Consider the following 230,686-nt stretch of genomic DNA (forward strand, 5'->3'; position numbering starts at 1 on the left):
TGCTGAGCGCCTGATAGAGGATGATGGCAGCAAGGGTTGCCGTGCCGATCCCGCCCATGGCGAAACCACCGAAATTGACCGTGAAGTCGCCCGCGCCAAAGATCAGCGTGATGCCAACCGTAAACAGGGTGCGTGGATCAGAGAAATCAACGCGGTTATCGACCCACAAACGGATCATGGCAGCAGCAATCAGGCCAAAGACCGCGACACCAAGCCCGCCCAGAACCGGGCCCGGAATGGTGTGCAGCAATGCGCCGAATTTCGGCGAGAAACCCAGCAGAATGGCAATCACCGCCGCAATGACAAAGATCAGCGTCGAAAACACCCGGGTTACGGCCATAACACCCATGTTTTCGACATAGGTGGTGACACCGGTACCGCCGCCCGATCCGGCCAGCATGGTTGCCAGACCATCACCGACAAAACCACGGCCGATATAACGATCCATGTTCTGTTTGGTCATGCCACCAATCGCCTTGATATGACCGAGGTTTTCGGCCACCAGAATGAAGGCCACTGGCGCGATCAGGAACATGGCCGAACTTTCAAAGCGCGGTGCGACAAAGGATGGCATGCCAAACCATGGGGCCTGTGAGAGTTCGGTAAAATCAATCGCCGGCATCAGGCCAAAGCCATTGCCCAGAACCAGCACCAGCACATAGCCCGCCAGGATGCCGACCAGAATGGAAATCCGGCGCAACGCAATCGGCGCATAGACCGAGACAAAGGCCACCGACAGCAGGGTCAGAAGGGCGACCAGCATATGCATGTTATCGCCCGTGATGCCATTGATCCCGACCGGGGCGAGGTTCAGGCCAATCGCCGCCCCAACCGCCCCCGTCACCGCAGGCGGCATGAGTTTTTCGACCCAGCCGGTGCCGGTCGCCATGACGATCAGACCGATCACGACATAAAGCGCACCAGCAGCAATGATCCCGCCAAGCGCCCCGCCAATATCGGGGTTTGGTCCCGATCCGGCATATCCGGTGGCGGCAATGACGACCGCGATAAAGGCAAAGGACGAGCCCAGATAGCTGGGCACGCGGCCCGCCGTGCAGATGAAGAAGATCAGGGTGCCGATACCGGAAAACAGGATCGCCAGATTGGGATCAAACCCCATCAGAAGCGGACCAAGGATGGTCGCCCCCGACATGGCAACAAGATGCTGCAAGCCCATCGGGAACATAGCACCCCAAGGCAGACGTTCATCAGGCATGACTGTGGAAGACCGGGTCACAGACCAGGAAGGAAAATATCGCATTTATGGCAAGCCGATTATTTATGGACGTTTCGCGCGAAAATGCCCCGCCGGGCGGCAGGGCGTACCGGGTATCGCGCCACGGGCAGCAAAAAGCAAGATGCCATCCGATGCTTTTTTAGTCGTTGCTGTGGAAATGGTCGTAAATCTTGCGCGCCAAGGCGGCACTGATGCCATCGACGGCCTCAAGATCGGAGAGCCCGGCATCGGCCACACCGCGCGCGGAGCCGAAATGGTGGAGCAGTGCCTTTTTGCGTGCACCGCCGACACCGGGGACTGAGTCGAGCACACTTTTGCCCATCTGTTTGCCGCGTTTGGCGCGATGGGTGCCAATCGCCCAGCGATGGGCCTCGTCGCGCAGGCGCTGAATGAAATAGAGCACCGGGTCCTTCATATCGAGACGCACCGGGGCCTTGCCGGGGATGTGCAGCACTTCCTTGCCGGCATTACGATCCACCCCCTTGGCGACACCGACCAGCATGACGTCCTCGATGCCGAGATCTTCGAGAACTTCACGTGCCACGCCAAGTTGGCCCAAGCCACCGTCAATCAGGCAAAGGTCCGGCCATGTGCCGTTTTCGCGGTCCGGGTCTTCTTTTTGGGCCCGGGCGAAACGGCGCGTTAGGACTTCGCGCATCATGGCAAAGTCATCACCCGGCGCGATATCGCCCTTGATGTTGAATTTGCGATAGGCGTTTTTCATGAAGCCTTCGGGTCCGGCGACAACCATGCCGCCGACCATATTGGTCCCCTGGGTGTGGGAGTTATCGTAAACCTCGATCCGTTCCGGCGTGCTTTCGAGATCAAGCTTGTCAGCAAGGTCTTCAAGCAATTTGCGCTGTGTCGCACTTTCGGCCAGACGACGGCCCAGGGCATCCTTGGCGTTGGTGAGCGCATGTTCGACCAGTTTGCGTTTGCCGCCGCGCTTGGGCACGAGCAATTCGATCTTGCGGTCGTTATTGATGCCAAGCGCGTTTTCGACCAGTTCCTGGCCTTCGATTTCGTGCGACAGGAAGATCTGTTTGGGGGCCGGTTTATCGGCATAGAACTGCCCGACAAAGGCCGACAGGATTTCGGGGATTTCGGCCGATTGTTCATGGCGCGGAAAATAGGACCGGTTGCCATAGTTCGAGCCCGAGCGGAAGAAGAACACCTGCACACAGCTTTGCCCGCCTTCCTGATGAAGGGCGATGACGTCGGCCTCTTCAACACCTTCAAGGTTGATGTCCTGATGGGATCGGATCTGGCTGAGCGCACGGATGCGGTCGCGATACATCGCGGCCTGTTCGAACTCCATCTTTTCAGACGCATCCATCATGTCGGCTTCGAGCTGCTTGAGGATTTTCTGGCTGCGCCCGGTCAAAAAGTCGCGGCAAATATCCACAAGCTGGTCATATTCCGGTTTGGAAATGCGATCGACACAGGGGGCGGCACAGCGTTTGATTTGATAAAGCAAACACGGGCGCGAGCGGTTGGAAAACACCCCGTCGGTGCAGGAGCGCAGCAAAAAGGCGCGTTGCAGATGATTGATGGTGTTGTTGACCGCCCAGGCCGAGGCGAACGGGCCAAAGCAACTGCCATCCTTGGCGCGTGCGCCACGATGTTTGACGATGCGCGGATAGTCGTGATCCTCGGTGATCAGGATATAGGGGAAACTTTTGTCATCGCGCAGCAGGATGTTGTAGCGCGGTTTGAGCTTTTTGATCAGGTTGGATTCAAGAAGGAGCGCCTCGGCCTCGGTATGGGTGGTGATGATTTCCATCCGCACCGTCTGGGCCACCATGCGAGCAATGCGGATCGGCAATTGCATGATGCGGGTATAGGCGACCACGCGTTTCTTGAGGTTCTTGGCCTTGCCAACGTAAAGCACGCGTTCCTTGTCATCGATCATGCGATAGACACCCGCCGAGCCCGGCATGGTTTTCAGCGCATTTTTGATCGCCTCCACCCCGCGTGCTGCCCCGCCGTCGATTTTATCACCATCAAGCGACAAACCGATTTCCCGTTTCGGGGCATCATCCCCGGTCGGGTTTTCGGGGGAAACAGGTGGCTTCATCAAGGCACTCCGAGATCAGGAGAATCTGTTGAGGTTAAAGTGCAGAGCAACAGAGTCTAAAATACATTCAAAGTTGTGACAGCCGTCACAGGCAAACGCGATTTGAAACATAGCTGAAAAGATTAACATCGCAACCGCGCCGAGGGGAATCGCCATGCCAAAAAAGATGTCCACCAAGACTGTGGATAACTATGTGGGTAATCGGGGGGTGACTTCCTGCACCCCTTGAGAGTCTTAACGTTCTATGAAGTGCACAATTATTGAGCAAAACAGTTAAGTTATTGATTTTAAACAATAAAAATACTGTCAACGTGAAATCATTCGGTAATAGAGTCGTAAAAAATGAATATTTTCCTTTGAATCATATTCGCCAGATGCTTGTGAATAAGCACGGATGCGATTCGCACCAGAGGAATCAAAGAGTCCCTTGGATTGGCCGTCTGGAAAAGTAAATTTTTTCGGGAAATTGCGTATCGATCAGCGCGCGATATTGTGGCGTTCGATTTCCACACCAACCGCAGCTGCGTCTTCAAAAACGTCGAGCTTTTCAACCCTGACGATCACCTTGCGGACTCGCGGGTCGGCAAGACACATGTCAGCGAGTTTTTCCCCAAGGGTTTCCACAAGGTTGGTATGACCATCCTGGCAGATGCGGCGCGTGCCGACGACCAGATCCTCGTAGCTTAGCACGGTGGTGATATCATCATTCTGAACACCGTCGCCTTCGAGTACGGCAAGGTCGAGATTGATGCGCACACGTTGCGGGGCTTCTTTTTCGTGTTCGTAAACACCGATGGAGGTGTGAATGATCATGTCACGCACGAAGACACGGCGCAGGTTGCCTGCACGATCTGCATGGGGCACATCGGCAAATGGCAATGTCGTAATTTTGGCATCCTGTTTCAGGCCTGCGGTCATATTCCGGTCTTCCTTGTGCTGCTTTGTTGCGGGTGCCTTAAAAATCACCACGCAATTCCGGCCCGATGTCTGGCAGCGATTTAACGATCACTGCCGGGCATCATTCGTTGGGCGCATCTTCTTCGCCACTGGGCGCCCAATCGAGGTGCTGCCCGCCGTCAAGCGCTAACATTTGCCCGGTGATGGCCGGCGCGGCAAGGAAAAATCGAACCGCGTCGCAAATCTCTTGCGGGTTTGTCCCTATTTTCAGGGGTGTTTTTTCGCACTGCGCGTCGAAATCTTCCTGTGTTTGTCGGCTACTAGGCAGTGCCGGCCCCGGCCCGATGGCATTGACGCGAATTTTTGGTGCAAGGGCCAATGCCAGCGTCTGGGTCAGGGTCCAAAGCCCGGCTTTGGACAGGGTATAGGTCATGAAATGCGGGGTCAGGTTCCAGACACGCTGATCAATCAGGTTGAGGATCATGCCCTGACAGTTATCTGGCAGATGCTTTGCGAATTGCTGCGAGAGGATAAACGGCGCGCGCAAATTGGTTTCCATATGCAAATCCCAGCTTTCGCGGGTTGCCGTTTGCACATCATCAAATTCAAAGGTCGAGGCGTTGTTGATCAGAACCCCGATCGGGCCAAGTTGCCTGGTCGCATCGGCAACCAATTGATGGGTTGCATCTTCGTTGGTCAGATCGGCCGAAACAACGCAGGCCTTTTGGCCAAGGTCGCGGACCTCGTTGGCGACAGCTTCGGCGTCTTGTTTCGAGCTGTTGCAATGAAGGGCGATGTCATAGCCGTTGCGCGCCAGATCCAGGGTCAATGCACGACCGATGCGTTTTGCTGCACCGGTGATCAGAACGGATTTCGGGAATTGACCTGTCATTGTTGCCTCGATCCTTCGCAAAGTGTGCGGACCGTCATGAGACGGCCCGCGAACTGATTGAACTGATTAAAGCATGTTGCATCTAATCTGCTCCATTTTGTTTGTCTTTGGCGTGTCGTTTGGCAAGGCACAGCGTGCAGAGCGATGCGGTGCATCGGTCAAACGGTGTAACGCCGCGAAACCTCGCCAAAAACAAACCCTTCGGGCCGGGACAACCTTCCGCCCCGCAGCGTCAAGCTCCTTGCACGTAGCCCCGCTACGTACTGCGGTCCTTTCCTCGCCGGACAGAAGGTTCTCCCCGGCAAAATGGGGCAGATTAGATGCAATATGCTTTATGCTACGACAAGTTGGAAGACATAGACCAGATAGGCAATCACGAATGCAACACCGGTGATGCGCGAAATCTTGCGCATGGCATAGGCAACACCGAGCAAGCCCACGGTCACCGCCAGCATGATCCAGATGTCGGAATTCATGATCTGCTCAGGTACCGGGATCGGTGCGATCAGCGACACACCGCCAATGATCACAAGCAGGTTCAAAAGGTTCGAGCCAAACACATTGCCCAGTGCCACATCGGAATGCCCGCGGAAGGCAGCAACCACCGATGCGGCGAGTTCCGGAAGCGACGTGCCAAAGGCAACAAGGGTCAGGCCAATCACGGCTTCGGACACGCCGAACTGTCGGGCGACCGAGACCCCGCCTTCAACCAGCCATTCCGCGCCAAACATCAGCGCCACAATCCCGATGACGGTCGCGATGATCGGCCTGGTCCAGCCTTTGGGCTTTTCGCCGACTTCGTCGACTTCTTCTTCGTGCAGGTGACTGGCCTCGCTGGGCGAATTTTTGTCGTGCTGATAGGTGAAGTACCAGATGGCCGCCAGCACACAAAGCATCACCGCCCCGGCCCAGCGTTCAATCACGCCAAACATGCAAAAGGCAATAAACAGGATCGTGCCCAGCAACATGGTGCCGCCATCACGCACCACGGTGACCCGCGAGGCAGCAACGGGTTTGAGCAAGGCAACGGCACCCAGAATAAGCAGGATATTGGCAATGTTGGAGCCAACAACGTTGCCCATGGCGATATCGGCCGTGCCCTTGAGCGATGCATTGAGCGAGACGACAAATTCCGGTGCTGACGTCCCGGCGGCGACAATCGTCAGACCGACGATCACCTTGGAAACGCCCAGCAAAAGTGCAAGACCAACCGCCCCCCTTACGATGAATTCGCCACCTGCTGTCAGCAATACAAGGCCCGCGATGATCTGAAGATAGGGGATTAGCTGTTCCAAAATATCTGCTCGTTTCAAAAGCGATTAAACCGGCCCTGTGTCGGGCCCGCGGAAGATGGCATTTGGCGGCGCGAATGGCAAGTCATCAGGCGGTGACAATCGCCACAGCCCTTAACAGCCCGATTAGGTCGTGAATTTCGCCAATGTCGCAAATTTACCCACGACTGGCAGGGTTATTTTCGTTATCGTTGTAATCTCGTTATTTTCAGGCATTTAGGTCCTGATACCCATTGATTATTTGACCGCCTTCCGGAACGAATTTCGCCATGCATCACAGCGTCCTGTTTGAGCTGTTTCTTATTCTGACTGCCGCGATCATTGCGGTGCCGATTGCGCACAAGCTGCGTGCGAATTCGATCATCGGCTTTCTGATTGGCGGGTTCTTTATCGGGCCGTTCGGCTTTGGCCTGATTTCCGAACGCGAAGACATTTCCACGGTTGCCGAACTGGGCGTGGTTTTCCTGCTGTTCATGATCGGGCTGGAGCTTTCGCGTGATCGTTTGCGGGTGATTGGCGGGCGGTTTGCCGGTCTGGGAGTTTTGCAAATTCTGGTGTCGATGGCAGCCCTTCTTGGGCTTCTGGTTGTCATGGAATTCCCGCTGCCGACGGCCCTTGTGATTGCAGGTGCCCTTGCGCTTTCATCGACCGCGATCATCCTCAAACAGCTTTCCGATGACAAGCAGCTCAATACCCGGTTTGGCCGTGCGGCCCTTGCCATTTTGTTATTGCAGGACGTGGCGGTTGGTCCGTTCCTGATCATGGTGCAGGCGGCTGGTGACGCCGGAACGGAAACCAGCCCGTGGATGAGCATCCTTTTGGGGTTTGGGTCGGTTGCGTTGTTGTTACTCGTCGGGCGCTATGTGTTGCCGCGGCTGTTTCGCTATATCGCGTCGCTCAAGAACCCGGAACTGTTTGCCATCGGCACGCTGTTTGTTGTGCTAGCCGCCAGCACATTGACTGAGGTTTCCGGGCTTTCGATGGCGCTGGGTGCGTTTATCGCCGGGGTGATGTTGGCCGAAACCGAGTTCCGCCATCAGATCGAAGCCGACATTTCACCGTTCCGCGGCGTGTTCCTGTCGCTGTTCTTTATGTCGGTCGGCATGTCGGTTGATGCCGACGTTGTTTATAACGAATTTGGCACCATCGTCATGTGGCTGGTGCTGTTGCTGGTGATCAAGACGGCGGTTTTGTTCGTTCTGGCGCGCGCGATCCGGTTTGAAACCGGCCTTGCCATCCGGGTGGCGATGAGCTTGGCCGCCGGGGGTGAATTTGCCTTTGTGATGTTTGCCCTGGCCGCGCAAAATGGTGCCGTGCCGCTGGATATGGCAGCGATGCTGATCCCGGTGGTGGCGATTTCGATGGCGCTGACCCCGACGCTGATCAGCCTTGGTCACAAGATCGAGGAAAAGCTTCATCCCAAGGAAGAAGACCAGCTTGGCAAGATTGCCGAAGAGTCAGAGGGCATTCACCAGCATGTTCTGGTGATCGGAAGCGGCCGCGTTGGCCGGGTTCTGGCCCGGTTGCTCAAGACGCGCAACATTCCGTTCCTGGTGCTTGATAGTGATGCACAGCAGGTTTCACGCGGTCGGGCGGAAGGCCTTCCGGTTTACTTTGCCGACGGGTCGCGACCGGAAACTTTCCGGGCTGCGCACACGGATGAAGCAAAAATTGCGGTTGTTGCCATGGGGAACCCGCATGCGACCGAGAAGACGGTCGCCCTTTTGCGCCAGCATTACCCGCATCTGAAGATCTTTGCCCGCGCACAGGACATCACCCATATCGGGCCGCTGTCGCGCCACGGGGCGGATGCCGCCATCCCGGAGGTTCTTGAAACCGGGTTGCGGTTATCCGATCACGTTTTGGCCGCGTGCGACGTGCCGCAGGAAGATATTGATGCCGAAATCGCCAAATTCCGCCGTGCGGACATGCTGTTGATGAACGAACTGGCGCCGCGCCCGCAGCGCAAACCGTCAGGGTCGGAAAGTTCGGACAAACCGGCGAAGAAAGAAACCTGAAGACGTTACGCCCTTAAAACAAAAACCCCCGCAGCAAATCGCTGCGGGGGTTTTTTAATCGGATCGGGCTCTAAACCGGCTTAAGCGGCGGTTTCAGAGTCCAGTGCATAGCCTGCAGCACGGACGGTGCGGATGATATCGCGGGTGCCCTTGACGTCATTGAGCGCCTTGCGCAGGCGACGGATATGAACGTCGACGGTGCGGGTTTCGACATAGATGTTCGGGCCCCAAACCGCGTTAAGCAACTGTTCGCGCGAGAAAACCCGCCCCGGATGTTCGAGGAAATAGCGCAGCAGACGAAACTCGGTCGGGCCAAGATGGATCGATTTTCCATTGCGGCTGACCCGGTGGGCGGCAAGATCCATTTCGATATCGGAATAGATCAACTGCCCTTGTGGTTGCGCCGGACCGGACCGGCGCAAAAGTGCGCGGATACGGGCCAGAAGCTCGCCAATGGCAAACGGCTTGGTGACATAGTCATCAGCACCGGTATCAAGACCGCGAATGCGGTCGCCCTCTTCGCCGCGCGCAGTCACCATGATCACCGGCAAATCGCGGCTTTCAGGCTTGCGGCGGATCTGACGGCAGACCTCGATCCCCGACATTACCGGCAGCATCCAGTCGAGCAAAACCAGATCGACATGGGTTTCAGCCAGAATTTTCAACGCTTCGTCACCGTCACCGGCTTCGACAACCTGCATCCCCTCGCGTTCGAGGTTGTAGCGCAACATGGTTACGATTGCTGCCTCGTCCTCGACGATAAGAACCGTTGGGTCCATCTTCCTATGCTCCCGTGTCAGTCATTCGGTTCGACAACAGCGAAGTTCGCTGCGTCGTTTTTTGGCCGGTCAATCCCCGGCAGGTCTTCGCCCTTGATCCGGTAATAGATCGTTTCGGCGATATTGGTTGCGTGATCACCGATACGTTCGATGTTCTTGGCAATGAACAACAGATGGGTCGATGCGGTAATGTTGCGCGGATCTTCCATCATGTAGGTCAGCAATTCGCGGAACAGCGAATTGTACATATCGTCGACTTCCTGATCGCGTTCCCAGACCCGGTGGGCCTTTTCGGCGTCGCTTTCGATATAGGCATCCAGGACATCCTTGATGATTTCCTGGGCCAGCTTGGCCATGTTCGGGATCGCCTGAACCGGGCGGATCGGCGGGATCTGGTTAAGCACCTGCGCGCGTTTGGCGATGTTTTTGGCAAGATCGCCAATGCGTTCCAGATCGTTTGACAGCTTAAGGGCGGTGACGACCTGACGCAGGTCATCTGCCATCGGCTGACGCAGGGCCAGAAGACGGACGGCAAAGTCCTGGACTTCCTGTTCGAGCACATCAATGCGCTGATCGGACAGGATGACTTTCTCGGCCAGTTCGGAATCGCGTTTGACGATGGATCTGATCGAGGAAATAAGCTGGCTTTCAGCAAGCCCGCCCATTTGCGAAATGATGTTGTTCAGACGGGTCAGTTCCTCGTCGAACGAACTTACGATATGGGTATGTTCATCAGCCATTTATGCGTACTCCTGGCGTCGCTTAACCGAAGCGGCCGGTAATGTAACCCTTGGTGCGTTCGTCCTTCGGGTTGGTAAAGATCTGATCGGTTTCACCGACTTCAACCAGCTTTCCGAGGTGGAAGAACGCGGTGCGCTGCGACACACGGGCGGCCTGCTGCATGGAGTGGGTCACGATCACGATCGTGTAGTTCGAACGCAACTCGTCTATCAGTTCCTCGACCTTGGCGGTCGCAATCGGATCAAGGGCCGAGCACGGCTCATCCATCAGGATGACTTCCGGGCTGACGGCAACCGCGCGTGCAATGCAAAGGCGCTGCTGCTGACCACCGGAAAGACCGGTTGCCGGCGATTGCAGGCGATCTTTGACTTCTTTCAGAAGACCGGCACGTTCGAGCGAGGTCATGACGATTTCATCAAGTTCGTCACGCGAATTGACCAGACCATGAATACGCGGGCCATAGGCCACGTTGTCATAGATCGATTTCGGGAACGGGTTCGGTTTCTGGAACACCATGCCGATGCGCGCGCGCAACTGAACCACGTCGATCCGCTTGTCATAGATGTCGCGACCATCCAGGGTAACGTCACCTTTGATCGTCACACCGTCAATGGTGTCATTCATCCGGTTCAGGCACCGCAGGAAGGTGGATTTACCACAGCCCGACGGACCAATCAGTGCGGTTACCTGCTGTTCGGGGATATCAAGGTTGACCTCATAGAGGGCCTGATTGTCGCTATAGAAAAGATCGAGCTTGCGCGCGGTCATTTTCGGGTTTTCGACCGACGGCTCCGCCGTCATTGCGCTCTGGGATACAGCAGCCATTTTACCACTTCCGTTCAAATTTTTTGCGCAGATACACAGCCAGTCCATTCATCAGGACAAGGAAGGCCAGCAACACCATAATCGCTGCCGAGGTTTTCTCGACAAAGGCACGTTCCGGGCTGTCTGCCCACAGATAGATCTGGACCGGCAGAACCGTTGCCGGGTCAAGCGCCCCGCCCGGGATATCAACAATAAAGGCAACCATCCCGATCATCAGAAGCGGTGCAGTTTCACCAAGCGCTTGTGCCATGCCAATGATCGTGCCGGTCAGAATGCCCGGCATGGCGAGCGGCAAGACATGGTGGGTCACGGTCTGAACCGGTGATGCGCCAAGGCCAAGGGCGGCCTGACGGATCGATGGCGGCACCGCCTTGATCGCCGCACGCGATGCGATGATGATCGTCGGCAAAGTCATCAGCGCCAGCGTCAAACCACCGACAACCGGGGCCGAGCGCGGCAAATGCATGACATTGAGATAGACCTCAAGCCCCAGCAGACCAAACACGATGGATGGAACCGCGGCCAGGTTGTTGATATTAACCTCGACAATCTGGGTGAAGCGGTTCTTGGGCGCGAATTCTTCAAGATAGACCGCGGCCAGAACGCCAATCGGGAAGGACAATGCCAGGGTCACAAGCAGGGTATAGAACGAGCCGACAGCCGCCCCCCAGATACCGGCAAGTTCCGGTTCGCGGGAATCGCCACTGGTAAAGAAGCGGGTGTGGAACTGTTTTTCCACCGCACCAGCCGCAACCAGTTCGTTATACCAAGCGACTTCCTTGTCATTGAGGCGACGGTCGCCTTCATCAACGGTGGGATCGATATAGCCCTTGTTGAGCATGTCGAAATCATCACCCGAGATCAGCCAGATGGTGCGCGTTTGGCCAATCAGGCTCGGATTTTCGAGAACCCGTTCGCGCAGATCATAAGATGCGCCGCCTGAAACGATGCCATAGAGATCACGCTTGTCACTGCGCGAGGTCACATCCGGGAACCGATCACGCAGCGCCTGTTTGATCAGAGCATCAAAGTTCGCGCGCCCGATCACGTCGGGATCGCCGGTCCGTTCCGGATCGATCACAGCCGGATCAAAGGTCACTTCGAGCTGGACATAGGTCTGGTAAAAGGCGCTGTAGCCTTTAGAGCCGATCGAGAGTGCCAGCGTGCAAAGCGCCAGCAGCGCCAAACAGATCGCAACCAGACCATAGCTTTTAAAGCGGCGTTCGGCCGCGTAACGTTTCTTGATGTTACGGGCGATTTTCGGGCTGTCCCAGTCAACCGGCTTGCGCAGATTGTCAGAGATCACTTTGGCCGCAGCTCTGTCTTCCATAAGAGATGCCATATCAGTCATATTTCTCGCGATACTTCTGAACAACCTTGAGGGCAAATACGTTCAGCCCCAAGGTGACAAGGAAAAGAACCAGCCCCAACGCGAAGGCCGAGAGGGTTTTTGCACTGTCGAACTCCTGGTCGCCGACCAGAAGCGTCACGATCTGCACGGTAACAGTGGTCACCGCCTGAAGCGGGTTCACCGTCATGTTCGCGGCAAGACCAGCGGCCATCACAACAATCATGGTTTCACCAATCGCCCGCGAAACGGCCAACAGAACCGCCCCGACAATACCGGGCAAGGCGGCCGGGAAAATCACCTGCCGGATGGTTTCCGATTTGGTCGCCCCCAATGCATAGGACCCGTCACGCAGCGATTTCGGCACCTGCGACATCACGTCATCAGACAGCGAGGACACAAACGGAATGATCATGATGCCCATGACAAGACCGGCCGCCAGCGCACTTTCCGAACTGACATCGAGGCCGAGCATCGCGCCATTGTCGCGCAAGAACGGTGCCACGGTGAGCGCGGCAAAGAAGCCATAGACAACCGTTGGCACGCCCGCCAGAATTTCAAGTGCGGGTTTGGCAACAGCACGAAATTTAGGCGCGGCATATTCGCCCATATAAATGGCCGAAAACAGGCCGACCGGCACCGCGACACACATGGCAATCAGCGTAATCAGCAAGGTACCGACAAACAGCGGAATCATGCCAAACGCCCCCTCGGACGCCACCTGATCGGCACGGATCGCGGTTTGCGGGCTCCATTCCAGACCAAACAGGAAGTCGAGCGGGTTGATCTTGCTAAAGAAATGCAGGGTTTCGAACATCAGTGAAAACACGATGCCGACCGTTGAAAGGATCGCAATCGCCGAACAGACAATCATGATCGCGCGCGAGATGCGTTCAACATTGTTGCGCGCGCGCATATCCGCTTCAATCCGTCGATAGGACAGGACAAGACCGGCAAGCGCAACCGACAGCATGACAACCACCAGCGCCGCATTGGCGATGGTTTGCAAATTGGCAAGTCTGCGCCCGGCATCAACAATTTCCGGCGACACGGTGAGATGTTCACCGCCACCGGCGGCGATCTGGGAAATGCTGTTGAGCGCCAGCGACAGACGACCGGAGTCACCAACTACTTCCTGCGGCAGGTCCGACACGATCAGGGCTTCAATCACCGAGCCCTGGAACATGTACCAGATCAAAAGCAAAAACAGCGCGGGAAGCCCGCACCATGCTGCTGTGTAGGCCCCGTAGTGAACCGGCAAGGAATGAAGATTGCTGTGCCGGCCACCAGAAAGGGCAACAGCCCGCTGGCGTCCGAAATAAAAGGACAGCGCGCAAAGTGCGGCAACCGCGAGCAACAGGAAAGACAGGGACATTATTTGAGATCCGTTCGCCAGATGAGCCTGCAAAGATCAGTTCGTGAGGCCAATAGGACAGAAACAATATAGAAATCAATACAAGAAACAAAGAAACCGGTGGCAGCATTTGCTGCCACCGGTTGAAAGATCGCGTTACATGCTCAGCGGCGAAAGGTTCATCGCAGCGTTACGAACAGCTTCACGCTCAGCAGCATCCATTGGGATCAGGCCACGGTCAGCAAGGTAACCTTCATCACCCCAAGCTTTGTCAGCGGTGAATTCAGCAAGATATTCCTTGATGCCCGGAATGGTGCCAACGTGCGCGTTCTTCACGTAGAAGAAGAGCGAACGGGAAACCGGATAGTCACCAGCAGAGATTGCTTCGAAGGTCGGAGCAACGCCACCGATCAGCGAGCCCTGGAGCTTATCGCCGTTCTGGTCAAGGAAGGAGAAGCCGAAGATGCCAAGTGCATCATGGTTGGCTTCGAGTTTCTGAACGATCAGGTTGTCGTTCTCGCCAGCTTCGACATAGGCACCGTCTTCACGAACGCCAGCGCAGACAGCTTTGTGCTGGTCTTTGTTGGTGTCTTTAAGAGCGGCGATTGCCGGGAACTCATCGCAAGCTTCTTCGAGTACCAGCTCGGTGAAGGCATCACGGGTACCGGAGGTCGGCGGCGGGCCGAGAACTTCGATTTTAACGTCCGGAAGGCTCGGATCGATTTCCGACCAGGTGGTGTAGAAGTTATCTACGAGCGACTGGCCGTCTTTGGACGGAACGGTTTTTGCCAGAGCAAGGAAGATCTGCTCTTTGGTCAGGTCAAGCTGCGGCGCTTCGTTCGAGTTCGACAGAACGATACCGTCGTAACCAACTTTAACTTCGGTAACTTCCGAAATGCCGTTCTTCGCGCAAGTTTCAACTTCGGACTTCTTGATGCGACGCGAGGCGTTGGTGATGTCCGGATGCTGTTCGCCAACACCGGCGCAGAACAGCTTCAGACCACCGCCAGAACCGGTAGATTCGATAACCGGTGTTTTGAAGGAGGTGGTTTTACCGAATTCTTCTGCAACTGCGGTTGCGAACGGGAAGACGGTGGACGAACCAACGATACGAATCTGGTCGCGTGCTTCGGCAGCGCCAGCAAAGGCAACGCTCATAAGCGCCGCAACAGCAAGAGTCTTCTTCATCATAAATTCCCCAATGGTAGTTCCACTTCGGAACGGTGCAACGATCTGCGAGGCGGACTCTACCGCTGGGTGCTTACGGTATTGTGTCGCTTTTGTTAACGTTATGTGACAACGTATCCGAGCAGTAAAAACAGCCCATTATTACTAATAAAATCAATAAGTTAGCATTTTTCGACAACCATCCGAAAACGGCGGTTTTTCACTTCAACATGGCAAAATCGCGATTGTTTACGAAAGGCTGTAACAAAAACTGTCACATTTCGTCCAAAGGTGGCCTTGGGCGCTGGGGAATGGTGTGAATTGACGATAATTGCCACCAAACCCTTTACATGACCCCATTTACACGCAACTGTTGTGCATGGGGTCCAAACTCATTCACATGACCGCCCCGGCAATTGATATGAGAGAAAAAGCAAGGAAAAGCCCGCAGAGCGGAGTATTCTCCGGTCAAGGGGTTTGACGCAGAGGCTTTCTCTCATATCAATTGTCCTTTGGATCACCCGGATTTGCACGGGCTATTTTGTCGCAAAACCTTGAAAGATATAGATCTTCCTGTGGTTTTGCTCCGCATATCCGCACAAATCCGGGGGACCGGGACGATTATGTGAATGAGTTTGGACCCCAAGGGACAAAAAATGCTGCGCGTAAGTACGCGGCCATAACAGGAGCACTTGATGAGCAACGCTGCACTCGACGAAATTCAGGAACTGATTCAGAAGCTGTCTGGCGAACTTGGAGATATGTCAGAGGCTGCGTCGCGCCATATTGATGATCTGCATGTTGCGGTCAATAACGTCGCATCGCACGTTCTGGCGATCGAGGCAGTTCTGTCACTGGTGGCCCAGAAGGTCGAGGTTGACGAAGCCGAAGCAATCAAGTGGATTCGTGACAAGACAGCGGCCTATGCCGAGGACAGCAGCGAAAGCTCTGCCGCAGAAGGCATTACAAAAAGCCTGCTTGGCAAGGAAGAGTAAGGCGCCCAGTCGCACGGACCTACGAAATCAAAAGGACGGCAGAGGTTATTCTCTGCCGTCCTTTTTGTTTCTCGGTTTTGAAGCAATCGTTGCCTAGCCTGCAAGTTCGGTCGGCTTTACCCAGTGGCGCAGTTTTTCCGGCACCGGTCCACCGGCGGCCCAATCAAGGAGCTGCACCGTGTGCAGAACTTTAAGATCGTCGGTTTCGATCTGGACCATGCAGCCGATATTCCCCGTTGCCACCAGATCAGGCTGGGTCGCGCGGATACTGCCGCGTTTGCGTTCCTGAAGCTGACCGGCGATTTCGGGCTGCAACAGGTTATAGACCCCGGCAGAACCACAGCACAGATGGCCTTCGGCGATTTCAGCGACTTCATATCCAGCCTGTTTAAGAAGATCGCGTGGTGGTCGGGTGATCTTTTGGCCGTGCTGCATCGAGCAGGCCGAATGATAGGCAACACGGGGATTCCCGTGATTGGCCCCGGCAAACACCGCATCATCGATATCAAGGTTTGCCAGATATTCTGTGATGTCCTTGGCAAGACCGGACACCGTCGCGGCCCTTTCGGCATAGGCCGGATCATGGCGCAGCATATGGCCGTAATCCTTGATCGTGGTGCCACAGCCCGATGCGGTGATTACGATGGCATCAAGGCCTTCGCCCGCGGCCTCGGTCGTCCAGGCATCAATATTGGCCTTGGCCTGCGCGTGGGATTGTTCTTCCTTGCCCATGTGATGGACAAGCGATCCGCAACATCCAGCGCCCTTGGCAACAACCACCTCGATCCCAAGACGGGTGAGTAGACGAACTGTCGATTCGTTGATTTCGGTTTCAAGCACCTGCTGGGCACAACCGATCAGGATGGCAACCCGGCCTTTGCGTTGGCCAACTGCGGGGATCACCTGGGGTTTGTCGACCCAGCTTGGCGGATGCATGGGGCGTGCCCCCATCTTGACCATGCCCTTGAGCCGACCGGGCATCAGACGCGCGAAGGGGGCGGCGAATTTTGCCCCGATCAATGACAGCCGGAACAGGGTCGGATTGGGCACAACAATTGACAGCAACTTGCGCAGCAACCGATCGCCCAGCGGGCGTTCATAGTTTTGTTCGATATGGGCACGCGCATTGTCGATCAGGTGCATGTAATCAACACCAGAGGGACATGTGGTTGTACAGGAAAGACATGACAGGCAGCGATCAAGGTGTTTGACCACCTTTTCGGTTGCCGGTTTGTCATTTTCCAGCATGTCCTTGATCAGGTAAATGCGGCCCCGCGGGCTGTCGAGTTCATCCCCAAGGGTGACGAATGTCGGGCAGGTCGCGGTACAGAAACCGCAATGCACGCATTTGCGCAGGATCTGTTCGCTTTCGGCAATCGCCGGGTTTTCAAGTTGGGCAGCGGTGAAGTTGGTTTGCATTACGCGCCCTCCCCGTTCAGTGACAATGGCGCAATCCGCCCCGGATTGAGAATCCCCATGGGATCGAGGTTTTCCTTGATCCGGGCATTGATCCGGGCAAGCGCCGGGTCTTCGGGATGGAAGACCCGGGTCGCTTGACGGATTTCATCGGAGGCGCGCACCAGATTGGCCTGCCCGCCGACATTGGCGACGATATCGCGGATCGTGCCCGCCATTGCATCAGGTGCATCGGGCACATTCGCCGCGTCAGATGCGGCGATCTGCACCCAGATCAGGCCACCGGCCCAATCCATCATCGCCCGACCACCGGTTTTTTCGATCAGTCGGGCGCAGATATCACCACCACTTGCCGGGGGCACCGATACCCGCCACAAAATGCTGCCGGTATTTTCCGATGCCACGAACGGCGCGACATTGGCGACAACCTTCCAGATGCTGCGGCTGTGGCTTTCGGGGACTTCGTGGCATTCGCCAAAACCGGCAAGCGCCCGGCACAGGGCATCGGCCCGCCATGCGACAGACGGCTTGGGACCTTCGATCCGCAGGGCCACAAGGCCACTACCATATTCACCGGCCAGTGGCACATCAAGGTGCGGCGCGTCTTCGGGGGCGATCCAGGCGGCGGCGGAGACTTCGTTTTCACTGCCCATGGCAATGGTCATCGCCTTGCCCGCCGCACGCGGGTCACTGCAGGCGACAATCACGGTGGCGGATGTTTCGTCATTTGGCATGACCTTGAGCGTTACGGTATGCATCACACCCAGCGTGCCAAAGGAACCCGCCATTAGTTTTGACAGATCAAAGCCGGTGACGTTTTTCATCACCCGGCCACCGGATTTAAAATCCTCTGCCCGGCCAGAAACGGCTTCGAACCCCAGAAGGTGATCACGTGCGGCCCCCACCTTGATCCGGCGCGGTCCGGCAAGGTTACAGGCGACCAGCCCGCCGATGGTGCCGGCATCCGGGCCGCTTGATCCATCCAGAAGGGCCGGGAAGTTTCCGGGCTCAAAATGGAATTGCTGATTTTTTTCGGCCAGTGCCGCCTTGATATCGGCAAGCGGCGTTCCGGCACGCGCAGAGATCACCAGTTCTTCGGGCTGATAAAACAAGATCCCCGAAAGTTTGGAGCAATCCAGCACTGCGTTGGTTCGAACAGAATGGCCAAAGGCGCGCTTGCTGCCTGATCCGATGATTTCAAGCGGGGTTTCTGATCCAAGCGCCCAACCAACCGCATCACGCAGCTGGTCTGGCGTGGTGGGGGAAAGTACGTCCACCATAACTCTCTCTTTTCCTCTCCTGAGCCGGGCCAATCGGATTTGCGGGAGCCGATTGGCCGGCCTTTGTTTTATCGTGTTTGTTTGTTGTTTCGTTTGATCACGCCTTAGGGGCAGGATCCTAAAAGCGCGGGATATCCGGGAACTTGTCAGCCACCGCCTTGGCATGCAGGGTTTTAAGTTCCCCACAGCCATGCAAGGTCGGGAATACCTTGCCGGGGTTGAGCAACTGGTCCTCGTCAAAGGCCATCTTGATGCGTTCCTGATGCTTCATGTCATCGATCGAGAACATCTCGCCCATCAGGTCGCGCTTTTCGACACCGATGCCGTGTTCACCCGACAGCACCCCGCCAACCGCGACACAAAGTCTAAGGATGTCGGCCCCGAAGGCCTCGGCCTTTTCAAGGTCACCGGCCTTGTTGGCATCAAACATGATCAGTGGATGCAAGTTGCCATCACCGGCATGGAAGACGTTGGCAACGCCCAGCCCGTGCTTTTTCGACAGGTCCTGCATACCGGTCAGCACCTCGGACAGGCGACCGCGCGGGATGGTGCCATCCATGCACATATAATCGGGTGAAATACGACCGATCGCCGGGAAGGCGTTTTTGCGGCCCGACCAAAACAGCAGGCGTTCTTCCTCGTTCTCGGAAATGCGGGAATAGACCGCCCCGCAATCCTTGGCGATTTTGCCAACACGGTCGATCAGGTAATCGACTTCGACCTGCGGGCCATCAAGTTCGACCAGAAGAAGGGCCTCGACATCGAGCGGATAGCCGGCCTGAACAAATTCCTCGGTCGCCTTGATTGCCGGGGCATCCATCATTTCAAGACCGCCCGGAATGATGCCGGCGGCAATGATGGCGGCAACGCAATTGCCACCTTCTTCGGATGAATTAAAGCCCAGCAACAGCGCACGGGCGGTTTCGGGTTTGCGCAGGATCCGCACCGTCACCTCGGTCACGATGCCAAGAAGGCCTTCGGACCCGGTGATGATGCCAAGCAAATCATAGCCCGCCTGATCAAGGCCCTTGCCACCGATGCGCAGGATGTCACCTTCGATGGTGACCATTTCAACACCCAACACATTGTTGGTGGTAAGCCCGTATTTCAGGCAATGCACACCGCCGGAATTTTCGGCGATGTTGCCGCCAATCGAACAGGCAATCTGGCTGGACGGATCGGGGGCGTAATAGAACCCCTTGTGTTCGACCGCGCGCGTGATGCCAAGGTTGGTGACACCGGGCTGCACGACGGCGGCCCGGTTGTCCCAATCGATGTCGAGCACGCGATTGAATTTCATCATACTAATGGTAATCGCATCGGCCATCGGAAGTGCGCCACCGGACAAACCGGTACCGGCACCGCGCGGAACGACACGGATTTTATTGGTATGACAATATTTCAGGATGGCTGCGACCTGGGCGGTATTTTCCGGCAGGACGACAATCATCGGCAATTGCCGATAGGCCATCAACCCATCGCATTCATAGGGCCTGAGCTGATCATCATCGACAATAACCCCGCCCGGTGACGGGATGATATCGCGCATGGCGGCGATAATGTCCTTGCGACGTGCAAGTGTGTGTTGATCAGGCTCAGGCATCCTAAGCATCGGTGGGTTACTCCGTTAATTCGACCAGCAGGTCCTTGGCTTCGACCTGTGTCCCGGCCGGGGCGTGGATTTTGGCCACGGTTCCATCCTTTTCGGCGTGAACCGCGGTTTCCATTTTCATGGCTTCGAGCGAGCACATCACATCACCCGACTTGATCTTCTGGCCCTCGGACACGTGGACTTCGACCACCAGACCCGGCATCGGGGCTGCGACATGCAGCTTGTTGCCATCTTCGGCCTTTGGTTTTGTCTTGCCCGTGCCGGCCAGTGTCTTGTCGGCGACCTTGACGGTGCGGGGCTGACCGTTGAGTTCAAAGAACACGGTACGGTTGCCCTCCTCGTCACCGGCCTCGGACGTGGTCAGATAGCGGATGACAAGGGTTTTGCCCTTTTCAAGATCAACCGAGATTTCATCGTTCTGGTTCATCCCGTAGAAGAAGACCGGGGTTGGCAGAACCGAAACATCGGCGTTGTGGCTGCGGTGTTCGGCGTAATCAAGGAACACCTTGGGATACATCACATAAGATGCAACCTCGGCGTCAGAGATATTGCTGCGATGGGTTTTCTTTTCGATCTCCTTGCGGGTCGCTTCGAAATCAATCGGCGGCAATGATTTGCCCGGACGATCCGTTAGTGCCTCGGCCCCCTTAAGCACCTTGCGCTGCAAGGCGGGCGGGAAGCCACCGACCGGCTGACCGATCTCACCACGGAAGAAGGAAATGACGCTGTCGGGGAAGGTAATGTCCTTTTTAGGGTCAAGAACGTCTTCCTCAGACAAACCGGAGGTCACCATCATGAGCGCCATATCGCCGACAACCTTGGAGCTTGGCGTCACCTTGACGACATCGCCAAACATCTTGTTGACCGCGGCATAGGCCTTGGAAACCTCGGGCCAGCGATCCTCGATCCCGAGTGCGCGGGCCTGCTGGCGCAGGTTGGTGTACTGGCCGCCCGGCATTTCGTGGACATAGACGTCAGAGGTGCCACTGCGGATATCGCTTTCAAAGCCTGCGTAATAGCGGCGGATCTGTTCCCAATAGGTCGAGATTTCCTTGAGCGCCTCGGTCTTAAGCCCCGGATCACGCGGCTGGCCGATATAGTTATTGGCAATCGAGCCCAGGTTCGGCTGGGACGTCAGGCCCGACATCGAATCCATTGCCGCATCGACGGCATCAACCCCGGCATCAATCGCGGCAATCACGGTGGCGGCCGAGATGCCGCTGGTGTCGTGGGTATGGAAGTGGATCGGGATATTGACCGTGTCCTTGAGTGCTGTGATCAGCTCGGTCGCAGCGGCCGGACGCAGCACACCTGCCATATCCTTGAGACCGAGAATATGGGCCCCGGCAGATTCAAGTTCGCGGGCCATATTCACATAGTAATCAAGGTTATATTTCGGGCGGTCCTTGTCATAGATGTCGCCGGTGTAACAGATGGTCGCTTCGCAGAGTTTGTCGGTTTTAAGCACCGATTCCATCGCGACCTTCATGTTTTCAACCCAGTTGAGGCTATCAAACACGCGGAAGACATCCATGCCGTGTTCGGCCGCCTGCTTGACGAAGTAGTCGACCGCATTATCGGGATAGTTGGTATAGCCAACCGCGTTCGAGGCCCGCAGCAGCATCTGGGTCAGGATATTGGGTACGCGTTCGCGCAGCTTGACCAGACGATCCCACGGGTCTTCTTTCAGGAAGCGCATGGCAACATCAAACGTCGCCCCGCCCCAGCATTCGATTGAAAACAGTTCCGGCAGACCATGCGCGTAATAAGGCGCGATTTCGAGCATGTCATAGGTGCGCATGCGGGTCGCCAGAAGGGATTGGTGGGCATCACGCATGGTGGTGTCAGTCATCAGGACGCGTTCCTGATCCTTCATCCAGCGCGAGAAACCTTCGGGCCCCAATTGATCAAGCTTTTGCTTGGTGCCCGGGCGTATTTCACCAAGATCGATTGATTTTGGCATCACCGGATCATGCAGATTGGTCGGCACCACGCGGCCTTCGACTTCGGGGTTGCCATTGACCGCAACCTCGCCGATGAAGCGCAGCAGGCGGGTGGCACGGTCGCGCCGGCGCACGAACTTGAACAGATCGGGCGTTTCGTCAATGAAACGGGTCGTATATTCGCCAGCGCGGAATTTCGGGTGATTGATCAGGTTTTCAAGGAAGGCCAGGTTGGTGGCAACACCGCGAATACGGAATTCGCGCAAGGCGCGGTCCATGCGATCCACTGCCTCACGCGGGGTGCTGCCCCATGCGGTGACCTTTTCAAGCATGCTGTCATAGAACGGCGTGATTACTGCGCCGGAATAGGCCGTGCCGCCATCCAGACGAATGCCAAAGCCGTTGGCCCCACGATACACCTTGATGATCCCGTAATCGGGGACAAAGTTGTTTTCCGGGTTTTCGGTGGTGATACGGCACTGAAGCGCGTGGTCGCGCAACTTGATTTTATCCTGCCAGGGGATACCGGTTTCGGACGGGAAACCGATGCGGCCACCCTGGGCGATCAGGATCTGTGCCTTGACCAGATCAAAGCCGGTCACGCATTCGGTAACGGTGTGTTCGACCTGAATGCGCGGGTTGACCTCGATGAAGTAGAACTTGGATGTATCAACATCCATCAGGAACTCGACCGTGCCGGCATTGACGTAATTAGCCGCCTTGCCAAGGCGGATCGCGGCGTCACAAATCTCGGCGCGCTGATCATCATCGAGATAGGGTGCGGGTGCGCGCTCGACCACCTTTTGGTTGCGGCGCTGAACCGAACAGTCACGTTCATAAAGATGCACAAGGGTGCCGTGATTATCGCCAAGCAGCTGCACCTCGACATGGCGCGCACGGCGGATCAGTTTTTCAAAATAAACCTCGCCATTGCCAAAGGCGGCCTCGGCCTCGCGCCGTGCTGCCAGCACCTGACCCGACAGGTCCTTGCCATTTTCGATGACGCGCATGCCACGGCCACCGCCGCCCCAGCTGGCTTTGAGCATAAGCGGATAGCCGATTTTCTCGGCGATGCGGGTGACTTCTGCCATGTCTTCGGGAAGCGCGCTTGAGGCGGGCATGACCGGCACACCGGCACTTTCGGCCAGATTACGCGCAGATACCTTGTTGCCAAGGGTGCGCATGACTTCTGAGTCTGGGCCGATGAACTGAATGCCGGCCTCGGCACAGGCATCGGCGAATTCGGGATTTTCCGACAGGAAGCCGTAACCCGGATGGATCGCATCGACATCGGCATCACGTGCGACACGCAGGATGTCTTCGATATCAAGATAGGCGCGAATGGGCTTGTTGCCCTTCCCCACCGTGTAGCTTTCGTCCGCCTTGAAACGGTGAAGGGCGAAGCGGTCCTCGTCAGAGAAGATCGCAACTGTGCGAATGCCAAGTTCGTTGGCGGCTCGCAGAACACGAATCGCAATCTCGCCACGGTTGGCGACCAGAAGTTTACGGATACGCTTTGGTGCTGAACGCGTCATGGACACCGGGCTCCTACCACAATTTCCTGGCAGGAACGTGCCTGTGCGCGCCTGCCAAAACCAAGTGAAACGCCACGATATGGTCCCGGAATGCGTTGCGGTGCGGGATGCCTGCAACGCCATATCCATTGTGGCGATACGGGATGCCAGCACGCTGAGATCTTGTGCAATGCATCCAGAGCTTTTGGCGCCCGGTGGGCAGGCGACGGTTCTGGTATATGCGCATTGCCCTCTCCCTGTCAAAGCATGATCTCGTAAATTGGTATTACCAATTATTGGAGATCCCGACCAGTTTCTTTTCACCATGCGGAACAGCTCAGCCCCGCTTTCTCAATCAGGGCGATGGGAAAACCGCGATCTTTCAGCGACTTTTGGCGCGGATATGCTATTGTCCGCGATCAGAAAAACGGAAATTCCCGAAACGGTTACGCCCATGCCGAAGCTCAATCTTCGACTAAAGTTTTTGCTGCTCTCGATCCTGCCGCTGGTTCTGGCGGCGTCTGCAATCTCGTGGCTGGTGTTTGCCCAGGCCGAACGCCTGGCCGAGGCCGAGATCAGGACCTTTGAACGCAACATCCTTCAGGCCAGAAAGGACGAGCTGAAAAGCTATCTTGAGCTGGCGATGAAATCGATCGACCACATCTATTCGGTGGCAAGCCCGCTGGATGCGGTTTCAAAAGAACGTGTGAAAGCGATCATCGAAGATCTGTCTTATGGCGAGGATGGATACTTCTTTATCTATGACCGCGATGGCACCGCCCTTGTCGATCCGCCGCAACCCTGGCGCCTTGGCCGGACCTATTGGAACCTGCGCGATATCAATGGCAACACAGTCATTCAGGGCCTGATTTTCAATGCCGAAAAGGGTGGCGATTTCATGCGCCACGTCTGGGAAAAACCATCGACCGGGGAGCCGACCGAAAAAATCACCTATTCCCTGATGCTGGATAAATGGGACTGGATGATCGGCACGGGCATTTATATCGACGATATCGCCGAACAGGTGACCGAGATCGAGGCCGAGGTTTCCACCCATATCCGCGAAACCACCATGTCGATCATCGGGGTGACGATCCTTGCAGTGTTGCTGGTGGGGATATCGGGCACGGTGGTCACATTGTCCGAACGCAAACTTGCCGACTCAAAGCTTAAGGAACTGACACATAGGGTGGTTGATGTGCAGGAACAGGAACGCCTGCGCGTGTCGCGCGAGCTGCATGACGGCATCAGTCAGATATTGGTTTCGGTCAAATATGCGGTTGAAACCGCAATTGCGCGCATCACCCAGAAACGCGACAACGCGATTGAACCCATGGAAAAGGCCGCCAACCGATTGCAGGACGCCATCCATGAAGTGCGGCGGATTTCGCGCGATTTGCGCCCAGCCGTGCTCGATGACCTTGGCCTGAAACCCGCGATTGAGAGCATGTGTGCAGAACTTCAGGACCGGTCCGGTATCCTGATTGAGGTGAAATGCGACAATGTCGACGGGCAGCTTGATATCGACAAGAAGACAACGCTGTATCGCGTGTTGCAGGAGACCCTGACCAATATCGAACGCCATGCCGATGCGACGGTGGTGAAAATTTCGATCAAACGCGAAGGCAGCAGCATTATCATGCGCATTGCCGATAACGGGGTCGGGTTTGAAACCAACCGATATATCCGCAACCGCGATCCGCGGGCGGGCATTGGTTTGCGCAACATGCGCGAACGCATGGAATTCCATGGCGGCGGGCTTTCGGTACGCTCCGAACCGGACGACGGGACAAAAATCACTGCATTTATTCCCGCCAACAGCCAGAATGCCCTACCCCATGACGCTATCAGCGGTTAATCTGATGACGCACAACCCGACAGTCACGCGACAGGAACTCGTTTGATCCATGACCAATGCCACCATTGCCAACGAAGTTTATTCCACCCATCGGCCATTGCGGATTTTGCTTTGCGACGATCACGCACTTGTCATGGATGGCATCCGATCGCGACTGGAATGCTTTGAACATATCAATATCGTTGGCGAGGCCGGCAACGGGGCCGAGGCATTGACCATGGCCGGTGACCTGCATCCTGATATCGTCCTGATGGACATTTCGATGCCGGTGATGAACGGGTTGGAAGCAGCCGAGAAATTCCGTGAAACCCTGCCCGATACCAAGGTTGTCATCCTGTCGATGCATGAAAACCCGGAATATCTGCGCACCGCCCAGCAGGCGGGTGCAAAGGGCTTTATCCTGAAAGATGTGTCATCCAATGACATGGTGCGTGCGATTGAAACCATTGCCAATGGCGGTGAGGCGTATAGTTCCACATTCGATCGCATCAGTGATGGCGAAGATAACAACAGCGATGGCGTGCCGCTGACATCGCGTGAACGCACGGTCTTGCGCCTGTTGGCCAAGGGGGCGAGCAACAAGCATGTTGCCCGTGAACTGGATATCAGTGTCCGCACCGTTGAAACCCACCGCCGCAACATCAAGCGCAAACTTGGTATCGACAGTTCGGCCGGTCTGGTGCGCTATGCCATTGAAAAGGGTCTGGTCACCCTTGATTCCAATAGCTGAAATCACGATCTGGATCACAGTTGTGCGCCGACCAGCATGACTTTGCTTTGATTTCACATTCTGGTACGGTACATTAGGTTCAGGATTGGATTGATTAAACTTTTCAATTCCGGCCGTATCCGGGTTTGATCGACCACCCAGATCAGCCCGACGTCATGGGTAGAGAGCGTGAACCATACAGCAAGCTACACATTCCGACCCGAACTTGCGCGGTGCCGCGAATGCGGTGTGCGGAAATTTGCCCTGTTCAACAACCTGACGGACGAGGATTTGAAACTTGTCCATATGCCGGTTGAAGACATCACGCTGCCCAAACGCAACACGCTTTATAATGCCGGTGATCAGGCGCAATCGATCTTTACCCTGCGCAGTGGACTGGTGAAACTTGTCCATTACCTGCCCGATGGCAATCAGCGGGTAGTGCGCCTTGTCAAACCGGGCGGGACCATTGGTCTTGAAGCATTGGTCAGTGATTGCTTTACCCACCATGCCGAAGCGCTTCAGGACAGCAGACTGTGCCGCATTCCGATTGCGGTGATCGAGAAGCTTGATAACGAAAGCCCGCGTTTGCACAAGCAGGTGCTTAATCGCTGGCATCAGGCGGTGATGGAATCCGATAACTGGCTGACCCAGATGTCGACCGGCACAGCGCGCGAACGGGTCGCCCGGCTTTGCCTGTTTTTACATGATGACGTGACCGAGAGCTGCACCGTTCCGGGGCGCGAGGATATTGGTGCGATGCTTGGCATTACCACCGAAACAGCCAGTCGGATCATCGCCGATTTCAGACGTCATGACCTGCTGGAATTCAAGTCACGCAACGTCTTCAAGCTTGATCTTGTGGGCTTACGCGAAGTTGCGGGAATGGACGCCGCGGATGAGGGCAATTACGCCGACTGATCCCCTACAAATCCTATCTTGCGGCATCCTGCAAGACGGTCTGAAAGGCCGAGTTTGGGCCACAGGCCAGTGACAGCTTTTCATATTCCTGCGGCGTATCGATCCGTTTGTGTTTTTCCGCACTCCGCCTGCGAATATCGTTCAGCCGTCTTTTGAAATCGCGGCCATATTCCGAATGAAGCCGACGCATGGCACCCGGCACGTTGTCAGCGGGCATCGGAAACATCGCCCCGACCTTGCCAACGATATCTTTGACCAGATCATCGAGGGCCACACGAATATCATCTTCCATACCCTGATTGATTTTGACGTGTTCGCCTTCGTGGGCATAGACGACGTCATATTCACAGGTACCACGTTCCAGTTCGGCCGGGATGTAGACCAGATGCTTGACCACATCGACCTTCGGGTTGACCAGAACGGGATCCAGACAATATCGCCCGGGACCGACTTGGCGTGGTTCAATGCGCATATCAAAGGATGCATTCACCTCGTATTCGGTCAGCCCCGTGACGAGATACCGCGAATCCCCACCGGCACGGCTGTTTAACCAGCGAATGGAGCGATAGCGATCAAGCATCGGGTCCATGCGATTAAATTCGAGGAAGGCCTTTGGCGCGCTGATCGGGGCACAGCTTCCTTGTGCACGGGCGGATCCGGGTAACATAACCAGAACAGCCAGAACGGTTAAAAGCGCAAACACGATGCTGCCCTTTCCGATCTGATTTTTCTGTCGCCCCAACGCTGGCAAACGCTTCTCCCGATTCTTAGGGTCCAGACTCATTCAAAACGCCGCGCACAGATCAGTCCGCACGCAGCATTCAATTGATTTATATCTACGATGAAATGTCAGACGTGGCTCACATGATCGGCGCAGTCGACACAGAGCGGTGTGGTCGGATCGGCTTCCAGACGCTTTTTCTGGATCGGCTCACCGCAATTGTGGCAATGGCCGTATTCATCATCATCCATGCGCTTGAGAGTTTTTTCGATCCGCTCCAACTCGACCGTGCGGCGACGTTCCTGTTCAAGGTGCATTTCCTGATTTTGCAGGGCATCCATCCGCGACAAACGGCCCACCGCCTGCTGATCAAGTTCGACCGGCTTGCGGTAGTCTTCCGAGTGGGTTGAATGTGCCAGAATCTCGGCGCGTCTTTCCTCCAGCCGGGTGCGCAATTTCGCAAGATCAATGTCTGTTCGATCCGTCATCCGAAACCTCATTATACGTTGTTGTTCTTAGCTATTAATATGGGTGCAGTGATCCCTCTTTCGCCAATGCATAGATCAAATTATTCAAAGATTTTGCCGATCACCTGCAATTGCCGCAGGCATCGACGAGTTTTTCGAGGGCTGCCTTGGCTTCGTCATCATCGAGGCCTTCGGCTTTGATCTTTTTCTGGATTTTGCAGCAAAGGGCTGGCCCGTTCGGGAACGGCTTGTCGGTCCAGAACGGCGCGGTTGTGCCGAAATATCCCGCCTGATCAAGGAACGAGACCCCGTAATAGTAAGCCGCCCCGACCGAGTTATAAAACGTCGGGTCATCAATGAACCCGCCATCGGGTGTCATGGATTTTGTCAGGCACCAGTGCAGCACCAATGCAATGTCTTTGGACGCGGCAGACTGGGTCGCAGTATCAACCTGCCCCCAACCAAGATCGAAAATCTTGGTGACGTCGTAATTGTTATGGTTGTTGAAATCACCATTGTGCTTCCAGCCAAACGGATATGCATCGTCACGGATCGCAAGGGTGGTGTTGAAAATCTGCGTCCACAGATCGACCTTGCCGTGCTGATAGGAAATATTGTGGAAGGTCAGGCTGAGATCGCTGCTTTTGAGCACGCCCTGATCGCTGGTGTCAAACCAACCACCCCAATAGCCACTTTCACCATCCTGCCAGTCATCAAGCCATGATTTATAGGCGCTGATATACGCATCGGTCAGATCAAAACCCTTTACGTTGGTTTTGAAATAATCGCGGATTTCGCTTTTAAAGCACATCTGTGAAAGTGCTGCCGTTACGGCCCCAAGGGCATCACGGCGATCCAGACCATCGGCAAAAATCCGCGATGTCTTTTGACCATCGAGCCAGGCCGTCATTTTGGCGGGTGTTGAGATCGGTTCCAGAAAACTGAGCGGGTATTCAGGCGCCTTGCCTTCATCGGCCAGCGTATTGACCGCATCAATCATCGCATCGACTTTGAGGAACCATTGATCGTAACAAGGCCCCCAGGAACCGTCGCTTGCGACCTGTTTTTCCGCCCAGGCCTGATCGGGATTGTTCAGCGAACTGGCAAAGCCACCCAGCTTTTGATCCAGCGTTTTCCAGTCGGCGGTATATTGCAGCAGCCATTTGCATTCGATCATCTGCTGATCGGAGGCCGCCATGCTGTTGCCGGTTTTCTGGGCGGCGATCAGTTTATCCTGAAGCGGGGCCAGCTTTGCGGCATATGTTTTTTGCTGCGCGACATAGTCGGGATCAAAAACGCAGAACTGCGCCGTGATCAGTTTACTAAAATCCGTCAAACCCATGCCCCCGATGTTTCAAAAGATATTTATCATGTAAAACCATGACAAATACCCGTGCAGATCCAAAGCATTATCGACAAACGGCGTCAAACAGCCGAAGGGATGGCATGGGATGGTAGGCCGGGTGGATGTGTGCTGGAGACTAGTTACCCAACAGCCAGTTGCGGATCACGCGCAATGCCTGTTCGGGGTCGGTGTCGACGATCCTGGCGGCGACATTGGCCTTTTTGCGATCAATCATGCCGTCAATACCGGCTAGATTGAACCGGTCCTGATCGTCGGATCCGGAAACAGGCGATACGCCCGCCGTTGTTGCGCGCAATCTTTCACGCAAACGCGAATCCGCACCCGATTCGTAGCGGGGGATCGGTGCAGCGGGCTTTGGACCGGGCAAAAATGACGGTCCATCCCCTGTTTTATCGCTGTTATCTGATTGCGTCATTGGCACAACTTTCGGTTCGCATTGTGACACAGTCATCATATTGGGCTGTCCCGACAGAGTGCAAATCCAATCACATCTTGCAAGGGGCTCTCAGCCGCTTCAGATCGTTATATTAGTTTAAAAGAAACTTTGATTTCCGGGCGTTTCGGATGCTAGGGTCGAATTAAAATAAGAAGAAAAAAGATGGGTGCGACGCTGAATTTTTCCCAATCGAGCGGACGGTTTGATCATTTGATCACCGATGAAAATGCGTTTGAAAACCGAAACGCATTTCACATATAGCAATTTCACCGCGCAATGAATCGATACAAAAAAACGCGCGATTGCAAATTTTGTACTTCCACAACTCGATCACTCTATCTAGTTTGGGAGAATCAACATACCACTACTTTAGGGTAGTTATCGCAATACTTTAGACCAGAGCACACAAATCCAAAAGGGGGGGGGCCAGGTTTTTGTGAGGCACCATACTCTTATCCTGATTGTTGCACTGACCACAATGCTGACTGGCGTTGCCAAAACGCATGCCGTTGAATTTGGTGAAGCACCCGAACTTACCAAACTGGTTGAGGACGGAAATCTGCCGCCGGTCAAGGATCGCTTGCCGACCGCACCGATGATCGTCACCCCAAATGAACGGGTCGGAACCTATGGCGGCACCTGGAAAATGGCGCAGCGGAATAGCCGCGACCATGCCTTGCTGATCAGGACAATTGGATATGAGCCACTTCTGCGCTGGACCCCGCAATGGTCATCGACCATCCCCAATGTCGCCCTCTCGTTCCAGCCCAGCAGCGATGCAACCGAGTTCTTTTTCCGTCTGCGACAAGGCATGCGTTGGTCGGATGGTACCCCGTTCACGGCTGATGACATCGTTTTCTGGTACGAAGATATCCTGAACAATCCGGCCTTTGCCGATGCGGTGCCGGAATGGCTGACATCAGGCGGCAATACCGTGCAAGTCGACGAGATCGATCCCTATACCGTTGCGTTTCGTTTCAGCAAGCCATATGGACTTTTCCCGACCGCCCTTGCCCGCCCCGAAGGTGTTGAGCCGGTAAGCTATCCAGCGCATTTTCTGAAGCCGCTTTTGCCGAAATATAATGCCAATGCCGATGCGGACGCCCAGAAGATGGGTTATTCGGGTTGGAAAGAACGTTTTATCGACGTATTTGGGCAGCCCGGCACGATTGACGACCCGACGCGCTGGAACAATCCCGATGTGCCGACCCTGAATGCCTGGGTGCTTACCGGGGTATATGGCAAGGACGATCCACTGATCGCCAAGCGCAATCCCTATTACTGGAAAATTGATCCGACCGGCCGTCAACTTCCCTATATCGACACGGTTTCCATGACACTGGTGCCGTCAAAAAGTGCGGCCGGGGATGCGGCAATTGCCGGCAAGGTCAATATGCAGGAACGCCATATCGGCACACGTGCCAACGAAGTTCTGGCCCAAAACAAGGACCTTCAGGCCTTCACGCTGATTGAGAGCGATATGAATATCATGACCTTGTCGCTTAATCTTAATGACAAGGACCCGGTGTTGCGCGACATCTTCCAGAACAAGGATTTTCGTGTCGCGCTGTCATATGCGATTGATCGTGAGACCATCATTGATCGCTTTGTCCCTGGTGCCTTGCCCCATCAGGCGGCACCAAGACCGGAAAGCCCGCAATATCACACGGTGCTGGCTCGACAGTTCATGGCATATAATGTCGAACTGGCGCGGAGCTATATTGCCAAAGCAGGACTGACCACCATCAATGATGACGGCATCCTGTTGCGTCCGGATGGCAAGCCGCTTTCATTCACGATTGATACCGAGGGTGCGGAACGCTTTCAGATGCTCGATGCGGTAATGGGGTATTGGCGCGAACTTGGCATTGATGTCAGGGCCCGTAACCTTGCGCGTGACGCGTTTGTCGCGTTGCGCGAACGCAATGAACACAATGCCAGTGCATGGGGTGGCGATGGCGGCCTTGATGCGATGCTCATCCCGATCAATTACCTGCCGATGTCTTCTGAATCGTCCTGGTTTGCAACCGGATGGGCCAACTGGTACCTGAACCCGGAAAGCCCCGATGCCATTACCCCGCCCAAAGATGTTCGCGATCAGCTTGCGCTTTATGACCAGCTCAAAGCGACAGCAAATGCGGAAAAACAAAATCAACTGATGCGCGATATTCTCGACATCAGTGCAAATCAGTTTTACCTTATGGGAATTGCATTACCGCCAAACAGAAAAGGCGTGGTAGCACGGGACTTCCACAACGTTCCCAAGGTCATGCCTGCCGCCTGGAGTTATGCGACACCTGCGCCGACCAATCCAAGTCAGTATTTTATTCAGCCCGAGTAAAATCCACGACAAACACGCATCATTCTGAATGGGGGCAGAATTAACTTGAGGACGCTGTTTGACCGACTGATCGGCAGTCTGGTTTTCAAGATCGCATTTGCGATCATTGTCGTGGAAACCATCCTTTTTGGTCTGTTTGGCGGTTATTATGTGAACTATTTCGGGGCCGAAATTGACCGCAGGATTGCGGAACAAATCAGCACACCCGGACGGCTTATCCAGCAGGAACAACTCAAGGTCTCTATTCTGAGCGATGCCGAGCAGATGGAACTTCTGCTTGGACGGCATTTGCAGCAAGCGCTCGCTGTCGGTTTTGACGGCACCATTTATCATTCAACCGACCCGTTGATGATCGGTGCATCGATCAGCTCGTTACCCGACTTCCCGACCGAACAGCTTCGCGCCGACATGAGAGAGCAGACCCTGTTCACGGTCGATGACGATACCGGGTCCAGCATGGTCAGCATCACGCCGATCTTTGCGCTGAATGCCAATCAGCCCTTCATGTATGTCTATCTCAAGGTATCCACCAAGGGCCTTGAAGAAAGCCAGCGCCAGATGCAATCGGTGCTTGTGATCGGCTCCATCCTTTGTGTGTTGCTGACCTCTGCACTGATTTTCCTGTTTACCCAGCACACGGTGCTTAAGCGCCTGATCACGGCGGCACAGTTTGTTAACAAGATCCAGGTCGGCAAGCTGAGTTCGCGGCTGACACCGATGGGACGTGACGAAATCGGCATTCTAGAACGCGGCCTGAACGCCATGGCCGAAAGTCTGGAACGCCGCACCCAGCAACATCAGGCTGCCCAGAATGCCTTGCGCGACAGCGAGGAGCGTTTCCGCGACTTTACCCTGTCTTCCGCCGACTGGTACTGGGAGATGGGCAGCGATTTCAAAATCGCCTTTGCGTCGTACAAGTTTTATCAGCTGATCGAGGAAATCAATGGCTCCCCGCAGGGGCAGTCGTTTGACAAACTTGGGCTTCACCCGGAACACCCAGAGGGGTGGCAATATCTGCAACGCCATCTTGATGAACATACCGCGTTCTATAACGTCGAATTTTCCTGGACATCGCGGGATGGTGAAAAGCAGTTCGGGCGGATAAATGGCGTGCCGGTCTTTGCGCTGGATGGCAGTTTCAACGGCTATCGCGGGACGGGCAGCAACATTACCGAACAGCATCGCGCCGCCGAGGAACAGCAAGCCTTGCAGCGCCAGCTTGCTACATCGCAAAAGCTTGAGGCGGTTGGCCAGATGGCCGGTGGTGTTGCCCATGAGTTCAACAATTGCCTTGCCGGCATCCTGAGTTTCGCCGAAGTGGCACGTGCCAAGATTGATGACCCCGAACGGGTGAAGGAATATATCGATCACGTCATCTCGCTTGGCGAGCGGGCGACCGGTGTTGCCGATCAGCTTTTGATGTTTTCGCGCCGCAGGATCGATCAGCCGAAAAATGTTCGGGTTGAAAGCATCTTTGCGGAGATGGAAAAACTGCTGGTGACCTTGCTTGAGCACCGGATTGATTTGCAAATCTGGGCCGACGAGGCCGACCTTCATACAAGGGTTGACCCGACGCAATTGTCGGCCTGTATTCTCAACCTTGCGATCAATGCGCGCGATGCGATGCCCGATGGCGGCACGCTTCAGATTTCATGCAGCAGTGCCGATATTCCGCCGCTGGCGCAGCGCGACGCCGATGAAGACGAGGATATTTATCCGCCAGAAGTCGAAGGCCAGTTTGTTGTCATCACCGTGCAGGATACCGGCACCGGGATTCCCGAGGACGTGATCGACCATATTTTCGAGCCCTTCTTCTCGACCAAGGAACCGGGCAAGGGGACCGGACTTGGGCTTTCGATTGTTCATAGCTGGGTCGAAGAGGCCCACGGCTTTATCAATATTGAAAGTGTCGAGGGCGAAGGCACGACGTTCTCGATCTATCTGCCGCGTTCGGAACCCGGCGCAGAGCCCGAGGACGAAGTTGACGAGATCGGCGTCTTCCCCGGCAATGGCGAGCGTGTTCTGATTGTCGATGATGAACAGGCCCTGCGCACCACCGCCCAAATCATCCTGGATGATGCCGGTTATCGCACCGAGATCGCAAAAAGCACCGAAGAAGCGTTGGTGATCCTGCAAACGAGCACGGGTGATGCGGCATTTGATGTGATTGTGACCGACGTCGTCTTGCCCGGTCGCAGTGGCCCGCAACTGATCATCGAGGCATTGCGCCAAAACCCGCGCTATGGCGTGGTGTTCATGTCGGGTTACCCGGCGCGATCGCGCAAGGAACTGGATAATCTTTTGGGCAATTACGTGTTTGTCAAAAAGCCATTCCGCCCCGGCAAGCTGCAAAAAGCGGTTCATGATGCGCTCAAACTCGCATCCGAACGGGCGCAGTCGAGCTGACATCGCTGCTCAACGGGTCGAGTCCCCAACCCTGACCATTGCGAAATCGCGAAATTTTCGCCGAATGGTTAAAAAAATCTTACCCGCCTATATTAGTTAAAATGCTTGCAAACCAAGCAATTGGCTGGGTCTGGGTTGCGACAGCACTGGATAGTGTGACAACCATCACTTATATCAACCTAACAAGCCCATACCGTGAACTTCAGACAGATTTGAAGAACCCGGTAAAGAGTGATGGGCATCGCCCAGCCGGACAGATAAAGAGGTCAGGATGATCGGCTCAGTTCAAGGTTCAGGACTTGGTTCAGCGGCACAGGCCGTGAATGATGCAATTACGCCCAAAGGTGGTGCAGACCCGTCTTTGCCTTTCGCAGCCGCAGAAGGCGCGATCAAAAAGGCAACCGGTCTTGCCAAGGTGATCGGCTCGATCGTCACCGAACACCAGCCGCTTGAAACCAGCGGCAATCGTGGCACCAAGGTTAATATCCTAACGTGATTTTTCCCTCTCGTTAGCTTCCTCCGGGGTGGTCTTTTATGGCCACCCTTCTTTCTGTCTGGACCACGGATTGCTGTTTGACGCGGCGCGTCACACGATCATGACAAACGTCTGACCACGTGCTAGGGTAAGCCCAACATCAATCGTGGACGATCAGATGACCACCAACAGAATTGGCACAGGCTCCTCCCAGACAGGCCTTCAGGATGCGCGCGCGCGTCCGCAGGGCGGTATGGTTTCGCGGGGTCGCGTTGGTGCCAATTCCGATCAGCCGTCATCGGACAGTTTCATCGCATCCCAGCTTGCCCGCCTGCGCAACCTGATCGCCACCGATCAGATTGACCATAATGCGCGGCGCGGGACCTACCTGAACATCGTGCTTTAACCAGCAATACCGCACATCATTGCGTCGTGACGTTCCCTTAAGGAACGCACGCATTTGACGTGCCTTTGCCGGTTCAACCAAGGCAACTCCCCCAAAAGAAAAAAGCCCCGTACCGAAGTACGGGGCGAGTTCGTTTGTCCAGGTGTGTTGGACAAGGGAGCTTGCGCAAAAGCGTGAGGGATCACGCAGTTGCCTGGTTTTCGCTCTCGGAGCGAATGGGGTGTTCCAGCTTGTCGACGATTTCCTTTGGCACGATCTGCCAGAAGTTGCCGCGTTCACGGTCCCAGTTATCGAGGATGGTGCGCGCGAAACCACTTTCGGTTTCGGCCACATGCTCTTCGATCAGAGAACGGCAATGTTCGTCCCAATGCTGGGTTTCAATGCGCTGATAAAGGATGGAGCCATCATTGACGACATCGGCAAAGGTGTTGTCGCGGTCATAGATGAACGCCATGCCACCGGTCATGCCGGCACCGAAGTTTTCACCAACGGAGCCAAGAATGACAGCCGTGCCACCGGTCATATATTCACAACCGTTCGAGCCACAACCTTCGACCACGACGGTCGCGCCGGAGTTGCGCACACAGAAACGTTCACCGGCCTGACCCGCGGCAAACAGCTTGCCTGCGGTCGCACCATACAAAATGGTGTTGCCGATGATGGTGTTTTCGTTGGTCTTAAGCGAGCTGCTTGGGCGCGGACGCAGAACAATCGTTCCGCCCGAAAGGCCCTTGCCGACATAGTCGTTGGCATCGCCCTGAACTTCGATCTTGAGCCCCTGCACGGCAAAGGCACCAAGCGACTGACCAGCCGAGCCCCGCAGACGGACATGGAGATGGCCCGGTTTCAGGCCGGTCATGCCATATTTCTGCGTGATCAGTGACGACATCCGGGTCCCAATCGCACGCTGGGTGTTCTGGATGTTGTACTGCAGCTGCATCTTTTCGCCGTCTTCCAGAAGCGGACGGGCATCCTTGATCATCTGGGCATCAAGGGTATCCGGTACTTCGTTACGGCCTTCGATGGTGCAGAAGCGAGCATGATCGCCAGCATCTGCCTGTGCCAGAAGCGGGTTAAGGTCAAGGTCAACAAGGTCCTTGGCGCCACGGTGAACCTGCTGAAGCAGGTCTGATCGGCCAATAACCTCTTCAAGACGGGTATAGCCAAGCTCGGCCAGAACGTCTTTGACTTCCTCGGCCATGAAGGTGAACAGGTTGACCAGCTTGTCTGCTGTACCGACGAACTTGGCACGCAGCGCCGGATCCTGGGTACAGACACCCACCGGGCAGGTGTTCGAATGGCACTGACGCACCATGATGCAACCAAGTGCGATCAGCGAAGCAGTCCCGATACCGAATTCCTCGGCACCGAGCATGGCACCGATCACCACGTCGCGGCCGGTTTTGAAACCACCGTCAACACGCAGCTTGACCTTGTCACGCAGGTTGTTAAGCGTGAGCACCTGGTTGACTTCCGACAGGCCCATTTCCCATGGAACGCCGGCATATTTGATCGAGGTCTGCGGGCTTGCACCCGTACCGCCGTCATAACCGGAAATCAGGATCACGTCGGCTTTTGCCTTGGCAACACCGGCGGCAATCGTACCGACACCCGAACGCGACACCAGCTTGACGCAGACGCGGCAGCGCGGGTTGATCTGTTTGAGGTCATAGATCAGCTGTGCCAGATCTTCGATCGAGTAGATGTCATGGTGCGGCGGCGGTGAAATCAGGGTCACACCCGGCGTTGCATGACGCAGCTGGGCGATTTCCACCGTGACCTTGAAGCCCGGCAGCTGGCCACCTTCACCCGGTTTAGCACCCTGGGCGACCTTGATCTGGATTTCTTCGCAGTTGTTGAGGTATTCGGCAGTGACACCGAAACGACCCGATGCGACCTGCTTGATCGAGGAACGCGCATTGTCACCGTTCGCACGCGGACGGAAACGTTCACGCGATTCACCACCTTCACCGGAGTTCGATTTCGCACCGATGCGGTTCATGGCAATCGCCAAGGCTTCGTGCGCCTCGGTCGAGAGCGCCCCGTGGGACATGCCCGGGGTTACGAAACGCTTGCGGATTTCGGTGATGCTTTCGACCTTGTCCTGATGAACAGGGCTATGGTCACTGCGGAAATCAAGAAGATCGCGCAGATGAAGCGGTTCACGCGACCGCAGACCTTCGGAGAACTTGCGGAAGGTGTTGTAGCTGCCAGACGTCACAGCGGACTGCAAGGTGTGGATCAGCGGACCGGTCCAGACGTGACGTTCGCCACTGCGACGGTATTTATAAAGACCACCCACCGGAAGCGTCACAACATTGCCGTTAAAGGCTTCTTTGTGCTGGGCGATGGTCCGGCGCTGAATACCCTGAAGGCCGATCCCTGAAATACGCGACGGCATGCCCGGGAAGAATTCAGCCACAAGCGACCGCGACAGACCGATGCTTTCGAAGTTATAGCCACCACGATAGGAGCTGATGATCGAGATGCCCATTTTCGACATGATCTTGAGCAAACCGGCATCAATTGCAGCCTTGAAGCGCTGCATGACTTCAGCGGTGCTGTTCACATTCGGGAACAGGCCACGCGCATAACGATCCAGCAGACCTTCCTGTGCGAGATAGGCGTTGACCGTCGTTGCACCCACACCGATCAGAACGGCGAAGTAATGCACATCCATGCATTCGGCCGAGCGAACGTTAAGCGAGATATAGGTGCGCAGCGATGTCTTGACGAGGTAGCTGTGAACGCCACCGGTCGCAAGGATCATCGGGATCGCGGCACGGGTTTCGGAAATGCCTTCGTCGGTCAGGATGATGTGCAGGGCACCGCCGCGCACGGCTTCCTCGGCTTCGCGCTGAATGCGGGTGATCGCATCACGCAGGGCCGTCTGCCCACCACTGATGTCAAAGGTGGTGTCGATTTCAACAGCACTGTCGCCCATATAGCCGCGCATGGCGTCATATTCGGCGTTGGTCAGAACCGGGCTTTCGAGCTGCAGCAAGTCACACTGGCTTTCATCCTCATCAAGGATGTTGCCAAGGTTGCCCAGACGGGTTTTCAGGCTCATGACGCGCGCTTCACGAAGACTATCGATCGGCGGGTTGGTGACCTGCGAGAAGTTCTGACGGAAGAAGTGATGCAAGCCGCGATAACGGTCCGACAGGATCGCAAGCGGGGTGTCATCACCCATCGAGCCGATGGCTTCCTTGCCGTCCTCACCCATCGGGTGGAGGATCAGTTCAAGGTCTTCGTGGGAAAGGCCCATCGCCTTTTGCATACGCAGCAGGCGTTCTTTTTCGAAATGTGCCGGTTCGGCATGTTCCGGTGAAATCAGATCATCAAGCACCTTGGTGCGGCCAACCCATTTCGACCAGTCGCGACGTGCTGCCAGCTGATCTTTCAGCTCGGCATCGTGCAGCAGTTTGCCTTCTGCAAGGTTGACGGCAATCATCTGGCCCGGGCCGAGGCGGCCTTTTTCAACGCAGGCTTCCTCGTCGATATGAACCATACCGGCCTCGGAACCAGCGATCAGAAGACCATTGCCCGTTACTGCATAACGCAGCGGACGCAGACCGTTACGGTCAGTACCCCCCATCAGCCATTTGCCGCCATAGGCCGCAAGGGCGGCCGGGCCGTCCCACGGTTCCATCACAGCGTTGCAATAGGCATAGAGGTTTTTATAGCTGTCTGGTGTGGAAGCCTTTTTCGACCAGGCTTCGGGCACCATCATGGTTTTGACCATCGGCAGGTCACGACCCGAACGCACCATCAGTTCGAACACGGCATCAAGGGCGGCCGAGTCAGACGAGCCTGGCTGGATCACCGGTTTGAGGTCATCGATGCTGTCGGCATAGGCATCATGTGCCATGCGTGCTTCGTGGCTTTTCATCCAGTTGACGTTGCCGCGCAGCGTGTTGATTTCGCCGTTATGGGCCAGAACACGGAACGGCTGTGCCAACGGCCAGCTCGGGAAGGTGTTGGTCGAGTAGCGCTGATGATAGACGCAGAAGTTCGAGATGAAGCGATCATCGCGCAGATCGGGATAGAAGGTATCGACGTCTTCGGCCAGGAACATGCCCTTGTAGATCACCGAACGGCACGACATCGAGCAGATGTAGAAATCCTTGATCGCCTCGGAAAGCACGGCCTTTTCGATACGGCGACGGATGGCATAAAGGTCGATCTCGAACTTTTCTTCGTCGACGTCATCACGGACACCGATCAGAACCTGTTCGATTTCCGGGCGGGTCTGGTTGGCTTTTTCACCGATGACCGATACATCAACCGGCACCTGACGCCAGCCGAGAATGCCGTAACCCTGTTTGAGGATTTCGGTTTCAACAATCGCACGGCAACGTTCCTGTGCGGCCATGTCGATACGCGGCAGGAAAACCTGACCGACAGCGATCAGGCTGTCCGGGGCTTCCTGGTTGATGACCTTAAGATATGCCTTGAAGAAATCCTGCGGGATCTGAAGGTGGATACCTGCGCCGTCGCCGGTCTTGCCGTCGGCATCAACAGCACCACGGTGCCAGATGGCTTTCAGCGCCTCGATACCGGCTTCGACAACTTCGCGACGCGGTTTGCCGTCAATCGCACCGACCAGACCCACACCACAGTTGGCGTGTTCTTCGGCCGGGTCATACATGCCACTGGCTTCAAGATGTGCTGCGTTCTTTTCAAAACGGGCAATGTCAGCAGCGCCACGGTTCTGATCCATTTTATCCTGAACGATCTTGTTCATATCGTCTCTCTCCTAATGCGGCAGCGGGCTTAAGCAGCAGCTTCTTTGCGCGCCAGCAAATACTCATCAATCCGGTCAGCCGCATCACGGCCATCGCGAATTGCCCAGACCACAAGCGAGGCACCACGGGCAATATCACCCGCAGCAAACACGCCATCGAGATTGGTCATCATGGTGCGGAAGTCGATCTTGACCGTGCCCCAGCGCGACACACCCAGTTCCGGTGCATCAAACAGGGTCGGCAGGTCTTCGGGTTCGAAACCAAGCGCCAGGATGACCATGTCGGCATCCATGGTGTAGCTTGAACCTTCGATGATTTCCGGGCTCTGACGGCCACCGGCATCCGGGGCACCAAGGCGCATCTTGACCGCACGCACACCGGTTACCTTGTCATCGCCGACAAAGGCTTCGGGGTTGGTCAGCCAGACAAACTCGACACCTTCTTCCTCGGCATTGGCCACTTCGCGCTGCGAGCCCGGCATGTTTGCACGGTCACGGCGATAAAGACACTTAACCGATTTGGCACCCTGACGGATCGCGGTACGGACACAGTCCATGGCGGTATCACCACCACCGATCACGACAACATTCTTGTCCTTGGCATTGAGTGTTCCGTCTTCGTAAGCCGGAACCGTGTCACCCAGGCCATGGCGGTTGGACGTGGTCAGATATTCAAGTGCCGGATAGACATTGCCAAGGCCGGCACCGGGCAGCTTCAGTTCGCGGGCCTTGTAAACGCCGGTCGCGATCAGAACGCTGTCGTGTTTCTTGCGCAGGTCATCAAGGGTCGCATCACGGCCAACCTCGAATTCGGTGTGCATGACAACACCACCTTCTTCGAGAAGCTTCACACGGCGTTCGACGACATCCTTTTCAAGCTTGAAGCCCGGAATACCATAAACCAGCAGCCCGCCCATGCGGTCATAACGGTCATAGATGTGGACTTCATATCCTTTGAGGCGCAGCTGTTCGGCCGCGGCCATACCACCCGGACCACCGCCGATGATGCCAACCGACATGCCATTTTCCTTGGCCGGTTTCGGCGGCTTCACCCAGCCATTCGCAAAGGCGGTGTCGGTGATGTATTTTTCAACAGAACCGATGGTAACAGCGCCGTGGGTCGACTGTTCGATCACACAATTGCCTTCACACAGGCGGTCCTGCGGGCAGATGCGACCGGTGACTTCGGGCATGTTGTTGGTTGCAGCCGAGATGGCATAAGCCTCTTCAAGGCGACCTTCGGTGGTCAGGCGCAGCCAATCGGGGATGTTATTATAGAGCGGGCAATGCGCCTGGCAGAATGGCACACCACACTGCGAGCAGCGCGATGACTGATCGGCGGCACTATTGTCATCAAACGGTGCATAAATTTCGTTGAAATCCGTGCGGCGCTCGGACGCTTCTCTTTTGTGCGGATATTTTTGTTCAAGATGAACAAATGTCAGCATCTTTTCTGTCATGACGGCCCTCTGGAAGGGTTTTATGTTGCGGGTTTTGCTCTGTATACGTGTCGAACAGGCAAGAATCCAGCACAAAATATCATTTAGGTCAATATTACTGACTTAAATATCCAGACAAATTTTCCGGTTTTTCAGAGGAGGCCTTGGAAAATGACCGCAACATTGTTTCAATAGTACCATAACGGTACTATTTATGCGTTTCGCCAAAATGGGCTAAACTGCTATAAGCGATCAGTTTTTGCAGCGAACAGCCACAGAGGCGGGCGTGACCCTACAGCACATTATTCTTCTGGCGATCGTTCAAGGGATCACCGAATTTCTCCCGATCAGTTCATCTGGCCACCTTGTCCTGGCCCCTGCCCTTACCGGAAGCGCGGATCAGGGTTTGTTGGTAGACGTTGCGGTGCATGTCGGTACTTTGGCTGCTGTTTTGATCTATTTCTGGCGTGATGTGTTTGCCATGCTTGGCGGATTCGTCCGGCTGTTTACCGGGCGAATCAACCCCGGTGCCCGCCTTGCCCTTCATATCGTACTTGCCACCATCCCGGTGATTGCCGTCGGATTCTATTTCAAGGTTTCCGGGATCGAGGAACAGCTGCGCTCTGTTGAAATCATTGCCTGGACCACGCTTGGCTTTGGGATCTTGCTTTGGCTTGCCGACAAGGTCGGCATGACGATCAACCGTCTTGAACATATGCGCTGGGGCGGTGCCCTGTTCATCGGGCTTGCACAGGTTCTGGCCCTTGTGCCGGGTACCAGCCGGTCAGGCATCACCATGACGGCTGCGCGCTTCATGGGCTATGAACGATCAGACGCAGCACAGTTTTCAATGCTGATGTCGATCCCGGTCATTCTCGGTGCCGGGTTGCTGGCAGGGATCGATTTGCATCAGACGGGTGACATCAACCTGACCGAAGACGTCCTTCTTGCAGCGGGTCTGTCATTTATCACCGCCCTGATCGCCATCGCCCTTCTGATGAGCTGGCTGAAACGATCCAGCTTCACGCCCTTTGCGATCTATCGCATTTTGCTGGGCGGCGGACTTCTGGTGTGGATTTACGTCTATGGCGGTGCGCCCCTTCCGTTCCTGAGCTGATCAACCACCACCGTCCAACGCAGACCCAAGAGCCCCACATGTTTTTACGTCCCCTTGACCCGGCGGCAGATGGCGCCGCATTGCACCGCATTTTTGGTGATCCGGATTGTTGTACCTGGCTTCCTGACCCGGCCTTTGCCGATCTTGATGCGACGATTGCCAAATTGCGCGAATGGACAACCGGGTTCGAGGCTACATCATGGGTAATCTGCGAGACACCGGATGGACCTGCCCTTGGGCGTATTGCGCTTTATAATGTCGGGCGTGACGAAGATGTCTGGGAAGCGGCCTGCATGGTGACCCCGGCCGCGCGCGGTCGGAATTATGCCGCACGTGGTCTTTATGCCGCGATCCGGTATCTGTTTGAAAACACCACCGCGCGCCGGGTGTTTGCCGATATCGACCCGGACAATCACGCGTCGATCAGAACATTTGAAAAGCTGGGCTTCACCCGCGAGGGTGTTCTGCGCGGCGAGTGGCAAACCCATATCGGCATTCGTGATTCGGTGATTTTCGGGCTGCTGCGTACTGACAGCCTGACCGATATTGCCAACCCGCCTGAATTAATCACCGCCTAGGCTGGTGTTTTTCCGGGCCGGGATCAGTCCTGCCAGATCGGACCGCCGGACAGGACGATCTGGGCGCGCGCCGGATCTTCGGGGGCGTAATCCGACTCCTCGACAAAGCGCATCAGAAACGGTTCGTGTGACAGCAGGAATTCAAGCGCACCACACTGCACCTCGTTCGAGGCGATCCCGGCTTTGAGATCATCAAGCCCCATGCCGGTTTGCGCGATCAACCCCTGAAGCAATTCGTCGTCGCCCGCGATATGAGCGATGGCGCGAATGGCGAGAGTTTCAGCTGCTTCCTTGTTCATATGTGCGAATGCCTGCGTGATAGAACTGTTATTTGAACCATTTTGCCTTGGACAAGGCGCGCCAGACAACAAGACCGGCAATCACGATGACGCCAGCGGCAATTGCGCCCAAGCCATTGCCCGCCACCAGCACAAGCCCCCAGAAGCCGACCGTCCCAAAGCCAATTGCCAGACTGAGGAAGGCGGACTTGGTCAGGGTGTCCTGATTTTTCTGGGCCATTTCGGCGCGCTTGATTTCATCGACGATCTCATACCAGGCCAATTGCTGCCAACGGGAATATTTCAGCCCCTTGCTCGGCCCCTTGCGGAGGAATTCATCAAGCTGTTTGACGATATTGGCTGCGCGCTCTTCGGGGGCAACATATTTGCCAATCCGCTCCTTCTTGCGCGGGCCTTCGTCTTCTTGGTCTGGTAACGGCATAGGGCAGCCTGACACGTGATTGCGGCGATGCGTTATGGATAGGCGGCATCTGCTTTACATCCGGTAAACATTACCCTGTCTTGCGTTTCTGCCAGTGTCGCAGGCAAGCCTTTTCAATCTCGACCAGCACAAAGACGCTGAACCCGACCCCGACGGCCATCGCCCAGCCAAGCGGCGGGATGGCGACACTTTCAAACAGATACTGCATCGGCGGGGCATAGGTGTAGATCAGCTGGAAAAGCACGACCAGTGCGACCGCAATCAACACCGCCCGACTGCCCAAAAGCCCTTGTCTGTTGAATGCCGATGCGGTCAGGAAACGCGCGTTGAACAGATAGAACAGTTCAAACATCACAAGCGTGTTGACCGCGACCGTGCGCGACACTTCAATATCCGCCCCACGGTTCTGGGACCAGACAAACACGCCGTACACACCGGCCACGAGAATGAGCGAGACAAAAATCGTCCGCCAGATCAGAAAGCCCGAGAGTAACGGCGCATCGCGCCTGCGCGGTTGACGTTTCATGACGTTATCTTCAGCCGGCTCAAAGGCAAGCGCGAGGGCGAGTGTGACCGCCGTGATCATATTAACCCACAGGATTTGCGGCGCGGTGATCGGTAACAGCTGGCCCAGGGCCAGCGCCATGACAATGGTCAGGGCCTCCCCACCGCTGCTGGGCAGGATGAACAGGATCGATTTGACCAGATTGTCGTAAACCGTTCGGCCTTCTTCGACCGCGGCGGCGATCGAGGCAAAATTGTCATCGACCAGCACCATTTCGGCGGCTTCCTTGGCGGCCTCGTTGCCCTTTTGGCCCATGGCAACGCCGACATCGGCGCGCTTAAGCGCCGGGGCGTCATTAACGCCATCGCCGGTCATGGCAACGACATGGCCCTCTGCCTGCAGGGCCTTGACCAGACGCAGCTTATGTTCGGGACTGGTGCGGGCAAAAACATGGGACTTTTGGGCGACGGCGCGCAATGCGTCATCATCAAGCCCGTCAAGCTCATGGCCGCTGACCACAGGTTCGCCATCGCCAAGGCCCAGTTGCCGGGCAATGGCACCGGCCGTGATCGCATGGTCGCCCGTGATCATTTTAACCGCAATCCCGGCGGCACGGCATTTGGCAACGGCGGCGATGGCTTCGTCGCGCGGCGGATCGACAAGGCCATAAAGGCCGATCAATACCAGATCCTGTTTGACGTCGTCAAAGACCAGCTGATGATGGCCGTTATGGGTCGGGCGGAAGGCAAGTGCCAGCACCCGCTGGCCATTTTCGGCCATTTCCTGCATGCGGGCTTCCCAATAGGGACGATCCAGGACTTCCTGATAATCCGGCCCGCCTTGCGAGCTGCACATGCCCAAAATACGTTCCGGCGCGCCTTTGACATAGATGAAGCCATGCCCCTCTGCATGGTGATGCAGGGTCGCCATGAAACGATGTTCGGATTCAAACGGGATGACGTCGTGGCGCGGCAGTTGACGGTTTTCGGTGCCGGGTTCCAGTTTCGCCTTCATGGCAAGGGCAACCAGTGCGCCTTCGGTCGGATCGCCATCAACCGACCATTGGCCATCCGTTTCATGCAGACCGGCATCACTACACAGCAACGCCCCACGCGCCATTTCGGTCAACCCTGGATGATCCCCGAGCGTGACCGGCTTGCCGTCCAGTTCAAACCCACCTTCGGGGCGGTATCCTGTGCCGGTGACAGCATAAAGATGCTTGCCGGTAGCAACGGATTGCACCGTCATTTCATTGCGCGTAAGCGTACCGGTCTTGTCCGAGCAGATGACACTGACCGATCCCAATGCCTCCACCACTGGCAGGCGGCGAATGATCGCACGCCGTGCGGCCATGCGTTGCACGCCGGTGGCAAGGGCGATGGTCATGATCGCCGGCAGGCCTTCGGGGATGGCGGCGACGGCGAGCGCGACCGCACCGACAAACATGTCAGCCGCCCCGCGCCCATGCACCCAGACACCAATGGCAAAGGTGACAAAGGCCACCGCCATGATGGCGGCACTGAGTTTACGCCCGAAGGTCGACATTTGCCGCAGTAGCGGCGTGGTAAGGGTGGTGACTTCAGACAAAAGCGCACTGATACGGCCGATTTCGGTTTTGGCACCGGTGGCAACAACCACGCCGCAGCCCTGCCCATGGGTAACCATGGTGCCGGAATAGGCCATGGAAAAACGATCACCAAGTGCCGCGTCCGCGGCCACGGGGGAGACGGCCTTATCGACGGGGACAGATTCGCCCGTCAGGATGGCTTCCTGAATTTGCAGGCCCTTGACCCGGATCAGACGCACATCAGCCGGGACCTTGTCCCCCGATTGCAAATGGATGATATCGCCCGGCACGACGTCTTCGGCGGGGATTTCGATTTTACGCCCGGCCCGCTCGACGATGGCGGCAAGCGAAAGCATATTACGGATTGCTTCAAGCGCGCTTTCGGCCCGGCCTTCCTGCACGAAACCGATGATGGCATTGATCACCACCACCGCCAGAATGACCGACGTGTCGACCCAATGTGCCAGTGCCGCCGTGACGACAGCCGCCAGCAGCAGGACATAAATCAGCACATTGTTAAACTGCGACAAAAACCGGATCAGCGGCCCACGCCGACGCGGCGGATCAAGCCGGTTGGGACCATATTGCGCCAGACGTTCGGATGCTTGTTCTGCATCAAGGCCTTGCGGGCTTGTTTGGAAATCTTCAAGGGCCTGATCGGCGGGTAGTGCGTGCCATGCGCCGTCCTGCTGGATCGGGACACCCGAAAGTTCTGTGGCTTTGGCAGCGACTTTGTTCATGGCGATGCTGGCCTGTTGATGGCGTGAATACGCACATCACAGATCATATCGCACTGCAGCATCTCATACAAGAAGTCACCGATTGATCATCAGGTTACGACCAGTGCGGCGGCGGCAATGACACCAATGGCAATCAAGTGAACCATCTTCATTCTCCTGCATTGGGGATAAAACAACACCCACAGCAAACCTGTGCCGGGATGCTTGCAGGATGAAATACAAAGCAGAGGATTTGATGACAGTAATTCGGCAATTTGGTGCCGGGACCGTAAACAGGGTCCGTTTGCCTGTGCGCTGGTGCGGGCGGCCGGACTTGAACCGGCAAAGCCTTAGGGCTGACGGATTTTAAGTCCGCTGCGTTTACCAATTTCGCCACGCCCGCGACGCGCGTTAGGACCGGCCAAAGCCGGTGCAAAGCGTTCTAGCGCGGCTTGGTTTTTGACGCAACATTCTATTGGCGCTAATCGGCACCTTTGCGCGGCTAAACAGCAATGGGGCAGAACTGCCCGTGTTTCTCCATATTCCGTGCATTTTCGTCTGCCATGCTGGACCACTGACCCAAACAGTCACGTTTAAAGTCAGATGCACAGGCGTTTTCAAGCTGCCGTGATTGCCACGGTCTGTCTGGCGGCCGTTACCTATATCCTTCGACGGGAGATAAGCCAGCCGCCCATAATACCGCAGGCCTTTGCCCGCGATGATGCCGCACGGCCTGATGCACCGGTATTGCGCAACAAGACAACCACCCGGACCGCAAATCAGCAGCGCCACATGAACCGCCTGTATGACAAGATGGACGAAGACCTATATGACAGCCGGGTCGCGCCCTTGCTGTTTGATGGCTTCCTTTCTCCGCCGCAACAGGCCACCGAACATCTGCAATTTGGCATGGGCACCCCAACGCCCAGCGAAATTCTGGCCGGTCGCAATGCGCTTTCATCGCTTGCGCGCAAGCTTGACCTTGATAGTGCGGCGGGGACGTTCCCGACCCAATCGCGCAGCGTGCATGCACCGATCAGTATCTGGCTTGCGGGCAATCATTCAGAACTTGAAAACCGCATCACCGGGTCGGGCTATGATCCGGGCCTCAGTGGCGACACCATCTCGATTGATAGCGGTGTGGATTATCTGATTGATGACGGGCTTGTGCTTGGCATCGGAGTTGGCTGGGGCAGCACGGTTGGCGAATCCGGTACCCGGCAATTGGGCTATCGCGAGAACAATCTTGCCCTGTCGCCCTATTTCGTCTCGCGGGTGACAGACTGGTTTAACCTGCGCGGCAGCATCAGCCTTGGCCAAAGCACCATTCGCCAATCCCCGATTGGCCCGGTGCCAGATAACCTGCGCTATGCCGAACGGCTTGATAGCACCAGCATTTCAAACAGCATCGGTTTTGGCACCGACTATGAGTTTGGCGCGGTGCCGCTGCGCATCCAGCTTGATGGTGACATCACCACCGCGCGTGAATATGTTGATGCGGCGCGCGCCACCAGTGGCGGACTTGTGCCGGGAAGCATTGCGACCACGCAGCTTTTTGACGCCTCGGTCGAGGCGCGTTATCGCCTTGGCTTTGGCAATCATGAAATCATTCCGTTTGCCGGGCAGGACGAAACCATATCGCTTCTGAACCAGAATTACGGGCGCAGCGGATCGACGCGATATTATGCTGGTGCCGACTATGCCTATGATCCACTGAGTTTTGATCTCAGCATTCAGGGGTTTCGCGATATCGCCACCGGGTCTGAGGACATTACCGGCATTCGATCGGAGTTTTCCCTGATCCATGATGTGGCACAGTCATCCATGACGCTTGAGCCGTTTGTCAGCATTGAAAGCACCAATCTTTATCTTGATACCGGGGGTGGTATTACCCAGCAATGGGGCAGTTTCCCCGCCAGTGTCAGTTTCGAGTTGCGGCGAAAACTGAGTTATGAAGTCTCGCACGGCAACTATACCGGTTTTCTGACCATAGATGTGCCGTTCTAGGATTGCTTAAGCGCATGGTGCGCAAAAATCGGCTGTGATGGATCGATGAGATCATCTTGCTATTGGCGATAGCGACGCTGACAGGTAGGGTGCAAAACAATTGAGATTTACCTCGCATTTCATCAGGCCCGCGCCATGACCAAACCAGATCAGATTGCCACAAACAGCGCCCCGGAAACGGACCTGACGCCGCCGGTTTTTGACCAGGCGTTTCAAAAGCAGTTCATCAATCTTTTGCTCTGGCGGCGCGATGTCCGGCGTTTTCGCACCGACCCGATCCCTAAGGGCGATATCGACGATCTGATCAAGGAAGCCTGCCTTGCACCGTCGGTCGGCAATTGCCAGCCATGGCGCTTTGTGAAGGTCAATGATCGCGAGCGTCGCAAATCAATCCGCGACAGTTTCGAGCGCGCCAATAACGAGGCGCTTAATGACTATCACGGCGAACGCGCCAAGCTTTATGCGTCGCTGAAGCTTCAGGGCATGGATCAGGCCCCGGTACAGTTGGCCGTGTTTGCCGATGAAGAAACCGAAGCCGGTATGGGCCTTGGGCGCAAGACCATGCCCGAGATGCTTGATTATTCTGCGGTCGCCGCCGTGCAGTTGCTTTGGCTGGCCGCGCGTGTGAAGGGCATCGGGGTTGGCTGGGTTTCGATCCTTGAGCCGGATGTGGTTGGCAAGACGCTTGATGTGCCAGACCATTGGCGGCTGATTGCCTATCTTTGTATCGGATATCCGGAAGAAGATCACGTCGTGCCCGAACTGGTGCGCGAAGGCTGGCAGGATCGCATTGATCCCGATGCGCTGACACTTGAACGCTGATTGCCAAAACATATTTCAGAACGCAAGGAATACCGAATGTCTGGCGAACCAAGCCAACCGAACAATCCCGAACAGCCGCCGCAAAAAAAGGGGCTGTCGAACGGGGTCTATTTCAAGATCATGGGCTATCTTCTGACCGCGGGTTGGGTCGGGATCATTTTGGCCGCGTCGGGTGGGGATTCGAGCCACCCATTGTTTGATTACATTTTCATCGTGCCGTTGGCGGGCTGGATCATCGGGATGCTTGTTGCGCGCGTGATCGCCAAGAAATCCGGTGCGGACCGGCCATAAGGCAGGTTTTCATCGTTCCAGAAAGGCGCCACCAAACGGCGCCTTTTTTTATTTTCTGTCATCTGAATTGCGGTTACGGGTGCGTTCATCGCGATAGCGGTCATCATCGGAAAAGCCGCCAAGCGTCATGATCCCGATGCCCAGACTGATGCTACCAAAGGTCACAAACAGGCCGAAAAACAGCAGGAAGATAAAGATCGGCGCATCACGCGATGACGTCGCAAGACTGTAAATCCCGCCAATATCAAAATACAGAACCAATGCCCCGAACACCAGCGCGCCAAACCCGCCGTAAGCTGTGTGTTCGATCATGAATTTCACAATCGACCGGGCTTCGCGAGCGGCCTGACTGTTGCGCGCGTCATTATGCGGGTCACGATGCAAGTCTTGGTTCTGATCGGTCATGTTGTCTTCCCGTAAAAGGTCAGAACAATTCTAGACACAGCCCGAAGACATTACCTTGATCAAACGCAATTCAAGGCCACTGGCCAAGGTGATCAGACAGCACCGGTATCTTCGATCACATCCTTGCCGCCTTCGATGATGGCAAGGCGAATGCGGTCTGAGGCCTGATTGACGTCATCGGCACTCTCGCCACGCACCACCAATGTGGTACCTAGCTTTCCTTCGCGTAGGAAGGGGTAGGATCCGATGTCGGTTTCCGGGAAATCAGCCTGAATTTCGCCCAACACCTTGGCAATCGCGCCTTCGGGGATATAGCCGCCAACCGAACGCGATACCATTGGCTTGCCGCCGATAAGCTGATGTTTGATGCCCTGGAACATGGCCTGCATGATCATCGGCACCCCGGCCATGACATAGACATTTTCCATCCGGAAGCCCGGCGCCTTGGAAATCGGGTTCTGAATCAGTTCTGCCCCGACCGGAATACGTGCCATCCGCAGGCGGGCTTCATTAAGGTCTTCGGGGTTTTCATAATGACTTTTAAGCAGTTCGTGCGCTTCGGCATTAAGCTCGATTTCAACGCCGAATGCCTTGGCAACGCATTCGGAGGTGATGTCATCATGGGTTGGGCCGATGCCGCCGGTGGTAAAGACATAATCAAACCCGGCCCGGCATTCATTGACCGTGGCAATGATGGTGTCTTCGATGTCGGGGATGACGCGGGTTTCAGCCAGTCGCACACCAAGCTTGTTCAGTTCCTCTGCCAGATAAGGCAGGTTCTTGTCATGGGTGCGGCCAGACAGGATTTCATTGCCGATAATAATCAGACAGGCACGGACCGGATCAGACATCATATCCCCACAACATCATTCAAACTTCAATGCGCGATCTCATACGCCACAAACGGGCGGATGGCTCACAGAAAATCGCGCAACATCGCCACAAGCGGCACATCGGCCGGTGGCATCGGATAATCGCCCAACCGCACCGGACGCACCCATTTCACTTTCTGACCTTCCATCGGGGTAATTTCCCCCTTCCAGACGCGACATAGATAAAGCGGCATCATCAGATGGAAATCGTCATAGGTGAAGGACGCAAAGGTAAAAGGTGCGAGGCAACTTTCGGTGATATCGATGCCAAGCTCTTCCTTGAGCTCGCGCACGAGCGCCATTTCAGGGGTCTCACCGGGCTCGACCTTGCCACCGGGGAACTCCCAAAGGCCCGCCATGGATTTGCCTTCCGGGCGTTGCGCGATCAGCACGCGATGATCAATATCGACCAGTGCGACCGCACTGACGAACACGGTTTTTTCCGGGATTTTGCCCTGGCGCAGGTCAACCGACATGCAGCCTTTATCTGGTTGTTGTATTGTCATGGCACTGTTTTATCGCGCCATCAAACCTTCGCCAAGTGCAGAAAACATCGACGGTCACTTTGCGTGGGTCAGATCAATGTCATCGGGCGCAAGGCCCTTCAGATAACGGTCATATGCGGCTTCGAATGCAGCTTCGATGTCTCGTGTATAGGTAACCGTATCAAACAGCGGACAGGTCTTGATCTGTTCCTGTAATTTCTGCTTCAAGGCTGCGGTCTTTTCGGGATGAAGCGCCAGATCCAGTGCAATGGCCTCATAATCCGCTTCATCCTTGGCAATCAGCTCAGGCAGATTGGCTGCCGTCAAAATGCTGGCCGCCACACGAGCGGCAAATTGCTCACCGGGCAAGGTCACGAGTGGCAAGCCGGCCCAAAGCGCATCACTCGCCGTGGTGTGCGCGTTAACATTAAAGGTATCAAGCAACAGGTCGGCATGTTTGTGCCGTGCGAGATGTTCCGGTTCCGGCATCTTGTCGGCAAAAACCAAACGGCCGGGATCAATGCCGCGCTTTTGCGCTTCCTTGCGCAGGTTTTCGGCGGCGTAATCGTTGCCCTTGAACAACCAAAGAACCGAGCCCTCCACCTTGCTTAGAAGCCGCATCCAGATATCAAATTCCCGCGGGGTTATCTTGTAGGTGTTGTTGAAACTGCAGAATACGAAGCCGGTTTCCGGAAGACCGAAATCAGCGCGCGTTGTGTTCGTCGCCGGAATTCGGCGCTGATCATCGTTGGGCTGATAGCAATTTGGCAGATAGATCAGCTTTTCAGAAAAGTACTGTTTGTGCGTTTCAGGCGCGGTGACCTTGTCGACAATCATGTAGTCAATGAAGTCGGCCCCGATTGATCCGGGATATCCCAGATAATTTATCTGCACGGGTGCCAAGCGTTGGGCAAAAATGCCGGTTCGACCCATCTGGGTATGCCCTTTAAGATCAATGGCGATATCGATGTTTTTCTCGCGGGCAAGTTTCGCGATATCCGCATCAGAAGCACGTTCTACATCTGAAAAGCTTTCGAAAAAGTCCCGGGCATCATTCAGGCTTTGGCTTTGTTTGATCGCGCCATAGGAGAAACCGTGGATTTCGAATTTGTCGCGATCATGGTTTCTGAGCATCCCCATCATCAGCGATAATGTTGCATGGTTATGGAAATCGGCAGAAAAATAGCCGATCCGTAATTTTGATGGGCGCTTTGATGGAGCCGTCCCTTGCCACTTTGCGCCTCGGCCATATTTGGCCAAAACGAACTTGCGGCACCGCGCCAATTGCCGTTCCGGTGCATCTTCACGCACCAACAGCGAAAAGGGTGAAACATCTTCACCCTCAGTTCCCAAGGTCTTGGCAACACGTGAAAAGCCTTCAATGCCTGACCAATCACACATCATTGCCAAACTATAAAACCGGTTTGCCAAGGCACTTGTCAGATACGGGTTCAGATCAGTGGCCTTGGCATAGCTTTGGGCAGCAGCAGGAAACCGTCCCGTTGTAAAAAATACGTGGGCAAGATTGTTATAGGCGTCGGCAAACTGTGGATCGAGCTGAAGCGCCTTGGCAAAATATTGTTGGGCTGCATCAAGTTGGCCAACTGTCATCAGAACAATGCCCGCACCATTATAGGCCGGGGCATAGTTCGCATCGCAACTGGCTGCTTTTTGATAGCATTGGAGGGCTTCGTTGAACTTCCCTATGCCCTGATAGAACACAGCAAGATTTTGATAGGACTTCGGGTTTTGTGGCGCAAGATCAACAACCTTTTTGAAGCAAGCATAAGCCTGCTCATAATCCTTTTGGGCAGAATGGGCATTTGCCAACAAAACCCAAATCACAGCTGCATCAGGTTCAGTCTTGAGATGCTTTTCACAAATGGAAATAGCCAATCCAAACTGATTGCTTTTCATCGCTTGTTTAGCGCGTGAAAGCGCCTTTTCAACTGCCGACGTCAAGACTTCTTCCTTTGCACTTCAATGTCATCGGGAGCCGATCCGCTAAGATATCGGTCATAAGCTGCTTCAAAGCCTGCTTCGAGATCACGGGTGTAGCCTTCTGAGTCAAACAGAGGGCAGGTCTTGATCTGATCGTTTAGCTTCTGCTTCAAGGCCGCAATTTTTTCAGGGTACAGTGCCAGATCAAGGGCGATGGCCTCATAATCTGCTTCGTCCTTTGCTATCAATTCCGGTAAGTTTGCAGCGCTCAGGATGCTTGCAGCCACACGGGCAGCAAACTGTTCTCCGGGCAGGGTAACAAGCGGCAACCCGGCCCAAAGCGCGTCACTTGCCGTTGTGTGTGCATTGACGTTAAAGGTATCAAGCAAGAGGTCGCCATGTTTTTGACGGGCAAGATGTTCCGATTGGGACAACTTTTCGGCACAGATCAAACGATCCGGATCGACATCGCGTTTTTGCGCCTCTTTGCGCAGGTTTTGCGCCGCGTAGTCATTGCCCTTGAACAACCAAAGTACCGAACCTTCGACCTGGTTCAGCAGCCGCATCCAGATATCAAATTCCCGCGGCGAAATTTTGTAGGTGTTGTTGAAACTACAGAAAACGAACCCGCTATCAGGCAGGCCGTAATCAGCGCGGCTTGTTTTTGTATCGGCGATGCTGCGCTGATCATCGTTAGGCTGATAACAGTACGGCAAATAGATCGGTTTTTCCGAAAGATACTGTTTGTGCGTTTCTGGAACCGTGACCTTATCAACGACCATATAGTCGATGAAGTCGGCCCCGATCGTCCCCGGGTTGCCAAGATAGTTAATCTGAACCGGGGCGACACGGCGTGCAAAAATTCCGAGGCGCCCCAATTTCGTATGGCCTTTGAGATCAATCGCGATATCTATCTGCTTTTGTCGTGCAAGCTCGGCAATTTCATCATCGGATGCCCGTTCGACATCGGTGAAACTATCCAGGTAATTCTTTGCCTCATCAAGGCTTCGGCTCTCCTTGATAAGCCCATATGAAAAGCCGTGGATTTCGAATTTATCGTGATCATGGTGACGCAGCAGCCCCATCATCAACGCAAGCGTCGCGTGATCCTGAAAATCGGCCGAGAAATATCCAATACGCAGCTTACCCGGACGTTTGGATGGGCGCGCCCCTTGCCATTTGGCACCGTGACCAAAATTGAACGTTACGAGCCTGCGGCTTCTGACCAATTGCCTTTCCGGTGCATCTTCGAGTTTGAGCATTGGAAATGGCGAAACAACTTCTCCCTCAATGCCTAATGTGCTGGCGACCTTGGAAAATTCTTTGTAACCGGACCAATCACACATCATCGCCGAGCTGTAATATTGGCTGGCCAAGGCACTTTTCATCTCAGGATCAAGAGAATACGCCTTTGCATAGCCCTGTGCTGCAGCCTGAAATTGCCCCTTGATAAAGAAAACGCGGGCAAAATTGCTGTAAGCGTCGGCGAATTGAGGATCAAGTTGAAGGGCCTTGGCAAAATATTGTTGTGCAGTATCAACCTGGCCCACGTTCACCAGAACATTCCCGGCACCGTTATACGCCCTGGCATAGTTTGTATCGCAGTTAACCGCGCGCTGAAAACACTGTAGCGCCTCGTTAAACTTGCCGATGCTCTGATAAAACATACCGAGGTTTTGATGGGATTTTGGGCTTTTTGGCGCAAGCTCGACGACCTTCTCGAAGCAGAGAGTGGCCTTCTCATAATCCTTTTTCAGAAAATGGACATTTGCCAGCATATCCCAACACACGACTGAATTTGGTTCGGCTTTGAGGTGTTCTTCGCAGATGGAGACGGCCAACCCAAACTGATTGCTTTTCATCGCTTCTTTGGCGCGTGAAAGCGCCTTTTCAACTGCCGACGTCAAGACTTCGTCCTCACTATGGGTGCAATATTTGCGTGCACTTCACTGGCTGCCAAGGTCAATATCTACCGGGTTCTGATTGCTGAGATAACGTTCATAAACCGCGTCATAGGCCCGCTCCAAATCACGGGTATATGATTTCGTATCAAACAGCGGACAGGCTTTGACGTTATCTTTGACCTTTGCCTTCATTGCAGCGGTTTTTTCCGGGTGCAAAGCCAGATCAAGGGCAATTGCTTCGTACTCTTCTTCGGATTTGGCAATCAGTTCGGGCAGGTTTGCCGCCTTTAGAACACTTGCGGCGACCCGGGCGGCAAATTGTTTTCCGGGAAGTGTTACAAGCGGCAACCCGGTCCAAAGCGCGTCACTTGCCGTGGTATGCGCATTCACATTGAAGGTATCCAGAAACAGGTCGGCATGTTTATGACGTGCGAGGTGTTGTTCCTCGGGCAGGAAGCCGGCAAAGACAAGGCGGGCAGGATCCACGCCGCGATTTCCGGCTTCCTTGCGAAGGTTGAGCATCGCGTCCTCGCTGCCTTCGAAGAGCCATAGGACAGAACCATCTACCTTCTTAAGCAGGCGCATCCAGATATCGAATTCGCGCGGCGAAATCTTGTAGTTGGCATTAAACGAACAGAAGACGAAGCCGTCTTCGGGCAAGCCCAGCTCAGCGCGTGTTTGCGTGTTTTCCGGGAATTCCCGGCCGCCGTCATTGGGTTGATAGCAATGCGGCATGTAGATGATTTTTTCGGAGTATGCGTTTTTGTATTCACCGGGGATGATGGTGTGATCTGCGATCAGATAGTCGATATAGTCGGCCCCCAAAGTCCCGGGATAACCAACATAGTTGATCTGAATTGGCGCCATCCGATAGGCAAATAACTGTGGCCGCCCGTACTGGGTATAGCCCTTCAGATCAATCGCAATATCGATCCCCTGGTTACGGGCGTGCTCGACAATCTCGCGGTCAGATGCACCGCGAACGTCCCAGTTTTTTTCAACCAGTTTCTGAAGTTCGCCACGACGCCAACCATCCGTGACACCACCGTAACTATATGCATGTATTTCAAATCGGCTTTTATCGTGGAGACCGAAAAGCCCCATCATCAAGGAAAGCGTCGCATGATTGTGAAAATCAGCGGAGAAATAGCCGATTTTGAGTTTCTGCGGGCGAGAAGACGGACGCGGGAAACTCGGAACGACTTCTCGCACGGCAAGTTCCTGGGCCCGGTTTTCAGAACGCTTTTTCTGCGCGTATGGATCATCGTCAAAATGCAGGAACGAAAAGGGTGAAACCGAGTTGCCCGGTTTTCCAATCGGCTTCACCTTCTTAAATTCGGGCGCAAGTTCAGACCAGTCGCAGATTTGCGCACGGACATAGAGATAGTCCGAAAGTGCCGTCATATTGTTCGGCCGCAGTTGGGCGACTTTTTCAAAGGCCTGTTTGGCAGCACCGCGCTTTTTCTTGCGGTACAGGATGATCCCGAGATTAAGATACGGCTCCGCCAGGTTGGGATCGTATTTGATCGCCATCACACAGAATTTCTCAGCCTCATCAAAGCGCCGCATCTCTACCAGGATGCCTGCGATCGAACTCAGAACGCCGGCATTTTGTGGCTCGATATAACTGGCATTCTGAAATGCCTGTAACGCAAGGTCCCACTTGTTTTGCGTTGAAAAAAGCTTACCAATATTCACCCAGGCCATTCCGAAATTCTTATCGATCTCAATGGCTTTGCGCAGACATTTTTCAGCCTCGACCGGGTTTTGACTTTTTGCATAGCCAAATCCAAGAAGGTTCCATATCTGGGCACTTTCGGGCGCGTATTCCACGAGTTGACGGGCAAGCTCAACGCCTTTTGCAAACTCGCCTTGATCAATCAGTTTGGAGGCTTTTGTGAACGCTTCCTGAGCAGAAATTCCATTTCCGGATGCAGCATCACGCAGCTTCTCAAGAGCTGCTTTCGCGCGTGTGTTTTTTGGGAAGTCCTGAAGAAACTGTTCGTACAGCTTGATCGCTTCGTCAATCTGGCCCTGATTTTCGAGCTTTTTTGCGCGTTTGGACAGTTGATCGAATGAGGACACTTTGACTGGATCTCCGAATTTGAACTTTGCCCGGAAAGTCTAGGGAGCAGGCAATTAAGGACTAATAAATACATCCCAACAATACACATGCGACGTGCTGCTTTACAGGTCCGGATTGTCAAAATCCGAGGACATAACGGGTGTGGTCGGCGCAAACATCCATTTGATTGTTTTAAACGGAATTCAGTGCGCTAACGTATTGACTATATAAACGATAATTTTTGCATAGATCGGCACCCCGAATGTTTCCCAAGAAGTTTCTGAGCATGACGACCAATTCCATTGTCGCAATGGTGCTTCTCGCCGGATGTGACAAGCTTGGTGCTTATAATCATTGGCAGGCGGGTGATTTAGAACCTGATATCGCGGCACTTTCCTATGGCCCGGATGAGCGGCAGGCTCTGGATCTTTATCTGCCCGATCCCTCCCTGCAGCCCGCCCCACTTGTGATCTGGTTTTATGGCGGGTCCTGGGATTCTGGTGATCGCGGCAAGTATGCCTTTATCGCCAAACGTTTTACCGAATTTGGTTATGCGGTTGCGATCCATGATTACCGATTAGTCCCCGATGTTGGTTTTCCGGACTTTATCGAAGACGGGGCATCTGCGATCGCCTTTATGAAAAACTACGCGGTGCAAAACCCGGGTCAGATCAAGGATGTCCCGGTTATGTTGGCCGGTCATTCCGCCGGGGCCTATAACGCCGTTCAGCTGGTTGCGGACCAACAATATCTGCAAGCTGTCGGGCTTGATGCCGATGACATTGCCGGCATCATCGGGCTATCGGGCCCGTATGATTTTTACCCCTATGATGTTGCGGCCACCCGAAATGCATTTGGCGAAACACCGGCCAATCAGAGCCAGCCGGTCGCGATGGATCTGGCGCATATGCCGCCGCTTTTGTTGATTACGGGCACCCGTGATCACACGGTTTTACCGCGTAATTCGAGGAAGCTTGCCGAACTGGCCCCGAGCGCGGAACTTGTCGAAGTCCCCGAAACGGGTCATGCCGGAACCCTGATTGCGCTGGGGTTCTATCTGACAACCGATGATGCGGTGTTGGATCCGGTCAAACAGTTCCTGCAAAACCATCTGCCAACCAAGGCCCTGACGGCAAGCAACTGACAAAGAAAAAGCGCGCATCCCGAAGGAGCGCGCTTTTTGTTTCAATTCATGGCCAATGTGATCAGTTCAACTGACCGTGGCAATGCTTGTATTTCTTGCCAGATCCGCACGGGCAGGCCTGGTTGCGGGCCACACGACCCCAGGTCGACGGATCGTTGGGATCGAAATTGCCCGGCTGACGCGACTGAACGGTTGCGGTATCGACCCCCTGCTCGGTTGCTTCAAGTTCGTCGCGGTTTTCGCGCATTTCCTGTTGCGGACGGCGGGGTGCTTCGAGGTCTTCGGGACGCGGAGTCGATTGCAGTTCGACATGCGACAGCATCTGGGTCACGCGTTCGCGCAAGGAAACCAGCATGGCTTCGAACATGTTGAACGCTTCGCGCTTGAACTCGTTGAGCGGATCACGTTGACCATAGGCGCGCAGGCCAATGCCCTGACGCAGGTGGTCAAGGGCAAGAAGATGCTCTTTCCAAGACTGGTCAAGGAGCTGCAGCACGAGGCTTTTTTCAACCTGGCGCATGATATCGGCACCATAGTTGGCAACCTTGGCCGCCATTTTCGCATCCGCGGCCTTTTCAATGCGTTCACGCATGACTTCCTGATCGATGCCTTCTTCCTTGACCCAATCAGAAATCGGCAGATCAAGACCCAATAGACGGGTAACTTCTTCGTGCAGGCTGGCGGCTTCCCATTGCTCCGGATAGACCTTGGCCGGGCAGTATTTGTCGACCATGTCTTCGATGACTTCGGCGCGCATGTCAGCAACGTCTTCGGCGACATTTTTGGCCTGCATCAGATCGCGGCGCTGTTCATAGACGACCTTACGCTGGTCGTTCATGACATCGTCAAATTTCAGCACGTTCTTACGAATGTCGAAGTTGCGTGCCTCGACCTTCTGCTGGGCTTTCTCAAGCGCCTTGTTAATCCACGGATGGTAAATTGCTTCACCTTCCTGCAGACCAAGTTTCTGCAGCATGCCGTCCATGCGCTCGGACCCGAAGATGCGCATCAGGTCATCTTCAAGCGACAGATAGAATTTCGATCCACCCGGGTCACCCTGACGGCCGGAACGACCACGCAGCTGGTTATCCACACGCCGTGATTCGTGACGTTCGGTACCGATCACAAACAGGCCACCAGCGGCGAGAACCTTTTCCTGATCAGCCTTGACCTCGGCTTTGATCTTTTCAATCGCGGCCGCACGTTTGGCTTCGTCGGTGACGTTGGCCAGTTCGTGTTCAACGCGCATTTCAACGTTGCCACCAAGTTTGATGTCGGTACCACGACCGGCCATGTTGGTTGCAATCGTGATGGCACCCGGCGCACCGGCCTGGGCCACGATCAAGGCTTCGCGTTCATGCTGCTTGGCGTTGAGAACTTCGTGCGGGATTTTCTTCTTTTTCAGAAGATCAGACAGAATTTCCGATTTCTCGATCGAGACCGTGCCGACAAGGGCCGGTTGGCCGCGCTTGTGGCAATCTTCGAGCTGTTCGGAGATCGCAATCCACTTTTCATTGGCGGTGCGATAGATCTCGTCATCGGCATCTTTACGGGCAATCGGGCGATGGGTCGGGATTTCGACAACCTGAAGGTTGTAGATTTCCTCGAATTCTTCGGCCTCAGTCATTGCCGTACCGGTCATCCCGGCAAGGGTCGGATAAAGACGGAAATAGTTCTGGAAGGTGATCGATGCCAGAGTCTGGTTTTCGTTCTGGATCTTGACCTTTTCCTTGGCTTCGAGTGCCTGATGCAGGCCATCGGAATAACGGCGGCCTTCCATCATACGACCGGTAAATTCATCAATGATGACGACCTTGTCATCCTTGACGATATAGTCGGTGTCTTTCTGGAACAACTTGTGCGCACGCAGTGCCTGGTTGACGTGATGGACCAGATGAACGTTGGCAACGTCATAAAGCGTGCCTTCGGTCAGGATGCCCATTTCCATCAGAAGCTGTTCGGCGTGTTCGGTGCCTTCTTCCGTCAGGGTAACCGCACGCGCCTTTTCGTCCTTTTCGAAGTCTTCTTCGATCAGTTTCGGGATCAGCGCATCAATCGAACGGTAAAGTTCGGAGCTGTCTTCGGCGGGGCCAGAGATGATCAGCGGGGTACGGGCTTCGTCAATCAGGATCGAGTCGACTTCATCGACGATCGCGAAGTTGAACGGACGCTGCACCATGTCTTCGAGACGGAACTTCATGTTATCGCGCAGATAATCAAAGCCGAGCTCGTTATTCGTCGCATAGGTGATGTCACAGGCATAAGCCGCACGACGCTGATCATCGGTCATACCATGCATGATCACGCCCACGGTCAGACCAAGGAAGCCATAGACCTCGCCCATCCATTCGGCGTCACGACTTGCCAGATAATCGTTGACCGTCACCACATGAACGCCCTTGCCTTCAAGCGCGTTCAGATAAACCGGAAGGGTCGATACCAGGGTTTTACCTTCACCGGTTTTCATCTCGGCGATTTTGCCAGATGTCAGAACCATGCCGCCCAGAAGCTGCACATCATAATGACGTTCGCCACGGACGCGTTTGGATGCCTCGCGGATGGTGGCAAAGGTATCAGGAAGGATGTCGGTCAGAGTCTCGCCATTCTTGAGACGTTCGCGCAGCCAATCGGTCCGGGCGCGCAGTTCGTCGTCAGTAAGCTTTTCGACTTCGGGTTCCAGGGCATTGATTTGCTCGACCGTGGCCCGCAGGGCTTTGACTTCACGATCGTTAGCTGAACCGAAAATTTTCCGGGCAATAGCGCCGAGCATTAATACGTTCCTGAACAAATAAATTAAGACACAATGAGGCCCGACAGAAAGCGGAGCCCGATCACAGATAGAACCCTGCCTGCCATCTGTCAACGGAACGAGCCAATATCGCTAATGTTGGGCTAAAAATTACCGGTTTTCGCCGCAGTCCCCGGACACATCCGGACGGTTTCACGTTTTCGTTTTTGGCTGTTGATCCCTTCTTGCTTGAGAAATGCGAGAAATCGGCGTACCATTCGCCTAATAGTTTTAAACCCTAACAGAGCATGTAGCTCGTTTTGGCACGCAGGGTTGACCCGAAAGCGCTGCCAAATCACATCCTCAGGAGGAGGATTATGGTCGATTTCTCAGCGCTTAATCCATTTCGTCAGGGTCAATCCGCCCTTCAGGATGCGCGTCAGCCCATTTCAAAAAGTAATCCCGATGCCGGTGACAGTGCAGCACAGGCGCGAACTGATGCGCGCAATCAGGTTGATCCGGTTGCGTTGTCAGACGATGCGCTTGCCGCACATAATGACAGCCAGAAGCTTGCCCCGGCGGCAGGAAAGTCGCTGTCGAACAAGTCCCTGACAACCGAAGAACTGTTTGAACGCGCACTTGATGCATCGCTTGAGATGATTCGCGGCAGTGTCGAGGAAATGTTCGCGCTCTCGGGCATGTCCGAACAAGAAGCGATTGTCGCGACCGAGGCCATGTTCACTGGCATTCGCGATACTGCCAGCGGGCAGGACCAGTTCGAGTTTTCCTTTGATCAGGCGATCGCCAGCCACAGCAAAACCGCCATTTCCTATGCCGGGGCCAATGGTGCCGCGGTTGGCGTATCGGAATCCGCCATGATGGCGGTCCAGTCGCTTGATATCAGCATCAACAATGAAACCGGTGAATTCTCGTTTAATTACGAGGCCGCCAAGATTGAAGTTGTCCGCACCGAAGCCATCGCAATTGGCAACAGTGCCGGTGCCGCCCTTGGCGCACTTGGCGCGGTCATGGATGGACTGGGTGGCGGGTCGCTTGTGGACATGCTGGGCAACCCGGCCAGTGCCGAGAATGGCGGACTTCTGTTTGATATCAACGATAACGGAGTCGCTGAATTCATTCGTGAATTGATGAATGCCACAGTCGGTTCTGATGATACGACCGAAGAGGGTGACTCAGCCGGTGCTGCGCAGACCAATGGTCAGGCGCTTGCGGCGGAACGGATGGCGGCCCTCAATGCCCAGATCACCGAACAGTTCATGGAACAGGCAACCCTGATCGTACGCAGCATCAATCGGCCGGTTGACGATACTAGCGAGGGTGCCGGTCCGCTTCAGCTGACCGTTGATATGATGATGCCGATGGGCCTTTTTGGTCAGGATGATGGCAAGGCCACCTTTACGTTCCCGAATGGTGAAACCGTGCCCGTCACTGACCCGACACAGGAACAGGATGTTCTGATTTAACTGCGACGGGATGTCGTGACCGGCATCCCGCAGCCCTTCAGGAAGGAGGTGCTGTATGTTTGATTCCTCAACACTCTCAAATCCGACCGCTGCCCAGAATGCAGCGGCGCTTGCCGCGTCACGTGCCGCGACAAATGGTGCCGTCAGTTCGGATACCGATGGAAATCACGATGGCGAACTGTCCCAGCAACGCGCCATCATCGACCAGATTGATCTCAGTATCGAAGCCAACCAGCGCATCGAACAAGCAATGGGGTCGTTCCAGCATCCGGTTCTGGAATTCGAGACCGATGTGCTTGAAATCTATAAGGGGCTGAAATCCGCATTAGATGATGCACAGACGCGCCTGAACCGCGAGGCCTTCATCGTTCTTGCCATGATGGGCATTCCGCCAGCCAAGGCCCGCGCTATGGCCAATGCCATGACGGGTGGTGATCCGGGTGATCTGAAACTTGCCAATACCGGTGGCAAGGGCGGCGCTGACTCCGTTCAGGATCTGGCGGTCATCATGTCGCACGGCAAGGCCAAGGTTAATCTTGGGCAGGTGTCGGTTAGCTCCCGCCAGGTCGAGATCGATTTCTCATCAATTGAAACCCGGTTTGCCAAGACAGCCGGGAAAATCGATATTTCCGTCTCCGAGTTCAAGGCCCATATCGAAATGATCCGGGTTGAAATCGCGCAAGCGTTTCAGAAGGATCCGTTGATCCTTGATCTGGATGGCAATGGCATCGACATCACCAGTCTTGAAGATGGCGCAACATTTGACATTGATGGTGATGGATCGCTTGATCAAACCGCCTGGGTCAGCGGCGGGGATGCGCTGTTGGCACTTGATCGCAATGGTGATGGTGAAATCAACGACGGCACCGAACTGTTTGGCGACCAGAACGGGGCCAAAGACGGCTTTGCCGAACTGGCCAAATATGATGACAACCAGGATGGCGTGATTGACGAAAGTGATGCTGTGTTCAGCTCGCTTGTTTTACTACGTGCAGATGGAAGCCAGACAGATCTGGCAAGCGAGGGGATTAGATCAATCTCGCTGACCATGATCACCCCTTTGGACGAACGGTTGATCGGCGGGGATCTGGTGGCCAAATCGGGTTTCACCCGCACAGACGGGTCACAAGGCATGGTCGGTGAAGTGCTGTTTGACGTTCAGGCCTGAACAGTCCCAACCGTGTCAAAATTTCACATAACTGTCGTCCGCGCATTGCCCGCCTTGCGTGTCATGAACGCGTGGACGCACAGATACACATCACAACATGCTGACACGCAAATTTAGCTTCTTCACATTTTAGACAGAAAGCTTTGCCAAAAGGTGCGACATCCACGGCGAAGCCTTGTGCAGGCACAACTTATGTGTTTTACCCGTGGGCAGAGGCATTGGGCATAAGCCCATCTGAAATCAAAGTCTGGAGAAACTATGCTGCGCAAATCCCTTCTTGCTGCGTCCCTGGCAACCGTCATTTTCGCATCCCCTGCCATGGCACAGGACGCTGCACCGGCAGAAGACCCGGTGCTGGCGACGGTCAATGGTGAGGACATTCTTGAATCAGAAGTCCGCGCAACCCAGCAGGGCCTGCCGCAACAGTATCGCCAGCTTCCGTTTGACATGCTTAAGGCCGACCTTCTGACCCGTGAAATCAATCAGCGCCTGCTGATGGATGCCGGCAGCGAAGCTGGTCTGGCTGATGACGAGGAAGTCAAAGCACAGATCGCAGCGCTTGAGCGCCGCCTGATCGCGGAAACCTATCTGGATCGTGCGCTCAGTGATGCGATCACCGATGATGCGATCGAAGCAAAATACGAAGAATTCATCAAAACCAACGAGCCGGAGCCGCAGGTCCACGCCCGCCATATCCTGCTTGAAAGCGAAGAAGACGCAAAAGCCATCATCGCAGAACTTGACGATGGTGCGGACTTCGTCGAACTCGCCAAAGAAAAATCGACCGGCCCGTCCGGCCCGAACGGTGGTGATCTTGGCTTCTTTAACCGTGCCGACATGGTTGCACCGTTTGCCGAGGCAGCCTTTGCTATGGAACCGGGCACCTATTCGAGCGAGCCGGTTCAGACCCAGTTCGGCTGGCACGTGATCAAGGTTGAAGAGAAAAAAGAAGGCACCCAGCCGTCACTTGACGAAGTCCGTCAGCAGCTGGTGGCCGAAATCAGCCGTGATGCGTTTAACGCACTTGTCGAAGACCTGCGTTCTGATGCCGAAATCGTCAACTATGTCGAAATCGAAGCCGCGAAGGCCGCAGAAGAAGCCGCCAAGGAAAAGCCGGCGGAATAATGCCGCAAACGTCGCGGTCAGCAACAATTGATCGCGACAGGCTTTAGAGAATTCGAAAACGGGGTGCAGCCATTGGCTTCGCCCCGTTTTTTACACATCATTTGATCGCGTAAATTCATTCTGCCGCTTGCTTTTCGTCGCCATTGCGGCAGGATGTACCGACTTATCCAATAAAGGAAACTGCACTGATGGTTGCGACTGCCATTTCACCGCTTGCCCCTGCGGCATTCCCAGACCTTCCGGCGATTGCTGGCGTTAAACTGCATACCGCAACCCTTGGCATTCGCTATAAGGGGCGACCGGATGTGCTGTTGGCCGAACTTGAGCCTGGCACGCAGGTTGCCGGTGTCTTCACCACGTCGACCACTGCATCGGCGGCGGTCCGCTGGGGACGTGAGGCGCTTAAGGGGGGTACGGCACGTGCCTTTTTTGTCAATGCGGGCAACTCGGTCGCCTTTACCGGCAAGGCTGGCGAAAAGTTCGTTGCAGACAAGGTCGAAGCCGCGTCCAAGGCGCTGGATTGTGCAAAAACCGAAATCTTTACTGCATCAACCGGCGTGATTGGCGAGCCGACCACGGCCAACCGTATCACTGATGCACTGGGTGATCTGCTGGCCAATGAGGCCGGCTGGCTTGATGCCGCCAAGGCCATCATGACCACCGACACCTTCCCCAAGGGCGCGTCAGCCACCGCGACCATCAATGGCAAGACCGTGACCATTGCCGGTATCGCCAAGGGATCGGGCATGATCGAGCCAAACATGGCAACCATGTTGAGCTTTGTGTTTACCGATGCCGCCCTGCCGCACAATGTGCTGCAGGCCATTCTGGCAGATTGCAACAACCGCAGCTTCAACGCGATCACGGTTGATAGCGATACGTCGACGTCTGATACGCTTCTGGTGGCTGCCACCGGCAAGGCGGGCAATGACGCGATCAGTGACGTCAACGACCCGGAACTTGCCGCGTTCAAGGCGGCATTTGAAGACGTGCTGCGTGATCTTGCCCATCAGATCGTCCGCGATGGCGAAGGTGCTTCGAAATTCATCACCGTCAAGGTCACCGGTGCCGTGAACGAAAAAGAAGCCAAGACTGCCGCCAAGGCCATTGCCAACTCCCCGCTCGTCAAAACCGCGATTGCCGGTGAAGACGCCAACTGGGGCCGTATCGTCATGGCAGTTGGTAAATGCGGTGTGACCGCGGATCCCAACAAGCTGAGCGTTGCAATCGGTGGCATTACGTTGGCCAAGAACGGTGAACGTGTTGCCGATTATGACGAGGGCCCGGTCGAGGCCCACATCAAGGGCCAGTATATCGACATTGATGCCGATCTTGGCTTTGGCGATGGTGCGGCCACGGTTTGGACCTGTGACCTGACACATGGCTATATCTCGATCAATGCGGATTACCGCAGCTAAGCGATCACACGTCCTGTGCACTAAAAAACGCCGCCTTCGATGAGGGCGGCGTTTTGCGTTTCCGGGCCATGACCGGCAGAGGTCACCTCTTGCCGGGAATATAGCCATTAAGGATCAGGCCGACATTGGCACCTTCAAGTTCGGTTTCGCTCAGATCCGTGGCGCCAAAGGCGACGCCGGCAACGTTTGCCTTGGTCAGATTGGCCCCCTTCATCTTGGCTTCGTCAAATACCGAGTTGCGCAAATCGGCCTGTTCGAAATTGACATCCGAAAGATCCGCGTTCCAGACGACGCCGGTCTTTTCACCCTTCTTGTCGCGCTGATCGACACCGCCAAAGTGAACGCCCTGGAACACACCCTCGCTACAGTCCGATCCCGCCATGCGCACGCCATCGAGCACAGCACCATTCATGCGGATTTTATGCATGTCGGCTTCGCGCATCGAACACATGGCAAGAATGGTATCGACAAAAAGCGTGCCGCGCAGGATGCATTTGTCAAAGACAGCCCCCGACAGGTCCATGCCCGAAAAGTCCATGCCCGACAAATCGCGACCGGCAGCAATCATTGGCATGCCGGTTTTGCCGCCGGTTGCCAGCCACGTGCTATGACCGTTTACAAGTTCGCGAATATCATCAACCAGCGGGGCCGTCGGCGTGCCGCCACCGATTGAGTAGGATGTGTTGGCCTGCGACAAATCGACATCCTGCAAGTCGACATTGCGCAGGTTCGCACCACTCAGATCCGCCCCGACAAGTTCCGTCCCTGCAAGCTTCGCCCCCTTGAGGTTGGCATTGCGAAGCTTTGCGCCATTCATCTTGCACCCGGTCAGATCAGCGCCTTCGAGGTTGACGGCAAACATGTTGGCGTCACTCATATCCGTGTGCGCAAGGCGCGATCCCGACATGTTGGCACCGGCCATATTGGCCCCCCACATCATCGCACCTTCGAGGTCGGTATTTGACATGTCGGTTTCGCGTTTGACCGTGCGTTCACGAGCCCCTTCAAGGACCACCATGATGCCTGCGCGCAGATCAATGCCGTTCAGGTTGGCATTGCGCAAACTGGACCGTGCCATATTGGCCCCACGCAGATCGGCGCGTTCAAAGGTCGAATTTTCGAGGTCAGCCTCAACAAAGTTTGCGCCAAACAGGTCACAGAAATCGAAACAAACGTCGCGCGCCGATGCCTGGATGAAGTTTGCACCGGGCAATACCGCCTCTTTCAGGCTGATCTTGCTCATTTTGATGCGGGAAAGATTGCAGTTGCGCTTTTGCATGCGCACCCCGCCGGGCTTTTGATTGAGATAAAGTTGATGCTTCTTGATTGAATCAATCAATTCCGAACGCGATGACATTCAGTAGAAAACCCCAGAGATTCTAAATTAGATTCTTATTATTCTGGATTATAGAATGACGCAGTTTCCCCGCAACGCAATTTGTTTAAGACATTGCGCGACATTGGGACGGTTTAAGTCTTTCAAAAGTGGGAAAAACTATCCGAACGCTTAGTGCACCCGCACCCTGGCAGGGTTGGATCCTAAACCTTACCGGGGATAATTCCGGTCAGAATCGAGCCGGTGTTGGTACCGTCAAGATCGACGTCGCTTAAGTCCGTTTCACCAAAGGCAACACCGGAAATATTGGCCTTGCAAAGCTTGGCCCCCTTCATGTGGGGTTCATCAAAAACCGAGTTTCGAAGGTCAGCGTGTGAAAAGTCCGTTGCATGAAGGTCTGCACGCCAGACCTCGCCCGTTTTTTGTCCCTTGGCATCGCGCTGTTCGACGCCACCGAACTTGACGCCCTGAAGCACGGCCTTGGTGCAGTTGGCATAGGACATCCGCACACCGTTCATGATCGACCCGCTCAGCCGGGCGCGGGACAAATCGGCATTGCGCATCGATGCCATGACCAGAATGGTATCGACCAGCAAAACACCGCGCAGGATGCAATCATCAAAACATGCCGCCGAAAGATCAAACCCGGTGAAATCAAGTTCAGTCAGATCACGACCGGTCACATCAAGGCGTGCGCCCGATATGCCGCCACTTGTCAGCCACTCGGTATGGGCATTGAGCAAGATGCGGATATCATCAGGGAGCGGCGTTGCCGCCTTGCTGCCAATCGAGTTTGACGTATTGGCCTGCGACAGATCAACGTTCGCCAGATCAACATTGCGCAGATTGGCACCCGACAAGTCCGTGCCAAGCAAAAGTGTATCCTTGAGCTTTGCACCCTTGAGGTTGGCGTTCTTGAGCTTTGCGCCCGACAGGTTGCAGCCCGAAAGATCCGCGCCGGCAAGGTTCACGGCAAACATGTTGGCGTCACTCAGATCCGCATCAGCAAGCCGGGCACCGGACATGTTGCTTTCGGCCAGATTGGCACCGGACAGCACCGATCCCTGAAGGTCTGCGTTGGTCAGATCTGTTTGTCGTTTGACCTTTTTTTCGCGTCCGGCATCGATAATCACCATCACACCGGATCGAAGATCAGCCCCCGTCAGGTTGGCATTGCGCAGTTTGGCACGCGCCATGTTGGCGCCGCGCAAGTCGGCGCGCATGAAGCTTGAACCTTCGAGATTGGCCTCGACAAAGTTGGTTCCGAACAGATCACAGAAATCAAATTTGACGTCCTGAATCTGGGCCTGGATGAAATTGGCACCGGGAAGCACCGCATCTTCAAGACTGATTTTGCTCATCTTGATGCGCGACAGGTTGCCATTGCGGAGCTGCAATCGCCGGCCGCCGGGCTGCTTCATGACAAAGAGCTGATGCTTTTTGATTGCATCAACCAGTTCGGTGCGTGTTGTCATCTGGTGGGTGGTACCCCCGATCAATCGGAAACAGCGCATGGACGCCGCGGTTCCAAGAATTCTTATAAAGTATACCCGTCAATGACAGTGAACATTCTGACAAAACATGACAATTCAGCCCCTGGTTCACTGGCATAAATATATGATTACACAATACTTATCGCGTTGCATGGTTTTCTTGCGGCCTGTTGCGGATCTGACAATCGTATGATCGATATTGCGGGGCAATGTGTTTGCAACGGCAGCGCCATATATGGGCCGGACCACGCAGGGAACCGGCCTGTGATATTGCGATCTTGTATGGGGTTCCGCCCGCCCCCATCTGCAAAATGTATTTAAGATGAAGCGGGTAAAATGCACCACATTCTGTTTGTTGATGATGATGCCAACATCCTGAACGGATTGCGCCGACGTCTGCGCAGCACCCGTCCCGAGTGGAACCTTTATTTCGCCAATAGCGGGTCTGAGGCCATCGAACTTGCCGAAAACAAGGATCTCGACGTCATCGTTTCAGACATCCAGATGCCTGGCATGGACGGTGTGACCTTGCTTGAAACCTTGCAGAAAACCCATCCCGATGCCGTACGTATCATTCTGACTGGTCATGCCGATAACGCATCCTATCTGCGTACCATCGGCCCGGCACACCAGTTTCTGAGCAAACCTTGCGATCATGAAACCCTGGTCGACAGTATCGAAAACGCACTGGGTCTGCGTCAGTTGTTGCGAAGCCCCGAACTTAGGACCCTTGTCGCCGGTTCCAAGAGCCTCGCCTCGCCGCCCGACACCTATATGCGTCTGGAAACGGCCTTTTCGAACCCGAATTACGCGCTTGATACCATCAGCAAAATTGTTGAGTCCGATATCGCACTGACCACTGAAGTTTTGAAATTGACCAACTCGTCTTATTTCGCAGTGACGCAGAATGTTTCGTCGGTCGCGCATGCGGTCAGGATGCTGGGGATGGAAACGCTTAAGGCACTTGCCCTTTTTGTCGGTCTGTATCGCGGCTTTGACGGCCCGGCCAGTCAGGCAGCCAATCTTAAACGCCTGTGCCACCGTTCCCAGCAGATTGGCGTTACTGCGGCCCTGATTGCCGAATATGAACGGCTTCCGCGTGAAATTTGTCACGCTGTGCCATCTATCGGCATGCTTAGTCACATCGGGACGTTGATCCTTTATACCAAGCGCCCTGATGAGATGCAGGCGGTCATTGACCGGGTTGAAAAAGAAGGCATTTCAATTGATCAGGCGGAGGCCGAACAATTCGGGGCCGGACATGCCGAAATCGGTGCCTATTTGCTGGGATTGTGGGGTTTCCCGGCGCCTGTCATTCAGGCGGTTGCCTATCATCATCGGCCAATGGATTTACCGCACCGGGAAATGACCGCCCTGACCGCGATCTATATTGCGCAACATCTGACACGCGAAATTGCCGATCGTGATGCCGGACGGCCGGTCGAAAGCACGATCGATCAGGAATATCTCGCCCAGATCGGCAAGCAGAGCCACATCGAAGAATGGACCAATATTGCGGCGGTTGTTTCCGACAAATACCGCGAACTGACCAACAACTAGATCACGTGTCCTGATGTGCTCCGTCATCAGAAAAAAGGAGCAAAAAGGACACAACCCTCCACATATGCGGACTATCAAAGATCCTTTGCAGGCCCCATGTATAAGCCATGGAGCACACGCATGAGGTGAAAATGAGCGTCATCCTTTTTGTCGATGATGACAAAAATATTCTGGATGGTTTGCGTCGCCGGTTACGCTCGGTCCGGTCCGGCTGGGAGCTGCATTTCGCGCATGACGCGGAAAGCGCCTTGGCGAAGGCTGCGGAAATGGAACCGGATGTCGTCGTTTCCGACATGCGCATGCCCGGAACCGATGGCGCAGAACTTTTGACCATGATGCAGGAAAAACACCCGCATAGCGCGCGTATCATTCTGTCAGGTTTTGCTGAGGAAGAAGCAATCCTGCGCACGGTTGGCCCGGCGCATCAGTATCTGGCCAAACCGTGTGATGATCAGATGCTGGTCGAAACCATCGAGAACGCGCTTGATCTCCGTAACCTTCTGACCAATCCGGATCTGCGTGCGCTTGTTGGCGGGATTGATGCACTTGCCTCTCCGCCGATAACCTATACCAACCTTGTCAAGGCACTGGAAAACCCACTGACCAGCAACGAGCAGCTTACGGCCATCGTTGCCTCGGACATTGCGTTAACCGCCGAGATCCTGAAGCTGACCAACTCGGCCTATTTTGCGGTCAGCCAGAAAATCACATCTGTCTCGCAAGCCATCCGCATGATCGGCGTCGATACGCTTAAGGCGCTTGCGCTGTTTATCGGTCTGTTTCGCAGTTTTGACGGCCCCAAGCCAGCGGTCACGCGAATGATGCAACTGTGCAAGCGCAGCCAGCAGCTTGGCGTTGTTGCCACCTTGATCGCCGAACAGGAAAAGCTTCCAAAGGAAGTGATCAGTGTCATGGCCGCTGTGGGCATGCTGAGCCATACGGGCAGCTTGATCCTTTATGCCTATCGCGCCAATGAAATGGCCGAGGTCATCAAGCGGGTCGAAACCGAAGACATTCCGATTAACGTTGCCGAACGTGACCAGTTTGGCGCAGCCCACCCGGAAATCGGTGCGTACCTTTTGGGTCTATGGGGTTTTCCAAGCGCCATGGTGCAGACGGTTGCCTATCACCATCGCCCGCAAGACACGCGGCATACCGAAATGAACGCGCTTAGCGCAATCTATATTGCCCAGCATCTGGCACGCGAAGTCGCCATCGAAAGCCGCACCGGGCAGGCGCCTGAAAGCCGCATTGATCTTGAGTATCTTGAACGTTTGGGAAAAGCCAACCGGTTGCCGGTCTGGCGCGAAATTGCCCGCGTGGTCGAAGAAAAATACCGCGAAATGGACATGTAAGGGAGAGAGATGATGACACAGAATCCCCCTGTACTCTTCGTTGATGACGATGAAAACCTGTTGATGGGACTTAAGCGCAAGCTGCGCGGCAAGTTCGATTTCGAAACAGCGGTCGGCCCGCTTCAGGCGCTTGAGAAAATCAAGTCGGGCAACAAATATTCGGTTTGTGTTGCCGACATGCGCATGCCCGACATGGACGGTGTGAAGTTACTGGCCGAGGTTGCCAAACTCAGCCCCGATACAGTCAACATGATGCTGACCGGCAATGCCGACCAGCATACCGCGGTCGAAGCAATCAACCGGGGGCATATTTTCCGCTTTTTCAACAAGCCGTGCGAGGATGAAGACCTGATTGCCGGTGTTAAGGCGGGCTTGCGACAATATCAGCTGATCACCGCGGAAAAGGCGCTGATCGAACAGACCCTGGCGGGCAGTGTAAAGGTCCTGACCGAGGTGCTGGCACAGCTTAATCCGGCGATTTTTGGCAAGGCGATGCGCGCCAAGCTTTGGTGCGACACCATTGCCAAACAGATCGGCTACCCGCATCCGTGGGAATTGGGGTTGGCCGCGTTACTCGCGCCAATTGGTTATGTCTCTCTGCCGCCGGAAATCCTTGCCCGCCTTGGCGAGGACAAGCCTCTTCAGCCGCTTGAACGTGACGTTGTCCGTCGCACACCCGAAGTGGCGCGCAAACTGATTTCCAATATCCCGCGTCTGGAACAAGTTGCCGGCATTGTCTATCTGCAGAACCGCAATTTTGACGGATCGGGCTTCCCGGCCGAAGGCCCGCTTGGCACGGAAATTCCGTTGGGCGCGCGGGTCCTTCGGATTTTCAACGACCTTGGCAAAATTGTCGAAAGTGATCTTGTCGTCAAACAGCACTTTGACGAGTTGCGCCACAAGCCCGAACGCTATGACCCGGAACTGCTGAACCAGATCGAGGCGATCCTTGCCCAGGAAGACCCGTCCTATGACAAAGTCGCCTATCCGACCGGGACGGAGCATGACATTTACCTCAAGAACCTGAGGATAGGGGATTTCCTGCTGACCGATATCGAAACGCGCGACGGGCATATCTTGCTGACCCATGGCAACTACGTTTCCGAAATTCAGATCCAGCGGCTGCGGGTTTTTCAGGAACTTCACCAGTTTCATGAGCCCATTCGTGTCCGGCGCGGCGGGCATGATCAGGTTGCCACGAGCGGAGGGGCCTGATGTCTGAGAAGATTGAAAACCTGCACGACACCAAGATCCTGAGTGGCACGTCCGACCTGACATCGGGGGCGGACCTGCTTGAGGCTGCCAAGGAAATTGATGCGCCAGAAGACGTTCGCGCCCACTTCCTGGCACTGATGGGGGAGCAAAAGCGCCGCAAGCTCGAAACCATGCAGCGGCTCAAGACCATTCTTGATAGCGTTGTCGAGGGGATACTGATCATTGATGCCACCGGCATGATCCAGGACTTCAACAAATCAGCCGCCGAAATCCTGCGCGCAACCGGCGATGAGTTGCTGGGCACTTCGGTCGATGTGATGTTCATTGATCGCAAGGCAACCGTGCGCCACAAGCTTTTGAACCGCTGCATCAATATCAGCAGTGGTGTGCTGAAATATGACTATACCGAAACCATGGCGCAGCGCCTTGATGGCGACAGCTTTCCGATGGAAATCATCGTAAGTCCGGCCAATTTCGCATCCGAGATGAGTTATCTTTACATTTTCCGCGACATCACCCGACGCAAGAACGCGGAAGTCGCGCAAAAGAAGCTTGAAGAAGACCTGCGCGAGGCCCTTAAGCTTGAGGCGATTGGACATCTTGCCGGCGGAATTGCGCATGAAATCAATACGCCCAGCCAGTATATCCGCGATAACCTGAAGTTCCTTAATGACAGTTACGGGGCGCTTTCGCGCATGCTTGGTCTGGCCTTGCAGACCTTGTGGAAAAACCGCGCAAATTTGCCGCCCAATACGTTTGAGGATTTCACCCGACAAATGCGTGATTCCGATCTTGAATTCCTGCTTGAGGAAATCCCGCATGCCACCCAGCAATCCCTTGATGGCATCAATCAGGTGGCACGCATTGTCCTGTCGATGAAGGAATTCTCCCACCCCGGCGGGACGGAAAAAACCACCACCGACATCAACCGGGTCCTGTCGAACGTGATTGTGATTTCACGCAATGAATGGAAACACAATGCCGACATCACCGAAGAATTCGATCCGGAAATCCCGCATATTCCGTGCCACATCAACGAGGTCAATCAGGCCTTCCTCAACCTGATCGTCAACGCGGCACAGGCCATTCAGGCGGCCGGGCGCAAACCCGATGAAGGTCACATCACGGTCAAGACCACGTCGCTTGATGACAGCATCCTGATTTCGATTTCCGACAACGGAACCGGCATTGCCAAGGAAAACCGGTCAAAGGTGTTCAACCCGTTCTTTACCACCAAGGAAGTTGGCAAGGGCACGGGACAGGGACTTTCGATCACCCATGACATCGTCACGGTGCGCCATGGCGGGCGCATCTGGTTTGAAACCGACATGGGAAAGGGAACGACATTCCGCGTTCTTCTGCCTGCCGAAGACCGCACCGGCAAAAAGTCCGACGAAAAATCCGGAAAGACCAAGAACTAGCGCGGGGCAAACAGGATGATCCCGGCACCCAAAAGGCAAACCAGCAATCCGGTTACATCCCAGCGGTCGGGAGTGGTGCGTTCAACCACCCACAGCCAGAAGATCGATGCCGTAATATAAACCCCGCCATAGGCCGCGTAGGCCCGCCCGGCAAAGTCGGCCTCAACCCGGGTCAGAAGCCAGGCAAATACAATCAGGGATGCCACACCCGGCACGACCCAAAGGATCGACTTCCCGGACCGAAGCCAGGCCCAGAAGGCAAAACACCCGGCAATTTCGGCAATCGCCGCAAAGATATAGGCCGCTATGCTTTGCATCTGTTCCCCGTTTTGATCAGAAGGCCGGGCGCAAGTCGCCTGCATATTTGCCCGCCCAGTTGGTCAGAACCGGGGTCAGGTATTTCTTCAGGACCTCGGCCTTGGCGTCATCAATCACGCCATGTTTGCGCAGGATCGCGCCCATCGCAACCTCTGCCCCGCGCTGGGTGCCATCATCGATCTTAAGCGCCACACCAAGCCCCTGTTTGGGGAAGGCTGCGCAATAAACACCCTCTGCGCCGACCTTGACCAGTGCATTTTCACCGCATTCTTCCATGATCCCGGTGCAAAAACGCCCAGTTCCGGCAACCATGAAGGGCGCATTTGCACAGCCCTTGCGGATGCGCTTGATCGCATCAATGCGTTTGGCATCAAGGCCCGCCGGGTCGGCCATGCGCGCCATCGCAAGGCCCAGATCACGCAACCGCATGCCAATCACCGGAATGCCACAGCCATCAATACCGCGCGGGGTCGAAGACAGATCGCAATCACCCATTTCTTCCAACACCTTGATCAGGCGTTGCTGAACTGGATGAGATTCTTCGATATAGCCGCTCGGATCCTCGCCCAACTGCTGTGCAGTCGACAGAAACCCTGAATGCTTGCCAGAGCAATTGTTGTGCGCCTTCGTCAGGCTCACATGATCGGACGCCTGTTTAATCGCGGCATTCAGGCTGAGTGAATAATGCGGGGCGCATTCCAGCGTATCGACCGAAAGGCCGATCTTCTCCAACCATGCCTTGACGGTTTGGGCGTGTTCTTCCTCGCCATTATGCGATGAGCAGGCAAGGGCGATGTGTTTGTCCTCAAGCCCGAAGGCCTCGACCGCGCCGCTTTCAACAAACGGAATGGCCAGAAGCGGCTTGATCGCAGATCGCGGATACATCAGCGCATCAATATCGCCCCCCTGATCAACCACCGTCCCGTCAGACGTCATCACGACGTAACGGCCGCGATGGAAACTTTCGACCATATCGCCGCGTGTGGCTTCGACAAGGATCGGGTTGGCAGCGATTGACTGAGGCATTTTAAAGCTCCGGCTTTGGTGGGTTGATCAGTCTATGCCTGAAACACCGGTGGAAAATCAAGTATGGCAAATCTTGCAACTGCGAAGGTGCCCACAATTTGAGGGCTGCCTTTAAACACCTTTCGGCAACGGTATGGCCGTCAGGTTCTTGTATTCCTTCAAAACCAGACTGGATTGCACATCGCGCACGTTGGGCATTGAAAGCAACTGATGGGTGACAAAATCGCCAAAGCTTTCGATATCGCGCGCCACGGACATCAGCAGAAAATCCTGCCTCCCCGTCATCGCCCAGCAGGACAGAATTTCGGGAAGATCATTCATCGCGCGAGCAAAATCCTCCGCCCCCTGTTCGGTATGGCTTTGCAAGCGGACCTGAATGGTCGCCAGCACCCCAAAGCCAAGTTTCTTGCGGTCCAGAAGGGCGACCTGACGTTTGATCACCCCGGATGCCTCAAGCTGTTTGACCCGACGCAAACACGGCGATGGAGACATGCCGACCATTTCAGCAAGTTGGACATTGCTGATGGCGGCGTCCTTTTGCAGGGCCTGCAAGATCCGGATATCAGTCGCGCTTAGCGTCACGTCGGTCATTTTAAACCCCAAATCAAACCCACAAGGTCACAATATGCACATCATAACCGATTTGAACGTCTTATTGGCCAGAAAATGACATTAGAGTTGATGTAAAATGATCCTTGTAAATCGGCAATAGAACCCGAAAGAGGACGGCCATGAATCAGGGAAACGATCTGCGTGGTGACTACAGCCACATCAATGACGACTACACCATCGATCAGGACTGGAGCACATATACCGAGGCTGAGCACGAACTATGGCGCAAGCTTTATGACCGCCAGTCGCGCATTTTGCCCGGATATGCTGCCGAGGATTACATTCGCAATCTGATGAAACTTGATGCGGCGGATCAGATTCCGCATTTCGGCCGGGTTAGCGAGAAGCTCCATGCGGCGACCGGCTGGCATCTTGTGGCTGTTCCGGGGCTGGTGCCTGATGATGTGTTTTTTGACCATCTTGCCAATCGGCGGTTCCCGGTCACGGTGTGGCTGCGCAAGCCCGAGGAAATGGATTATCTGGTCGAACCTGACATCTTCCATGACTTTTTTGGTCATGTGCCGATGCTGTATGACCCGACCTTTGCCGACTATCTGGCAGCCTATGGCGCCAAGGGCCCAGAGGCCATTGCGATGGGCGGCCTGAAACAGCTGGCCCGGATGTATTGGTACATGGTGGAGTTTGGCCTGATCATGACCCCGCATGGATTGCGCGCCTATGGGGCTGGCATGTTGTCATCGCAAACCGAAACCATCTATTCGGTGACCGATCCCACACCAAACCGGGTTGCGTTCGAGCTTGAACGCGTCATGGGCACGGATTATGCGATTGATGATTTCCAGAAAACCTATTTCGTTCTGGAAAGTTACGATCAGTTGTTTGACGCGATGAATGTGCCGCTGGCGCCGATCTATGATCGGCTCGCCAAGAAGCCTGCGATTGATCCGGCAACCACCTTGCCGACAGACCGGCTTTATCATGTGCATGGGGCCGCAGACAGCATCATTTCCCTGGGCGAGGAGCCCCACAGGACCCACAGACAACGACGCCCTGCATAAGGCAGGGCGTGGCGATCCGTTCAGGATTGATCAAGGCAGTGCTGGTCTGCCAGCACCGCTAGCAGGCACTGATGGAATGACCCAGCACCCGATTGAGTTGCTCAAGCACCACTTTCGGGCTGGCGTCCTTGCTGATGAAATCGGCCGCCCCAAGCGCATCGGCTTGTGCGCGGGTGTCGGCATCATAATGGGCCGAGAAGAAGAAAACCGGCACGTTTTGGCTGTTGGGATAGCGGCGGCGAATTTCGCAGAACGCTTCAAAGCCGCTCATGCCCGGCATTTCAATATCAAGGATGATGGCACGGGGATAAAGCCCGTCCAGCTGATCAATCAGATCATCGGCACAATCAAAACCGGCCACGTCATATCCTGCCCGACGCAACACTGTTTCAAGGGCTGCTTTGGCGCTGGGACTGTCGTCGGCGAACGCAACCAGTCCATCAGGACAAAATTGCGACGGCATGGCGCTGAGCGCGTTCATGGATGGCGATACTCCGAGTTTTGGGACAAGTCCAAACTGACAGACGAAAATGTCAAATTGGTTAAACCCGCCAAATTTTTGCCACGCAATGTTCCGCCTTCACCCCGATCTCGCACCCGTGCCGCGAAAGTATAAGGCCGCAATGATCGGAACCATGCGACGCGCAAACCACGAACAACGTGCAAAACCCCAATGTTTCCGCCGACATAACGTTACGGAAACCTGATTTGTCGGGGTCGACATCCGTCTAAATAGGTATTTCCATGCCTATTTACGGAATTAGGGACAGGTGCTATAAACCGCCATGTCGCGAATGTGACCGGAAAATAGGATCGGGAATCCGGTGCGGCCGTGCCTTAGCGCACTTTGGCCAAGCCCGGAACTGCCCCCGCAACTGTAAGCGTGACGGCCTTTTTGCAGGCTTTCTCGCGAGTCAGAATACCGATGGTGTTTTCTTGGCATGAAATGGGCCGGGCGGGGTGTACCGGGTACTGGGAATCCGTAGTAGAATAGAATTTGGCAACGTTCCGTGCCCGACGCCATATGAAGACCCCATATGGAGTCGCATCAAGGACGGGACACACCAAGCCGGGAGAAACCATGTCCGACCCGCTAAAGCTCGCATCCGAATTTCCATCTGCTGATTATGCAAGTTGGCGCAAGCTTGCCGAGGAGGCCCTTAAAGGGGCACCGTTCGAAAAGAAGCTTGTCACCAATACGCTTGATGGCTTTTCCGTTCAGCCGATCTATACAAATGACGATCAGGATGACGCGACCCGGCTGATCCACGAAGTTCTTAATGCCACGGTCGAGCCGCGCGAAACCGTGACCGGCTGGGACATCCGTCAGCTTCATACCCATCCCGATCCCAAAGCCACCAATGCCGCGATCCTTGAGGACCTTGAAAATGGGGCCACCTCGATCACGCTAAAACTTGATGCCGCCGCCCGCGCCGGGCGCGAAATCAGTTCTGCCGAGGTCGGTGTTGACGGGATTGCCATTCATTGTCTGGCTGATCTCGATACGGCCCTTGAGGACGTTTACACCAACCTTGCCACCGTCGGGCTTGATGCCGGGGCAGCAGGTGTTCCGGCCGCAGCACTTCTGGCCGCCCATATCGCAAATACCGACGGTGCCGACGAAGCCGCACCGGCCTTTAACATCGACCCGATCGGCACGCTGGCATCCACCGGCACCCTGCCCTGCGGCGCACAAGATGCGGTTGATCATGCGGCAAGCGTTGCGGTAGAGCTGATTGATCTGTTCCCGCTGGCGACTGCAATTTCAGTGAATGGCGCACCTTATTATAATGCTGGCGCCACCGATGGTCAGGAACTGGCCTGCCTGCTGGCAAGCGGGGTGACATACTTACGTGCCCTGACCGATGCGGGAATGGCGGTTGATCAGGCGGCGGGTGCGATGGTGTTTAATGTTGCCATCGGTACGGACTTCTTTGCCGGGATCGCAAAGCTGCGTGCCCTTCGCATGATGTGGAGCCGCGTTCTTTCGGCATCGGGTGCCGAGGATGCGACGATTACGATCAATGCGGTTTCAGCCGAAATGGCCCTGACCAAGGTTGATCCGTGGGTCAATATGCTGCGCACCACGGTGACAAGCTTTGCCGCTGGTCTGGGTGGTGCCGATAGTGTGACCTGCCTGCCATATGATCATTTAATTGGCCTGCCAGATGGCTTTGCGCGCCGCATTACACGCAACACCCAACTGATCTTGCAGGAAGAAAGCAACGTGCACCGGGTCATCGATCCGGCAGGTGGTTCGTGGTTTATTGAAAACCTGACCAAGGAACTGGCGAAGGCCGCCTGGTCGAAATTCCAGTCGCTTGAATCTTCGGGTGGCATTCTAAGTGCCCTTGCCAATGGCAGTCTTAAGACCGAGATCGAGACCGTCTGGAACGCGCGTAAAAAACGCCTGTCGACCCGTCGTGATCCGCTGACCGGTGTGTCGGAATTCCCCAATATCACAGAAGCCAAAGTAACCTGCGAAAAGCCTGACCTCGATGCGATCATTGCAGATGCCAAGGCCCGGCAGACCAAATTTGACGGCACGGTCGGCAACAGCCTTAATGCGATGATTGAGGCCGCCCGCGCCGGTGCCACCATCGGGCATATGTTTACCGATCTTTATGGCACCAGCGCCGCGACATGTATCGGTGCCCTGCCCGCCCATCGACTTGCCGAACGTTATGAGGCGCTTCGCAAACGTTCTGATGCGCATAAGGCAAAGACCGGATCCTTCCCGCAGGTATTCCTGGCCAATCTTGGCAAGGTCGCCCAGCACACGGCACGCGCGAGTTTTGCGCGTAACTTCTTTGAAGCCGGCGGGATCGAGGCAATCACCAATAACGGCTTTGCCATTGCCGATGACGTTGCAACCGCCTTTGGCGACAGCGGGGCGAAAATCGCCATTATTTGCGGATCAGACCCGCAATATGCCGACATGGCAGCGGATGTTGCCAAGGCGCTGAAATCCAAAGGGGCCAGCATGGTTTATCTTGCTGGCCAGCCGGGCGATGCGAGGTCGGCTTACGAAGCCGCCGGCATTGACGAGTTTGTTTTTGTCGGGGCCGATGTCCTTGCCATTTGTGGCGTTGCACTTGATCATCTTCTTGGCAAGCAGGGGGAGAAATAACCATGACCCGCATTCCTGATTTCTCCGACCTTCCGCTGTTTGATGGCGCATCCGCCGGTGCCAAGGACCCGTTTGAAAGCACGCCCTGGACCACGCCAGAAGGCATTGATGTCAAATCATCCTATGGCCCCAAGGATCTGGATGGCATTGATCACCTGAACACCATGCCGGGCATGCCGCCGTTTTTGCGTGGCCCCTACCCGACCATGTATGTGCAGCGCCCCTGGACGATCCGCCAGTATGCCGGTTTCTCCACCGCCGAGGAATCGAACGCGTTTTATCGCCGTAACCTTGCCGCCGGGCAAAAGGGGCTTTCGATTGCCTTCGATCTGGCGACCCATCGCGGCTATGACAGCGATCATCCGCGCGTCGCAGGTGATGTCGGAATGGCCGGTGTGGCGATTGACAGCATCTATGACATGCGCACCCTTTTTGATGGCATCCCGCTTGATGAGATGTCGGTTTCCATGACCATGAACGGTGCGGTTCTGCCGGTGATGGCGCTTTATATTGCGGCCGCCGAAGAGCAGGGTGTGAAGCACGAACAGCTTTCGGGCACCATTCAGAACGACATTCTGAAAGAGTTCATGGTGCGCAACACCTATATCTATCCGCCGAAACCATCGATGCGGATTATTTCGGATATCTTTGCCTTTACCTCGCAAAACATGCCGAAATTTAACTCGATCTCGATTTCCGGCTATCACATGCAGGAAGCCGGTGCGACGGCCGATCTTGAGCTCGCCTATACGCTGGCCGATGGCATCGAATATGCCCGTGCCGGTCAGGCAGCAGGCCTTCCGATTGACAAGTTTGCCCCCCGTCTGTCGTTCTTCTGGGCGATTGGCATGAACTTCTTCATGGAAATCGCCAAGATGCGCGCAGCCCGCATGATCTGGGCCAAGCTGATCAAACAGTTCGATCCGCAAAACCCCAAATCGCTGTCGCTTCGCACGCACAGCCAGACATCGGGCTGGTCATTGACCGCACAGGATGTGTTTAACAACGTCATCCGTACCTGTGTTGAGGCGATGGCATCCACCCAAGGGCACACCCAGTCGCTGCATACCAATGCACTGGACGAGGCGTTGGCCCTGCCGACTGATTTCTCGGCCCGGATCGCGCGTAACACCCAGCTGTTCCTGCAACAGGAAAGCGGCACCACCAATGTTATCGATCCGTGGGGTGGTTCATATTATGTCGAACGCCTGACCCGCGATCTGGCGGAAAAGGCATGGGCGCATATCGCCGAGGTCGAAGAACAGGGCGGCATGGCCAAGGCGATTGAAGCCGGCATTCCGAAAATGCGCATCGAAGAAGCCGCAGCCCGTACGCAGGCCCGCATCGATAGCGGCCGTCAGACTTTGGTCGGTGTGAACAAATACCGCGTGACTGATGATCGCCCGGTTGATGTGCTTCAGGTCGATAACGCCGAAGTCCGCCGCCAGCAAATCGCAAAACTCGAACGTCTGCGCGCCGAACGTGATAATGGCGCAGTTGAAAGTGCCCTGACCGCGCTGACCAATGCCGCGGATGCCGGCAATGGCAACCTGCTTGAACTGGCTGTCGAGGCGGCGCGTGCCAAGTGCACGGTTGGTGAGATTTCCGATGCACTTGAAAAGGTCTATGGCCGTCATCAGGCGGTGATCCGGTCGATTTCCGGCGTTTATAAAACCGAAGTCGGGGCCGATAACGAGGCACTAGCCAAGGTTGATCGCCTGATCACGCAGTTCGAGGCCAATGAAGGCCGCCGTCCGCGGATCCTGATCGCCAAAATGGGTCAGGATGGTCATGACCGGGGTCAGAAGGTGATTGCGACGGCCTTTGCCGATCTTGGCTTTGATGTCGATATCGGCCCGCTGTTCCAGACCCCGGAAGAAGCCGCCAAACAGGCGGTTGAAAACGATGTTCATATCGTCGGGGCAAGCTCGCTTGCCGCTGGCCACCTGACGCTTGTGCCGCAATTGCGCGCAGAGCTTGATAAGCTTGGCCGTGAAGACATCATGATTGTTGCTGGCGGCGTGATCCCGCCGCAGGACTTCGACAAACTGTTCGAAGCCGGGGCCGAGGCGATCTTCCCGCCCGGAACGGTCATTGCCGAAGCGGCTGGCGACCTGCTAGAAAAGCTTAATCAGTCTGGCGAGGAAGCGGCCTGATCGCCGCTTCTTTCCAACTCGACGTAACGCTTTGCTGGCGTGAGACGCGCCAAATTCAAGGAACGCCTGGTGAAAGAAACGCTGCGCACCATACCTGCAGGCTCGGGCGGCACGGTCAGCCCGCGCAAGGCCGTGCGCAGACGTGTGCTTTCGACCGATGAAATCGTTAAGGGTGTTCTGGCTGGTGATCGCACCATTCTGTCACGTGCGATTACGCTGGTTGAAAGCCGCAATCCCAAACATTTCGAACAGGCACAGGCCGTTCTGGCCGAACTCATGCCCAACACGGGCGGGTCGCAGCGCATCGGCATTACCGGGGTTCCCGGTGTCGGCAAGTCGACCTTTATCGAGGCCTTTGGCAAGAACCTGACCAAGGCTGGTAAAAAGGTCGCCGTGCTTGCGGTTGATCCGACCAGTGCGCGATCAGGTGGCTCCATTCTGGGCGACAAGACCCGGATGAACGAACTTTCGATTGATCCCAATGCCTATATCCGCCCTTCGCCCAGCAGTGGCTATCTGGGCGGGGTCAATCGCATGACGCGCGAGACCATATTGCTGTGCGAGGCGGCCGGTTTTGATGTGGTTCTGGTCGAAACTGTCGGGGCCGGACAAAGTGAAACCATGGTCGCACAGATGACCGACTTCTTCCTTGTCCTGATGCTGCCCGGTGCGGGTGATGAACTTCAGGGCATCAAGAAGGGCGTTCTTGAAATTGCCGATCTGATCGCGGTCAACAAGGCCGACGCCGATCCGGCCAAGGCGCGTGAAGCAAAACGTGAGTATTCCTCAGCTTTGCGAATTATGCAGCCCACCAGCAAACATTGGCGCCCGCAATCGGTCATGGTTTCAGCGCTGATCAATGACGGGCTTGATAACATCTGGGATCTGATCAACCAGCATCGCGCCGTGATGGAAAAGGAAGGCGAGTTCGCCGCCAAGCGTGCGCGCCAGCAACATGACTGGATGTGGACGATGCTGCGTGACCGGTTGCTTGAAACCTTTACCGCGCGTGATGACGTGGCAAGCCGAATTCAGGCGCTTGAGGCCGATGTTTTATCGGGCACCACCAACCCGACTGCTGCGGTCGAGGAATTATTGGGCCGGATCAAGACCTCTGCCAAATAGGCAAAACAAAAGGCCGCACACAACGCGCGGCCTCTTAAAGCATCAAGCTACAGCTGGCTTACTTGTTTTCAGCGGCTTTCAGCTTTTCCTTCAGGATTTTGAGCTTCTCGACCGCATCGTTGATTTCCTGATCAAGGTGCTTGAGGCCTTCGCGCTTTTCGGTCGGCACGGATTCGAGCTCATCCAGGGCTTTTTCTACGATATACAGCATCCTGCAATCCTCCTTGTTTTGCTATCGGCGACGTCACTGCGGCACCGTGGGCACCGGCAACATTCACGCTGGTTAACATAACACCCAGCATGGACCAACCGATGTGTCGTTTCAAAGACATGGATCAAGAATGATCCGAAACTATCAACCGGCTGTCTGTTCAAGACGTTCCTGAAGGACCCGGATGCTTTCGGAGGTTGATTGCAAAACCTGTTCAAGGCCGGAGAGTTTTTCACGGGCTTCGCGCGAGACCGCTTCGACTTCATCAAGTGCGCTTTCAAAGATATAGAGCATGTCTATGCCCTTTCATTGTTGTTTTTGATGATTCAAAGCTAGCCCCCAAATTCGCTGAAACCGTGTCAGCAATGCGCTATTTCTGCCGTATTTCGGCGCGAGAGCGCGCAGGACGGCAAGGCTGATCTGTGATTTTTCACCGACAGGTTTGGGCGGTTTGTGGTAAAACCCGCCAACCGAATTTTCTGAAACTGGATAAACTTGATGACGCACTTGGTGCTGGCACCAATGGAAGGACTTGTTGACTGGCGCGTTCGGCAATTGCTGAGTGCTGCCGGCGGGTTTGACCTGTGCGTGACCGAGTTTATCCGCGTGTCGCAGAACCTGTTTCCGGCACACGTGTTTCATCGTTATTGCCCGGAACTTTTGAACGGTGGCAAGACGCTGTCGGGTGTGCCGGTTCTGGTTCAACTGATGGGCCATGACCCGGAACTGATGGGCGAAAACGCGGTTGTCGCGGTTGAGCTTGGCGCGCCGGGCATTGATATCAATTTCGGCTGCCCGTCCAAGACCGTGAACAAGCGCGAAGCCGGTGCGTCGCTGTTGAAATGCCCGGAAAACCTCTATGAAATCGTCTCGGCTGTGCGCCGTGCGGTGCCGGATCATATCCCGGTCAGTGCCAAGGTCCGGCTTGGCTATTCCGACAAGGAAATGTTCCTTGATATCGCACGCGCGGTTGAGGCCGGTGGCGCGCAGCACCTGACCGTGCATGCGCGCACCAAGATGGAAGGCTACAAACCGCCAGCGCATTGGGAGTACCTCGCACGTATTCGCGAGGCGATCTCAATCGGCATGACCGGCAATGGCGAGATTTGGGATGTCGCGGATTATCAGAAATGCCGCGATATTTCGGGCTGCGACAGCTTTATGATCGGCAGGGGCGCCATTGCCGCCCCGGACCTTGCCAACCGCATCAAGGCATTTGAAGGCGGATCACACCTGCCCAAGGAAAGCTGGGCGGATGTTCTGTCCATGTTGCTAGCCTATTGCGATCTGATGTCGGCCGACGGCGCATCGGAAAATCATCAGGCCGGGCGCATCAAGCAATGGATGGCCCTGATCCGCAAAAGCCACGCCCAGGGTGAAGTCTGTTTTGACGAGATCAAACGCATCCGCGCGATTGATGAGCTGCGGGCGAAGTTGCGGCACGACATGGCCTTGCCGGAAAATCAACGGACAAGTGATCTTATTGCGGCAGAGTAGCAGGTCAATCTAGTCAAATATCCAAAAAGAAAATGGGCAGTCATGGTGACTGCCCGTTTTTATTCGATCAGACTTATGATCCTTGATCAGTTGCCAAAGCCGAAGTCATCGGCATCCAGATCGTCCGGATCATTGACCCCCATCAGCGTGACAGAGGCATCGTTGCCCAGTTCAATGACGACATTGCCATCGGTATCGAGATGCATGTCATTCAGGACCTGGTTGAAGTTGTTGTAGTTCCATTCCGACAGATCGATGATGTCTTCGCCCGGCGTGAAGTCGGTAATGATGTCATGCCCATCGGCTTTGCCGATCTGGAAGGTATCCCAACCAGTCCCGCCGGTCAGGGTGTCATCACCGGCACTGCCATAAAGATGGTCATCGCCCGAGCCACCCAGCAACAGGTCATCCCCGGCATTGCCCCAAAGTGTATCGTTGCCCGCACCACCATCAAGGGTGACATCGCCATAGCTTTCGGTGTCGCTGGTCAGATCAATGATGTCGTTGCCGCCACCGGCCTCGATCACTTCGATCCCACTGATGCGGACATTGGCATCGCCGTCGCTCATGTCATCATCGAGGAACAGGGCGTCATTACCGCTGGTCATTTTCAGGGTGTCGACACCCTCGCCACCGATGAAGACATCATTCGACTGGTTATAGCCACCCAGATTGACGGTGTCGCCAGTGCCAGTGTCGCCACCCTCGTTATGGCCCCAGCCATTGCCATGGAAATGGTGATGGCCCCAGCCACTGTCGTTCTGATGACCATCTTCTCCCGGCGATCCATTGTTGACGGCGTACCAGTTGTTATCCCAGACACCATCGGCGTTGTATTGCAGGACATCATCGCCGGCACCGCCATTCAGAACATCCTCACCGGCACCGCCCGTGATCGTATCAGCGCCCGAACCACCCCACAGGGTGTCGTTCCCGGCACCGCCATCAATCACGTCATCGCCAGCGTTGCTCCAGACGATGTCATCGCCGGTGCCGCCAAGGATGGTGACATCACCATAAGACAGCGTATCACTGGTCAGATCGATGATGTCATCGCCGTTTCCAGCATCAATGACTTCGATGTTGGAGATCCGCGGACTGGTGCCCGGATCGGTCAGGCGATCTTCAAGGAACAGGGCGTCGTTGCCGCTGGTCATTGCCAGGGTATCGGTGCCCGAACCGCCATCAATGATGTCTTCGGAACGGTTATAGCCCGAAAGATTGATCTGTTCGTTGGTGCCATCCATACCCGGATCACCAACGTTCTTCGCAGCATAACTGCCCGTCCAGCTCGCATCTTTCTGGTATTCGATGTAATCGTCACCCGCACCGGCATCGATCAGGTCGGAACCCTTGCCACCATTGATGCTGTCATTGCCATCGCCACCCCAGATGGTGTCATCCCCGTCGTCACCGCCAAGGATGTCATTGCCATCAAGGCCCGACAGCAGGTTCGCGCCATCGTCACCAAACAGGTAATCGTTAAAGTTCGACCCAATCAGGTCTTCGATCGAGCTTAGCTTGTCATTGCCAACGCTGCTGCTTGCGGTGCCGCTTTCAAGGTTTGCGGCGACTGCCGTGGTCGAGTTGGCATAGCTTGCGGTATCGCGACCGGCACCCCCGACAAGGCTGTCATGACCGGCACCGCCCATCAGGGTGTCATTGCCAGCATCGCCATAAAGCTTGTCGTCGCCATTGCCGCCTTCGATGGTGTCATCGCCATCGCCGCCATAGAGACGGTCGTTGTTTTCGCCGCCATCAATTACGTCGTTGCCAGCACCACCCAGGATGCTGTCATCGCCGGTGCCGCCATTGATGGTGTCATTGCCAGCTTCGCCATACAGCTTGTCCTGACCCTGACCACCGGTGATGGTATCAGCACCGTCACCACCCCAGACGCGGTCATCGCCCGAGCCACCATCAACGGTATCGTCACCGGTGCCGCCGGTGATGCTGTCCTGGCCACTGCCGCCTTCGATCAGGTCATTGCCGTCATCACCCGAAAGCGTGTCATCGCCATCGCCACCATACAGGCTGTCATTGCCTTCCATGCCACTAATGGTGTCCTGACCATTCAGGCCATAGACCGTGTCATCGCCGGCAAGGGCGGCAATCGTGTCGTTGTTGCTGGTGCCATAGAGCAGATCATCATACGGCGTCGGGCCGGACGCCTGTTCGACACCGACAAACATGTCCGCCTTGAGCTGGCTCATCGAGACACCGACAAGTGTGAGCGTCCCCTGACCATTGAGGTTGATGACGGTGTCGTTGCCGACCTGGGTCATCTGGTCTTGCAGATCACCCCAGTCATCAATGTCGAGCGACGCCAGATTGATCTTGTCTTCGTTAATGCTGAAGTCGGTAACGACCTTGTTGCCGGAATTGTTCGATACGATGATTTCATCCGCACCCGCACCACCGGTGTAGGTGTCATTACCCGCACCGCCATCAAGCGTATCATTGCCCGAACCACCAAGAAGGGTATCGGTGCCATCGGTTCCGGTCAGGGTGTCGTTGCCGGTACCACCATCGAGAAGGTCATTGCCATTGCCACCCGACAGAACGTCATCGCCGTCACCACCGAGCAGCGTATCGTCACCATCACCGCCCAGCAGGGTATCGTTGCCCGCACCACCATCAAGGGTGTCATTGCCGGCATCCCCCGACAGCAGGTCATTGCCCGCGCCACCGGCGATGCTGTCATTGTCATCACCGCCATATAGAACGTCGTCGCCGCCTTCGCCATCAAGCGAATCATTACCGGCAGAGCCATAAATGGTGTCGGTTTCGTCGCCACCGGTGATGGTGTCGTCACCTTCCATGCCGTCGATGTAATCATCGCCGCCGCCGCCATCCATGACGTCGTTCCCGGCATGACCGATCAGGGTATCGTCACCGGCATTGCCTTCAATGACGTCATCACCTTCATTGCCTTCGAGACTGTCATTACCCGACCCACCGGAAATCACATCATTTCCACTGCCGCCGGTGATGGTGTCATTCCCGTCACCACCCGAAAGCGTGTCGTTGCCTTCCATGCCATTGAGCGTGTCATTGCCAGCACCGCCATCAACAGTGTCATCACCGGCAAGGGCGTCGATATAATCATCCTCGCTGGTGCCCAGCAGGACATCATCAAACTGGGTCGGGCCACCATCATTTTCGATGCCGACAAACATATCGGATGAAACATCATTCAGGCGAACACCGCGCAGCGTGACAGATCCCTGATCGCCAAGATCAATGACCGTGTTGCCATTCACTTCGGACAGAAGCGGGGCCAGTTCCGACCAGGTGCTGATATCAAGCGCATCAAGCGAGATCTGATCAACGCTGGTGTTGAAGTCCATGACGACCTTGTCACCGATCAGGCTGGTGACCTGAACAACGTCGGCACCCGAACCGGTATGGATGACGTCATCGCCTGCACCGCCATCGATGGTATCGTTGCCCTGATCGCCATAAAGCGTGTCGTTGCCCGTACCACCGTCAAGGTAGTCGTCGCCACGTTCGCCATGCAGCGTATCATTACCTTCGCCACCGATCAGGGTATCGGCACCATCGCCGGTCCAGATGACGTCGTTGCCGGCACCACCATCGACGGTGTCTTCGCTGATATCGGCTTCGACATTGTCAAACGTGTCATTGCCCGCACCCAGATCAACTTCGTTGTTCTGGCTGTTGCCATAGACATAGTCGTCATGGGCGGATGCGATGACCTTTTCGAAGTTGGCAAGGATATCGCCAACCGCATCGCCGCCAAAGGCACGCCCGCCTTCACCCGGATTGTGGGTATGGGCATCGGTGTCACCGAGGAAGATTTCAACGCCTTCGTCTGAACCTTCGTAACTGATGGTGTCGCGGCCATCACCACCATCAAGATAGTCGCCACCTGCGCCACCTTGGATGGTGTCATCACCGGCACCACCCAGAAGCGTGTTGGCGCCACTTGATCCGGTCAGAACATCGTCGCCATCCGAACCGATGACATTTTCGATGTTGCTGATCGTATCCGTTCCAGTCTCGGCCGAGGTTGCGGTTCCAGCCGACAGATCCACCGTCGCACCGTTGGCAGCCGACATATCAAGCGTGTCTTCGCCGTCGCCACCATCAAGGGTGTCATCGCCTGCCCCTGCCATCAGGGTATCGTTACCGGCACCGGCATCGACCACGTCGTTGCCCGCGCCATCATCAATGACGTCTGCACCATCGCCAGCGGCAATCGTGTTGTTGGCTGCGTCACCGTTAATGGTGTCTGCCGCCGCACTGCCAATCACATTTTCAAAGCCGGAAATGACATCATTTCCGGTTTCAGAACTGCTTGCGGTACCGGCCGCAAGGTCAACCGTGGCGCCGCTGGTAGCTTCGGAAAGATCAAGGGTATCGTCGCCTTCACCACCAGCCAGAGTATCATCACCTGCACCTGCCATGACGGTATCGTTGCCAGCACCACCATCAACGATATCGGCACCGGCACAGGCGGTGATCACATCGCTGCCGTCACCGCCATTGATGGTGTCATTGCCTTCGCCGCCATCAAGGGTGTCGTTACCGGCACCACCTTCAAGCACGTCATCACCCGCACGACCCGAAAGGATATCGTTACCAAGGCCGCCGGTCAGGGTGTTGTTATCGTCCGAACCGGAAAGCCTGTCATTGCCGTTCGAGCCAATCAGGTTTTCGACGCTGGAAAGCTTGTCGGTTTCGGTTGTGCCGACCTTGGCCGTGCCGGTCGCAAGATCGGCATTTACCGGGTTGCTTGCGTTGCTGTAATCGGCGGTATCATTGCCGTCGCCACCAATCAGGGTGTCGTTGCCAGCACCGCCCGACAGCGTATCATCACCGGCACCACCATCGAGGATGTTGGATTTCGCATCGCCGGCGATTGTGTCGTCATGATCCGAGCCGATAACGTTTTCGACATGATAGATCGCGTCATTCCCGGCACCACCGGTTGCAGTGTAGTTCGCCAGATCAACATCAACTGCCGACGTTGCATCGTCATACATGACGACGTCTTCATCAGCACCGCCGACAATGATGTCATTGCCCGCACCACCGCGCAGGGTATCGTCGCCGATACCACCCTGCAGCGTATCATCGCCAACACCGCCATCGATGATGTCGTCACCATAACTCCCATCGACATAGTCGTTACCGGCACCACCATGCAGGTTGTCATGGCCAAGTTCGCCATTGATGGTGTCGTCACCCGCATTGCCCCAAAGGGTATCGTTACCCGCACCACCATTGATGGTGACATCGCCGTACGAAATGGTGTCGCTGGTCAGATCGACCACGTCATCGCCAGAACCGGCATTGATGACCTCGACCCCGTCAAGGCGTGCGCCGTCGGTCGTGGTTTCGTCAACGGCCGTCTCGAAACTGATCGAACGGACAAAGAAGTCGCTGCTGTCAGAACCTGTCGAGCCATTGGCGTAAGGTTCGCTTTCAAACGCGATATAGCGGAATTCGACCGCATTGCCGCTGCCATCAGTGGCGTTGATGGTTGCCGTGCCAACACCATTGCTGGTGTAGTTGACGGTGCTGTCATCAAGCGTACCGGATGCAACCAAGTTGCCGTCAGCATCAAAAGCCTTCCATGACCCGATCTCTCCGCCGCTCTCACCGGCCATCAGGTTGGAAACCTGAACCGTGGCCGTCGAGGCATCTGCACCAAGATCGACAACGATGGCTTCGCTTTCGCCGGACTGGGCATCGTGGTTGATCTGACCACCAGCGATGCCGCCACCGTCATTACCGATGCCATTGCCATCAAAGTTGACCGCGTCATCCGCCGCCGCAAGGTTCAGCTTTCCATCGCCATCAACATAGGACGTGCCGAAGTCAAAGGCATAGAGGTTGGCATCCGACCAGGCGGCCTGAACGTCAGCCGAGCTTGCCGATTCTGTCAGGCCAAGGGTGCGGGTTTCGGTGGTCGGCGTGGTGGTCTGACCATCACCAAGTTTCGAACCATCAAGCACCAGCGCATCGGCGCCATCGGTCATATCAAGGGTGTCATTACCCTCGCCACCGATAAAGGTATCGTCAGAGATGTTCTTACCGCTGATATCAGCAACATCCCCGGTGCCATCGACCCCCGGGCTGCCGGTGTTTTCGGTGGTATCACCGCTGGTGGCTGTGCCGTCGGCTTCGAAGTTCAGAACGTCGTCACCAGCCCCGCCGTCAAGGGTATCGTCACCGGCACCGCCGCTGAGTTCGTCGTTATCGGCACTACCAGTTAAGGCGTCGTCACCTTCGCCACCTGACAGCGTATCGTTGCCGGCACCACCATCAAGGCTGTCATTGCCCGTGCCGCCGCCAAGCGTGTCGGCACCATCATTGCCAAGCAGGGTGTCATCACCCGCACCACCGGCAACCGTATCATCACCGGCAAGGGCATCGATGGTGTCATCATCATCGGTCCCTTCCAGGGTGTCGTCATACGGGGTCGCGCCATCAGTGATGTTGTTGAAATCATCAGCACTCAGGTCGCTGAGAGCAACATTGACGAAGGTCACCGTACCGCCAGCAGGCAGGGTCAGGACCGCGTTACCGTCGCCGTTCTCACTGAGCAGCGGAACCAGATCACCCCAGCTTTCGAGGCCAAGATCATCAATCGAGATTTTGTCTTCGCCAGGAGTGAAGTCGCTTACGACATCATCATCGGTGCCATCGGCAAAGATGAAGGTGTCCGCACCGGCACCACCAGCAACCGTGTCATCACCTGCGCCACCGTCAATAGTGTCATCCCCGGCACCGCCGCCGATAACGTTATCGCCGTTCGATCCGGTAAGCTGGTCATCACCGGCACCGCCTGTGACATTTTCAAAGTTCGAAACCTGATCATTGCCGGTTTCGGCCGAACTTGCCGTCCCCGCACCAAGGTCGACAACCGCATCACTCGATGCGTTCGACATATTGAGGGTATCAGTGCCGTCGCCACCATCAAGGCTGTCATTGCCTGCACCGGCGATGACCGTATCGTCACCGGCACCGGCCAGGACAAGGTCGCTACCCGCGCCATCGGAAATGACGTCATTGCCCGCACCGCCATCGATCAGATCAATGCCGTCGCCACCATCAATGGTGTCGGCACCGGCACCAGTGGAAATGGTGTCATCAGCACTGCTGCCGGTAACGGTGTCATCACCGGCACCCGTGATCACATTTTCAAAGCCGGAAATAACATCAGCACCGGTTTCGCTGCCGTTGGCTGTGCCATCCTGCAGATTGACCGCGACATCCGCGTCGACATCGGACATATCGAGCGTGTCAAAGCCGTCACCCCCCGAAAGGGTATCGTTGCCAGCACTGCCGACCACTGTGTCATTGCCCGCACCGGCATCAACGATGTCATTTCCTGCACCGGCATTGATGTGGTCATTGCCATCACCACCGCTGATGCTGTCATTGCCTTCGTTGGTCCAGACGGTGTCGTCACCCGTTCCGGCATCAACCGATACATCGCCATAGGATTCCGTCTGACTGGTCAGATCGACAACGTCGTCGCCGGCTCCCGTGTCAATGACTTCGACACCGGAAATCGACGGTGCGTTCGACCCATCGGCATGATCGTTATCAAGAATGATCGCGTCGCTACCCGATGTCCCGACAAGGGTGTCGATGCCTTCGCCACCATCAAACTGATCATCGCTTAGACCAAGGCCCTCAAGGTCGGCAACATCGCCGGTGCCATCGACACCCGGGCTACCGGCATGGTCGGTTTCATCACCGGCCTGACCGATACGGTCGGCTTCGAACTGAAGAACGTCGTTACCGTCGCCACCATCAAGGGTGTCGGTTCCTTCGCCACCGCCAAGCGTATCGTTGCCGCCACCGCCAATGACGGTGTCATCGCCCGAACCACCACCGACAGTGTCATCACCATCGCCGCCGTCTACGGTGTCGTTTCCATCGCCACCATCGACTGTGTCGTTCCCGGCACCGCCGCCAACAGAATCATTGCCGCTGCCGCCACCGACGGAGTCATTACCTTCGCCACCGTCAACGGTATCATCGCCGTCGCCACCATCGACCGTGTCATTGCCGCTTCCGCCGCCGACAGAATCGTTACCACTGCCACCGCCAACGGAATCATCACCGTCACCACCGTCAACGGTATCGTTGCCATCGCCGCCATCGACGCTGTCATTGCCGCCGCCGCCATCAACCGAATCATCGCCGTCGCCACCGCCAAGCGTGTCTTCGCCCGGTGTGCCGACATTGTCGATACCCGTGAAGTGATCCGGGGTCAGATCGCCCACAGCCACACCCGACAGGGTCACCGTACCGCCAGCTGGCAGGGTAATAACCGCACCGTCAGGGCCATCAGACAGCAACGGTTGCAGATCGGTCCATGCCGAGATACCCAGATCCGGCAGTGAAATCGTATCCGACGTCAGATCGAAATCAGTGACAAGGTCGGTATCGGTGCCGTCTTCGAAGACAAACGTATCGGCGCCATCACCGCCCGAAAGCGTATCATTGCCTGCACCTGCTGCGACGGTGTCATCACCCGCGCCGCCAGACAGAATGTCGTCACCTGCACCGCCATCAAGCGTGTCGTTGCCCGCACCACCGTCAATCACGTTTGCATCGTCCGAACCGGTAATGACATCAGCGTCATCCGAGCCGGTTACATTTTCGAAGTTCGCAATGGTATCCGATCCGGTGTTGGCACCGCTTGCCGTACCGGCCGCCAGATCAACCGTCACACCACCCGTGGTGCCAGACAGATCAAGGGTATCAATACCGTCGCCGCCATCGATATCGTCTTTGCCACCATCAAGGGAAACAATGTCATTGCCCGCACCGGCATCAATCGTGTTGTTGCCAGACGATCCGGTAATGGTGTCATCACCATCGGTCGCGATGACATTTTCGAAGCCCGAAATGCTGTCGCTGCCGGTTTCACCGCTGCTTGCGGTGCCTGCGCCAAGATCAATGGTCGCGCCATCGGCGCTCGACAGCTCAAGCGTATCGTCACCGTCACCACCGATCAGAATATCGTCGCCAGCACCGGCTGCGATGGTGTCATTGCCCGCACCACCGTCGATGGTGTCAGCGCCGTCGCCGCCATCTAGGACGTCGTCACCGGCACCACCATCAAGGGTGTCGTTGCCAGCACCGCCATTGATGTTATCAGCACCCTCGCCGCCCAGCAGGACGTCATTACCATCATTTGCCCAGATGGTGTCATCGCCCGCACCGCCATCGACTGTGACATCGCCATAGGAATGGGTGTTGCTGGTCAGATCGACGACGTCGTTACCATCACCGGCATCGATGTTTTCGATATCAACGATGGACGGGTTGGCCGCACCGTTTTCATGATCGCGATCAAGAATGATCGCATCATCACCGGAACCGGCAACAAGCGTATCGTTGCCTTCGCCACCAACGAAGCTGTCATCAGACAGGTTCTTGCCAGAGATATCGGCAACCTCACCGGTCCCGTCGGTGGTCGGACTGCCGACATGGTCTGTGGTGTCGCCTTCTGCGGCAACATTGTCAACTTCAAACGACAGGACGTCATCACCGGCACCGCCATCAATCAGGTCGGCACCTTCGCCACCGGCAAGCGTATCATTGCCCGCACCGCCCGAGAGCGTGTCGTCGCCCGCACCACCGGCAAGGATGTTGTCGCCCGTCGAGCCGGTCAGGGTGTCATCACCCGCACCACCGGTCGCACCTTCGATCCCGTCAAGGGTATCGGTGCCATCGGTCGCTGTACCGGTGCCGTTTTCAAGATCGACAACCACACCATCGGTCTGGTCGGAATAATCGACGATATCATCGCCTTCGCCACCGATCAGGGTATCGTTACCCGCACCGCCCGAAAGCGTGTCATTGCCCGCACCGCCATCGATGACGTTGTCAAATTCGTTACCCGCCAGGGTGTCATCATGGTCGGACCCGATCAGGGTCTCGAAACCGTCAATGCTGTCATTGCCTGCACCACCGGTTGCTGTTCCGGCATCAAGGTCAACATTCACGCCACTTTCAGAGTCTTCGTAGGACAGGACATCTTCGCCTTCGCCGCCGATCAGCGTGTCATCGCCGTCATTGCCAAAGACCGTGTCATTGCCTGCGCCACCGTCCAGAATGTTGGCGTTTTCATCCCCGATCAGAACATCATCACCGTTACCGCCGGTGACGTTTTCGATGCTTTCAAGGGTATCGTTGCCAGCCTCACCCGTCGCGGTGCCTGCACCAAGGTCAACGGTGACACCTTCAGACGTGTCGGAATAATCGGCGGTGTCGGAACCTTCGCCACCACGCAGGGTATCGTCACCTGCGCCACCGATCAGCGTGTCATTGCCCTCGTCGCCGTAAATATCGTCATCGCCAGCCTGACCGTCGATGATGTCATCGCTTTCAAGCGCATGGATTTCATCGCTGATCTGGCTGCCGGTGATGTCATCTTCGAACTCGGTGCCAAAGATGGCGTCATAGCCAAAGAAGTTTTTCTGACCAAGATCATCGACCGAGACACCTTCCAGCGTGATGCTGTCGCCATCGCCAAGGGTGATGACGGCATTGCCGTTTTCATCATCGGCCATCTGGTCACGAAGGGTGGCATAATCCTCGATGCCATAAGCAGACAGATCGATAATGTCTTTTGCCACGTCAAAGTCGGTAACGGTGTCATTGCCGCTGCCCGGCTCAAGCACGATCAGGTCTTCGCCTTCGCCGGTGATCAGGACATCATCGCCCGAACCGCCAACGAGGGTATCGTCGCCCGATCCACCATCAAGGGTGTTGACCCCGTCGCTGCCGATCAGGGTATCGGTGTAATCGGTACCAATGACGCGTTCGAAGTTACGAACAATGTCGTCCCCGCCGCCACCGGTCGCATATTCCTTGACCAGATCAACCGTGACCCCGGCATCGACATTGGAATAGTCGACGGTGTCGATATCATTTTCGCCGTTGCCACCATCCAGGATGTCGTCCCCGGCATCGCCATAGACCCAGTCGCTGCCAGCACCCGCCTCGACGATATCATCGCCTTCGCCACCACTGATGGTGTCGTTGCCAGCTTCACCCAGAAGGATGTCGCCACCAGTGCCACCATCGATGATGTCATCGCCAGAACCGCCGCTGATTTCATCGATGCCTTCGCCGCCATCAATAACGTCGTTCCCGGCGCCAGCATTAATCGCGTCGCCACCGGCACCGCCGGAAATGGTGTTGTTGCTCTCGTCACCGGAAATCTTGTCGTTGAAGTCGGACCCAACGACGTTTTCGATATCAATCAGGGTGTCGTTGCCCTGACCGGTTGCTGAACCGGCCGCAAGATTGACAGTTACGCCCTGATCAGCACTGCTGTAATCGGCGGTATCGGTACCCTCGCCACCATCCAGAACGTCATCACCAGCACCCCCGACAAAGGTGTCATCACCGGCAAGGCCGGTCAGGGTGTTGTTTTCGTCATTGCCCGACAGGGTATCGTCAAACAGGGTACCGGTGACGTTTTCGATGCCTTCAAGGACATCATCGCCGTCACCACCGGTGACCGTGTCCGCCGCAAGATCGGCAGCGATACCGGAACCCTCGGTCGAGTAGTCGGCGGTATCGTTGCCATCACCGCCACGCAAAACATCCGATCCGGCATTGCCAACCAGCGTGTCATCGCCGGTTCCGCCATCAAGTGTATCGTTGCCTTCGCCACCGATCAGGCGGTCATTACCCGCACCCCCGTCGACCGTGTCATCGCCACCAAGCGCGTTGATGATGTCATCGCCACTGCCGCCGATCATTTCGTCGGCATTCTCAGACCCGAGCTGGACTTCAACACCGATGAAGTTATCGGCAGTCAGCTCTGACGGAGTGACGCCTTGCAGCGTGATGGTATCACCGCTGTCAAAAGTGATGGTCAGATCGCCATTGGCGTCCGTGCCAAACATTTTCTCAAGCGCACCATAACCGGCAATATTGAAGCTGGTCAGGTCAATAGTATCGGCGAGCGGATTGAAATCAGTAACCGTATCCTGGCCGTCGCCCGGATTGAATATCACCTGGTCGGCACCTTCGCCGAGCGTCAGGGTGTCATTGCCTGCGCCGGCATCAAAGGTGTCATCCCCTGCACCACCGATAAAGGTATCGCTCTGTGCACCACCGATAAAGGTGTCGCTGAACTCGGAACCACGGATTGCCTCAATACCCTCAAGGGTATCGGTGCCGGTTGCAGTGCCGGATACGGTATTGTTGCTGGTATCAACTGTGACGGCAGACTGAGAGTCGATGTAGCTTGCAGTATCAAAGCCTTCGCCACCAATCAGGCGGTCATCACCGGCACCCGACAGCAAGGTGTCATTGCCTGCGCCACCATCAAGCGTATCGGCACCGGCACCACCCGAAATGATGTCATTGCCCGCGCCACCTTCTACAAGGTCATCACCGCTGCCAGAAGAAATGACGTCTTCACCTTCACCGCCAAGAACGGTATCAGCGCCATCGCCGGTATTGATGGTATCATTGCCCGCACCACCATCGACAATATCTGCGCCCTCGCCAGTGGTGATGACGTCACTACCGTCGCCGGCAGAAACGGTGTCGGCACCTGCACCGGCATTGATGGTATCATCGCCAGTCCCGCCATCGACAATGTCAGCACCGTCACCGGTTGTGACGACGTCATTGCCTGCGCCAGCATCAACGCTGTTATCACCATTTCCGGCATTAATGACATTGTTATTGCCATCGCCAATGATCAGGTCATCGCCGTCACCCGTGATGACATTTTCGATATTGGTGAAGGTATCGATATCTGTGCCATCGGTGGCACTGCCGTTGGTAAAATCGACGGTCTGGTTGCCAGAAAGGTCGCCGAGATCAAGCGTGTCGTTCCCAGCACCACCATCAATGGTGTCACTACCAACACCACCGCGCAGCGTATCATTGCCCGCACCGCCCAGTAGGACGTCATCACCTGCGCGACCATCAAGGACGTCGTTGCCCGCGTCACCCGACAGCGTGTTGCGACCGCCATCACCGCGCAACGTATCTGCACCGGTCGAACCGGAAATGTTTTCAAAATTCGAGACTGTATCGCCGGTGCTGATCACACCGGTCTGCAGATCTGCCGAAACACCTGCCTCACCCGCAAAGGAAAGGGTATCTTCGCCCTCGCCACCATCAAGTGTATCAGTGCCAGCACCGCCAGAAATGGTGTCGTCGCCCGCACCGCCATCAATCACGTCGTTACCAGCACCGCCGGTCACCGTGTCATCATGGTCGGATGCAATAATCCGTTCGATGCCACTGAAGGTATCACGGCCGGTATCTTCACCGATTGCGATATTGCTTCCCACATTGATGTTTAGCCCTGATGCCGCATCAGAGTAGTCAAGGGTGTCGGTACCCGCGCCACCAATGTATGTGTCGTCGCCCAGTTCACTAACGAAGCTGTCATTACCTTCGCCGCCGTTCAGAACGTCATTACCTGCACCACCGGTCAACATGTCGTCGCCAGCACCGCCAAGGATTACGTTATTGGCGTCATTACCGGTGATGGTGTCGTCATAGTCGGTACCGGTGACATTCTCGAAACCGGAAATCGTGTCATTACCATCTGCACCGGTTGCCGTTCCTGCGGCAAGGTCGACATTCTGACCACCGGCAGCACCGGAATAATCAACAGTATCAATGCCCGCGCCACCCGAAAGGGTGTCATCGCCCACACCACCAGCAATCAGGTCATTTCCAGCGCGACCATCAATCGTATCGTCGCCTACACCACCCGAAAGGGTATTTGCAGCATCCGAACCACTAATGCTGTCATTGGCATCCGAGCCGATCACATCTTCGATGTTGCTCAACAGATCGGTTCCGTCGGCCTTGTCAGTCGAGCCTGCTTCAAGGTCGACATCAACGCCGGTTTCACTGTTGCTGTAATCAACAACGTCCTGCCCGGCACCACCGTCAATGACATCGTCGCCAGCACTACCGTTGATGGTATCGTCGCCGGCACCAGTCAGGATGGTGTTGTCTGCATCCGAACCGGTAATCGTATCATCCTGCCCCGAACCGATGGCATTTTCGACATTCAGAACCGTGTCACCGGTTACCGAGCCCGTTTTGCCAGTTCCAAGATCAAGGGTAACGCCGCTTTCGGCATCAGAATAATCAACGGTATCAATACCATCGCCACCATCAATCAGGTCACTGCCCGATCCGCCGCTCAGGGTGTCGTCACCAGCACCACCCAGCAGCGTGTCGTTGCCGCCGCCGCCAGAAAGAATGTCGTCGCCATCTTCACCGGACAGGACGTTGTTACCCTGATCACCCGTTATGGTGTCATCAAAAGCAGAACCGCTGAGGTTTTCGATACCCGAAAGTGTATCATTGCCCAGACCGGTGACAGTGCCTGCGCCAAGGTCGGCAGTGATGCCGCCAGTCGCATCGCCATAGTCAACAGTATCGATGCCCACGCCACCACGCAGCACATCATCGCCGCCGCTTGCGATCAGGGAGTCATTGCCTGCGCCGGCAATAATCGTGTTGGCACCAGCATCACCCGTGAGCATGTCGTTGTGCGTCGAACCGGTAACGTTTTCGATGCTTTCAAGTGTGTCTTCACCCGCCGCACCACTTGCGGTTTGCGCAGCAAGATCGACCGTAACACCGCCATCAGCATTGGCGTAACTTGCGGTATCGTTACCCGCGCCACCCGACAGGGTGTCATCGCCGCCAAGGCCTTCTAGGGCATCATCGCCCTCGCCACCGATCAGGATGTTGTCAGCATCCGAACCTGTAAGCGCGTCATTGCCGGCACCAGCCGCAACGTTTTCAACATTGCGGATCGTGTCGTTTCCACTTGAGGCAGTCGCCGTTCCTGACTTTAGGTTGACCGTGACGTTGCCGGTTTCGTCGGAATAATCGACCGTGTCGGCACCATTGCCACCATCAAGAATGTCGTTACCTTGGCCGCCAATCAGAGTGTCGTCGCCGGCACCACCAAAGATGCTGTCATCGTCTTCAAGGCCATCAATGATGTCGTTGCCATCAAGACCCGACATGGTGTCCTGACCATCGGTCCCCGACATGGTGTCATCACCTGACGTTCCGACAATGTCGCGAACACCAATGAAGTTGTTGGCGGTAATGTCGTCAAGACCAACACCTTCGAGCACCATCGACGTGCCTTGACCGAAATCGATGACAAGGTCACCGTTTTCGTTCTCGGTCATCATCTCGTAAAGTGCGCCATAAGTACCAACACCGAGGGCGGTGATATCAATCTGGTCTTCACCAACGGCAAAGTCGGTGATCGTGTCAGTTCCGTCGTCCGGACCAACAACATAGACATCAGCACCCGCGCCACCGGTCAGGGTATCATCGCCTGCGCCACCGGTGATGGTGTCGGCACCTTCACCCGCATTGATGATGTTATTGGCTGCATCGCCTGTAATGACATCGGCGTCATCAGAACCAATGACATTTTCAACGCCACTGATGCTGTCTGTTCCATCGGCGTCGGAGGCTGTTCCTTCTGCCAGGTCAATATTGACAGAACTTCCACCAGCATAGCTGATGGTGTCTATGCCTTCGCCACCTTCGATGGTGTCACTGCCTGCACCACCAATCAGCAAATCATCGCCAGCGCCGCCATCAAGGACGTCGTCGCCCGTACCACCCGAAAGAGTGTTGTTGGCCGCATCACCGATCAGTGTGTCGTCGTGATCAGAACCCTGAACACTCTCGAAACCTTCGAGCGTATCGTTACCTGCGGCACCGCTTGCAGTTCCTTGGGAAAGATCAACGGTAACCGATCCGTCTGCGTCGCTGTAATCAGCGATATCTGTCCCGGCGCCACCAACTAGGACGTCATTGCCGAGACCACCTAAGAGGATGTCATTGCCTGCACCGCCCAGTACCGTGTCATCACCTTCACCGCCGGTGAGCCTGTCATTGCCCAAACCACCAAGCAAGACGTCATCGCCCGCACCGCCTGAAAGGATGTCATTACCAGCACCACCAGACAATGTGTTGGCACCGTCATTCCCGATGATGGTGTCATTCTGGTTTGAGCCAAGAACGTTTTCGATATCAATCAGCGTGTCTTCGTTCCCGACACCACCAACGCCCGTTTCGAGATTTACTGAAACGCCACCGCCAGCCGAATAATCGACTGTATCTTCACCGTCACCGCCATCGATGACGTCCTGACCCGAACCGCCAGCAATCGTGTCATTACCGCTGTCGCCGTAAATCGTATCGTCGCCAGCGCCACCACTAATCGTGTCATTGCCCGACAGGCCGTCAATAATCTCGGCAGCGGAAGATCCCTGCAAAACATCATCACCCTGCGTCGCACCCAGCGAATCAATATCGATGAAGTTTTCTGCAGTGAGGTCTTCCGGCGAAACACCATTCAGGACGATGGTGCTGTCATTTATAGTGATGACTGCATTGCCCGCACTGTCCGTACCGAGCATTTTCTTGAGTGCTTCAAAGTTAGGAACCTCGAAGCCAGCAAGATCAATCTTGTCTTCTGCCGGATCGAAATCAGTGATGACGGTCCGGCCAGTCTCAGTGCCAAAGACAAAGGTATCAGCACCTTCGCCGCCGGAAACAATATCGTTGCCGCCACCAGCGGTGATGGTGTCATCGCCTGTACCGCCCTCGATAACGTTATTGGACTGGTCACCGGTAAGGACATCATCAAAGTCCGAACCAACGATGTTTTCAACGGAGTCCAGAGTATCGTTGCCATCTGCGCCGGATGCCGTACCTGCGGCAAGATCGACATTTACACCACCCGATGCATCCGCATAGGTAACGGTATCCGAGCCAAGGCCGCCGGTGATCGTGTCATTGCCTGCGCCACCGGACATGGTGTCGTTACCAGAGCCACCATTGAGCACATCATCACCGTCACGACCATCAAGAATGTCGTTACCTGCACCGCCATCAATCACGTTCGCAGTGTCATCGCCTGCCAGAGTGTCGTTAAAGGACGAGCCAGTGACATTTTCAAAATTGGCAATCGTATCGGTACCGTCGGGCGCAGTTGACTCGCCGGTCTCAAGGTCGACGACAACACCGCCATCAGCACCCTGATAGCTCAGGGTATCGTTGCCATCGCCACCATCAAGATCATCATTGCCAGCACCGCCACTGATCACATCATTGCCGGCACCACCGGTGATGGTATCCGTGCCGGTTCCACCGGAAATAACATCATTGCCATCGCCGCCGTCGATCGTGTCGTTGCCTGCGCCACCGGAAACGGTGTCATTGCCTTCTTTCGCAGTGATCACGTCGCTACGATCAGTACCAATCAGAACGTCCCTGTCCTCGGTACCTTCCAGCGACCGGATGCCCTTGAAGTTGGCATAGGTCAGACTATCGGGATCGACACCTTCAAGGGTAATGACGGCATCGCCGACCGTAATCGTCGCATTGCCCGACGCGTCTTCGCCGATAAAGTCGGTGACATCGGAGAACAGCTCAAGACCGTCGATACCCTGAATATCAATGACGTCGTTCACAGGATCGAAATCGGTGACGAGATCATTACCGCTGTCCGCGCGGATAACGAAGGTATCGGCACCTGAACCACCGGTCAGCATATCGTCACCGCCGCGACCATCAATGGTATCGCTGCCCGCACCACCGAAGAACATATCGTCACCGCCGCTGCCCAGCATGGTGTCGCTGGCCGATGACCCCTCGATCTTCTCAAAACCGGAGATAACGTCGGTAAAGTCGTTTCCGGAAACCGTTCCTGCGTCGAGGTCAACCGTCACGGCCGACCCAGGACCTGTCCCGCTGGCGTTATAGCTTAGGGTATCGTTGCCATCGCCACCAATCAGGGTGTCATCACCGGCACTGCCAAAAACAGTGTCATCACCTGCACCAGTATCAATGATGTTATCGACAGCGTTGCCATAAACGATGTCGTTACCAGAACCGGACACAACGTTTTCAAAGCCCGAAAGGGTGTCATTGCCGTCACCGGTTGCCGTGCCGGTCGAAAGGTTAACCGTCACACCGCCATCGACGTCGGTGTAGTCAACAGTATCGTTGCCAGCACCGCCAGACAGCACGTCATCACCGCCGCCACCGGAAATGGTGTCATCACCAGCCATACCCGAAAGCGTATTCGCACCATCGTCACCGGAAATGACATCGTTGTTTGCAGAACCGGTAACATTTTCAATGTTGGAAAGCTGTGCTGTCCCGGAACCCATCGTGGCGGTGCCGTTCGCAAGATCGACATTCAGCCCGGACTCATTGCCAAAGGAAACCGTATCATTGCCATCGCCACCATCAATGGTGTCGTTACCACCGACGCCACGAATGGTGTCATCCCCCGCACCGGTCGAAATGACATTGGCATCACTGGACGCAATGACTGTGTCATCGCCAGCACCAGTAATAACGTTCTCAACACCAATCAGCGTATCATTTTCGCCGGTTTCACTGTCGCGTGCGGATCCACTGCCCAGGTTGACTTCCTGACCGCTTTCACGCGCGCTCAGATCAAGGGTGTCACTGCCTTCGCCACCAATAATGAGATCGACGCCATCTTCGCCAATGAACAGATCGTCGCCATCGCCACCATCAAGGGTGTCATTGCCACCACGACCAACAAGCGTGTCATTACCCGCACCACCGCGCAAAACGTTGGTACCGTTGTCGCCGTAAAGTTCGTCATCATAGGCGGAACCGGTCGCATTCTCGATGCGATCAAGAACATCGTTGCCATCGGCACCCGTCGCAGTCCCTGCGCCAAGGTCAACCTGAACACCGCCATTCGCACCGGAATAGTCGACGGTATCAATACCTTCCTGACCACGCAGGGTATCGTTACCTGCCCCGCCCGAAACCGTATCATCGCCATAGCCGCCAGAAATGACGTCATCGCCACCCCCACCGCTGAGCGTATCGTCGCCGCCATACCCATAAAGCGCGTCGTTGCCGTCCGTACCAGCACCGACGTCATTGTCTTCGGTTTCAAAAATGCGACCGAAACCGCGGAAATCATCCGCGCTAAGGCTGTCGCTGCTGACACCTGCAAGGGTCAGCGTGCCCTGATCCCCGAAATCGATAACGGTGTTGCCGATGCCATCATCGGACATCATGGTTTGCAGGGTTGCAAAGTCCTGAATGCCGAGTTTGGAAAGATCTATAATGTCTTCCGAACCGGCAAAATCAGTGATCGTGTCATTGCCGAAATTCTCGGTCAGCTCAAAGTCGTCGGCGCCCGAACCACCAGTAAGGGTGTCGTCCCCCGCACCACCGGTCAGCGTATCGATGCCCGCACCGCCCTCAAGGACGTTATCGGCATCATCACCCGCAATGTGATCGTCAAAGTCGGAGCCGACGACGTTTTCCACCATCTGGACGACGTCATTGCCCGCACCACCCGTTGCGGTTTCATTGGCAAGGTCAACCGTGACGGCACTGTCCGCATCGCTATAGCTTACAGTATCGACACCACTGCCACCCTGGATGTGATCATCGCCCTGGCCCCCACGCAGGAAGTCATCACCCGATCCACCCGCCATGACATCATTGCCGGAACCACCAACCAGAAGGTCGTTGCCAGCCCCACCCTGCAGCACGTCGTCGTCATCGCCACCAAACAGGCTGTCGCTGCCATCACCACCCTGCAGGATGTCGTTGCCGCTTTCACCGCGCAGGACATCATTGCCGCCACCACCCTGCAAAAGGTCATTGCCTGCACCGCCTTCAAGCGTGTCATCGCCGTCATTGCCCTGAAGGGTGTCGTTGCCGCTAGCCCCCCCGAGAGTATCTGTCTCGTCGTCGCCCTGAACGACATCGGCCGCACCCGACGGATTATTGTCAAAGGCGTTGGCATCGCCGTCATCGGCATCGGTTACGTCGCCATCCGCTTCAGCGTCAGCACCGCCGGCTGTTTCACCACCCGTTGCGTCCTCGCCCGAGGCAGCATCGCCAGAGGTTTCTTGTCCGGCGTCACCTTCGGGTGCTGCGCCTGCTTCGACGCCTTCGGTGGTATCACCCGATGTGGTTTCTTCACCGGTGGTTTCTTGACCTGCGGTCTCACCAGAAGTTGAACCCGCATCAGACGCCTGATCGCCATCAGCGGCAACATCACCCGATACGGCCTCGCCGGAGCCTTCTGCCGGTGTTTCGTCGCTACCTTCGCCAGTGGTTTCTGAACCGGCTTGGGACTCAGCCGTCTCAGCGCCGGTTTCTGCACCAGCTTCGGCACCCGCCTGGGCACCGGTGCTTGTATTGTCTTCTGTATTCGGGCTGGTTTCGCCAGCCGGGCTGTCGGCACCGGCTTCGTCACCTGTGGTTTCTTCACTGGTCTCTGCTTCGCCAGAGGAAGCGCCCGCTCCAGCGGTCTCACCGCCGGATGTTTCACCGGTTGCTTCGTCTACCGGCTGCTCAGTACCTTCGCCCGCAGCATCACCGGAATCCGTACTGCCAGTATCGGTTGCACCACCTTCGGTATCGCCGGAAGCCAGCGTATCTTCACCGCTGCCAGCAGAAGCACTGTCAGAACCAGTCTCTCCGCTGGTTTCGCCGTCAGATGTGGCTTCACCAGAGGTCTCGGTGCCCGTACCAGCTTCTGAACCTGCGCCAGAACCCGTATCAGAACCGTCAACGACTTCAGCGCTGTCAGAGCCTGAAGCCTCTTCTCCGCCGGTTGCGTCATCAGAATCGGAACCACCCGTAACGGGCTCCGTCTCACCTGATGCGGTTTCGCCTGTCGTGCTTCCACCGTCCGTCGATCCGGAAGTTTCGCCCGAAGACGCACCGGTTTCGTTACCGGTCGCTTCGGAACCGGATGCATCCGCGGATCCACCATCGGTTGGTGTTTCCGACGCGGCATCGCCGGTGCTGCCCGTTTCGCCGGCGCTTTCTGAACCGCCAGATGTAGCATCGCCCGAGGTGGTATCTTCCTGTGTTTCAGAACTGCCCGTTGATCCGGTTTCCGTTACCGCATCGCCAGTCGTGGTTTCACCGGAACTGCTGGAATCACTAGTGGCCCCGCCATCACTCTGGGTGGTTTCTTCACTACCGGATGCACCGGTCGCGCCATCACCGGAAGCCTCACCAGAGGTTTCACCAGAACCTGTCGAACCCGTGTCCCCGGTGCTGCCGGAACCAGTTTCCGTGTCACCGGCTTCTGAACCGCCTGTACCACTATCGCCTGTCGCGTCACCGCTTGCGGTACTGTCAGTTGCGGTACCAGCATCGCTTTGCGACGGCGTATCTTGCGCGTCATTTGTGCGACCCGCACCGGAATCCAGATTGACTTCAACACCCTGATCAGACTGGCTGTAATCAAGGGTATTTTCGCCCGCGCCACCGTCAATAGCGTCCGCACCGTCGCTGACGGCAAAGGTGTCATCACCATCGCCACCCGACAGGCTGTTATTGCCGGAATCACCTGTCAGAACATCATTGCCCGATGTGCCACGGAGATTTTCAATATTTTCAAAGGACGTCCGATTGGCACCGGTGGCATCGGTTGAGGAACCCTGCGAAAGATCGGCGCGCACGCCGTCAGAAGCCCCGTCAAATGACAGGGTATCTTCGCCAGCACCGCCATCAATGCTGTCTGCACCACCACCCGGCAAAATAACATCATCACCATCCGAACCGATGATGATGTCGTCGACTGCCCCACCTTCAATGACATTGGCTTCGCCATCGGTGGAGGCAGCATCCCCGCCCTCGGTCGCGACGGAAACTTCGTTGATTTGCGGGACATCGACCAGCGTCACATTGGCAAGATCTGCCTTCGACACGCCCTCGAAAATCACCTTGTCGCCAGAGGCAAACACGATGAATGCATTGCCAGACGCATCTTCGCTGGCCAGCGCCATGAGTTCGCTGACACTGTCGACGCCAAGGTCGCCAAGCGCCAACTCATCTTCATCAATGTTGAAGTCGGTGATTGTGGTTTGCTCGAAACCACTTTGGAGCACGAAGGTATCGCGTCCCTCGCCGCCGGTAACAACATCCTCACCCTCGCCCGATTCGAGAATGTCGTCGCCTTCGCCGCCAATCAGGGTGTTGTCACCACCATCGCCCACCAGAACATCGTCATAGGCAGTGCCGATCACGTTCTGGATGTTGGTGAAAACCTGCGTTGCCGCGGATTGAGAGTTACCTTCGCCCGAAGAGCCTGCCCCAGAATCATTTTTGACCGCAGCAGAATCCCCTTCTGCGCGGTCATCAAGAACCTGATCAATATCGGTGTCGGTAATTCCAACACCGTCGTCTTGGTTGGCGGGCGAGACCAAAACACATACTCCCTACATGGGAATTATTTTTACCAGTACTGCGGCGAACAATCGGCCCCAGAATCGACTTATACCGTAGTATAAATTAGATTTATGCGAATCATCAATAGAAAATGACTCGCCCGGGTACGGTTGATGCGTTTTTTCTCATATTTTCCGGCGTTTTGGAAGGAAAAAGCCCGGCCTGTCAGAATCTGTCAGGTTGTATAGATTCACCTGACATGACCTATACGTTATTTACCAAATCATTGTTCGCGGAATGCGCGATCAAAGCTGGTGGTGATCGGTGAAAACAGGTAAGCGAGAATCGTTCTGGCACCCGTTACGATCTCCAACTGGGCGGGCATACCGGGCGACAAAATCATCCCTTCATGCTCGGCCAGGCTCTCTGCATCGATCTCGACCATGGCCTGGAAATAAGATCGGCCTTCGGAGTCTGTCAGCCGGTCCGGCGAGACATCGGTTACCGTGCCCTTGACCGGCGCAAACCAGCGCTGACTGAACGATGTCACCCGGATATTGACCGGGAGACCGGCCGAAACGACGTCAATATCGTTCGGGGAAACGCGGGCCTCGATCACAAGCCGATCATCCGCCGGCACGATTTCAAGCACCTGTGCACCGGGCGGGATGACCCCGCCGACCGTGGTGAACTGCATATTGGTCACCGTGCCGTTGCGCGGCGCCTTGATGTCGGAACGCACCAGGATATCCTCGGCCGAACGCAGGCGTTCGTTCAGATCGGAAATCTCGCTTTGGATATCGCGCAATTCTGTGTTGATCGATTGCAGGTGGTCACGCATCAGCTGTGACTGGCTGGCTTTGACCTGCTGGATTTGCTGTTCAATCCGGGCAATGTCGGCGGAAAACCGCCCGATATTGCCAAGGGTTTCGACCAACCGGCTTTCAAGTTGCAGCAACCGCGTCCGTCGGGCATAGCCAAGATCGACCATCGGCTTGACCATGGCGAGCTCTTCCTTGACGATCCCGACCTGCTGTTCGGCAGCGGTCTTTTGCTCGCGCGTGCCAATAATCTCGCGACGCAATTCCTTGATGCGTTCGTCATAGAGCGCAAGCTCACCGGCAAACGCACTGCGGCGACTGTCAAACAGGGTGCGTTGTGCATCGGTGATCGAAAAATACCGCGGATCTTCAAGCGGCGGCGGGAATGACAAGTAATCATCCTGCGCCCGTTCGGCAATCAGCCGCGTCTGGGTCGCCAGCGCATTGAGATAACGGTTATTGAGCAGATCAAAACTTGCCCGTGAACGTGTATCATCAAGCCTGATCAGGACATCGCCCGCCTGGACCCGCGTACCATTGCGCACAAGAATGTCGCGAATGATGCCGCCTTCAAGATGCTGAACGCTTTGTCGGCCCGAAAATGGCGCAACCACACCACTGGCCGTCGCGGCCGAATTGACCTCGGCCGTACCGGCCCACAGCAGAACAGAACCAAAGCCCAAAAACAGGATCAAAAATCCGATCCGCACCAGAGGCTTAACGTCGGTACTAAGCTCGCGCGCGGTTGGAAGTTGCACACCACCAGACATCAGGCACCACCCTGTCGACGTTCAGCCGATCCTTCAACCACACGCAATTGCGGACGTCCGCGACGGGTGTTTTGTGCGCCTGGTTGTGCACTTGCTTGTGCGCGATCCATCGGGCGGTCTTCTGCCTCGGCCGGTTTGCGGCGCGGTGCACGCGCAGCAGCGGCACGTTCGGCGTCCTCACGCACTTTGCGCATGCGCATCGCGGCTTCTTCGCGGGCCTTGGCGATGGCTTCGGCTTCGCTCATTTTGCGCTGTGGCGCAGGCTTGCGGGCCGGTTGTGCGGTGCGTTCCGGCTGGGCCTTTGGTTTGGTGGCGGCGCGCTTGGGCGCAAGATCGGCGGCACTTGCCGGACGGGCTTCACGCGATGCGCGGGCTGGCGGGTCCTTTCGGGCTGCGTCATTTGTCGCGGCTTGTTTCTTGCTGACCGGGCGCATGGTCATCATCGTGCCACCCGGGGTTGGCTGGGGTTTCATTTCTGTTTTGGCGATACCTGCCGCCTGCTTTGCGGCTTGTGCGCGACCAGAACCTGCTTCTCCGGTGGCGCCGAAATCCGCGATCTCTGGTTTTTCCTCAATCCCGATTTCAGGTTCCGGCGCGCTCATGGCTGCTGCCGAATGGGTGTTGGGGGCCGTGTTTTTCTCTACAATCGGGCGCGGTGCGTCAGGATTTGGCACGGCGATCTGTTTGGGGGTGATGCGCATTTGCCCATCGGATGGCAACGCATCGGCCATTGGCTCGGCCGGGCGGGAAATTGGTGGCAGGCCACGCGCAATTTGACCACTTTCCGGAACCGGTTTTGCTGCTGCTGATTTCGCACCACCCTTGACCGGGACAACCTGAATTTGGCCGTCGGCCAGTGCCAGAATGGCATCGGCCCGTGCCAGAATTTCGCGTTCGTGACTGACGATAAAGGTTGTGATGCCGTTGCGACGCAAAACGTCGATCAGTTCGCTGATATGGGTAACGCCATTGTCATCAAGGGCGGTTGTCGGTTCATCAAGCAACAGCAAACGTGGACGCGAAAACAGGGCGGCGGCGAGTGCGATCAATTGTCGCTGCCCGCCCGAAAGATTGCGACCACCACGATCAACCCGCGTGTCATAACCATCGGGCAAATCCAGAATGAACTGATGCGCACCGGCCAATTCAGCAGCCTGAATGATGTCGCGCATTTCCGCATTGCCAAGACGGGCAATGTTTTCGGCAATTGTGCCTGGGAACAGGAACGGGTTTTGCGCCAGATACCCGATCTGCGCACCCATTTCGGTGCGATCTGCGCGGGATGCTTCAACATCATCAAGCTTCACCGACCCGGACCCGGGCAACCAGATGCCCATGATCAGCTTCAAAAGCGCGGTCTTGCCGACCCCGTTAAACCCGGCAATTGCGATGATCTGACCCGGTCCGGCCTTGAACGAGAATCCCTTGAACAGCACATTGCGGCTGTTGGGCGGCGCAAAGACAAGACGATCGACACTGACCGACATACCGCGCCCGCGCGGCATGGGTGCCGGGACCGTCTGACGTTTTTCAAGCAGGATATTATTAAGACGTTCAAACGAACTGCGTGCCGCATTCCAGCTGCGCCATGCGGTCACTGCGCCATCAAACGGCGCCAGACCGCGCATGCCAAGGATCATGGACGCCACCATAATCCCGATCGTGATGCTTTCGGACAGAACCAGATAGGCGCCAACCCCGATAAAGCAGACCTGCATGGCAAGACGGACAAAATGCGATAACGTGGTCGATGTGCCAACCCGGCGGCTGGCCTGACCTTCCCAATAAAGCGAATCTGATTGGTCCGCCTGCCAGCGCTGACGGGCGGATTGGGTCATTCCCATGGCTTCCATCGCCTCGGCATTGCGGACATAGGTTTCTTCCTGCGCAATGCCGCGATTCTGGCTTTCTTCGGACCGGTCGACGGAAATCTTGGCAGCCGCCTCGTTGGCAATCGCAATCACGATCAACAACAACGCCCCGCCACATGCCACCATGCCAAGGCGGGTATCAAAGATGAACACAACCCCGATATAGACCGGGGCCCACATGAAATCGATCAGTGCAAACGGGCCACTACCGGTCAGAAACCCGCGCAAACCATATAGATCGCGCAAAGGTCGCTGGCGCATCTGGCTGCCGCGTGCCGATTGCTGGACGACGTGGGCAAACAGCTCCCCGCCCAGACGCAGATCAAGTGCCGTCCCAACCCGGATCAAAACCCGTGATCGCAGCTGTTCCATCGAGGCGATGAAAACCAGAACAAGACCAATGCCAAGAGTAAGAAGGGCCAGCGTATCCACCGACCGGCTGGAAAGAACCCGGTCAAATACCTGCATGGAATAGATCGGGATCACCATGTTCAGCAGGTTGATCACCATCGAGAATCCGCCGACAAGCGCAATCGACCGCCAGAACAACCGTTCCAGCGGGGTACGATCCCCTTCGCGTCCCGCATCCGATTTGCGGGTTGGTCGGATTCTATCCAACAGGCCCATCAAGTCCTTCCACTACCACCGCCCATGAAACAAGGGCAGATATCTTATATCTGTTGCCGTTGACCATTTGGCAATTGCGCATGACAAACCACCCGCGCGGCACAGCCACAACGGGTATCCTAGCCAATGACATACTCCCACTATTCTAGTCGAATATATAAGGATGTGTTAAGATTTCGCCGCAAAGCCCTTTATTTCATTGCCTTACCGCGCAATCACATCGCGCAATTCTTCCCAAATTCCGGCCTCGAAACCCAACCGCGTTTTGCTGGCAGAAACCTGTGCTGGATCAATGCAAACAACCCATTGTTTGACATAAATTTATCCGACCGTGCCAAAGGTTGCATTTGCGTATCTGCAGTGATCATCCCTATCTTTGGATACGTCCCCCAACCCGAACCCTGACAGGCAAAACGCGAATGGCTGACAATACGCCGCAGCTTCCCGACTTCATTCAACGGTTTCTCGCCATTCAGCCCGGCGGAGTCTCTCACGCGGGCGGGCTGATGGCGTGCATGATCGGCGTTCTTGCCGCCTGTGCATGGATGCTGGGCGGGATATCGATGATGATCTCGGCCGGTATTGCGGTTGCCCTGATGCTGGTACTTTCGCCGATGATCTCGCCAGAAATACTGATGAAAATGCTGCGCGCCAGTCCGCTTTCGGGGGAAGATTATCCAGCCATCCATGAAATGAGCCGCCTGCTTTCCGAACGCGCGGAACTTGGTCACAAACCAAAATTGTTCCTGCTGCCGGGCAAGGGGGTCAATGCCATCACGACCGGCACGGACGACAACACCACGATTGCGATTTCAAGCGATGCGGTTCATGGCCTTTCACCGCGCCAGATGCGCGCGATTTTGGCCCATGAAGTGGCGCATGCCTGGCATGGCGATACCCGTATCTTGCTGATTACCGATGTGCTTTATCGCGCGACATGGACGATTGCGCTGTTTGGTCTTGCGATTTTTATCTTTGGCGATTTCAATCCCCCGGCCTGGATGATGATCCTGTTTGGTGCGGTGCCAACCATCAGCTTCCTGTTTCAGCGCGCGGTCATTCGCGACCGTGAATTTGCCGCCGACCATGGGGCAAGTGATTTGCTTAATGGGCCGGAAGACATGATCGATGCGCTTTTGCATATCGATCAGATCAACCGCAAACGTCTGGGTCTTGTGCCCTATCGCAGCACCCAGCCGCCCAGCCTGCTGGATACCCATCCATCGGTTGGCGCGCGGATCAAGGCGCTCCGCGCACTCAAACCCGGCACATGGCAGAAATTCTTTGAAAACCGGCGGATGCCGCCACAATAATCGACCATGGTAATACCGGGAAATTCCGACAGCTCTGATCTTGGAAAATGTGCGATCTGTGGTCGGGCGATGATCGCAGGTCCCAGTGTGGACCGCCATCACTGGCACCCGAAATCACAGGGCGGGACTGAAACCGAATGGCTGCATCGCGTTTGCCATCGCATGATCCATCGCCTGTTTGATGAAGCCACCCTTGCACGCGACTATAACAGCCCCGACAAGCTGCTTGCCCATCCCGACATCATCAAGTTCGTCAAATGGGTGCGCAAGAAACCGGTTGATTATATCGACTGGCCGGAAAGTGCCGGGCGTTACGGGCGCAACCGTGGCAAACGGCGATAAGGCCCTGCATTGGTAACCCACCCAAAAGAACTGCCCATTTAACCATTTACCTGCGAAGATGGGCGCAATATACGCATCCATCGCGCAATCGCCGAAAGCAGGAATAACCGATGCCAAGCCTTGATATGCTCAATGATCTGATCCCGGTCTTTGTCACGCTGTTTGTGATCATCGACCCGTTGGGTCTGGTGCCGGTCTTCATCGTCCTGACGCAAGGCACAAGTGCTGCTCACCGTCGCCGCATGGCGATCCGTGCGTGTTTGACCAGCTTCTTTATCCTCGCGGCCTTTGCCCTGATCGGCGAGGGATTGCTGGGCGTGTTTGGTATTCACATGCCGGCCTTCCGGATTGCCGGGGGCACGTTGCTGTTTTTGATCGCGCTTGAAATGCTGTTTGAAAAGCGCAGCCAGAAACGCAATGAGCGCGCCGAACAGGTCCATCAGGAACTCGAAGAAGATCACGACACCGACAAGGCCGGAAAAACCGCCAAAGCCAAAACCAAGACCGCTGCTACCAAAACGGCGGACGGGCCGACCATCCCGGATGACGAGGCCGATGATGTTTCGATCTTCCCGATGTCGATCCCGTTCCTGTCCGGCCCCGGTGCCATCGCATCCGTGATGCTTCTGATGGGCAAGTTCGAAGACAATATCGCCATGCAGGCCAGCGTCATAGGCGTGGTCGCCGTCGTGATGGTGATCGCCTTTGTCTTCTTCCTGCTGGCAAACGTGGTTGCCAAACGCCTCAGCCCGACCGTTGCGACAGTGGTATCACGCCTGCTCGGCATGATCCTGGCGGCCCTTGCGGTTCAGTTCATTATCGATGGCATCAAACAGGCGTTTTTCTGATTAAAAATGATAGTATGGGTCCGAGCATCAAATCTCAGCTAATCGAAAACTTTTGCGCTGGAGGCACTATTGGACAGCACGACAATTTCCACTGTAGTTCAAACTATTAGCTCCATTTCGAGCTTATTGGGAACTGCTATCAGTGCACGCGACGAAACCAAACGATCAGAAGCGATCAACGCTATATATACAAAACTTACGGAAGCGAATGGGCACGCTCTTCAAGCTCAATCGGAACTAAGTAACGCTCTAAAACGCGTTGACGAGCTATCCCGCGAGATAGAAAAACACAACAGTTGGAAAGCAGATATCGCACGTTATCGAATGAAGGACTTTGGCGATGAGACATTCGCTTGGGTTCTGCGAGATGACACTTCAGATGGCGTCCCCCCTCATAAAATATGTCCGACCTGTGTTTCTTCTCATAAAATCTCAGTGTTACAATCTGAGGGACTAAACCGCTATGCGCAGAAACGCTATAAATGCTCTGTTTGCAAAAACGAGATTAATCTCGGCCCTAGAGGCAAAAACCACGGAAACCAGACGACAGCTACAATGAACTACAAACCCGACTACTAGAACTTCGAGCAGCCGGGGCGATGAAATCAATCCCAGCGTTTCGCCGCGTCCAGGATCGCATCGGTGCCCAATTGATAGTGATCATAAAGCGCGATGCTGTTGCCGCACTGGCCCCAGGCTTTCACGCCAAGCGGGGCGACCGCGTGCCCATGCACACCGCCAAGCCATGCAAGGGCCGCTGGATAATCATCAGAAAGCTTTTCCCACGCCGCAACAAGCAAAGGCTCACGCGGCTAGTAGCCGTCTGCGACGCATAGAAGTCTCTCTACTGGGCTGCCCAGACGTAACCCGCATACAGCACCAGCATGATGATGCCGGGTATCCGGCCAATCTGTGGACGGCGAAGCATCAGCGTCAGGCCAATCGAAACCGCAATCATCACCGGAAGATCGAACATCAGGAACCGGTCCGCCACCGGAATCGGCGATACAACCGCCGTCAGGCCGAGAATCCCCAGGATGTTGAAAATGTTCGACCCAATGATATTGCCAATCGCGATTTCGGATTGCTTCTTCAAAGCGGCAATCAGCGACGTTGCGAGCTCTGGCAAGGACGTACCAACCGCAACAATCGTAAGCCCGATAAAGGCTTCGGACACACCAAAGGTACGTGCGATGGTCACCGCACCTTCGACAAGGTAATGGGCGCCAACCATCAGCATGGCCAGCCCCGCGACAACCCAGACAATTGACAGCCAAACGTTTGAAACCGCTTCGGGCAGATCCGTCGATGACGCGGGTTCCGAACGCGACTGGCGATAGGCAAACACCAGATAACCAATCAATGCCGCAAACATAAACCCGCCAGCCACACGGCCAAGGTCACCAAGCGCAAAGAACGGCACCAGCACGACAGCAGCACCAAGCATCACAGCGGTATCGCGACCAAGCGTGCCACCAGATACGGCGATTGGCCACACCACGGCAGAAACACCAACAATCAGCAAGATGTTGGCAATGTTCGACCCGATGACGTTGCCAAGCGCGATATCCGGCACACCACGCAATGCCGCATCCATGGAGACAAGAAGTTCCGGCGTCGATGTCCCGAAACCGACCACGGTCAAACCGATCAGAAGCGATGACATGGAAAGTTTGCGGGCGATCCCGACGCTACCGCGCACCAGAGATTCCCCCCCAAAGAAAAGCCCGGCCAAACCGCCGAGCAACATCAGATATTCCATGACCAACGTCCTTTCAGACCAGGATACATAACAACGCACATCTTCAAGATGCTTTGCGCAGAGTTGTTCTGCCGACCGATCACTTGCAAGCGAACTCGTTCACCATTTCAAAATAAAAAAGGGACGACATCAACAACGTCGCCCCTTTTAAATTCACTGGATCAGCTTACTCAATCCCAGCGTTTTGCCGCGCGCAGGATGGCATCGGTGCCGATCTGATAATGATCATAAAGCGCGATGCTGTCGCCGCACTGGCCAAAGGCATTCACACCCAGCGGTGCCACCGCGTGGCCACGCACACCGCCAAGCCATGCAAGGGCGGCCGGATGACCGTCGATCACCGTCACAAGACGGGCATCGGATGCCAGCGGTTTGAGCAAGTTTTCGACATGGGCCATCTTGCCATCAACCTTGCCTTCAAGGCGGGCGCGCTCAAGATCCTGCCATTCGTTATACAGGCGATCGGTCGACGTCACGGCAAGCAGACCAAGGCCCGGATGATCTTCAGACAGCTTTTCCCACGCAGCAATTGCTTCGGGTGCCATGGCCCCGCAATAGGCAATCGCCATTTTGCAATCGTCGCCCGGCTGACGCAGCCAATAGCCACCCGAAATAATTTCGGTCTTTTCAGACTCTGACAGGTCACGTTCCGGCTGCGACAGCGGTTTGGTCGACAAACGCAGGTAGATCGATCCACCATCCGGGTCTTGCATGTGTTCGAATGACCAGCCCATGATGGCAGCCAGTTCATCGCCAAAGCTTGGCTCGAAACTGGTCAGGCCGGGCTGCCCCATACCGATCATTGGCGTTGATATCGACTGGTGCGCCCCGCCTTCGGGGGCCAGCGTGATGCCGCTGGGCGTTGCTACCACCATGAAACGTGCATCCTGATAGCAGGCGTAATTCAGCGCATCGAGGCCACGCGCAATGAACGGATCATAGAGCGTTCCAATCGGGAACAGACGTTCGCCAAACAGGCTGTGCGACAGACCGAGTGCGGCCAGGTTCAGGAACAGGTTGTTCTCGGCAATGCCAAGCTCGACATGTTGACCGCTCGGCGATCTGATCCATTTCTGGGCCGAGGGAACCTTGCGTTCCTTGAACTCGTCGGCCAGTTCTTCGCGGCCAAAAAGACCACGCTGGTTCACAAACCCGCCAAGGTTGGTCGAGACCGTCACATCGGGGGATGTGGTCACGATCCGGTCAGACAGATCGCTGTTTTTCATCTTGGCCAATTCATTCAGGATTTTGCCAAAGACTTCCTGCGTGCTGGACGTTTCGGCACGCGCATAGGGCATTTCAGGGATGGTGATGTGCTTGGCCGACTTGTTGCGCGGGGCATCATCGTTAAACGGTGCCCTGGCGATGTAGTCGCGAAGCTCATCGGCACTGATATCAAGGCCGGCCGCGACATCCCATTCCTGCCCGTCGGCGATCTTGTTTTGCAGCTTGAAGGCATCCATTTGCGGCACGTTCATCAGGCCGGCATGGTTGTCCTTATGCCCTTGAAGCGGCGTGCCATAGCCCTTGACGGTATAGGCAATGAACACGGTCGGCTTGTCATTGGGAACGGCGTCAAAGGCGCTAAGAACGGCTTCCATGCAGTGGCCGCCCAGATTGGTCATCAGGTCATGAAGCTGGTCATCGTCATAGTCACCCAGCAGACTTGCCAGCGCATTGTCGCCTTCCATGTCCGACGTGATCTGTTTGCGCCATGCCGCCCCGCCTTGGAAGGTCAGCGCGGAATAGATGTCGTTGGGCACGTCATTCAGCCACTTCTTAAGCGATTTACCGCCCGGCTTGGCAAAGGCATCATGCAGCTTACGGCCATATTTGATGGTAATGACGTTCCAGCCAACCGCGCGGAAGAACCGGCCAATCACGCGGAACAGGTGGGCATCGATCATGCCATCAAGGCTTTGGCGGTTATAATCGATCACCCACCAGACATTGCGAATGTCATGCTTCCAGGTATCAATCAGCGCCTCATAGATGTTGCCTTCATCAAGTTCGGCATCACCGACAAGGGCGACCATGCGACCTGGCGTTTCATCCTTGGGCAGCATGTCCTTGTAGCGCAGGTAATCTTGCGTCAGGGCTGCAAAGTTCGTCACCGCCGCACCAAGGCCGACGGAGCCGGTCGAGAAGTCAACCTGATCACCATCCTTGGTGCGTGACGGATAGGATTGCGCACCACCGAACGAGCGGAAGCTTTCAAGCTTTTCCCTGGTCTGGCGGCCAAACAGGTAATTGATCGCATGAAATACCGGGCTTGCATGTGGCTTGACGGCAACCCGGTCCTGCGGACGCAGAACATTGAAATAAAGGGCTGTCATCAGGGTCGTCATCGACGCACAGCTGGCCTGATGGCCGCCAACCTTGATGCCGTCGCGCTTGGGGCGCAGATGGTTGGCATTATGGATTGTCCAGCTTGACAGCCAGCGCACTTTCTTTTCAAGCAGACCAAGCATCTCAAGGTCCTTGGCATTGATATCGGCCGTGCTGCTTGCTTCGATGATTTCACCGATTTCCGGTGCGCTTTCCTGTACTGACATTTTCTGATTGCTTTCTTTTTTATCCGATATTGCGGGTTTCATGCGATGTCGTCTGGCGTCTCAATAATTCGGCACCACAATGCCGATTTTTAGGGGCACGTCGCGGAAATCAAGATGGTGGTCCGGCAATTCACACAAGATTCGGCAATTTCACTGAAATGTTGGAATCAGCTGCGACGATCACAGGGAAACTCTCGAATTTCCATTCCAGCAAAAAATCCGGAAAATCACTGCCGCGCCCCTATTCCCATGCGAGTCGATCAAACCCGGAAGACCGCCAAATTCGACCAGCGCCGGGTGGAAGACTGCGGCCTGGGCGCAACCCCGGCTCAAACTCTTTGCACTGAAATATCTTATACTGATATATAGATACCGCCTCTCCTAAAGTTCGCTTCCGGTGACGTCGAAATTGCCAAACTTTCTCTCGTTAAGATCTTTTTCCCTGACCGAAGTTATTCTATTCCGATGACAGTCCGGATCGGAGCAATTCGAGGCGTATTATCCTCTGTGATCAACCGGTTCACAGCCATCAAAGATGTTACCCGACGATTGCCTTGCCTGATGATCGTCACTGCGTGCCTGTTTGGTAGCATCCCCGCCCATGCGCAGTCGGCATCCACCAATGATCCACGCGTCGTGCGCATCCCCATGGATACAACATCGGAATTTTGCCGCGGCGAGATCACCTGGGAAGCACACCGGGAATATCACATCGATCTGCTGCGATTGGCCCTGAGACTGAGCGGGCACAACGCCACCCTTGTGCCGGTATGCATGGATTACCCGACCGAAGACCGGCGCATTCCCATGCTCGAAGCTGCCGACCAGTTCGACACGGTTTTCTTTGGCACCAATGCAGAGCGCGAAGAAAGGCTGCTTGCGGTCTATATCCCGATTTATCTTGGCACCACCGGTTTGCGGCTGTTCATGCTGCATAAAGACCTCAAAGAACCGTTCAGTCAGATTAAGACGATCGACGATCTCAGGAAACTTTCCATTGGTCAGGGACTTGGATGGCCAGACAACGAGATTTTGACCGATAACGGCTTTGACGTCGTAAGCGGACGTTACAGAACGCTTCATCGTATGCTCGACGCAAGGCGATTTGATCTTTATCCGCGTGCCTATTGGCAGATTGTCGGCGAATGGAACTGGATGAAGTGGGAAGCACCCGGCATCGAAATTGCCGAAAAAACAGCACTTTATTACCCGCAGCCGATCTATTTCTTTGTCAGCCAAAAAAATCCGGACCTACGCGACATCATCGAAACCGGTCTTAAGCGCGCCTTTTCAAACGGCATGATGCTGAATCTTTTGAAAACCCACCGCGATACGGCACCGTCATTCTCACAGATTGATCTGCACGATCTGAAAGTCATGCGGATCGAGAATAAACACCTGTCAGACCGATCGCGCAAAGCAATGGCTCAATACAGTCTGTTTGACTAGCGCCGGATGAAAACAGCAGACCGGAATGGCACTCGGCCATCCCGATCCGCAGTTGATTTGCCGTTACTCGGCGGCAATCGCCATCTGATCGCCATCTAGTGCGTTTGACAGATCGGCCAGAATATCATCGATGCTTTCAAGCCCGGCCGACAGACGGATCAGACCATCGGTGATCTGATATTCGGCGCGTTCTTCGGCGGTGTAGGTCGAATGGGTCATCGATGCCGGATGCTGGATCAGGGTTTCGGCATCGCCAAGGCTGACCGCACGGGTGATCATATTCAGGCCGTTCATCAGTTTACGGCCTTCCTCGATCCCGCCCTTAAGCTCGAACGCGATCATGCCGCCAAACCGGTCCATCTGTTTTTTCGCCAGTTTGTGATGCGGGTCGCTTTCAAGCCCCGGGTAAAAGACCTTCTCGACTTTCGGATGTTTATCCAGGAAATCCGCGATCTTTTCGGCATTGTCGCAATGGCGCTCCATGCGAAGCTCAAGCGTTTTAAGACCACGCATCACAAGGTTGGCATCCTGCGCGGAAAGCACCGCACCGGTCATATCCTTAAGCCCGACCAGACGCACCTGCGTCATGTCTTCAAGTGTTCCGATCACCGCACCGGCCATCAGATCGCCATGGCCACCCAGATATTTGGTCGCGGAATGCACAACGATATCGGCACCGAGTTCAATCGGACGCTGCAGATACGGCGTGCAATAGGTGTTGTCGACAACGACCTTGGCACCATGCTTGTGTGCGATGTCGGAAATGGCTTCGATATCGACCAGACGCATGTTCGGGTTGGCCGGTGTTTCGAAATAGACAATCTTGGTCTTGTCCGAGATCGCCTTTTCCAGCTCTGCCGGATCGGTCAGATCGACATGGGTGTGCTTAATGCCGAATTTTTCCAGACCGTGGCGGAAATAGGCAAATGTGCAGCCATACAGCGTGCGATCGACAATGATCTCGTCGCCAGGCGCAATAAAGGTCCAGAAGACGGATGTAATCGCGCCCATGCCCGATGCGGTCGCAACGGCGGCTTCACCGCCCTCAAGCACCGCAAGGCGCTTTTCCAAAAGATCCAGTGTCGGGTTGGCAATACGGGAATAGATAAAGCCCTGCTCGTCGCCAGCAAAGAACCGCCCGCCCTGCTCGGCTGTTTCGAACGCAAAGGTCGAAGACATGTAAACCGGCTGATTCAGCGCGCCATTGTGGCTTTGCGGATCGTAACCGTGATGGATCGCACGGGTGGCAAAGCCGGTTTTGGCGCTGTTGTGTTTGTCATGGGCAGACATCGGAAGGCTCCTTGAAATGCGTTTATTCTGCCCCGACAGTCGCAATCACCATGCCAGATTTATAAATCGCTTGTTTTCAAAGACTTACGGAAATCGTCGCTCTTTTGTGTGTAAATATTAGTTTACACAACGACGCTCATCATCATCTGAAAGCGCAAAGACGCTGGATTTCAGTCGCTTAAGACTGTACATTTATCGATACAATGTAAACTTATCGGTACGGATATGCGGTTCGAAATTCGCGGTGAAAACAGGCTCGGCATTACGCGCGACGTCATCAATGTCCTGACCGATCAGGGCCTGGACATCCGCACATTCGAAGTCACCACCCATCATATCTATGCCGATATCCCGGCCATCCGTCCGGAACGCTTCCCAGCACTTGCAAGCGCATTGAAGAAAATCCCCGGCATTTTCGACATCACCGAAATCGACCGTCTACCCACCGAACGCCGCCGCGCACAGCTACATGCAACGCTTGCCGCCCTGGGTGATCCGGTGATCGCGGTTGATGCCAATGGTTTGATTGCACAGGCTAACCCGGCGGCACAGGCAATTTCGGCCACCCCTGAAAAACCCCTGCGTGATCAGGATATATCGAGCATACTTGGCGAACCATCTATTGAAGATTTGCGCCAAGGTGGTTTTCGTTTGCCGGAACGCGAAGTGGTTTTGGGTGGCCAGACCTATCTTTTGCAGGTCGAACCGATCGGCCATGTTGATGATGGATCGGACGCCAGCGATGACGCGCCCTGGGGCGGGGTGATGGTCTTTCACCGTCCGGCACGGCTGGGTCGCGTGATCACAGCCCTTCAGGATCGCAGCCACACTGGCTTTGACGACATTATCGGCACCAGCCGGGCCATGCTGCGCGTTAAATCACAGGCTGAACGACTGGCCGCCATCGATGCCCCGATCCTGATCCTTGGCGAAACCTGCACCGGCAAAGAACTGTTTGCACGCGCCTGCCACCGCGCAAGTGCGCGCGCTGATCAGCCATTTCTGGCGCTAAACTGTGCCGCCATGCCCGAAGGCCTGGCCGAAAGTGAACTGTTTGGCTATGCCGCCGGTGCCTTTACCAGTGCACGGCGGGGCGGCAAGCCTGGGCTTCTGGAGCTGGCCGATGGCGGCACCTTGTTTCTCGATGAAATCGGCGAACTGACCCCCTATTTGCAGGCAAAGCTTTTGCGCGTGCTGCAGGATGGTCGCTTCCGGCGTGTCGGCGGGACGGATGAAATCACCGTCGATGTCCGGGTTATCAGCGCGACCAACCGCGACCTCGAGGCGATGTCCCATGACGGCACGTTCCGCGAAGATCTTTATTTCCGCCTTAACGTACTGGGCATCACCCTGCCGCCCTTGCGCGACCGGGTTGAAGACATTGCCGATCTTGCCACCGTTTTCATCGACCGTACCGCCCAGCAGACCGAACGAACACCACCGCGCCTTGCCCGCGATGGGCTTGAATGGCTTTGCCGCCACGACTGGCCGGGCAATGTGCGTGAACTTGAAAACACCCTGTTTCGCGCCGTCGCACTCCTTGATGGCGATGTCCTTGGCGCACGTGACCTTGCCGATGCCGCCACCGGCACGGCCATAACACCCGAACGAGACGCCCAACAGGCTCACGGCGCGCCGGACAGTGGCGAGGCTCCCCCCGCGGGCGAGAGTAAACAGGCCGATCTGATCGCCACCGCCTTGGCACAAAGTGATTTCAATAGCGGCATGGAATTGCTTGAACGGGAAATGCTGACCCGCCTCTATCCGGATTATCCCAGCTCGCGCAAACTTGCCAAACGGCTTGGTGTTTCGCACACCTCGATCGCCAACAAGCTGCGCAAATACGGCATTGGCACCTAAAAGCCACCCTCCCCACCACAGCATTTCTTGCCACTTACATTGCACTGCGGCATGATCTTCCTAAATCAAAGGGCAGAAAGCCCATTTCACAGGGAGAAGACAAAATGCTGACAGGTAAACGCGCACTCGTCACCGGCTCGACCAGCGGTATCGGCCTCGCCATGGCAAAGGCCCTTGCGGGGGCTGGTGCTGATGTGATGCTCAATGGCTTTGGCGACGCCGATGAAATAGAGGCGACCCGCAAAGCTCTTGAAACCGAACATGGCGTCACTGCGCACTATAACGGTGCCGACCTGTCCAAACCCGATCAGATCGAAGCGATGATGAAAGACGCCGAAGCCAAATTTGGCGGCGTCGACATCCTGATCAACAATGCCGGCATTCAATACACCGCCAATGTCGAAGACTTCCCGCCGGAAAAGTGGGACGCGGTGATTGCGATCAACCTGTCATCGGTCTTCCACACCACCCGCCTTGCCGTACCTTATATGCGCAAGAAAAACTGGGGCCGCATCATCAACACCGCCTCGGCCCACGGCCTTGTCGCCTCGGTCCAGAAGGCCGCCTATGTTGCCGCCAAACATGGCGTGATCGGATTGACCAAGGTGACAGCCCTTGAAACGGCTGAAACCGGCATCACGGCCAATGCCATTTGCCCGGGCTGGGTGCGCACCGAACTGGTCGAACGCCAGATCGAGGCACGTGCCAAGGAAAACAATATCTCGGTTGAAGAATCCGCAACCCGACTTGTCTCGGACAAACACCCGTCCAAACAGTTCGTCAGCCCCGAACAGATCGGCCAGACCGCCCTGTTCCTGTGCTCGGACGCGGCATCACAAATGACCGGCACGCACCTTTCCGTCGATGGCGGCTGGACCGCGCAGTAACGCAAACGCATCCCAGAACATCAAAGCCCCGCTGGCACAGGCTGCGGGGCTTTTTGTTTGCGCCGGATGACCGCGACCTAGCTCAGATCACAGTCACATGCCGGACGCTTGGCATTGGCGATGCAATCAGACTTCTTCGAATAGCCCTGCGTCGATGCACCAACAATCTCGCCATTCTTGGCCGTACGCCGCCAACGCCAGCCGTCCTTTGCTTCATAGACTTCCCAAAGATCGCCGTTCGACCCTGTGCACTGTGACATTTCTCACCTCATCAAATCCTGAAAACTTTTGCGGCCATATATGACGCACTTGATCAGCATTTGTGATTGAGAAAGACCAGATATTTAGGCCTCGGTAGAAGCCCTTCTACTCATAGGCTTCTATGATCATTTTAATCAGCTTTTCTATTTCATTGATGTCTTTATCAAAGGGAACACTGCCACATGTGGTCCCGTTGACACTTACCGGCGATAAGCTTTGTTGGCCGGTTGGCTTCTGCTCATAGACGGCAAACTGATTGATCAGGTTGGTCTTGGGTGTTTTAAGTGCGTAGTTTGGCGGTCCATATTTTCCGTAGTTGCGATTATCCACCCAGTTATGAAACGCAAGCCCAATATCGGGAATGTATTTCCGGTGATCTGCCACCAGCACATCATCGACAAAATACTGCACAGACTTACTTGTCCATTCGACACTGTACTGATGCCAATCGTAGATGCTGTATTTTTCGGGGCTAAGTGGTGTCAGGCAAAAATCCAAGCTCGAACCGCCGCGCACAGTCATCATCCAAACGTTATTGTCAAATCCGGAGCTGGGTGGTTTTTTCTCTGTGGTGACCTCCATGAACCATGCGAATTGCATTACCAATGGATTCATTGTGGTATTCCAATAGCCCCAACCTCTGCTGCCACCACCCGTGCCATCTGCACGAACATTTGCAACAATCCGGCTTGAGACCGCATCATTCGCCAGATAAATGTTGTTGAATCCGATGTCGCGATACCATTTCCAAAGGGCCTCTTTATCTGCGATCAATGCCAGATAGTTGTGCGCAATATTGGTTTTGGTTGTTGTGTTCCACGAGTCTTCGGCAAAAGGCCCCTGTTTCGCTACACCTTCAACCGGGCGGTAAGGATAGGGCAGATCACAATATTTCTTGATATTGGCATGCATTTCGGCCGGCTGAATAAACGTTATCGACTGCAAAAGCGGATTTACTGGATCAAGCAATCGATCATATGGCTGCTTATCTGGGTGCCCCGGCCCTTGTCGCGCACATGAATTGTTATACATCTCCGCATTGATATAAGGCGGTTTGGTATTACCGGATTGCGCGTACACGGGCGCGGTTAGCTTGACGCAAGGCGCATCAGCAAAACACCCTTTCTTGTCAGGACCTGCATTCCCGGGCGTGTCGATGTAATTGAAAACATGGGTTCCTGTCGCATCCTCACGCCAGAACCAAGTATTGAACTTCGCATTAAAAGGCTTTGCGGTCGGGTAATTGTAATCGTCTTCGTACGCCGTTTGCCATGTCTGGCACCCCGTCATGGCAAAAAGAGAAAACAATATTCCTGAAACGACAACACAACGACGATTTATCATGGAAATTCCCCCTGACACAGCTTCCACAGAACACGAAATTCAACCGGTCTTGCGTCAAGAATTACACCTTTTGAGATAAATACAACGCAAAATACTATCGTATTTGGTTTATTTTTATCAGTCGCAACCCGCCTTGCCTCGAACAAACACCCGTCCAAACAGTTCGTCAGCCCCGACAAAACCTTCCGCGCCCCTACCCTGTCGCGCGGCTGCGTTAGCAGGATAATGATGCCCGAGGTTTCGACCGGTTTGCGGCATCGGCCTGCATCAAGCCCCAGAAGCTTGCGATATGGCGTGTCGAGGAAATGTTGACATCAAGCATGTAGTCGCCACTTGACCCGCAGCCGTTCGGACCGCCGGCTTTAATCGGGGTACCGTGCCCCATCCCGGTTATGCGGAATTCCTCCAGAACTTCGTGTCCGTCGGCATCTTTCCAGACCCGACGGGGATATCCATCAACAATATGTGCGCGGGTAGGCACAGGTGACAACTTGTGAAGTTTTAGCCACTGCTTGAGGATTGCCGAGGCATTCGAAGGATGGACTGTACCATCGATGCCGCCATGCCAGATCGAGATTGTTGGCCAGGGCCCCTCATGGCCCGAGGCACGGCGCAAGCTGGGCGCAAGCTGCCCGGCGGTTCGCCCGCCACGCCGCCCCTTCATACTGCGAAACGCCGCCCGGGTCGTGTCGGCGCATCCGTATGGCAGGCCCGCAATAATCGCCCCACCGGCAAACAGTTCGGGATAGGTTGCAAGCATCACCGAGGTCATGGCACCGCCTGCGGACAAACCGGTGATGAAAATCCGCTGGCGGTCGATGCCGTGATCACGAACGACCTGTTCAACCATATGCATGATCGACAGTGGCTCGCCAGAGCCACGGGTATTGTCCCGCGGTCGAAACCAGTTAAAACCAAGCAACCAGTTATTCACACGCCGCTGTTCAGGAAACAGCAAGGCAAATCCGTGCCGGTCGGCGAGATCTGACCAGCCAGAGCCATCGTCATAGCGCTCTGCCGTCTGCTTGCATCCATGCAGAACGATCACAAGCGGTGCCGCTTTGGGCAGATCTTGCGGTATATATGTCAGTGCGCGCAACAATCCGGGGTTCGCCCCGAATGTGCCTAGCGTCGACAGACGCTCGGTTGGCAGTGCATCGTCACCGACATATGCAAACGGGTTCATCAGAGTCGCAAGAGCGTTTATCAGACTTCTCATTTTGGCCCCTTCAACAGCAAGCCGCCAGAACGGCTACGGAACTCGTAAGCCTGCTTGATCAGAACATGACGACTATGCCAGTCGGGAAATCGCCCCTGGCTCGTATGTCTTGACAATTGGCTGCGGCGCACCGCTTTGCGTCATTGCGAGTTATTGATTAGCGCAAACCAAAATATCCCAGGATAAACAGGACAATCACGACGAAGCCGACGATATATATGAGCTGGTTCATTGCATTCCTGAACTTTTCAACGATCAGTTAAAAGCCACCGATATCAGGAAGGGTAACGCACTTTAACGCCGGGCGAACCAATCTGGATCAGGATGGTTTTCAGTGAAATGCGAAGGTGAGGTCTTTATCCTAGATACCGCCCCAAATGCTCCACCAGCATGCGGATCTTAGGGCTCAGATGCCGGTTGGTCGGGTAAATTGCCCAGATGCCCTCATCAGACGGCTGGTATTTGGTGAGCACCGGGACGAGGTCGCCGCTGGCAATCCACGGATCGACGTAATAGTCGGGCAATTGCACGATGCCGATGCCTTTGCGGGCGGCATCCAGAAGCGCCTGGCCGCTATTGGCGTGGATGGAGCCATGAATGCGCACAGTGCGTTCGCGGCCATCTTCTTCAAACCGCCAGTAATCGAGCGTTCCGACCAGACAATTATGATGATGAAGCTCCGAAAGCGAATATGGCTCCCCGCGTTTTGCGATGTAGCTGGGTGCGGCACAGGCATATAGGCGCCTGGTTGAGAGCTGCTGGGTCATCAGGCTGCCGGTCGTACCTTCCAACCGACCCAGACGGATCGCCATGTCGTAGCCTTCCAGCACCAGATCAAGCTTCTGGTTGGTAAAGCGGCATTGCACTTCAAGATCGGGATAGCGAGTGACGAAATCATTGACCAGCGGCGCGATCACGGTTTCGCCGTAAGTCGTCGGCGCGGTGAGTTTCAGCTTGCCGCGCGGCACTTCCGTCAGGTTACCAATCGCGCGCTCCGCCTCGTCCAGCCCGTCGAGCAATTGCCGGCAATGCTGATAGTAAATCTGCCCGGCCTCTGTCACGCTGACCTTGCGCGTGGTGCGGTAAAACAGTTGCGTGCCGAGCTTTTCTTCAAGCGCTGTGACCTGTCGGCTGACCTGGGCGACCGAAATGCCAAGCTGCTTGGCGGCATGGGTAAAATTCTGCCGTTCGGCCACGGCGATAAATTCGCTGATCCCGTCCCAGGCATTCATGCCCCGACCCCGCCTTGATTATTACACATACGTAAAAGTGAATTACCAAAATACCGGATTATCACATCAAGGGAAATAAATAGACTGTTGGCATTACACATCCAAACATCGGAGTAGCGTCATGAGCGCCGAGACCATTACCTGCAAAGCCGCCATCGCCTGGGAAGCAGGCAAACCGCTGTCGATCGAAGAAGTCCAGGTCGCCCCGCCGAAAGCCGGCGAAGTGCGCGTCAAGATCGTTGCGACCGGCGTTTGCCACACCGATGCCTTCACCCTGTCAGGCGACGATCCGGAGGGCATTTTCCCGGCGATCCTTGGCCATGAGGGCGGCGGCATTGTTGAATCCATCGGCGAAGGTGTGACCAGCGTTTCGGTTGGCGATCACGTGATCCCGCTTTACACCCCGGAATGCGGCGAGTGCAAATTCTGCAAATCGGGCAAAACCAACCTGTGCCAGAAAATCCGCGAAACCCAGGGCAAGGGCCTGATGCCGGACGGCACCACGCGTTTCTCGCAGAATGGCAAGCCGATCTATCATTACATGGGGTGCTCGACCTTCTCGGAATACACTGTGCTTCCGGAAATCTCGCTGGCGAAGATCAACAAATCCGCCCCGCTTGAAGAAGTTTGCCTGCTTGGTTGCGGGGTCACCACGGGCATGGGGGCCACGGTTAACGCGGCCAAGGTGCAAAAGGGTGACTCTGTGGCCGTCTTTGGCCTTGGCGGCATCGGTCTTTCGGCCATCATCGGCGCGCAGATGGCCGGTGCCGGTCGCATCGTTGCCATCGACCTGAATGAGAAGAAATTCGATCTCGCCAAGAAGCTGGGCGCGACCGATTGCATCAACCCGAAAAGCTATGACAAGCCGATCCAGGAAGTCATTGTCGAGCTGACCGATGGTGGTGTTGACTGGTCGTTCGAGTGCATCGGCAATGTCAATGTCATGCGTTCAGCCCTTGAGTGCTGCCACAAGGGTTGGGGTGAGTCGGTCATCATCGGTGTTGCCGGTGCCGGTCAGGAAATCTCCACCCGTCCGTTCCAGCTGGTCACCGGTCGCGTCTGGCGCGGCACGGCGTTTGGTGGCGTTAAAGGCCGCTCCCAGCTGCCAGATTATGTTGAACGTTACCTTGCCGGTGAGTTCAAGCTTTCGGACTTCATCACTCATACCATGAAGCTTGAAGACATCAACGAAGCGTTCGACCTGATGCATAAAGGCGAAAGCATCCGTTCGGTTATCCATTACTGATCGAAATATAAACATTTGAATAATTGCGCCACCGCCGGAAACCATCCGGTGGTGGCCGATCAGAAGGAGGCCCCGAAATGGGTATCGAGAATTCTTCAAGCAACAAGGTCTTTGGCGGCTGGCAAAAGCAATATACCCACCCGTCAACCACCCTTGGCTGCGACATGCGTTTTGCGATCTTTCTGCCGCCGCAGGCCAGCAATGGCAGCAAGGTGCCGGTCATGTACTGGCTGTCGGGCCTGACCTGCACGGATGAAAACTTCATGCAGAAGGCCGGTGCATTTCGCATTGCCGCCGAACTGGGCATCGCCATTGTCGCCCCGGACACCAGCCCGCGCGGCGATCATGTCCCCGATGACGAGAACGAGGCTTATGATTTCGGCAAGGGCGCGGGCTTTTACGTCAATGCCACCCAGGAACCGTGGGCGCGCAATTATCGCATGTATGATTACGTGACCAAGGAACTGCCCGCACTCATCAAAGATCACTTCCCGATCAATGATGATGCTGTGATCTCCGGTCATTCCATGGGCGGTCATGGGGCGCTGATGATTGCGCTGCGCAATCCGGACACGTTCAAGTCTGTTACCGCCTTTGCACCGATTTCCAACCCGATCAATTGTCCGTGGGGCCAGAAGGCGCTTGGCAATTATCTCGGTGAAGACAAATCAGCCTGGAAAGACTGGGACAGTTCGGAACTGATGAAGGCTGCAAGTGCGCCTGATCTTCAGACCCCGGCCCTTGTCGATCAGGGCGGTGCGGATGGTTTTTTGGCAGAGCAGCTTAAACCCGAAGTGCTTGAAGCCGCGGCCAAGACATCAAACTACCCGGTTACCATCCGCATTCAGGATGGCTATGACCACAGCTACTATTTCATCTCGACCTTTATCGAAGATCATATCCGCTTCCACGCCAAGCATCTTGGACTGAGCTGATTGCACCAACGATCTTCGACTTCCCCGGCACGCCGCCCACTGACTTCCCCCCTCTGGCGTGTCGGGGCTTTTCTTTTCGGGGAAATCTGAAAACCCGGCGACGAAGCCTAATCAAAGCTGCGCGCATCAATCGCATCGGCGACATCATCAGCCATTTTGAGCGTGCGGATGATAAGCGGTACCACCATCGCAACAATGGACCGGTCAAGGCCGCGCGCGCGTTGAGCATCACGGATTTCCGATGCCACGGTGGAGATCACCGGAATAAAGCGCAGCACCATCGAAATCGCCAGACTGACTTTTTCCGGGTTTACGCCAATCGGGCGCAAAGGCTGCATGGCGCGTTCCAGCGATGCCAGCAGGTCCGATGTTTTGGTGGTCAGGGTCACAAGCGATGCGAACATCACGATTGCCGCAATCCGGGTGACGACCAGCATCCCGGCCTGCCAGTCATTCAGCCAAAGCTGAACGGCAAAAAAGATCATCAGCAGCCACAGGATCGGCTTGATCTGCGCCCACATAATGCGCGGGCCAAAGCCGGATGCGGGATACAGCAACAAAACAGTCGCCAGAACAAACGCCACCACTGGCCAATCGGGGATCAGGAACACGCCCGTACCAAGGGCGACCATGGCAAGGATTTTGGCCCCGGCCGCCGCCCGGTGCAGGGCAGACTGCCCGTCAATATAGAGCCCCGCGATCACGCCATCATCTCCCGATATTTCGGAAGAACCTCGGAGGGCGGGCCATCAAGCACCACGCGACCATCCTCAAACGCCAGCACCCGGTCATAATCGGCAATCAGATCAAGATCATGCGAAACCGTAATCACCGTCTGATCCAGCTCGGCAATGGCGCGCTGCACCCGGTTGCAATTGCGCAGGTCCAAAAGCGTGGTTGGCTCATCAAACACGATATAACGCGGCTCCATCACCAGCACGCCCGAGATGGCAAGCAACTGCTTTTGCCCGCCACTCAGCAAATGACTGGGATGGGTTTTGAAATCCTGAAGATCATAGCGCGCCAGCACGTCATCGATCCGGCGATTGACCTCTTCCTTGGAAAGTTTCAAAGGCTTAAGGCCAAAGGCAATGTCTTCCTCGACTACCGGATAGACGATCTGATTGTCCGGGTTCTGAAACACAAATCCGACATGACGACGCAGCTTGCGGCCATCCTTTGCTGCATCAAAATCGTCGACCAGAACCCGCCCCGTGCTTGCGGTTTGCAGGCCATTCAGCAACCGGACAAAGGTGCTCTTGCCCGACCCGTTCGCGCCGACAACCCCGATCCGCTTTTCGCCAAGCGTCAGGTCAATGTCAGCAAGCGCACGTCGCTGTTCAAACTGCACAGAGACATTTTCAATTCGGATCATGGAAAGACGTCCGGCGTTATCAGGGATAATTGGAACGGGCTCAAAAACAGGCTCAAAACGGGCGCAAGCACATCACTTGCGCCCATAAGACTTTAGCCCGCCTTGGAAATCAAGGGATAGGCGCGCCGGACTGCAAGGCACGCCGCGGTCGCAATCGCAACCTTGATGGCATCCCCGATCAGGAACGGTGCCGCCCCGACGGTTGCCTGCCAATAGCTGATCTCGGCCACGACCGCGACCCAGGCATTGCCAATGGCATAAAGGACAACAATCCCGCCAAAGGCGATGGACAGTGCAGCATTGAAAACATTCAGGCGGTTCCAGAACTTCTCGATCAGAAGCCCGATGACAAAGGCCGAAATAGCCCAGCCAAACATGAACCCGCCGGTCACCCCGATCATCACGCCAAAGCCACCGCGCCCGCCGGACAAAAGCGGCAAGCCAACAGCAACCAGAACAAGAAACAGAACAATCGAAAGCCCGCCACGACGGGCACCCAGAATGGCCCCGGCCAACATCGGACCAAGTGACTGTGCTGTGACCGGCACACCGGTGACTGGAAGGGTGATTGGCGGAAACAGCCCAAGAACGGCGGTCAGGGCTGCAAACAGGGCGACATAGACAATATCTTTGGTCTTCATGTAACGGTTTCCCATTCCCGTTATAAGGCCGTTCTGCAATCAACCCCTTGCGCAGAATGGCCTCCGTTAACCGGTCCGCCCGACCGGCTCAACGCGATATGGGATAACCGCAAATATCATCGACGCCAAGCAAAATGACACCGGATACTGCGTAGCTCATTTAAGAGGAACGCAATATCCGATATTTTTCAAAACCTTAGGCTTCATCATCTTCGACAAAGGACTTAAGCCGCATCAGGGCAGATTCCCAACGTCCCGCCACCTGATCAAGATAGGCGCGCGCCTCGGCCAGTTGTTCCGGGCAAAAGGCATATTGGCTTTCGCGCCCGACCCGATGGTTCTGCACAAGACCTGCCGCCTCAAGCACGCGCAGATGCTTGGTCACGGCCTGGCGGGTCATATCGGCATCATCAGATAACACCGAGATCGAGCGCGGCTTGCCATCGGCCAGACGATCAAAGATCGCCAACCGTGTGGGATCACCCAAAGCGGCAAACATGACGGATAAATCCTTGTCATATTTGCCATTGTCCGAATTATTTTCAGCTTTCGACATGTTTCTTGATGTTTTCAAGCTGGAAGCCCCAGCCGTTTGTATTGGCCCGCAACGCATCAGCAATGCGATGGGGTGGTAGATTATCAAATCCGGTTTCGCGCACCTTTACCGATGTCGTGCCGGACGTTTCTTCAAGCCAGAATTCGACAAGGGTTTCGGGTTCCCCACTGTAATCGACTTCGGGGTCAACCGCATAGGGATGCCATGTATAGGCGAAGTAGGCTGGTTCCTCCATCGCCTTGATCGTTGAATTCCACGGCACATGGGTGAAACCATCAATGGTGAACATGCCCTTGGACACCTCACCCACCGCAAACGGGCCCTCGATATTGATCCCGAACCAGACGCCGAATTCCTTGGAATCGGTCAGGGCCTTCCACACGCGGGAACGGGATGCTTTGATTTCAATCGACTTCTCTATGGTATTTGACATAACGCAACCTCCTGGTTGCATTTAATCTGCCAGAAGATTTCCTATTATGCAACTAAAAAGTTGCGCATTTGATTTGAGCCCAAGAAACACAAACGCCCGGCTGTTGCCAGCCGGGCGGTGCGTGCTCCCGTCATCCTTGGGTCAATGCCGCGTTAATGTAACCGGCAAAGCCCGTGCAGCTATCCTTATATCCCCATATCAGGATGCTGCGGATTGGCGGAGCCCCCCTGTCTCGATGATGAAGTTTTTGACGTCTTCAAGGCCATCCATCGCCTTGAGATTGGTGAACAAGAACGGACGATCGCCGCGCATTTTCTTGGCATCGCGATCCATCACGCCCAGATCAGCCCCAACCAGCGGTGCCAGATCGGTTTTGTTGATCACCAGAAGGTCAGAACGGGTAATGCCCGGGCCACCCTTGCGCGGGATTTTGTCGCCTGCCGAAACGTCAATGACGTAAATCGTAATGTCGGCCAGCTCCGGCGAGAAGGTGGCCGACAGGTTGTCGCCGCCCGATTCAATAAAGATTGCCTCAAGCCCGGCATGCTTGGCCGCCATGTCTTCGACCGCTGCCAGATTGATCGACGCATCTTCGCGAATGGCCGTATGCGGGCAGCCACCGGTTTCTACACCGGCAATGCGGTCTGCGGCCAGTGCACCCGAACGGGTCATGAATTCGGCGTCTTCGCGGGTATAGATATCGTTTGTGATGGCGGCGATGTTGAACTCATCGCGCATCGCCTTGCACAGGCGTTCCAAAAGGGCGGTCTTGCCCGAACCAACCGGGCCACCAATTCCGATACGAAGGGGAGAGCTCATGATCTAAATAGCCTCGTATATTGGGTTTCGTGTTTCATCGACGTCCAGTCGACCATCGGTGCCGCGGCACCAAGATCGGAAAGTTCAGCCTGCATGGCGTGATCAACAGCAACCGATACTGCACCATCAAGCGATGACAGCGATCTGACACCATCGGTCTGGCCCAGCGGCACCAGACGTACTGCACTGGACACAAGGTTTGCCGCCATCGCATGCAAATACGCCGTCAGCGCATCACGGAGCGGCACATCAAACTGAGCCGCCGCAATGCCCACCGCCACCGGATAGGATGGCAAACGGTCATCTTCGCGTATGGCATTGGCCCAGCGGGTTATCATCCCATCCCCCCAGACCTTTTGCATGGTCGAGACAAAGGCACGTCCCTGCGCGGTTGCCTCCAACGCCATCTCGGACGTGCCGCGCCAACAATCGGCCTCGACCCCGATTTCAAACAGGGCCGCTTCATCGCCGGCACGCGCCGCCCGCCATGCGGCACAAAACAGCACCGCATCAATCCGCCCGGCCCCGAATTCCAGAACCCCTTCGACCCAGTTGATCAGGCTATCAGCCGACGTCACCCGGCCATCTTCGACGGCATATTCGACGCCATGCGAATAGGTATAGGCACCCACCGGGAATGACGGGCTTAGCCACGTCATCAACCGCATCAGGCCTGCCGGGTTAAGGGTCAGGTCATCCGTGGTCATGGGAATGCCCGTGGTGATGGCTGTGCTTGTGATCATGTCCGTGATCATGTTCATGATCATCATGGTCGAAATGATCGTTGCCATGGCTGTGACCATGCGCGCCGCCAAGCCCGTGATAGGCGCCATTCAGCGGATCAAACGGTGCGATTTCGTTTTCCACCACACCGCCAAGGCCCGTGATCATGTCGCGCATCACATGGTCATCAATGATGCGCAAACGCCCGTCATTCAAAACCTGAACCGGGGTGTGCCGGTTGCCAATATGCCAGGCCAGTTTGGCGGTTGCAATCGGACCAGCCGCCGTGATGGTCAGGACCGGCTCATCCGCCGCACGCACGACAATCACCCCGCCATCGGCCAGGCGCAACCGATCCCCGTCCGCCAATCGCACCGCATGTGGCAGATCCAGCAGGAATGGCTCCCCCGCATCATCATGCAGACGAATACGGCGGCGATGCCGATCGGAAAAGGCCAGGGTTACCGTGCCGCGCACTTCGGATGTGTCGGCACGATCAACCGGGATATGTTCAATGGCATGACGCATGGTGTTCTCAGCCACCGATCAGAACAGGAAGTAACGCTGCGCCATCGGCACAACATCGACCGGCTGACAGGTCAGAAGCTCACCATCTGCCGTCACCTGATAGGTTTCCGGATCAACTTCCATCACCGGCAACGCATCATTCAGCTTCATGTCCTTCTTGCCGATATTGCGCGTATTCGACACCGCCAGAAGTTCCTTCGACAGACCGAATTCGGCGGCAATACCCGCATCAATGCCGGCTTGCGATACGAACGAGAAGCTCGATTTCGCAAGCGCATTGCCATAGGCGCCGAACATCGGGCGGTAATGGACCGGCTGCGGTGTCGGGATCGATGCGTTCGGATCGCCCATTGCGGCGGCGGCAATCATGCCCGCCTTGATCACCATGTCGGGCTTGGTGCCAAAGAACATCGGCTTCCAAACCACAAGGTCGGCAATCTTGCCAACTTCGATGGACCCGACATGCGCCCCAATCCCCTGCGCAATCGCCGGGTTGATGGTGTATTTTGCAACGTAGCGCTTGGCACGGAAGTTATCGTTGCCCTTGCCTGAATCCTCGGGCAACGCACCGCGCTGCTTTTTCATCTTGTCAGCGGTCTGCCATGTGCGGGTGATGACTTCACCAACGCGGCCCATCGCCTGACTGTCTGACGAGATGATCGAAAACGCGCCAAGATCATGCAGGATATCCTCGGCCGCGATGGTTTCACGACGGATACGGCTTTCGGCAAAGGCGACGTCTTCGGGGATTTTCGGATCAAGGTGATGGCAAACCATCAACATGTCCAGATGCTCGTCAATCGTATTGACCGTGAACGGTCGGGTCGGGTTGGTCGAACTCGGCAATACGTTGGCTTCGCCGCACAGCTTGATGATGTCTGGCGCATGGCCGCCACCGGCACCTTCGGTGTGGAAGGTGTGAATGGTCCGGCCCTTGAACGATGCACGGGTGTGCTCGACAAAGCCGCTTTCATTCAATGTATCGGTATGGATCATGACCTGGACGTCAAGGTCATCAGCCACGGACAGGCAGGTATCAATTGCCGCCGGGGTCGTGCCCCAGTCTTCATGAAGCTTCAGGCCGCATGCACCCGCCTTGACCTGTTCGATCAGCGATCCGGGCAGGGTCGCATTGCCCTTGCCAAAGAAACCGATATTCATAGGAATGCCGTCGGCCGCCTGCAACATCCGGGCAATGTGCCACGGACCCGGCGTACAGGTGGTGGCGTTCGTGCCCGCCGCCGGGCCGGTGCCACCGCCCAGCATGCTGGTCACGCCGGAATAAAGCGCGTCTTCAACCTGTTGCGGGCAGATCCAGTGAATATGGGCATCAATACCGCCAGCGGTGATGATGTTACCTTCACCAGCGATGATCTCGGTACCCGGACCGATGATGATATCGACACCGGGCTGCACATCCGGGTTCCCGGCCTTGCCGATCCCGGCGATGCGGCCATCGCGAATGCCGATATCGGCCTTGATGATGCCGGTGTAATCAAGGATCAGCGCATTGGTGATCACGGTATCAACCGCACCATCAGCACGCGTTGCCTGTGACTGGCCCATGCCATCACGGATCACCTTGCCGCCACCGAATTTGACTTCCTCGCCAAGGGTGGTGAAGTCTTTTTCGACCTCGATGATCAGGTCGGTGTCGGCCAGTCGCACCTTGTCACCGACGGTCGGGCCAAACATGGCCGCATAGGACGGACGATCAATTTCATAAGCCATTTATTCCATCCCCCCGCTTAAAGCTTGCCGTTGATTTTGGCGTTAAAGCCATAGACCGTGCCGGTTCCGGCATATTTCACCAGATTGACTTCGCGCGACTGGCCCGGCTCAAAACGAACAGCGGTCCCAGCCGGGATATCAAGGCGGAAGCCACGGGCGGCTTCGCGGTCAAAATCAAGGCCCGGATTGGTTTCATAGAAATGATAGTGCGACCCCACCTGCACCGGGCGGTCCCCGGTATTGGCAACGGTGATGGTTTTGGTTTCACGCCCCTCGTTCAGGATGAGGCTGCCTTCCTTGGTAATGATTTCACCTGGAATCATAACGCGCTCCTCTTTCCTTAACGGATCGGTTCATGAACGGTCACAAGCTTCGTCCCGTCCGGGAAGGTGGCTTCGACCTGAATTTCGTGGATCATTTCGGCAATGCCATCCATTACCTGATCGCGCGTGATCACGGTTGCACCGTCGCGCATCAGATCGGCAACAGATTTGCCATCGCGCGCCCCTTCAACGACATAGTCGGTGATGATCGCGATCGCTTCGGGGTAATTAAGCCTCACCCCCCGTGCAAGGCGATTGCGCGCCACCATGGCGGCGACCGAAACCAGCAGTTTGTCCTTTTCGCGTGGCGTCAGATTCATGCCTGCCTACTCCTTGGCTTCATTTATTAAATCTCCCACAAACGCGGCAAGCGTGCGGGAAGCCCCCTTGTTTGATGGCGGAATGATTTCCACCACGCGCCGTAAACCCGGCGCAATTTCATCGGATCGCGCGCCATGAAACGGGCAATCACAATCCCCTTCATCGCGGTCGCAGCACACAACACATCGCGCGCATCAAGCCCGTCAGTTGCCTGCGCCAGACAGTCGCGCGCGGCCTCCAGCTGATCTTCCGCGCCCTGCCCGACCAGAATGGCTGTCGCATTGGCGCGTGCACCGTCAAAGGCCGCCGCATGATCAAGCATGCGCAACACATCGCCTTCCAGATGCAGCGCATCGCGCCAAATCGGACGTCCCTCAATCGAGACATCCCATGCCTCGCGCGCGAGCCCCGTGGTAAACACTTCACCGCGGGCAAGGCGGCCAAACACCATCATCTCACCGGCCATGACCATGCCGCTGCCAGATACGCGCACGGTCGTTTTGCGTTTCAGGCGGGCCTGATCAAACAGGATGCTTTCATGCGGTAACCATTCAAGCCAGCCACCATCGGCGACATCCAGATCCACCGACATTTCGCAATCCGGTCCGACCGACCGGTAAATCTTTTCAGCGGCCTGCGCGGTAAAGAGGGCGGATGCGCCCGCCTCCACCTTGCCGGCAAAGGCCAGCTTATCGCCACCGACCATGCCGCCCGATGTGGTCACCAGAACGGCTGTCGCCAAATCCCCCGCCACTGGGCGCGGAAACAGGATTTTCATCGGGTCACGGTAATAAAGATGATCAAGGGCTGCATGCCCGCCCTGATGCGCTGCGCCTGTGCCCTGACGAAACGTCACCTCTGCCCGGCCATCGGTAATGATGCGGGCGGGTGTTACTGGCGTTTCCATCTCCGCATTCGGAATTGCGGATGTTGTCGGTTCAAGTTTGCGAAGCTGCACAAAGTCACCTGATTAATGCGGCCCACTTATGGAGCCTTAATACCAAGGGTCCTCACAGCAAGATGCGGGCCAACCGCCAATACCCCGCCGATAGAGGGAGTTTGTCGGTGTATGGCCCGATTGACAGCATCTAGTTTGCGCAAAATTTTGGCAAATGCCGATCAAACAGTCAGATAGGCGCGGACTTTTTCACGATCGAGCGTTTCCTTCGCACCTGAAAGAACAACCTCGCCGCGTTCAAGCACGACAATCTCGTCGGCCAGTTCATGGGCGAATTCAAAGTACTGCTCGACCAGCAAGATCGCCATATCACCGCGGTCGGCCAGCTGTTTGATGACGCGCTGAATGTCCTTGATGATCGATGGCTGAATGCCCTCGGTCGGTTCATCCAGCACCAGCAACCGTGGTCGGGTGACAAGTGCGCGCCCGATGGCCAACTGCTGTTGCTGCCCCCCCGAAAGATCCCCACCGCGACGCCCCAGCATGTCACGCAGCACCGGGAACAGTTCGAAAATCTCATCCGGGATATGGCGCAGGGCACGCGGCAAGGCGGCAAAGCCGGTCTCAAGGTTTTCCTTCACGGTCAGAAGCGGGAAAATCTCGCGCCCCTGCGGGACAATCGCGATGCCATTGGCTGAGCGCCGATAAGACGGATCGCGGGAGATATCCTTGCCTTCCCATTTGATGTTGCCTTCCGTTATCGGGTGCTGACCAACCACGGCCCGCATCAGGGATGTTTTACCAACCCCGTTACGGCCCAGAACCGCGGTAACCTTGCCGGTTTCAGCACTCAGCGACACCTTGCGCAACGCATGGGACGCGCCATAGAACAGATCAATATTGCTGACATCAAGCATGCTTAAATCCCCCTAGCGTCCCAGATAGACTTCAATGACCCGCGGGTCTTTCTGCACGTGATCAAGTCGCCCTTCGGCCAGAACCGATCCTTCGTGAAGCACGGTCACCTTGCAATCAAGGTCGCGGACGAATTCCATGTCATGCTCAACCACCACGACCGAGTATTCCTTGGAAATCGACCGTAAAAGTTTCGCCGTTTCCTCAGTCTCGGAATCGGTCATCCCGGCAACCGGCTCATCGACCAGAAGAAGTTCGGGCTCCTGCATCAACAGCATGCCGATTTCCAGCCACTGCTTCTGCCCGTGCGAAAGGTTGGCGGCCATCTCATCACGCTTGTCTTCAAGCATGATGGTGACCAGGGTCTTTTCGATCTTGATCTTTTCCGCATCAGAAAGGCGATGGAACAGGGCCTGAAACACGCCGCGCCCGCCCGAACACGCCAGAAGCAGGTTGTCGAACACCGTATGACTTTCAAACACCGTCGGCTTCTGGAACTTGCGGCCGATGCCCAGATTGGCAATCTCGGCCTCGTCCAGCTTGGTCAGATCAATCTCGCTTTTAAATAGGACATCACCGGTATCAGGCCGCGTTTTGCCGGTGATGATATCCATCATGGTTGTCTTGCCCGCCCCGTTCGGGCCGATGATGGCGCGAAGTTCACCCGGCTCGACATAAAATGACAGGTTGTTGAGTGCGCGGAACCCGTCAAAGGTCACCGACACACCGTCGACATAAAGGATGGTTTCCGACTGCGCGGATTTGACCTGTTCCTCGTCCGAGGCATTCTTTTGAATGGCGGCTGCTTCGCTCATGCCTTGCCTCCTTCATTTGCGCGTCGTTTACGCCAGGTCGTGAACAATGATTGCCGATCTGCCGAACCAAAGGCTGGCACCGCCCCGATCACTCCTTTTGGCAGGAACAGGGTCACCGCAATGAACAGCCCACCCAGGAAGAACAGCCAGAAGTCCGGCATCGCCCCGGTAAAGAAGGTCTTGGCATAGTTGACGATAAACGCACCAAGCACCGCCCCATAAAGCGTGCCACGCCCGCCAACTGCGACCCAGATAACGATTTCAATTGAAAGGGCCGGGGCAAACTCGCCCGGATTGATGATCCCGACTTGCGGCACATAAAGCGCACCGGCGATCCCGGCCATGACGGCCGAAACGGTAAAGACGAACAGCTTGTAATATTCAACTCGGTAGCCTGTGAAACGCACGCGGCTTTCGGCATCGCGAATGGCAATCAGCACCTTGCCCAGACGTGACTGGGTAATGCCACGCGCCACCGTGTAGCAAATGCCAAGAAACACACATGACGCGACAAACAAGCCAGCCCTTGTGCCATCCGATTGTAACGAATAGCCCAGCAAATCCTTGAAATCGGTCAGGCCGTTATTACCGCCAAAGCCCATATCGTTGCGGAAGAAAGCCAGCAGCAACGCATAGGTCATCGCCTGCGTAATGATCGAAAGATACACACCCGTCACACGTGAGCGGAAGGCAAGGAAACCAAACACGAAGGCCAGAAGCCCCGGCACAAACATCGCCATGACGATGGCAAACCAGAACATGTCAAAGCCATGCCAGTACCATGGCAATTCCTGCCAGTTCAGGAAGACCATGAAGTCGGGCAGGATCGGATCACCATAAACACCGCGATCGCCGATCTGACGCATCAGATACATGCCCATGGCATACCCGCCGAGCGCAAAGAACGCCCCGTGGCCAAGTGACAAAATCCCGCAGAACCCCCAGATCAGATCGACACTGAGTGCGAGCAGCGCATAGCAAAGATACTTGCCAAGCAGGCTGACCATCCAGGTTGGCACATGAAAAGCGGAGCTTTCGGGCAACAACAAATTGCTTGCCGGCACCAGAATGGCGGCCGCAATCAAAATACCCAAAAGGATCATCCCGCCGCGGTCTTTCAACAGCCAGCCAATAACCGGCGTCATTTGGTATTTTTGACGATAATCGGTCATGGATCAGGCCTCCACCGCGCGACCCTTAAGGGCAAACAGCCCCTTGGGTCGTTTCTGGATAAACAGGATCAGCGCAATCAGGACAAAGATCTTGGCGAGAACCGCACCTGCCATCGGCTCAAGGAACTTGTTCACAATGCCAAGGCTAAACGCGCCCAGTACCGTGCCCCAAAGGTTCCCGACCCCGCCAAACACGACGACCATGAAACTGTCGATAATGTAAGTCTGGCCAAGGTTCGGGCTGACGTTTGAAATCTGGCTGAGCGCGACACCAGCGATGCCTGCAATTCCCGACCCCAAACCAAAGGTCAGCGCATCAACATAACCGGTGCGAATACCCACCGATCCGGCCATACGCCGGTTCTGGGTAACGGCACGCATCTGCAAACCAAACGCGGTATAGCGCAGCACGGCGGCAATACCGGCGACCACGATGATACTAAACAAAATGATCCACAGCCGGTTATAGGTCAGAACCAGACCGGTCGAAAATTCAATCGCGCCACTCATGAAATCAGGTGCGGTAACCTGCTGGTTGGTCGCCCCGAAAATCGTTCGGATCGCCTGCTGCAAGACAAGGCTGACACCCCATGTCGCAAGCAGGGTTTCAAGCGGCCGACCATAGAGAAAACGGATCACGGATCGTTCGATCACAACCCCGACCGCCCCCGCGACAAGGAAGGCTGCTGGCACTGAAATCACCAATGACCATGCCGACCCGGATGGCAGGATGGACCCAAGCGCCTGCTGCACCATAAAGGTGGTATAGGCACCGATCATGATCATTTCGCCATGCGCCATATTAATCACGCCCATCACGCCAAAGGTGATGGCAAGACCAACCGCCGCCAGCAACAAAACCGACCCCAGACTGATACCGCGATAGACATCCCCGATCGTCTGCCAGGTCGACAGGCGCCCCTCGACGGATTCAAGCGCATCCTGGGCGGCGGCAACCACTTCGGGCTCGTAACCTTCTGCCTCGGCACTGGCGACAAATTGCGACAGCACCGCACGGATTTGCGGCGTGGTTTCACTGGCCAGAACATCAATCGCGCTTAGGCGTTCTTCGGTGGTTTCACCGGCGGCCAGTGCCATGGTGGCCTGCGCCAGTTCCATCCGTGCCAGAAGTGTTTCATCCTCTTCGCGGTCAATCGCGCGCAGAAGCAATGGCAACATCGCCGGATCACGGGCATCCATGATCTGTTCGACCGCAGCACTTCGGATATTGAGATCCGGGCTAAACAGGTTCAGCGTCGCCAACGCGTCGCGCAGCGCACCCCGCAGGCGGTTGTTGATCTTGATCTTGGAGAGTTCCTTGGATGAACTTTCACCGACTTCTTCGCCGCTGACGATGTCGATATGGGTAAAGACCTTGCCCTTTTTGGTGGCGATGACGACATGCTCGTCGCTGTCGCGAACATAAAGGTCACCATCAAGCATGGCCTTAAGGATCGGGGCAACACGCGGATCACCGTCCGCCGCCATTTCTTCGATCACCGCGACCTTCTTGGTCGCACTTTTATCATTTAACTGTTCGGCGATGTTTCGCAGTTCTTCGTCGCTAAATGCCTGTGCGCTATTGGGTGTTGCGATCACAAGCAGGGCCAGACACGCAATCACGGCACCCAGTCGAAGGGCGACGTCACGCGTTTTGGCCAATGAGAACGGAGAACGGCGCAGCACTGAAAACATGTCATTGCGCATGATCACCAAACCTTTGAATTCAATATGGAAAATTGGATAAAGAAAACGCGGGCAGCAAACGGATGCCGGTTGCGTTGAAAATGAACAGGCCGGTCGCGTTGCCACGACCGGCCCATCCGAAACCAACTTAGTACATCGGTTTTTCACAGTTGCCGCAGACCCACGGATAGGTCCAGTCGGCGGTCAGCTTTGCGCTTTCCGGCAGGAAGTCCGACCATGCATCGCCAACGACGGTGCCTTCGGTTTCCCAAACGATGTCAAACTGGCCATCATCCTGGACTTCGCCGATCAGAACCGGCTTGGACAGGTGATGGTTGGTGTTCATGACAGCGGTACCGCCGGTCAGGTTTGCAACTTCCTGGCCATACATTGCCTGACGAACTGCATCAACATCGGTGGTGCCAGCCTGCTCGACAGCCTGTTTCCACATGTTAAAGCCGATATAGGTTGCTTCCATCGGGTCATTGGTTACGCGCGACTCATCACCGATGAAGGCGTGCCATTTTTCGATGAAGGCCGTGTTGGCATCGGACTCAACCGACTGGAAGTAGTTCCAGGCAGCAAGGTGACCAACCAGCGGCGCTGTATCGATACCAGCCAGTTCTTCTTCACCAACCGAGAAGGCAACAACCGGAATGTCTTCGGCTTTGATGCCCTGGTTTGCCAGTTCCTTGTAGAACGGAACGTTCGCGTCACCGTTAATGGTCGAAACCACGGCAGTTTTCTTGCCAGCAGATGCGAATGCTTTCACGTCAGCAACGATCGACTGCCAGTCAGAATGACCGAACGGGGTGTAGTTCTCCATGATGTCTTCATCGGAGATACCCTTGCCGTTCAGGTAAGAACGCAGGATCTTGTTGGTGGTACGCGGATAAACATAGTCGGTACCCAGAAGAACGATACGCTCGGCAGAGCCGCCATCTTCGCTCATCAGGTAATCAACAGCCGGAATGGCCTGCTGGTTCGGAGCTGCACCGGTATAGAACACGTTGCGCGAGCTTTCCTCACCTTCGTACTGAACCGGATAGAACAGCATGCTGTTCAGTTCTTCAAAGACCGGCAGAACCGATTTACGCGAAACCGACGTCCAGCAACCAAAGACAACGGCAACCTGTTCCTGTTCGATCAGTTCGCGGGCTTTTTCAGCAAACAGCGGCCAGTCAGAAGCCGGGTCAACAACAACGGCTTCGACTTGTTTGCCAAGCAGACCACCATTCTTGTTCAGGTCATCAACCAGCATCAGAACAGTGTCCTTCAGCGTGGTTTCGGAAATCGCCATCGTCCCGGAAAGAGAGTGCAGCACACCAACTTTGATGGTTTCTGCTGCTTGTGCGGCTGACATTGCCATTGCAGACACTGCCATGGCCCCGGCGCCGATGAGCGCCTGAAGCTTCTTATTCATTTATAGCCTCCACTGAGTTTTTATTGCACCGCCGTTGCACTTGCTAAAACCGTGCCAGACTCAGAGGCCATATCGAATAAAATCGCGAATCGAGGGATTCTCACGCAATAAGAAACCATTTTACAGCTATTTCGGGGAAAATATTTGCGTAAGCCGTGTTTTGAATGACTATTTTTCAATCATTGATTACATTTTGATTAATTTTTGATCATGTTGACGCCAGGGTTTTCACAGCCTATCTGGAGCGCGGAAGTTTCGCCTGCGCTGAGCTTATTGCACCACAATCTGCCCTGTGTCGGCCAGCTTCCCGCCCCGTCGGGAGACCGGCGGGGCGTTTCGATTTCTGGCTGTATTTGCCCGGGATTACTCGGCCGCCTGCAGTTCACGGTCCGGCGCGATCGCGTTAATTGCTGCGCGGATTTGATCCCGCAACCAGATCAGACCAACATCCTTGTCCGTCCACACAGCCCAGTTCATCCTCACCGGCGGAAACGCCACATCAATCGGCATCGGGCAATAAGACAAGCCGAATAACGGCGCATATTGGTTGGCAATACGACACGGCACAGTGGCAATCACGGCACTGTTTCGGGCCGCAGCCAGAAGCGGCATGAAATCAGGTGCCGCCAGAACAACATCAAGTTCGATGCCCATCCCTTGAAGCGCGACACCAACACACCCCGCGACATTCTCTGTCTGGGACAGAACCGCATGCCGCGATGCCAGATATTGCGCACGCGACATCGGCAGCGGCAAATCCAGAATCTCGGGATTAAAACAACAGGCGACTTCCGAGTTGAACAGAACCTCGCCGAAATGACCTGTGTCGAGCTGGCTTTTGCAGCCAATCGCCAGATCGATCTCGCCGCCATTGATCATTCCATCAACGGTTTCAGATGTGATGGTACGGCTCAAAATCTTGATGCCCGGTGCCTGTCGCTGCAAATGCTGCATCAAAACCGGCAGCAAAATCATGTCCATTTCACCGGTCACGCCCAAGCGGAAAACACGTTGGGCGGTTTGCGGATCAAAAGAATCCGTCGCATGAAGGGCGTTCTGTGCCTGCGAAAGGGCGGTGCGCACCGGCCCGGCCAGCGCACGGGTTTTGCTGTCGGCTGCATTTTCTGACCGACACGCACAAACAGATCATCGGCCAGCAACATGCGCAAGGTATTGAGATTGTGGCTCATTGCCGACTGCCCGATGCGCAGTTTCTCGGCCGCCTTGGTCACGCTCATTTCCTGCATCATGGCGTCAAACGCAATCATCAGGTTGAGGTCGAACGACCGTAAATTGAAATGATCAATATTATCCATGACTGGTATCGAATTGATTACTGACTGATCGCACTATAGCCTTTCCCCATCAGCTTACAACCCGCCGGCTCACACCGGCATGATTTGAGGGAAAAGAAAAATGCTATCACGTCGTGATTTGCTCAAAAGCACGCTTGCCGCCGGTGCCGTTGGCGCGATTGGCAGCACCGTCTTTGTGCCACTGGCCGCAAAGGCAAAGGCACCGCTGGTTGGCACACAGGCACCGGGCTATTACCGGGTCATGGTCGGCGATGTCGAAGTCACCGCCCTTTCTGATGGTGCGGCCCAGTTCCCGATCGCCGATCTTTACGTGAACACCACGCCCGAACAGGCCCGCCTGGCCCTTGCCAATGCGTTTCAGGGAACCCCAACCTATCTTTCGGTCAATGCCTATTTGCTGAATTTCGGGGATCGTCTTGTGTTGCTCGATGCGGGCACCAGCGATCTGATGGGACCGGCACTTGGCAAACTTCCGGCCAACATGATTGCCTCGGGCTACCACCCTGATCAGGTTGATGATGTCGTGATTACCCACATTCATCCCGACCATACTGGCGGCCTGACACTGGCTGGCAACAAGGTCTTTGCCAATGCCACCGTGCATGTTCCAGAGGCAGATGCCGCGTTCTGGCTCAGTGCCGAAAACAAGGCGACCGCGCCTGAAGACGCCAAGGCGTTCTTTGATCAGGCGGTTGCGGCCCTGACCCCCTATATCGATAGCGGCAAGCTTGCCAAATACGCACCCGATGCCCCGGCCATCGAAGGCATGGTCAACACCACTTTCCGCCCCGGCCACACGCCGGGCCACAGCGCGCTTTGGATCGAAAGCAAGGGCGAGAAGTTTGTTTACTGGGGCGACATTACCCATGGCGACGTCGTTCAGTTTGACGATCCGAATATTGCCATCGCCTTTGACGGCGACACCAACATGGCAATCAAATCACGCGAAGCGGCCTTTGCCGAAGCAGTACAGGAAAAATACCTGGTTGCCGGCTGCCACGTCGCCTTCCCGGGATTTGGTCATGTGCGCGAAGATGCCACGATGTATGACTGGGTACCGATGAACTATCGCGCTGACATTTAGGTTGGAATTGATCCCCCATCCCCGCCGACCTTAAAACAATCCGTCAACGCAAAAGAGCGGTCGTGCATTACGACCGCTCTTTCCTTTGGATATCGTCCCTGTCTGCCTATTCCGGCATGCCTGCCCGGATCCACTGACCAAGCTGCGCACGCTCCTCGTCGGTCATTTCCGTCATATTGCCAAGCGGCATGGCCCGGCCAATAACCGCCTGTGCGAGAACACGCTGCGCATTGGCTTCGATCTGGGCCAGATCATCAAACATCACACCTGCCGGGGCTTCGTCAAAGCCCTCATCACTCGGGTTGGCCGAATGGCAGGTCGAACAGCGGGTCTGAACGATGGCCAAGGCATGATTGGCGGTAATCACGTCTTCATCGGCACGCTTGACCGCATTCGGATCATAAGATGCAAACATCGCAAGGATCGCCATCCCCACCGCAGCCGACGGAAGCTGCCAAGCAATCGCCTTGCCGGTGCCGCCAGCATTGCGCGTGTTAAAGAAATGGCGCACCAACCCACCGATGATCAGGATCAGACCGACAATCAGCCAGGACTGATCATGGGAAAACAGCATCGAATAGTGGTTGCTGATCATCATCAGCAACACCGGAAGCGTCAGGTAGTTGTTGTGCGTTGAACGCTGCTTGGCCTGCAGTCCCAGTTTCGGATCAGGCTTTTCCCCAGCCACCAGGCTGGCGACGACCTTTTTCTGGTTCGGGATGATAATGCGAAACACGTTGGCGGCCATGATCGTGCCAATCATCGCACCGACATGAATAAACGCCCCGCGCCCGCTGAACACATGGGTAAACAGATAGCTTGCGGCCATGATCAGGATGAACAGTGCAACCGCCAGCGTATCGGTGCGTTTGCCAATCGCACTTTTGCATATGATGTCATAGATCACCCAACCGGCAAACAGGCTGCCAAGCCCAATCAGGATCGCATCCATTTTGGTTAGCGCCAGAACGCTTGGATCGATCAGATAGCTTTCGGCACTCCAGTAATACATGGTGACCAAAAGCGCAAAGCCGGTAATCCAGGTGAAATAGGCCTCGTATTTGAACCAGTGCAGTTCGGGCGGCATGGAACTGGGGGCGACCATCCATTTGTTCACATGATAGAAGCCACCACCATGCACCATCCAGGCCTCGCCATAGACGCCCTCATCCATGCCCGGACGCTTGCGCAGGGACAAATCCAGCCACACGAAATAGAACGAAGACCCGATCCAGGCGATGCCCGTAATCAAATGCGCCCAGCGCAGGATCAGATTGATCCAGTCCTGAAACAGAATATCCACGATGCTTGAAACCTCCGTCTCGCCTGTGCGCGGTTTCCGGCGCGCTGGCAGCCCTGCCTTGATGATGCCCCGGGACGCATGAATGGCTCTGATGGCAGCATTTTGCCCGGGTTTAATTCAGTCGATCTGTAACACAGTCCCCCGACCGCCTCTATTATTTAGGGGTTGAGCATAATCGAAATGACTTTCAAAATAATCTTTAAAATGGCAGAGTGTGGCCGCTAATCTGCACATATAATGAGTTAAAGCGCCCACCAGAAATCAAGAAACCGCCCTCAGACATCAGGAGCTTCCCGCGCCATGTCCGACTTTGAGGACATCCAGATTTTTGTCCGTGTTGCCGAACTTGGCAACCTTTCTGCTGCCGGGCGTGAATTGCGCCATTCGGCGGCTGTGGTGTCAAACCGGATTGCCCGCCTTGAAGAACGGCTTGGGGTGCGTTTGCTGAACCGCACAACGCGCCGGGTCAACCTGACGACCGAGGGGGATGTCTATTACCGGCACTGCCTGCGCATTCTTTCGGAAATGCAGGAAGCCGAAAACGCCATCGCCAACCAGAAAAATACCACCCGCGGCCCGGTCACGCTGACCTGCCCGGTGGCATTCGGCAACAAGTTCGTCGCCCCGATCATTCCGAAATTCGTTGAACAGAACCCGGATGTGCAAATCCGCCTGCATCTGTCGGATCGGTTGCTGGATCTGTTACAAGACAAGGTCGATCTTGCCATCCGCATTGCCGAGCTTAAGGAAAGCTCGCTGATTGTCCGCAAGCTTGCCACCAACAAACGCATGCTGGTCGCAAGCCCGGATTATCTCAAAAAGAACGGCGCGCCCAAGGTGCCCGCCGACCTTTTGAACCACAATTGCCTGCTGCTGCGCTTCCCGGGATCGCAGCAATATCAATGGACCCTGCAAGGACCAAATGATGAACCGCCGGTCACGCTGGCTGTCGCCGGCTCGATGGATTCCGATAACAGCGAAGTCCTGACCCGCTGGTGCCTTGACGGGCATGGCATTTCGTTGAAATCGAACTGGGAAGTGGATGAATATCTGCGCGACGGACGCCTTCAACGCGTCCTGCCTGATTACCAGCCCCCATCACATGCGGTCTATACGCTCTATCCGGAAAACCGTTATCTGCCGACGCGCGTCCGCGCCTTTGTCGATTTTCTGGTGGCGGAATTTGGCGGCACGCCGCCTTGGGAACGTTAAACAAATAGAACGCTAACCAAAAAAACGCCCCGAACAAATGCCGGGGCGTTTTTGTATTCGACCTGGGCTGGCCTAGTTTTTGGCAAGCGCCAGATACCCGCTCAGAACCGCAGCAACGTTTTGCCCAATCACATCATGGGCATAGCCGCCTTCCATGGTGAACATGGTTTTAAGCCCCATCCGCCCGATCATTTGCCCGATCCGGTTGAAATCATCGGTCTGGAGTTTGAAGTCGCAAATCGGTTCGGCCTCGTGGGCATCAACACCAAGGGCCACCACCAGCGCATCGGCCTGCCAGGTCAGAAGTTTCTGCATCGCCTTGGCAAAGCCAGCCCCCCAGCCCGCGAAATCACTGCCACCCGGCAGCGGAATATTCAGGTTGGCTCCCTGCCCGTCATTGCGCCCGGTTTCATTGGCATAACCCATGAAGAACGGGAACTGATGGGTTGGATCGGCATGGATTGAAATCGTCAAAACGTCGCCACGTTCATAGAAAATATCCTGCGCACCGTTGCCATGATGGTAGTCGATATCAAGGATCGCGACCTTTTTCGCCCCCTTGGAAATCATGTGCTGGGCGGCGATGGCGGCATTGTTCAAGAAGCAATATCCACCATAACGGTTGGCATGGGCATGATGCCCCGGCGGACGGGTCAGGGCAAAGGAAGCTTCGCCTTCGCTCCATGTTGCTTCGGCTGCCGATATGACGGTCTGCGCGCCCCAATAGGCTGCCTTCCAGGTCCCTTGGGTGAGCGGTGTATCAGATGAAATGGCGTACTGACCAAGACGCGCGCTGATATGTTCGGGCTTGCCGCCAGAAAAACCGCCCGTCGGCCAGACATAAGGAAAGGCGTCACCGCTTTTCCCCGCCTTGGTCCATTCGCTCCAGGCGTTTTCCAGAAAATCAATATAATCCGGCTCATGTATCGCGCGGATCGGGCCGATCCCATGATCGGTCGGATCCACCAGCTGCGCCTTGATCGCGTGGGCGACGGCATCGCGAATGATCGGAATACGCCGGGCATTCTCGAAACATGGCACCATGCGTCCGTGATGCATTTCGCCTGCCCCGTCATGGGCATCGTGGCGCGAATTGAAGAAAACCCGCATGGCACCGCTCTCCTGATTGAAAATCCTGACCGGGTACCATCATGACGCCCGACACATCCTGTTGCACGCAGAAAGCGGCTATTTCTTGGCGGTATAAAGCAGCTTTTCGATGGTATCGAGGAACACCCCCAACTGATTGCGCAGGCTTTCCGACTGATCGGCAAGACGACTGGCCATGTCGCGTGTGGTATCGGCAGCTTCCCCGGTACGCCCGGCCATATCGGAAACCACGGTGATATTGTCGGTAACTTCCTGTGCGCCGCTTGATGCCTGTTCGACATTGCGCGTGATGTTGGTCGACAGGTTCGCCTGAGTTTCGACATTGCCCGAAATCGTATCCGAACGTGCCGCCAGATCATCGATCACGCCTGCGATCTCGCGGATCGAACCGACGGACTGTTCAATCGCGGTTTGAATGTCCTGAACCTTTTCCTCGATGCTTTCGGTTGCCTTGCTGGTCTGGTTGGCAAGTCCCTTGACCTCGTTGGCAACAACGGCAAAGCCCTTGCCGGCTTCACCGGCACGGGCGGCCTCGATGGTGGCATTCAATGCCAGAAGGTTGGTCTGGGCGGCAATGTCGCGGATAAAGCTGACCACTTCAACGATCTCGCCAGCCGCCGCTTCCAGCTGTCCGATACGACCATCGGTTTCCTGGGCAAGGCCGTTGGCGCGGTTTGCAATTTCAACCGATTCACGTGCCTGTTCGGACACATTGCGGATTGCCTCGTTCAGCTCCTCGGACGCGGCCGAAAGTTCGCTGACATTGGCCGCTGTCTGGCGGGCCGCAGCGGCAACGTTGGTCGAACGTGAACTGGTTTCGTGCGCGATGGAATTGGCATCGCCGGATGCCTCGGAAAGGGCGGACGCGGCATTGGCAATGTCATCAACCGCGGCAAAGGAACCGCTTTTGAATTCATCAAGAATGTCAGCAAACCCGGACAGTTTCTTTTCGATGGAGGCACTTGCGGCATTAATCCGCTTGGCCGAAGACAGGTAATCCCCGACCAGCCCGGTTTCGACGATGCGTCGGTAATAACGGTTTTCGGAAACCGCCCCCATGGATGCCGCACTTTCGCGCAGGAACGCATCATTGCGGTCAATCAGCCGGTTGATCGCAATAAACAGTTCGCGCATGTCAGGATGACTGTCGACATTGGTAATGCGGGCTTCGTAATCACCGTCCGCTGCGGCCAGAACCACATCCAGTGCCTTTTTGATACCCGATTTTGAACCACCGAACAGAGACATTAGAACCTCAAACCTTGCATTTTCGGGAACCGCTTTGCGATCCTCTAGAGACTTTGGATAAACTCGTCGTATGACATGCCCATATCAGAAAGCTTCTGTGACAAGGCCTCGGATGCGGCATTCATGCCGTCCTTGCGATTGGGCAGACTGTCCTCGATCTTGCGGAGTTCCGCATAGAGAGGAATGATCGTTTCGCTCAGAACCTTTGGATCTGGCACCCGGCGGTTGGAATGGTATCCAATCACCTTGTGACTGGCATCAAAGGTCGGCGTCACATGGGCATAGACCCAATAATGATCCCCGTTGCTGGCCATATTCACGACATAGGCAAAAATCTCGTGACCGGATGAAATCCGGTCCCACATAAGCTTGAAAACGCTGCGCGGCATATCCGGATGTCGGATCAGCGCATGCGGCTTCCCCAAAACCTCACCTTCCGAATAATCAGAAAGGCGCAAAAACACCTCATTGGCGTAGGTAATATGCCCTTTGAGATCCGTCTTGCTGACGATCAACTCGTCCGGTTTGAAATGACGTTCCCGCCCAGAAGGCTGAATGCCTGAAGGCTTTTCACTCACCTTTAAGACCCCGATACTTTATTTTTATTTCCAAACATGCCCGCAATTTCGGGCTGCGGGCAGGATGAATTACTCGATTATCATGTGAAAATGATCGTGCGAAGCTAAATATTATTTTTCCACACGTTTCATTCTCAATACCTAACACAGTAATCTGGAATTATTATTGGATAAAGTATTATCCGATTAGTAGATATTCAACCTGCGCTTGCCATTTTTCTTTCTGCGCCAATCACGGATTTCCACTATCGGCAATCCATGTGACATGCGCGAAACGCGACACAATCACATTCATGAATTAAGCAACTTTGTAACGATTTCATGTATCATCGTTGCAAACGGGAACCGTCAGGGACACACCGATGTCGAAAGATCTTCGGAATTTTCCATATCGTGTCGTTATTCACGAGAAACATTCCGCCCAAGCTGTGCTGGACTGGCTCGACATCAATGTCATGAGCAAGAACTGGACGATGGGCATTCGGAATATCGAACTCCCGCGCGGCGACCAGAATGCCCCGATTGTCGATATGGTGATCTATTTCAGTCGCCGTGAAGATATGGAACGCTTCCGCGACAAGTGGGCCGGTAAAACCCGCGAACACAAGGTCAAGCTGCATGGCTGGCGCGCAGCACTCTATGCCTTGCGGCATCCAAAAACCGAAATGATCGCCTATGAAAAGTCAGACGAACCAAGCCCGATCGGTCCCAAGAAGCCAACCTGACAAACCGTCATAAGAAAAGCCCCGCGCAAGCTAATGCACGGGGCTTCGTCATTGAACCGATCCGGATGGATCGGAAATCCGACTTATTTCGGCAGTTCGGCATCGATGCCTTTGATGTACCAGTCCATGCCAAGCAGCATGCCGTCATCAGCAATTTCGCCTTCTGCAACGCGCAGTTCCCCTGCCTGATCATAGATCGGGCCAGTGAACGGGTGGAATTCACCCGAAGCAATCTTGGCAGCGGTTTCTTCTGCCAGTGCTTTCACGTCGTCAGGCATGTTGGTGTACGGTGCCATTTCGACCATACCGGTATCAATGCCACCCCAGGTGTCTTTGGATTCCCAGGTGCCATCGGCAACGGCCTTGGCGCGGGCAACATAGTAGCTGTCCCAGTTATCAACGATCGCGGTCAGCTGTGCCTTCGGTGCGAACTTGATCATGTCAGACGCCTGACCGAAACCAAGAACGCCACGGTTTTCAGCAACCTGAAGCGGTGCCGGGCTGTCGGTGTGCTGAACCATGATGTCTGCACCCTGGTCGATCAGGGCCTTGGCAGCATCGCCTTCCTTGCCCGGATCATACCAGGTGTTGGCCCAAACGATTTTGACCTGCACGTCCGGGTTAACCGACCATGCGCCCATCATGAAGGAGTTGATACCACGGACAACTTCCGGGATCGGGAAGGAGCCGACATAACCAACGATGTTCGACTTGGTCATTTTACCGGCGATCACACCAGCAACATAACGGCCTTCATAGAAACGTGCGGCATAGGTCGACAAGTTGTCGGCACGCTTGTAACCGGTTGCATGTTCGAATTTCACATTCGGGAACCGCTTGGCAACTTTTTCGGTCGGGTTCATATAACCGAACGAGGTGGTGAAGATCAGGTTGTGGCCAGTCTGGGCCAGCTGAGTGATCACGCGTTCAGCATCGGCACCTTCCGGCACGCTTTCGACAAACGTGGTCGAAGCAGCATCGCCGAGTTCAGCTTCGATGGCCTGACGGCCAATGTCATGACGATAAGACCAGCCATGGTCACCAATCGGGCCGACATAGACAAAACCGGCCTTAACGTCTTCGGCCTGGGCTGCACCCATGCCGGTTGCGAGGGCACCAACAGCCGCAACGGCGGCAAGTGTGCGCTTCACGAGGCTTGCATTCATAGTTTCAGTCTCCCTGTTAGACACTCAATCAGGATTTATACGTAATTCCTGATCGCAATCAATGACGCGTTCCTGCACAAACCAAATCTCAGACAAACCGGCCAAGCCGTGACCGGCTTGTGTGAGGTTTGGCAAGTACAGTCTTCCTCCCGTCGTCGGGCCGAAACATCATTTAACGTGTTCCGGTCCCGCTGTTAAGGCCACCGAAACCCTATTGGGCGGCCCTGAACGCCTGACCGATACAGGCCGGCGCATTCAGTCTGATTTTCGCACGGTCGCTTGAAATAATCACCAGCACGATCACAGTCGCCAGATACGGCAACATCGACATGAACTGGCTTGGCACATGAATGCCAGCCCCCTGCGCATGCAACTGCATTACCGAAATCAGGCCAAACATATAGGCCCCGGCAACCAGCCGCCCCGGACGCCACGTGGCAAACACCACCAGCGCCAGCGCGATCCAGCCACGACCGGCCGTCATGTTTTCTGCCCACATCGGCGTGTATGAAAGCGACAGATACGCGCCACCAAGGCCTGCCATCGCCCCGCCAAACATGGTGGCAAGATAGCGGATCTTGATCACGGAATAGCCAATCGCATGCGCCGAATGATGGGAATCCCCAACGGCCTTAAGAATGAGACCCGCACGTGATTTGACAAGAAACCACCAAATCCCGATCACAGCCGCAATTGACAGATAAACCAGAAAGTCCTGCCCAAACAGGATCGGGCCAATGATCGGAATGGCACTGATGCCCGGGATCGAAAGGGCTGGCAGCGGATCAATCGCAAAGCCGACAAAGCCCGATCCGACAAGGGCTGAAAAGCCAACCCCGAAGATCGTGAGCGCAAGCCCCGTCGCCACCTGATTGGCCATCAGGGTGAGTGTCAGGAATGCAAAGATCAGCGACATCAATGTGCCCGCCACAACAGCGGCCAGAATGCCGAGCACAGCCGACCCACTGGAAGCGGTCACCGCAAAACCGGTAATCGCCCCAACCAGCATCATGCCCTCGACACCAAGGTTAAGCACACCGGATTTCTCGGTAATCAGCTCACCCGATGCCGCCAGCAAAAGCGGCGTGGAGGCGGTGATTACTGTCAGGGTAAAGGGAACAATCCATTCCATTATGCGGTTCTCCCTTTTGCCGCGATGGAGCCGAAACGAATGCGGTATTTGGTCAAAACGTCACTGGCCAGCAGGAAGAACAGCAAGATGCCCTGGAACAGCCCGGTCACAGCATTGGGCAGGCCGAGTGTAATCTGCGCCAGTTCGCCACCCAAATAGGTCAGCGCCATGATCAAGCCGCCAAACAGAATGCCGACTGGATGCAAACGCCCAAGGAAGGCCACGATGATCGCGGTAAAGCCATAGCCGGGCGAGATGGATGGCTGTAGCTGCCCGATGGGGCCGGAAACCTCAAACAAACCGGCCAGACCGGCCAGCGCACCACCCAGAAGAAGAGTAAACCAGACCATACGTTTTTGACGGAACCCGACATGGCGGGCGGCCTGTGGGGCCTTGCCGACAACACGTAGCTGGAACCCGATCACCGATTTTGACAGCAACAACCAACCGGCAATCACGACAAACACCGCAACGGCCGTACCAAGATGCACACGCGATCCTTCAAAGATGATCGGAAGCAAACCGGCATCCGGGAACGGGCGTGATTCCGGGAAGTTGAACCCTTCCGGGTTCCGCCACGGACCATGCACCAGGAAGCTTAGAAACAGCGTTGCGACATAGGTCAGCATCAGGCTGGTCAGAATTTCGTTGGCATTGAACTTTGTCCGCAGCAACGCCGGGATCGCCCCCCAAAACGCACCGCCCAGCGCGCCCAGCACAAACATGGCTGGCATCAAAAGGATGCTTTCGCTGTCATGGAAATAAAGCGCCAGACCACCGCCGAAAATCGCCCCCATGGTCAACTGGCCTTCGGCCCCGATGTTCCAGACATTGGCCCGGAAGCCCATGGCAAGACCGACCGCAATGATGACAAGCGGGGTCGCCTTCACAAACAGCTCGGAAATGCCATAGCTGTTATTGATCGGCAGAATGAAGAACGTATAAAGCGCGTCAAACGGGTTCTTGCCCATAAAGGCAAAGATGATCCCGCCGACGACAAGCGTCATAAGGATTGCCAGAACCGGCGACAGATAAACCATCGCCTGTGAATGCTGGCGACGGGGTTCAAGCCTGACCAACGCGACCTCCCTCTACTTGCGTGTTGTTCGCCGGGGTCGCGTTGCCTTCAAGATCATGAAGTCCCCCCATCAACAGACCGATTTCCTCGATGCTGACATCGGCCATCGGACGCGGTTTGGACATTTTGCCCTCCGCCATCACAACCACCGAGTCACAGATGGCATAAATCTCGTCCAGGTCCTGCGAAATCACCAGAACCGCCGTACCCTTTGCCGCCAGATCCAGCAATGCCTGATGAATGGCACTGGCCGCCCCGGCATCCACACCCCAGGTCGGCTGGGAAATCACCAGAACACCCGGGTCCTGCAAAATCTCGCGCCCGACGATAAATTTCTGAAGGTTGCCACCCGAAAGCGATCCGGCCTCTGCCCCGGAACCAGTGGTGCGCACATCAAAAGTCTTGATGATGTTATCGGCAAACGACTTGGTTGGAACTTCGCGGATCAGACCGCGTGCCGAAAGCGCCATGCGCCGGAATGCGGTCAAAAACCCGTTTTCCGACAGGCTCATGTCCGGCACAGCCCCATGACCGTTGCGTTCTTCGGGAACAAAAGTCGCGCCCAGTCGACGACGGCGGCGCGGGCCGAAATGTGCAACCGATTTGCCATCGATCTTGATGCTGTCCGGGGCCGCTTGTTGTTCGGTTTCCCCGGCAAGGGCGCGGAACAATTCGTTCTGACCGTTCCCGGCAACCCCGGCAACACCCATGATTTCGCCACCGCGCACCTCAAGATTAATCCCCTTAAGGTCGGTACCGAACTGCTCATCACTTTCAAGCGACAGATTGGAAACCGCAAGCCGCACATCACCAAATTCGCGGGATTTTCCCCGGTCCGGCGCGGTCAGTTTCTGGCCGATCATCATTTCGGCCATCGATTTTGCGGTTTCTTCGCGCGGGTCACAGCCGCCAACAACCTTGCCGCCGCGCAGCACAGTTGCCTTCTGGCACAGGGCCTTCACTTCATGCAGCTTGTGGCTGATATAAAGGATCGCACAGCCTTCATCGGCCAAACGACGCAACGTCTCAAACAGCTTTTCGACTTCTTGCGGCGTCAGGACCGAGGTCGGCTCGTCCAGGATCAGAAGTTTGGGATTCTGCAACAGACAACGCACGATCTCGATGCGCTGACGCTCCCCAACCGACAGCGTGTAAACATGACGGTCCGGATCAAGCGGCAGGCCATAGGTCTTTTCGACCTCAAGCACCTGCTTGCGCAGCGCATCCATATCGCGCACGTCATTCATCGCAAGTGCGATGTTTTCAAGCACCGTCATGGTTTCAAACAGCGAGAAATGCTGGAACACCAAGCCGATCCCCATTTCGCGCGCATCATGCGGGCTTGCGATCGTCACCGGCTTGCCTTCCCAGATCAGCTCGCCCTCGTCGGCCTGCAGCACGCCATAGATGATTTTGACAAGCGTACTTTTGCCCGCGCCGTTTTCACCCAAAAGCGCATGGATTTCACCAGGCTCGATACGGAAACTGATATCGTCATTGGCCAGACAGCCCGGAAAGGCTTTGGTCACGCCGCGCACTTCAAGCTGCGCTGGCCCTGCCCCCTTCACGGTATTTGCCCCGGCTTCACCGGTCGTTGACGTCACTGTTGCCACCCCCATTTAGCGATATGTCTTGCATCCAGCACGCGGTTTTACCGCATAACGCATTGCAGTCAAACGGTCTCAATATTCGATCTTGTCGGCTTTGGCATCCCAGGCGGCAAACACTTCGCGCGCTTCGGGCAAATCGACATGCACAATTGGCAATGAACGATCTTCGATCGGCTTTGCCACCTCATCATACAGAAACTGATCATCAAATCCGATGGCAGCAGCATCTTCGCGGCCATTGGCATAATAGATCTTGTCAAGACGGGCCCAATAGATCGCAGACAGGCACATCGGGCAAGGTTCGCAACTGGTATAGATTTCACAGCCCGACAGATTGAACGTGCCAAGCTTGGCACAGGCCGCGCGAATGGCGCTGACCTCGGCATGGGCCGTCGGGTCGTTCTGGGACGTCACATTGTTCCATCCTTCTGCAATCACTTCGCCATTGCGAACGATGATTGCCCCGAACGGACCACCGCATCCCTCATCCATCTTTTGCCGCGACAAATCCACGGCATGGCGCATATGGCCCTTGGCGTCACACACAGCCAAACTCTCCTCTACGAAACCTCTGGTCCGGTTGCCCGAACCGCCTGACAGGCCGTCATTGCGCGGCCCTTTATCATTAATATTGCCCTCAAAGAAGGCTTTAGGGTCCGGACCTACTAATTTGGTTCGAATGGTCGCTCAGATTTGTGCGGATACGCGAAGCAAAACCGCAGGAAGATATTTATCTTTCAAGGTTCTGCGACAAAGTAGTCCGTGCAAATCTGAGTGATCCGAAGGACAGAGCTTATATTTGCAAACTCCTGCGTCAAATCCCTTGAACGGGATGCCGACCCGTTCAGGGGTATCTTCCTTGTATTTCACAAATATAAGCTCTGCCATTCCAATCAAATTAGTAGGTCCTGACCCTAGCCGTCGCCCAACCCGTCTGATGCGGATTTTGGCATTTGCGTTTGCGTCATCTGTGCTTCACGCACCGATAACACCTGTGCGGCAACCGATGCCGCAATCACCACCGGCTGTTTGCCGGTAATGCCTTGAATTCCAATCGGAGTGGTCAGACGACCGATCTCAACCGGGCTCAACCCCCGGTCTTCAAGCCGTCGGATAAAGCGTGCACGCTTGGTTTGGCTGCCGATCATGCCAACAAAACCAAGATCATCGCGCACCAAAGCCGCCCGGCAGATCTCGAAATCAAGCGCATGGTTGTGCGTTAAGATCAAAACATGCGCCCCGGCCGGGATATCGACGACCTCTGCTTCGGGCTTATCACTTTGACAAACCTGAACATTTTCGCCTTCAACCCCCGCCAGAAACTCATCACGCGAATCGATCAGGTGAATATCAAACGGCAAAGGTGCCAAGGCCTGCACAACCGCCTTGCCAACATGGCCGGCACCAAAAATCCATATTGGCGTGCGCGCGTCATCAAGGCGCAAACAAAGCGTTTCCAGCCCATTTAACGTAACAATCCCACCGCGCGCCGCACCAAAGCTGTCTGAGAGCATCTTGGCATGCGGCCCACTTACGCGCCCGATGTCGCTGCAATCGGTCGGTACGGTCACCCAATGGCCAGCCGCACGGATCGGTGCGGTTTCGATTTCTTGCAAAACCGTGCGCAGCGTCTCTTTGGCGACCCCGCGCAACAGATGAAAACCAACCTCGACCGATCCACCACAACATTGCCCAAGACCGGGACCAAGCGGAAACCGGGCGATCTCGGCAACGGCCATCTTGTCGGCACCCGCGTCAAAACCTTCGCGCACCCGGCGTGTGACCTGATGTTCAAGGTTGCCACCACCAATCGTGCCCGAAATCGCATCCGGCGTAATCAGCATGAAGGCGCCGACTTCCCGCGGGGTTGATCCGCGAATGGCCGCAACACTGACCAGCATCACCGGACCGGGTTGGGACAACAGCCTGATATGATCGCGCCGCGACAGGGTCATGACCTATTCCCCCGCCATCGATTGTGCTGAATGAACCTTTTCGATCATCCGCTTGGCGCAATCGGCCACCGCATGCAAAACCGCCTCGGGCGTTGCCGGGGTATCAAGGGCCGGGACAATCTTGTGGCCCGCGACCGAGGCCACTGCATCGGCAATCGCCCGATGCACCGAAATCGCCAGCATCAAGGGCGGCTCACCAACCGCCTTGGACCGGTGAATGGTTTTTTCAACGTTTCGTCCTGACGACCAAAGCTCCATACGGAAATCTTCCGGTCGATCCGAACATGCCGGGATTTTATAGGTCGACGGCGCATGGGTGCGCAGGCTGCCTTTATCATCCCACCACAGTTCTTCGGATGTCAGCCATCCCATGCCCTGAATGAAGCCACCTTCGATCTGGCCAAGGTCAATCGCCGGGTTCAACGACCGGCCGACATCATGAATGATATCAACGCGCGTCACCTTGTATTCGCCGGTCAGGGTATCAATCAAAACTTCGGAGCACGCCATGCCATAGGCAAAGTAATAAAACGGCCGGCCCGATGAACTTTCGCGGTCATAATGAATTTTCGGTGTGGCGTAGTAGCCCGTGGCCGACAGCGACACACGCGCCAGATAGGCCTGCTTGATCAGATCGGCAAAGGCGAGCTCTTCCTTGTCGCCGACAATGATCTTGCCCGGCACAAAGCGCACAGCACTTTCCGCCACACCATATTTCTCGGCAGCAAAGGCAATCAGGCGATTCTTGATCGTCATCGCCGCATCGCGTGCCGCCATGCCGTTCATGTCCGCCCCGCTTGATGCTGCGGTTGCCGATGTGTTGGGGACCTTGCCGGTATTGGTCGGGGTGATCTTGATCTGATCCAGATCGATCTGGAATTCCTCGGCCACGACCTGGGCGACCTTGATAAACAGGCCCTGCCCCATCTCGGTCCCGCCATGGTTCAGATGCACAGACCCATCCTGATAGACATGGATCAGCGCACCCGCCTGGTTCAGGAAGGTCGTGGTAAAGGAAATTCCGAATTTCACGGGCGTCAGCGACAGGCCCTTTTTCAAAACCGGGCTTTCGGCATTGAACGCCGTAATCTCTTCTCGGCGTTTGCGATAGTCGCTGGCTTTCAGGATATCGTCGGTCAGCTCCGAAAGGACATTATCCTCGACCACCATATGGTACGGGGTCGTATCACGACCCTTGCCACCATAATAATTGGCAATGCGCACATCCAACGGATCACGCCCGACGGTCATCGCGATTTCATCAATGATGCGTTCAATCGCGACCATGCCCTGCGGCCCGCCAAAACCACGAAACGCCGTGTTTGACACAAGATTGGTTTTGCAGCGGTACGACCGGATTTCGACATCGCCAAGGTAATAGGCATTGTCGGTATGGAACATCGCCCGATCGGCAATCGCGGCTGACAAATCGGCGGAAAAACCGCAATTGGCCGCGTATTGAAGATCAAGGCCGCAAATCCGCCCGTCATCATCAAAGCCGACATCGTAATCGACAATGAAATCATGGCGCTTGCCGGTCATAACCATGTCGTCATCACGATCAAGGCGGAACTTGGCCGGACGTCCGGTTTTGGTCGCAACGATGGCGGCCAGTGCCGCCCATTGCATTGCCTGCGTTTCCTTGCCGCCAAACCCGCCTCCCATGCGGCGCACTTCGACCGTGACCGCATTGGCCGGACGGCCCAGCACATTGGCAATATTGTGCTGCACTTCCGATGGATGCTGGGTGGAGCAATGCAGCAACACATCACCATCCTCGCCCGGAATGGCAAAGCTGATATGGCCTTCAAGGTAGAAATGATCCTGCCCGCCAATCTCCATCCGCCCGGCATGGCGATGCTTGGCACGCGCCAATGCCGCCTTGGCATCGCCCTGCTTCATCACATGCGGCGGTGCGACGAAAAGCTGCTTTTCCAGTGCCTCGGCAACATCCAGAACCGCGGGCAGTTCTTCATATTCAATCTCGGCCAGTTGGGCGGCCGCACGGGCCTGCGCCCGGGTTTCGGCAGCGACGCAAAAGACCGGCTGGCCATAAAACTGCACGATGCCATCGGGCAAAACCGGCTCGTCATGGGTATGGGCTGGCGAAACGTCATTGACGCCGGGAATATCATCGGCGGTCAGAACGCAAACCACACCCGGGGCCGAGCGGACCTTGGAAAGGTCCATTTTGGTAATCTTGCCATGCGCAATGTTTGATGCACCCGGTGCCAGATGAAGCGTTCCAAACGGCTCATTGATGTCATCAATATAAACCGCCTCACCCGCCACATGTTTCTGGCCGCTATCATGTTTGGAGCTGGATCGAACACCACCGCTCAGTCCCGCGGTCGGTGCGACAACCTCGTCCATATCGGCTTTCAAAACCTGATCAGACATGGGCCGCCTCCTTGCCAACAAGGCGGGTGGCAACGTCCGGCGCATTGGTTTCGATAAACAGCTTGGTCAAAAGGTTTTGCGCCACCAGCATGCGGTATTCCTTCGATGCCCGCATGTCAGTCATCGGTTCAAACTCGCTGGCCAATGCCATTTGCGCCGCATTGAGGTTGGCTTCATTCCAATCCTTGCCGATCAGCGCCGCTTCGCACTTTTTCGCACGCATCGGGGTGCCCGCCATGCCACCAAAGGCCGCACGGAATTCGGCAACCTTGCCGTTATCATCAACCTTGATGGCAAAGGCCCCGAGAACGGCCGTGATATCCTGATCAAACCGTTTGGAAATTTTATAAGCCTTGAACACCAATCCGCTGTGCGGTTTGGGCACAATCACGCTTTCAACAAACTCGCCCGCAACCCGGTCTTGTTTGCCATAACTGATAAAGAATTCTTCAAGCGGCACTTCACGACGCACATCGCCCATGCGCAGCACGATCTTGGCCCCCAGCGCAATCAAGGCCGGCGGCGTATCGCCAATCGGTGATCCGTTGGCGATATTACCGCCCACGGTCCCGGCATTGCGGATTTGCCGTGAGCCAATCCGGCGCACCAGTTCACCAACATCGGCGGCCACCCGACCCAGCGCCTCATGTGCCCGGCTATAGGTCACACCAGCCCCGATAATCAGCGCATCTTCGGTTTCATAAACCGACTGGATATCGGCGACATCGCCAATGTAAATGATCGGATCCAGACGCTTGAGCATCTTGGTCACCCAAAGACCAACATCCGTCCCCCCGGCCAGAACCGTGGCATCCGGGTGCGCCACCAAAAGGGCCGCTAATTCATCAGATGTGCGCGGCGCGAAATAGCGCCCGGCCGGATGTTCAAGCGCAAGCGTGCCTTCGCCTTCGACCATCGCAGTCAATCTGGCGGCAATATCCGCACGGCGTTTTTGTTCGGCACTGTCATTTGCGGCGACACCGCCGGCCTTGCGCGCGGCCTCGATAATCGGGCCATAGCCGGTGCAACGGCAAAGGTTCCCGGCAAGTGCATCATTAATCTCACCGCGGTCATCCTCGCCGCCATCCAGCCACAGCTGATACAGGCTCATGACAAAGCCGGGCGTACAGAAACCGCATTGCGATCCGTGGGTATCGACCATCGCCTGCTGAACCGGATGCAGGGTACCGTCCGTCGATTTAAGATGCTCCACGGTCAAAAGCTGTTTGCCATCAAGGGTCGGCACGAACTGGATGCAGGCATTTACCGTGCGATACGCCATTCCGCCCTTGCCATCGGGTTCGCCCAGCACAACCGTGCAGGCCCCGCAATCGCCCTCGGCACAGCCTTCCTTGGTTCCGGACTTGCGTTCGGTCAGGCGCAGATATTCAAGAACCGTCATCTGCGGATCAATATCACGCAGGCTGCGCTCCTCGTCGCCGAGCAAAAAACGGATATCAGAACGGAAGGATCCGGTCGCACTTGCCATGTCTGTCCTCAGCTACCGCGATAGGTGGAATAGCCGAACGGCGACAGCAACAGCGGCACATGGTAATGCGCCTGCCCATCAGAAATGCCAAACCGGATCACGACCTGATCGAGGAATTTCGGATCCGGAAGCTCTGTCCCGCTGGCATCAAAGTAATCACCGGCATGGAAAACAAGCTGATACTGGCCGGGTTTGAAAGAGGCCCCCTCAAGCATCGGGCCTTCGGTGCGGCCATCGGCATTGGTCACGGCTTCGGCAACCATGTCATCATGGCCGTTGTCAAAGCGATGCAGCTCAATGCGGATTCCGGCCGCCGGGCAGCCTTTTGCCGTATCCAGTACATGGGTGGTCAGTCGTCCCATGCCGGGCCTCCTCTCTCGTTCTTTAATTTTATGAGCGGTCGCTTCTCCCCGGGAACGGCATTCTGTTTATGAAGTTTTGTGCCGAACCATTTTTAAGCGATCTAAAATCGTCGCATTACACCCCGTCCGGGGGAAAGAGGCGATAACGTGAAACTATATCAACAAATCTTTGAAAAACGAATAGAACCGTTTCAGGCATTATGAACGGAAACACAGGCAAAACGCTGTGAAAGACCGCGAAAAACGCGGCCCCGATCTGATCCCGTCCAGGAACATTATCAAAACAGCCTTGATAGTGCGGCACGTCTTTGGCTTCGCATCCGCAGGTTTCTTTCTTGCTGCGCTGCGGCCGATGGTTAATGCTACACCAAACAGGCCCGACAACAAAGCCGGGCGTACGGGATCAATCCCACAGAATTCAGGAGAAGGTTCGCATGAACGACCAGACATATGCGCGTGATTTGATTGGTTATGGTGAAAACCCGCCCAAGGCCAACTGGCCGAACAAGGCGCGCGTTGCTGTTCAGTTCGTGCTGAATTACGAAGAAGGCGGCGAAAACTGCATCCTGCATGGCGATCGCGCATCCGAAGCTTTCCTGTCTGAAATCATCGGTGCTGACATGCGCGAAGGCGTCCGCCACATGAGCATGGAGTCGATCTATGAATATGGCTCGCGCGTGGGTGTCTGGCGTATTCTGAACCTGTTTCGCGAACGCCAGATCCCGATCACCATCTTTGCCGTCGCCATGGCGCTGGCCCGTCACCCCAGGGTCGGCGAAGTCGCCATGAAGGATGGTCACGAGATCTGCTCGCACGGCTATCGCTGGATTGACTACCAATACATGCCCGAAGATCAGGAACGCGAACACCTTCACAAGGCGATCGAGATCATCAAGAACGTCACCGGCGAACGTCCGCTTGGTTGGTATACTGGCCGCACCAGCCCCAATACCCGTCGTCTGGTGGCTGAGGAAGGCGGTTTCCTCTATGACGCCGATGATTACAGCGACGAACTCCCGTTCTGGAGCACCCAGACCGACACCCCGCACCTGATCGTGCCCTATACCCTTGATGCCAACGACATGCGCTTTGCCGCCATGCAGGGCTTCAATTCCGGCGAACAGTATTTCCAGTATCTCAAGGACAGCTTCGACACCCTTTATGACGAAGGAACCGAAACCCCGCGCATGATGTCAATCGGTCTGCATTGCCGTCTGGTCGGGCGTCCGGGCCGGTTCGCGGCCCTCAAGCGCTTTGTTGATTATGTCCAGAGCCACGATAATGTCTGGTTTGCCCGCCGCATTGATATCGCCCGTCACTGGCGCGAACATCACCCGTTTGGCGGCGAATAAAGAAACACAAGGTCCCAATGACAGAAACCACCCAATCCCTGTTTGAAACCCGCCCACCCAGCACACTCGCCGAGAGCGCGTTCGTGTCGCTTTATGGCTGGGTTTACGAACATTCTCCGTGGGTTGCCCATCAGCTTTATGAACGCGGCATCGCCAAAAACCTCGACACCCCTGCGGCACTTGCCGATGCCATGGCGGCCATCGTCAATGGCGCGGTTGATGACGACAAACTCTCGCTTCTGCGCGCCCATCCCGATCTTGCGGGCAAGCTTGCGCTGGCTGATCTGACCGAGTCATCACAAAGCGAACAAAAGGGCGCCGGGCTTGATCAATGCACACCGGGTGAACTTGCCCGCTTTACCGAGCTTAATGATCTCTATAAACAGAAGTTCGGCTTTCCGTTCATCTTTGCCGTCAAGGGTTTCCATCGCACCGATATCCTCGAAGCGTTCGAGCGGCGCGTGAAAAACGACCCGGAAACCGAATTCAATGAGGCGATCGCACAGGTTCACCGCATTGCCAAATTGCGGCTCGAAGCGCTGTAGGGTTTCACCACAGCACCAGACGCAGCAATCACCTGTGACCGCCAGATAATAAACGACTATTTCAGGATAAAAAGACCATGAGCCATCAGGAAAACACCGACGTACCGGAATTTGCACGGCGCTTTGTCAATCTGGCCGACGAACGTCTGGGCGCAGAAGCAATCTTTGCGACCGACGATTTCTTCGCCGACAAGCAGCGCATGCTGCAAACCGCCGACGCGGTGTTTTACCCTGACCGCTATGACGATCACGGCAAATGGATGGATGGCTGGGAAAGCCGCCGCAAACGCGTCGAAGGCCATGATTACTGTGTCGTCCGTCTGGCGACATCGGGCCGAATTTACGGTGTCGATATCGATACCAGCCACTTCACCGGCAACTTCCCGCCGGCTGCTTCACTTGAAAGCTGCTATTGCCCAAGTGGCGATCCGACCGACGACACCAAATGGCATGAAATCGTTGCCCCACTGGGCCTTGGTGCCAGTGCGCATCACTATGCCGATGTCACGTCCGAGGCAATCTATACCCATGTGCGCCTGCACATCTACCCCGATGGAGGTGTCGCACGCCTGCGCGTCTATGGTCGCCCGAACCGCGACTGGACGGAAATGGCCGCCAAGGGCGAACAGGTCGATCTGGCCACAATGATCAATGGCGGTGTGGTTGTTGGCTGGTCCGATGCCCATTACGGCAACCCGAATGCCATTCTGGCACCGGGTCGCGGGGTGAATATGGGTGATGGTTGGGAAACCCGCCGCCGTCGTGAACCGGGTAATGAATGGCTGATTGTCGAGCTGGGTCATCCGGGCGAGATCGAAAAGATCATTGTCGATACCTGCCATTTCAAGGGCAACTATCCGGACCGCGTATCAATCCAGGGTGCCTATGTTGACGGTGAAAAGGACAAGTCACTTCGTGCACGTTCGATGTTCTGGTCGACCATCCTGCCTGAAAGCAAGATGCAGGCCGACCACATCCACGAATTCGATGCATCCGCACTTAGTGTCAATGGTCCGGTCACCCACCTTCGGGTCAACTCAATCCCCGATGGCGGCATCAGCCGTTTGCGAATTCTTGGCAAACCGACCAAGTAACGGGGCAGGATCATGCAGCTTCCCATCGAATATCTGACCCCGGATGCCTTCGCCCCGTTTGGCGAGGTGATCTCGACCGCCACCGCACGCGACACCTACAAGATCAATCAGGGCACCACGACCCGCTTCCATGATATCTCGCGCGTTGATGTCAGCGACGAAGGCGGCGCCCCGATCATCAGCATCTTTCGCGGCACCCCGCGGCCCAAGCCGATTGAAATCAAGATGATGGAACGCCACCCGCTGGGCTCGCAGGCCTTCATCCCGCTTGCAGGTCAGAAGTTCCTGATTGTCGTCGCGTCAGGCACTGAAACGCCAAAGCCCGAGGACCTGCGCGCGTTTCTTTCTGATGGCACCCAAGGTGTTACCTACGCCAAAAACGTCTGGCATCACCCGTTGCTCGTGCTTGAAGAAGACAGCGATTTTCTGATCGTGGATCGCGCAGGGCCTGGCAACAACCTCAATGAAGTCGACCTGCCACTGGTCGACGGCGAAGTCATCACGCTGGATTGGGCGTAAAGCAGCAAAGTGACGAAATAACAAAGGCCGGGAATTCCCGGCCTTTTTCTTTTCCTGTTGCAGATACTTCTTACTGCGCCGGTGCCGCCGCCCCGCCATTCAGATCCAAAGCCAGCAAGCGCTTCTGAATGGTCTGGGACAGAACCGGACCAGCCCCCGCTTCTAACGCGCGCTGATAGGCTGCCCGTGCCATTTCAGTCTTGCCCATCGCCAGCGCATTATCGGCGAAATGCGCGATATGCTCGGCCGTTGGCATTGCTTTGTTGGCACGGATAAACACTTCTTCAGCTTCCTGATATCGCCCCTGTCGATACAGGATCAATCCATAGGTATCGAGGGCACCGGGATCATCCGGGGCCACCTGCAAGGCCTGCTTTGACAGGCGTTCGGCCTCCTGCAGGTTTTCGCCGCGCACCGCATAATGATAGGCGAGCCAGTTGGCCGCCCCCATATTGCCCTGGCCTGCCGCCTGATAGGCCTCGGCCGTCATGGTATCGCGGTAAGATGTGATCACGCTTTCAATGGCACTTTGATCAAGCCCATCCACCCAGGTCAGCCCGACCCGCACCGCCTTGCAGCCTTGTGCATTGGCCTGCTGGCACATGGCAACCGCCTCCTCGACCGCGCCAATCACCGTGGCATTCGGCCCGGCGGCATATTCCTTGCCCGCCGCATCGCGCGCCATGGCCTTGAAATCAATCATCGCCCGATAGCGATCATCAACCTTTTGCTCGGTGGGCGCGGCAAACATATCCTGCGCCTCCCACTTCGGGGCAGTTTCCCCGCAGGCAGCAAGGCCCAAAAGAAAACCCAAACCAAGAAAAGGCGCAAAAGCACGAACAGATGAAATAACGCGATGGGACAAGGCGAACGTTCCCTGCTTGATGAAAACCAGACCAGAACCTTAGCGGTTTTGCGTAAGACAGATATTAACAAAGCGCGACAAATTCACAGCCGGAACTTGACATGAATACTACTGGGTAGCACCATCTATCTACCAAGGGAGCGCATCAATGACCGTGAAGTCGTCTATTTCTCTGACAGATAGTCAAAACGCCTTTGCCCGCGAGCTGGTCGCACAGGGCAAATATCCCAGTGTCAGCGCCGTGCTTCAGCAGGGCCTTGAGTTACTGCGCGATAAATCCGAAACCGAGTCTCTTGAGACCGAGGCGCTTAGACAGATCCTTACAGCCCGGCGCGAAGGTCAGTTTGTCTCCAACACAGAGATGAAAAACCGGATTTCGGCCATCGCGACCAAGAAACGTACATCGCATGACCTATGAGGTCATCTATTCGGCAGATGCCGAACGTGACTTTGAACTGATTTTCGACTTTCTGTTTCAAAGCTATGTCGGCTTTGGCGAGCACCCCGACAGTGCCATTTCCCACGCTCAGCAGCGCCTTCTCGATATTCATAGCGACATCGAAAAACTCGGTAATACCCCTTTTTGCGGCACCTTGCATGACGCCATATTACCCGGACTTCGTCACGTAACACTCGGCCGTGCCATTGTCTGGTTTGATATCCTTGAGGACGCACAGACAGTCCGCATCCTCGCCATCTTCTTTGGCGGTCAGGATCATGTCCGCCATATGCTTGCCCGGCTTTTGCAATAATCAGATTTCGAAAGAAAAAGCCGCCGGGATCATTGATCCTCGGCGGCTTTAACAAGCAGGCATCATACGCCAATATCAGGGCAACAAGCCTGCGGCTTTACGCGCGGCGTTCTGCGATCATCTTTTTGATTTCGGTGATCGCAAGCGCCGGGTTCAGGCCTTTCGGGCAGGTGTTGGTGCAGTTCATGATCGTGTGGCAACGATACAGACGGAACGGATCTTCGAGCGCGTCGAGACGTTCACCGGTATATTCGTCACGCGAATCTGCCAACCAGCGATACGCCTGCAACAGAACAGCCGGGCCGAGGTAACGGTCGGAGTTCCACCAATAAGACGGGCACGCGGTCGAGCAGGAGAAGCACAGAATGCATTCCCAAAGACCATCAAGCTTGGCACGCTCTTCACGCGACTGCAGACGTTCGCCATCCGGCGGGGTCGGGCTGTCGGCCTTGAGCCACGGCTCGATCGATGCGAGCTGCGCATAAGGCTGGGACAGATCCGGCACCAGATCCTTGACCACCGGCATGTGCGGCAGCGGATAGATCTTTACTTCGCCCTTGATGTCTTCGATCGGCTTGAGACACGCAAGCGTGTTACGGCCATCGATGTTCATCGCGCACGAACCGCAAATGCCTTCACGGCAAGAACGGCGGAAAGTCAGGGTCGCGTCGATCTCGTTCTTGATCTTGATCAGCGCGTCCAAAACCATCGGCCCGCATTTGTCGAGGTCGATGTCATAGGTGTCGGTACGCGGGTTGTCGCCACTGTCCGGATCAAAACGGTAAATCTTGAACGCACGGACATTCTTCGCGTCAGCCGGCGCAGAGAACGTTTTGCCCTCTTTGACGACCGAATTGGCGGGAAGATTGAATTCTACCATCTCTCAAATCCTCTCTTGCCGCGCCTTAATAGACGCGCTCTTTCGGCTCGATATACGACACTTCATCGGTAAGGGTGAAGTTGTTGACCGGACGATAGGTCAGATCAACGCCATAGCCCTTCTCGGTGTCGACCGTCGCAATCGTGTGCTTCATCCAGGTTTCGTCATCGCGCTTCGGGAAATCTTCGTGGGCATGTGCACCACGCGATTCATGACGCGCTTCTGCCGAATTCATGGTTGCAGCGGCACAGGTCATCAGGTTCTCAAGCTCGAGGGTCTCGACCAGGTCCGAGTTCCAGATGAGGGATCGATCCGAAACACCGACGTCGGGAAGCGTCTTGGCGGTTTCAGAAAGCTTGTCCTTGCCCTCTTTCAGGATTTCCGAGGTCCGGAACACGCCACAGTTACCCTGCATGACGCGCTGCATTTCCAGACGGATATCAGCCGTCGGACGCGAACCTTTTGCCCAACGCAGACGGTCAAAGCGTGCAATCGCCTCGTCGCCATCGGTGGTTTTAAGTTCTTTGAAGGATGATTTGGGATCGACCACTTCGGCTGCATGCAGGCCACATGCACGGCCAAACACAACAAGGTCAAGCAACGAGTTCGTACCCAGACGGTTCGCTCCATGGACCGAAACGCACGCCGCTTCACCAGCCGCCATCAGGCCCGGAACAATCGCGTTCGGGTCTTTGGCAGTCGGACGAAGAACCTCGCCCTTATAGTTGGTCGGGATACCGCCCATGTTGTAATGGACCGTCGGCAGGACCGGGATCGGTTCCTTGGTCGCATCAACACCGGCAAAGATTTTCGCGGTTTCGGTAATGCCCGGCAGACGTTCCCACAGCACTTCCGAACCAAGATGTTCAAGGTGCAGGTGGATGTATTCGCCGTGTTCGCCAACACCACGACCATCACGGATTTCCTGTGCCATACCGCGCGAAACAACGTCACGCGATGCAAGGTCCTTAACGGTCGGCGCATAACGTTCCATGAAACGCTCGCCTTCGGAGTTGGTCAGGTAACCACCTTCACCACGGGCACCTTCGGTAATCAGGCAGCCTGAACCGTAAATGCCGGTCGGGTGGAACTGAACGAATTCCATATCCTGAAGGCCAAGGCCCGCACGCGCCACCATGCCATGACCGTCACCAGTACAGGTATGGGCCGAGGTGCAGCTAAAGAACGCACGGCCATAACCGCCAGAGGCCAGAATGACCATCTTGGCGTTAAAGCGATGCAGCTCACCGGTATCGAGATCCCAGGCGACCAGACCTTTGCACGAACCGTCTTCGTCCATGATCAGATCAAGGGCGATATATTCGACAAAGAATTCTGCTTTGTGCTTCAGGCACTGCTGATACAGGGTATGCAACATGGCATGACCGGTACGGTCGGCTGCGGCACATGCACGTTCAACCGGCGCCTTGCCGTGGTCACGGGTGTGGCCACCGAACGGACGCTGATAGATTTTGCCATCTTCAGTCCGCGAGAACGGCATACCGTAATGTTCAAGTTCATGAACCGCCGGAACGGCGTTACGGCACATATATTCGATCGCGTCCTGGTCACCGAGCCAGTCCGAACCCTTGACGGTGTCATACATATGCCACTGCCAGTGATCCTCGGACATGTTACCAAGCGAGGCACCGATACCACCCTGGGCAGCAACGGTGTGCGAACGGGTCGGGAAGACCTTGGTGATACATGCGGTTTTAAGGCCGGCTTCAACCGTACCCAGTGTCGCGCGCAAACCCGCGCCACCCGCACCCATAACAACGACGTCGTAGTTATGGTCGATAATTTTATAAGATTCACTCATTGGCTCAGGCTCCGGCAAAAACGATACGCAGGACTGATACGATGGCCGCCACAGACAAGAACGCTGCGACCGCCTTGATCAGCATCAGCGAGATCACTTCTGCTTTACGGTTATGCACATAATCTTCGATCACAACCTGCAGGCCGTGCGTGAAATGCACGGCAACACTGACGATCATCAGGATCATCATGGTTGAATGGAAATACGAGCTCAACCAAGCGTGAACGGCATCGTAATTCGCCGTGTGCCCGGCAAGTATAGAAACAATGAACCAGATGCCGAGCGGAAGGTTTGCAGCAGCCGTAACGCGCTGGGTCCACCAGTGCGAAGAGCCACTTTTGGCAGAACCGAGACCGCGGACACGGCCCAGATCGGATTGCATCTTCATGACAAGTTGTCCCCTCTTGCCCGGCCTTAGGCCAGACCGATGATCCAGGTGAGAATGGTCAGCACGACTGCCGCGCCAAGGACGATCGGGTTGCCTTTGGCAGCACCCTCATTCGTCAGGCCGCGACCGGTATCCCAGACAAGGTGACGGATCCCGTTGCAGGCGTGGTAATAAAACGCCGCCGTCCAACCGAACAGCAGCAGCAGACCAAACCACGAGGTGAAAAATCCGTGATAGCCGTTAAAGGCTTCACGACCAGCGCCGGCACCAATCAGCCAGGACGCCAAAAATACGAAACCAATGGCAAGGCCGACACCCATCACGCGGAAGGAGATGGACATCTTTGCCGTCATCGGAAGCCGGTACACCTGCAAGTGCGGAGACAGCGGCCGATTGGCTTTGCTCATAGCGGAATTGCCTCTTCTCAAAGTAGCTGGCGGGAAAGCAGGGTTTATTTACCCATGCAGCGGGTTTGAGTCAATCTGAACCCCTTTGTAAACCAAAGAAATCAGTGACAAAACGCCTCAACTGCCTCCGTTAAACTACGTAGGTTGACCTCTCAGACACCGTAAACACCCTGCGGGAAGGGCGCTGCGAAGGACACGGGTCATTCACTTACGGCGTAACGTGCTTTTAGCAATCGCACAATTAGACCTTCTTACGCAAGGAAACTGCCAGCGGATCGGGTCTTATTTATTGCAAACACATATGAATGCGCCCTCACCCGATCAAGACCGGGCCCAGGCGCGCGGCGAAATTACCCTGGCGCAGCCAAACGAAAAGTTAAGCCGCCCCAGGATTTATGACGAGTCAGCGCGCGATCAGCACCGTGTAGTCGAAATCAAGCAACACATCAGACCGATATTTGCCATCCGCGTCCTTAAGCGGGAAGTCACTGGCTTGACGGTCGCGGACCGCGACAAGGCGCAGGCGAAGCCCGCCAAGATCACGACGACCGGGCACCTCGAACTTGCCCAGAACTTCCGACCAGGCAAAAATCGTATCCCCGGCAAAGGCCGGATTGGCGTGCGCACCGGCATTGATTGCGGCAATCCGGAACGCGTTGCCAAGGCCATTGAATGAAAGGGCACGGCACAGCGAAATGATATGCCCGCCATAGATCAACCGCTTGCCAAATCGCCCGCCATTGGCCGCGACCTGATCGAAATGAACCTTGGCGGTGTTTTGATAAAGCCTTGTTGCGATCTGATGTTCGGCCTCTTCCAGGGTCATGCCATCGACATGATCGATCTTTTCGCCGACATAATAGTCATCCCAGCGGTGCGGTGATCCGGAAAGCTCGGTCGAATAGCCCGATACATCAAGCCCGACCGGGATCTGAAACGCCTCGGGCGCGACCACGCCGGGCAATTCCGGCAGAACCGTTTCCGGGGCCGGGGCACTCTCATCGCGTTTGCGCACCATGACCCAGCGATTGTAATCAAGCACCATCTCGCCGCGCTGATTGCGCCCGACGGAATTGACATAAACCACACCGGTCTTGCCGTTGGAATTTTCCTTGATCCCGGTGACGGTAGAAACCGAACTCACCGTATCGCCGGGATAGACCGGAACACCAAACACACCCCCGGCATAGCCCAGATTGGCCACCGCATTCAGCGACACATCGGGCACCGTTTTGCCAAACACCATGTGAAAGGCCAACAGGTCATCCACGGGTGCTGCCTTAAAGCCGATGCTTTGGGCAAACTCGTCAGACGACTGCACGGCAAAGCGCGGGCCATAAAGCCCGGTATAAAGGGCAACATCCCCGCTTGTGATTGTGCGCGGCGTGGCATGGCGGATTTCCTGTCCGATCTGGAAATCCTCAAAATAATTGCCCGGATTGGTCTTTGACATTCAATTGCCTCCCTGAAGGCCGTATTTCTATCTGATAGCAGTGCGCGCCAAATTGGCTGTCTTGGATGCAGCCAATTGTTCGTCTGGCGCGAACCATATGTCTTGTACTGTTCGGGCGCTTAGGCGCCGTCCATTTCCGCGATCAAATCTGCCATCGCGACCAGTTTCTTGGCCGACACCACATGCAGATTTTCAATCAGCTTGCCATCAACCACGACCACACCCTTGCCTTCAGCACTGGCTTCCTCGTGGGCGGCAATGATTTTACGCGCCCAGTCGATCTCGGCCTCTGCCGGGGCAAAGGCTTCGTTGGCAGCCGCAATGGTTTTGGGATGAATAAGCGTCTTGCCGTCAAAGCCAAACGCGCGCCCCTGCTTGCAGGACGCCTCAAACCCGGCATCATCAGACAGATCAAGATGCACACCATCCAGAATGACAAGCCCATAGGCCCGTGCCGCCAGCAGACACAGACCAAGGCTGGTCACCATCGGCAGACGATCCGGCGTATGCGCACAGTTCAGATCCTTGGCAAGATCGGACGTCCCCATGACAAACCCGCCCAAACGCGGATGGGCACCGGCAATTTCCTTGGCATTAAGCATCGCAAGCGGCGTTTCCATCATGCACCAGATGGTCATGCCTGCGTGCGCGCCTTCCGCCTCCATGATATTGGCAACCTGTCGCACCGTATCGGCACTTTCCACCTTGGGCAGCAGGATGGCATCCGCCGATGTTTTGGCGGCTGCAACAATATCGGCATAGCCCCACGGCGTGTTCAGGCCGTTCGTTCTGATCTGAATTTCGCGTTTGCCATATCCGCCTTCGGCAAGGGCTGCGACAATCTGATCACGCGCGGTATCCTTGGCATCCGGGGCCACCGCATCCTCAAGATCCAGAATAAGCCCGTCGGCCGGAAGCGTGCGCCCCTTTTCAAGGGCACGGGCGTTCGATCCCGGCATATACAAAACAGAACGGCGCGGACGTGGGGCTGCAGCCATCAGGAATCTCCCGTTTGATAATATTCGTACAATATTTGATATTTATTTTTACGAAAATTACCCAAACTCGCTTTTCACTGCAAGCCACTTTTTGCGGTGCGGCATACCAACCAGATCATAAATTATTATTTAACAATCAGTACTTGCTGATCGTATGGCGATAAAGCTAATAGTATTAGAGGGGTCTAGTACACACAGTAATTGAATCCAGGGGTCTCAATGAAATTGCAGCCTGCTAAGGCGCTGGTCGCAACGCTTTGCGCTACCAGCCTTCTAAGTGGTTGCGTTACCAATGGCGGTAACGGCAACTTCCTGAGCACTACACCCGGTGCAAATGGTGAATGCGAGTACAACGAAGCAGCCTATGTGATCGGCGGCGCATTACTCGGTATCGGTATCGGCTTAGTCGCAGGTGGTGACAATCGAGGCCTTGCAACAATCGCCGGCGGCGCTGCTGGCGGCCTCGCGGGTAAAGGTTTGCAATCTTACCTTCAGAGTCGATGCAAGGAGCTCGCCGCCGTCCAGAAGAAGATGAAAGAGAGCGACCTCAATGTTCAGGCCGTAAATGCTCCTGCGCCAAGCAGCTGGGTTAATCCCGACGCAGCAAAAGACAAAGAAGGTGAGCAGGGAATCGTTGTCACTGTGTCAAATGCTGCAATGTTTGAGATTGGCTCCGCAAAACCAACCTCAACGGCCGCGTCAGACCTGGAACAACTGGCAAAAACCTATGCCGGCAAAAACCGCAAGGTTTTGATTGTCGGCCACACAGACTCCAGTGGGTCTGAAGACCTGAACCGGACACTATCGGAAAAGCGCGCACGAGAGGTTGCCAAAATCTTTGAAAGTAGTGGCGTACGTGTTGCCGATCTTTACTACAAAGGTGCCGGTGCTGATCGGCCGATCGCCAGCAACCTGACCTCAGAGGGACGAGCCGCCAACCGACGGGTTGAGGTTGTTGAGCTCAGCTCCGAGGAAGGAATCATCGCCTATGACAACTTTGTAGAGAGTGACCCAACTCTTCCGGCAAGGGTTGCCGCCTCGGAAGAGGCCCCGAGCGCGCCCCAACCGCCACAAAAGACAAACCCAACCAAAGAAGCGGAGCCGGCACGATCACCAGAGCTGGAGGCCCCATCAGTTAGACCGACAGTTGTCGCAGCTCTGAAGTCGGGTCGATCAATCGATTTGGGCGGCGAGCCCATCTCCAAAAGTGATCGAAATCTGGCTGCCGAAGTCAAGGAAGGCGATGAAGAGGAAACATTCCTTTCGTCGCTCTGGCCTATTTCAGATGCGAATGCAACCAATCAGGACATCATGCTTGGTACGACCTGTATCAATGACACTTATCGCCCGGTTGGTAGCATCATGTCGCTTGACGGCGACATGCCGGTTCGCCGCACCTCCGACTACATTCCCGGGCTTTATTCGACCTCGTGGCACGACACCGTAAATGGCCACCTCGTTGGTTTAACCAAAGTGGCTGTACTGGAAGACAGCGGATTGGTCGACAAGGACCCCGGGTTGCTAATCTTTGAAAATTACAAGAAGGGTGATCAGGACCCAAAGCTGACCGCCGAAGGAACCGCCAGATCTTATGTCGGGGAAAATGGTGTTATGTATCGTGTATTCTTCAACGAAAGTGCCTGGCCCGTTCGGTGCATTGATACAATTTTCCCCCGCGGCTCCGCCCGGAGTGGTCAAGCTGAAGCCCGCATATACTACGACAAAGACAGCGAAGTTTTCGCAACCGCGATGGATTTGAAAACCGCTAAAAGCACGGAAAATTAAAATGGACGAACTTTTTTCACTCTTGTACGCATATCGCACAATAGTCGGCGCCGCGCTAATAACAGTACTGCTTGTAATCGTCATCTTTCATTGGTGGGACGAAGTAAAACTTTTCTTCAAAAGCATGATGTATGGCCTTCCACTTATTGGGAAAACTCGCAGATTAAGTAAAGACCTTGCTGTTCGCAAAGACGGGTGGTTCGCTGCTGAACGAACTCTTTGCGATGACTTTTCGGGCGACATCAGAAGAATCGCTGCAGATCCTGACATGTATGATCGCGCAAAAAGCTACCTTGGCAAAGTGCAAGAACTTGGTCGAAATGAACTTGGCATACTCATGCGCCTCATGCTGCTTGCGATGGTGGTAGTTGAGGCTCTAGGGTTTGCATACGTGCTGGCTGGCAACACATCTCCTGGCGCCAGTGAGAAGCTCGAAGTTCAGTACGCTATAGGTATCGCTTTCCTGATCTCAATTGTTCTGGTTTTCCTCACACACCACACAGGGCAAGAACTTCATAAACGTAGTTTAATCAGCAAAGTTCGTACTTGGTCATGGCATGATCGCAACGAAAACCGCCGAAACCTCATCGGGGACATGAATAAGGTCAGCCTGGAGCACGACCAGGTTGATGACGCGGAGCCCGCTTATCTTCATATTTTGCATAGAATTGATCACAACGGCAAAGCAACGCCAGGCTTTCCGATCTGGACAGTAATTACACTAATTGCAATTATTGGAGTTGCAACTACAGCGACGTATATTCGCTACGAAACCTATATTAAGGAAAAAACAAGCGAAACTATAGGCGCTTCACCAACTCCAAACTCTATATTTTCCCTCGGGAATCTAGAATCGAACGATTTACCCGACGCCTTGACAGCTCCACAGGACGAAGCCCTCTCCAAGGCCAAAAGTGAGCAAGAAAGTGCGCAGGATGCAGCCAGCCTAACAACCTATGGCGTCCTTGCAGCAGTTTTCGTTCTCATTCAGATCATGGGTATTGGGATTGGTTATAAAACCGGCTTCGCTGGCAAAGAAAGTCTTGCAGCAAGGCGCATTATACGCAACTTCCCAAGCCGCACCTCCTATGAAGCTTGGTATGAACGCAAGCGGGATGCAATTGCGCGCGTCGCACAAAAGCACCTGTCCAACCTTCAGGTACGTTTGACTAAAAATGCCGCCGCCACTGGGGTGGATAAAGCTCACCGGGAAGTTCTTCAACATTCTGCTGATCGCACATTTATAGATCATCACGAACAAGCAGAGATCAGAGCAGAACGTTCTCGCCTAGAAAGCGAAAAAAGAAAAGCGGCACGGACGGTCGAGGCCAAGCAGGACATGCCGGAAAGCTTATCCAACACGACTGAACTGACCCAAACAGACACAACTGATACACCTGCGGCACAAGAAACCGAAGAAGAACGCTCTGCACGCATTCTTAGGGAAGTACTCGCCGAGAAAGCGGCGAAGGAACAAGAAAAGCAAGTCGAAACCGACGAAGAGATGCGCGCACGTCTCCGAAAGGAGAACGGACTCGATGCTTAATATCCTGTGTCCAAAACCGACAAGGGTGCTCAGGCACTTCTTAGCTATGGCTGTGCTTTCAGCTGGCCCGCTCCTTGGCTTCCTCCCGCAACCGGCAAAAGCCGCAACTGCAAAAATCGGAAGCTGCTATGAGTTAGTCCAACTGGGGGATGTTAATCCCCCAGCATTGGAGCGTGACTTGTATGTCCTAGTCGACCAGACGATGGAACTACCAGAAAAGCTGCAAGAAGAAGCATATCAAAAGATTATCAACTTTCTCAGCCCCGGCGACACCATTCAGGTTATTGGCTTTTCTGCTAATGCCGCAGGTTTCTATACCGAAGTAATTTTCAAAGGGGTTATTGACAAACGTCTTGTCGAGGAGGCCCGCTACTCTGTCCCCAAGAAGGTTTTGCGCCAGCTTGACCAGTGTTATCAGATGCAGGATACACAAGTCCGGCAATATTCGGGGCGGGCGCTGATTCATGGATTTTCCAAGGCAACAACCGAACTTCCCAAAACAGAAATCATCTCAAATCTCTCTGTTGTTGCAAAAGACGTGATCGCCAAGTCTGAAACACCGGAAAAGCATGTTCTGATCGTTTCTGACATGATGGAAAATTCTGATCTTCTCTCACTGTACGGTGGAAGACTAGAAAGCCTCAGTGTCGATCAGGAAATCAAAAAACTCGGCGACAAGCTGCCATTTGAAGATATGGACGATGCAAAAGTTTATGTCATTGGTGGTGGTTATCTCTCCAATGGCAAATACCGTTCATCTTTGGCTCTGAAAGCGCTGGAGAATTTCTGGGCAAGCTACTTTGAACAATCCAATGCGATGCTTAAACAATTTGGCACACCATCATTGCTGAGCGGAATTGGCGACTAACTAAGTTGCTCCCGTACACGTAAAAAACTGGTCACCAGCATGTTGGTGACCAGTGGCGCGTCGTTAACGAGACGCCTATCTATCCGAGACACGACCACTTTGTCTTGAAGTGGATTTTGACGACGAACGCCGCGCTATGAGCAACCGCCTCTAGAATAACAGCTTCGGGCTCAGTCCGGCAAAACCGCTGCCGGCATTTTCATCCTCTACCGTGACAATGGCACTCCGCCCGGCAACAAGGCGGACATCCTCGGGCACGGCTTCAAGCTCGACCCGGACCGGAACGCGCTGCGCCAGCCTTACCCAGCTAAAGGTCGGTTTGACCTGTGCCAGTCCGGCGGAGTTGCCGGATCGCTCGCTATCCTGAATGCCGCTTGCGATACTGACGACATGGCCATGCAATGGCTGGTCTTCGCCCATCAGCATCACGTTGACCCGATCGCCAATCGCAATGCGCGGCAATTTGTTTTCTTCAAAATAGCCCGCGACATAGAACGAGCTGCTATCGACAAGCGCTGCAATCGGACTGCCCGCACCGACATAAGCCCCCCGACGTAGCGAGAAGTTGGTAACAACCCCATCCACCGGCGCAACAACCCGGGTACGCGCAAGGTTCAGTTGCGCAAGCGACAAGTCCGCACGCGCCAGATCAACATCAGCCTGCGCAGTCGCAAGGTCGGTTTTTACCTGTTCCTTTTTCTGATCACTGACAACATCGCGATCAAGCTCGCTATAGCGTGAAACTTCGCGTTTGGCCTGATCGCGCGCGGCAATCGCATTTTCAAGTTTGGCCTGCGCCTGATCGACTGCCACCTGATAGCGCGCCGGATCAATGGCAAACAGAACGTCACCTGCCTTGACCGGCTGGTTATCCTTCACCAACACATCTGAAACCAGTCCGCCGATATCAGGCGCGATTGAAATCACATCGGCACTCACGCGGCCATCCCGGGTCCAGGGTTCGTTCATGTAATAATCATACAGATGCCATCCGCCAACACAGGCAATTAGCACCAGAAATGCCGTAAACCCGATGCGCAGGCTTTTCAAAAGAGTGTTTTTCATAACAGTACCTATTTCAGAAAGACGGCCGAAAGCCCTGTCAGGATCAGCACATAAAGCGCAAGGTCAGTCAGCGCCGGATGAACGGTGATTTTGTAAAAACCGATCTGCGCCAGACCAAATCGGGTGACCTTCAGGCACCCCCATGCAGCAATGGCCAGAACCAGAAAGCCCGGGACATACAGGCCGTAAAGATTAAATGTCGGATTGATCATGCTGTTTCCCCCATGATCGTCGGCTGGGCTGGCAACATGCCGCCGCCGGAATGTTTGCGCAGGCGTGGTACGCCTGTTTTTGAAAGCGTGCGACGCAAGGCAACCAACGGCAAAACAAGCCGTTCGCGCTCTGCCGCTGCCAAATCACTGACCGCCATGCGAAGAAGGTTGTCGACCTCTTCGACAATCCATGGATCGGGCAACCGGTCCGGATCGGTCAGGCGTGCCTCGAAATGTCGCGCAATCGACCGTAACAGCACCTTGATGCGATCTGAAACCCGCTTGTTGGTAAACAAAGTCGTCATGCGCAGGTCATAAAGTGCGGAGGCAATGGAGACTTCCGGCATCACCCGGACCAGGGTGTCACGACGCTGCGGTGCCATTGCCAACCTCGGCAGGATCAAGCCCTGCCGATCCAGCAACCGTCGCACAAGGATCAAACGCCCATGCGCGAACGATCCACGTGCAACCGCTGCGATGTCACGCCAGTTGGCGCGAACCAGACGCATGATCGACTGGTCTGCCGGCACGACCCGGATCAGGGCAGTCGCAACAGCCGCCGCGGCAAAGCCGATCAGGGATGCGACGCCACCACCCAGAATACTCTCGATATCGCTACTAAAGGTCGTATCAAGGTTCAGGATCATGACAAGGTTGACCACCATCGCCAGTCCGAACCCATAGGTCACCTGCGATGTCATGAACACACCAAGCACAATGCAGTAAGGCGCAAACGACAGAACCAACAACGGAAAGCCATCAATACCCGGCAGGATCATCAGATTGTAAAAAACAACCCCGCCAACAGCGATCGTGGTGTAGCGCATAAAGCCTTTAAGCGCCGGAACAGGATTATCAAGAAACGACATGATCGAACTGCCAACCGCCGCCATCATCGCTGCGGTCCCACCAGCATTCCAGCCAGTGGCGATCCAAAAGGCACAAACGGCAATGACCGCCACCATTGCGGCAATACCGCTGCGCACGGCCCCATTGGCATCGCGGTCCATGCCCTCGGCACCTGCAGCTCCGTACCAGCGGCCAAGCACGTCAGACGGGGCTTTGCCCGCACGAATACCGTCCCACAAAACGCGGCAGTCATGATGGAAATCCAACAACCGGTGCAACCGGTCACACAGATTGATCATCAAAAGCCCGCCCCAGTCATCTGCCTGGCGGATTTGATCACGGAACGCTGTCACGCGGTGATGCAAATCAGCGACCAAAGCTGGATCATGGCTCTCTTGATTGATGTGCTTGATAATGTCATCGCACAGACGACGCAGTTCTTCTGGCACCTTAACATCCGCCGCCTTTAGGGCCGTCAGGCGATCATGCACTGCAAAGCAAACCGGCAGCAGAGACGCCATGGCACTTTGCAAAGCCTGCAATTCCCGGGTTTGCCCGGCAAAGCGGGATTTCTCATAGCCCAGATGCAACGCCATGCCGCGCAACTCGCCAAGGTCACTGGCAATACGCGCCCGGTCGCGATCAAGCTGATCGGGGTCCATATCAGCATCAAAACTTTCGATCACCAGTTTGGCAACATCGCCCATCCAGCCATCAATCTGCGCGGCAATAACCGGACCGAGATGGCGCGGCAGGATGATGTGGCCTACCAATGTCGCGCACAGAATACCAAGGGTGATTTCCTGAAAACGGGCAATCGCGGTTGGAAACACACTGATTGGGTCGGTCACCGACGGAAAACCGATCAGGGCAACCGTATACCCGGCCAGCATCAGAACATAACTGCGCGGGGTGCGATCAAGGCGGGCAAAGAACAGGCACACGCCAACCCAAAGCGCCAAAACAGCGCTCAGCACCATCGGCGCATTAACCAGATTGGGGATCAGAATGACCGCGACCACCGCACCAAGCAGGGTACCCAAAACACGATAAACCGCCTTGGATGCCAGAACCCCGGAAAGCGGATGGGCAACAATATAAACCGTCGCCATCGACCAGACCGGGCGATCAAGATCGAACGCCATGGCGATATAAAGTGCCAGCACCGCTGCCGCGAACGTCTTGATCGAGAAAATCCAATCGACTGGTTTCGGCCGGAAAGACAGGATGTTTTGTAACATGCCGGGTCCTCCTGCCTATTGTGACCGGTCACGCGCATCCAGTTGGGTCAGCAACTCGCGCATGACATCAAGGGTGATGTTCAGATGCTCTTCGGAAACATTTGCGGTCAGCTCTCCGCGCAAATTGCCCAGCAAAGCTTCTATCTCGACGGCCTTTTCACGGCCCGCATCGGTCAGGGCAACCATCTTGGCCCGGCGATCACTGGGATCAGAGACACGCGTAACCAAACCGTCTCGTTCAAGCTGATCAATGACGCGGACCAGTGATGGGCCCTCGACACCAATTTCCTCAGCGATCAAGCCTTGGCGTACCGCACCGCCATGGCGATGCAAAACGATCAGAGGCATGACCATGGTCTGCGAAAGCCCATGCGCCTGAAGGGTGCGATTGACCTCGCGCTGCCAACAACGCGCCACGCGCATCAGGGCACTGCCAAGGGTCAGATAAGGGGTGTTTTGATCAATATTTTCCATGCCCGGACCATAACAGAAAAATTAGATAGGATTCTAACTATTATAATCCTATCAGTTATGACCTGCATGCATAGATGCACCATTGCCGCATGCATATCTGCATACGGGCCTTCGAAATACACATGTGAAACAGAAAGTTACGCTCTATTCCGGCTTTCCGAACAAACCGGTCATCAGCATGCTGGTCACGGATGGCACTTCATTCAGCGCCCGGCCATTGGCCAGAAACACCACCACCGTGTCCTGCTCCGGGAACCAGGAAAATTCGGCGGAATAGCCAAAATAGATCCCGTCATGGCCCCAGACGGGGCCCCAGTCGCTTGAACCGATCATAAGCCCATAGCCATAAGACCCGTCACCGGCAAAAACGGTATCGGTTGTTGCGCGTTCAATCGCGTTCGGGCCCAGCAGCACACCCTCAACAAAAAGCGCACGGGCGAACTTGACCAAGTCCTCGGTCGTTGAAATCACCCCGCCATCGGCCAGTTGATCGCCGACATCGTAATCCGTGACGTCTTCAAGCTGCCCGTCGCCATTGGCATCATCAAAGCCCCGCGCCAGCGATGCGGGCCTTGGAAATCGACCAAAGGATGTATTGATCATCTCGGCCGGTTCAAAAATCCGGCGATTGAACACCGCCTCGATATGGTCACCCTCGACCGCCTCGATCATCACGCCGAGCAGGATGAAATTGCTGTTGGACGGCGCATAGTTTGTTCCCGGCGCAAAGTATGCTTCCCGATCGGCAATCAGCGGCAACAGCTCGACATTGCGCCAGCCGTGCTGCGGGTCGCGCCCGACCAGCTCGAAAAAGAACTCACCATCAAGGTAATCGGGAATGCCCGAACTGTTGCGCAGCAAATCACGAATGGTCGCACGATCGGCGTTGGCAATGCGATCGCGGAAGGCTCCGGGCAGGTATTTACCAATCGGATCAGCCAGATCAATCCGCTTCTCGGATGCCAGTTGCAGGGTCACAACCGCCGTCATCATCTTGGTCAGCGATCCGATATAAAACTGTCGATCCCGCGTCATGCCGGTTTCGGGTCGGACACTGGCATAACCGGTCGCGGCATAACGCACACTGCCTTCGCCATAACCAATCGCCACCACGGCGCCGGGAAGTCCGGCATGTTCGACATATTGATGCAGGAATTTTTCCAGCGGGTCAGACGGCGCTTCCTTGGTGCTTGCGCTTTGCGCCAATGCGGGATGGTTCGCGGACATGACAAATGCCAACGCCAATATCGTTATCGCACATGCGGAAATACGCCGGAATGCCGGGTTCAAATCGCTTTACTCATCCTGTCCAACCACGCCCAGCTTCGGGCAAATTGCTTTCCGCCCGGTTAATCCGGACTTTCCGAGAGCTTTGATATCCAGGCCCTCAGCGCCGCCTCAAGGTCATTGGTGCGGACCGTCACCGGGCTTTCCCCCGCTTCGTCATAAACCGGCGTGATGTCGGTTGTGTCCGGCCCGACATTTATGATGTAGGCATTCATCGCCATTTCCCAAGAGGGTTCAAGACCTTGGCGCACCTTGCCAACCTGCAAAAGCACCTCAGCCGCCCATTGGTCCGCACGCCCGATATCCATCACAAGACAAGCCGCAATCCGGTCATGGCCCGGATCGTCAGTCACCTTACCCGGCCAATCGGGCGGCGGAAAATCACTGGCTGTCATTATAAAAAACTCTCATCACCTGCCGCTTGCCCCCCCCTGATCAATACAGCGGAAAGGCCGTGTTGATTTTGCCTGCATATTCCCCGTGGCTGAGTGTGGCAAAGGCGATATAAAAACGCGCATCTTCCGATGGGCCAACGCAGTATTCCGTCCCCGTTTCGGATCCGTCTTCGGGTCTGTTAAACCCGCAAGAAGCCCACTGCGGCGCGCCAGTTGGGCACGCCACTTGATTCTCATAGGCATGGAGAATGGATCGCACTACCTCAAGCAGATTGCACGTGTCCGGGAAAATGGTCGAAAACTTTGACAGATTGGGACCATCGGGGTTGACTAGCGTGACGATCCCGCCATAAACGCCACTGGCATTTGGCGGTTGGGTGATCTTTACATCGGCAACACTACCCGGGTTAATGCCACCCGGGCGGGAATGAAATCCCTTGGCCTTATTGCCCTCGATCTCACCGCAAAAGACATGCGGAATATTGATCGACGGGTTGGAGTAAGTCCATTGAATCTTAGTGGGGCAGGTGAACTGCGCCTGCGCACTGCCCGTCACACCAGCCCAGAGCATCACTGCCCCGGCAACAAACATAATGGAAAACCGTGAAAGCCTGATCATGGAGACCTCCTTTGCCCTGCGCCGATTATATTTTCCAGAGGTACGGCGCGATTGGGAGAGTTTACCACACCCGATTAAAGCTGCGAAAATTCAAGCCCGATACGAAGGGCCAACACACTTGCCGGCTCAAAGCGCATCGGCACCCCGCCAAGCTTGCCGCCATGCCACTGTGCCTTGGTCAGGACAAACGCGCCAAGCGGCAGAGCATGACTGCCTCGGAAATTGACCAGGGCGCGGATTTCCTTGGGCTTGCGGATCGCCTCATCGCGCCACAGGCAGTGATAAGCAAAAAGCGGCGTGCCGGATCGTCGATCAAGGAACACAAACGGCACCTCATATTGCCCCCAGCGCGCGTAATAAAGGCTTTCCATCCCGACACTTGATGTCAGGAACTGGGTCTGGATCGCGGTTTCCGCCAGTCGTGTGATGGTGGCACTATCGGATGCCCGAACGCCAATCAAACCGGTGCGCAGGCCCGGATGAATAAGGTGCACCTTGAACGCCACCGCGCGCTGAAACGGTTTGGCGTCCTGATCGACACGTTCAAGACGGCGCACCAGCCAGGCACTTTCAAGATATTCAAGATACCGCCGAAGCGTGTTCTTGGCGATATCAAGCTCGCGCGCCAGCCCCTCGATCGAAAATTCCGACCCGGTGTTATAGGCCAAAAGCGCAAACAACCGATGCAAATCCGACGGGCTTGAAATGCCATGCAGACCCGGCAAATCCGAATGAAGCGACCGGTGAATGGCCCCGGCTTCGCCATTGGCGGCATGAAAACCGCCTTCGTTGATGTAATCTTCGAACAGGTCATTTAGTTCAATCAACCCGTCCGGCACATCGGCGGTATAACGCCCGACATTTGGCGTTTCGGGCAAGACATCACTGGGTGCGATGCCCTTTTGCTCAAGATATTCGGCAAAGCTGAAAGGCGGTAAAAACAGGCTCTGGATATATTCCGCATTATCCCCGGCTGGTGCCAGCGCACTGACCGCGACCACGCGCAACATCGGATCGGCGGCGAGCAACTTGATCAGGCTTGCCTCCCAGTCGCGCTGATAGGACACCTCGTCGATAAACAGCCAAAGCGGATGATCGGCCGAAATACCGCGCATGGAGCGCAGCAGCTTCGGCAAACGCGGCAGATCAACTTCAAGAAACAGCGGATGTTCAAGCGAGATATAGCAAACATGGCGTCGCGGCGTGTCGGCATTCAAAAGCTCCGCCACGGCCTGGCGCATCATCACGGTCTTGCCCACCCCGCGCGGGCCCGTCAGGACAACCGCCTTCTGCCCGTCATTCTTTTCGATCGCCGCCCAAAATCGCTTGAAAAACGCCCGTTGCGGCAGGCCCTGCACCTGATCATCGGTAACACCATCCCACCACGGGTTATCAAGCATCAAACGATGCAGAAAATCCTGTTCGCCGGGATGCTCGATCATGGTCGTCATATTGTGCTCCCCAAAAGCTGCCTGCCCTATAGCGCACTATATGGGCAATTTTTCCGACTTTGCCGGAAAAACCTTTAAATTAGGTATAGTGATAAACGCTATTTGGGGGTTTTGCCGCAAGGAACTGCAAACAAAAGAAAAACCGGACCCCACCCACAGTGGCAAAGTCCGGTTCCATGAATGTCGGGCCGATATCCGCTCAGGCGTCGCGATGCCGGCTGAGGAAATCAAGGATCAGCGCGTTGATTTCATCGGGTTTGTCTTCAAGCGCAAAATGCGCCGCCCCTTCCACAAGGCTCAACTCCGATCCCGGAATATCGCCATGCAGACGTTTCGCCCAATCGGGCGTCTGCCAGGCATCCTGCGCGCCCCAGATCAGCTTGACCGGCTTGGTGCCAAGCTCGCCCAACCGGTCCGCCACCTTCATTGTATGGATCGGGTCATATTGGCGGATTTGATGTTGAAACAGGCTCGCCTGACCTATCGGACCGGAAATGTAATCGACATAGGTTTCAAGCGCTGTGCCCTCGAACCGCTTCTGATCAACCACGGCTGATTTTACCCAGTCGCGGAAATGCGCCCGGTGTTCTGCATCCGGCGCCTTGGCCAGAACATCAAGCCCGGCCTCCATCTGCTGGCGTGTGCGTTTGGACGGATAGCTGTCATAACTGACCGCATCAATCAGGGTGATGGTCCGTGCGACATCCGGGCGGAACACGCCGACCTGCTGGGCAATCGCTCCGCCAAAGTCATGACCGACGATATGGGCCGATGTCAGGCCCCAGTGATCCATCAACCCTTCCAGAATCGGCAACTGCCCACTGATAGATGTATCGATTTCCGGATCCCATGGCCGTTCCGACAGCCCGTATCCCAGCAAATCAAACAAATGCACCTTGTATCCCGCAGTCACCAGCGGCTCGATGCTATCGCGCCAGATCAGGGATGATGACGGCGTACCATGTAGTAAAATGACAGGCACCCCATCGCCATACACTCCGTGGGCAATGCGCGTGTTATTCATCAGAACATGATCATTTGCGACCGGCTTCATCGGGTTCTCCTTATCTCGGGAAATCTGTTGATACCCCGATGATGGGCTGCGCCTTGCCATGACACAAATGAATAGATATCATTTTATCATCTGAAATTGTCATGCAGTACGCCCGTCAGGAAAGACCCTCGCCATGCCCCGTCTTGACATCGCAAGCCTCGAAGCGCTTTGCGCCATTGCCGATCATGGCGGTATCACCCGCGCGGCCGATCACCTTGCACTGTCGCAATCAGCAATCTCGCATAAGATCAAACGGCTCGAGGACGGGCTGGGCTACGCCATTCTCGATCGCCGCGCCGGCGGGGCCAAATTCACCCGCGAAGGTCAACAATTACTCGCCTATGGCCGTCGTATTCTCGCCATTCACGAAGAAGCCCTGATCAGCCTTACGCGCAAACCGCTGAAAGGTCGCCTGCGCCTTGGCATGACCGAGGACATGGCCAATAACGGCCTGCCCGGCATTCTGGGTCATTTCAAAAAGCTCTATCCCGACGTCGCGGTCAGCACCACCACTGCCCAAAGCCTGCATATCGCGCAGCAGCTTGAAAATCGGGAGATTGATCTTGGCGTCTTTGATCTGTTTGATCATCTCAAACGCCCGACCGATATCGCCCTCCGCCAGACACCGTTGCACTGGGTCAAGGCTCCTGATTTCGAACTCGACTGGTCAAAACCGATCCCGTTTCTGGCGTTTGATCCGGATTGTTTTTATCAGAAATGGGCGATGGAAACCGGCCTGACCCACGCATCAGGATTTGAAACGATCCTGACCTGTGCCAGCAGCAACGCCATTGTGTCTGCCGTTGCATCCGGGCTTGGCGTTGCCCTGATCGGCGATCACTGCCTGACACCTGATATTCAGGTCATTTCCGATGCCTTCCCATCCCCGCCAATGGTCACGACCGTGATCCGGACATCTCGTCAGGCCCACGGCGAACCCACAACCGCGCTGAAAAACGTTATCCGCGACGCCTTTGCCCCGGCCATGAGCACGGCGCAAATAACCAGACAAAACAAAACCGGACCTTGGGAAAGGTCCGGTTTATGTGTTTGACGACGATCTCACATTGCTAACGCGAGGGGGGATTTGGGGTAGCTGATAAAACCGCCGTCAATCTCGTCAAAATGCTCTGCTCGTGCTTAGGCCTTCGGCCCATCCGTCTTGGTATCGTCCGGCTTGCTGTCATTATCGGATTTACCGGCTTCGTCATCCTCTTTCATCTTTTTGAATTCGGATGCCATGCGGTAATCACCAGATGCGACAAAGCCTTCCATCGAACCGGTGCGCCGTTCCAGATAGTCAAACTGCTCGCGCAGGTCTTCCATCCAGCTTTCTTCATAATCAACACCAACTGTCGGGCGCTCATTTGCGGCATCCGGCGTGCTGTTGTTCTGGCGGGCGGCACGTCCGGCCGATGTGCTTTGACCGGCACCGCGTACTTTACCGCGCAGAGCATCAAACCACTGCGGATGATGGACATAGGCCCACGCCAGACCAAACAGCATCAATCCGACCGGGAAGCTGAAGATCAGAACCAGAATGAAGGCAATCAGCACCCCTTTGCGCGGAATGCCAAAGGCTTCTGAAATGCCGCGCGTGGTACGGCCGATCACACCATGACGCCTGGAACCATCCGGGTTGTGCCGTGAGCCACATCCACAGCGCGAGCGTCTTTTGTGACTGTGCCCAAAACCGTCTCCGGCAGTAGCTTGCTGAGCAGTCATATCCTGTTCCTCCATTCGGCAACCTCGGCATCTAACAGGCGTTCAAGTGTTTCGACACGCGTTTCGAGTCGCTTTGCCCGTTGTTTCAGACCCGCCACCGCTTCCTTTTCACGGGCTGTCTGTTCCGGGCTTTGCGGGCGTTGCTCGGCCTTCATGCGTTTCCAAACCGTGATGTAATGAAACACCACCCAAACCGGGCCAACAACGGTGATCAAAACGATAAGAGGTACGGCAATCGCCCACATATTCGACATCTCGTTCTTTCAAGCAGGTTCACACGTCGAAACACGAAAACCCGTTACTTATTTGTCTTTTTTCGCGTCGCTTTTTACGCGTGCTTTCAGTTCCTTAAGATCATCCTCGATCCCGAGCTCGGCCTCAAGGTCTTCGAACTGTTCCTCAAGGCTCTGTCCGCGACCAAGGTCCCAGGAGTCCGCACTCGCTTCAAGTTCGTCAATCCGGCGTTCCATCTGCTCATAGCGCAGAAGTGCTTCGTCGATCTGACCGGAATGCAGCTTTTCTTTCATTTTGACACGCTTTTCAGCCGTCTGCATGCGGATTTCAACCGTACGCTGTTTCGCCTTGGCTTCATTCAGCTTGTTCTGAAGCTTATTGAGGTCCTCGTCATACTTGCCAAGGGTTTCCTCGATCACTTCCAGTTCACGCTCAAGCACAAGGCTCTGGTCGGCCAGACGACGGCGCGCCATCAGTGCGCCCTTGGCCAGATCATCACGGCCTTTGGAAACAGCAAACTCTGCCTTGGTGTCCCATTCGACCTGACCGTCATGAAGTTTCTTAAGCTTGCGCTCGACTTCCTTCTTGTCGGCAATTGCCTTGACGGCGGCGGAACGCACCTCAACCAGGGTGTCTTCCATTTCCTGGATCATCAACCGCACCATTTTCTCCGGATCTTCGGCACGATCCAGAAGCGAGTTGATGTTGGCATTTACGATATCGGACAAACGCGAAAACACGCCCATTGTCTGATCTCCTTAATTAATCGGGGGACGCACAAAATTCTGCACTCTCTACTTCAAATGCCGTGCCAGTTTTGAAATCCGCCAAAATCAATAACTTAATCAATCATCAGACTTTTTGCTTAACTTTTATCGCGACAATAATGACGTTTTTCGATAACGTTTTTCGCGAAATGGATAGCTTGCAACCGATATTGGGCGAAGACCCCGTTTTTTTGGCCGCCCTTGAACATGTTTCACGCTTGGCGCCGATTGAACGCCCCTGCCTGGTGATTGGCGAACGCGGCTCGGGCAAGGAACTGATTGCCGCCCGCCTGCACTATCTTTCACGCCGCTGGGGCGGGCCACTAATCAAGGTCAATTGCGCCGCCCTGTCTGAAACCCTGCTCGATACCGAACTTTTCGGCCACGAGGCCGGGGCGTTTACCGGCGCGACCAAACGCCATATCGGGCGGTTCGAACGCGCGCATGGTGGCACCATCATCCTGGACGAAATCGCCACCGCAAGCCCGGTGGTACAGGAAAAGCTTCTGCGTGTGGTGGAGTACGGCGAGATCGAACGCGTCGGCGGCTCGGAAGTCATCGAAGTCGACACCCGCGTCATTGGTGTGACAAATGAAAATCTGCGCGAACTGGCCAAAACCAACAGGTTCCGCGCCGATCTGCTGGACCGCCTCGCCTTTGACGTCATCGCCGTACCACCGCTCCGCCAACGGTATGATGATATTCTGTTACTCGCCGAACAGTTCGCGCTTGAGATGACAAAACGTCTGGGCCGCAGCGTTTTTCCGGGCTTCTCGCGCAATGCCGCCGAACAATTGCTTCACTATCCCTGGCCCGGCAACATCCGCGAACTGCGCAACGCGGTTGAACGCAGCATCTACCTGTCCGAGGACGACGAAACCCCGCTGGCCAATATCACCATTGATCCGTTCGAGGACATCTGGTCCGAGACCGACCGCGAAACGCCGACACCTGCGGCAGAAGTCGATACGCCCGAACCAGACGCAAATATCGACTTCAAAACACAGGTCGCCAATTTCGAAATCAAGTTGCTTGAACAGGCCCTGCGCCAAAACGCCAACAACCAAACCGAAGCCGCCAAGGCACTAAAATTGAACTACCATCAGTTTCGTAGGTTGCTTGAGAAGCACGAGATTTCGACGCAGCGTTGAATTCTGAAATCTGTCAGATTCTGTCAATATCTGACATCGGTTCATTTATTATTGCACCGCAATACACTTATAGGTTTAGTCGAGCAATAGAACTCAACATTTCCTGTAGGTTACACGCCATGCCATCGGTTCTTCTCGCCCCCAATTCCTGCAAATTTATCCGCAAATCAGTTCAGATTGCCGTCTTCGCCGCACTCGGACTTGCCGGGTTGCACGCAACAGCATCCGCCGAAGAATGGCTGCTTACGCCTTACCTGCGGGCTGATCTGGGCTATTCCAGCACGATTGATGACGACGCTGATTCACGTGATACCATCCGCGATACATGGGACACCGACCCACATACAGGCACGCGATATCAAGCTGGCGCCGGATTGAAGCTCAACAATTACCTTCGAACCGATCTGACGATTTCATATCGCGATAACATGGCAAATATGGATTCTTTCACCTTCAACAACAACACCGGTTCAACGCGCCAGGCTACCGCAGGTCGCCACAACACGTCTAATGTCACAACCATGTTGACTGGATATATCGATCCGCTTGCAGCTTATGGCATCAATACCGGGGCCTTTTCACCTTACATCCAAGCTGGCATTGGCTGGGCCCATAACCGCACGAAATCGACGGGTATTGGGGGCACCACTAATATAATTGATGGGGCGCAACATGATGATGTCGCCTGGCAGGCAGGCGCTGGCCTGAATTACGCACTAACCGATCACTGGAAGATCGATTTTTCCTATCGCTATATCAATATGGGCGAAGCGCGCGCCAGCAAACATTTTACATCAGGCTCCGTCCCAAACGGCAGACTGACGCAGGAACTACGCTATGATCTGCATGCGCACGAAGTCATGCTGGGCCTGCAATATCAGTTCTGATCACACCAAACGGCGACATCCTGAAGTCACCTGCTCTATGCAGACACCCCGGACCTCGACATTCTCGCGGTTCGGGGTGTTTTGTTTTGGCATGTCCACGGATTCAGGATTAAACGCGATGCACCAGCCAAGAACACCGAACTACCAAAAAAGTGACCCAGTGATGCGCTGGAACTTGCCGGATCGCGTGTTCTTTGCCTGCGGTGCCTGCCATATCCTTGCCCACGCGTTTCTCATGCGTTACGGCACCGATGACATGACGCCTTTATGGCTTCACCCGCACAAGGGCTTTACCGGCAATCATATTGTCATTGCGTGGGATGACTGGATTTTCGACTATCACGGCTACAGCCATCGCCAGAAATTCATCGATCACTGTTTTCGCCGCGCCCGCCAACGCTGGGCAAACTGGGATGCAGAAATTAAATCAATCCCGCGCGACGTATTGATTTCCGAGAAAAAATCACGGCAAATCGACGAGTTATGGCTACGCGAACCAAAACAGTTTCTGCACGATGCCTTGCCCCGTGCCGAACGCTTCCTTGATCGCTTTGCACCGCCACCAACAGGCATCGCTGGTCGCAACGCAAAGCCTTAGTCCGCCAACGCGCGGGCAATCACCATCCGCTGAATATCAGACGTGCCTTCATAGATCTGGCACACCCGCACATCGCGATAAATCCGCTCGACCGGGAAGTCCTTGAGGTATCCGTACCCGCCATGGATTTGAATGGCGGCGGAGCACACTTCCTCGGCAATTTCTGACGCGTACATTTTCGCCATGCAGGCCTCGGCCAGGCACCGTTTATGATCATCGCGGAGTTCGGCGGCGCGATGAACCAAAAGCCGGGCGGCATCGATCTTCGTGGCCATATCGGCCAGACGAAATGCCACTGCCTGATGTTCGATGATCTTTTTGCCAAAGGTTTCGCGTTCATTGGCGTAATCCTTGGCGGCCTCGAACGCCGCACGCGCCATGCCAACCGACTGAGCGGCAATGCCGATGCGTCCGCCTTCAAGATTGGCGAGTGCGATCTTGTAGCCCTTCCCTTCCTCGCCCAGCATATTCTTGGCTGGCACGCGGCATTCAACAAAGGTGATCTGACGGGTGTCCGAGGCATTCTTCTCCTCAACCCGGCCCGCCTAACCAAGCGCAAATCTTCGACCCAATGTTACCGAAAGATGAGTACAACTAATATGTTGACAACTATGGCGATCAACACATCATGAACAAAATAGGTACATCAACGGAGTGTCAAAATATTCTTTTTTGGAATATGAATTGACAAAGCAGAGGATTGACATGACATTTAAGTCATCTGAAACAGATAACCTGATCATGTCAGAGGCTCAACCTGCTTATGACAAGCTGGAGCGAGATAATCCACGTGCCCTTACAAGACTGCTGAATGTTTTGGCGCAAGTACTGTCAGATGACGATGAGATTAAAAATCCGGGCGATAACTTATTTTTCAGGGCTTCTGAAAATGAGAAAGTCATTAAAATCTCTCACCCTTTGGCCAATGAATCTTTACTCGTACTCATCCCGCAAGACGACACAAAATGGCAAATCGGAAGAGTTTTAAGCACAGGCGATGATAAAGAGATTGATGCCGCTGAACACTGGGCAGATAAAATACTCGGTATCTAGGAGCTAATCATGTCAAAAGAAGCTGCAAAGAAAGCACAGTTACTGCTTAAAGAACTAACAGCACAATCTGACGTGGCTGCCGAAGAGAACTTGCTTGAAGCAGAAGCAAAAAACTCACTTAAACATATCAGAGAACAGCTGATTAATCTTCGTTCTAGCAAAAACCTAAAGCAAAAAGAGCTTGCCGATTATTTAGGCGTCAGCCAATCAGCAATATCAAAAATTGAAAATGGATCTGGGGATATTGGTTGGCAAACGCTGTACAGAGTTTGCAGAGCCTTAGGTTATACTCCGTCAGTTACGTTGACGGACAACTCATCACCGCTTTCCACCCCAACAGATGCCTTCGCCGAAGGGCTACTTTCAGCTGCGAACTTCCTAAATGAAGAACAGAAATCGAAGCATACTGATATTTCGGAATACATTACGGCACTTACTGAGAAGCACCGTAAGTTAATTCAAGAAATAGAAACACCCTTCCCAATTTCCAACAACAACAACCCAGCTCTTCTATGGTCAATGTATGGCGAGTCACAACTTCGGCACCTACCGAATTCGCCTGTAGAGCGACGCAAATCAGATGGATTGCGCTCAGTACTTATTGACGCCTTAGATAAAGCTCTAGAGAAATACTTCGCAACGGAAGATAAAAAATTTCCCGACCAACACAGAAACTCAATCGAGTATTAGTAAAAATTTGGCGTATCCATTATGGATTGGGTAAATACTTTCGGAATCATAGGAACTCTCGGCTTACTTTGGTTTCCCGGACGAGATTTACTATATCGATTAGCCGGACACCTCTGTATAACTTTGCCAAAGCAATCAGAAGCGAGAGCCTCGGAGGAAGGAAAAATACGAGTGCAGGGCGTAATCGAACTCGCAAGGAAAACAGCTGATGCACTTGATCGGAAACGAAACGAATGGAACAAGTGGGATGCTATTTTTACGTTTTCTGGCGCATCATCACTGCTTCTTTCTTACGTGATTGCAATGTTTACCGGTTCGGGCTGTTGATAGGTTTAGGAACTTAACTAATCCGCCAACGCGCGGGCAATCACCATGCGCTGGATATCAGACGTGCCTTCATAGATCTGGCAAACCCGCACATCGCGATAGATGCGCTCGACCGGGAAGTCCTTGAGATAGCCGTAACCGCCGTGAATCTGGATGGCGCTTGAGCACACTTCTTCGGCAATTTCGGAGGCGTACATTTTCGCCATGCAGGCCTCGGTCAGACACGGCTTGTGATCATCGCGCAAGGCAGCGGCGCGATGGACCAGCAACCGGGCGGCATCGATCTTGGTGGCCATATCGGCCAGACGAAACGCAACCGCCTGATGTTCGATGATCTTTTTGCCGAAGGTTTCGCGTTCATTGGCGTAATCCTTGGCGGCCTCGAACGCCGCACGTGCCATGCCGACCGACTGGGCGGCAATGCCGATGCGACCGCCTTCAAGGTTGGCAAGCGCAATCTTGTAGCCCTGCCCTTCCTCGCCCAACATGTTTTCGGCTGGCACCCGGCATTCGACAAAGGTGATCTGGCAGGTATCCGAGGCATTCTGACCAAGCTTTTCCTCAACCCGGGATACGACATAACCCGGCGTATCAGTCGGCACAATAAAGGCGGAAATGCCGCGCTTACCCGCATCCGGGTCGGTGACCGCAAAGACGATGGCGACATCGCCCTCGGACCCCGATGTGATGAATTGCTTGGCGCCATTTAAAACCCAGTGATCGCCATCGCGCACAGCCCGGGTGCGTAACGCACTGGCATCCGATCCGGCTTGCGGTTCGGTCAGGCAAAAGGCCCCGATCTTTTCACCGCGCGCCATCGGGATCAGAAATTCCTGCTTTTGGGCCTCTGTCCCGAATTTCAGGATCGGCATGCAGCCAACAGAGTTATGCACCGACATGATGGTCGAGGTTGCGCCGTCACCAGCGGCAATTTCTTCGAGTGCCAGCGCATAGGCGACATGATCCATGCCCGCCCCGCCATACTCGTCAGGCACCAGCATGCCCAAAAAGCCCAACTCGCCCAGTCCTGCAATCGCCTCGGCCGGGAAGGTATGGTGGATGTCCCATTTTGCGGCATTGGGTTTGAGTTCGTTTTCGGCAAACTCGCGCGCGGTATCGCGCACCATGATCTGATGTTCTTCCAACCGCATGACGGCCACCCTCCCACTTTACGTTTCATGGGCGATGTCCGGTCCTGCGATCAGAAGATCGTTTCCATCAGACCGGGCTTACTCTTCGCCCTGAACAAATTTGTCCTGCGCGGCATCAAAGCGCCACAGGATCCCTTCTTTCATGCCGTACCACCAGCCATGCAGCTTGAGGTCACCGGCCTCGACCCGTTCCTTGATGAACGGGAACGACATCAGGTTTTGCAGCGAGTTACGGATCGAATGACGCGATACCTTGTCGACATCCGGGCCATGTTCGAGACAGCATTTCGAAATGCTGACCCACTCGCCGATAAAGTCGCGGTCCGGCACCTTGCCCGCTTCGCCGTGCTCGACCAGAGCCTCCATGCCACCGCACGCCGAATGGCCCAGAATGACGATGTCCCTGACCTTCAGATCACGCACCGCAAATTCGATCGCCGACGACGTCCCGTGATAGTTTTCATCGGGCTCATAGGGCGGGACAAGGTTTGCCACATTACGGATGACAAACATCTCGCCCGGTTCGGCATTGGTCAGGATGGCGGGATCAACGCGGGAATCAGAACAGGCAATCAGAAGAACTTCCGGTCGCTGGCCCATATTGACCAGGTCCTCGACGCGTTCCGGGCGCTGATCATAATACATCGCCTTAAAGCTCTTGAACCCGGCAAGCATCCGATCAACGGTTGGCTTTGACATCTCGCGAAGTCCCCTATTCTGTCATAACGCTGTCGACAAAATAGGACCAAATTGCCCAAGTTGATAGCCCCCATTCCAACCTTTTGAACCGTTCTAAACGTGCGATCTCCTTTGTTTCGCAGACAACCAAACCCTGACGTTCCTAGAAACGATCCGCGCGCAGCACCTGACAGTCACTGATGGTGACAACGCCGATATGACGATCCACCACCTCAAACGCGGCCTCAAGCATCCGGTCAAGCTTCTCAGGGCGGATGATGCAGATCACCTGAACCATGCCGCCGCCGCGCGACACGGTATCGTCGCGGCTCCAACTGCCTGACCGCCCCGATCCGCCAAGTACTGGCAGCACGGAAAAGCCGGTAACCCCCGCCCCTTCAAGCGCCTGACGCAGGCGGCTTTCCATAATGGCTTCGATAATGATCGCCACGCGTTTGGCATCATGCTTTTCCATGGGATTAACCTCCGTGAACGGCGCTGGCCATCGCAAGATAAAGCGGAATGCCAAGCGTCAGGTTGAAGGGGAACGTCACGCCAAGCGACAGCGTAAGATAGACCGACGGATTGGCCTCTGGCAGGGCGACACGCATGGCAGCCGGCACCGCGATATAACTTGCCGAGGCGGCCAGAACCATCAACAGCACCGCCCCACCAAGCGACAGGCCGATAATCAGCGCAAACGCCAGTCCAAGGCACGAACCAATCACCGGCATCAACATCCCGAAAACAAGCGGCCCCGGACGCAACACCGCACGCCCCTGTTTAAGGCCACGCCCCGCAACCAGCCCCATATCCAGCAGGAACAGGCAAAGAACCCCCTGGAAGGGCGAGACAATCAGGGCTTCGATCTTGGCCATGCCCTCGGCACCAGTGATCCAGCCGATAAAGAAACTGCCGACCAGCAGGACGATGGAACCATTGAGCAGGATTTCACGGATCAACGCGCCATCCATCCGGCCCTTGCCGCCCGATGACACCAGCAACAGGGCCGAGAAGATGGCAGGTGCCTCCATCGCGGCCGCCACCGCAACCATGTAACCCTCTGCCACGATGCCCGAACTTTGCAGGACCGAGGTTGCTGCGACAAACGTCACGATCGAGATCGAGCCATAATGCCCTGCGACCGCAGCGGCATCTGTTCTGCTCAGTTGCGAGATCCAGCGCAAAAGGCCAAAGGCAATGAAGGGCAAGACAAAGGACAGGATCACGCCCGCCATCAGCGTCATGCCAAGTGTCAGGTCGATCCCGTTATTTGAAACCGCCACCCCGCCCTTGAAGCCAATGGCAAACAGAAGATAAAGCGAAATGCCTTTGGCGACGGCTTCGGGGATCGTCAGATCCGATCGCGCAAGGGCAGCCCCCACCCCCAGAACAAAGAAAAGAACGATGGGCGACAGAAGATTTTGCGCCGCCAGGCTCAACACATCTTGCATGGCTGTCCCTTGACTATGATACCCCGGTGTTGGTGTCGCGCAAGCAGCCTCGCCCCTGCGCAAAAACCGCAATTCCGATAACAGGATCACGGTTTTCTGTCATCAGAAAGTAGAGCGTGTTGCATCAAGTTTGCCTCACTTTGCCGAGGAGATCCTTCTGTCCGGCAAGGAAAGGTCCGCTGCGCGTAGCGGGGCTACGGTCAAGGACCTTGACGCTGCGGGGCGGAAGAATGTCCCGGCCCACAGGGTTTGTTTTTGGCGGCTTTTCGCGGCGTTACACCGTTTGACCGATGCGCCGCATCGCTCTGCACGCTGTGCCTTGCCAAACGACACGCCAAAAACAAACAAAGCGAGGCAAACTTGATGCAACACGCTCTAACGCTCCGATCACAGGGGCGTAACTTCGTTCACATAATTTACCAAAAACTTAAAGCAGCTCGATGGCAACCGCCGTGGCCTCACCGCCACCAATACAAAGCGATGCCACACCCTTGGTCCCGCCATGGGTTTTAAGCGCATGGGTCAGGGTCACGAGTAACCGCGCACCGGTCGCACCAATCGGATGGCCGAGTGCACAAGCCCCGCCATGGACATTGACCTTGCCGTGATCAAGCTCAAGATCACGGATCGCAGCCATTGCCACCACGGCGAAGGCTTCGTTGATTTCCCAAAGATCGACATCGTCCTTGGACCAGCCGGTTTTGCCCAGCACCTTTTTAATCGCATCAATCGGGGCCGTCGTGAACCAGCAGGGTTCCTGGGCGTGAGTCGACTGACCAACGATCCTGGCAAGCGGCTTAAGCCCGCGCTTTTCGGCTTCCGACGCACGCATCATCACAAGCGCCGCAGCGCCATCGGAAATCGATGCCGAATGGGCAGCCGTGACCGTACCGTCCTTGGCAAAGGCCGGGCGCAGGGTGGGGATTTTTTCAGGTTTGGCCTTGGGCGGCTGTTCGTCGGCGTCAATCGTGACCTCGCCCTTGCGGGTGTTAAAGGTCACCGGGGTAATTTCATCGGCAAAATGGCCGGACATGGCGGCGTTTTGCGCCCGCGTCAGCGAGGTAATGGCGTAGTCATCCTGCTCTTTGCGGGTAAAGCCGTATTTTTCGGCAGTTGCCTCGGCAAAGGTGCCCATCGAACGGCCCTTGTCATAAGCATCTTCCAGACCATCCAGCGCCATATGGTCATAGACCATGTCATGGCCGTATTTGTGGCCCGACCGCATTTTCGGAAGCAGGAACGGCGCATTGGTCATGCTTTCCATGCCGCCCACCACCATGACATTGGCGCCACCGGCGACCAGCGTATCATGGGCAAACATCACGGCCTTCATGCCCGATCCGCACATCTTGTTGATCGTGGTCGCCCCGGCCGCACGCGGGATACCGGCATGCCAGGCCGCCTGACGGGCCGGTGCCTGCCCCTGACCGGCGGGCAGCACATTGCCCATGATGACTTCATCAATATCATCGGCGCTAATACCGCCGCGCTCAAGCGCTGCCTTGATGGCAACACCGCCCAGCTCGGCGGCGGTCACGCTGGCAAAATCCCCCTGCAATCCGCCCATTGCGGTGCGGGCACAGGAGACAATGACGATCGGATCAGAAGTGCTCATGGTAAAGGTCCGTTTGTTCGTGGGACGAAGTTTCGGGTTTCAGCTCAGAACTCAGGCGGTTTCGCCAAACAGTTCGCGGCCAATCAACATGCGGCGGATTTCACTGGTGCCTGCGCCAATTTCATACAGCTTGGCATCGCGCAGCAAACGGCCGGTCGGATATTCATTGATATAGCCATTGCCACCCAGCGTCTGAATGGCTTCAAGTGCCATCCAGGTTGCCTTTTCGGCAGCATACAGGATCACACCGGCCGCATCCTTGCGCGAGGTTTCCCCACGGTCGCACGCCTTGGCGACTTCATAAACATAGGCACGGCACGCATTCATCGTGGTGTACATATCGGCGATCTTGCCCTGCATCAGCTGGAACTCGCCAATCGCCTTACCGAACTGTTTGCGTTCATGAATATAGGGCACGACCACATCCATGCAGGCACGCATGATGCCGGTGGGGCCTGCGGCCAGAACCGCGCGTTCGTAATCAAGGCCGCTCATCAAAACGCGCACACCGCCATTCAGCTGCCCCAGAATGTTTTCCTCGGGCACTTCGCAATCCTGGAATACGAGTTCGCAGGTGTTCGACCCGCGCATCCCCAGTTTGTCGAGCTTTTGTGCCGTCGAGAACCCCTTGAACGTCTTTTCAATGATAAAGGCGGTAATGCCCTTGGGCCCGGCATCGGGATCGGTTTTGGCATAGACCACCAGCGTATGGGCATCCGGGCCGTTGGTGATCCACATCTTGTTGCCATTAAGGATGTAACGATCCCCCTTTTTCTCGGCCTTAAGCTTCATCGATACAACGTCGGATCCAGCACCCGGCTCACTCATAGCCAGGGCGCCGATATGCTCGCCGCTGATCAGTTTGGGCAGGTATTTGGCCTTTTGCTCGGGCGTGGCGTTGCGTTTGATCTGGTTGACGCACAGGTTGGAATGCGCGCCATAAGAAAGGGCCACCGAGGCCGAAGCACGGCTGATTTCTTCCATGGCGATCACGTGCTCAAGGTAACCAAGACCGGTGCCGCCATCTTCTTCGGACACGGTCATGCCGAGCAGGCCAAGATCGCCGAATTTACGCCACAGATCGTTTGGAAACTGGTTGCTGGCATCGATTTCAGACGCACGCGGGGCAATTTCGGCCTCGGCAAAAGACGAGACGGTTTCGCGGATGGCCTCCGCGGTTTCGCCAAGATCGAATTTCAGTCCGGGGAAGTCGAAAAATGCCATGTTCCTGTTCCTGCCCTGCGCAATTTGGTTATTTGATAAAAGTGAATAATCAGCCCGATTATGCGGCGCTGGTGAGTAATTCCGGCGGAAGCTTCATCACCTTGAGCGTCTGAAGCGAGGTCGCACAAAGGACGGTTTCGGTATTCCTCATACCAAAGACATCGATGCGGGTGACGATGATCGACCGACCGCGTGAAACCACCTCGCCAACCGCGCGCAACTGATCTCCCATACCCGGTGCGACGATGTTGAGTTTGTATTCAATCGTCAGCATGCCCTGATCGGCCTCGACCAAACTCCAGCCGGCAAAACCCCCGGCGATATCGGCAAGCCCCGCGATCAGACCGCCATGGAAATAGCCGTTATGCTGCAACAGATCGGGCCGCGTTGGCACAATCACCTCGACCCTGCCCGGTTTGACATCAGAAACCTCTGCCCCAATCGACAGATTGTAGGGCTGCTGGGCGAAACGCCGGCGCACTTCGGCGACGTAATCGGGATTTTGCGGTTCAAACGAGGCCATGTCGCGATCCTGTGGTGAAACCGGCGGGATGAGGATCAAGCACACCGGGATATGACGCGACTCTGTTGTAGTTGACGTTAACGTTAACGTCAAATTAAATCCGCATAGCTATACCGGTTTTTTTGATGCGGCGAGCAGCATCGAGACCAAATCGGCGTGAAGCCGCGGATATTCAATGGGTTCAGATTGCAGTTCGCGCGCTGGGCGCGGAAATATCCCATGATTTCAGTGGCATAAACAGAATGTGAGGAATCCTCATATTTGGATTGCCGCAATAATCGGGAGAGTTGGTCTACGGGTGCGACAGAGGCATCCCGCGTAGGCGCGGCAACAATCCGCAGTCAGTCTGACCCTGGTTAGCCTGACCGCAGTTAGTCTGGCCCCAGTTGGTTTGACCCTGGTTGGTCTGGCCCCAGTTGGCCTGACGCTAGCTAGTCTGGGCTCAGTTGGTCTGGTCGCCCCATTCCTGGATGCTGGCTTCGAGCATTTCGGTCATCACATTGCGGGAGACGAGATCGAAGACGGCACGCGACAGGCGGCCGCGCAGTTCGCCGGTGTTGCATTCCGATTTGTGCGACATGGTCAGATAGAGATTTTCGGTGCTGACCGGGGTGTCGTAGCTGCGGATATTGGTGATGTTTTCATGGGCGGCCACGGCCTTGCCGGGGAATTCTTCGTAAATCAGGTATTCCGCCCGACCAAGCGAGAGCATCTGCAAGCCCTGTTCGAGGCTTGGCACTTCGCTGATGGTCAGGTTGTGGCGGGCATAGGTGTCAAACGCCTGCCCGAAACTGTTATTGATCACGGTCAGGCCATCGATCCCGACCAGATCGGACCACTGGCTGTAGCGCAGGTCAAGATTGTCATGCGTCCAGATCACGGTGCGCGTGCCCTGAAAGGCCGGATAGAAGTAATCCATATATTCGAGGCGCGGCAGGGTCAGAAAGGCACCAGCGATCATATCAATCGTGCCGTCGCGCATATGTTGCTGCACACGGCCCCAGTTGCCCGAATAGACGACATCGACTTCAACACCGGCCAGTTCACCGGCCCGTTTGATAAAGTCGGCAGCAGCACCTTGCAGGGTATGGCCATCCTTGGCCACCCAGAGATAGGGCGGGTAATCCGGATTGCCCGACGCAACCAGACGCGAACAATCGCGCTGCCCGTCGGCATCGGAAACAGATCCGCTTTTGCCCGACTGTGCACGCACAGATCCCGAGCCAACAACGGTCGCCAAAAGCACGGCCAGAAATGCAATTCTGATGCTCATCATTACCACTCTTCCTCTGCCTGCATTTCCGAGCCCTGAGGCACGCAGAACAGATACCTTACGCTTAGGTGTAGTAAATTTAGACCAATTCCCCACTTCAGAATAGGTCTAAACAGATTAATGCTCCAAACCCATGCGCGAAACACAGGCCAAAATAGCGAGGGACCAGCTGTTTCCAGCCGGTCCCCCTTTAACAATATTCCTGTGAAGTGCTGCGCACCGGCATGACGTAAACGTCTATGCCGTTCCCCGGCGCAGCCCCCATACAGTACCCGCAATACAGCGGGGCAGAATTATGCCGAACGGCGTTTCATGCCCTGGTTGCCACCGCGACCCTCGCTGCGACCACCTTCGGCACGACGCGGACGGTCGTTGAAGTCACGACGTGCACCGTCGCGCGCACCGGCACCATCACGGCCACCATCGCGACCACGGAAGTTACCACCACGATCACCACGCGGCTTGTCGGCAAAGCGACGTTCGTCACGGTTGCCGCCTTCACCACGGGGGCGGAAGTTGCCACCGCGGCCGCCACTGCGCTCTTCACGATCGCCGCGCGGTGCACGGTCATCGTTGTCAAAGCGCGGCTTGCGGTCATTGCGGAAATCACCGCCATCACGACGCGGACGATCATTGAAGTCACGACGTGCGCCATCACGGCCACCATCGCGTGCCTCATCACGACCACCGAAACCGCGGGCTGCGCGATCACCTTCGGCGCGGGCACCATCACGGGCACCGTCACGCGGGCCGCCGAAACCACGACCGCGACCACCGTCACGATTGTCACCACGGGCACCATCGCGGCCGCCATCACGACCACCGCCGAAGCCACCACGGCCACGACCGCCATCACGGCCGCCGAAACCACCGCGACCGCCGCCGCCAAAGCCACGACCACCGCGACCACCACGACCGCCAGCACCAGCACCGGCACCGAACGAACGGGGCGGCGGGGCAGCATGGAATTCGTGATCTTCGTCGATATTAACGTCCTGTTTGATCAGGCGTTCGATGTTGCGAAGCAGGCGAATGTCGCGCGGCTCACAGAATGAAATCGCAATACCTTCGGCACTGCCACGACCGGTACGACCGATACGGTGGACATAGCTTTCGGCATCTTGCGGCAGATCATAGTTCACAACGTGGGTAATACCCGGAACGTCGATACCACGTGCAGCAACATCGGTCGCAATCAGAACCGGGAAACTGCCATTGCGGAAGTTACGCAGGATTTTCTGACGGATGCGCTGTTGTTTGTCGCCATGGATAGCATCGCTGTCGATGCCTTCATCGCGCAGCTGGAACGACAGTTCGTCGGCATCTGCCTTGGTTTTGGTAAACACCAGAACGCGTTCGGATTCGTCACGTTTAAGCAGCTGAACCAGAAGCTTGGTCTTGTCGTGACGTTTCACGAACATGCCAACCTGGGTCACGCGCTCGGTCACGCTGGACTGCGGTGCGGTTTCAACCTTGACCGGGTCTTTAAGCAGACGGTCGGTCAGGTGTTTGACTTCCGGCGGCATGGTTGCCGAGAACATCACGGTCTGATGCGCATTCGGAAGCAGTTCAGCAACGGTCAGAACGTCTTCGGAGAAGCCCATGTCAAGCATACGGTCGGCTTCATCAAGGATGAAGACTTCGACATCGTCGAACCGCACAGTATTGCGCGACATATGGTCCAGCAGACGACCCGGGGTCGCAACCAGGATATCAACGCCACGGCGCAGTTCCTGAATCTGCGGGCCCATCGGGGAGCCACCAAAGACAACAGAGGAAAACAGGCGGATGCCTTTTTTGAAATCACGCAGGCACTGGCCGATCTGGGTCGCCAGTTCGCGGGTCGGTGCCAGAATAACCGCGCGCGGCTGACCCGGTTTCGGGCGCTGCGGGTTTTCGGCAAGACGCTGCAGCAACGGCAGGCAGAATGCAGCGGTTTTACCGCCACCCGTATGGGAAATACCCATCAGGTCCTTGCCTTCGAGAAGTGCAGGAATCGTCGCGGCCTGAATTTCGGTCGGCGCGGAGAAACCGGCAGCTTCAACATTGCGCAGCAGGGGCTCGATCAGGTTGAGCCCATTAAAATTCGTCATAAAGGAAAGTCCTTCGTTTATCCGGTCGGCGCCATGTTAACGCCTGTGGGTGCCTGCCCAAACGAAGTCATGACCGGTGCGCGGCAAAGAGCAGCCACTGCGTCGGACCCTGCATGAGAGGCAAATGATGTGAGGCATCGACGTCATCACGCCGAACCCGCCCTCGCCTTTTCATACAGTTCCTGACAGCTCATTCTGTCTTTGCAAGCGAAGGAATGAGCGGGTGATACATGGCGGCGCACAATAAGTCAAACAATCCCGGCGACGATCAGCCATGCAAAAACGCCCACCCCAATGCACCAGACTAAAGTTTCTTTTTAAATTAATCATTTAGAGAAAAAATACATTGTACGCAGTGAGTAACTGCATTTCATAAGGAGACTTCCATGCGGTTTCGCGTTGTCACAGGGATATTTTCCATTCCCGCCATCTGCCTTTTGGTGCTGCTGGCAATTATCGCCACAGTCGCCCTGAACTATCAAACCAGTCTTCGGAATGCGAAATTTGAACAGATTTCGAATTTGACCGAGGGCGCGGTCACCATCGTCAATAATTATATCGCCAAAGCCAAAAGCGGCGAGATGACCGAAGACGAAGCCAAGGCTGCGGCCCTGGATGTGCTCAATGCATACCGGTTTGACGGGCAGAACTATATCTATGCCACCGATTATAATTACTGCATGCAGCTTGATCCGCTGAGCCCGGAAGATGTTGGCAAGTGCAATCCCGACAGCAAGGTGCGCAACATGATTGTTGCCGCAGCCAAGGCGGGCGGGGATGTGATCCTGTATGAAACCAAGAAGCCGGGTGAAGGTGACAAACTGATCGAGAAGGCGGCCTATGTGCGCCCGATCAAGGAATGGAACTGGGCGCTGGGCGCGGGCGTCTATATGGACGATGTTCAGGCAGAATTCATTTCTGTCATGCAGCGCATTGCGATCATTTCCGTCATCGCCATCATCATTGCCGGTGTTTTGTCCTGGCTGGTTGGCACGCGGATCACGCGCAGCATCGTCGGCCTGAACAGCAGCATTCGCACGATTGCCGATGGCGATTACAAGGCACCGGTCGAAACCGATTCTCGGTTCGTTGAAATTGGCGACATGGCCGCCGGTGTTCTGGCACTGCGCGATAAATCCGCACAGGCCCAGCAGCTTGAAGCCGATGCCGCGGTTCAGAAACAAAAAGCCGAAGAAGAACGCCGCAGCAATATCCGCGCCATCGCCGAAAAGCTTGAAAGCGAAGTCGGTGGTATCGCCAAGGCCGTTGATCGTTCGGTTCAACGCAGTGCCGATCTTGCGGTGAGCATGTCACAGAGTGCGGATGGCATTCTGGGCCAGAGCCAGCAGGTGGCATCCGCCGCCGGTGAAGTTTCCCAGAACGTCGATGCAGTTGCCGCCGCGACCGAGGAACTTTCATCCTCGATCACCGAGATCAACGTTCAAATTTCGCAGATGTCGAACACGGTGGAACGGGCAACCGATGAAAGCCAGAGCGCGTCAAATGACGTTGCCGGCCTGTCCGAGACCGTTGAGAAGATCAAGGAAATCATTGGCCTGATCAACGATATTGCCGGTCAGACCAACCTTCTGGCGCTAAACGCGACCATCGAGGCTGCGCGTGCCGGTGAAGCGGGCAAAGGCTTTGCGGTTGTGGCAAACGAGGTCAAAAACCTTGCCACCCAGACGGCCAAGGCGACGGATGAAATCGCCGCCCAGATCAATGACATTGTCGACGGCACGGAACGTGCGGTCACCGGCATTTCGCGGGTTTCGGAAACCATCGAACAGGTCCGAACCGCATCAACCGCAATTGCGGCGGCCATTGAAGAACAGGGTGCGGCAACGCAGGAAATCTCGGGCAATGCCAACCGCAGTGCGGATGGCGTGAAACAGATTTCCCAAAGCGTTGATGAAACCATGAAGAACGCCCAGGGCACGACCAACGATGCCGATGAACTGAAATCAGCATCTGCCGAGCTTTCTGATCGCTCGGCTGAACTGAGCCAGATCATTCATCGTTTCTCGACCGACTTGAAGAACCAAGCCGGGTCGTAAGAACCTGATTTCAAAAAAAGGGCCGGACATTGATTTGTCCGGCCCTTTTTGTGTTTATTGCGTGCTTTTCGGAAAAACCGAGGTCAAGATCATGCGTTACACTGAACGCGTAATCCCGCCATCGACCCGGATATTCTGACCGGTAATGTATCCGGCACCGTCAGAGGCAAGGAATGCAATGGTGGCGGCAATTTCATCGCTTTTGCCATAACGCCCCATCGGCACGCGATTGCGTCGCTCATCCGTTTCCGGCAGGCTGTCGATGAAGCCCGGAAGCACGTTGTTCATGCGGATATTTTCCGCGGCATATTTATCGGCGAACAGTTTGGTAAATGCCGCAAGGCCCGCCCGGAAAACACCGGATGTCGGGAAGACCGGATCCGGTTCAAAGGCGGCAAATGTTGAAATGTTGATGATCACACCACCACCCTGCTTTTGCATGATCGGTGTTACGAGACGGGTCGGGCGCACCGCGTTCAGGAAATAGACTTCCATCCCCGCATGCCAGTCTTCGTCTGTCAGATCCAGCACGGGTTTGCGCGGCCCATGACCGCCAGAATTGACCAGAACATCAATGCGGCCCCATTTCGCCATCGCCAGATCGACCAGTTTCTGAAGGTCATCTTCTGACTGGTTTGAGCCGGTGACACCGATGCCCCCCAGTTCCTTTGCCAGTGCTTCGCCCTTGCCCGACGAGGACAGGATCGCAACCTTATATCCTTCGGCGGCGAGCTTGCGGGCAGCATCCGCACCCATGCCACTGCCACCGGCGGTGATAAGTGCCACTTTTTCTACTGTCATGATTATTCCTTTCCTTGGCATTTTCCGGCCTGAGAAACTATGATATTTTCGAAAAATAAAGCCTTTCAGCGTGCCACACCAATCAGAATTTCATCGTCAAGACTGTAGAAAAACTATTCGATGGATATATCAGAGACACCAACACCGCCCCTGAATGGTCTTCGTGCATTTGATGCCGCAGGACGGTATCTGAATTTCAGGCTGGCGGCGGAAGAACTGGGTGTGACGCAAGGCGCGGTTGCCCAGCAGGTCCGCGGACTTGAGGCCTTTCTGGGGATTACCCTTTTGGATCGCTTGCCACGCGGGCTGAGACTGACGGAAAACGGGCTTCGATTTCATGCCGAGATCAGCCGGGCCTTTGACATCATCCGCACTGCGACGCAAACACTTCAACCGCAATCCACGCATCTGACGATCAGTGTCACCCCGACCTTTGCGGCAAAGTGGCTGATCCCGCGCCTGCCGGATTTCACGGCAGAAAATCCGCATATCGATTTGCGGATTGTTGCGACGGAAAAGACATCGAATTTCCATTCGGATGGTGTTGATTTTGCCGTTCGCCAAACAGGTTCGTCGTTTGCGGCAGGACTTTCTGCGGATTTTTTGTTCGCACATGACATCGTTTCGATTTGCAGTCCCGCACTGCAATCAAAATTGGCTCGAACCCCGGGCATCAACGATCTGGATCAGCTTGTGCTTATTCATGACTCGCACAATTTGTGGCCGGAATATCTGGAACTGGTTTTCGGGCGGAAAGTTTCAGACAAGGCAAAGGCCGTGCGCCTGAACCAGACCAGTCTGGCAATTGATGCGGCCCTGTCGGGCCAAGGCATTGCCCTTGCCAGCCGGTTTCTGGTGGAAAATGATTTAAAGGAAGGCCGGCTTGTCCAGCCCTTTGCCGAGGCCCTGCATGGCGGGTCTGATTTCTATCTTGTTATTCCGCGCCAGAGCAAAAAGTCTGATGCCTGCCGTCAGGTGCGGCAATGGATGCTGAGCCAGGCCGGGCGCAGTTCCCCGACAGATGACAAAAGGGCCGCCCCTTAAAATGGTCGGCCCTTTGGCATTGGCTATGTGGCTTCGGGTATGTGGCTGCGCGCCTATTCCGCCGGAAGATTGTTTTCCTTGCGGAAGGAGTGTGCTGGATAAACACCCAGAATGCGGACTTCGTGCGAGAAGAATTGCAGTTCTTCCAGCGCGTGACGCAGGCCAAGCTGTTCGGGGTGGGCTTCGACCTCGGCAAAGAACTGGGTCGCGGTGAAGTGACCTTCGACCATGTAGCTTTCAAGCTTGGTCATGTTGATGCCGTTGGTGGCAAAACCACCGAGTGCCTTATATAGGGCTGCCGCGACGTTGCGCACGCGGAAGACAAAGCTTGTCACCACCGGGGTGCCGTCATTGGGAATGTCGAGCGGTTCACGGGCCAGAATGATAAAGCGCGTGGTATTGTGTTCGGCGTCTTCGACCTCGGTCCGGAGCACATCAAGACCATAAATCTCGGCTGCCAGCACCGGTGCGATGGCGGCAATCGATTTATCGCCGCGATCAGCGACTTCCTTGGCACAGCCCGCGGTATCGGGTCCGACCACGGCATTCACACCGAGTTCCTTGCGCAATTTGCGGCATTGGCCAAGCGCGTGAACGTGGCTGTGGATTTCCTTGATGTCTTCGATCTTCGTACCCGGTACGCCAACCAGCGCATGGTTAATGCGCAGGAAGGTTTCACCAATAATATGCACACCGGATTCAGGCAGGATGTGGTGCACGTCGGCGACACGCCCGGCCAGTGTGTTATCAATCGGGATCACGGCCAGATCGACATCGCCATCTTCGAGTGCGCTAAAGGCGCCTTCAAAGGTCCTGTACGGTACTGTCGTTGCACCCGGAAAGGCGCGACGGGCTGCCTGATCTGAATAGGCACCGTGCATTCCCTGAAAAGCGATCCTTTGTTGCGCAGTCATCTGGCTGTTTCCTGAGTTGGTCAATTTAGATTATGAACTTAAAGCACTTGGTGGCTGGTTCCGCAACTATGCACCCAGCACTTCGCGCGCGCGTTCAAGGTCTTCTTGTGTATCAACACCGAGCGGCACGCCATCCACAACGGCGACCGCAATCACCATGCCGTTTTCAAGCGCGCGCAGCTGTTCAAGCTTTTCACGTTGTTCGAGTTCTGCCGGGGGCAGGGAAACGAACCGATCAAGGGCGGCACGGCGATAGGTATAAAGACCGATGTGATGATAAAGCGGCCCGTCACCATAAGGTGCGGTTGCCCGGGTGAAATAAAGGGCGCGGGCGACACGCCCGGAACCAAAGGCCGCGACAGCCTTGACCACATTGGGGTTGGTGCGTTCTTCGTCGCGTTTGATTTCAGCGGCCAAAGTCGCGATATCGACATTCGGGTCAGTGAGCGGTTCAAACACCGCGCGGATGTCGGCGGCATCAATCGTCGGCAGATCCCCCTGCACATTGACCACGGCATCAAACTTGCCTTCCGGGTCGAAGGTCTGGAGCGCCTGATGCACGCGGTCCGATCCGCTGGGCAGATCGGGATCGGTCAGAACGGCAATACCCCCGGCAGCCGTGACCGCATCGGCAATTTCCTGTTCGGCGCAGGCGACCAGAACCGGACCGATTCCGGCCTCCGTCGCGCGACGCCAAACCTGAACGATCATGGGTTCGCCACAGATATCGGCAAGCGGCTTATTGGGCAACCGCGTGGACGCCATGCGGGCGGGAATTACAACAACAGGATTGCGCGGGGTCGACATTTCTTCACTCCGGCCGGGCATAAGTTATGGGGCACAAATCACCTGTTCTTTGATCTTGCGCAAAGCGTGGTGTGAACAAGCAGTGGCAGAACACAGGTTCTTAATCGGCGCGACATTAGCCGGTTTTGGTGCGGCGACGAAAGACGGAATCGCGTTTTGCAGAACACTAGACGAAAGTTCTAAGGCAAGCTTGTTCACCTTGGTGTTTAAGAAAGGTTGATGCAAATCGCTGAAACGTATAGTTTCCCACCAACCAGTTTTGCCAGCGGTGACATGTGTGTTTCTCTTGATCGAGGATTGCCGGGAACGCATGGGTAGAACACAAAGATAAAACCTGAGAGTGATTAGGCTGTAACGGGGTCCCGTCATGAACACGATGGAAATCAACAAGATCGTCGCCGGCGTTATTTGTGCTGTGCTTCTGGTAGTGGTTGTCGGCAAGGTCGGCAGCGCACTGGTCAGTCCTGAAGAACTGGAAGCACCGGTATATCCGTTCTCCGAAGATGTGATGGCGGGTGCAAATGCCCCTGCTGCTGCACCGGCAGAACCGGCAGGCCCGGAACCGATTCTTGCCATGCTGGCCTCGGCCGACATGGGTGAAGGCGAGAAAGTCTTCAAAAAATGCGCATCCTGCCATGACGTCGAAAAAGGCGGCCCGAACAAAACCGGTCCGAACCTTTATGGCATCGTTGGTGCCGCGTTCGCGCACAAGGATGACTTCTCCTATTCTGACGGGATGGCCAACCATGGTGGCACCTGGGGCTTTGAGGAGCTAAACGAGTTCCTGTACAAGCCGCGCGACTACATCGATGGCACCAAAATGAGCTTTGGCGGTCTGAAAAAGGCCGAAGATCGTGCCGCGGTTATTGCCTGGCTGAACACCAAGTCTGACAACCCGGTTGCGCTTCCGGATCCGGCAGCGGTTGAAGCCGCCCAGGCCGCAGAAGAAGCCGTTGACGAAGCCGCCGAAGCGGTTGAGGAAACCGTTGATGATGCAGCCGCCGCCGTTGAAGGTGCAGTTGAGGAAGCTGGCGACGCTGTTGACGCGGCCACCGCGCAGTAAGCACGCAGCCAAAGACATCGCCTGACCGAGATTTATGGTCAGCACAGAACATGCAGGGGACAGGAAACTGTCCCCTGTTTGCGTTTGGGGGTTTGTCGTTTGGGACTTTATATATGGCGTCCTTGCCTTCTGGGCCCAAAGCGGAAATAGTACCGGCCATAACCATACCCCGCCGCCAGACATCAACCGCCTGCAGGAATGCCTTTATGGAAAATCTCGATCCGTTTTTGGAAATCGCCCACAAACTGGCCGATGCCGCACGCCCGGTCGTGCGCAAATATTACCGCACCCCGGTCGCGGTCGATGTGAAGGCCGATGACAGCCCGGTGACGATTGCCGACCGCGAGGTCGAACGCACCATGCGCGATATCCTGAATGCCGAACTGCCCGATCACGGCATCCTGGGCGAGGAACATGGCCGGGAAAATACCGATGCGGAATATGTCTGGGTGCTGGATCCGATTGACGGCACCAAATCGTTTATTTCCGGCAAGCCGAGCTTTGCGACCCTGATTGCGCTTTGCCATAAGGGCACCCCGGTTCTGGGCATTATTGATCAGGCGATCACCGATGAACGCTGGGTCGGCGTGATGGGGCAGGCCAGCACGATGAATGGCGTTGAGATCAGCGCACGCGAATGCGAAGACCTGAAAAGTGCGACGTTCTTTACCACCGCGCCCGAACTGTTTAAGGGCGATGCCGCCAAGGCCTATCAGGCGGTTTCGAAAACCTGCCGGGTGCCGATGTATGGCGTTGATGCCTATGCCTATGGCCTGACCGCCCTTGGTCTGGCCGACACGGTGGTTGAGATCGGGCTTCAGGCGTATGATTTTTGTGCACTTGTCCCGGTTGTCGAGGGTGCGGGTGGTGTGATGACCGACTGGGCGGGCAAGCCGCTTCATATCGATAGTGCGGGTGATGTGGTTGCCAGTGGCGATGCCCGTTGCCATCAGGATGTTCTGGCGACGATCAAGGCCGCGATGGCCTGACAGCCTTCATTGCCGGGACGCCCCACCAGATGACAGACCTTGCCGACACAGGATATCCGATGACCAACGACCACCCGTTTCTTGCCATGGCCCACAAGCTTGCCGATGCAGCGCGCCCGGTTTTGCAAAGCTATTACCGCCGGCCGCTTGAGATCGATGAAAAGGGTGATGCCAGCCTTGTGACCGATGCCGATCGCGCGATCGAGCGCACCATGCGCGACCTGATCAATGAGGAACTTCCCGACCATGGCATTCTGGGCGAGGAATACGGGCCGGAAAACCTTGATGCCGAATATGTCTGGATCCTTGATCCGATTGACGGCACCAAGTCGTTTATCACCGGCAAGCCCAGCTTCAATACCCTGATCGCGCTGTGCCGCAATGGCAAGCCGGTACTGGGTGTGATTGATCAGGCGATTTTGGATGAACGCTGGATCGGGGTTGAAGGGCAACCAACGACGCTAAATGGCAATGTGGTCAAGGCGCGTGAATGCCAACGCCTGAAAGATGCCACCATTTTCACCACCGGGCCGGACCTTTTCATCGAGCCAAAGGCAATTGCTGGATATGAGGCGGTCTTTGGGGCCGCTAGGCAGCCGATTTACGGTATTGATTCATATGGCTATGGCCTGATTGCCATGGGGTTTGGCGATGTGTTGGTGGAATCCAACCTGCAACCCTATGATTTCTGTGCCGCCGTGCCGGTGATCGAGGGTGCGGGCGGGATCATTACCGATTGGGAAGGCCAAGCCCTTACGATGCACAGTGGCGATCTGGTGATTGCCAGTGGTGACAGCCGCGCCCATGCCGAGGGGTTGGCGGTTTTGCAAAAGGCCATCGCGTAAGGCCGTGTGATACCTTAAACATTTGGCGATCCGCGACCTTTGGGGCAGACTACCCCGGATCAGGGCAACAAGTTGGGCAGCGCCATGTTTGAATGGGTGATCATTCTTTTTCTCGGCTCCGGGCTGGTGTACGGCCTGCAATCGCGCCGCCTGCAACGCCGCAATATTTCATCGCCGATGATGATGGTTCTGACCGGGATGCTGGTTGCCCTGCCGCTGGGCATCTGGCACAGCGCACCGATGGATGCGCTTTCGGGCAGCATTCATTTTGCCACCGGCTTTGCCGAGATGACGCTTGCGATCATTTTGTTTCTCGATGCGGCGGTGCTCGATTACCGCAAGGAAAGTGCGGCACGCAATATCGCGATCCGCTTGCTTTTGATCGGGTTGCCGCTGACCATCGGGGTGACGTGGGCGTTTATTGTCGGGCTTGATGCGTCTATCGGGTTGGTGCCAGCCCTGATCCTTGCGCTTATTGTCAGCCCGACCGATGCCGCCCTTGGCCGACCCGTCCTTGAAAACAAGGGCGTGCCCGAACCGGTGCGCCAGGGCATCAATATTGAAAGCGGGCTGAATGACGGGCTGGTCCTGCCGGTCTTTACCACCGCGGTTTTGCTGGAAGCCAATCTTCTGAGCAACGGACATCAGGGCTGGATCGCCGAGGCGGTGCTTGAGATTTCAATCGGGGCGGTGATCGGGGTGGTCAGTGGTTATGTCATTGGTCAGGTGGTCAATCACGCGGTCAAGAACAGGACCATCGTTGCGCGGTTTGAAAGGTTGCTGGGCGTTCTGGCCGCCCTTTTCATTTTCCTGCTGGCCGAGGAATTGGGCGGCAATGGCTTTGTCGCGGCCTTTGCCGGCGGGCTTGCGCTTAATATCTCAAGCGACAAGGTCAAGAACGCAATTGAAAGCTTTGGCGAGGCCGAGTCAGAGCTTCTGACCATGCTGACATTCTTTGTCTTTGGCCTGATCGTTGTGCCGGCACTTTATGAAAGCTGGACCTGGACGATGCTGCTGTTTTCGATTGCAAGCCTTGCTGTCCTGCGTCCGCTTTGTGTGTGGATCTGCATGATCGGCAGTCCCTATAGCCTGGGCGAAAAGCTTTATATCGGCTGGTTCGGGCCACGCGGGATCGCCTCGGTGATTTATATGCTGATCATGGCGACGATGATTGATCCGGGCGCATTCAAACCACTATTCGCCGCCGGAACCATGATTGTCTGCATCAGCGTGGTTGCCCATGGCATTACCGCTGCCCCGGCATCGCGGGCATTGGTCAGCTATCTGGCGCGGAAATCCTGAGAACAGCTGAGTTTTCAAGCTATTGCTGAGAAATGGCAAGACGGATGCCAAGGGCGATGAACATGCCGCCAAGGGCGCGGTTCAACCAGGCGCCAAGCTTGCGACTGCCCTTGATCCGGCCCGCAGCCGAGGCCACGGCCAACACCAGCATGCCTTCCACCACAAAGGCGATCAGAAGCACCATCAGGCCGAGTACGAGAAACTGCACCGCGCCATTGCCACGGCTTGGATCAATGAATTGCGGCAGGAAGGCCATGAAGAAAATCGCCACCTTGGGATTGAGCACATCAATCATCACCCCCTGACGCCAGGCGCCAAAGGCGGTCATCGGTTTGGTCGAAATCGGGGCGGCCGGTTCAGCCGATTGCGCATCACTTTCGGATTTGGCAAAGCTGCTGCGCAAGGCGCCGATGCCAAGCCACACCAGATAGGCCACCCCGATCCATTTGACGATGGCAAAGGCCAGCGCCGAGGTGGCAAGAATGGCCGACAGGCCAAAAGTTGCCGCCAGAACATGGACAAAGGCACCTGAAATCACGCCAAGCGATGAAAACAGGCCGATCTTGCGGCCATGCACCGCGGTTTGCCCGACAATATAGGCCATGTCCGGCCCCGGCGAGATATTGAGCAACAGGGCCGCGATCAGAAACGGCGTATAGGCAACGAGAAGTTCGATCATCGCAACTGATCCCGGGCGAAAAAGACCAGATCAATCTCAAGCGGGCCTAATCCGGCCTCGATCAGCATGTTGGACAGCTGCCCACGATGATGGGTCTGATGATTGAACATATGCGCCAAAACCAGATCGCGCGGCATGGTATAGGCATCACCCGCGACCGAGTGATAGGTCAGATCGGCGGTTACCTCGGCGTCGGTCAGGCCGTTGGTGAATTCAATGATCGCCTGATCTTCGGCCACGCGGGCGTGGCGGAGTTCATCGAACTTTTCATAAAGCACCGTGTTGAGCGGCATGGCCACGGGACTGCCGAGCAGGCGGCTCATCCAGATGCGATCAGCCACCAGGATATGATTGAGCGTGCGCAGGATCGACGGGAAGAAGGCCGTGCGCGGGGCATCGAGTTCGGCCGCAGGCAATTTCGCGCAAAGCCCGTAGGCCTTTGTGTTGGCCCAGAGATTATATTGCGCCATGCGTTCGAAATAAGCCGCACCGTTCATCTTGTTACTCCGTCGTCAGGCATCACGATCAGGGCTTCGCTGTCGGGTTTGTTGCGCAAGTTGGCGATACCGGCGCAACCTGTTCAAGCACCTTGGTCGCCGGTTTGGGAACCCGTTTGGTCAGAATAACCACGTTGCCCACCAATGTCAGCGCCACACCCCAGATTATATTGCCCGTCCAGTGGAAATCCTCAAACCAGGTCGACAGCAACAGGGCAACAATCGGGAACATCACCGAACTATAGGCGGCACGATCCGGCCCGATCTTGCCCAAAAGTGTCAGATAGAAGCCAAAGCCCAGAACCGATCCGAACAGGGCAAGATAAACCAAAGCGGCCAAGAAGCTGGCACTGGTATCAAACGACACCGGGATCCCGGCAAGGGCGATATAGCCAAACAGCAAGACCGTGCCATAAAGCATGCCATAAGCATTGGCCTGCATGACCGGTACGCCGCGCGCATGGTTGCGTGCGGACGCCATATTGCCAAGCGATGCGATGTAAGCCCCCGCAAGGGAGACCAGAAGCCCGATGCTACCGCCCGTGGTCAGATCGAAGGCGGCCAGATCATTGGCAAACACCATGGCGATCCCGGTAAGGCCAATCCCGGCCCCGATCAGGGTGCGGGTTTCGGGACGGCGGCGGAAAAAGATCACGCCATTAATCATATTCATGATGACGATGGTTGAAAACACCACCGCCAGAAGCCCGGAGGTCAGATGGATACTGGCGACATAGATCAGGACATAGTTCAGCGAAAACAGACAGACGCCCAGAACCGCCATGAAGAAATGATCACGCAACGTAAAGCGCATCGGCAAACGGCGCAGGCCACACCAGGCCATCAAAATCAGCGTTGCCAAGGCAAAGCGATAGGCGACGGCGACTTCGGGGGCGACCGAAAGCTGATACTGAATGGCGATCCAAGTCGATCCCCAGATCAAGACAACTGCTGCATAAAGACCGAACATGGCCCAAGGACTCCAAAAGAATTGAAGCCACAATTTAGGGCAGTTCAGAACCGACACCAAACCAGCTTTTTTGATCCTGCCATTAGCCAAACTAATCCAAAGACCGGAAATCTAATGCATAGCCGATCAGGATTTTTTCGACCGACCTGCTTTGCCGGGCTTTTTGCTGCTGTCTTCTTCTGGTTCGGGGGTTTCAGCACCATCTTCGGGCGTGTCACCAGCCGTGTCGTCAGCCATATCTTCGATCATGTCATCGGATGCATCAGGCACGTCGGGTGTCTCAGTCACATCGGCCTCGTCTGAGCCATCATCAAGCTGCTTGGCCGTTGATGATGTCTGATCGCTGAGCGCTGCGTTTTTTTCGGCGCGTTTGCGTTTCTGCCAGTCTTTCCAGATTGCCAGCAATTCGCTGCGCGACTGGAAGATCGGAATGCGGCGTTTGGGTTTGGCTTTTTGTTGTTCAACCGCCAAGCCGACCTCGAGCACGCCATGTTCATCATCGGTGCGGCGCACGATCAGTTCCACCGTGCCATAGGGCATGCGATCACCGAGTTCGAGATCACCGGGCAGATCGCGTTCGAGGATTTCGGCCACGGTGCGTTCGGTGTCATCAGCGTCGACGGCAAAGCCATAGAGACGACCAATATCGGCAATCCGGGTATCGGCCGGGAAGCTGAAATCACCAAACAGTTCGACGTCATTGGCCCCCTCGGCGGGACCAGCAAAGAGCTGATCGAGCAGTTCGACATGCTTGGGCGGGGTAATGATATAGACCTGATCACCGCCCTGAACCGGCCCGGCAGAATGCGGGCGCAGTGATGCACCATCACGCAGGATCAGGCTTGGCCGTGCCCAGCGCGGAATACGATGGCCGGTGGCAACGGCACTGGCTTCGTGGACGCGATAGACAACGATTTCCTGATTGGCATTGCCGGGCAATTCAAGATCAATACGATCCACCGGGCCATGGCGAGCCGGCACAATGATGCCCAGCCAATGCGCCATCCGCCGGATCGTCCAGCCCTGCAACAGAAGCGATGTGATCACGACAATAAAGGCGGTGTTAAACAAGAGCTGCCCTTCGGGCACGCCTTCGACCATCGGCACAATGGCAAGCAGGATGGACACCGCCCCGCGCAAGCCGACCCATGAAATAAAGGCGGTGTCATTGCGCGAGAAGTTAAAGAACATCAGGCACAGCCAGACCGCCACCGGACGGGCGACAAACACCAGAACCAGCGCCAGAATGACGCCCGGAAGGACAACCGTGCCAAATTCGGACGGGGTGGCGAGCAGCCCCAAGGTGACAAACATCGCGATCTGGGCAAGCCAGGTGGTGACATGCTGAAAACGCCGGACGCCGACGCTCATCTTCATGTTGCTGTTCCCGGCATAAAGACCCGCGACATAAACCGCCAAAAAGCCACTGCCGCCGAGAATACTGGTCGCGCCAAACAGGCTGAGTGCCAACGCCATGGTAATGATCGGCACCAGTCCCGGTTCAAGTTTGACCCGGTTGATCATCCAGACCAGCGCATAACCACCCGCAAGGCCGAAAATCGCGCCAAGTCCGATCTGAAGGATGAAGCGTTGCAGGAGTTCAAGCGCGATGTTTTCGCCACCGCCGAGGATAATGAGCTCGACCAGCGAGATCGTCAGAAACACCGCCATCGGATCGTTCGAGCCAGACTCAACTTCAAGCGTGCTGCGCGTGCGATCGCGCAGATTGATCCCGCCAACGCGCAAAAGGAAAAACACTGCCGCCGCATCGGTTGAACTGACAATCGCCCCAAATAGAAGTGCGACCAGCCAAGGCACATCAAGCACCAGCCAGGTTACCCCGCCAATGACCCCGGTGGTAATCAACACCCCGAAAGTTGCCAGAACAAGCGATGGTCCGGCCGCGATTTTTAAGGTTCGGAGCTGGGTTTCAAAGCCACTGTCAAACAGGATCAGGGCGAGCGCGATGGAGCCGATGAAATAGGCAAGCGGCGCATTGTCGAACATGATGCCGCCAATGCCATCCTCGCCCGCTGCCAGGCCGACAAACAGAAACACCAACAGCAAGGGCGCGCCGACCCGGAAGCTGACCAGACTGGTGAAAACAGCCACCACCACCAGAATCGATGCAATCAGGATCACCAGATTCATCGATTCAATCATTTCGGGGGCTCCTATGTCGGGACATCAGAATGGGTTTGGCGGGTTACGCGCGCAGTACTATCACATAGTGATACTTAGGAAATGATGACCGGCAATGCCATCTCCCCCCGATGACTGATCAAAATTATCCTGAAACTGTAAAGTCAGGCACGGTCCCCTATTCGTGGTCGGCCTGCGCCGGAACAAATAGGGTTTCCTTGGCCGTGGACAAGGCAATTTCCGGCAGAACTTCGACCACGCCGGGCATTTCCTTGATCGTGTCGGAAATGAAGGATTCCAGATGGCCGGTATCGCGCAGGCGCAGTTTGACGAGAAAATCAAAGCGCCCGGTCATGTGATGGCATTCCAGCACTTCATCGGCCTTGATCAGGGATTTGACCAGCTTCTTGTTGCCCTTGGCCGGGTCGGTGCGCAGCCAGACCATTGCGGTCAAGGCACGGCCAATGGCGTGCGGATCAACCGAAATGCGATAGGCCTGAATAATCCCCTGTTCGCGCAGCTTGCGCACACGATCATTCACCGCAGAAACAGACAGCCCGACCTTTGTTCCCAGAACCGAATAGGACAGTGATGCGTCTTCCTGCAGGATGTCGATCAGTTTGCGATCAATTGCATCCATTTATCTTCCCCCTGAATGGATTTTGCTGATTGCCTTGATCTTACACGAAAAACCGGAAGGCGCGAACTGTTCACCACAACTTGCGGGTTACGCCCCCGGAAGGCTTAACCATGAAAGTGTGGTTAGACTGGATTTTTTCCAGAGAGCTGCGTAAAGCTAGGTAATAATGAATTCGCCCCGTGTCACGTCTGATAATGCAGCCCTGATGGGCGCCCTGTTGATGATCAGTGCTGCAATGTGTTTTGCGGTAATGGCGGTTTTTATCCGCTATGTCACAGCAGACCTGCATCCGTTCGAGGCATCGTTTTTCCGTAACCTGTTCGGACTGCTGCCAATGGTGCCGTGGATGGTGCGCCATGGCGCGAGCGGATTAAAGACCGAGCGGTTCAAGCTGCATTTTCTGCGCGGGGTGCTGGGTTTCGGGGCGATGTCGTGCATTTTCACCGCCCTTTCGCTGTCGCCCGCCGCACAGGTCATTGCGATCAACTTTACCCTGCCGATCCTGACCACGGTGCTGGCCGCCGTGGTGGTGCGCGAAACCGTGCGCGCGCGGCGCTGGAGCGCGATTGCCATTGGCTTTGTCGGGGCGATGATTGTGATCCGTCCGTTTGGCCAAAGCTTTGAGACCGGTGCGATCCTGGCCCTTGGCGCGACGGTTTTCATGGCGTGCGCGATGACCACGGTCAAGATGCTGTCACGGACCGAAAGTGCCAATGCCATCGTGACCTGGATGGGCCTGATCATGACGCCGCTGTCGCTGATCCCGGCGCTGATATACTGGCAGGGACCGAGCATGTGGCAATTGTTCATCCTGTTGATCATTGCCGTGACCGGAACCGCGGGGCAGCAATTGCTGGTGCGTGCCTATCGCACGGCCGATCAGTCCTATGTCATGATCTTTGATTTCCTGCGCCTGCCCTTTGTTGCGGCCTTGGCCTATGTGATGTTTGGCGAGGTGGTTGATTTCTGGACCTGGGCCGGGGCAGCCCTGATCATTGGATCAGCACTTTATATCGCGCGGCGTGAGGCGGTTCTGGCCAAACGGGCCAAGAGGGAAGCCAGCATGCCGACCACGGCCCCCGCCGATCCGCAAGCCATCCCGGTAACCCGCGTTGATCGGGATGCCCCCGCAAAGGACAAGCCCGATGCGTGAATGGTTTAACGGACTTCCGCCCTATTTGCAGGCAACCGCCTTTGGCCTGATGGCATCGATCAGTGCGGCGATCTTTTCGGTGTTTGTCCGCCTTGCGACGGAGCATATCGATCCGTTGCAGGCAGTGTTTTTGCGCAATTTCTTTGGGCTTTTGTTCATCGCACCGATTGCGTTGCGGGCGGGATTAACGCCGCTTAAGACCAAGCGTTTTCCGATGTTCTGCCTGCGTGCGGTTCTGTCGATGGGGGCGATGAGTTTCTGGTTTTCGGCGATTGCCTATATGCCGCTGGCCGAGGCAACGGCGCTTAATTTCACCGTGCCACTGTTTGGCACCATCCTTGCCGCGATCTTTTTGGGTGAGAAAGTTCGCAAATACCGGATTGCCGCCTTGCTGGTTGGTTTTGGCGGCGTGCTGGTGATCATCCGGCCGGGCAGCGAAACCGTGCAACTGGCAAGCCTGCTTCCGATTGCCGCCGCGATTTGCATGGCCAGTGCGGGATTGACGATCAAGTCACTTTCGCGGACCGAAAACCCGACCGCCATCATCCTTTACATGATGATGCTGACCACGCCGCTGACCCTGATCCCGGCATTGTTTGTCTGGCAGACGCCGAGCCTTGAGGTGCTTGGCCTGATGGTGGCGGGCGCGTTCATGGCCAACATCACCCAGCTTTGTAATACCAACGCCTTTCGGGTTTATGATTATAGCTTTGTGATCGGGTTTAATTACCTGCGCCTGCCCTTTGTTGTCGGTATCGCCCTGGTGATGTTTGGCGAAGTGCCGGAAATCTGGCTGGTGCCGGGTGCCGCCCTGATTATCGGGTCAGCGCTTTATATCGCGCGGCGTGAGGCCAAGCTTAACCGCGAAGCCAACCGGATCAAACGCGGGCTTTCGGCCACCGCAAGCGATCTTGACCCGCCGCCGTCCAACAGGAAGTCGTGACGGCATGCGGACATGGTTCAACACCCAATCCGATGTGATGCGGGCAAGCTTTTTCGCGCTGTTTGCGGCCATTCTGGCGGCGTGTTTTACGCTCACCATCCGCTATGCCACCGAGGAGTTGCATCCCTATCAGGCGGTGTTTTTACGCTTTGCCTTTGGCCTGATCCTGATTTTGCCGATGGTGATGAAACGCGGGATTGGCAGCCTTGCCACCAAGCGCCTGCCTTTGTTTGGCTTGCGCGGGGTTTTGTCGGCAGCAGAGATGTGTTTGTGGTTTATGGCGGTGTTGTATTTGCCACTGGCAGAGGCGACGACGCTTAATTTCACGGTACCCCTGTTTGGCACCATTCTGGCCGCGGTGATTTTGCGCGAACAGGTGCGCATTCACCGCTGGCTTGCGATTGTTATCGGGTTTGTCGGTGTGGCGCTGATCATTCAGCCCGGGACTGATACCATGCAAGCGGCCAGCATTTTGCCGATTGCGGCGGCGATCTGCATGGCCAGTGCCGGGTTGATCACAAAGCGATTGGTGGCAACCGAGTCCACCACGTCGCTTTTGTTTTATCTGATGATCATCACCACACCGGTTTCCCTGATCCCGGCATTATTCGTCTGGCAGACGCCAAGCTGGTCTGCACTTGGCCTGATGGCGGTTGCCGCGTTGATGATGAATGTGATGCAGGTTTGCAACGTCAAAGCCCTGCAACTGGCCGATTACAGTTTCTTCGTCGGGTTTTCCTATTTGCGTTTGCCGATCATTGCGGTGCTGGCGCTGATGCTGTTTGGCGAAGTGCCCGATATCTGGATATTGCCCGGCGGGGCGATGATTATCGGGGCTGCGATCTATGTCGCCCTTCGGGAAGGAAAATTGAACAGCGAAGCCAGACGGATCGAACGGTAGCACGCTTCATCGACAAGCAATTGCGAACCACGTACGCCAACTTCTAAAGAGACCAGCAATTGGGAGTTTCAACCTGAAACCCGTAAGAACGAACCTTCTACCAATCCAACACCTTGCCAAACCATGTGAACCTGCAACAAAAAAAGCTACTATTGCACCAATTATCCAACAACAGTTGCGGACCTAACTAATGATAAAAGATACAGCGTTCATCGGGATAGGATCTGAGGAAACGTCGATTGATCCAATTCAGTACATTAGCAATTACAACATCTCTGAGCTCGATTATCTATTTTGGAACTCGGCAACTTTCAGCGATGAATTCAGCAGATATGTAAAGAATGTTTACGGCAGCTCTAGCGAGAATACTAGACAGCGGTCCTGCATTACTTACTCAGAAAAGACAGAAAATCTTATAGATTTTTCAGAAAATGGTGGAAACATTGTAATATTTACTGGAGGAGAAACAAAAATAAACATTGGGTTTGGAAGACGAGATGACCCATCATTACTTGAACATTTTCGCCTATCAAGAACACATGGTAAAAGATATAAATTTATTGAAAATGAAAAAATTAACAGAACGCTAAATGAAATATATTCAGAAATAAATTACTCATTTATAATAAAAAACAATAAAACAAAAACTTTGATAACAGTTCCCAGAACTGAAGAAGTAATATCTTCCTTTTATCTAACTGATGGAGGCGGAATTGTTATAGCGATGCCGCTACCTACTTCATCACCCCTCCCAGTAAGTAAAATTAAGACTCTGATATCAGATATTAAGGCCGAATTTTCAGAGGAAAATTCAAAGAGCGATCTTCCAAGACTTGCATCAAACTATCATCTACCGCTGGAACACCAAAAAACAGCTGAAAACAAAAAAATATCTGAAGAGATACAAGCTCTGCAGGCTCAAATAGATGAAAATAGGCTGATAATCTCGAAGGAGGCTGAATGGAAGCACCTATTTTCGTCACATGATGAAGCGCTTGAGAAAGCAGCAGCCAAAGCCTTTGAGGAACTTGGTTTTTTAGTGGGCTTTGGACCCAAAACTCACTGCGACATTGTCTGCGTAAAAGAAAAAACAATACTTGCAGTTGAAGTAAAAGGCCTGAAGAGAAGTGCAAAACCTGCAAACGTCAATCAATGTAAAAGATGGATTTCAGACATTGTAGGTGCTCTTGATTATGCACCAGACGACAAAGATAGCGTTCTAGAAGAATACGTTGATTGCCTTAAGAAACTTGGCGTCAAAAACCCGTCTTCTTCAGAAGAATGGGACGTCAAAGGTGTCGTTGTGATCAACACGTTTAGGAACAATTCACTCGAAGATCGAAATGATCCGAGCGAGCCTTCATTTAATAAGCAAGTTCGTGAACGGATGAAACGTGAGAACATCTGTGGAATGACCGGGATACAACTACTTAATCTTGTTATACGCATCACAGAGAACCCGTCAGAGAAAGAAAGTGTTTGCGAAACCATCATCAAAACTGCCGGACAAATTGACCTTAAAGAAGATTGGAAAACCTACATCAGCAAAGTTGAGATATGCGAAACAGACCCAAAATGAAGGCTCCAACCCCTGAACACTTAAAATCACACAGATAGCCGTTGCCGACAAAAGATATAATTTGGTATACAAATACCAAATTAATCAGAAGAGCGCGCGTCGGGAGGCTTCACGTCATGCAAATCAAGGGTTCGATTGCCATTGTTACCGGGGCTGCGTCCGGTCTTGGCGCGGCAACCGCCGAGACACTGGCGAGTGCCGGGGCACGGATCGCGGCATTTGATCTGAATGAAGACGGTGCCAAGGCAACAGCCGAGAAATTGGGTGGCGTTGGCTATGGCGTTGATGTTTCCAATGCCGAAAGTGTCGAGCAGGCGGTTGCAAAGGTGCAGGCGGATCTGGGCACACCATCGATCCTTGTGAACTGTGCCGGGATCGTGCATGGCGAACGCATTGTCGGGCGCGACGGCCCGGCCGATCTGGCCGCCTTTTCCAAGGTGATTACGGTCAATCTGATCGGCACATTTAACATGATGCGGGTTGCCGCCAACGCGATGAGCCAGAATGACCCGAATGATGCCGGCGAACGCGGGGTGATTATCAACACGGCCTCCATCGCCGCCTTCGAAGGGCAGATCGGGCAAGCGGCCTATGCCGCATCCAAGGGCGGGGTGGCATCCCTTACCCTGCCGGCCGCACGTGAATTGGCGCGCCATGGCATTCGGGTGGTATCGATTGCACCGGGCCTATTTGGCACGCCGATGTTAAAGGGCCTGCCTGACGAGGTTCAGGAAAGCCTGGCTGCCAATACGCCGTTCCCGAAACGCCTTGGCGATCCGTATGAATATGGCCGTCTGGCGATGCATATCTGTGAAAATGAAATGATCAATGGCGAGACCATTCGCATAGATGGCGCGGTCCGGCTGGAACCGAAATAGTCCCACACGATTTCGTTTCTTTATCCCGCAGCCAATGCGCCCTGCCGTCCCCCAGCGGCAGGGCGCAATTCATTTGGCAGGGCTTACTGACCAGAAGCCGTTTGGCAGAAGGTTGCCAGATCAATGTCCTTTTGCGTCACGCCACCGGCATCGTGGGTGGTCAGGGTCATTTCGACCTTGTTATAGACATTGAACCATTCGGGATGGTGATCCATCTTGTCGGCCATGAGCGCCACCCGCGTCATGAAGCCAAACGCGGCATTGAAATCGCCAAACTTGTAGACGCGCTTGATCGAAAGCCCGTCATCGGCAAGCGCCCATCCCGAAAGATCGGTCAGCGCCTTTTCGATGGTGGATTTTTCAAGTTTGCTCATATCTTGTGCCTCCTTAATGTTGGCCACTTGTCTTATGGACGCGGTCGTCTGGGCGCATTGGAACATAAAAACCAGCACAACCCAAATCGGTCTATGTCAGCAAGCCTTGCACACGTGATTGCAGCACCGGCAAAAGGTCGGCTTCAAACCACGGGTTCTTTTTCATCCAGGCGGTGTTGCGCCAGCTTGGATGGGGCATCGGCAGAATGCCGTCGGGCAGGAAATCGGCAAAGTGATGCACGGTTTCGGTCATGGTTTTGGCCCGGCGCCGACCAAGATAGCGTTCCTGCGCATATTGCCCGATCAAAAGGGTCAGGCCGATATCGGGTAAATGATGGCGCAGGGCATCATGCCATGTCGGCGCGCATTCCGGCCGGGGCGGCAGATCACCACCACGATCAAACCGGCCGGGATAACAAAACCCCATCGGCATGATGGCGAGTTTGGCCGGATCATAAAAATCATCGACTGAGAGTCCCAGCCAATCGCGCAAGCGATCCCCGGATGCATCGTTCCACGGCAGACCGGTTTCATGCACGCGTGTGCCGGGTGCCTGCCCGATCACAAGGATGCGCGCAGATTTCGCCATGCGCACCACAGGGCGCGGACCCAGAGGCAAGTGTTCGGCACAAATCCGACACGCCCGGACCTCAGACAGCAGCTTATTGAGCGACGCGTCCCCGCCCATCGGATCAATTTCGGGCAATTGTCCGCTCAACCCCGGCATGGGTTATTTTACCTCAGAGTCTTCAATCACCCATTCTTCGGCTCCGGCATCGGCATACCATTCCTTCATTTCCGGCAGGCCAAGGATGGTTTCCATATAGGCATTGCCGATCGGATCAAGGCTGACGCCATAGGTTTTGAACCGCGTTACCACCGGGGCAAACATGGCGTCCGCAATCGAAAAATGCCCAAACAGGAAATCACCGCCCTGCCCGAATTGGGTGCGGCACATCTTGAAGATTTCAGTGATGCGGTTGATGTCCTTGTCCACGCCTTCATTGCGGCCAAGGCCGGGCAGGCTTTTGCGGCAATTCATCGGCATGGAACTGCGTAAAGGCCCAAACCCGCCATGCATTTCAAGCGAGACAGCACGCGCAATCGCCCGCACATCGATATCAAGCGGCCAGAGCATGGTGTCAGGCTGGCTGTCGGCGATGTATTCGAGAATGCCAAGCGCCTCCCAGATGGTTTTGGTGCCATCAAAATAGGCCGGGACCTTGGCCGTGGGCGAAAAGACCGGGGCCTTGGCGTGCCATTCCTCGGAGCGGAGCGGGACCAGTTTTTCCTCGAACGCCACGCCGGCAACGCGCAGGCCAAGCCAGGCGCGCAGCGACCAGGAGGAATAGTTTTTATTGCCGATATAAAGCACAGGAAGGTTTTGCATGGCGGGACCTTTGGCGGTTGGCGCGATTGGCACATTTGATGACAGCGGCGAATACTATCTGGCCTTTGGGTGCTGTGTTCAAGCCAGACGTTCAAGCGTGGCTTTAAGCACAAAGCAGTGTTCGATTATGTGAATGAGTTTTGACCGCGGGGGATGGCAGCCGTAAGATCGGGTCACATATCTTGTGAACACATATTGCCGGTTCGTTTTGCTTGGGCAGTTGGTCTTTGGCCACTGCCCTTTCAGTCGACCGTCACCTGTCACCTATCACTCGTCACCCGTCACCAGCAGGGATGCCTTAAATTGTACGACCACATCATCGCCAACGATCCTTCTGCCACTCCGACCCCGATCACCCCGATTGCCGAAAGCGGTTTTGAAAGCTGGCTTGCCCAACAGCCGGACGCAACCAAGTCGTGGATTTCCGCCAACGGCTTTGAGGGCAAGCGCGGCACGCAGCTTTTGCTTCCCGGCAAAGACGGCGCGGTTGGCAGCGTTCTGGTCGGCTATGTTGATGATGCCAAGGCGATCTGGGATTTTGCCGGCTTGCCAAATGCGCTTCCGGCCGGGACCTATGCGCTTTCTGATGATCTGACGGACAAGGAAGATCTTTATGAAAAGGCCGCTCTTGGGCTTTATCTGGGGGGCTATCGCTTTGATCGCTATCGCAAGGATGACGGCAAAAAGGACAAGCGCGCCAAAATCGCCCTGCATGACATTGAAGCCGCCAAGCGGGCTGAAAACATAGCACGCGGCATCGGCCTTGCGCGCGATCTGATCAATGTGCCGGCCAATGACATGGGCCCGGCCGAACTTGAAGAAGCCGCCAGAGGCCTTGGTGCGGAATTTGGTGCCAATGTCAGTGCGATTGTCGGCATGGATCTTTTGGCCCAGAACTACCCGGCGATTCACACGGTCGGCCATGGCAGCGATCGCGACCCGCGCCTGATCGACCTTACATGGGGCGATGAAAATGCGCCGAAGATCACGCTGGTGGGCAAGGGTGTGTGTTTTGACACCGGCGGCTATGACCTTAAGCCATCAAGCAACATGCTTTTGATGAAAAAGGACATGGGCGGTTCGGCACAGGTTCTTGGCCTGGCACGCATGATCATGGCGGCCGACCTTCCGGTCCGGTTGCGCGTTCTGATCCCGGCGGTTGAAAACATGGTGTCGGGTCGGGCCTATCGCCCGAGTGATATTTTGCAAACCCGCAAGGGCATCACGGTTGAGGTCGGCAATACCGATGCCGAAGGACGCATCGTTCTTTCCGATGCCCTGACCGAGGCGGCATCGGAAGACCCGGACATGCTGCTTGATTTCGCGACCCTGACCGGGGCGGCACGTGTTGCGCTTGGTCTTGGTCTGCCGGCCCTGTTTTCCAATGACGATGATCTGGCCAACGGGTTGATGGAAACGGGGATGGCTGAAAATGATCCGCTGTGGCGTTTGCCGCTGTGGGATGATTATCGCAGCCAGCTTGATAGCAAGGCGGCCGATATGAACAATATTTCCGGCAGCCCGTTTGGCGGGGCGATCATTGCCGCGCTGTTCCTTGATCGGTTTGCCGAAGGCGCCAAAAGCTGGGCGCATATCGATCTGATGGCCTGGAACCCGTCTGACCGTCCCGGTCGCCCGACCGGCGGCGAAGCACAGGGCATCCGGGCCGCCTTCAAGCTCATCAAGGATCGTTACGGTAAGTAAACTAACCGTAAATTCAATTTTTTGGTAATTAGGCCTTTGACATCATGGCAGGGGTCAGGTAGAGATTACGTATTCGTAACAAATAAATTGTTGGGCACGAACATGTCGATCGAGATCAAAGCGTCTCAGGCGCTTGACCTTTGGCGTATCGCGATTGTTGAGAGTGTGCGTCGGGACTCCCCCGACCTGTCGGCCCGACAGATGGCCTTGTTGCTGAGCGTTTACCTGACCCCGGCGCCGCATACGGTGCGCGGCCTTTCCGAGGCGCTTAATATCTCCAAGCCGGCCATTACCCGTGCACTTGATCGTCTGAGCTCGCTTGGCATGGTCAAACGCAAGGTCGATGAAGAAGATCGCCGTTCGGTTCTGGTTCAGCGGACGGTCAAGGGATCGGTCTTCCTGCGTGAATTTGGCGATATCATCGTCGGTGCCGGTCTCGAGAGCGAATAATC

189 protein-coding genes, 1 tRNA gene, 2 pseudogenes and 1 riboswitch are annotated in these 230,686 nt (G+C 55.5%); of the genes and pseudogenes, 68 read left to right on the forward strand and 124 right to left on the reverse strand.

All coding sequences use genetic code 11. From position 1 onward, the window contains the following. The 5 genes from TH2_RS00005 to TH2_RS00025 form a co-directional block, all read right to left on the reverse strand. On the reverse strand, positions 1-1,216 hold a 1,216-nt coding region (locus TH2_RS00005), incomplete at its 3' end, for a uracil-xanthine permease family protein (protein WP_238538627.1). Between the two features lie 160 nt (positions 1,217-1,376). After that, positions 1,377-3,314 carry an excinuclease ABC subunit UvrC gene (gene uvrC, locus TH2_RS00010; protein WP_008888327.1) on the reverse strand — a complete coding sequence of 646 codons (1,938 nt, stop codon included), beginning with the start codon at positions 3,312-3,314 and terminating at the stop codon, positions 1,377-1,379. Positions 3,315-3,791: 477 nt separating this feature from the next. Then, entirely contained in the window at positions 3,792-4,232 is a 441-nt protein-coding gene (folB, locus tag TH2_RS00015) for a dihydroneopterin aldolase (protein WP_008888328.1), read from the reverse strand. 100 nt (positions 4,233-4,332) lie between these two features. Next, positions 4,333-5,103, reverse strand: a complete 771-nt coding sequence (locus tag TH2_RS00020) for an SDR family oxidoreductase (protein ID WP_008888329.1) — start codon at positions 5,101-5,103, stop codon at positions 4,333-4,335. Between the two features lie 332 nt (positions 5,104-5,435). Beyond that, positions 5,436-6,398 carry a calcium/sodium antiporter gene (locus TH2_RS00025; protein ID WP_008888330.1) on the reverse strand — a complete coding sequence of 321 codons (963 nt, stop codon included), beginning with the start codon at positions 6,396-6,398 and terminating at the stop codon, positions 5,436-5,438. A 266-nt stretch (positions 6,399-6,664) separates the two neighbouring features. Between TH2_RS00025 and TH2_RS00030 the strand changes: the two genes are divergently transcribed. Then, the gene (locus TH2_RS00030) at positions 6,665-8,413 is read left to right on the forward strand and encodes a cation:proton antiporter domain-containing protein (RefSeq protein ID WP_008888331.1); all 1,749 of its coding nucleotides are present in this window, start codon (positions 6,665-6,667) and stop codon (positions 8,411-8,413) included. Between the two features lie 80 nt (positions 8,414-8,493). Here the strand turns inward: TH2_RS00030 and phoB are convergent, their stop codons facing one another. The 6 genes from phoB to TH2_RS00060 form a co-directional block, all read right to left on the reverse strand. After that, entirely contained in the window at positions 8,494-9,192 is a 699-nt protein-coding gene (gene phoB / locus TH2_RS00035; protein WP_008888332.1) for a phosphate regulon transcriptional regulator PhoB, read from the reverse strand. A 17-nt stretch (positions 9,193-9,209) separates the two neighbouring features. Beyond that, entirely contained in the window at positions 9,210-9,932 is a 723-nt protein-coding gene (phoU, locus tag TH2_RS00040; RefSeq protein WP_008888333.1) for a phosphate signaling complex protein PhoU, read from the reverse strand. A gap of 22 nt (positions 9,933-9,954) precedes the next feature. After that, positions 9,955-10,758 (reverse strand): phosphate ABC transporter ATP-binding protein PstB, encoded by an 804-nt coding sequence (gene pstB, locus TH2_RS00045; protein ID WP_008888334.1) that lies wholly within the window; start codon positions 10,756-10,758, stop codon positions 9,955-9,957. 1 nt (position 10,759) lies between these two features. Next, positions 10,760-12,109 (reverse strand): phosphate ABC transporter permease PstA, encoded by a 1,350-nt coding sequence (gene pstA, locus TH2_RS00050; RefSeq protein WP_008888335.1) that lies wholly within the window; start codon positions 12,107-12,109, stop codon positions 10,760-10,762. Beyond that, positions 12,102-13,481 carry a phosphate ABC transporter permease subunit PstC gene (gene pstC / locus TH2_RS00055; protein WP_008888336.1) on the reverse strand — a complete coding sequence of 460 codons (1,380 nt, stop codon included), beginning with the start codon at positions 13,479-13,481 and terminating at the stop codon, positions 12,102-12,104. Before pstC ends, pstA begins: the two co-directional genes overlap by 8 nt. Before the next feature lie 135 nt (positions 13,482-13,616). Then, complete coding sequence (locus TH2_RS00060; RefSeq protein WP_040822186.1) at positions 13,617-14,651, reverse strand: PstS family phosphate ABC transporter substrate-binding protein; 1,035 nt, start codon at positions 14,649-14,651, stop codon at positions 13,617-13,619. A gap of 671 nt (positions 14,652-15,322) precedes the next feature. Here TH2_RS00060 and TH2_RS00065 point away from each other — a divergent pair. Continuing rightward, positions 15,323-15,622 (forward strand): hypothetical protein, encoded by a 300-nt coding sequence (locus TH2_RS00065; protein ID WP_008888338.1) that lies wholly within the window; start codon positions 15,323-15,325, stop codon positions 15,620-15,622. A 93-nt stretch (positions 15,623-15,715) separates the two neighbouring features. Here the strand turns inward: TH2_RS00065 and glcF are convergent, their stop codons facing one another. From glcF to pyc, 4 genes are all read right to left on the reverse strand, one after another. Continuing rightward, the gene (gene glcF, locus TH2_RS00070) at positions 15,716-17,041 is read right to left on the reverse strand and encodes a glycolate oxidase subunit GlcF (RefSeq protein ID WP_008888339.1); all 1,326 of its coding nucleotides are present in this window, start codon (positions 17,039-17,041) and stop codon (positions 15,716-15,718) included. Further along, positions 17,041-18,318 carry a glycolate oxidase subunit GlcE gene (gene glcE / locus TH2_RS00075; protein WP_008888340.1) on the reverse strand — a complete coding sequence of 426 codons (1,278 nt, stop codon included), beginning with the start codon at positions 18,316-18,318 and terminating at the stop codon, positions 17,041-17,043. Before glcE ends, glcF begins: the two co-directional genes overlap by 1 nt. 118 nt (positions 18,319-18,436) lie before the next feature. Continuing rightward, the gene (locus TH2_RS00080; protein WP_008888341.1) at positions 18,437-19,921 is read right to left on the reverse strand and encodes an FAD-linked oxidase C-terminal domain-containing protein; all 1,485 of its coding nucleotides are present in this window, start codon (positions 19,919-19,921) and stop codon (positions 18,437-18,439) included. 16 nt (positions 19,922-19,937) lie between these two features. Further along, positions 19,938-23,408 carry a pyruvate carboxylase gene (gene pyc / locus TH2_RS00085; RefSeq protein ID WP_008888342.1) on the reverse strand — a complete coding sequence of 1,157 codons (3,471 nt, stop codon included), beginning with the start codon at positions 23,406-23,408 and terminating at the stop codon, positions 19,938-19,940. 433 nt (positions 23,409-23,841) lie between these two features. Between pyc and TH2_RS00090 the strand changes: the two genes are divergently transcribed. The 3 genes from TH2_RS00090 (at position 23,842) to TH2_RS00100 (ending at position 26,875) form a co-directional block, all read left to right on the forward strand. Beyond that, complete coding sequence (locus TH2_RS00090) at positions 23,842-25,245, forward strand: cache domain-containing protein (protein ID WP_008888343.1); 1,404 nt, start codon at positions 23,842-23,844, stop codon at positions 25,243-25,245. A gap of 49 nt (positions 25,246-25,294) precedes the next feature. Beyond that, a complete protein-coding gene (locus TH2_RS00095; protein ID WP_008888344.1) occupies positions 25,295-25,975 on the forward strand; it encodes a response regulator transcription factor in 681 nt (226 codons plus the stop codon). A gap of 168 nt (positions 25,976-26,143) precedes the next feature. After that, entirely contained in the window at positions 26,144-26,875 is a 732-nt protein-coding gene (locus TH2_RS00100; RefSeq protein ID WP_008888345.1) for a Crp/Fnr family transcriptional regulator, read from the forward strand. Positions 26,876-26,888: 13 nt separating this feature from the next. On the opposite strand, the gene TH2_RS00105 is transcribed toward TH2_RS00100, so the two are convergent. The 4 genes from TH2_RS00105 to TH2_RS21630 all read right to left on the reverse strand — a co-directional run bounded on the left by TH2_RS00105 (position 26,889) and on the right by TH2_RS21630 (position 29,736). Continuing rightward, positions 26,889-27,578 carry a hypothetical protein gene (locus TH2_RS00105; protein ID WP_157193734.1) on the reverse strand — a complete coding sequence of 230 codons (690 nt, stop codon included), beginning with the start codon at positions 27,576-27,578 and terminating at the stop codon, positions 26,889-26,891. Positions 27,579-27,724: 146 nt separating this feature from the next. Continuing rightward, the gene (locus TH2_RS00110; RefSeq protein ID WP_008888347.1) at positions 27,725-28,084 is read right to left on the reverse strand and encodes a TraR/DksA family transcriptional regulator; all 360 of its coding nucleotides are present in this window, start codon (positions 28,082-28,084) and stop codon (positions 27,725-27,727) included. A 100-nt stretch (positions 28,085-28,184) separates the two neighbouring features. Continuing rightward, positions 28,185-29,405: a hypothetical protein gene (locus tag TH2_RS00115; protein WP_008888348.1), complete on the reverse strand. Its 1,221-nt coding sequence runs from the start codon at positions 29,403-29,405 to the stop codon at positions 28,185-28,187. A 139-nt stretch (positions 29,406-29,544) separates the two neighbouring features. After that, the gene (locus TH2_RS21630) at positions 29,545-29,736 is read right to left on the reverse strand and encodes a hypothetical protein (RefSeq protein ID WP_238538628.1); all 192 of its coding nucleotides are present in this window, start codon (positions 29,734-29,736) and stop codon (positions 29,545-29,547) included. 565 nt (positions 29,737-30,301) lie between these two features. On the opposite strand from TH2_RS21630, the gene TH2_RS00125 reads away from it, so the two are divergent. The 4 genes from TH2_RS00125 to TH2_RS00140 all read left to right on the forward strand — a co-directional run bounded on the left by TH2_RS00125 (position 30,302) and on the right by TH2_RS00140 (position 35,493). Continuing rightward, positions 30,302-32,206, forward strand: a complete 1,905-nt coding sequence (locus tag TH2_RS00125) for an ABC transporter substrate-binding protein (RefSeq protein WP_008888350.1) — start codon at positions 30,302-30,304, stop codon at positions 32,204-32,206. A 45-nt stretch (positions 32,207-32,251) separates the two neighbouring features. Further along, a complete protein-coding gene (locus TH2_RS00130; protein WP_008888351.1) occupies positions 32,252-34,612 on the forward strand; it encodes an ATP-binding protein in 2,361 nt (786 codons plus the stop codon). A 271-nt stretch (positions 34,613-34,883) separates the two neighbouring features. Beyond that, the gene (locus TH2_RS00135; RefSeq protein WP_008888352.1) at positions 34,884-35,108 is read left to right on the forward strand and encodes a hypothetical protein; all 225 of its coding nucleotides are present in this window, start codon (positions 34,884-34,886) and stop codon (positions 35,106-35,108) included. A gap of 157 nt (positions 35,109-35,265) precedes the next feature. Then, positions 35,266-35,493: a hypothetical protein gene (locus TH2_RS00140; RefSeq protein WP_008888353.1), complete on the forward strand. Its 228-nt coding sequence runs from the start codon at positions 35,266-35,268 to the stop codon at positions 35,491-35,493. 181 nt (positions 35,494-35,674) lie between these two features. Here the strand turns inward: TH2_RS00140 and gltB are convergent, their stop codons facing one another. Beyond that, on the reverse strand, positions 35,675-40,240 hold the full coding sequence (gene gltB / locus TH2_RS00145; protein WP_008888354.1) for a glutamate synthase large subunit: 4,566 nt from the start codon (positions 40,238-40,240) through the stop codon (positions 35,675-35,677). A gap of 29 nt (positions 40,241-40,269) precedes the next feature. Continuing rightward, positions 40,270-41,700, reverse strand: a complete 1,431-nt coding sequence (locus TH2_RS00150) for an NAD(P)-dependent oxidoreductase (protein ID WP_008888355.1) — start codon at positions 41,698-41,700, stop codon at positions 40,270-40,272. 265 nt (positions 41,701-41,965) lie between these two features. On the opposite strand from TH2_RS00150, the gene TH2_RS00155 reads away from it, so the two are divergent. Next, on the forward strand, positions 41,966-42,796 hold the full coding sequence (locus TH2_RS00155) for an undecaprenyl-diphosphate phosphatase (RefSeq protein WP_008888356.1): 831 nt from the start codon (positions 41,966-41,968) through the stop codon (positions 42,794-42,796). A 38-nt stretch (positions 42,797-42,834) separates the two neighbouring features. After that, positions 42,835-43,374 carry a GNAT family N-acetyltransferase gene (locus TH2_RS00160; protein ID WP_008888357.1) on the forward strand — a complete coding sequence of 180 codons (540 nt, stop codon included), beginning with the start codon at positions 42,835-42,837 and terminating at the stop codon, positions 43,372-43,374. 23 nt (positions 43,375-43,397) lie between these two features. On the opposite strand, the gene TH2_RS00165 is transcribed toward TH2_RS00160, so the two are convergent. From TH2_RS00165 to TH2_RS00180, 4 genes are all read right to left on the reverse strand, one after another. After that, positions 43,398-43,673: a DUF3572 domain-containing protein gene (locus TH2_RS00165; protein WP_008888358.1), complete on the reverse strand. Its 276-nt coding sequence runs from the start codon at positions 43,671-43,673 to the stop codon at positions 43,398-43,400. A 28-nt stretch (positions 43,674-43,701) separates the two neighbouring features. Continuing rightward, a complete protein-coding gene (locus TH2_RS00170) occupies positions 43,702-44,094 on the reverse strand; it encodes a hypothetical protein (RefSeq protein WP_008888359.1) in 393 nt (130 codons plus the stop codon). Positions 44,095-44,164: 70 nt separating this feature from the next. Beyond that, the gene (locus TH2_RS00175; RefSeq protein WP_008888360.1) at positions 44,165-46,906 is read right to left on the reverse strand and encodes a cation-transporting P-type ATPase; all 2,742 of its coding nucleotides are present in this window, start codon (positions 46,904-46,906) and stop codon (positions 44,165-44,167) included. Between the two features lie 295 nt (positions 46,907-47,201). After that, positions 47,202-47,288, reverse strand: a tRNA-Leu gene (locus tag TH2_RS00180). A 200-nt stretch (positions 47,289-47,488) separates the two neighbouring features. Between TH2_RS00180 and TH2_RS00185 the strand changes: the two genes are divergently transcribed. The 3 genes from TH2_RS00185 to TH2_RS00195 all read left to right on the forward strand — a co-directional run bounded on the left by TH2_RS00185 (position 47,489) and on the right by TH2_RS00195 (position 50,005). After that, positions 47,489-48,892 carry an autotransporter domain-containing protein gene (locus TH2_RS00185; protein WP_143588674.1) on the forward strand — a complete coding sequence of 468 codons (1,404 nt, stop codon included), beginning with the start codon at positions 47,489-47,491 and terminating at the stop codon, positions 48,890-48,892. Between the two features lie 135 nt (positions 48,893-49,027). Beyond that, positions 49,028-49,714 (forward strand): 5,6-dimethylbenzimidazole synthase, encoded by a 687-nt coding sequence (bluB, locus tag TH2_RS00190; protein WP_008888362.1) that lies wholly within the window; start codon positions 49,028-49,030, stop codon positions 49,712-49,714. A 36-nt stretch (positions 49,715-49,750) separates the two neighbouring features. Next, positions 49,751-50,005, forward strand: coding sequence for a hypothetical protein (locus TH2_RS00195; protein ID WP_008888363.1), 255 nt, complete (start codon positions 49,751-49,753; stop codon positions 50,003-50,005). 48 nt (positions 50,006-50,053) lie between these two features. On the opposite strand, the gene TH2_RS20435 is transcribed toward TH2_RS00195, so the two are convergent. From TH2_RS20435 to TH2_RS00225, 6 genes are all read right to left on the reverse strand, one after another. Beyond that, entirely contained in the window at positions 50,054-50,410 is a 357-nt protein-coding gene (locus TH2_RS20435; protein ID WP_008888364.1) for a hypothetical protein, read from the reverse strand. A gap of 92 nt (positions 50,411-50,502) precedes the next feature. Next, the gene (locus TH2_RS00205) at positions 50,503-51,264 is read right to left on the reverse strand and encodes a competence/damage-inducible protein A (RefSeq protein WP_008888365.1); all 762 of its coding nucleotides are present in this window, start codon (positions 51,262-51,264) and stop codon (positions 50,503-50,505) included. A 62-nt stretch (positions 51,265-51,326) separates the two neighbouring features. Beyond that, complete coding sequence (gene mutT, locus TH2_RS00210) at positions 51,327-51,758, reverse strand: 8-oxo-dGTP diphosphatase MutT (RefSeq protein ID WP_008888366.1); 432 nt, start codon at positions 51,756-51,758, stop codon at positions 51,327-51,329. An 84-nt stretch (positions 51,759-51,842) separates the two neighbouring features. Continuing rightward, positions 51,843-53,729 (reverse strand): O-linked N-acetylglucosamine transferase, SPINDLY family protein, encoded by a 1,887-nt coding sequence (locus tag TH2_RS00215; protein WP_008888367.1) that lies wholly within the window; start codon positions 53,727-53,729, stop codon positions 51,843-51,845. Beyond that, positions 53,726-55,570 carry an O-linked N-acetylglucosamine transferase, SPINDLY family protein gene (locus TH2_RS00220; protein WP_238538629.1) on the reverse strand — a complete coding sequence of 615 codons (1,845 nt, stop codon included), beginning with the start codon at positions 55,568-55,570 and terminating at the stop codon, positions 53,726-53,728. Before TH2_RS00220 ends, TH2_RS00215 begins: the two co-directional genes overlap by 4 nt. 84 nt (positions 55,571-55,654) lie before the next feature. Further along, positions 55,655-57,697, reverse strand: a complete 2,043-nt coding sequence (locus TH2_RS00225; RefSeq protein ID WP_008888369.1) for an O-linked N-acetylglucosamine transferase, SPINDLY family protein — start codon at positions 57,695-57,697, stop codon at positions 55,655-55,657. Between the two features lie 266 nt (positions 57,698-57,963). Between TH2_RS00225 and TH2_RS00230 the strand changes: the two genes are divergently transcribed. After that, positions 57,964-58,821, forward strand: coding sequence for an alpha/beta hydrolase (locus tag TH2_RS00230; protein WP_008888370.1), 858 nt, complete (start codon positions 57,964-57,966; stop codon positions 58,819-58,821). 61 nt (positions 58,822-58,882) lie between these two features. Here the strand turns inward: TH2_RS00230 and secA are convergent, their stop codons facing one another. Further along, on the reverse strand, positions 58,883-61,591 hold the full coding sequence (gene secA, locus TH2_RS00235) for a preprotein translocase subunit SecA (protein ID WP_008888371.1): 2,709 nt from the start codon (positions 61,589-61,591) through the stop codon (positions 58,883-58,885). 335 nt (positions 61,592-61,926) lie between these two features. Here secA and TH2_RS00240 point away from each other — a divergent pair, with 335 nt between their 5' ends. From TH2_RS00240 to argJ, 4 genes are all read left to right on the forward strand, one after another. Then, the gene (locus TH2_RS00240; protein ID WP_008888372.1) at positions 61,927-63,033 is read left to right on the forward strand and encodes a hypothetical protein; all 1,107 of its coding nucleotides are present in this window, start codon (positions 61,927-61,929) and stop codon (positions 63,031-63,033) included. A gap of 55 nt (positions 63,034-63,088) precedes the next feature. Beyond that, positions 63,089-64,201, forward strand: coding sequence for a hypothetical protein (locus TH2_RS20440; RefSeq protein ID WP_008888373.1), 1,113 nt, complete (start codon positions 63,089-63,091; stop codon positions 64,199-64,201). A gap of 258 nt (positions 64,202-64,459) precedes the next feature. Beyond that, positions 64,460-65,326, forward strand: coding sequence for a peptidylprolyl isomerase (locus TH2_RS00250; RefSeq protein WP_008888374.1), 867 nt, complete (start codon positions 64,460-64,462; stop codon positions 65,324-65,326). A 188-nt stretch (positions 65,327-65,514) separates the two neighbouring features. Next, on the forward strand, positions 65,515-66,744 hold the full coding sequence (gene argJ / locus TH2_RS00255; RefSeq protein ID WP_008888375.1) for a bifunctional glutamate N-acetyltransferase/amino-acid acetyltransferase ArgJ: 1,230 nt from the start codon (positions 65,515-65,517) through the stop codon (positions 66,742-66,744). A gap of 82 nt (positions 66,745-66,826) precedes the next feature. Here argJ and TH2_RS00260 read toward each other — a convergent pair whose 3' ends face one another. Further along, positions 66,827-68,101 (reverse strand): pentapeptide repeat-containing protein, encoded by a 1,275-nt coding sequence (locus TH2_RS00260; protein ID WP_008888376.1) that lies wholly within the window; start codon positions 68,099-68,101, stop codon positions 66,827-66,829. A gap of 182 nt (positions 68,102-68,283) precedes the next feature. After that, positions 68,284-69,555 (reverse strand): pentapeptide repeat-containing protein, encoded by a 1,272-nt coding sequence (locus tag TH2_RS00265; RefSeq protein WP_040822191.1) that lies wholly within the window; start codon positions 69,553-69,555, stop codon positions 68,284-68,286. Positions 69,556-69,909: 354 nt separating this feature from the next. Here TH2_RS00265 and TH2_RS00270 point away from each other — a divergent pair, with 354 nt between their 5' ends. The 4 genes from TH2_RS00270 to TH2_RS00285 all read left to right on the forward strand — a co-directional run bounded on the left by TH2_RS00270 (position 69,910) and on the right by TH2_RS00285 (position 75,124). After that, complete coding sequence (locus tag TH2_RS00270) at positions 69,910-71,133, forward strand: response regulator (RefSeq protein WP_008888378.1); 1,224 nt, start codon at positions 69,910-69,912, stop codon at positions 71,131-71,133. Between the two features lie 131 nt (positions 71,134-71,264). Further along, complete coding sequence (locus TH2_RS00275) at positions 71,265-72,488, forward strand: response regulator (protein WP_008888379.1); 1,224 nt, start codon at positions 71,265-71,267, stop codon at positions 72,486-72,488. Positions 72,489-72,500: 12 nt separating this feature from the next. After that, complete coding sequence (locus TH2_RS00280; RefSeq protein WP_008888380.1) at positions 72,501-73,703, forward strand: HD domain-containing phosphohydrolase; 1,203 nt, start codon at positions 72,501-72,503, stop codon at positions 73,701-73,703. Further along, positions 73,703-75,124, forward strand: a complete 1,422-nt coding sequence (locus TH2_RS00285; RefSeq protein WP_008888381.1) for a two-component system sensor histidine kinase NtrB — start codon at positions 73,703-73,705, stop codon at positions 75,122-75,124. Before TH2_RS00280 ends, TH2_RS00285 begins: the two co-directional genes overlap by 1 nt. Here TH2_RS00285 and TH2_RS00290 read toward each other — a convergent pair. From TH2_RS00290 to TH2_RS00300, 3 genes are all read right to left on the reverse strand, one after another. Continuing rightward, the gene (locus TH2_RS00290) at positions 75,121-75,441 is read right to left on the reverse strand and encodes a YnfA family protein (RefSeq protein ID WP_008888382.1); all 321 of its coding nucleotides are present in this window, start codon (positions 75,439-75,441) and stop codon (positions 75,121-75,123) included. The genes TH2_RS00285 and TH2_RS00290 overlap by 4 nt on opposite strands. Positions 75,442-75,457: 16 nt before the next feature. Beyond that, positions 75,458-76,468, reverse strand: coding sequence for an asparaginase (locus TH2_RS00295; RefSeq protein ID WP_008888383.1), 1,011 nt, complete (start codon positions 76,466-76,468; stop codon positions 75,458-75,460). A gap of 111 nt (positions 76,469-76,579) precedes the next feature. Then, complete coding sequence (locus tag TH2_RS00300) at positions 76,580-77,059, reverse strand: Lrp/AsnC family transcriptional regulator (protein WP_008888384.1); 480 nt, start codon at positions 77,057-77,059, stop codon at positions 76,580-76,582. A 140-nt stretch (positions 77,060-77,199) separates the two neighbouring features. Between TH2_RS00300 and phhA the strand changes: the two genes are divergently transcribed. After that, positions 77,200-78,099: a phenylalanine 4-monooxygenase gene (gene phhA / locus TH2_RS00305; protein WP_008888385.1), complete on the forward strand. Its 900-nt coding sequence runs from the start codon at positions 77,200-77,202 to the stop codon at positions 78,097-78,099. Positions 78,100-78,157: 58 nt separating this feature from the next. Here phhA and TH2_RS00310 read toward each other — a convergent pair whose 3' ends face one another. Then, entirely contained in the window at positions 78,158-78,580 is a 423-nt protein-coding gene (locus TH2_RS00310; protein ID WP_008888386.1) for a response regulator, read from the reverse strand. Positions 78,581-78,865: 285 nt separating this feature from the next. After that, a riboswitch (cobalamin riboswitch) is annotated at positions 78,866-79,044 on the forward strand. A 136-nt stretch (positions 79,045-79,180) separates the two neighbouring features. Between TH2_RS00310 and TH2_RS00315 the strand changes: the two genes are divergently transcribed. From TH2_RS00315 to meaB, 3 genes are all read left to right on the forward strand, one after another. Further along, positions 79,181-81,229: a methylmalonyl-CoA mutase family protein gene (locus TH2_RS00315; RefSeq protein WP_008888387.1), complete on the forward strand. Its 2,049-nt coding sequence runs from the start codon at positions 79,181-79,183 to the stop codon at positions 81,227-81,229. Positions 81,230-81,231: 2 nt separating this feature from the next. Continuing rightward, complete coding sequence (gene scpA, locus TH2_RS00320) at positions 81,232-83,385, forward strand: methylmalonyl-CoA mutase (RefSeq protein ID WP_008888388.1); 2,154 nt, start codon at positions 81,232-81,234, stop codon at positions 83,383-83,385. A 69-nt stretch (positions 83,386-83,454) separates the two neighbouring features. Further along, complete coding sequence (meaB, locus tag TH2_RS00325) at positions 83,455-84,510, forward strand: methylmalonyl Co-A mutase-associated GTPase MeaB (RefSeq protein ID WP_008888389.1); 1,056 nt, start codon at positions 83,455-83,457, stop codon at positions 84,508-84,510. A 58-nt stretch (positions 84,511-84,568) separates the two neighbouring features. Here the strand turns inward: meaB and TH2_RS20865 are convergent, their stop codons facing one another. After that, on the reverse strand, positions 84,569-84,721 hold the full coding sequence (locus TH2_RS20865; protein ID WP_157097701.1) for a hypothetical protein: 153 nt from the start codon (positions 84,719-84,721) through the stop codon (positions 84,569-84,571). Between the two features lie 144 nt (positions 84,722-84,865). After that, positions 84,866-85,015, reverse strand: coding sequence for a hypothetical protein (locus tag TH2_RS20870; RefSeq protein WP_157097702.1), 150 nt, complete (start codon positions 85,013-85,015; stop codon positions 84,866-84,868). Positions 85,016-85,219: 204 nt separating this feature from the next. Between TH2_RS20870 and TH2_RS00330 the strand changes: the two genes are divergently transcribed. Continuing rightward, on the forward strand, positions 85,220-86,218 hold the full coding sequence (locus TH2_RS00330; protein ID WP_008888390.1) for a tRNA dihydrouridine synthase: 999 nt from the start codon (positions 85,220-85,222) through the stop codon (positions 86,216-86,218). An 86-nt stretch (positions 86,219-86,304) separates the two neighbouring features. On the opposite strand, the gene TH2_RS21850 is transcribed toward TH2_RS00330, so the two are convergent. The 3 genes from TH2_RS21850 to TH2_RS00345 form a co-directional block, all read right to left on the reverse strand. Continuing rightward, complete coding sequence (locus TH2_RS21850) at positions 86,305-108,477, reverse strand: M10 family metallopeptidase C-terminal domain-containing protein (protein ID WP_008888391.1); 22,173 nt, start codon at positions 108,475-108,477, stop codon at positions 86,305-86,307. Between the two features lie 245 nt (positions 108,478-108,722). Beyond that, positions 108,723-110,030 carry an HlyD family type I secretion periplasmic adaptor subunit gene (locus tag TH2_RS00340; protein WP_008888392.1) on the reverse strand — a complete coding sequence of 436 codons (1,308 nt, stop codon included), beginning with the start codon at positions 110,028-110,030 and terminating at the stop codon, positions 108,723-108,725. Then, the gene (locus TH2_RS00345; protein ID WP_008888393.1) at positions 110,030-112,528 is read right to left on the reverse strand and encodes a type I secretion system permease/ATPase; all 2,499 of its coding nucleotides are present in this window, start codon (positions 112,526-112,528) and stop codon (positions 110,030-110,032) included. Before TH2_RS00345 ends, TH2_RS00340 begins: the two co-directional genes overlap by 1 nt. Positions 112,529-112,947: 419 nt before the next feature. Between TH2_RS00345 and TH2_RS00350 the strand changes: the two genes are divergently transcribed. From TH2_RS00350 to TH2_RS21665, 4 genes are all read left to right on the forward strand, one after another. Next, on the forward strand, positions 112,948-113,841 hold the full coding sequence (locus TH2_RS00350) for a M48 family metalloprotease (RefSeq protein ID WP_008888394.1): 894 nt from the start codon (positions 112,948-112,950) through the stop codon (positions 113,839-113,841). Between the two features lie 6 nt (positions 113,842-113,847). Beyond that, positions 113,848-114,183: an HNH endonuclease gene (locus tag TH2_RS00355; protein ID WP_238538630.1), complete on the forward strand. Its 336-nt coding sequence runs from the start codon at positions 113,848-113,850 to the stop codon at positions 114,181-114,183. 110 nt (positions 114,184-114,293) lie between these two features. Then, positions 114,294-115,031 (forward strand): MarC family protein, encoded by a 738-nt coding sequence (locus TH2_RS00360; RefSeq protein WP_008888396.1) that lies wholly within the window; start codon positions 114,294-114,296, stop codon positions 115,029-115,031. Positions 115,032-115,100: 69 nt separating this feature from the next. Then, positions 115,101-115,610, forward strand: a complete 510-nt coding sequence (locus TH2_RS21665; RefSeq protein WP_238538631.1) for a hypothetical protein — start codon at positions 115,101-115,103, stop codon at positions 115,608-115,610. A 26-nt stretch (positions 115,611-115,636) separates the two neighbouring features. Here the strand turns inward: TH2_RS21665 and TH2_RS00365 are convergent, their stop codons facing one another. The 3 genes from TH2_RS00365 to TH2_RS00375 form a co-directional block, all read right to left on the reverse strand. Beyond that, the gene (locus TH2_RS00365) at positions 115,637-115,831 is read right to left on the reverse strand and encodes a hypothetical protein (RefSeq protein WP_008888397.1); all 195 of its coding nucleotides are present in this window, start codon (positions 115,829-115,831) and stop codon (positions 115,637-115,639) included. A gap of 44 nt (positions 115,832-115,875) precedes the next feature. Beyond that, a complete protein-coding gene (locus tag TH2_RS00370; RefSeq protein ID WP_008888398.1) occupies positions 115,876-116,793 on the reverse strand; it encodes a calcium/sodium antiporter in 918 nt (305 codons plus the stop codon). 170 nt (positions 116,794-116,963) lie between these two features. After that, positions 116,964-119,348, reverse strand: a complete 2,385-nt coding sequence (locus TH2_RS00375) for a transketolase (protein WP_051007570.1) — start codon at positions 119,346-119,348, stop codon at positions 116,964-116,966. 561 nt (positions 119,349-119,909) lie between these two features. Here TH2_RS00375 and TH2_RS20445 point away from each other — a divergent pair. Beyond that, positions 119,910-120,797 (forward strand): substrate-binding periplasmic protein, encoded by an 888-nt coding sequence (locus tag TH2_RS20445; RefSeq protein WP_008888400.1) that lies wholly within the window; start codon positions 119,910-119,912, stop codon positions 120,795-120,797. Between the two features lie 63 nt (positions 120,798-120,860). On the opposite strand, the gene TH2_RS00385 is transcribed toward TH2_RS20445, so the two are convergent. Then, positions 120,861-122,087, reverse strand: a complete 1,227-nt coding sequence (locus TH2_RS00385) for a methionine gamma-lyase (RefSeq protein ID WP_008888401.1) — start codon at positions 122,085-122,087, stop codon at positions 120,861-120,863. A 225-nt stretch (positions 122,088-122,312) separates the two neighbouring features. Here TH2_RS00385 and TH2_RS00390 point away from each other — a divergent pair, with 225 nt between their 5' ends. Both TH2_RS00390 and TH2_RS00395 read left to right on the forward strand, forming a co-directional pair. Continuing rightward, the gene (locus TH2_RS00390) at positions 122,313-123,947 is read left to right on the forward strand and encodes a sigma 54-interacting transcriptional regulator (protein WP_008888402.1); all 1,635 of its coding nucleotides are present in this window, start codon (positions 122,313-122,315) and stop codon (positions 123,945-123,947) included. A gap of 104 nt (positions 123,948-124,051) precedes the next feature. Continuing rightward, complete coding sequence (locus TH2_RS00395) at positions 124,052-124,834, forward strand: 3-hydroxybutyrate dehydrogenase (RefSeq protein WP_008888403.1); 783 nt, start codon at positions 124,052-124,054, stop codon at positions 124,832-124,834. Between the two features lie 77 nt (positions 124,835-124,911). Here the strand turns inward: TH2_RS00395 and TH2_RS00400 are convergent, their stop codons facing one another. The 4 genes from TH2_RS00400 to TH2_RS00415 form a co-directional block, all read right to left on the reverse strand. Further along, the gene (locus tag TH2_RS00400) at positions 124,912-125,094 is read right to left on the reverse strand and encodes a YegP family protein (protein WP_008888404.1); all 183 of its coding nucleotides are present in this window, start codon (positions 125,092-125,094) and stop codon (positions 124,912-124,914) included. Positions 125,095-125,200: 106 nt separating this feature from the next. Continuing rightward, entirely contained in the window at positions 125,201-126,439 is a 1,239-nt protein-coding gene (locus tag TH2_RS00405; protein WP_157193738.1) for a family 16 glycosylhydrolase, read from the reverse strand. Positions 126,440-126,653: 214 nt separating this feature from the next. Beyond that, positions 126,654-127,658, reverse strand: coding sequence for an extracellular catalytic domain type 1 short-chain-length polyhydroxyalkanoate depolymerase (locus tag TH2_RS00410; protein ID WP_008888406.1), 1,005 nt, complete (start codon positions 127,656-127,658; stop codon positions 126,654-126,656). A 356-nt stretch (positions 127,659-128,014) separates the two neighbouring features. After that, the gene (locus TH2_RS00415) at positions 128,015-128,890 is read right to left on the reverse strand and encodes a LysR substrate-binding domain-containing protein (protein WP_008888407.1); all 876 of its coding nucleotides are present in this window, start codon (positions 128,888-128,890) and stop codon (positions 128,015-128,017) included. A 121-nt stretch (positions 128,891-129,011) separates the two neighbouring features. Between TH2_RS00415 and TH2_RS00420 the strand changes: the two genes are divergently transcribed. Together TH2_RS00420 and fghA are read left to right on the forward strand one after the other, a co-directional pair. Next, entirely contained in the window at positions 129,012-130,136 is a 1,125-nt protein-coding gene (locus tag TH2_RS00420) for an S-(hydroxymethyl)glutathione dehydrogenase/class III alcohol dehydrogenase (RefSeq protein WP_008888408.1), read from the forward strand. Positions 130,137-130,213: 77 nt separating this feature from the next. Then, positions 130,214-131,071: an S-formylglutathione hydrolase gene (gene fghA / locus TH2_RS00425; protein WP_008888409.1), complete on the forward strand. Its 858-nt coding sequence runs from the start codon at positions 130,214-130,216 to the stop codon at positions 131,069-131,071. A 107-nt stretch (positions 131,072-131,178) separates the two neighbouring features. Here the strand turns inward: fghA and TH2_RS00430 are convergent, their stop codons facing one another. From TH2_RS00430 to TH2_RS21675, 19 genes are all read right to left on the reverse strand, one after another. Beyond that, positions 131,179-131,775: an energy-coupling factor transporter transmembrane component T family protein gene (locus tag TH2_RS00430; RefSeq protein WP_008888410.1), complete on the reverse strand. Its 597-nt coding sequence runs from the start codon at positions 131,773-131,775 to the stop codon at positions 131,179-131,181. Beyond that, entirely contained in the window at positions 131,772-132,446 is a 675-nt protein-coding gene (locus tag TH2_RS00435) for an energy-coupling factor ABC transporter ATP-binding protein (protein WP_008888411.1), read from the reverse strand. The genes TH2_RS00430 and TH2_RS00435 overlap by 4 nt, the downstream gene beginning before the upstream one ends. A 92-nt stretch (positions 132,447-132,538) precedes the next feature. Beyond that, positions 132,539-133,087: a biotin transporter BioY gene (locus tag TH2_RS00440; protein WP_008888412.1), complete on the reverse strand. Its 549-nt coding sequence runs from the start codon at positions 133,085-133,087 to the stop codon at positions 132,539-132,541. Positions 133,088-133,283: 196 nt separating this feature from the next. Next, positions 133,284-133,643: an ArsR/SmtB family transcription factor gene (locus tag TH2_RS00445; RefSeq protein WP_008888413.1), complete on the reverse strand. Its 360-nt coding sequence runs from the start codon at positions 133,641-133,643 to the stop codon at positions 133,284-133,286. Further along, positions 133,630-134,076, reverse strand: coding sequence for an SRPBCC family protein (locus TH2_RS00450; RefSeq protein ID WP_008888414.1), 447 nt, complete (start codon positions 134,074-134,076; stop codon positions 133,630-133,632). Before TH2_RS00450 ends, TH2_RS00445 begins: the two co-directional genes overlap by 14 nt. Positions 134,077-134,274: 198 nt before the next feature. Further along, on the reverse strand, positions 134,275-134,895 hold the full coding sequence (gene ureG, locus TH2_RS00455) for an urease accessory protein UreG (protein WP_008888415.1): 621 nt from the start codon (positions 134,893-134,895) through the stop codon (positions 134,275-134,277). Continuing rightward, complete coding sequence (locus TH2_RS00460) at positions 134,892-135,686, reverse strand: urease accessory protein UreF (RefSeq protein ID WP_238538632.1); 795 nt, start codon at positions 135,684-135,686, stop codon at positions 134,892-134,894. The genes ureG and TH2_RS00460 overlap by 4 nt, the downstream gene beginning before the upstream one ends. After that, entirely contained in the window at positions 135,589-136,146 is a 558-nt protein-coding gene (locus TH2_RS00465) for an urease accessory protein UreE (protein ID WP_008888417.1), read from the reverse strand. The genes TH2_RS00460 and TH2_RS00465 overlap by 98 nt, the downstream gene beginning before the upstream one ends. 18 nt (positions 136,147-136,164) lie before the next feature. Then, positions 136,165-137,877, reverse strand: a complete 1,713-nt coding sequence (ureC, locus tag TH2_RS00470) for an urease subunit alpha (protein WP_008888418.1) — start codon at positions 137,875-137,877, stop codon at positions 136,165-136,167. A gap of 17 nt (positions 137,878-137,894) precedes the next feature. Then, the gene (locus TH2_RS00475) at positions 137,895-138,200 is read right to left on the reverse strand and encodes an urease subunit beta (RefSeq protein WP_008888419.1); all 306 of its coding nucleotides are present in this window, start codon (positions 138,198-138,200) and stop codon (positions 137,895-137,897) included. 17 nt (positions 138,201-138,217) lie between these two features. Further along, positions 138,218-138,520 carry an urease subunit gamma gene (locus tag TH2_RS00480; protein WP_008888420.1) on the reverse strand — a complete coding sequence of 101 codons (303 nt, stop codon included), beginning with the start codon at positions 138,518-138,520 and terminating at the stop codon, positions 138,218-138,220. 26 nt (positions 138,521-138,546) lie between these two features. After that, positions 138,547-139,479, reverse strand: coding sequence for an urease accessory protein UreD (locus TH2_RS00485; protein ID WP_008888421.1), 933 nt, complete (start codon positions 139,477-139,479; stop codon positions 138,547-138,549). A gap of 161 nt (positions 139,480-139,640) precedes the next feature. Continuing rightward, entirely contained in the window at positions 139,641-140,336 is a 696-nt protein-coding gene (gene urtE, locus TH2_RS00490; protein WP_008888422.1) for an urea ABC transporter ATP-binding subunit UrtE, read from the reverse strand. Positions 140,337-140,348: 12 nt separating this feature from the next. Then, positions 140,349-141,149 carry an urea ABC transporter ATP-binding protein UrtD gene (gene urtD, locus TH2_RS00495; RefSeq protein ID WP_008888423.1) on the reverse strand — a complete coding sequence of 267 codons (801 nt, stop codon included), beginning with the start codon at positions 141,147-141,149 and terminating at the stop codon, positions 140,349-140,351. Next, positions 141,146-142,321, reverse strand: coding sequence for an urea ABC transporter permease subunit UrtC (gene urtC / locus TH2_RS00500; RefSeq protein ID WP_008888424.1), 1,176 nt, complete (start codon positions 142,319-142,321; stop codon positions 141,146-141,148). Before urtC ends, urtD begins: the two co-directional genes overlap by 4 nt. 3 nt (positions 142,322-142,324) lie before the next feature. Further along, complete coding sequence (gene urtB, locus TH2_RS00505) at positions 142,325-144,028, reverse strand: urea ABC transporter permease subunit UrtB (RefSeq protein ID WP_157193740.1); 1,704 nt, start codon at positions 144,026-144,028, stop codon at positions 142,325-142,327. A 127-nt stretch (positions 144,029-144,155) separates the two neighbouring features. Further along, a complete protein-coding gene (urtA, locus tag TH2_RS00510; RefSeq protein WP_008888426.1) occupies positions 144,156-145,430 on the reverse strand; it encodes an urea ABC transporter substrate-binding protein in 1,275 nt (424 codons plus the stop codon). A gap of 363 nt (positions 145,431-145,793) precedes the next feature. Then, entirely contained in the window at positions 145,794-146,405 is a 612-nt protein-coding gene (locus tag TH2_RS21670; RefSeq protein ID WP_238538633.1) for a LysR substrate-binding domain-containing protein, read from the reverse strand. Positions 146,406-146,419: 14 nt separating this feature from the next. Beyond that, positions 146,420-146,746 carry a LysR family transcriptional regulator gene (locus TH2_RS21675; protein ID WP_238538634.1) on the reverse strand — a complete coding sequence of 109 codons (327 nt, stop codon included), beginning with the start codon at positions 146,744-146,746 and terminating at the stop codon, positions 146,420-146,422. A gap of 100 nt (positions 146,747-146,846) precedes the next feature. Between TH2_RS21675 and TH2_RS00520 the strand changes: the two genes are divergently transcribed. Further along, positions 146,847-147,830: an MBL fold metallo-hydrolase gene (locus TH2_RS00520; protein WP_008888427.1), complete on the forward strand. Its 984-nt coding sequence runs from the start codon at positions 146,847-146,849 to the stop codon at positions 147,828-147,830. A 106-nt stretch (positions 147,831-147,936) separates the two neighbouring features. Here TH2_RS00520 and TH2_RS00525 read toward each other — a convergent pair whose 3' ends face one another. Then, complete coding sequence (locus TH2_RS00525; RefSeq protein ID WP_008888428.1) at positions 147,937-149,133, reverse strand: urate hydroxylase PuuD; 1,197 nt, start codon at positions 149,131-149,133, stop codon at positions 147,937-147,939. A 300-nt stretch (positions 149,134-149,433) separates the two neighbouring features. Here TH2_RS00525 and TH2_RS00530 point away from each other — a divergent pair, with 300 nt between their 5' ends. After that, the gene (locus TH2_RS00530) at positions 149,434-150,345 is read left to right on the forward strand and encodes a LysR family transcriptional regulator (protein WP_008888429.1); all 912 of its coding nucleotides are present in this window, start codon (positions 149,434-149,436) and stop codon (positions 150,343-150,345) included. 72 nt (positions 150,346-150,417) lie between these two features. On the opposite strand, the gene TH2_RS00535 is transcribed toward TH2_RS00530, so the two are convergent. The 3 genes from TH2_RS00535 to TH2_RS00545 all read right to left on the reverse strand — a co-directional run bounded on the left by TH2_RS00535 (position 150,418) and on the right by TH2_RS00545 (position 153,281). Then, entirely contained in the window at positions 150,418-151,455 is a 1,038-nt protein-coding gene (locus TH2_RS00535; protein ID WP_008888430.1) for a histone deacetylase family protein, read from the reverse strand. Between the two features lie 78 nt (positions 151,456-151,533). Further along, positions 151,534-152,703 carry a methyl-accepting chemotaxis protein gene (locus tag TH2_RS00540; RefSeq protein WP_008888431.1) on the reverse strand — a complete coding sequence of 390 codons (1,170 nt, stop codon included), beginning with the start codon at positions 152,701-152,703 and terminating at the stop codon, positions 151,534-151,536. Between the two features lie 44 nt (positions 152,704-152,747). Next, the gene (locus tag TH2_RS00545; RefSeq protein WP_008888432.1) at positions 152,748-153,281 is read right to left on the reverse strand and encodes a PAS domain-containing protein; all 534 of its coding nucleotides are present in this window, start codon (positions 153,279-153,281) and stop codon (positions 152,748-152,750) included. A gap of 362 nt (positions 153,282-153,643) precedes the next feature. Here TH2_RS00545 and TH2_RS00550 point away from each other — a divergent pair, with 362 nt between their 5' ends. Continuing rightward, positions 153,644-154,006, forward strand: a complete 363-nt coding sequence (locus TH2_RS00550; RefSeq protein WP_008888433.1) for a hypothetical protein — start codon at positions 153,644-153,646, stop codon at positions 154,004-154,006. Positions 154,007-154,089: 83 nt separating this feature from the next. Here TH2_RS00550 and TH2_RS00555 read toward each other — a convergent pair whose 3' ends face one another. From TH2_RS00555 to uraH, 9 genes are all read right to left on the reverse strand, one after another. Further along, positions 154,090-155,172 carry a BMP family ABC transporter substrate-binding protein gene (locus tag TH2_RS00555; RefSeq protein WP_238538635.1) on the reverse strand — a complete coding sequence of 361 codons (1,083 nt, stop codon included), beginning with the start codon at positions 155,170-155,172 and terminating at the stop codon, positions 154,090-154,092. Between the two features lie 211 nt (positions 155,173-155,383). Then, a complete protein-coding gene (locus tag TH2_RS00560) occupies positions 155,384-156,304 on the reverse strand; it encodes an ABC transporter permease (protein ID WP_008888435.1) in 921 nt (306 codons plus the stop codon). Further along, positions 156,304-157,383 carry an ABC transporter permease gene (locus tag TH2_RS00565; protein ID WP_008888436.1) on the reverse strand — a complete coding sequence of 360 codons (1,080 nt, stop codon included), beginning with the start codon at positions 157,381-157,383 and terminating at the stop codon, positions 156,304-156,306. Before TH2_RS00565 ends, TH2_RS00560 begins: the two co-directional genes overlap by 1 nt. Next, on the reverse strand, positions 157,370-159,001 hold the full coding sequence (locus TH2_RS00570) for an ABC transporter ATP-binding protein (RefSeq protein ID WP_008888437.1): 1,632 nt from the start codon (positions 158,999-159,001) through the stop codon (positions 157,370-157,372). Before TH2_RS00570 ends, TH2_RS00565 begins: the two co-directional genes overlap by 14 nt. A 63-nt stretch (positions 159,002-159,064) precedes the next feature. Beyond that, on the reverse strand, positions 159,065-159,538 hold the full coding sequence (locus TH2_RS00575; RefSeq protein ID WP_008888438.1) for a nucleoside deaminase: 474 nt from the start codon (positions 159,536-159,538) through the stop codon (positions 159,065-159,067). A gap of 368 nt (positions 159,539-159,906) precedes the next feature. Continuing rightward, positions 159,907-160,947 (reverse strand): xanthine dehydrogenase accessory protein XdhC, encoded by a 1,041-nt coding sequence (xdhC, locus tag TH2_RS00580; RefSeq protein ID WP_008888439.1) that lies wholly within the window; start codon positions 160,945-160,947, stop codon positions 159,907-159,909. Between the two features lie 3 nt (positions 160,948-160,950). Further along, on the reverse strand, positions 160,951-163,347 hold the full coding sequence (xdhB, locus tag TH2_RS00585; RefSeq protein WP_008888440.1) for a xanthine dehydrogenase molybdopterin binding subunit: 2,397 nt from the start codon (positions 163,345-163,347) through the stop codon (positions 160,951-160,953). Further along, positions 163,340-164,836: a xanthine dehydrogenase small subunit gene (gene xdhA / locus TH2_RS00590; RefSeq protein ID WP_008888441.1), complete on the reverse strand. Its 1,497-nt coding sequence runs from the start codon at positions 164,834-164,836 to the stop codon at positions 163,340-163,342. Before xdhA ends, xdhB begins: the two co-directional genes overlap by 8 nt. Positions 164,837-164,844: 8 nt before the next feature. Beyond that, entirely contained in the window at positions 164,845-165,198 is a 354-nt protein-coding gene (gene uraH / locus TH2_RS00595; RefSeq protein ID WP_008888442.1) for a hydroxyisourate hydrolase, read from the reverse strand. Positions 165,199-165,632: 434 nt separating this feature from the next. On the opposite strand from uraH, the gene puuE reads away from it, so the two are divergent. The 4 genes from puuE to TH2_RS00615 all read left to right on the forward strand — a co-directional run bounded on the left by puuE (position 165,633) and on the right by TH2_RS00615 (position 168,708). Beyond that, positions 165,633-166,550: an allantoinase PuuE gene (puuE, locus tag TH2_RS00600; protein ID WP_008888443.1), complete on the forward strand. Its 918-nt coding sequence runs from the start codon at positions 165,633-165,635 to the stop codon at positions 166,548-166,550. 17 nt (positions 166,551-166,567) lie between these two features. Continuing rightward, a complete protein-coding gene (gene uraD, locus TH2_RS00605; protein WP_008888444.1) occupies positions 166,568-167,095 on the forward strand; it encodes a 2-oxo-4-hydroxy-4-carboxy-5-ureidoimidazoline decarboxylase in 528 nt (175 codons plus the stop codon). Between the two features lie 77 nt (positions 167,096-167,172). Then, a complete protein-coding gene (gene alc / locus TH2_RS00610) occupies positions 167,173-168,189 on the forward strand; it encodes an allantoicase (RefSeq protein ID WP_008888445.1) in 1,017 nt (338 codons plus the stop codon). A 12-nt stretch (positions 168,190-168,201) separates the two neighbouring features. Beyond that, complete coding sequence (locus TH2_RS00615) at positions 168,202-168,708, forward strand: ureidoglycolate lyase (protein WP_008888446.1); 507 nt, start codon at positions 168,202-168,204, stop codon at positions 168,706-168,708. 70 nt (positions 168,709-168,778) lie between these two features. Here TH2_RS00615 and TH2_RS00620 read toward each other — a convergent pair whose 3' ends face one another. Beyond that, complete coding sequence (locus TH2_RS00620) at positions 168,779-169,459, reverse strand: tetratricopeptide repeat protein (RefSeq protein WP_157193742.1); 681 nt, start codon at positions 169,457-169,459, stop codon at positions 168,779-168,781. A gap of 262 nt (positions 169,460-169,721) precedes the next feature. Here TH2_RS00620 and TH2_RS00625 point away from each other — a divergent pair, with 262 nt between their 5' ends. Both TH2_RS00625 and TH2_RS00630 read left to right on the forward strand, forming a co-directional pair. Then, positions 169,722-169,991, forward strand: a complete 270-nt coding sequence (locus tag TH2_RS00625; protein WP_008888448.1) for a ribbon-helix-helix domain-containing protein — start codon at positions 169,722-169,724, stop codon at positions 169,989-169,991. Further along, positions 169,981-170,325 carry a type II toxin-antitoxin system RelE/ParE family toxin gene (locus TH2_RS00630; RefSeq protein WP_008888449.1) on the forward strand — a complete coding sequence of 115 codons (345 nt, stop codon included), beginning with the start codon at positions 169,981-169,983 and terminating at the stop codon, positions 170,323-170,325. Before TH2_RS00625 ends, TH2_RS00630 begins: the two co-directional genes overlap by 11 nt. Positions 170,326-170,422: 97 nt before the next feature. Here the strand turns inward: TH2_RS00630 and TH2_RS00635 are convergent, their stop codons facing one another. The 6 genes from TH2_RS00635 to TH2_RS00660 form a co-directional block, all read right to left on the reverse strand. Continuing rightward, positions 170,423-171,205 carry a succinate dehydrogenase iron-sulfur subunit gene (locus tag TH2_RS00635; protein WP_008888450.1) on the reverse strand — a complete coding sequence of 261 codons (783 nt, stop codon included), beginning with the start codon at positions 171,203-171,205 and terminating at the stop codon, positions 170,423-170,425. Positions 171,206-171,230: 25 nt separating this feature from the next. After that, on the reverse strand, positions 171,231-173,027 hold the full coding sequence (gene sdhA, locus TH2_RS00640; RefSeq protein ID WP_008888451.1) for a succinate dehydrogenase flavoprotein subunit: 1,797 nt from the start codon (positions 173,025-173,027) through the stop codon (positions 171,231-171,233). A 4-nt stretch (positions 173,028-173,031) separates the two neighbouring features. After that, positions 173,032-173,415, reverse strand: a complete 384-nt coding sequence (gene sdhD / locus TH2_RS00645; RefSeq protein ID WP_008888452.1) for a succinate dehydrogenase, hydrophobic membrane anchor protein — start codon at positions 173,413-173,415, stop codon at positions 173,032-173,034. A gap of 26 nt (positions 173,416-173,441) precedes the next feature. After that, the gene (sdhC, locus tag TH2_RS00650; protein WP_008888453.1) at positions 173,442-173,822 is read right to left on the reverse strand and encodes a succinate dehydrogenase, cytochrome b556 subunit; all 381 of its coding nucleotides are present in this window, start codon (positions 173,820-173,822) and stop codon (positions 173,442-173,444) included. A gap of 403 nt (positions 173,823-174,225) precedes the next feature. Further along, entirely contained in the window at positions 174,226-175,275 is a 1,050-nt protein-coding gene (locus TH2_RS00655; RefSeq protein WP_008888454.1) for a MaoC family dehydratase, read from the reverse strand. A 119-nt stretch (positions 175,276-175,394) separates the two neighbouring features. Further along, the gene (locus TH2_RS00660) at positions 175,395-176,273 is read right to left on the reverse strand and encodes an HpcH/HpaI aldolase/citrate lyase family protein (RefSeq protein ID WP_008888455.1); all 879 of its coding nucleotides are present in this window, start codon (positions 176,271-176,273) and stop codon (positions 175,395-175,397) included. 219 nt (positions 176,274-176,492) lie between these two features. On the opposite strand from TH2_RS00660, the gene TH2_RS00665 reads away from it, so the two are divergent. Genes TH2_RS00665 through TH2_RS00675 form a run of 3 tightly spaced genes read left to right on the forward strand, consistent with a single transcriptional unit; the run spans position 176,493 to position 180,472 of the window. After that, on the forward strand, positions 176,493-178,058 hold the full coding sequence (locus TH2_RS00665; RefSeq protein WP_040822200.1) for an OmpA family protein: 1,566 nt from the start codon (positions 176,493-176,495) through the stop codon (positions 178,056-178,058). A 1-nt stretch (position 178,059) separates the two neighbouring features. After that, positions 178,060-179,604 (forward strand): hypothetical protein, encoded by a 1,545-nt coding sequence (locus TH2_RS00670; RefSeq protein ID WP_008888457.1) that lies wholly within the window; start codon positions 178,060-178,062, stop codon positions 179,602-179,604. After that, positions 179,597-180,472 (forward strand): hypothetical protein, encoded by an 876-nt coding sequence (locus tag TH2_RS00675; RefSeq protein WP_157193744.1) that lies wholly within the window; start codon positions 179,597-179,599, stop codon positions 180,470-180,472. The genes TH2_RS00670 and TH2_RS00675 overlap by 8 nt, the downstream gene beginning before the upstream one ends. 150 nt (positions 180,473-180,622) lie before the next feature. On the opposite strand, the gene TH2_RS00680 is transcribed toward TH2_RS00675, so the two are convergent. The 9 genes from TH2_RS00680 to TH2_RS00720 form a co-directional block, all read right to left on the reverse strand. Continuing rightward, entirely contained in the window at positions 180,623-181,537 is a 915-nt protein-coding gene (locus tag TH2_RS00680) for an efflux RND transporter periplasmic adaptor subunit (protein WP_008888459.1), read from the reverse strand. A gap of 8 nt (positions 181,538-181,545) precedes the next feature. Continuing rightward, complete coding sequence (locus tag TH2_RS00685; protein WP_008888460.1) at positions 181,546-181,749, reverse strand: DUF1656 domain-containing protein; 204 nt, start codon at positions 181,747-181,749, stop codon at positions 181,546-181,548. Then, positions 181,746-183,839: an FUSC family protein gene (locus tag TH2_RS00690; protein WP_008888461.1), complete on the reverse strand. Its 2,094-nt coding sequence runs from the start codon at positions 183,837-183,839 to the stop codon at positions 181,746-181,748. Before TH2_RS00690 ends, TH2_RS00685 begins: the two co-directional genes overlap by 4 nt. A gap of 15 nt (positions 183,840-183,854) precedes the next feature. Then, entirely contained in the window at positions 183,855-184,313 is a 459-nt protein-coding gene (locus tag TH2_RS00695; protein ID WP_008888462.1) for a MarR family winged helix-turn-helix transcriptional regulator, read from the reverse strand. Positions 184,314-184,457: 144 nt separating this feature from the next. Next, complete coding sequence (locus TH2_RS00700; RefSeq protein WP_157193745.1) at positions 184,458-185,540, reverse strand: serine hydrolase domain-containing protein; 1,083 nt, start codon at positions 185,538-185,540, stop codon at positions 184,458-184,460. A gap of 122 nt (positions 185,541-185,662) precedes the next feature. Then, complete coding sequence (locus TH2_RS00705; RefSeq protein ID WP_008888464.1) at positions 185,663-185,995, reverse strand: hypothetical protein; 333 nt, start codon at positions 185,993-185,995, stop codon at positions 185,663-185,665. 40 nt (positions 185,996-186,035) lie between these two features. Then, positions 186,036-186,587: an EndoU domain-containing protein gene (locus TH2_RS00710; RefSeq protein ID WP_051007560.1), complete on the reverse strand. Its 552-nt coding sequence runs from the start codon at positions 186,585-186,587 to the stop codon at positions 186,036-186,038. A 101-nt stretch (positions 186,588-186,688) separates the two neighbouring features. Beyond that, positions 186,689-188,065: an ATP-binding protein gene (locus tag TH2_RS00715; protein WP_008888466.1), complete on the reverse strand. Its 1,377-nt coding sequence runs from the start codon at positions 188,063-188,065 to the stop codon at positions 186,689-186,691. A gap of 199 nt (positions 188,066-188,264) precedes the next feature. Then, complete coding sequence (locus TH2_RS00720; protein WP_008888467.1) at positions 188,265-189,119, reverse strand: alpha/beta fold hydrolase; 855 nt, start codon at positions 189,117-189,119, stop codon at positions 188,265-188,267. A gap of 133 nt (positions 189,120-189,252) precedes the next feature. Here TH2_RS00720 and TH2_RS00725 point away from each other — a divergent pair, with 133 nt between their 5' ends. Next, positions 189,253-190,173 carry a LysR family transcriptional regulator gene (locus tag TH2_RS00725; RefSeq protein ID WP_008888468.1) on the forward strand — a complete coding sequence of 307 codons (921 nt, stop codon included), beginning with the start codon at positions 189,253-189,255 and terminating at the stop codon, positions 190,171-190,173. Between the two features lie 86 nt (positions 190,174-190,259). Here the strand turns inward: TH2_RS00725 and TH2_RS00730 are convergent, their stop codons facing one another. The 3 genes from TH2_RS00730 to pspA form a co-directional block, all read right to left on the reverse strand. Further along, entirely contained in the window at positions 190,260-190,733 is a 474-nt protein-coding gene (locus tag TH2_RS00730; RefSeq protein WP_008888469.1) for a hypothetical protein, read from the reverse strand. Positions 190,734-190,840: 107 nt separating this feature from the next. After that, complete coding sequence (pspB, locus tag TH2_RS00735) at positions 190,841-191,098, reverse strand: envelope stress response membrane protein PspB (protein WP_232308297.1); 258 nt, start codon at positions 191,096-191,098, stop codon at positions 190,841-190,843. 48 nt (positions 191,099-191,146) lie between these two features. Next, a complete protein-coding gene (pspA, locus tag TH2_RS00740; RefSeq protein WP_008888471.1) occupies positions 191,147-191,824 on the reverse strand; it encodes a phage shock protein PspA in 678 nt (225 codons plus the stop codon). Between the two features lie 170 nt (positions 191,825-191,994). On the opposite strand from pspA, the gene pspF reads away from it, so the two are divergent. The 3 genes from pspF (at position 191,995) to TH2_RS00755 (ending at position 194,481) form a co-directional block, all read left to right on the forward strand. After that, positions 191,995-192,996 (forward strand): phage shock protein operon transcriptional activator, encoded by a 1,002-nt coding sequence (gene pspF / locus TH2_RS00745; RefSeq protein ID WP_040822386.1) that lies wholly within the window; start codon positions 191,995-191,997, stop codon positions 192,994-192,996. Beyond that, positions 192,993-193,883, forward strand: a complete 891-nt coding sequence (locus tag TH2_RS00750) for an outer membrane protein (protein WP_157193747.1) — start codon at positions 192,993-192,995, stop codon at positions 193,881-193,883. Before pspF ends, TH2_RS00750 begins: the two co-directional genes overlap by 4 nt. 76 nt (positions 193,884-193,959) lie before the next feature. Next, positions 193,960-194,481, forward strand: coding sequence for a hypothetical protein (locus tag TH2_RS00755; protein WP_238538637.1), 522 nt, complete (start codon positions 193,960-193,962; stop codon positions 194,479-194,481). Here the strand turns inward: TH2_RS00755 and TH2_RS00760 are convergent. Beyond that, positions 194,478-195,020 (reverse strand): annotated as a pseudogene (locus tag TH2_RS00760) (acyl-CoA dehydrogenase family protein); the annotation flags it as partial. The gene TH2_RS00755 and the pseudogene TH2_RS00760 sit on opposite strands and share 4 nt — an antisense overlap. 166 nt (positions 195,021-195,186) lie before the next feature. Here TH2_RS00760 and TH2_RS00765 point away from each other — a divergent pair. Together TH2_RS00765 and TH2_RS00770 are read left to right on the forward strand one after the other, a co-directional pair. Continuing rightward, positions 195,187-195,534 (forward strand): hypothetical protein, encoded by a 348-nt coding sequence (locus TH2_RS00765; protein WP_040822206.1) that lies wholly within the window; start codon positions 195,187-195,189, stop codon positions 195,532-195,534. Between the two features lie 9 nt (positions 195,535-195,543). After that, a complete protein-coding gene (locus TH2_RS00770; protein WP_008888477.1) occupies positions 195,544-196,224 on the forward strand; it encodes a helix-turn-helix domain-containing protein in 681 nt (226 codons plus the stop codon). 344 nt (positions 196,225-196,568) lie between these two features. Here TH2_RS00770 and TH2_RS00775 read toward each other — a convergent pair whose 3' ends face one another. The 10 genes and pseudogenes from TH2_RS00775 to TH2_RS00815 all read right to left on the reverse strand — a co-directional run bounded on the left by TH2_RS00775 (position 196,569) and on the right by TH2_RS00815 (position 206,562). Further along, complete coding sequence (locus TH2_RS00775) at positions 196,569-197,702, reverse strand: acyl-CoA dehydrogenase (RefSeq protein ID WP_008888478.1); 1,134 nt, start codon at positions 197,700-197,702, stop codon at positions 196,569-196,571. A 78-nt stretch (positions 197,703-197,780) separates the two neighbouring features. Then, positions 197,781-198,401, reverse strand: a complete 621-nt coding sequence (locus TH2_RS00780; protein WP_008888479.1) for a carbonic anhydrase — start codon at positions 198,399-198,401, stop codon at positions 197,781-197,783. Positions 198,402-198,543: 142 nt separating this feature from the next. After that, the gene (locus tag TH2_RS00785; protein ID WP_007088811.1) at positions 198,544-198,855 is read right to left on the reverse strand and encodes a P-II family nitrogen regulator; all 312 of its coding nucleotides are present in this window, start codon (positions 198,853-198,855) and stop codon (positions 198,544-198,546) included. Between the two features lie 4 nt (positions 198,856-198,859). Further along, positions 198,860-199,834, reverse strand: a complete 975-nt coding sequence (locus TH2_RS00790; RefSeq protein ID WP_008888480.1) for a sodium-dependent bicarbonate transport family permease — start codon at positions 199,832-199,834, stop codon at positions 198,860-198,862. Positions 199,835-200,261: 427 nt separating this feature from the next. Then, entirely contained in the window at positions 200,262-201,449 is a 1,188-nt protein-coding gene (locus TH2_RS00795; protein WP_008888481.1) for an acetyl-CoA C-acyltransferase, read from the reverse strand. A gap of 51 nt (positions 201,450-201,500) precedes the next feature. Continuing rightward, positions 201,501-202,673: an isovaleryl-CoA dehydrogenase gene (locus TH2_RS00800; protein WP_008888482.1), complete on the reverse strand. Its 1,173-nt coding sequence runs from the start codon at positions 202,671-202,673 to the stop codon at positions 201,501-201,503. A gap of 58 nt (positions 202,674-202,731) precedes the next feature. Continuing rightward, positions 202,732-203,196 carry a PaaI family thioesterase gene (locus tag TH2_RS00805; protein WP_008888483.1) on the reverse strand — a complete coding sequence of 155 codons (465 nt, stop codon included), beginning with the start codon at positions 203,194-203,196 and terminating at the stop codon, positions 202,732-202,734. A 292-nt stretch (positions 203,197-203,488) separates the two neighbouring features. After that, positions 203,489-203,605: pseudogene (locus TH2_RS21935) on the reverse strand (hypothetical protein); the annotation flags it as partial. A 33-nt stretch (positions 203,606-203,638) separates the two neighbouring features. Then, positions 203,639-204,472: a substrate-binding periplasmic protein gene (locus TH2_RS00810; protein ID WP_008888484.1), complete on the reverse strand. Its 834-nt coding sequence runs from the start codon at positions 204,470-204,472 to the stop codon at positions 203,639-203,641. Between the two features lie 290 nt (positions 204,473-204,762). Beyond that, positions 204,763-206,562, reverse strand: a complete 1,800-nt coding sequence (locus TH2_RS00815; protein WP_008888485.1) for a DEAD/DEAH box helicase — start codon at positions 206,560-206,562, stop codon at positions 204,763-204,765. A 386-nt stretch (positions 206,563-206,948) separates the two neighbouring features. Between TH2_RS00815 and TH2_RS00820 the strand changes: the two genes are divergently transcribed. Next, positions 206,949-208,619, forward strand: coding sequence for a methyl-accepting chemotaxis protein (locus TH2_RS00820; RefSeq protein ID WP_008888486.1), 1,671 nt, complete (start codon positions 206,949-206,951; stop codon positions 208,617-208,619). A 96-nt stretch (positions 208,620-208,715) separates the two neighbouring features. Here the strand turns inward: TH2_RS00820 and TH2_RS00825 are convergent, their stop codons facing one another. Then, on the reverse strand, positions 208,716-209,420 hold the full coding sequence (locus tag TH2_RS00825) for an SDR family oxidoreductase (protein ID WP_008888487.1): 705 nt from the start codon (positions 209,418-209,420) through the stop codon (positions 208,716-208,718). A 120-nt stretch (positions 209,421-209,540) separates the two neighbouring features. Here TH2_RS00825 and TH2_RS00830 point away from each other — a divergent pair, with 120 nt between their 5' ends. Further along, complete coding sequence (locus TH2_RS00830; RefSeq protein ID WP_008888488.1) at positions 209,541-210,464, forward strand: LysR substrate-binding domain-containing protein; 924 nt, start codon at positions 209,541-209,543, stop codon at positions 210,462-210,464. A gap of 53 nt (positions 210,465-210,517) precedes the next feature. Here TH2_RS00830 and TH2_RS00835 read toward each other — a convergent pair whose 3' ends face one another. Then, positions 210,518-211,378, reverse strand: coding sequence for a prephenate dehydratase (locus tag TH2_RS00835; RefSeq protein ID WP_040822211.1), 861 nt, complete (start codon positions 211,376-211,378; stop codon positions 210,518-210,520). A gap of 66 nt (positions 211,379-211,444) precedes the next feature. Further along, on the reverse strand, positions 211,445-212,185 hold the full coding sequence (locus tag TH2_RS00840) for a 3-deoxy-manno-octulosonate cytidylyltransferase (RefSeq protein ID WP_008888490.1): 741 nt from the start codon (positions 212,183-212,185) through the stop codon (positions 211,445-211,447). 367 nt (positions 212,186-212,552) lie between these two features. On the opposite strand from TH2_RS00840, the gene TH2_RS00845 reads away from it, so the two are divergent. The 4 genes from TH2_RS00845 (at position 212,553) to TH2_RS00860 (ending at position 216,384) form a co-directional block, all read left to right on the forward strand. After that, the gene (locus tag TH2_RS00845; protein WP_008888491.1) at positions 212,553-213,248 is read left to right on the forward strand and encodes a c-type cytochrome; all 696 of its coding nucleotides are present in this window, start codon (positions 212,553-212,555) and stop codon (positions 213,246-213,248) included. Positions 213,249-213,454: 206 nt separating this feature from the next. Continuing rightward, positions 213,455-214,237 (forward strand): histidinol-phosphatase, encoded by a 783-nt coding sequence (hisN, locus tag TH2_RS00850; RefSeq protein ID WP_008888492.1) that lies wholly within the window; start codon positions 213,455-213,457, stop codon positions 214,235-214,237. Between the two features lie 29 nt (positions 214,238-214,266). After that, positions 214,267-215,082 (forward strand): inositol monophosphatase family protein, encoded by an 816-nt coding sequence (locus TH2_RS00855; protein ID WP_008888493.1) that lies wholly within the window; start codon positions 214,267-214,269, stop codon positions 215,080-215,082. Positions 215,083-215,166: 84 nt separating this feature from the next. Continuing rightward, complete coding sequence (locus tag TH2_RS00860; protein ID WP_040822397.1) at positions 215,167-216,384, forward strand: cation:proton antiporter; 1,218 nt, start codon at positions 215,167-215,169, stop codon at positions 216,382-216,384. A 19-nt stretch (positions 216,385-216,403) separates the two neighbouring features. Here the strand turns inward: TH2_RS00860 and TH2_RS00865 are convergent, their stop codons facing one another. From TH2_RS00865 to TH2_RS00885, 5 genes are all read right to left on the reverse strand, one after another. After that, entirely contained in the window at positions 216,404-217,063 is a 660-nt protein-coding gene (locus TH2_RS00865; RefSeq protein ID WP_008888495.1) for a LysE family translocator, read from the reverse strand. Continuing rightward, positions 217,060-217,560 carry a DinB family protein gene (locus TH2_RS00870; RefSeq protein ID WP_008888496.1) on the reverse strand — a complete coding sequence of 167 codons (501 nt, stop codon included), beginning with the start codon at positions 217,558-217,560 and terminating at the stop codon, positions 217,060-217,062. The genes TH2_RS00865 and TH2_RS00870 overlap by 4 nt, the downstream gene beginning before the upstream one ends. 28 nt (positions 217,561-217,588) lie before the next feature. Continuing rightward, positions 217,589-218,530, reverse strand: a complete 942-nt coding sequence (locus TH2_RS00875) for a DMT family transporter (protein WP_008888497.1) — start codon at positions 218,528-218,530, stop codon at positions 217,589-217,591. 126 nt (positions 218,531-218,656) lie between these two features. Then, positions 218,657-220,693 (reverse strand): potassium/proton antiporter, encoded by a 2,037-nt coding sequence (locus TH2_RS00880; protein ID WP_008888498.1) that lies wholly within the window; start codon positions 220,691-220,693, stop codon positions 218,657-218,659. A gap of 157 nt (positions 220,694-220,850) precedes the next feature. Beyond that, the gene (locus TH2_RS00885) at positions 220,851-221,312 is read right to left on the reverse strand and encodes an Lrp/AsnC family transcriptional regulator (protein ID WP_008888499.1); all 462 of its coding nucleotides are present in this window, start codon (positions 221,310-221,312) and stop codon (positions 220,851-220,853) included. A 166-nt stretch (positions 221,313-221,478) separates the two neighbouring features. Here TH2_RS00885 and TH2_RS00890 point away from each other — a divergent pair, with 166 nt between their 5' ends. The 5 genes from TH2_RS00890 (at position 221,479) to TH2_RS00910 (ending at position 226,766) form a co-directional block, all read left to right on the forward strand. Then, positions 221,479-222,465: a DMT family transporter gene (locus tag TH2_RS00890; protein ID WP_008888500.1), complete on the forward strand. Its 987-nt coding sequence runs from the start codon at positions 221,479-221,481 to the stop codon at positions 222,463-222,465. Then, positions 222,458-223,408 (forward strand): DMT family transporter, encoded by a 951-nt coding sequence (locus TH2_RS00895; RefSeq protein WP_008888501.1) that lies wholly within the window; start codon positions 222,458-222,460, stop codon positions 223,406-223,408. The genes TH2_RS00890 and TH2_RS00895 overlap by 8 nt, the downstream gene beginning before the upstream one ends. Before the next feature lie 4 nt (positions 223,409-223,412). After that, entirely contained in the window at positions 223,413-224,309 is an 897-nt protein-coding gene (locus TH2_RS00900) for a DMT family transporter (RefSeq protein ID WP_008888502.1), read from the forward strand. A gap of 190 nt (positions 224,310-224,499) precedes the next feature. Beyond that, the gene (locus tag TH2_RS00905; RefSeq protein WP_008888503.1) at positions 224,500-225,888 is read left to right on the forward strand and encodes a hypothetical protein; all 1,389 of its coding nucleotides are present in this window, start codon (positions 224,500-224,502) and stop codon (positions 225,886-225,888) included. A gap of 116 nt (positions 225,889-226,004) precedes the next feature. After that, complete coding sequence (locus TH2_RS00910; protein ID WP_008888504.1) at positions 226,005-226,766, forward strand: SDR family NAD(P)-dependent oxidoreductase; 762 nt, start codon at positions 226,005-226,007, stop codon at positions 226,764-226,766. An 83-nt stretch (positions 226,767-226,849) separates the two neighbouring features. Here the strand turns inward: TH2_RS00910 and TH2_RS00915 are convergent, their stop codons facing one another. From TH2_RS00915 to TH2_RS00925, 3 genes are all read right to left on the reverse strand, one after another. Further along, on the reverse strand, positions 226,850-227,140 hold the full coding sequence (locus tag TH2_RS00915; protein WP_008888505.1) for a 4a-hydroxytetrahydrobiopterin dehydratase: 291 nt from the start codon (positions 227,138-227,140) through the stop codon (positions 226,850-226,852). A 91-nt stretch (positions 227,141-227,231) separates the two neighbouring features. After that, entirely contained in the window at positions 227,232-227,867 is a 636-nt protein-coding gene (locus TH2_RS00920) for a uracil-DNA glycosylase family protein (protein ID WP_008888506.1), read from the reverse strand. 3 nt (positions 227,868-227,870) lie between these two features. After that, positions 227,871-228,530, reverse strand: a complete 660-nt coding sequence (locus tag TH2_RS00925) for a glutathione S-transferase family protein (protein ID WP_008888507.1) — start codon at positions 228,528-228,530, stop codon at positions 227,871-227,873. 303 nt (positions 228,531-228,833) lie between these two features. On the opposite strand from TH2_RS00925, the gene TH2_RS00930 reads away from it, so the two are divergent. Together TH2_RS00930 and TH2_RS00935 are read left to right on the forward strand one after the other, a co-directional pair. Next, complete coding sequence (locus TH2_RS00930; RefSeq protein WP_008888508.1) at positions 228,834-230,234, forward strand: leucyl aminopeptidase family protein; 1,401 nt, start codon at positions 228,834-228,836, stop codon at positions 230,232-230,234. Between the two features lie 102 nt (positions 230,235-230,336). Beyond that, entirely contained in the window at positions 230,337-230,684 is a 348-nt protein-coding gene (locus tag TH2_RS00935) for a MarR family transcriptional regulator (protein WP_008888509.1), read from the forward strand. Positions 230,685-230,686 lie beyond the last annotated feature (2 nt).

The organism is Thalassospira profundimaris WP0211 (genome assembly GCF_000300275.1).
Classification (GTDB): Bacteria; Pseudomonadota; Alphaproteobacteria; order Rhodospirillales; family Thalassospiraceae; genus Thalassospira; species Thalassospira profundimaris.

What these genes read in the sequence shown, in the direction of transcription:
- uvrC (WP_008888327.1), bottom strand. Translation starts at nt 3,314, where the DNA reads ATGAAGCCACCTGTTTCCCCCGAAAACCCGACCGGGGATGATGCCCCG.
- folB (WP_008888328.1), bottom strand. Translation starts at nt 4,232, where the DNA reads ATGACCGCAGGCCTGAAACAGGATGCCAAAATTACGACATTGCCATTT.
- TH2_RS00020 (WP_008888329.1), bottom strand. Translation starts at nt 5,103, where the DNA reads ATGACAGGTCAATTCCCGAAATCCGTTCTGATCACCGGTGCAGCAAAA.
- TH2_RS00030 (WP_008888331.1), top strand. Translation starts at nt 6,665, where the DNA reads ATGCATCACAGCGTCCTGTTTGAGCTGTTTCTTATTCTGACTGCCGCG.
- phoB (WP_008888332.1), bottom strand. Translation starts at nt 9,192, where the DNA reads ATGGACCCAACGGTTCTTATCGTCGAGGACGAGGCAGCAATCGTAACC.
- phoU (WP_008888333.1), bottom strand. Translation starts at nt 9,932, where the DNA reads ATGGCTGATGAACATACCCATATCGTAAGTTCGTTCGACGAGGAACTG.
- pstB (WP_008888334.1), bottom strand. Translation starts at nt 10,758, where the DNA reads ATGGCTGCTGTATCCCAGAGCGCAATGACGGCGGAGCCGTCGGTCGAA.
- pstA (WP_008888335.1), bottom strand. Translation starts at nt 12,109, where the DNA reads ATGACTGATATGGCATCTCTTATGGAAGACAGAGCTGCGGCCAAAGTG.
- pstC (WP_008888336.1), bottom strand. Translation starts at nt 13,481, where the DNA reads ATGTCCCTGTCTTTCCTGTTGCTCGCGGTTGCCGCACTTTGCGCGCTG.
- TH2_RS00060 (WP_040822186.1), bottom strand. Translation starts at nt 14,651, where the DNA reads ATGATGAAGAAGACTCTTGCTGTTGCGGCGCTTATGAGCGTTGCCTTT.
- TH2_RS00065 (WP_008888338.1), top strand. Translation starts at nt 15,323, where the DNA reads ATGAGCAACGCTGCACTCGACGAAATTCAGGAACTGATTCAGAAGCTG.
- glcF (WP_008888339.1), bottom strand. Translation starts at nt 17,041, where the DNA reads ATGCAAACCAACTTCACCGCTGCCCAACTTGAAAACCCGGCGATTGCC.
- glcE (WP_008888340.1), bottom strand. Translation starts at nt 18,318, where the DNA reads ATGGTGGACGTACTTTCCCCCACCACGCCAGACCAGCTGCGTGATGCG.
- TH2_RS00080 (WP_008888341.1), bottom strand. Translation starts at nt 19,921, where the DNA reads ATGCCTGAGCCTGATCAACACACACTTGCACGTCGCAAGGACATTATC.
- pyc (WP_008888342.1), bottom strand. Translation starts at nt 23,408, where the DNA reads ATGACGCGTTCAGCACCAAAGCGTATCCGTAAACTTCTGGTCGCCAAC.
- TH2_RS00090 (WP_008888343.1), top strand. Translation starts at nt 23,842, where the DNA reads ATGCCGAAGCTCAATCTTCGACTAAAGTTTTTGCTGCTCTCGATCCTG.
- TH2_RS00095 (WP_008888344.1), top strand. Translation starts at nt 25,295, where the DNA reads ATGACCAATGCCACCATTGCCAACGAAGTTTATTCCACCCATCGGCCA.
- TH2_RS00110 (WP_008888347.1), bottom strand. Translation starts at nt 28,084, where the DNA reads ATGACGGATCGAACAGACATTGATCTTGCGAAATTGCGCACCCGGCTG.
- TH2_RS00115 (WP_008888348.1), bottom strand. Translation starts at nt 29,405, where the DNA reads ATGGGTTTGACGGATTTTAGTAAACTGATCACGGCGCAGTTCTGCGTT.
- TH2_RS00135 (WP_008888352.1), top strand. Translation starts at nt 34,884, where the DNA reads ATGATCGGCTCAGTTCAAGGTTCAGGACTTGGTTCAGCGGCACAGGCC.
- TH2_RS00140 (WP_008888353.1), top strand. Translation starts at nt 35,266, where the DNA reads ATGACCACCAACAGAATTGGCACAGGCTCCTCCCAGACAGGCCTTCAG.
- gltB (WP_008888354.1), bottom strand. Translation starts at nt 40,240, where the DNA reads ATGAACAAGATCGTTCAGGATAAAATGGATCAGAACCGTGGCGCTGCT.
- TH2_RS00150 (WP_008888355.1), bottom strand. Translation starts at nt 41,700, where the DNA reads ATGACAGAAAAGATGCTGACATTTGTTCATCTTGAACAAAAATATCCG.
- TH2_RS00160 (WP_008888357.1), top strand. Translation starts at nt 42,835, where the DNA reads ATGTTTTTACGTCCCCTTGACCCGGCGGCAGATGGCGCCGCATTGCAC.
- TH2_RS00165 (WP_008888358.1), bottom strand. Translation starts at nt 43,673, where the DNA reads ATGAACAAGGAAGCAGCTGAAACTCTCGCCATTCGCGCCATCGCTCAT.
- TH2_RS00170 (WP_008888359.1), bottom strand. Translation starts at nt 44,094, where the DNA reads ATGCCGTTACCAGACCAAGAAGACGAAGGCCCGCGCAAGAAGGAGCGG.
- TH2_RS00175 (WP_008888360.1), bottom strand. Translation starts at nt 46,906, where the DNA reads ATGAACAAAGTCGCTGCCAAAGCCACAGAACTTTCGGGTGTCCCGATC.
- TH2_RS00185 (WP_143588674.1), top strand. Translation starts at nt 47,489, where the DNA reads ATGCACAGGCGTTTTCAAGCTGCCGTGATTGCCACGGTCTGTCTGGCG.
- bluB (WP_008888362.1), top strand. Translation starts at nt 49,028, where the DNA reads ATGACCAAACCAGATCAGATTGCCACAAACAGCGCCCCGGAAACGGAC.
- TH2_RS00195 (WP_008888363.1), top strand. Translation starts at nt 49,751, where the DNA reads ATGTCTGGCGAACCAAGCCAACCGAACAATCCCGAACAGCCGCCGCAA.
- TH2_RS20435 (WP_008888364.1), bottom strand. Translation starts at nt 50,410, where the DNA reads ATGACCGATCAGAACCAAGACTTGCATCGTGACCCGCATAATGACGCG.
- TH2_RS00205 (WP_008888365.1), bottom strand. Translation starts at nt 51,264, where the DNA reads ATGATGTCTGATCCGGTCCGTGCCTGTCTGATTATTATCGGCAATGAA.
- mutT (WP_008888366.1), bottom strand. Translation starts at nt 51,758, where the DNA reads ATGTCGGTTGACCTGCGCCAGGGCAAAATCCCGGAAAAAACCGTGTTC.
- TH2_RS00220 (WP_238538629.1), bottom strand. Translation starts at nt 55,570, where the DNA reads ATGAAAAGCAATCAGTTTGGGTTGGCCGTCTCCATCTGCGAAGAACAC.
- TH2_RS00230 (WP_008888370.1), top strand. Translation starts at nt 57,964, where the DNA reads ATGACGACCAATTCCATTGTCGCAATGGTGCTTCTCGCCGGATGTGAC.
- secA (WP_008888371.1), bottom strand. Translation starts at nt 61,591, where the DNA reads ATGCTCGGCGCTATTGCCCGGAAAATTTTCGGTTCAGCTAACGATCGT.
- TH2_RS00240 (WP_008888372.1), top strand. Translation starts at nt 61,927, where the DNA reads ATGGTCGATTTCTCAGCGCTTAATCCATTTCGTCAGGGTCAATCCGCC.
- TH2_RS20440 (WP_008888373.1), top strand. Translation starts at nt 63,089, where the DNA reads ATGTTTGATTCCTCAACACTCTCAAATCCGACCGCTGCCCAGAATGCA.
- TH2_RS00250 (WP_008888374.1), top strand. Translation starts at nt 64,460, where the DNA reads ATGCTGCGCAAATCCCTTCTTGCTGCGTCCCTGGCAACCGTCATTTTC.
- argJ (WP_008888375.1), top strand. Translation starts at nt 65,515, where the DNA reads ATGGTTGCGACTGCCATTTCACCGCTTGCCCCTGCGGCATTCCCAGAC.
- TH2_RS00260 (WP_008888376.1), bottom strand. Translation starts at nt 68,101, where the DNA reads ATGTCATCGCGTTCGGAATTGATTGATTCAATCAAGAAGCATCAACTT.
- TH2_RS00265 (WP_040822191.1), bottom strand. Translation starts at nt 69,555, where the DNA reads ATGACAACACGCACCGAACTGGTTGATGCAATCAAAAAGCATCAGCTC.
- TH2_RS00270 (WP_008888378.1), top strand. Translation starts at nt 69,910, where the DNA reads ATGCACCACATTCTGTTTGTTGATGATGATGCCAACATCCTGAACGGA.
- TH2_RS00275 (WP_008888379.1), top strand. Translation starts at nt 71,265, where the DNA reads ATGAGCGTCATCCTTTTTGTCGATGATGACAAAAATATTCTGGATGGT.
- TH2_RS00280 (WP_008888380.1), top strand. Translation starts at nt 72,501, where the DNA reads ATGACACAGAATCCCCCTGTACTCTTCGTTGATGACGATGAAAACCTG.
- TH2_RS00285 (WP_008888381.1), top strand. Translation starts at nt 73,703, where the DNA reads ATGTCTGAGAAGATTGAAAACCTGCACGACACCAAGATCCTGAGTGGC.
- TH2_RS00290 (WP_008888382.1), bottom strand. Translation starts at nt 75,441, where the DNA reads ATGCAAAGCATAGCGGCCTATATCTTTGCGGCGATTGCCGAAATTGCC.
- TH2_RS00295 (WP_008888383.1), bottom strand. Translation starts at nt 76,468, where the DNA reads ATGCCTCAGTCAATCGCTGCCAACCCGATCCTTGTCGAAGCCACACGC.
- TH2_RS00300 (WP_008888384.1), bottom strand. Translation starts at nt 77,059, where the DNA reads ATGACCGACGTGACGCTAAGCGCGACTGATATCCGGATCTTGCAGGCC.
- phhA (WP_008888385.1), top strand. Translation starts at nt 77,200, where the DNA reads ATGAATCAGGGAAACGATCTGCGTGGTGACTACAGCCACATCAATGAC.
- TH2_RS00310 (WP_008888386.1), bottom strand. Translation starts at nt 78,580, where the DNA reads ATGAACGCGCTCAGCGCCATGCCGTCGCAATTTTGTCCTGATGGACTG.
- TH2_RS00315 (WP_008888387.1), top strand. Translation starts at nt 79,181, where the DNA reads ATGTCCGACCCGCTAAAGCTCGCATCCGAATTTCCATCTGCTGATTAT.
- scpA (WP_008888388.1), top strand. Translation starts at nt 81,232, where the DNA reads ATGACCCGCATTCCTGATTTCTCCGACCTTCCGCTGTTTGATGGCGCA.
- TH2_RS20865 (WP_157097701.1), bottom strand. Translation starts at nt 84,721, where the DNA reads ATGCTGTATATCGTAGAAAAAGCCCTGGATGAGCTCGAATCCGTGCCG.
- TH2_RS20870 (WP_157097702.1), bottom strand. Translation starts at nt 85,015, where the DNA reads ATGCTCTATATCTTTGAAAGCGCACTTGATGAAGTCGAAGCGGTCTCG.
- TH2_RS00330 (WP_008888390.1), top strand. Translation starts at nt 85,220, where the DNA reads ATGACGCACTTGGTGCTGGCACCAATGGAAGGACTTGTTGACTGGCGC.
- TH2_RS00340 (WP_008888392.1), bottom strand. Translation starts at nt 110,030, where the DNA reads ATGTCTGGTGGTGTGCAACTTCCAACCGCGCGCGAGCTTAGTACCGAC.
- TH2_RS00345 (WP_008888393.1), bottom strand. Translation starts at nt 112,528, where the DNA reads ATGGGCCTGTTGGATAGAATCCGACCAACCCGCAAATCGGATGCGGGA.
- TH2_RS00350 (WP_008888394.1), top strand. Translation starts at nt 112,948, where the DNA reads ATGGCTGACAATACGCCGCAGCTTCCCGACTTCATTCAACGGTTTCTC.
- TH2_RS00355 (WP_238538630.1), top strand. Translation starts at nt 113,848, where the DNA reads ATGGTAATACCGGGAAATTCCGACAGCTCTGATCTTGGAAAATGTGCG.
- TH2_RS00360 (WP_008888396.1), top strand. Translation starts at nt 114,294, where the DNA reads ATGCCAAGCCTTGATATGCTCAATGATCTGATCCCGGTCTTTGTCACG.
- TH2_RS00370 (WP_008888398.1), bottom strand. Translation starts at nt 116,793, where the DNA reads ATGGAATATCTGATGTTGCTCGGCGGTTTGGCCGGGCTTTTCTTTGGG.
- TH2_RS00375 (WP_051007570.1), bottom strand. Translation starts at nt 119,348, where the DNA reads ATGTCAGTACAGGAAAGCGCACCGGAAATCGGTGAAATCATCGAAGCA.
- TH2_RS20445 (WP_008888400.1), top strand. Translation starts at nt 119,910, where the DNA reads ATGATCGTCACTGCGTGCCTGTTTGGTAGCATCCCCGCCCATGCGCAG.
- TH2_RS00385 (WP_008888401.1), bottom strand. Translation starts at nt 122,087, where the DNA reads ATGTCTGCCCATGACAAACACAACAGCGCCAAAACCGGCTTTGCCACC.
- TH2_RS00390 (WP_008888402.1), top strand. Translation starts at nt 122,313, where the DNA reads ATGCGGTTCGAAATTCGCGGTGAAAACAGGCTCGGCATTACGCGCGAC.
- TH2_RS00395 (WP_008888403.1), top strand. Translation starts at nt 124,052, where the DNA reads ATGCTGACAGGTAAACGCGCACTCGTCACCGGCTCGACCAGCGGTATC.
- TH2_RS00400 (WP_008888404.1), bottom strand. Translation starts at nt 125,094, where the DNA reads ATGTCACAGTGCACAGGGTCGAACGGCGATCTTTGGGAAGTCTATGAA.
- TH2_RS00405 (WP_157193738.1), bottom strand. Translation starts at nt 126,439, where the DNA reads ATGATAAATCGTCGTTGTGTTGTCGTTTCAGGAATATTGTTTTCTCTT.
- TH2_RS00410 (WP_008888406.1), bottom strand. Translation starts at nt 127,658, where the DNA reads ATGAGAAGTCTGATAAACGCTCTTGCGACTCTGATGAACCCGTTTGCA.
- TH2_RS00415 (WP_008888407.1), bottom strand. Translation starts at nt 128,890, where the DNA reads ATGAATGCCTGGGACGGGATCAGCGAATTTATCGCCGTGGCCGAACGG.
- TH2_RS00420 (WP_008888408.1), top strand. Translation starts at nt 129,012, where the DNA reads ATGAGCGCCGAGACCATTACCTGCAAAGCCGCCATCGCCTGGGAAGCA.
- fghA (WP_008888409.1), top strand. Translation starts at nt 130,214, where the DNA reads ATGGGTATCGAGAATTCTTCAAGCAACAAGGTCTTTGGCGGCTGGCAA.
- TH2_RS00435 (WP_008888411.1), bottom strand. Translation starts at nt 132,446, where the DNA reads ATGATCCGAATTGAAAATGTCTCTGTGCAGTTTGAACAGCGACGTGCG.
- TH2_RS00440 (WP_008888412.1), bottom strand. Translation starts at nt 133,087, where the DNA reads ATGAAGACCAAAGATATTGTCTATGTCGCCCTGTTTGCAGCCCTGACC.
- TH2_RS00445 (WP_008888413.1), bottom strand. Translation starts at nt 133,643, where the DNA reads ATGTCGAAAGCTGAAAATAATTCGGACAATGGCAAATATGACAAGGAT.
- TH2_RS00450 (WP_008888414.1), bottom strand. Translation starts at nt 134,076, where the DNA reads ATGTCAAATACCATAGAGAAGTCGATTGAAATCAAAGCATCCCGTTCC.
- ureG (WP_008888415.1), bottom strand. Translation starts at nt 134,895, where the DNA reads ATGAGCTCTCCCCTTCGTATCGGAATTGGTGGCCCGGTTGGTTCGGGC.
- TH2_RS00460 (WP_238538632.1), bottom strand. Translation starts at nt 135,686, where the DNA reads ATGGCAACGATCATTTCGACCATGATGATCATGAACATGATCACGGAC.
- TH2_RS00465 (WP_008888417.1), bottom strand. Translation starts at nt 136,146, where the DNA reads ATGCGTCATGCCATTGAACATATCCCGGTTGATCGTGCCGACACATCC.
- ureC (WP_008888418.1), bottom strand. Translation starts at nt 137,877, where the DNA reads ATGGCTTATGAAATTGATCGTCCGTCCTATGCGGCCATGTTTGGCCCG.
- TH2_RS00475 (WP_008888419.1), bottom strand. Translation starts at nt 138,200, where the DNA reads ATGATTCCAGGTGAAATCATTACCAAGGAAGGCAGCCTCATCCTGAAC.
- TH2_RS00480 (WP_008888420.1), bottom strand. Translation starts at nt 138,520, where the DNA reads ATGAATCTGACGCCACGCGAAAAGGACAAACTGCTGGTTTCGGTCGCC.
- urtE (WP_008888422.1), bottom strand. Translation starts at nt 140,336, where the DNA reads ATGCTTGATGTCAGCAATATTGATCTGTTCTATGGCGCGTCCCATGCG.
- urtD (WP_008888423.1), bottom strand. Translation starts at nt 141,149, where the DNA reads ATGAGCGAAGCAGCCGCCATTCAAAAGAATGCCTCGGACGAGGAACAG.
- urtC (WP_008888424.1), bottom strand. Translation starts at nt 142,321, where the DNA reads ATGACCGATTATCGTCAAAAATACCAAATGACGCCGGTTATTGGCTGG.
- urtB (WP_157193740.1), bottom strand. Translation starts at nt 144,028, where the DNA reads ATGCGCAATGACATGTTTTCAGTGCTGCGCCGTTCTCCGTTCTCATTG.
- urtA (WP_008888426.1), bottom strand. Translation starts at nt 145,430, where the DNA reads ATGAATAAGAAGCTTCAGGCGCTCATCGGCGCCGGGGCCATGGCAGTG.
- TH2_RS21670 (WP_238538633.1), bottom strand. Translation starts at nt 146,405, where the DNA reads ATGATTTTGCTGCCGGTTTTGATGCAGCATTTGCAGCGACAGGCACCG.
- TH2_RS21675 (WP_238538634.1), bottom strand. Translation starts at nt 146,746, where the DNA reads ATGGATAATATTGATCATTTCAATTTACGGTCGTTCGACCTCAACCTG.
- TH2_RS00520 (WP_008888427.1), top strand. Translation starts at nt 146,847, where the DNA reads ATGCTATCACGTCGTGATTTGCTCAAAAGCACGCTTGCCGCCGGTGCC.
- TH2_RS00530 (WP_008888429.1), top strand. Translation starts at nt 149,434, where the DNA reads ATGTCCGACTTTGAGGACATCCAGATTTTTGTCCGTGTTGCCGAACTT.
- TH2_RS00535 (WP_008888430.1), bottom strand. Translation starts at nt 151,455, where the DNA reads ATGCGGGTTTTCTTCAATTCGCGCCACGATGCCCATGACGGGGCAGGC.
- TH2_RS00540 (WP_008888431.1), bottom strand. Translation starts at nt 152,703, where the DNA reads ATGTCTCTGTTCGGTGGTTCAAAATCGGGTATCAAAAAGGCACTGGAT.
- TH2_RS00550 (WP_008888433.1), top strand. Translation starts at nt 153,644, where the DNA reads ATGTCGAAAGATCTTCGGAATTTTCCATATCGTGTCGTTATTCACGAG.
- TH2_RS00555 (WP_238538635.1), bottom strand. Translation starts at nt 155,172, where the DNA reads ATGAATGCAAGCCTCGTGAAGCGCACACTTGCCGCCGTTGCGGCTGTT.
- TH2_RS00560 (WP_008888435.1), bottom strand. Translation starts at nt 156,304, where the DNA reads ATGGAATGGATTGTTCCCTTTACCCTGACAGTAATCACCGCCTCCACG.
- TH2_RS00570 (WP_008888437.1), bottom strand. Translation starts at nt 159,001, where the DNA reads ATGGGGGTGGCAACAGTGACGTCAACGACCGGTGAAGCCGGGGCAAAT.
- xdhC (WP_008888439.1), bottom strand. Translation starts at nt 160,947, where the DNA reads ATGACCCTGTCGCGGCGCGATCATATCAGGCTGTTGTCCCAACCCGGT.
- xdhB (WP_008888440.1), bottom strand. Translation starts at nt 163,347, where the DNA reads ATGTCTGATCAGGTTTTGAAAGCCGATATGGACGAGGTTGTCGCACCG.
- xdhA (WP_008888441.1), bottom strand. Translation starts at nt 164,836, where the DNA reads ATGGCAAGTGCGACCGGATCCTTCCGTTCTGATATCCGTTTTTTGCTC.
- uraH (WP_008888442.1), bottom strand. Translation starts at nt 165,198, where the DNA reads ATGGGACGACTGACCACCCATGTACTGGATACGGCAAAAGGCTGCCCG.
- puuE (WP_008888443.1), top strand. Translation starts at nt 165,633, where the DNA reads ATGAACGACCAGACATATGCGCGTGATTTGATTGGTTATGGTGAAAAC.
- uraD (WP_008888444.1), top strand. Translation starts at nt 166,568, where the DNA reads ATGACAGAAACCACCCAATCCCTGTTTGAAACCCGCCCACCCAGCACA.
- alc (WP_008888445.1), top strand. Translation starts at nt 167,173, where the DNA reads ATGAGCCATCAGGAAAACACCGACGTACCGGAATTTGCACGGCGCTTT.
- TH2_RS00615 (WP_008888446.1), top strand. Translation starts at nt 168,202, where the DNA reads ATGCAGCTTCCCATCGAATATCTGACCCCGGATGCCTTCGCCCCGTTT.
- TH2_RS00620 (WP_157193742.1), bottom strand. Translation starts at nt 169,459, where the DNA reads ATGTTTGCCGCGCCCACCGAGCAAAAGGTTGATGATCGCTATCGGGCG.
- TH2_RS00625 (WP_008888448.1), top strand. Translation starts at nt 169,722, where the DNA reads ATGACCGTGAAGTCGTCTATTTCTCTGACAGATAGTCAAAACGCCTTT.
- TH2_RS00630 (WP_008888449.1), top strand. Translation starts at nt 169,981, where the DNA reads ATGACCTATGAGGTCATCTATTCGGCAGATGCCGAACGTGACTTTGAA.
- TH2_RS00635 (WP_008888450.1), bottom strand. Translation starts at nt 171,205, where the DNA reads ATGGTAGAATTCAATCTTCCCGCCAATTCGGTCGTCAAAGAGGGCAAA.
- sdhA (WP_008888451.1), bottom strand. Translation starts at nt 173,027, where the DNA reads ATGAGTGAATCTTATAAAATTATCGACCATAACTACGACGTCGTTGTT.
- sdhD (WP_008888452.1), bottom strand. Translation starts at nt 173,415, where the DNA reads ATGAAGATGCAATCCGATCTGGGCCGTGTCCGCGGTCTCGGTTCTGCC.
- sdhC (WP_008888453.1), bottom strand. Translation starts at nt 173,822, where the DNA reads ATGAGCAAAGCCAATCGGCCGCTGTCTCCGCACTTGCAGGTGTACCGG.
- TH2_RS00655 (WP_008888454.1), bottom strand. Translation starts at nt 175,275, where the DNA reads ATGTCAAAGACCAATCCGGGCAATTATTTTGAGGATTTCCAGATCGGA.
- TH2_RS00660 (WP_008888455.1), bottom strand. Translation starts at nt 176,273, where the DNA reads ATGGCTGCAGCCCCACGTCCGCGCCGTTCTGTTTTGTATATGCCGGGA.
- TH2_RS00665 (WP_040822200.1), top strand. Translation starts at nt 176,493, where the DNA reads ATGAAATTGCAGCCTGCTAAGGCGCTGGTCGCAACGCTTTGCGCTACC.
- TH2_RS00670 (WP_008888457.1), top strand. Translation starts at nt 178,060, where the DNA reads ATGGACGAACTTTTTTCACTCTTGTACGCATATCGCACAATAGTCGGC.
- TH2_RS00675 (WP_157193744.1), top strand. Translation starts at nt 179,597, where the DNA reads ATGCTTAATATCCTGTGTCCAAAACCGACAAGGGTGCTCAGGCACTTC.
- TH2_RS00680 (WP_008888459.1), bottom strand. Translation starts at nt 181,537, where the DNA reads ATGAAAAACACTCTTTTGAAAAGCCTGCGCATCGGGTTTACGGCATTT.
- TH2_RS00685 (WP_008888460.1), bottom strand. Translation starts at nt 181,749, where the DNA reads ATGATCAATCCGACATTTAATCTTTACGGCCTGTATGTCCCGGGCTTT.
- TH2_RS00690 (WP_008888461.1), bottom strand. Translation starts at nt 183,839, where the DNA reads ATGTTACAAAACATCCTGTCTTTCCGGCCGAAACCAGTCGATTGGATT.
- TH2_RS00695 (WP_008888462.1), bottom strand. Translation starts at nt 184,313, where the DNA reads ATGGAAAATATTGATCAAAACACCCCTTATCTGACCCTTGGCAGTGCC.
- TH2_RS00700 (WP_157193745.1), bottom strand. Translation starts at nt 185,540, where the DNA reads ATGTCCGCGAACCATCCCGCATTGGCGCAAAGCGCAAGCACCAAGGAA.
- TH2_RS00705 (WP_008888464.1), bottom strand. Translation starts at nt 185,995, where the DNA reads ATGACAGCCAGTGATTTTCCGCCGCCCGATTGGCCGGGTAAGGTGACT.
- TH2_RS00710 (WP_051007560.1), bottom strand. Translation starts at nt 186,587, where the DNA reads ATGTTTGTTGCCGGGGCAGTGATGCTCTGGGCTGGTGTGACGGGCAGT.
- TH2_RS00715 (WP_008888466.1), bottom strand. Translation starts at nt 188,065, where the DNA reads ATGACGACCATGATCGAGCATCCCGGCGAACAGGATTTTCTGCATCGT.
- TH2_RS00720 (WP_008888467.1), bottom strand. Translation starts at nt 189,119, where the DNA reads ATGAAGCCGGTCGCAAATGATCATGTTCTGATGAATAACACGCGCATT.
- TH2_RS00725 (WP_008888468.1), top strand. Translation starts at nt 189,253, where the DNA reads ATGCCCCGTCTTGACATCGCAAGCCTCGAAGCGCTTTGCGCCATTGCC.
- pspB (WP_232308297.1), bottom strand. Translation starts at nt 191,098, where the DNA reads ATGTCGAATATGTGGGCGATTGCCGTACCTCTTATCGTTTTGATCACC.
- pspA (WP_008888471.1), bottom strand. Translation starts at nt 191,824, where the DNA reads ATGGGCGTGTTTTCGCGTTTGTCCGATATCGTAAATGCCAACATCAAC.
- pspF (WP_040822386.1), top strand. Translation starts at nt 191,995, where the DNA reads ATGGATAGCTTGCAACCGATATTGGGCGAAGACCCCGTTTTTTTGGCC.
- TH2_RS00765 (WP_040822206.1), top strand. Translation starts at nt 195,187, where the DNA reads ATGACATTTAAGTCATCTGAAACAGATAACCTGATCATGTCAGAGGCT.
- TH2_RS00770 (WP_008888477.1), top strand. Translation starts at nt 195,544, where the DNA reads ATGTCAAAAGAAGCTGCAAAGAAAGCACAGTTACTGCTTAAAGAACTA.
- TH2_RS00775 (WP_008888478.1), bottom strand. Translation starts at nt 197,702, where the DNA reads ATGCGGTTGGAAGAACATCAGATCATGGTGCGCGATACCGCGCGCGAG.
- TH2_RS00780 (WP_008888479.1), bottom strand. Translation starts at nt 198,401, where the DNA reads ATGTCAAAGCCAACCGTTGATCGGATGCTTGCCGGGTTCAAGAGCTTT.
- TH2_RS00785 (WP_007088811.1), bottom strand. Translation starts at nt 198,855, where the DNA reads ATGGAAAAGCATGATGCCAAACGCGTGGCGATCATTATCGAAGCCATT.
- TH2_RS00790 (WP_008888480.1), bottom strand. Translation starts at nt 199,834, where the DNA reads ATGCAAGATGTGTTGAGCCTGGCGGCGCAAAATCTTCTGTCGCCCATC.
- TH2_RS00795 (WP_008888481.1), bottom strand. Translation starts at nt 201,449, where the DNA reads ATGAGCACTTCTGATCCGATCGTCATTGTCTCCTGTGCCCGCACCGCA.
- TH2_RS00800 (WP_008888482.1), bottom strand. Translation starts at nt 202,673, where the DNA reads ATGGCATTTTTCGACTTCCCCGGACTGAAATTCGATCTTGGCGAAACC.
- TH2_RS00805 (WP_008888483.1), bottom strand. Translation starts at nt 203,196, where the DNA reads ATGGCCTCGTTTGAACCGCAAAATCCCGATTACGTCGCCGAAGTGCGC.
- TH2_RS00810 (WP_008888484.1), bottom strand. Translation starts at nt 204,472, where the DNA reads ATGATGAGCATCAGAATTGCATTTCTGGCCGTGCTTTTGGCGACCGTT.
- TH2_RS00815 (WP_008888485.1), bottom strand. Translation starts at nt 206,562, where the DNA reads ATGACGAATTTTAATGGGCTCAACCTGATCGAGCCCCTGCTGCGCAAT.
- TH2_RS00820 (WP_008888486.1), top strand. Translation starts at nt 206,949, where the DNA reads ATGCGGTTTCGCGTTGTCACAGGGATATTTTCCATTCCCGCCATCTGC.
- TH2_RS00825 (WP_008888487.1), bottom strand. Translation starts at nt 209,420, where the DNA reads ATGACAGTAGAAAAAGTGGCACTTATCACCGCCGGTGGCAGTGGCATG.
- TH2_RS00830 (WP_008888488.1), top strand. Translation starts at nt 209,541, where the DNA reads ATGGATATATCAGAGACACCAACACCGCCCCTGAATGGTCTTCGTGCA.
- TH2_RS00835 (WP_040822211.1), bottom strand. Translation starts at nt 211,378, where the DNA reads ATGACTGCGCAACAAAGGATCGCTTTTCAGGGAATGCACGGTGCCTAT.
- TH2_RS00840 (WP_008888490.1), bottom strand. Translation starts at nt 212,185, where the DNA reads ATGTCGACCCCGCGCAATCCTGTTGTTGTAATTCCCGCCCGCATGGCG.
- TH2_RS00845 (WP_008888491.1), top strand. Translation starts at nt 212,553, where the DNA reads ATGAACACGATGGAAATCAACAAGATCGTCGCCGGCGTTATTTGTGCT.
- hisN (WP_008888492.1), top strand. Translation starts at nt 213,455, where the DNA reads ATGGAAAATCTCGATCCGTTTTTGGAAATCGCCCACAAACTGGCCGAT.
- TH2_RS00855 (WP_008888493.1), top strand. Translation starts at nt 214,267, where the DNA reads ATGACAGACCTTGCCGACACAGGATATCCGATGACCAACGACCACCCG.
- TH2_RS00860 (WP_040822397.1), top strand. Translation starts at nt 215,167, where the DNA reads ATGTTTGAATGGGTGATCATTCTTTTTCTCGGCTCCGGGCTGGTGTAC.
- TH2_RS00865 (WP_008888495.1), bottom strand. Translation starts at nt 217,063, where the DNA reads ATGATCGAACTTCTCGTTGCCTATACGCCGTTTCTGATCGCGGCCCTG.
- TH2_RS00870 (WP_008888496.1), bottom strand. Translation starts at nt 217,560, where the DNA reads ATGAACGGTGCGGCTTATTTCGAACGCATGGCGCAATATAATCTCTGG.
- TH2_RS00875 (WP_008888497.1), bottom strand. Translation starts at nt 218,530, where the DNA reads ATGTTCGGTCTTTATGCAGCAGTTGTCTTGATCTGGGGATCGACTTGG.
- TH2_RS00880 (WP_008888498.1), bottom strand. Translation starts at nt 220,693, where the DNA reads ATGATTGAATCGATGAATCTGGTGATCCTGATTGCATCGATTCTGGTG.
- TH2_RS00885 (WP_008888499.1), bottom strand. Translation starts at nt 221,312, where the DNA reads ATGGATGCAATTGATCGCAAACTGATCGACATCCTGCAGGAAGACGCA.
- TH2_RS00890 (WP_008888500.1), top strand. Translation starts at nt 221,479, where the DNA reads ATGAATTCGCCCCGTGTCACGTCTGATAATGCAGCCCTGATGGGCGCC.
- TH2_RS00895 (WP_008888501.1), top strand. Translation starts at nt 222,458, where the DNA reads ATGCGTGAATGGTTTAACGGACTTCCGCCCTATTTGCAGGCAACCGCC.
- TH2_RS00900 (WP_008888502.1), top strand. Translation starts at nt 223,413, where the DNA reads ATGCGGACATGGTTCAACACCCAATCCGATGTGATGCGGGCAAGCTTT.
- TH2_RS00905 (WP_008888503.1), top strand. Translation starts at nt 224,500, where the DNA reads ATGATAAAAGATACAGCGTTCATCGGGATAGGATCTGAGGAAACGTCG.
- TH2_RS00910 (WP_008888504.1), top strand. Translation starts at nt 226,005, where the DNA reads ATGCAAATCAAGGGTTCGATTGCCATTGTTACCGGGGCTGCGTCCGGT.
- TH2_RS00915 (WP_008888505.1), bottom strand. Translation starts at nt 227,140, where the DNA reads ATGAGCAAACTTGAAAAATCCACCATCGAAAAGGCGCTGACCGATCTT.
- TH2_RS00920 (WP_008888506.1), bottom strand. Translation starts at nt 227,867, where the DNA reads ATGCCGGGGTTGAGCGGACAATTGCCCGAAATTGATCCGATGGGCGGG.
- TH2_RS00925 (WP_008888507.1), bottom strand. Translation starts at nt 228,530, where the DNA reads ATGCAAAACCTTCCTGTGCTTTATATCGGCAATAAAAACTATTCCTCC.
- TH2_RS00935 (WP_008888509.1), top strand. Translation starts at nt 230,337, where the DNA reads ATGTCGATCGAGATCAAAGCGTCTCAGGCGCTTGACCTTTGGCGTATC.